Origin of the sequence: Chryseobacterium suipulveris (assembly GCF_022811685.1) — a bacterium.
GTDB lineage: Bacteria > Bacteroidota > Bacteroidia > Flavobacteriales > Weeksellaceae > Kaistella > Kaistella suipulveris.
Genome location: NZ_CP094532.1, coordinates 171,884 through 395,000 on the forward strand (window position 1 = coordinate 171,884; position 223,117 = coordinate 395,000).

Annotated in this window: 199 protein-coding genes, 3 tRNA genes, 2 rRNA genes, 1 other RNA gene and 3 pseudogenes (2 of these 208 cut by a window edge); 117 read left to right on the top strand and 91 right to left on the bottom strand. The window is 40.0% G+C overall.

Annotation, left to right across the window (positions count from 1 at the left end):
- Nucleotides 1–234, top strand: the 3' portion of a protein-coding gene (locus MTP09_RS00895; RefSeq protein WP_243549781.1) for a quinone-dependent dihydroorotate dehydrogenase. It extends 774 nt beyond the left edge of the window; 234 of the gene's 1,008 nt are visible here — the last part of the coding sequence; its start codon lies beyond the left edge, outside the window; it ends in the stop codon at nucleotides 232–234.
- Nucleotides 235–319: 85 nt separating this feature from the next.
- Here the strand turns inward: MTP09_RS00895 and MTP09_RS00900 are convergent, their stop codons facing one another.
- Both MTP09_RS00900 and MTP09_RS00905 read right to left on the bottom strand, forming a co-directional pair.
- Complete coding sequence (locus tag MTP09_RS00900) at nucleotides 320–673, bottom strand: four helix bundle protein (protein ID WP_243549783.1); 354 nt, start codon at nucleotides 671–673, stop codon at nucleotides 320–322.
- Between the two features lie 108 nt (nucleotides 674–781).
- Nucleotides 782–2,026, bottom strand: a complete 1,245-nt coding sequence (locus tag MTP09_RS00905; protein WP_243549785.1) for a DUF445 domain-containing protein — start codon at nucleotides 2,024–2,026, stop codon at nucleotides 782–784.
- Nucleotides 2,027–2,187: 161 nt separating this feature from the next.
- On the opposite strand from MTP09_RS00905, the gene msrB reads away from it, so the two are divergent.
- A complete protein-coding gene (msrB, locus tag MTP09_RS00910; protein ID WP_396022231.1) occupies nucleotides 2,188–2,637 on the top strand; it encodes a peptide-methionine (R)-S-oxide reductase MsrB in 450 nt (149 codons plus the stop codon).
- A 99-nt stretch (nucleotides 2,638–2,736) separates the two neighbouring features.
- On the opposite strand, the gene MTP09_RS00915 is transcribed toward msrB, so the two are convergent.
- The 3 genes from MTP09_RS00915 to MTP09_RS00925 form a co-directional block, all read right to left on the bottom strand.
- Complete coding sequence (locus MTP09_RS00915) at nucleotides 2,737–3,273, bottom strand: hypothetical protein (RefSeq protein WP_243549789.1); 537 nt, start codon at nucleotides 3,271–3,273, stop codon at nucleotides 2,737–2,739.
- 11 nt (nucleotides 3,274–3,284) lie between these two features.
- The gene (locus MTP09_RS00920) at nucleotides 3,285–5,951 is read right to left on the bottom strand and encodes a TonB-dependent receptor domain-containing protein (RefSeq protein WP_243549791.1); all 2,667 of its coding nucleotides are present in this window, start codon (nucleotides 5,949–5,951) and stop codon (nucleotides 3,285–3,287) included.
- 68 nt (nucleotides 5,952–6,019) lie between these two features.
- The gene (locus MTP09_RS00925) at nucleotides 6,020–6,391 is read right to left on the bottom strand and encodes a hypothetical protein (protein ID WP_243549793.1); all 372 of its coding nucleotides are present in this window, start codon (nucleotides 6,389–6,391) and stop codon (nucleotides 6,020–6,022) included.
- 143 nt (nucleotides 6,392–6,534) lie between these two features.
- On the opposite strand from MTP09_RS00925, the gene MTP09_RS00930 reads away from it, so the two are divergent.
- Nucleotides 6,535–7,302 (top strand): murein L,D-transpeptidase catalytic domain family protein, encoded by a 768-nt coding sequence (locus MTP09_RS00930; RefSeq protein WP_243549794.1) that lies wholly within the window; start codon nucleotides 6,535–6,537, stop codon nucleotides 7,300–7,302.
- A 4-nt stretch (nucleotides 7,303–7,306) separates the two neighbouring features.
- On the opposite strand, the gene fumC (MTP09_RS00935) is transcribed toward MTP09_RS00930, so the two are convergent.
- Both fumC (MTP09_RS00935) and fumC (MTP09_RS00940) read right to left on the bottom strand, forming a co-directional pair.
- The gene (gene fumC, locus MTP09_RS00935; protein ID WP_243549796.1) at nucleotides 7,307–8,689 is read right to left on the bottom strand and encodes a class II fumarate hydratase; all 1,383 of its coding nucleotides are present in this window, start codon (nucleotides 8,687–8,689) and stop codon (nucleotides 7,307–7,309) included.
- Between the two features lie 366 nt (nucleotides 8,690–9,055).
- Nucleotides 9,056–9,243, bottom strand: a pseudogene (fumC, locus tag MTP09_RS00940) (class II fumarate hydratase); the annotation flags it as partial.
- 135 nt (nucleotides 9,244–9,378) lie between these two features.
- Between fumC (MTP09_RS00940) and MTP09_RS00945 the strand changes: the two are divergent.
- Nucleotides 9,379–9,705 (top strand): DUF6150 family protein, encoded by a 327-nt coding sequence (locus MTP09_RS00945; RefSeq protein WP_243549798.1) that lies wholly within the window; start codon nucleotides 9,379–9,381, stop codon nucleotides 9,703–9,705.
- A 195-nt stretch (nucleotides 9,706–9,900) separates the two neighbouring features.
- Here the strand turns inward: MTP09_RS00945 and MTP09_RS00950 are convergent, their stop codons facing one another.
- Nucleotides 9,901–11,055, bottom strand: a complete 1,155-nt coding sequence (locus MTP09_RS00950; RefSeq protein ID WP_243549800.1) for an ATP-binding protein — start codon at nucleotides 11,053–11,055, stop codon at nucleotides 9,901–9,903.
- Between the two features lie 309 nt (nucleotides 11,056–11,364).
- Here MTP09_RS00950 and MTP09_RS00955 point away from each other — a divergent pair, with 309 nt between their 5' ends.
- From MTP09_RS00955 to MTP09_RS00970, 3 genes are all read left to right on the top strand, one after another.
- Nucleotides 11,365–12,972: a fumarate hydratase gene (locus tag MTP09_RS00955; RefSeq protein WP_243549803.1), complete on the top strand. Its 1,608-nt coding sequence runs from the start codon at nucleotides 11,365–11,367 to the stop codon at nucleotides 12,970–12,972.
- 118 nt (nucleotides 12,973–13,090) lie between these two features.
- A complete protein-coding gene (locus tag MTP09_RS00960) occupies nucleotides 13,091–13,372 on the top strand; it encodes a hypothetical protein (RefSeq protein ID WP_243549804.1) in 282 nt (93 codons plus the stop codon).
- 262 nt (nucleotides 13,373–13,634) lie between these two features.
- Nucleotides 13,635–14,567: an IS256 family transposase, variant Zn-binding type gene (locus MTP09_RS00970; protein ID WP_456237123.1), complete on the top strand. Its 933-nt coding sequence runs from the start codon at nucleotides 13,635–13,637 to the stop codon at nucleotides 14,565–14,567.
- Nucleotides 14,568–14,883: 316 nt separating this feature from the next.
- On the opposite strand, the gene MTP09_RS00975 is transcribed toward MTP09_RS00970, so the two are convergent.
- From MTP09_RS00975 to MTP09_RS01000, 6 genes are all read right to left on the bottom strand, one after another.
- Nucleotides 14,884–15,171, bottom strand: a complete 288-nt coding sequence (locus tag MTP09_RS00975) for a c-type cytochrome (protein WP_243549807.1) — start codon at nucleotides 15,169–15,171, stop codon at nucleotides 14,884–14,886.
- A 55-nt stretch (nucleotides 15,172–15,226) separates the two neighbouring features.
- Nucleotides 15,227–15,736 (bottom strand): hypothetical protein, encoded by a 510-nt coding sequence (locus MTP09_RS00980; RefSeq protein WP_243549809.1) that lies wholly within the window; start codon nucleotides 15,734–15,736, stop codon nucleotides 15,227–15,229.
- Between the two features lie 122 nt (nucleotides 15,737–15,858).
- Entirely contained in the window at nucleotides 15,859–17,178 is a 1,320-nt protein-coding gene (sufD, locus tag MTP09_RS00985; RefSeq protein ID WP_243549811.1) for a Fe-S cluster assembly protein SufD, read from the bottom strand.
- 95 nt (nucleotides 17,179–17,273) lie between these two features.
- Complete coding sequence (gene sufC, locus MTP09_RS00990; protein WP_243549812.1) at nucleotides 17,274–18,017, bottom strand: Fe-S cluster assembly ATPase SufC; 744 nt, start codon at nucleotides 18,015–18,017, stop codon at nucleotides 17,274–17,276.
- 98 nt (nucleotides 18,018–18,115) lie between these two features.
- Nucleotides 18,116–19,564 (bottom strand): Fe-S cluster assembly protein SufB, encoded by a 1,449-nt coding sequence (gene sufB / locus MTP09_RS00995; protein WP_243549814.1) that lies wholly within the window; start codon nucleotides 19,562–19,564, stop codon nucleotides 18,116–18,118.
- A 2-nt stretch (nucleotides 19,565–19,566) separates the two neighbouring features.
- Entirely contained in the window at nucleotides 19,567–19,896 is a 330-nt protein-coding gene (locus MTP09_RS01000; protein WP_243549817.1) for a HesB/IscA family protein, read from the bottom strand.
- 147 nt (nucleotides 19,897–20,043) lie between these two features.
- Between MTP09_RS01000 and MTP09_RS01005 the strand changes: the two genes are divergently transcribed.
- Complete coding sequence (locus MTP09_RS01005; protein WP_243549818.1) at nucleotides 20,044–20,892, top strand: GLPGLI family protein; 849 nt, start codon at nucleotides 20,044–20,046, stop codon at nucleotides 20,890–20,892.
- 1 nt (nucleotide 20,893) lies between these two features.
- Here the strand turns inward: MTP09_RS01005 and MTP09_RS01010 are convergent, their stop codons facing one another.
- The 6 genes from MTP09_RS01010 to MTP09_RS01035 form a co-directional block, all read right to left on the bottom strand.
- The gene (locus MTP09_RS01010; protein WP_243549820.1) at nucleotides 20,894–22,543 is read right to left on the bottom strand and encodes a DNA repair protein RecN; all 1,650 of its coding nucleotides are present in this window, start codon (nucleotides 22,541–22,543) and stop codon (nucleotides 20,894–20,896) included.
- A 66-nt stretch (nucleotides 22,544–22,609) separates the two neighbouring features.
- On the bottom strand, nucleotides 22,610–23,515 hold the full coding sequence (porD, locus tag MTP09_RS01015) for a type IX secretion system protein PorD (protein ID WP_243549822.1): 906 nt from the start codon (nucleotides 23,513–23,515) through the stop codon (nucleotides 22,610–22,612).
- Nucleotides 23,516–23,553: 38 nt separating this feature from the next.
- Nucleotides 23,554–24,756, bottom strand: a complete 1,203-nt coding sequence (coaBC, locus tag MTP09_RS01020) for a bifunctional phosphopantothenoylcysteine decarboxylase/phosphopantothenate--cysteine ligase CoaBC (protein WP_243549824.1) — start codon at nucleotides 24,754–24,756, stop codon at nucleotides 23,554–23,556.
- A gap of 144 nt (nucleotides 24,757–24,900) precedes the next feature.
- Nucleotides 24,901–25,224, bottom strand: coding sequence for a DNA-directed RNA polymerase subunit omega (locus MTP09_RS01025; protein WP_243549826.1), 324 nt, complete (start codon nucleotides 25,222–25,224; stop codon nucleotides 24,901–24,903).
- Between the two features lie 58 nt (nucleotides 25,225–25,282).
- Entirely contained in the window at nucleotides 25,283–26,215 is a 933-nt protein-coding gene (locus tag MTP09_RS01030) for an outer membrane protein assembly factor BamD (protein ID WP_243549828.1), read from the bottom strand.
- Nucleotides 26,216–26,310: 95 nt separating this feature from the next.
- The gene (locus tag MTP09_RS01035) at nucleotides 26,311–26,937 is read right to left on the bottom strand and encodes a TetR/AcrR family transcriptional regulator (protein WP_243549830.1); all 627 of its coding nucleotides are present in this window, start codon (nucleotides 26,935–26,937) and stop codon (nucleotides 26,311–26,313) included.
- A gap of 92 nt (nucleotides 26,938–27,029) precedes the next feature.
- Here MTP09_RS01035 and MTP09_RS01040 point away from each other — a divergent pair, with 92 nt between their 5' ends.
- The 4 genes from MTP09_RS01040 to MTP09_RS01055 all read left to right on the top strand — a co-directional run bounded on the left by MTP09_RS01040 (nucleotide 27,030) and on the right by MTP09_RS01055 (nucleotide 29,750).
- A complete protein-coding gene (locus MTP09_RS01040) occupies nucleotides 27,030–27,665 on the top strand; it encodes a TatD family hydrolase (RefSeq protein ID WP_243549832.1) in 636 nt (211 codons plus the stop codon).
- Entirely contained in the window at nucleotides 27,662–28,417 is a 756-nt protein-coding gene (locus MTP09_RS01045) for a tRNA threonylcarbamoyladenosine dehydratase (protein ID WP_243549834.1), read from the top strand. Before MTP09_RS01040 ends, MTP09_RS01045 begins: the two co-directional genes overlap by 4 nt.
- An 85-nt stretch (nucleotides 28,418–28,502) precedes the next feature.
- The gene (gene rnpA / locus MTP09_RS01050; RefSeq protein ID WP_243549836.1) at nucleotides 28,503–28,880 is read left to right on the top strand and encodes a ribonuclease P protein component; all 378 of its coding nucleotides are present in this window, start codon (nucleotides 28,503–28,505) and stop codon (nucleotides 28,878–28,880) included.
- A gap of 222 nt (nucleotides 28,881–29,102) precedes the next feature.
- A complete protein-coding gene (locus tag MTP09_RS01055) occupies nucleotides 29,103–29,750 on the top strand; it encodes a DUF4126 domain-containing protein (RefSeq protein ID WP_243549838.1) in 648 nt (215 codons plus the stop codon).
- A gap of 23 nt (nucleotides 29,751–29,773) precedes the next feature.
- On the opposite strand, the gene MTP09_RS01060 is transcribed toward MTP09_RS01055, so the two are convergent.
- From MTP09_RS01060 to MTP09_RS01125, 14 genes are all read right to left on the bottom strand, one after another.
- On the bottom strand, nucleotides 29,774–30,148 hold the full coding sequence (locus MTP09_RS01060) for a sulfite exporter TauE/SafE family protein (protein WP_243549840.1): 375 nt from the start codon (nucleotides 30,146–30,148) through the stop codon (nucleotides 29,774–29,776).
- Nucleotides 30,148–31,857 carry a hypothetical protein gene (locus tag MTP09_RS01065; RefSeq protein ID WP_243549842.1) on the bottom strand — a complete coding sequence of 570 codons (1,710 nt, stop codon included), beginning with the start codon at nucleotides 31,855–31,857 and terminating at the stop codon, nucleotides 30,148–30,150. Before MTP09_RS01065 ends, MTP09_RS01060 begins: the two co-directional genes overlap by 1 nt.
- Nucleotide 31,858: 1 nt before the next feature.
- Nucleotides 31,859–32,338: an LptE family protein gene (locus MTP09_RS01070; protein ID WP_243549844.1), complete on the bottom strand. Its 480-nt coding sequence runs from the start codon at nucleotides 32,336–32,338 to the stop codon at nucleotides 31,859–31,861.
- Between the two features lie 152 nt (nucleotides 32,339–32,490).
- Nucleotides 32,491–33,771 carry a sigma-54 interaction domain-containing protein gene (locus MTP09_RS01075; RefSeq protein WP_243549845.1) on the bottom strand — a complete coding sequence of 427 codons (1,281 nt, stop codon included), beginning with the start codon at nucleotides 33,769–33,771 and terminating at the stop codon, nucleotides 32,491–32,493.
- A 78-nt stretch (nucleotides 33,772–33,849) separates the two neighbouring features.
- Entirely contained in the window at nucleotides 33,850–34,302 is a 453-nt protein-coding gene (locus MTP09_RS01080; RefSeq protein WP_243549848.1) for a Fic family protein, read from the bottom strand.
- A gap of 163 nt (nucleotides 34,303–34,465) precedes the next feature.
- Nucleotides 34,466–35,914 carry an RNA-binding domain-containing protein gene (locus MTP09_RS01085; protein WP_243549850.1) on the bottom strand — a complete coding sequence of 483 codons (1,449 nt, stop codon included), beginning with the start codon at nucleotides 35,912–35,914 and terminating at the stop codon, nucleotides 34,466–34,468.
- Nucleotide 35,915: 1 nt separating this feature from the next.
- Nucleotides 35,916–37,352, bottom strand: coding sequence for a tRNA (N6-isopentenyl adenosine(37)-C2)-methylthiotransferase MiaB (miaB, locus tag MTP09_RS01090; protein WP_243549852.1), 1,437 nt, complete (start codon nucleotides 37,350–37,352; stop codon nucleotides 35,916–35,918).
- 133 nt (nucleotides 37,353–37,485) lie between these two features.
- Nucleotides 37,486–38,214, bottom strand: coding sequence for an energy transducer TonB (locus MTP09_RS01095; RefSeq protein WP_243549854.1), 729 nt, complete (start codon nucleotides 38,212–38,214; stop codon nucleotides 37,486–37,488).
- Between the two features lie 9 nt (nucleotides 38,215–38,223).
- Nucleotides 38,224–38,439, bottom strand: coding sequence for a hypothetical protein (locus MTP09_RS01100; protein WP_243549856.1), 216 nt, complete (start codon nucleotides 38,437–38,439; stop codon nucleotides 38,224–38,226).
- Between the two features lie 249 nt (nucleotides 38,440–38,688).
- Nucleotides 38,689–39,003, bottom strand: coding sequence for an energy transducer TonB (locus MTP09_RS01105; RefSeq protein WP_243549858.1), 315 nt, complete (start codon nucleotides 39,001–39,003; stop codon nucleotides 38,689–38,691).
- 21 nt (nucleotides 39,004–39,024) lie between these two features.
- Nucleotides 39,025–39,180, bottom strand: a complete 156-nt coding sequence (locus tag MTP09_RS01110) for a hypothetical protein (RefSeq protein WP_243549860.1) — start codon at nucleotides 39,178–39,180, stop codon at nucleotides 39,025–39,027.
- A gap of 54 nt (nucleotides 39,181–39,234) precedes the next feature.
- A complete protein-coding gene (gene lysA / locus MTP09_RS01115; RefSeq protein ID WP_243549861.1) occupies nucleotides 39,235–40,434 on the bottom strand; it encodes a diaminopimelate decarboxylase in 1,200 nt (399 codons plus the stop codon).
- Between the two features lie 504 nt (nucleotides 40,435–40,938).
- Nucleotides 40,939–42,162, bottom strand: coding sequence for a 3'-5' exonuclease (locus tag MTP09_RS01120; protein ID WP_243549863.1), 1,224 nt, complete (start codon nucleotides 42,160–42,162; stop codon nucleotides 40,939–40,941).
- 83 nt (nucleotides 42,163–42,245) lie between these two features.
- A complete protein-coding gene (locus tag MTP09_RS01125) occupies nucleotides 42,246–43,769 on the bottom strand; it encodes a helicase HerA-like domain-containing protein (RefSeq protein ID WP_243549865.1) in 1,524 nt (507 codons plus the stop codon).
- A gap of 350 nt (nucleotides 43,770–44,119) precedes the next feature.
- Here MTP09_RS01125 and MTP09_RS01130 point away from each other — a divergent pair, with 350 nt between their 5' ends.
- The 12 genes from MTP09_RS01130 (at nucleotide 44,120) to MTP09_RS01185 (ending at nucleotide 52,262) form a co-directional block, all read left to right on the top strand.
- The gene (locus tag MTP09_RS01130) at nucleotides 44,120–44,482 is read left to right on the top strand and encodes a hypothetical protein (RefSeq protein ID WP_243549867.1); all 363 of its coding nucleotides are present in this window, start codon (nucleotides 44,120–44,122) and stop codon (nucleotides 44,480–44,482) included.
- 88 nt (nucleotides 44,483–44,570) lie between these two features.
- Nucleotides 44,571–45,428 carry a hypothetical protein gene (locus MTP09_RS01135; RefSeq protein WP_243549869.1) on the top strand — a complete coding sequence of 286 codons (858 nt, stop codon included), beginning with the start codon at nucleotides 44,571–44,573 and terminating at the stop codon, nucleotides 45,426–45,428.
- Nucleotides 45,429–45,488: 60 nt separating this feature from the next.
- Nucleotides 45,489–47,480, top strand: a complete 1,992-nt coding sequence (locus MTP09_RS01140; RefSeq protein WP_243549870.1) for a TonB-dependent receptor plug domain-containing protein — start codon at nucleotides 45,489–45,491, stop codon at nucleotides 47,478–47,480.
- A gap of 129 nt (nucleotides 47,481–47,609) precedes the next feature.
- Entirely contained in the window at nucleotides 47,610–48,053 is a 444-nt protein-coding gene (locus MTP09_RS01145; protein ID WP_243549872.1) for a hypothetical protein, read from the top strand.
- Nucleotides 48,054–48,129: 76 nt separating this feature from the next.
- Nucleotides 48,130–48,930 carry a sulfite exporter TauE/SafE family protein gene (locus MTP09_RS01150; protein ID WP_243549874.1) on the top strand — a complete coding sequence of 267 codons (801 nt, stop codon included), beginning with the start codon at nucleotides 48,130–48,132 and terminating at the stop codon, nucleotides 48,928–48,930.
- Between the two features lie 2 nt (nucleotides 48,931–48,932).
- Nucleotides 48,933–49,313, top strand: coding sequence for a hypothetical protein (locus MTP09_RS01155; RefSeq protein WP_243549876.1), 381 nt, complete (start codon nucleotides 48,933–48,935; stop codon nucleotides 49,311–49,313).
- 82 nt (nucleotides 49,314–49,395) lie between these two features.
- Nucleotides 49,396–50,808: an MBL fold metallo-hydrolase gene (locus MTP09_RS01160; protein WP_243549878.1), complete on the top strand. Its 1,413-nt coding sequence runs from the start codon at nucleotides 49,396–49,398 to the stop codon at nucleotides 50,806–50,808.
- On the top strand, nucleotides 50,805–51,176 hold the full coding sequence (locus tag MTP09_RS01165; protein WP_243549880.1) for a rhodanese-like domain-containing protein: 372 nt from the start codon (nucleotides 50,805–50,807) through the stop codon (nucleotides 51,174–51,176). The genes MTP09_RS01160 and MTP09_RS01165 overlap by 4 nt, the downstream gene beginning before the upstream one ends.
- Nucleotides 51,176–51,388, top strand: a complete 213-nt coding sequence (locus MTP09_RS01170; RefSeq protein WP_243549882.1) for a DUF6132 family protein — start codon at nucleotides 51,176–51,178, stop codon at nucleotides 51,386–51,388. The genes MTP09_RS01165 and MTP09_RS01170 overlap by 1 nt, the downstream gene beginning before the upstream one ends.
- Complete coding sequence (locus tag MTP09_RS01175; RefSeq protein WP_243549884.1) at nucleotides 51,381–51,692, top strand: rhodanese-like domain-containing protein; 312 nt, start codon at nucleotides 51,381–51,383, stop codon at nucleotides 51,690–51,692. The genes MTP09_RS01170 and MTP09_RS01175 overlap by 8 nt, the downstream gene beginning before the upstream one ends.
- Nucleotides 51,689–51,895 carry a hypothetical protein gene (locus tag MTP09_RS01180; RefSeq protein ID WP_243549886.1) on the top strand — a complete coding sequence of 69 codons (207 nt, stop codon included), beginning with the start codon at nucleotides 51,689–51,691 and terminating at the stop codon, nucleotides 51,893–51,895. The genes MTP09_RS01175 and MTP09_RS01180 overlap by 4 nt, the downstream gene beginning before the upstream one ends.
- Before the next feature lie 64 nt (nucleotides 51,896–51,959).
- Complete coding sequence (locus MTP09_RS01185) at nucleotides 51,960–52,262, top strand: thioredoxin family protein (protein ID WP_243549888.1); 303 nt, start codon at nucleotides 51,960–51,962, stop codon at nucleotides 52,260–52,262.
- On the opposite strand, the gene MTP09_RS01190 is transcribed toward MTP09_RS01185, so the two are convergent.
- Nucleotides 52,259–53,020 (bottom strand): amidohydrolase, encoded by a 762-nt coding sequence (locus MTP09_RS01190; RefSeq protein ID WP_243549890.1) that lies wholly within the window; start codon nucleotides 53,018–53,020, stop codon nucleotides 52,259–52,261. The two genes, MTP09_RS01185 and MTP09_RS01190, sit on opposite strands and share 4 nt — an antisense overlap.
- 363 nt (nucleotides 53,021–53,383) lie before the next feature.
- Between MTP09_RS01190 and MTP09_RS01195 the strand changes: the two genes are divergently transcribed.
- From MTP09_RS01195 to MTP09_RS01300, 23 genes are all read left to right on the top strand, one after another.
- Entirely contained in the window at nucleotides 53,384–53,824 is a 441-nt protein-coding gene (locus tag MTP09_RS01195) for a DUF6646 family protein (RefSeq protein WP_243549892.1), read from the top strand.
- A 257-nt stretch (nucleotides 53,825–54,081) separates the two neighbouring features.
- Nucleotides 54,082–55,419, top strand: coding sequence for an RIP metalloprotease RseP (rseP, locus tag MTP09_RS01200; protein ID WP_243549894.1), 1,338 nt, complete (start codon nucleotides 54,082–54,084; stop codon nucleotides 55,417–55,419).
- Nucleotides 55,420–55,492: 73 nt separating this feature from the next.
- Nucleotides 55,493–55,566, top strand: a tRNA-Asn gene (locus tag MTP09_RS01205).
- Between the two features lie 124 nt (nucleotides 55,567–55,690).
- Complete coding sequence (locus MTP09_RS01210) at nucleotides 55,691–56,626, top strand: hypothetical protein (protein WP_243549896.1); 936 nt, start codon at nucleotides 55,691–55,693, stop codon at nucleotides 56,624–56,626.
- A gap of 272 nt (nucleotides 56,627–56,898) precedes the next feature.
- Nucleotides 56,899–57,201: a helix-turn-helix domain-containing protein gene (locus MTP09_RS01215; RefSeq protein WP_243549898.1), complete on the top strand. Its 303-nt coding sequence runs from the start codon at nucleotides 56,899–56,901 to the stop codon at nucleotides 57,199–57,201.
- On the top strand, nucleotides 57,189–58,376 hold the full coding sequence (locus MTP09_RS01220) for a virulence-associated E family protein (protein WP_243549899.1): 1,188 nt from the start codon (nucleotides 57,189–57,191) through the stop codon (nucleotides 58,374–58,376). The genes MTP09_RS01215 and MTP09_RS01220 overlap by 13 nt, the downstream gene beginning before the upstream one ends.
- Before the next feature lie 273 nt (nucleotides 58,377–58,649).
- Nucleotides 58,650–59,573 carry a toprim domain-containing protein gene (locus tag MTP09_RS01225; protein ID WP_243549901.1) on the top strand — a complete coding sequence of 308 codons (924 nt, stop codon included), beginning with the start codon at nucleotides 58,650–58,652 and terminating at the stop codon, nucleotides 59,571–59,573.
- Between the two features lie 236 nt (nucleotides 59,574–59,809).
- Nucleotides 59,810–60,286: a plasmid mobilization protein gene (locus MTP09_RS01230; protein WP_228438098.1), complete on the top strand. Its 477-nt coding sequence runs from the start codon at nucleotides 59,810–59,812 to the stop codon at nucleotides 60,284–60,286.
- Nucleotides 60,252–61,160, top strand: coding sequence for a relaxase/mobilization nuclease domain-containing protein (locus MTP09_RS01235; protein WP_243549903.1), 909 nt, complete (start codon nucleotides 60,252–60,254; stop codon nucleotides 61,158–61,160). The genes MTP09_RS01230 and MTP09_RS01235 overlap by 35 nt, the downstream gene beginning before the upstream one ends.
- 31 nt (nucleotides 61,161–61,191) lie before the next feature.
- Complete coding sequence (locus MTP09_RS01240; RefSeq protein WP_243549904.1) at nucleotides 61,192–61,776, top strand: hypothetical protein; 585 nt, start codon at nucleotides 61,192–61,194, stop codon at nucleotides 61,774–61,776.
- Between the two features lie 173 nt (nucleotides 61,777–61,949).
- A complete protein-coding gene (locus MTP09_RS01245; protein ID WP_179209397.1) occupies nucleotides 61,950–62,117 on the top strand; it encodes a hypothetical protein in 168 nt (55 codons plus the stop codon).
- A 357-nt stretch (nucleotides 62,118–62,474) separates the two neighbouring features.
- Nucleotides 62,475–62,858, top strand: coding sequence for a hypothetical protein (locus MTP09_RS01250; protein WP_243549906.1), 384 nt, complete (start codon nucleotides 62,475–62,477; stop codon nucleotides 62,856–62,858).
- 25 nt (nucleotides 62,859–62,883) lie between these two features.
- Nucleotides 62,884–63,507 carry a DUF3347 domain-containing protein gene (locus MTP09_RS01255; RefSeq protein WP_243549907.1) on the top strand — a complete coding sequence of 208 codons (624 nt, stop codon included), beginning with the start codon at nucleotides 62,884–62,886 and terminating at the stop codon, nucleotides 63,505–63,507.
- A 14-nt stretch (nucleotides 63,508–63,521) separates the two neighbouring features.
- On the top strand, nucleotides 63,522–64,805 hold the full coding sequence (locus MTP09_RS14380; RefSeq protein ID WP_089819482.1) for an efflux RND transporter permease subunit: 1,284 nt from the start codon (nucleotides 63,522–63,524) through the stop codon (nucleotides 64,803–64,805).
- A gap of 2 nt (nucleotides 64,806–64,807) precedes the next feature.
- Complete coding sequence (locus MTP09_RS14385) at nucleotides 64,808–66,766, top strand: efflux RND transporter permease subunit (protein WP_088470047.1); 1,959 nt, start codon at nucleotides 64,808–64,810, stop codon at nucleotides 66,764–66,766.
- An 18-nt stretch (nucleotides 66,767–66,784) separates the two neighbouring features.
- Entirely contained in the window at nucleotides 66,785–68,032 is a 1,248-nt protein-coding gene (locus MTP09_RS01265) for a TolC family protein (protein WP_243549909.1), read from the top strand.
- The gene (locus MTP09_RS01270; protein WP_243549912.1) at nucleotides 68,029–69,279 is read left to right on the top strand and encodes an efflux RND transporter periplasmic adaptor subunit; all 1,251 of its coding nucleotides are present in this window, start codon (nucleotides 68,029–68,031) and stop codon (nucleotides 69,277–69,279) included. Before MTP09_RS01265 ends, MTP09_RS01270 begins: the two co-directional genes overlap by 4 nt.
- 29 nt (nucleotides 69,280–69,308) lie before the next feature.
- On the top strand, nucleotides 69,309–70,496 hold the full coding sequence (locus MTP09_RS01275) for an efflux RND transporter periplasmic adaptor subunit (RefSeq protein ID WP_243549913.1): 1,188 nt from the start codon (nucleotides 69,309–69,311) through the stop codon (nucleotides 70,494–70,496).
- Nucleotide 70,497: 1 nt separating this feature from the next.
- The gene (locus tag MTP09_RS01280; protein ID WP_243549915.1) at nucleotides 70,498–70,956 is read left to right on the top strand and encodes a heme-binding domain-containing protein; all 459 of its coding nucleotides are present in this window, start codon (nucleotides 70,498–70,500) and stop codon (nucleotides 70,954–70,956) included.
- A 51-nt stretch (nucleotides 70,957–71,007) separates the two neighbouring features.
- On the top strand, nucleotides 71,008–71,637 hold the full coding sequence (gene merTP / locus MTP09_RS01285; RefSeq protein WP_243549917.1) for a mercuric transport protein MerTP: 630 nt from the start codon (nucleotides 71,008–71,010) through the stop codon (nucleotides 71,635–71,637).
- A gap of 15 nt (nucleotides 71,638–71,652) precedes the next feature.
- Nucleotides 71,653–71,862, top strand: a complete 210-nt coding sequence (locus tag MTP09_RS01290; protein WP_115172502.1) for a GDCCVxC domain-containing (seleno)protein — start codon at nucleotides 71,653–71,655, stop codon at nucleotides 71,860–71,862.
- Between the two features lie 38 nt (nucleotides 71,863–71,900).
- The gene (locus MTP09_RS01295) at nucleotides 71,901–72,464 is read left to right on the top strand and encodes a DUF305 domain-containing protein (RefSeq protein WP_228438156.1); all 564 of its coding nucleotides are present in this window, start codon (nucleotides 71,901–71,903) and stop codon (nucleotides 72,462–72,464) included.
- Nucleotides 72,465–72,500: 36 nt separating this feature from the next.
- Nucleotides 72,501–74,633 carry a heavy metal translocating P-type ATPase gene (locus MTP09_RS01300; protein ID WP_243549919.1) on the top strand — a complete coding sequence of 711 codons (2,133 nt, stop codon included), beginning with the start codon at nucleotides 72,501–72,503 and terminating at the stop codon, nucleotides 74,631–74,633.
- A gap of 653 nt (nucleotides 74,634–75,286) precedes the next feature.
- On the opposite strand, the gene MTP09_RS01305 is transcribed toward MTP09_RS01300, so the two are convergent.
- On the bottom strand, nucleotides 75,287–76,282 hold the full coding sequence (locus MTP09_RS01305) for a site-specific integrase (RefSeq protein WP_243549921.1): 996 nt from the start codon (nucleotides 76,280–76,282) through the stop codon (nucleotides 75,287–75,289).
- A gap of 835 nt (nucleotides 76,283–77,117) precedes the next feature.
- On the opposite strand from MTP09_RS01305, the gene MTP09_RS01310 reads away from it, so the two are divergent.
- The 14 genes and pseudogenes from MTP09_RS01310 to MTP09_RS01370 all read left to right on the top strand — a co-directional run bounded on the left by MTP09_RS01310 (nucleotide 77,118) and on the right by MTP09_RS01370 (nucleotide 93,715).
- Nucleotides 77,118–78,404, top strand: coding sequence for a DDE-type integrase/transposase/recombinase (locus tag MTP09_RS01310; protein ID WP_243549922.1), 1,287 nt, complete (start codon nucleotides 77,118–77,120; stop codon nucleotides 78,402–78,404).
- 429 nt (nucleotides 78,405–78,833) lie between these two features.
- Complete coding sequence (locus tag MTP09_RS01315; RefSeq protein WP_243549924.1) at nucleotides 78,834–79,211, top strand: ArsR/SmtB family transcription factor; 378 nt, start codon at nucleotides 78,834–78,836, stop codon at nucleotides 79,209–79,211.
- Nucleotides 79,205–79,807: pseudogene (merTP, locus tag MTP09_RS01320) on the top strand (mercuric transport protein MerTP). Before MTP09_RS01315 ends, merTP (MTP09_RS01320) begins: the two are co-directional and overlap by 7 nt.
- Nucleotides 79,807–80,013 (top strand): GDCCVxC domain-containing (seleno)protein, encoded by a 207-nt coding sequence (locus tag MTP09_RS01325; RefSeq protein WP_071840018.1) that lies wholly within the window; start codon nucleotides 79,807–79,809, stop codon nucleotides 80,011–80,013. The pseudogene merTP (MTP09_RS01320) and the gene MTP09_RS01325 overlap by 1 nt, the downstream one beginning before the upstream one ends.
- An 89-nt stretch (nucleotides 80,014–80,102) precedes the next feature.
- Nucleotides 80,103–80,510, top strand: a complete 408-nt coding sequence (locus tag MTP09_RS01330; RefSeq protein WP_076782015.1) for a Fur family transcriptional regulator — start codon at nucleotides 80,103–80,105, stop codon at nucleotides 80,508–80,510.
- 94 nt (nucleotides 80,511–80,604) lie between these two features.
- Nucleotides 80,605–80,895, top strand: coding sequence for a DUF6660 family protein (locus tag MTP09_RS14485; RefSeq protein ID WP_396022232.1), 291 nt, complete (start codon nucleotides 80,605–80,607; stop codon nucleotides 80,893–80,895).
- Nucleotides 80,896–81,129: 234 nt separating this feature from the next.
- Nucleotides 81,130–85,497 (top strand): CusA/CzcA family heavy metal efflux RND transporter, encoded by a 4,368-nt coding sequence (locus MTP09_RS01335; RefSeq protein WP_243549926.1) that lies wholly within the window; start codon nucleotides 81,130–81,132, stop codon nucleotides 85,495–85,497.
- Nucleotides 85,498–85,503: 6 nt separating this feature from the next.
- Nucleotides 85,504–86,790 (top strand): efflux RND transporter periplasmic adaptor subunit, encoded by a 1,287-nt coding sequence (locus tag MTP09_RS01340; RefSeq protein WP_069798653.1) that lies wholly within the window; start codon nucleotides 85,504–85,506, stop codon nucleotides 86,788–86,790.
- Between the two features lie 165 nt (nucleotides 86,791–86,955).
- On the top strand, nucleotides 86,956–87,402 hold the full coding sequence (locus MTP09_RS01345; protein WP_243549930.1) for a methyltransferase family protein: 447 nt from the start codon (nucleotides 86,956–86,958) through the stop codon (nucleotides 87,400–87,402).
- Nucleotides 87,402–89,528, top strand: coding sequence for a heavy metal translocating P-type ATPase (locus tag MTP09_RS01350; protein WP_243549931.1), 2,127 nt, complete (start codon nucleotides 87,402–87,404; stop codon nucleotides 89,526–89,528). Before MTP09_RS01345 ends, MTP09_RS01350 begins: the two co-directional genes overlap by 1 nt.
- 872 nt (nucleotides 89,529–90,400) lie before the next feature.
- Nucleotides 90,401–90,694 (top strand): hypothetical protein, encoded by a 294-nt coding sequence (locus MTP09_RS01355; protein WP_243549933.1) that lies wholly within the window; start codon nucleotides 90,401–90,403, stop codon nucleotides 90,692–90,694.
- A 78-nt stretch (nucleotides 90,695–90,772) separates the two neighbouring features.
- The gene (locus MTP09_RS01360; RefSeq protein ID WP_243549935.1) at nucleotides 90,773–91,951 is read left to right on the top strand and encodes a hypothetical protein; all 1,179 of its coding nucleotides are present in this window, start codon (nucleotides 90,773–90,775) and stop codon (nucleotides 91,949–91,951) included.
- 149 nt (nucleotides 91,952–92,100) lie between these two features.
- Nucleotides 92,101–92,712: a DUF6088 family protein gene (locus MTP09_RS01365; protein WP_243549936.1), complete on the top strand. Its 612-nt coding sequence runs from the start codon at nucleotides 92,101–92,103 to the stop codon at nucleotides 92,710–92,712.
- A 79-nt stretch (nucleotides 92,713–92,791) separates the two neighbouring features.
- Nucleotides 92,792–93,715, top strand: a pseudogene (locus tag MTP09_RS01370) (nucleotidyl transferase AbiEii/AbiGii toxin family protein).
- Nucleotides 93,716–93,751: 36 nt separating this feature from the next.
- Here MTP09_RS01370 and MTP09_RS01375 read toward each other — a convergent pair.
- The 3 genes from MTP09_RS01375 to pepT form a co-directional block, all read right to left on the bottom strand.
- On the bottom strand, nucleotides 93,752–94,963 hold the full coding sequence (locus tag MTP09_RS01375) for a site-specific integrase (RefSeq protein WP_243549938.1): 1,212 nt from the start codon (nucleotides 94,961–94,963) through the stop codon (nucleotides 93,752–93,754).
- 314 nt (nucleotides 94,964–95,277) lie between these two features.
- The gene (locus MTP09_RS01380; RefSeq protein ID WP_243549940.1) at nucleotides 95,278–99,000 is read right to left on the bottom strand and encodes an Eco57I restriction-modification methylase domain-containing protein; all 3,723 of its coding nucleotides are present in this window, start codon (nucleotides 98,998–99,000) and stop codon (nucleotides 95,278–95,280) included.
- Nucleotides 99,001–99,178: 178 nt separating this feature from the next.
- Entirely contained in the window at nucleotides 99,179–100,438 is a 1,260-nt protein-coding gene (gene pepT / locus MTP09_RS01385) for a peptidase T (RefSeq protein ID WP_243549941.1), read from the bottom strand.
- A gap of 161 nt (nucleotides 100,439–100,599) precedes the next feature.
- Here pepT and MTP09_RS01390 point away from each other — a divergent pair, with 161 nt between their 5' ends.
- The 3 genes from MTP09_RS01390 (at nucleotide 100,600) to MTP09_RS01400 (ending at nucleotide 102,884) form a co-directional block, all read left to right on the top strand.
- Nucleotides 100,600–101,448, top strand: coding sequence for a hydroxymethylglutaryl-CoA lyase (locus MTP09_RS01390; RefSeq protein WP_243549943.1), 849 nt, complete (start codon nucleotides 100,600–100,602; stop codon nucleotides 101,446–101,448).
- Nucleotides 101,449–101,452: 4 nt separating this feature from the next.
- The gene (locus MTP09_RS01395; protein WP_243549945.1) at nucleotides 101,453–102,295 is read left to right on the top strand and encodes a sulfurtransferase; all 843 of its coding nucleotides are present in this window, start codon (nucleotides 101,453–101,455) and stop codon (nucleotides 102,293–102,295) included.
- 184 nt (nucleotides 102,296–102,479) lie between these two features.
- A complete protein-coding gene (locus MTP09_RS01400; protein WP_243549947.1) occupies nucleotides 102,480–102,884 on the top strand; it encodes an OsmC family protein in 405 nt (134 codons plus the stop codon).
- 82 nt (nucleotides 102,885–102,966) lie between these two features.
- Here the strand turns inward: MTP09_RS01400 and MTP09_RS01405 are convergent, their stop codons facing one another.
- The 7 genes from MTP09_RS01405 to rsfS form a co-directional block, all read right to left on the bottom strand.
- The gene (locus tag MTP09_RS01405) at nucleotides 102,967–105,096 is read right to left on the bottom strand and encodes a cation:proton antiporter (protein WP_243549949.1); all 2,130 of its coding nucleotides are present in this window, start codon (nucleotides 105,094–105,096) and stop codon (nucleotides 102,967–102,969) included.
- Nucleotides 105,097–105,099: 3 nt separating this feature from the next.
- Entirely contained in the window at nucleotides 105,100–105,663 is a 564-nt protein-coding gene (locus MTP09_RS01410; RefSeq protein ID WP_243549950.1) for a hypothetical protein, read from the bottom strand.
- 98 nt (nucleotides 105,664–105,761) lie between these two features.
- Nucleotides 105,762–106,412, bottom strand: a complete 651-nt coding sequence (locus MTP09_RS01415; RefSeq protein ID WP_243549952.1) for a phosphatidylserine decarboxylase family protein — start codon at nucleotides 106,410–106,412, stop codon at nucleotides 105,762–105,764.
- A 7-nt stretch (nucleotides 106,413–106,419) separates the two neighbouring features.
- A complete protein-coding gene (locus MTP09_RS01420) occupies nucleotides 106,420–107,295 on the bottom strand; it encodes a phosphatidate cytidylyltransferase (protein ID WP_243549954.1) in 876 nt (291 codons plus the stop codon).
- Between the two features lie 27 nt (nucleotides 107,296–107,322).
- Nucleotides 107,323–107,904 (bottom strand): LUD domain-containing protein, encoded by a 582-nt coding sequence (locus MTP09_RS01425; protein WP_243549956.1) that lies wholly within the window; start codon nucleotides 107,902–107,904, stop codon nucleotides 107,323–107,325.
- Nucleotides 107,905–108,173: 269 nt separating this feature from the next.
- Nucleotides 108,174–110,189 (bottom strand): ATP-dependent zinc metalloprotease FtsH, encoded by a 2,016-nt coding sequence (ftsH, locus tag MTP09_RS01430; RefSeq protein ID WP_243549957.1) that lies wholly within the window; start codon nucleotides 110,187–110,189, stop codon nucleotides 108,174–108,176.
- A 54-nt stretch (nucleotides 110,190–110,243) separates the two neighbouring features.
- Nucleotides 110,244–110,606, bottom strand: coding sequence for a ribosome silencing factor (rsfS, locus tag MTP09_RS01435; RefSeq protein ID WP_243549959.1), 363 nt, complete (start codon nucleotides 110,604–110,606; stop codon nucleotides 110,244–110,246).
- Between the two features lie 87 nt (nucleotides 110,607–110,693).
- Here rsfS and MTP09_RS01440 point away from each other — a divergent pair, with 87 nt between their 5' ends.
- Complete coding sequence (locus MTP09_RS01440; protein WP_243549961.1) at nucleotides 110,694–111,410, top strand: biotin--[acetyl-CoA-carboxylase] ligase; 717 nt, start codon at nucleotides 110,694–110,696, stop codon at nucleotides 111,408–111,410.
- Here MTP09_RS01440 and MTP09_RS01445 read toward each other — a convergent pair.
- The 4 genes from MTP09_RS01445 to MTP09_RS01460 form a co-directional block, all read right to left on the bottom strand.
- Nucleotides 111,404–112,501 (bottom strand): LptF/LptG family permease, encoded by a 1,098-nt coding sequence (locus MTP09_RS01445; RefSeq protein ID WP_243549963.1) that lies wholly within the window; start codon nucleotides 112,499–112,501, stop codon nucleotides 111,404–111,406. The two genes, MTP09_RS01440 and MTP09_RS01445, sit on opposite strands and share 7 nt — an antisense overlap.
- 118 nt (nucleotides 112,502–112,619) lie before the next feature.
- On the bottom strand, nucleotides 112,620–113,756 hold the full coding sequence (gene tgt, locus MTP09_RS01450) for a tRNA guanosine(34) transglycosylase Tgt (protein ID WP_243549965.1): 1,137 nt from the start codon (nucleotides 113,754–113,756) through the stop codon (nucleotides 112,620–112,622).
- Between the two features lie 3 nt (nucleotides 113,757–113,759).
- On the bottom strand, nucleotides 113,760–114,128 hold the full coding sequence (locus MTP09_RS01455; protein WP_243549967.1) for a DUF4296 domain-containing protein: 369 nt from the start codon (nucleotides 114,126–114,128) through the stop codon (nucleotides 113,760–113,762).
- On the bottom strand, nucleotides 114,125–114,841 hold the full coding sequence (locus MTP09_RS01460; RefSeq protein ID WP_243549969.1) for a polyprenol monophosphomannose synthase: 717 nt from the start codon (nucleotides 114,839–114,841) through the stop codon (nucleotides 114,125–114,127). Before MTP09_RS01460 ends, MTP09_RS01455 begins: the two co-directional genes overlap by 4 nt.
- Nucleotides 114,842–114,987: 146 nt before the next feature.
- Here MTP09_RS01460 and MTP09_RS01465 point away from each other — a divergent pair, with 146 nt between their 5' ends.
- The 4 genes from MTP09_RS01465 to MTP09_RS01480 all read left to right on the top strand — a co-directional run bounded on the left by MTP09_RS01465 (nucleotide 114,988) and on the right by MTP09_RS01480 (nucleotide 118,954).
- Nucleotides 114,988–115,629: a DUF4271 domain-containing protein gene (locus tag MTP09_RS01465; protein ID WP_243549971.1), complete on the top strand. Its 642-nt coding sequence runs from the start codon at nucleotides 114,988–114,990 to the stop codon at nucleotides 115,627–115,629.
- A 12-nt stretch (nucleotides 115,630–115,641) separates the two neighbouring features.
- A complete protein-coding gene (locus MTP09_RS01470) occupies nucleotides 115,642–116,382 on the top strand; it encodes a uroporphyrinogen-III synthase (protein ID WP_243551694.1) in 741 nt (246 codons plus the stop codon).
- Nucleotides 116,383–116,496: 114 nt separating this feature from the next.
- Nucleotides 116,497–118,545, top strand: a complete 2,049-nt coding sequence (locus MTP09_RS01475; RefSeq protein WP_243549973.1) for a S9 family peptidase — start codon at nucleotides 116,497–116,499, stop codon at nucleotides 118,543–118,545.
- 67 nt (nucleotides 118,546–118,612) lie between these two features.
- Nucleotides 118,613–118,954: a hypothetical protein gene (locus MTP09_RS01480; RefSeq protein ID WP_396022233.1), complete on the top strand. Its 342-nt coding sequence runs from the start codon at nucleotides 118,613–118,615 to the stop codon at nucleotides 118,952–118,954.
- Here the strand turns inward: MTP09_RS01480 and MTP09_RS01485 are convergent.
- On the bottom strand, nucleotides 118,951–119,436 hold the full coding sequence (locus MTP09_RS01485) for an SRPBCC family protein (RefSeq protein WP_243549978.1): 486 nt from the start codon (nucleotides 119,434–119,436) through the stop codon (nucleotides 118,951–118,953). The genes MTP09_RS01480 and MTP09_RS01485 overlap by 4 nt on opposite strands.
- Before the next feature lie 180 nt (nucleotides 119,437–119,616).
- Here MTP09_RS01485 and MTP09_RS01490 point away from each other — a divergent pair, with 180 nt between their 5' ends.
- Both MTP09_RS01490 and MTP09_RS01495 read left to right on the top strand, forming a co-directional pair.
- The gene (locus tag MTP09_RS01490) at nucleotides 119,617–121,167 is read left to right on the top strand and encodes a sensor histidine kinase (RefSeq protein ID WP_243549980.1); all 1,551 of its coding nucleotides are present in this window, start codon (nucleotides 119,617–119,619) and stop codon (nucleotides 121,165–121,167) included.
- Nucleotides 121,168–121,228: 61 nt separating this feature from the next.
- Nucleotides 121,229–121,915 carry a response regulator transcription factor gene (locus tag MTP09_RS01495; RefSeq protein WP_243549982.1) on the top strand — a complete coding sequence of 229 codons (687 nt, stop codon included), beginning with the start codon at nucleotides 121,229–121,231 and terminating at the stop codon, nucleotides 121,913–121,915.
- 95 nt (nucleotides 121,916–122,010) lie between these two features.
- Here the strand turns inward: MTP09_RS01495 and MTP09_RS01500 are convergent, their stop codons facing one another.
- The 3 genes from MTP09_RS01500 to MTP09_RS01510 form a co-directional block, all read right to left on the bottom strand.
- The gene (locus MTP09_RS01500; RefSeq protein WP_243549984.1) at nucleotides 122,011–122,274 is read right to left on the bottom strand and encodes a hypothetical protein; all 264 of its coding nucleotides are present in this window, start codon (nucleotides 122,272–122,274) and stop codon (nucleotides 122,011–122,013) included.
- 379 nt (nucleotides 122,275–122,653) lie between these two features.
- Nucleotides 122,654–123,445: a class I SAM-dependent methyltransferase gene (locus tag MTP09_RS01505; RefSeq protein WP_243549986.1), complete on the bottom strand. Its 792-nt coding sequence runs from the start codon at nucleotides 123,443–123,445 to the stop codon at nucleotides 122,654–122,656.
- A complete protein-coding gene (locus tag MTP09_RS01510; protein ID WP_243549988.1) occupies nucleotides 123,445–124,320 on the bottom strand; it encodes a DNRLRE domain-containing protein in 876 nt (291 codons plus the stop codon). The genes MTP09_RS01505 and MTP09_RS01510 overlap by 1 nt, the downstream gene beginning before the upstream one ends.
- A gap of 177 nt (nucleotides 124,321–124,497) precedes the next feature.
- Here MTP09_RS01510 and mfd point away from each other — a divergent pair, with 177 nt between their 5' ends.
- The 4 genes from mfd (at nucleotide 124,498) to pth (ending at nucleotide 130,611) form a co-directional block, all read left to right on the top strand.
- Nucleotides 124,498–127,881, top strand: coding sequence for a transcription-repair coupling factor (gene mfd / locus MTP09_RS01515; protein WP_243549990.1), 3,384 nt, complete (start codon nucleotides 124,498–124,500; stop codon nucleotides 127,879–127,881).
- A 96-nt stretch (nucleotides 127,882–127,977) separates the two neighbouring features.
- On the top strand, nucleotides 127,978–129,120 hold the full coding sequence (locus MTP09_RS01520) for an AAA family ATPase (protein WP_243549992.1): 1,143 nt from the start codon (nucleotides 127,978–127,980) through the stop codon (nucleotides 129,118–129,120).
- Between the two features lie 54 nt (nucleotides 129,121–129,174).
- A complete protein-coding gene (locus tag MTP09_RS01525) occupies nucleotides 129,175–130,041 on the top strand; it encodes a hypothetical protein (protein ID WP_243549994.1) in 867 nt (288 codons plus the stop codon).
- Nucleotides 130,042–130,047: 6 nt separating this feature from the next.
- On the top strand, nucleotides 130,048–130,611 hold the full coding sequence (gene pth, locus MTP09_RS01530) for an aminoacyl-tRNA hydrolase (RefSeq protein WP_243549996.1): 564 nt from the start codon (nucleotides 130,048–130,050) through the stop codon (nucleotides 130,609–130,611).
- Here the strand turns inward: pth and MTP09_RS01535 are convergent.
- The 4 genes from MTP09_RS01535 to MTP09_RS01550 all read right to left on the bottom strand — a co-directional run bounded on the left by MTP09_RS01535 (nucleotide 130,598) and on the right by MTP09_RS01550 (nucleotide 134,327).
- The gene (locus tag MTP09_RS01535; protein ID WP_243549998.1) at nucleotides 130,598–131,290 is read right to left on the bottom strand and encodes a carbonic anhydrase; all 693 of its coding nucleotides are present in this window, start codon (nucleotides 131,288–131,290) and stop codon (nucleotides 130,598–130,600) included. The two genes, pth and MTP09_RS01535, sit on opposite strands and share 14 nt — an antisense overlap.
- A gap of 185 nt (nucleotides 131,291–131,475) precedes the next feature.
- Nucleotides 131,476–133,083 carry a SulP family inorganic anion transporter gene (locus MTP09_RS01540; RefSeq protein WP_243550000.1) on the bottom strand — a complete coding sequence of 536 codons (1,608 nt, stop codon included), beginning with the start codon at nucleotides 133,081–133,083 and terminating at the stop codon, nucleotides 131,476–131,478.
- A 155-nt stretch (nucleotides 133,084–133,238) separates the two neighbouring features.
- Nucleotides 133,239–133,535: a hypothetical protein gene (locus MTP09_RS01545; protein WP_243550002.1), complete on the bottom strand. Its 297-nt coding sequence runs from the start codon at nucleotides 133,533–133,535 to the stop codon at nucleotides 133,239–133,241.
- Between the two features lie 105 nt (nucleotides 133,536–133,640).
- Nucleotides 133,641–134,327, bottom strand: coding sequence for a carbonic anhydrase (locus tag MTP09_RS01550; protein ID WP_243550003.1), 687 nt, complete (start codon nucleotides 134,325–134,327; stop codon nucleotides 133,641–133,643).
- A gap of 87 nt (nucleotides 134,328–134,414) precedes the next feature.
- Between MTP09_RS01550 and MTP09_RS01555 the strand changes: the two genes are divergently transcribed.
- Nucleotides 134,415–135,527, top strand: coding sequence for a Pnap_2097 family protein (locus tag MTP09_RS01555; protein ID WP_243550005.1), 1,113 nt, complete (start codon nucleotides 134,415–134,417; stop codon nucleotides 135,525–135,527).
- Nucleotides 135,528–135,602: 75 nt separating this feature from the next.
- On the opposite strand, the gene MTP09_RS01560 is transcribed toward MTP09_RS01555, so the two are convergent.
- The 3 genes from MTP09_RS01560 to MTP09_RS01570 form a co-directional block, all read right to left on the bottom strand.
- The gene (locus tag MTP09_RS01560; protein WP_243550007.1) at nucleotides 135,603–136,154 is read right to left on the bottom strand and encodes a serine acetyltransferase; all 552 of its coding nucleotides are present in this window, start codon (nucleotides 136,152–136,154) and stop codon (nucleotides 135,603–135,605) included.
- Between the two features lie 69 nt (nucleotides 136,155–136,223).
- Entirely contained in the window at nucleotides 136,224–137,408 is a 1,185-nt protein-coding gene (locus MTP09_RS01565; RefSeq protein ID WP_243550009.1) for a glycosyltransferase, read from the bottom strand.
- Nucleotides 137,405–137,959, bottom strand: coding sequence for an acyltransferase (locus MTP09_RS01570; RefSeq protein ID WP_243550011.1), 555 nt, complete (start codon nucleotides 137,957–137,959; stop codon nucleotides 137,405–137,407). Before MTP09_RS01570 ends, MTP09_RS01565 begins: the two co-directional genes overlap by 4 nt.
- A gap of 58 nt (nucleotides 137,960–138,017) precedes the next feature.
- Here MTP09_RS01570 and MTP09_RS01575 point away from each other — a divergent pair, with 58 nt between their 5' ends.
- Entirely contained in the window at nucleotides 138,018–138,248 is a 231-nt protein-coding gene (locus MTP09_RS01575) for an acyl carrier protein (protein ID WP_243550012.1), read from the top strand.
- Here the strand turns inward: MTP09_RS01575 and MTP09_RS01580 are convergent.
- Genes MTP09_RS01580 through MTP09_RS01595 form a run of 4 tightly spaced genes read right to left on the bottom strand, consistent with a single transcriptional unit; the run spans nucleotide 138,245 to nucleotide 142,279 of the window.
- Nucleotides 138,245–138,862, bottom strand: coding sequence for a GNAT family N-acetyltransferase (locus MTP09_RS01580; RefSeq protein ID WP_243550014.1), 618 nt, complete (start codon nucleotides 138,860–138,862; stop codon nucleotides 138,245–138,247). The genes MTP09_RS01575 and MTP09_RS01580 overlap by 4 nt on opposite strands.
- Entirely contained in the window at nucleotides 138,859–140,301 is a 1,443-nt protein-coding gene (locus MTP09_RS01585) for an AMP-binding protein (RefSeq protein ID WP_243550015.1), read from the bottom strand. Before MTP09_RS01585 ends, MTP09_RS01580 begins: the two co-directional genes overlap by 4 nt.
- The gene (locus MTP09_RS01590) at nucleotides 140,298–141,449 is read right to left on the bottom strand and encodes a glycosyltransferase (protein ID WP_243550017.1); all 1,152 of its coding nucleotides are present in this window, start codon (nucleotides 141,447–141,449) and stop codon (nucleotides 140,298–140,300) included. The genes MTP09_RS01585 and MTP09_RS01590 overlap by 4 nt, the downstream gene beginning before the upstream one ends.
- Before the next feature lie 2 nt (nucleotides 141,450–141,451).
- Nucleotides 141,452–142,279: a glycosyltransferase family 2 protein gene (locus MTP09_RS01595; RefSeq protein WP_243550019.1), complete on the bottom strand. Its 828-nt coding sequence runs from the start codon at nucleotides 142,277–142,279 to the stop codon at nucleotides 141,452–141,454.
- Nucleotides 142,280–142,387: 108 nt separating this feature from the next.
- Here MTP09_RS01595 and MTP09_RS01600 point away from each other — a divergent pair, with 108 nt between their 5' ends.
- Together MTP09_RS01600 and MTP09_RS01605 are read left to right on the top strand one after the other, a co-directional pair.
- Nucleotides 142,388–143,209, top strand: a complete 822-nt coding sequence (locus MTP09_RS01600; protein WP_243550021.1) for a carbohydrate deacetylase — start codon at nucleotides 142,388–142,390, stop codon at nucleotides 143,207–143,209.
- An 84-nt stretch (nucleotides 143,210–143,293) separates the two neighbouring features.
- A complete protein-coding gene (locus MTP09_RS01605; RefSeq protein WP_243550023.1) occupies nucleotides 143,294–144,064 on the top strand; it encodes a class I SAM-dependent methyltransferase in 771 nt (256 codons plus the stop codon).
- A 384-nt stretch (nucleotides 144,065–144,448) separates the two neighbouring features.
- On the opposite strand, the gene MTP09_RS01610 is transcribed toward MTP09_RS01605, so the two are convergent.
- The 15 genes from MTP09_RS01610 to MTP09_RS01680 form a co-directional block, all read right to left on the bottom strand.
- Entirely contained in the window at nucleotides 144,449–145,393 is a 945-nt protein-coding gene (locus tag MTP09_RS01610; RefSeq protein WP_243550025.1) for a glycosyltransferase family 2 protein, read from the bottom strand.
- A gap of 53 nt (nucleotides 145,394–145,446) precedes the next feature.
- Complete coding sequence (locus MTP09_RS01615; RefSeq protein WP_243550026.1) at nucleotides 145,447–146,379, bottom strand: glycosyltransferase family 2 protein; 933 nt, start codon at nucleotides 146,377–146,379, stop codon at nucleotides 145,447–145,449.
- A gap of 27 nt (nucleotides 146,380–146,406) precedes the next feature.
- Entirely contained in the window at nucleotides 146,407–148,200 is a 1,794-nt protein-coding gene (gene asnB, locus MTP09_RS01620) for an asparagine synthase (glutamine-hydrolyzing) (RefSeq protein ID WP_243550028.1), read from the bottom strand.
- A 6-nt stretch (nucleotides 148,201–148,206) separates the two neighbouring features.
- Entirely contained in the window at nucleotides 148,207–149,778 is a 1,572-nt protein-coding gene (locus tag MTP09_RS01625) for a hypothetical protein (RefSeq protein WP_243550030.1), read from the bottom strand.
- Nucleotides 149,779–149,781: 3 nt separating this feature from the next.
- The gene (locus MTP09_RS01630) at nucleotides 149,782–150,567 is read right to left on the bottom strand and encodes a class I SAM-dependent methyltransferase (RefSeq protein ID WP_243550031.1); all 786 of its coding nucleotides are present in this window, start codon (nucleotides 150,565–150,567) and stop codon (nucleotides 149,782–149,784) included.
- A complete protein-coding gene (gene rffA / locus MTP09_RS01635; protein ID WP_243550033.1) occupies nucleotides 150,567–151,691 on the bottom strand; it encodes a dTDP-4-amino-4,6-dideoxygalactose transaminase in 1,125 nt (374 codons plus the stop codon). Before rffA ends, MTP09_RS01630 begins: the two co-directional genes overlap by 1 nt.
- Entirely contained in the window at nucleotides 151,688–152,371 is a 684-nt protein-coding gene (locus MTP09_RS01640; RefSeq protein WP_243550035.1) for a GNAT family N-acetyltransferase, read from the bottom strand. The genes rffA and MTP09_RS01640 overlap by 4 nt, the downstream gene beginning before the upstream one ends.
- Nucleotides 152,361–153,278, bottom strand: coding sequence for a glycosyltransferase family 2 protein (locus tag MTP09_RS01645; protein WP_243550037.1), 918 nt, complete (start codon nucleotides 153,276–153,278; stop codon nucleotides 152,361–152,363). Before MTP09_RS01645 ends, MTP09_RS01640 begins: the two co-directional genes overlap by 11 nt.
- A gap of 210 nt (nucleotides 153,279–153,488) precedes the next feature.
- A complete protein-coding gene (locus MTP09_RS01650) occupies nucleotides 153,489–154,430 on the bottom strand; it encodes a glycosyltransferase family 2 protein (RefSeq protein ID WP_243550038.1) in 942 nt (313 codons plus the stop codon).
- Nucleotides 154,427–155,326 carry a glycosyltransferase family 2 protein gene (locus tag MTP09_RS01655; protein ID WP_243550041.1) on the bottom strand — a complete coding sequence of 300 codons (900 nt, stop codon included), beginning with the start codon at nucleotides 155,324–155,326 and terminating at the stop codon, nucleotides 154,427–154,429. Before MTP09_RS01655 ends, MTP09_RS01650 begins: the two co-directional genes overlap by 4 nt.
- Nucleotides 155,327–156,103: a class I SAM-dependent methyltransferase gene (locus MTP09_RS01660; protein WP_243550043.1), complete on the bottom strand. Its 777-nt coding sequence runs from the start codon at nucleotides 156,101–156,103 to the stop codon at nucleotides 155,327–155,329.
- Nucleotides 156,096–157,337 carry an ABC transporter ATP-binding protein gene (locus MTP09_RS01665; RefSeq protein WP_243550045.1) on the bottom strand — a complete coding sequence of 414 codons (1,242 nt, stop codon included), beginning with the start codon at nucleotides 157,335–157,337 and terminating at the stop codon, nucleotides 156,096–156,098. Before MTP09_RS01665 ends, MTP09_RS01660 begins: the two co-directional genes overlap by 8 nt.
- A gap of 203 nt (nucleotides 157,338–157,540) precedes the next feature.
- Nucleotides 157,541–158,389: an ABC transporter permease gene (locus tag MTP09_RS01670; protein WP_243550046.1), complete on the bottom strand. Its 849-nt coding sequence runs from the start codon at nucleotides 158,387–158,389 to the stop codon at nucleotides 157,541–157,543.
- A 37-nt stretch (nucleotides 158,390–158,426) separates the two neighbouring features.
- The gene (locus tag MTP09_RS01675) at nucleotides 158,427–159,404 is read right to left on the bottom strand and encodes a hypothetical protein (RefSeq protein ID WP_243550048.1); all 978 of its coding nucleotides are present in this window, start codon (nucleotides 159,402–159,404) and stop codon (nucleotides 158,427–158,429) included.
- 82 nt (nucleotides 159,405–159,486) lie between these two features.
- Nucleotides 159,487–160,803, bottom strand: coding sequence for a UDP-glucose dehydrogenase family protein (locus MTP09_RS01680; RefSeq protein ID WP_243550050.1), 1,317 nt, complete (start codon nucleotides 160,801–160,803; stop codon nucleotides 159,487–159,489).
- Nucleotides 160,804–161,410: 607 nt separating this feature from the next.
- Between MTP09_RS01680 and rimP the strand changes: the two genes are divergently transcribed.
- The 14 genes from rimP (at nucleotide 161,411) to pckA (ending at nucleotide 185,715) form a co-directional block, all read left to right on the top strand.
- Nucleotides 161,411–161,878 (top strand): ribosome assembly cofactor RimP, encoded by a 468-nt coding sequence (gene rimP / locus MTP09_RS01685; RefSeq protein WP_243550052.1) that lies wholly within the window; start codon nucleotides 161,411–161,413, stop codon nucleotides 161,876–161,878.
- A 149-nt stretch (nucleotides 161,879–162,027) separates the two neighbouring features.
- Nucleotides 162,028–163,275, top strand: a complete 1,248-nt coding sequence (gene nusA / locus MTP09_RS01690) for a transcription termination factor NusA (RefSeq protein WP_243550054.1) — start codon at nucleotides 162,028–162,030, stop codon at nucleotides 163,273–163,275.
- Between the two features lie 178 nt (nucleotides 163,276–163,453).
- Nucleotides 163,454–166,210, top strand: coding sequence for a translation initiation factor IF-2 (infB, locus tag MTP09_RS01695; RefSeq protein ID WP_243550056.1), 2,757 nt, complete (start codon nucleotides 163,454–163,456; stop codon nucleotides 166,208–166,210).
- A 296-nt stretch (nucleotides 166,211–166,506) separates the two neighbouring features.
- Nucleotides 166,507–169,386, top strand: coding sequence for a SusC/RagA family TonB-linked outer membrane protein (locus tag MTP09_RS01700; RefSeq protein ID WP_243550058.1), 2,880 nt, complete (start codon nucleotides 166,507–166,509; stop codon nucleotides 169,384–169,386).
- A 10-nt stretch (nucleotides 169,387–169,396) separates the two neighbouring features.
- Entirely contained in the window at nucleotides 169,397–170,989 is a 1,593-nt protein-coding gene (locus MTP09_RS01705; RefSeq protein ID WP_243550060.1) for a RagB/SusD family nutrient uptake outer membrane protein, read from the top strand.
- Between the two features lie 273 nt (nucleotides 170,990–171,262).
- A complete protein-coding gene (locus MTP09_RS01710) occupies nucleotides 171,263–174,229 on the top strand; it encodes a SusC/RagA family TonB-linked outer membrane protein (protein WP_243550061.1) in 2,967 nt (988 codons plus the stop codon).
- Nucleotides 174,230–174,247: 18 nt separating this feature from the next.
- Complete coding sequence (locus tag MTP09_RS01715) at nucleotides 174,248–175,798, top strand: RagB/SusD family nutrient uptake outer membrane protein (protein ID WP_243550064.1); 1,551 nt, start codon at nucleotides 174,248–174,250, stop codon at nucleotides 175,796–175,798.
- An 86-nt stretch (nucleotides 175,799–175,884) separates the two neighbouring features.
- Nucleotides 175,885–177,813, top strand: coding sequence for a putative porin (locus MTP09_RS01720; protein ID WP_243550066.1), 1,929 nt, complete (start codon nucleotides 175,885–175,887; stop codon nucleotides 177,811–177,813).
- Between the two features lie 190 nt (nucleotides 177,814–178,003).
- Complete coding sequence (locus tag MTP09_RS14490) at nucleotides 178,004–178,258, top strand: endonuclease domain-containing protein (protein ID WP_396022262.1); 255 nt, start codon at nucleotides 178,004–178,006, stop codon at nucleotides 178,256–178,258.
- Nucleotides 178,259–178,475: 217 nt separating this feature from the next.
- Nucleotides 178,476–180,062 carry a bacillithiol biosynthesis cysteine-adding enzyme BshC gene (gene bshC / locus MTP09_RS01725; protein ID WP_243550068.1) on the top strand — a complete coding sequence of 529 codons (1,587 nt, stop codon included), beginning with the start codon at nucleotides 178,476–178,478 and terminating at the stop codon, nucleotides 180,060–180,062.
- 37 nt (nucleotides 180,063–180,099) lie between these two features.
- Nucleotides 180,100–182,046: a LysM peptidoglycan-binding domain-containing protein gene (locus MTP09_RS01730; RefSeq protein ID WP_243550070.1), complete on the top strand. Its 1,947-nt coding sequence runs from the start codon at nucleotides 180,100–180,102 to the stop codon at nucleotides 182,044–182,046.
- Between the two features lie 154 nt (nucleotides 182,047–182,200).
- A complete protein-coding gene (fabD, locus tag MTP09_RS01735) occupies nucleotides 182,201–183,076 on the top strand; it encodes an ACP S-malonyltransferase (RefSeq protein WP_243550071.1) in 876 nt (291 codons plus the stop codon).
- A 6-nt stretch (nucleotides 183,077–183,082) separates the two neighbouring features.
- On the top strand, nucleotides 183,083–183,985 hold the full coding sequence (locus MTP09_RS01740; RefSeq protein ID WP_243550073.1) for a GYDIA family GHMP kinase: 903 nt from the start codon (nucleotides 183,083–183,085) through the stop codon (nucleotides 183,983–183,985).
- A gap of 128 nt (nucleotides 183,986–184,113) precedes the next feature.
- The gene (gene pckA / locus MTP09_RS01745; protein ID WP_243550075.1) at nucleotides 184,114–185,715 is read left to right on the top strand and encodes a phosphoenolpyruvate carboxykinase (ATP); all 1,602 of its coding nucleotides are present in this window, start codon (nucleotides 184,114–184,116) and stop codon (nucleotides 185,713–185,715) included.
- 56 nt (nucleotides 185,716–185,771) lie between these two features.
- Here the strand turns inward: pckA and ssrA are convergent.
- Nucleotides 185,772–186,169: a transfer-messenger RNA gene (ssrA, locus tag MTP09_RS01750) on the bottom strand.
- A 417-nt stretch (nucleotides 186,170–186,586) separates the two neighbouring features.
- Here ssrA and MTP09_RS01755 point away from each other — a divergent pair.
- The 5 genes from MTP09_RS01755 to MTP09_RS01775 all read left to right on the top strand — a co-directional run bounded on the left by MTP09_RS01755 (nucleotide 186,587) and on the right by MTP09_RS01775 (nucleotide 192,277).
- Nucleotides 186,587–187,381, top strand: a complete 795-nt coding sequence (locus MTP09_RS01755; RefSeq protein WP_243550077.1) for a hypothetical protein — start codon at nucleotides 186,587–186,589, stop codon at nucleotides 187,379–187,381.
- A 141-nt stretch (nucleotides 187,382–187,522) separates the two neighbouring features.
- Nucleotides 187,523–188,254 (top strand): SIMPL domain-containing protein, encoded by a 732-nt coding sequence (locus MTP09_RS01760; RefSeq protein ID WP_243550079.1) that lies wholly within the window; start codon nucleotides 187,523–187,525, stop codon nucleotides 188,252–188,254.
- A gap of 820 nt (nucleotides 188,255–189,074) precedes the next feature.
- Nucleotides 189,075–191,018, top strand: a complete 1,944-nt coding sequence (locus MTP09_RS01765) for a S8 family peptidase (protein WP_243550081.1) — start codon at nucleotides 189,075–189,077, stop codon at nucleotides 191,016–191,018.
- Nucleotides 191,019–191,029: 11 nt separating this feature from the next.
- The gene (locus MTP09_RS01770; protein ID WP_243550083.1) at nucleotides 191,030–191,683 is read left to right on the top strand and encodes a T9SS type A sorting domain-containing protein; all 654 of its coding nucleotides are present in this window, start codon (nucleotides 191,030–191,032) and stop codon (nucleotides 191,681–191,683) included.
- A gap of 243 nt (nucleotides 191,684–191,926) precedes the next feature.
- Entirely contained in the window at nucleotides 191,927–192,277 is a 351-nt protein-coding gene (locus MTP09_RS01775; RefSeq protein WP_243550085.1) for an RNA polymerase sigma factor, read from the top strand.
- A 255-nt stretch (nucleotides 192,278–192,532) separates the two neighbouring features.
- Here the strand turns inward: MTP09_RS01775 and MTP09_RS01780 are convergent, their stop codons facing one another.
- From MTP09_RS01780 to MTP09_RS01790, 3 genes are all read right to left on the bottom strand, one after another.
- The gene (locus MTP09_RS01780; protein WP_243550087.1) at nucleotides 192,533–193,090 is read right to left on the bottom strand and encodes a GNAT family N-acetyltransferase; all 558 of its coding nucleotides are present in this window, start codon (nucleotides 193,088–193,090) and stop codon (nucleotides 192,533–192,535) included.
- Nucleotides 193,091–193,152: 62 nt separating this feature from the next.
- Nucleotides 193,153–193,374, bottom strand: a complete 222-nt coding sequence (locus MTP09_RS01785; RefSeq protein WP_243550088.1) for a PspC family transcriptional regulator — start codon at nucleotides 193,372–193,374, stop codon at nucleotides 193,153–193,155.
- A gap of 670 nt (nucleotides 193,375–194,044) precedes the next feature.
- Entirely contained in the window at nucleotides 194,045–196,318 is a 2,274-nt protein-coding gene (locus tag MTP09_RS01790; protein ID WP_396022234.1) for a GH92 family glycosyl hydrolase, read from the bottom strand.
- Between the two features lie 136 nt (nucleotides 196,319–196,454).
- Here MTP09_RS01790 and MTP09_RS01795 point away from each other — a divergent pair, with 136 nt between their 5' ends.
- Nucleotides 196,455–196,970 carry a hypothetical protein gene (locus tag MTP09_RS01795; protein WP_243550090.1) on the top strand — a complete coding sequence of 172 codons (516 nt, stop codon included), beginning with the start codon at nucleotides 196,455–196,457 and terminating at the stop codon, nucleotides 196,968–196,970.
- Nucleotides 196,971–197,246: 276 nt separating this feature from the next.
- Nucleotides 197,247–197,756, top strand: coding sequence for a hypothetical protein (locus MTP09_RS01800; protein WP_243550092.1), 510 nt, complete (start codon nucleotides 197,247–197,249; stop codon nucleotides 197,754–197,756).
- A 50-nt stretch (nucleotides 197,757–197,806) separates the two neighbouring features.
- Here MTP09_RS01800 and MTP09_RS14390 read toward each other — a convergent pair whose 3' ends face one another.
- The 6 genes from MTP09_RS14390 to tilS all read right to left on the bottom strand — a co-directional run bounded on the left by MTP09_RS14390 (nucleotide 197,807) and on the right by tilS (nucleotide 204,488).
- Nucleotides 197,807–198,208 carry a DUF4328 domain-containing protein gene (locus tag MTP09_RS14390; RefSeq protein ID WP_317618765.1) on the bottom strand — a complete coding sequence of 134 codons (402 nt, stop codon included), beginning with the start codon at nucleotides 198,206–198,208 and terminating at the stop codon, nucleotides 197,807–197,809.
- Nucleotides 198,100–198,510 (bottom strand): DUF4328 domain-containing protein, encoded by a 411-nt coding sequence (locus MTP09_RS14395; protein WP_263008871.1) that lies wholly within the window; start codon nucleotides 198,508–198,510, stop codon nucleotides 198,100–198,102. Before MTP09_RS14395 ends, MTP09_RS14390 begins: the two co-directional genes overlap by 109 nt.
- A gap of 185 nt (nucleotides 198,511–198,695) precedes the next feature.
- A complete protein-coding gene (locus tag MTP09_RS01810) occupies nucleotides 198,696–200,993 on the bottom strand; it encodes a M14 family zinc carboxypeptidase (protein ID WP_243550094.1) in 2,298 nt (765 codons plus the stop codon).
- A gap of 133 nt (nucleotides 200,994–201,126) precedes the next feature.
- Complete coding sequence (locus MTP09_RS01815) at nucleotides 201,127–201,318, bottom strand: hypothetical protein (protein WP_243550096.1); 192 nt, start codon at nucleotides 201,316–201,318, stop codon at nucleotides 201,127–201,129.
- 128 nt (nucleotides 201,319–201,446) lie between these two features.
- A complete protein-coding gene (locus MTP09_RS01820; RefSeq protein WP_243550098.1) occupies nucleotides 201,447–203,516 on the bottom strand; it encodes a thioredoxin family protein in 2,070 nt (689 codons plus the stop codon).
- Between the two features lie 39 nt (nucleotides 203,517–203,555).
- Nucleotides 203,556–204,488, bottom strand: a complete 933-nt coding sequence (tilS, locus tag MTP09_RS01825) for a tRNA lysidine(34) synthetase TilS (protein ID WP_243550100.1) — start codon at nucleotides 204,486–204,488, stop codon at nucleotides 203,556–203,558.
- Between the two features lie 81 nt (nucleotides 204,489–204,569).
- Here tilS and MTP09_RS01830 point away from each other — a divergent pair, with 81 nt between their 5' ends.
- From MTP09_RS01830 to MTP09_RS01850, 5 genes are all read left to right on the top strand, one after another.
- Nucleotides 204,570–205,406, top strand: coding sequence for an OmpA family protein (locus MTP09_RS01830; RefSeq protein ID WP_243550102.1), 837 nt, complete (start codon nucleotides 204,570–204,572; stop codon nucleotides 205,404–205,406).
- A gap of 105 nt (nucleotides 205,407–205,511) precedes the next feature.
- Nucleotides 205,512–206,159 carry an O-methyltransferase gene (locus tag MTP09_RS01835; protein ID WP_243550104.1) on the top strand — a complete coding sequence of 216 codons (648 nt, stop codon included), beginning with the start codon at nucleotides 205,512–205,514 and terminating at the stop codon, nucleotides 206,157–206,159.
- 133 nt (nucleotides 206,160–206,292) lie between these two features.
- Nucleotides 206,293–207,009, top strand: a complete 717-nt coding sequence (locus tag MTP09_RS01840; RefSeq protein WP_243551560.1) for a C40 family peptidase — start codon at nucleotides 206,293–206,295, stop codon at nucleotides 207,007–207,009.
- A 38-nt stretch (nucleotides 207,010–207,047) separates the two neighbouring features.
- Entirely contained in the window at nucleotides 207,048–207,521 is a 474-nt protein-coding gene (locus tag MTP09_RS01845) for a DUF1648 domain-containing protein (protein ID WP_243550106.1), read from the top strand.
- A gap of 45 nt (nucleotides 207,522–207,566) precedes the next feature.
- A complete protein-coding gene (locus MTP09_RS01850) occupies nucleotides 207,567–208,820 on the top strand; it encodes a 3-deoxy-D-manno-octulosonic acid transferase (RefSeq protein ID WP_243550108.1) in 1,254 nt (417 codons plus the stop codon).
- Here MTP09_RS01850 and MTP09_RS01855 read toward each other — a convergent pair.
- Entirely contained in the window at nucleotides 208,813–209,565 is a 753-nt protein-coding gene (locus tag MTP09_RS01855) for a glycosyltransferase family 2 protein (protein WP_243550109.1), read from the bottom strand. The two genes, MTP09_RS01850 and MTP09_RS01855, sit on opposite strands and share 8 nt — an antisense overlap.
- Before the next feature lie 96 nt (nucleotides 209,566–209,661).
- On the opposite strand from MTP09_RS01855, the gene MTP09_RS01860 reads away from it, so the two are divergent.
- From MTP09_RS01860 to MTP09_RS01915, 12 genes are all read left to right on the top strand, one after another.
- On the top strand, nucleotides 209,662–210,129 hold the full coding sequence (locus MTP09_RS01860; protein WP_243550111.1) for a lipocalin-like domain-containing protein: 468 nt from the start codon (nucleotides 209,662–209,664) through the stop codon (nucleotides 210,127–210,129).
- A 109-nt stretch (nucleotides 210,130–210,238) separates the two neighbouring features.
- On the top strand, nucleotides 210,239–213,541 hold the full coding sequence (gene leuS / locus MTP09_RS01865) for a leucine--tRNA ligase (protein WP_243550113.1): 3,303 nt from the start codon (nucleotides 210,239–210,241) through the stop codon (nucleotides 213,539–213,541).
- A gap of 260 nt (nucleotides 213,542–213,801) precedes the next feature.
- Nucleotides 213,802–214,668, top strand: coding sequence for a MotA/TolQ/ExbB proton channel family protein (locus MTP09_RS01870; protein WP_243550114.1), 867 nt, complete (start codon nucleotides 213,802–213,804; stop codon nucleotides 214,666–214,668).
- Nucleotides 214,669–214,760: 92 nt separating this feature from the next.
- Nucleotides 214,761–215,369, top strand: a complete 609-nt coding sequence (locus tag MTP09_RS01875; RefSeq protein ID WP_243550116.1) for an ExbD/TolR family protein — start codon at nucleotides 214,761–214,763, stop codon at nucleotides 215,367–215,369.
- Between the two features lie 3 nt (nucleotides 215,370–215,372).
- A complete protein-coding gene (locus tag MTP09_RS01880) occupies nucleotides 215,373–215,942 on the top strand; it encodes an ExbD/TolR family protein (RefSeq protein WP_243550118.1) in 570 nt (189 codons plus the stop codon).
- Nucleotides 215,943–215,975: 33 nt separating this feature from the next.
- Complete coding sequence (locus MTP09_RS01885) at nucleotides 215,976–216,818, top strand: energy transducer TonB (RefSeq protein WP_243550119.1); 843 nt, start codon at nucleotides 215,976–215,978, stop codon at nucleotides 216,816–216,818.
- A 266-nt stretch (nucleotides 216,819–217,084) separates the two neighbouring features.
- The gene (locus tag MTP09_RS01890) at nucleotides 217,085–217,957 is read left to right on the top strand and encodes a PstS family phosphate ABC transporter substrate-binding protein (RefSeq protein WP_243550121.1); all 873 of its coding nucleotides are present in this window, start codon (nucleotides 217,085–217,087) and stop codon (nucleotides 217,955–217,957) included.
- A gap of 93 nt (nucleotides 217,958–218,050) precedes the next feature.
- Nucleotides 218,051–219,715, top strand: a complete 1,665-nt coding sequence (locus MTP09_RS01895) for a tetratricopeptide repeat protein (protein ID WP_243550123.1) — start codon at nucleotides 218,051–218,053, stop codon at nucleotides 219,713–219,715.
- A gap of 610 nt (nucleotides 219,716–220,325) precedes the next feature.
- Nucleotides 220,326–221,842 (top strand): 16S ribosomal RNA (locus MTP09_RS01900).
- 125 nt (nucleotides 221,843–221,967) lie between these two features.
- Nucleotides 221,968–222,041 (top strand) — tRNA-Ile (locus MTP09_RS01905).
- 83 nt (nucleotides 222,042–222,124) lie between these two features.
- A tRNA-Ala gene (locus MTP09_RS01910) sits at nucleotides 222,125–222,198 on the top strand.
- Between the two features lie 173 nt (nucleotides 222,199–222,371).
- A 23S ribosomal RNA gene (locus tag MTP09_RS01915) occupies nucleotides 222,372–223,117 on the top strand (it continues 2,013 nt past the right edge of the window).
- The 16S and 23S rRNA genes sit together here with 2 tRNA genes alongside, the layout of an rRNA operon.

Below are 223,117 nucleotides of genomic sequence, written 5' to 3' on the forward strand. Positions count from 1 at the left end.
GGCGGACTCTCAGGAAAACCTTTGACCAAGCGCTCCACGGAAGTCATCCGTTTTCTCTCCGAAAAAAGCGGAAAAGCATTCCCTATTATCGGCGTCGGGGGAATTCACACTGCAGAAGATGCCCTGGAAAAACTGGAAGCTGGAGCAAGTCTGGTTCAGTTGTACACGGGATTTATTTATGAAGGACCGAAGTTGATTAGGAAAATCAATCAAAAACTTTTAGAAAAGGTTTAAAGATCGATGACCGAAGTCGGAAGACCGAAGAAAGCGAATAGTTTAAAAGTGATTTTCTTTTTAGTTATGAGAGGGGTGAATTAAATTATTTTAAACTGTTCCGCAACGCAACGATTTGATTCATCAATTGAAAAGCCGTGTCATAGTGGGAATCAAAAACTTCATCCGTAATATGTTTTCTGAATTTCGCTTTGTATAGGCAAGTTACAACCTCCGATATGGAACGTATTGCATATCCAAGAAATCTTCTGAATTCTGCATTGCTTTGTCCGACATAACCTTCAGAAATATTGAGAGCAATACTGTCAACAGCTCGTCTGATCTGGGAGGAAAGGTTATTTTTTTCGTGTTCGGGGAAACTTAGCGAAGTGTAATAGATTTTCTCCCCATACTCCAACGAAATCTGCCAAACTCTTAGTTTTTTAAATTTGAAACTCATGATATTATGTTTTTTTTGGTTATTAATTCTCAATCTTTCTCATCTTCGGACCTCGGTCCTCCGACTTCGGACTTTCTTCCGACCCCAAACTTTCTTCCGTCTTCGGACTTATATGAAGAAATTCGCCACCGTATAAATTACCAGTCCAACCAGACCGCCCACTAAAGTTCCGTTCACGCGGATAAACTGCAAATCTTTTCCGACTTCCAGTTCGAGTTTTCGCGAAAGTTCTTTTCCTTGCCAGTTTCCAACCGTCGAGCTGATTAAATCACCGAATTGGTGGGTGTTTTTTAAAATGTATTTATACGCCGTAACGCGGATCCAGTGATCGATTTTATATTGAAATTTTTCATCGGTTTGCAGATTTACTGAAAGTTCCGCTAGATTTTTCTTAAGGTAGTTTTTCAATGCAGATTGTTCTTCCTCCAGTTCTTTCGACAATGATTTTTTAATGGAATTCCAAATGTCCTTAGAATATTGGTTGAGTTTTTCCTCTTTCAGAAAATCGTTCTTAATGCCTCGAAATTCCTCCTCCCATTTCTCCTCCTGCTGAACTTCCTGTGAAAATGAATACAGTTTTTTCGTAATTTCACTTCGCAGTGAGTGGTTTGGATCATTCTCAACCTCGTCAAAATATCGGGAAAGTCCAGAAGTGATTTTCTCTGCAATCGCGTCGTCCACAAATTTGGGAACCAGGAAATAACTTTCCTTTTTTACCCGTTCTTTTACCATTTCCTGATTTTTTAGAACATATTCTTTAATCTGTTTTGAAAGATTGGTAATTAGTCGTTGATGATCATTTTTATCTAAAACATATTCGATCCCGTTTCCTACGATTTGATTGATTTTCAGGTCATCCGACATTTCTTTTGCTTTTTTGCCGATGAAGTTTACAACCGCAGAATCGTCGAGTTTATTTAGAATATCGAGAACAATATTCGAAAGTTCATTAACTAGATTTTCCTGATTCCGCTCTTTAGAAAGCCATTCTCCCACAAAACCCGAAACTTTAAGCTTCTGGATATACGGACGGATATTTTGAGGGGAAAGAAAATTGGAGACCACGAAATTTCCCAGGTTGTCGCCGATTTTTTCCTTGCTGTTTTCAATAAGGTTTGTGTGCGGAATTTTCAGTCCGAGCGGATGGTGAAATAGTGCGGTTACCGCAAACCAGTCCGCCAAAGCACCGACCATCGCCGCTTCTGAAAAGGCGCGGATGTATCCGATCCAGTGCGAATCATCAGATTTCTGCAAAATCGTCGTTACAATAAAAACCAGCGCCATCAGAACAAAAAGTCCCGTTGCGAACATTTTGTATTTCCTGAGCTGGATGCGTTTCTGTTCGTCGTTCATTGAAACAAAATTAGTAAATTTGGTTCGAAACAAGGGAGCGAGCAAAGCTCTTCATTCTCTTGCGGTGACCTTCATCATTAATGCGATTTCTTTTCTTAATATTGACATTCACATTTCTGCAAACTTGTTCGCAGACCCATCAACCTGTAAAATCATCAATAATGGAAAATTCCACTACAAAAAACAATCCATACTTCTCCAGAACCGACCGAACCAAACTGACGATACCCAATGAGGAATGGAAAAAAATCCTCGATCCCGAACTTTACGCCGTAGCGAGAGAAGCTGCCACAGAACGACCGCATACTGGAAAATTTAATGTTTTCGATGAGCGTGGCGAATATTACTGCGCGGTTTGCGGTAACCATCTTTTCCGTTCCGATGCCAAATTTGCTTCAACTTGCGGATGGCCAAGTTTTTTCGAGGCCGATAAAGAAGGTGTCATCTACAAACGCGATACTTCCTACGGAATGGAAAGGATTGAAGTGTTGTGTAAACGCTGCAACTCGCATTTGGGACACGTTTTCAACGACGGACCAAAACCGACTGGAGTTCGTTTCTGTATGAATTCGGTGAGTTTGGATTTTGTGGGTGATTCGAAGGAAAAATAAAACCACAATGTCACAAAGGAAATTTGAATAATCTTTGTGACTTTGTGGTTAAAAAGTATACCACGAAGAATTCTATAACTAACTCTTTATCGTTTAAACCTAAGTCAAAGGTGCTCCAACCTGGATGTCGCAACGGTGATGCGGCTCTCCGTGTGGCGGATTGAACGCAGGTTTCGGACCAATGTTCTGTGCAGGAGCGGTCGCCGCTGGTTGTGGTGCTGCAGGAATCGGATTCGTGTTGAAGTTTTGATTCACTGCGGGCTGGTTCATTACTTGCGGAGCGGGAGCTGCAGCTTTTGGCGCGCTGTCAATCGGTGCACCTACTTCAATATCACAACGGTGAAAAGGTTCTCCGTGTGGTGGATTAAACTTTGGTTTCTTTCCAGGTTCGGTAGCTGTTTGCGCCAATTGCGGATTTTCTGATGCAGGCACAACTTTTCCCACTTTAAATTCCTGTGGAATAGGTGTAGCGGTGGTTGGTGTGTTCTCAGCTGCCGCTGCAACAGTGGCAGAATCGGTTGCTGCAGGAGTTACAGCTGTCGTTTCCTCTGTATTCTGCGTTTCTGTGGATTGCGCTTTTTTGTCACACGACCATAAAAGCGCCGCGGCAAAAATTAATAACGATACTTTTTTCATATTTTCATTCTTTAAAAATTCACATCCAGTCCAAGATATACATTTGCAGGCATAATCGGTGCGTAAACCATTCCGCCGTCGAAATAATTTCCGAAAGGATTTTTGGCGTCCATAATCGGATTTTTCTGGGTATAACTTGTCAGGTTTTCTCCACCCAAATATACACGAATATTTTTATTAAAAGTTCGGGCAATTTGAGCGTTTAATGTTGCGTAAGAATCTGAATATTGCGGCAAACGAAACTCTTCTGGATTTGATGAGGTATCGGGAATCCGCTGTTTTCCTACGAGGTTCAAAGTGGTATCGAAATTCCAGAATCCTCCTTTTTCATTCTTATCGGTGGAATAACTCAAATTCGCAAACCCTCTGTTTTTAGCCATAAATGGAACTTCCTTTTTTCCAGATAAATATTCGGCCTGCACATCGTAATATTTGTAGGCGAGCCGAACATCAAAATTCTTGGCCACTGAGAAATCCCACTGGGTTTGAAAAGAGTTGGCATAAGAACTCCCGTCGAGATTATAAAATAGAAGTTGGTGTGGCGAAGCATCCAAATCCACCAAAACCTGATCCTTGAAATCAGTACGGAAAAAGTCTGCAACAATTGTGGAATTTCTATTAAATATCTTGAATTCCTGCTGTACGCTTGCTCCGTAATTCCACGCGATTTCGGGTTTCAAACCGTAGATGTTTCCGCCATTTGGAATAATTTGAATCTGTCGGTTTGACGCGAAATAATGTTGGTTTTCTGCAAAAACATTCGCGGTTCTGAAACCTTTCCCTGCAGAAATCCTCAAGATTGTTTGTGGCGTAATGTCGTATTTAAAGTTAAGCCGCGGTGTAAACTGTGTTCCCGCCAAATTATGGAAATCGGTTCTCGCACCTGCAACCAAAGTGTATTTCAGTCCGGTAAATGTATATTCGAAGAACAGTCCGGGAACGGTTTCTGTTCTTTTAAAGTTTTGGATCAGGTAATTTTCATCAAAACGGTCGTAAAGAAAACTTGCACCAGCTTTGTATTTGTGGTTGGTGTTTCCGAAAATACTTTCAAAAATCAAGTTGGAATAAAATGTGTTCTGCTTCCCGTCGTAATTTCGGTTTCCGAAGAAACTGTCCTGTTGATGGTAGGTAAACTGATTCATCCATCCGATGCTTTGGTAAGGTTTTCCCTTAAAAATATAGCCGGTTTTGTTCCACACCTGAAAACGCGAAATGTCGATTCCAACGCCGTAAAGATTTTGCTGCGATTGCGGAATTTTTCGGTCGAAACCTTTTTGTCCCGCAGTTCTTTCATCTCTCAGAAAATTGATTCCGAAATGCGAACCTAATCCACTGTGATCCAAGTCGGAATAATTTAGAAGATAGGCGGCATTGATTTGATTTCCAACCGGTTGATCCAGAAATCCGTCGTTATTGTGATCGGCTTTGTAGAAAGTTCCGTTGCCGTGGAGCAAAATACTTTGGTTCCAGTGATCCGCCAGTTTTTGAGTGGAAGTGATATTTGCCTCCGTCCTTAAATTAGCGTCAACGAAAAGGTTCAGCGACGATTCATTATTCTCATTATACTTTAAAAGTTCAGTATTGATTTGTCCCGTAATGCTTTCGTAACCGTTGGTCACGGTGCTTCCACCTTTTGTTAGCTGGATTCCGCCGATCCATCTTCCGGGAATAAAATTCAGTCCGTATGCAGAAGCAAGTCCGCGGATTTCGGGTAAAAGTTCCTTTGTCAACGCAGTATATTTCTGATCCAAACCGAGCATTTTCAGCTGTTTGGTTCCGGTCACCGCATTGCTGAACGAAACATCGACGGTCGCATTGGTTTCAAAACTTTCGGAGAGGTTACAGCAAGCCGCCTTCAATAATTCTTTTGAATTGATATTGAAGGTGAGGTCTGCACTTTTTTTGTTCAGAGCCGTTGCTTCCTGAATTTTAGTAAGCCGCACTTCTTCGATCGATTTGTCGTAATGTTCCGAAAAAGTCGAGAAATCTTTCTTTGGTTTTGCCGGCTCGTCATGGTGAACCAAATCGCTCTTCACTCCGAATGGCAGAACACGGTCGTACAGACAACATCCGGGAAGGTTTTTGTAAACGTCATCCGATGTGGTAAATAGCTCATTGTCGTGACCAACGTCGGCAATTTTTTTGAGGATGGCTTCAGCGGAAGTTTTTGCTGGATCGAAATCAAGCGTCACTTTTTGGGTTTCTGCATCCCAGTTTGCTGAAGTTGCTCCTGCGTCTTTTGCAGCTTTCTCGATTCGCGTTTTACATGAACCGCAATTTCCGCGAACAAAAAACTCTTTGTCTGCTTTCGTCGGGGTTTCAGTTTTTGTGGTTTTCAAAAAAGAAGGTTCTCTTTCATAATGGCAACATCCCGGAAGTTTTTCATAAACTGAGTCGGGTGCGGTATAAAGTTCGTTGTCGTGACCAACTGCGGCAATCTCCTTTAGGATTTTATCGGTGCTTGTTTTAATAGGGTCAAATTCGATTTGGAGTTTTTGCGTTTCAGCGCTCCATTCTGCGGATTTTGCACCGTTTTTCTTGGCGGTGGTTTCAATGCGTTCCTTGCACATTCCGCAGTCTCCTTTTACAAGAACTGTCGATTTAGTGAGGGTTTGTGCAAATAAAAATTGAGTGGTTAAGAGTGAAAATGCAAATAGCACTTTCAGTAAAGTTTTCATATTGTGAAAATATTTTAATTTAAAAATCGGTTGCCAAAAGAACATTCTTCTGGCTATAAATCAATAAATTAAGCTATTTTCGGCGGTTGCCAAATATTATGGAAATCTGATGAAAAGAAAGAAATTCCGTAACCGAAATTAAGTTGAATTGCACTGAAAGTTTTTTCCGCGCTTTCATAAATTTCGGGTGAAATGTAATTAAAGACAAAATGCATCGAACACGAATGGCAGTTTGCACAGTCGTTTCCGCAATTGTTTTTAGCTGGGTCTTTGGAATTTTCGTCGTGGCACTGCTCCTTTTTGTTTTTATTGCAGCAGTCGTCTTTCTGGGATTTCTGTTCGCAGCACATTTCTGTTTGCTGTGCAAAAAGCATCTGCTTGGGAAGAATAAAGATCCCCAAACTCAAGACAAGCAAAAATATTTTCAGTGTTTTGAACATTCCGGCAAATTTACGGAATAATTTTTATTAATGGTTTTCGGCGTTAAACTTTCTTAAAAGCGAGTTAAATATTTTTAATTCAACCTTTTGATATTTAATAATTTATAATTTTGCCGGGTCAAATTTGTTTAACATAATATCGAATGAAGAAAGTCCTCATATCCTTAATAACCACAATATTTTTTGCCACTTCTTTTTACAGATACGAAGTGCACGAAACGCCAAAAGTTACTTTAACTTCAAAACCTGAAAAATTACTCAACACAACCAGCTCAGCTATCAATTCAGTTTCTGCCACGTCAGATGAAATCTATTCGGGAATTGATTTTTCGGAATTCAATAAACTCAATCCCGAAGTTTTTGAAAAGGCCTATCTCGGTTTTACCAATCTAAAGAAAACAGGAGAACTTGATGAAAATTCCCATCTTCTAACGATCTGCGATTTCTCACTTTCATCGACCAAGAAGCGACTTTGGGTCATTGACCTTAACGAAAAAAAGGTGGTTTTCAATTCCCTTGTTGCCCACGGAAAAAACACGGGTGAGGAATTCGCCCAAAAATTTTCCAATCGGGAAAGTTCGTACCAAAGCAGTTTGGGATTCTACATTACCGATGTGACGTATAACGGCGAAAACGGCTTCTCCCTGAAGCTTTTAGGAAAAGACAGAGGTTATAACGATGCTGCTTTGCAGCGCGCAATCGTGATGCACGGCGCCGATTATGTGAGCGACGATTTCATCAAGCAGCAAAACCGAATCGGCAGAAGTTGGGGTTGTCCCGCAGTTCCGAGAGATTTGGCAGAACCGATTATCAACACCATCAAAGGAAAAAACGTGCTGTTCATTTATTATCCCGACAGCAAATATCTTTCGTCTTCAGAATGGCTGAAAGGTAGTGAAACTGAACTTTAGAAATTCAGACCATCTTCTCAGGTCTCACCCATTCGTCAAACTGCTCCGCGGTAACCAATCCCAAATTGATGGCTTCTTCCTTTAAAGTCGTTCCGTTTTTGTGGGCGGTTTTTGCAATTTTTGCGGCATTTTCATAACCGATGTGCGTGTTGAGAGCGGTTACCAGCATCAGCGATTTTTCGACTAATTCTTTAATTCTTGGTTCATTGGCTTCAATTCCAATTGCGCAGTGTTCGTTGAAAGAATTGCACGCATCGCCCAAAAGTTGCGCGGATTGCAGAAAATTAAATGCCATCACCGGTTTGAAGACATTCAGTTCATAATTTCCCTGAGTTCCGGCGAAAGAAATCGTGGTGTCGTTTCCTAAAACCTGTGCGCAAACCATCGTTAATGCTTCATTCTGTGTGGGATTTACTTTTCCGGGCATAATCGAAGAGCCGGGTTCATTTTCAGGAATAAAGATTTCGCCAATTCCTGAACGCGGACCGGAAGCGAGCATTCGGATATCCTGCGCAATTTTATATAAAGAAACCGCAAGTTGTTTCAGAGCACCATGGGTTTCTACAATCGCATCATGTGCAGCGAGTGCCTCAAATTTATTTTCTGCGGTGATGAACGGATGTCCCGTAAATTGTGTGATGTAATCGGCGACTTTTTCGCTGTAACCTCTTGGGGTGTTCAGTCCGGTTCCGACTGCAGTTCCCCCTAAAGCAAGCTCTGAAAGATGTGGTAAAGTGTTCTTAATCGCCTTCAACGAAAAATTTAGTTGAGCAACATAGCCAGAAAATTCCTGACCCAAAGTTAAAGGTGTCGCATCCATTAAATGCGTTCTTCCAATCTTCACTACTTTTTCAAATTCTCCAGATTTTTTCTCTAAAGTATCACGTAATTTTTCAACGGCAGGAATTGTGTGTTCCACCACTTTCTTGTAAGCCGCAATGTGCATCGCGGTCGGAAATGTGTCGTTTGAACTTTGGGATTTATTCACATCGTCGTTGGGATGAACTTCAGATAGTTCTCCTAAAACTCCACCGTTATTAACGTGAGCTTTGTTGGAAATCACTTCATTCACATTCATATTGCTCTGCGTTCCGCTTCCGGTTTGCCAAATCACCAACGGAAACTGATCATCGAGTTTTCCTTCCAAAATTTCGTCACACACTTTCGCAATCATGTCTCTTTTTGCAGTCGGCAAAACGCCCAAATCTGCATTGGTAAAAGCGGCGGCTTTTTTTAAAACAGCAAATGCTTCAATGATTTCGTGTGGCATTGAACTTTCGGGACCGATTTTAAAATTGTTTCTGGAGCGTTCGGTTTGTGCTCCCCAAAATTTATCGGCGGGTACGCTCACTTCTCCCATCGTATCGTGTTCTTTTCTGTATTTCATAATGAAAAATATTTTACTATAAAGTTAAGGTAAAGTAATGATACCCGAAATCGAAAGCGATTTCTGTTGTCAATTAGAATAATAGATTTTGGACAACTTTGGACAAAAATATTTGGAAAAAATAAGGTAACTTTGTAAAAACAAATAAAACCAGAGAACCTATGAGAATTTTTTTTAACGAATGTGGAAAGGCATTTTAAAAAGTCTTTTCGCCGATAAGAGTATTATATAGTTTAACAGTTTATTAAAAGCAGAGAATTTTTCTGCTTTTTTACTTTATCGAGTGTTTCGAAGACAGAATGAGTTTTAGGGCTTGAAGTTCTAACAACGAGTGCAATCATTTTCAATTTACATAAAAGATTTCTTCACAACGCCCAAATCTGCATTGGTAAAGCAATGGCTTCTTTAAAACGGCAAATATTTCGATGATTTCCTTCGGCATATTCCCCAATTCTGAAATTGTTTCTTGAACGTTCGGTTTGTGCACCCCAAAACTGATCTGCAGGAACCTGCACTTCTCCCATGGTGTCGTGTTCTATATGGTATTCTGTCATGACTTTAAATTTAATTTTCAGAAAGTTAATGAAAACATTTTATACCATGTTCTAAATTCGATTGCAAATATCAATGACAATCAATGATATTCTAATTTTTTGTAGTTTAGAAGTACAATCTAAAAACTAATAATCATGTTAAAAATCTTCATTTTTCTTGTTTTTTCAAGTTTTTTGTATTCCCAAAAACTCTACTCCGTCAATTACTCCAATCAGGCGGATCTGAAAGTGTATGTAGTAAAATACGAAAACCAGGCAGATTTAAAAGTCTATAAAGTCAACTACGAAAATCAGGCAAGAGGAAATGACGGGAAATGGTTTTTTGTAAAATACGAGAATCAAGCCGACAAGAAAATCTATTTTGTGGATTATGAAAACCAAGCCGATTTAAAGATTTACTTTGTGAGATATGAAAATCAGGCAGGTTGGCGAAATAAGAGTAAAATGGCATTAATGTATTAACAGTTTTTTTTACCTACCAATCTTAGGATTCCAAATCCTTGAAGGATTATTTTCATCGAAAAATTTTACATCTACATAAAAGTAATTTTTAATCTACATAAATTATTTCTTCAATCTACATAGAATTTATTTTCAATCTGCATAGTTGAAACTTTCGTGCGATTTTTTTTGTTAATGAAGTTTTGGGGTCTTATTTCAAGAAAAATCCTTCCATCCCTTTATTTCAATATCTTTTACTTTGTACGATTTGTCACCTCCGTAAATCAACAGTTTCCGGTCGATTTGTTCGGGATAGATCTTGGCGAAGTAATGAAGTCCTTTCAGCAGCTTTTCACTGATGGTTTTGGTCGATTTTATTTCGGCGAGATCAAAACTGCCGTTTCCTTCCATAATCAGATCGATTTCGTTGCCGTTGCTGTCGCGCCAATACCAGAAATTTTTCATTTCGTAGCGGTGAGCATTCAGTTTGTGGAGTTCTGCAACCGCATAATTTTCATAGATATTTCCGAACAGGCGGTTTTGGGTAAGTTTTTCTGCACTGTTGATGTTCAGCAGATAGCAGAGCAGACCGGTATCGCAGAAGTACAGTTTCGGACTTTTGATTATTCGCTTGTTAAAATTCTCGAAATAAGGTTCCAACCGGAAAACAATAAAACTCGCCTCCAGAATCGACAGCCACGATTTGGCGGTAGGCGCAGAAATTCCACAGTCTTTTGCCAAATCCGAAATGTTCAGAATCTGTCCGGTTCTCGCAGCACAAAGCCGAAGAAACCTTCGGAAATTCGTTAAGTCATGAATGTTCAGCAATTGGCTTAAATCCCTTTGGATATAGGTTTCAATATAGTTTTTGTAGTAGGACGATGAAGGAATTTTACGGTCAAAAATGGCCGGATAAAAACCGTGCGGAATCAGCTCCTCAAAATTTTCAGGGAGTAATTCTGCATTAGAAAGTTCCTCAATATCAAAAGGAAACAATTGAAACATGGCGACTCTTCCTGCCAAACTTTGGGTAATATTTTCAAGTAAATGAAAATTCTGCGAACCGGACAGAATGTATTGCCCCATTATTTGGTCTTCGTCCACTTTTGTTTGCAGAAAAGAAAAGAGTTTCGGAACCCGCTGAACCTCATCAAAAATTACTTTACCAGAATATTTTTCTATAAAAGAATTGGGATCGGTTTCCGCAATGGTTCTAATGTCGGGATTTTCAAGATTCACATATTCAAAGTCTGGAAAACTGTTTTTAATCATCGTCGTTTTCCCCGATTGCCTCGGTCCGTTAATGGCAATAATCGGATAGAGTTTCAGGTATTGGTTGATGATTTTTACAAGCTGTCTTGAAACCGACATAATACTTTGTTTTTTCAATACAAATATAAAACAATCTTTCAATTTACATAAATTATTTCTTCAATCTACATAAAATAAATTTTCAATTTGCATAGAATTTATTTTCAATCTGCATAACTCAAACCTTCAAGGTTTCCAAAACCTTGAAGGTTTTTCCAACACTCAGCAATTATCATTGCTTGAAGCAGACAAGATTTATTTTTTCTTGTCCCGAGAATTCAAGATATTTTCAAAATAAATTATTCGTGCATTCGTGGCGGAAAATAGGCGTATTTTCCGTAAATTTACCCTTCAAAATTTCTAATAAAAATGGCATTCAATTACGCGGAACCTTTCCAGATCCAGAAAGACGATACCCAGTACAAAAAACTCACTTCAGATTACATAAAAAGTGAACAACTCGGCGATCGGGAAATCCTGACCGTAGATCCAAAAGGGCTCGAATTGCTCGCCGAAAAAGCAATGGAGGACGTTTCCTTCATGCTCCGTTCAGCGCATTTGCAAAGCTTGAGAAACATCATCGACGATCCTGAAGCCACCGACAACGACCGTTTTGTTGCCTACAATTTGTTGCAGAACGCGGCAGTTGCAGTTGAAGGCGCACTTCCATCTTGTCAGGATACGGGAACAGCAATCTGCGTAGCCAAAAAAGGAGAAAATGTTTACACCGGAGTTGATGACGCCGAACATTTAAGTCAGGGTATCTACAACACTTTTCAGAATAAGAATTTAAGATATTCCCAAGTCGTTCCTTTAACAATGTTTGATGAAAAAAATTCGGGTTCCAACCTTCCGGCGCAGATTGATATTTATGCTAAGAAAGGAGATTCCTACGAGTTTTTATTCTTAACGAAAGGCGGCGGTTCCGCCAATAAAACCTTCCTTTACCAAAAGACAAAATCGTTACTCAATGAAAAATCTTTAACGGAATGGATCAAAACTTCCATCCTCGATTTGGGAACTGCGGCTTGTCCACCGTATCACTTGGCATTAGTAATCGGCGGAACTTCTGCAGAAGCAACAATGGCTGCCGTGAAGAAAGCATCCGCAAAATATTACGACAACCTTCCAACAACCGGAGACGAAACCGGACGCGCTTTCCGCGATTTGGAATGGGAGAAAAAAATCCAGAAAATCTGCCAGGAATCCTCCATCGGAGCGCAGTTTGGCGGAAAATATTTGACTCATGATGTTCGCGTGATTCGTCTGCCAAGACACGCTGCAAGTTGTCCTGTTGGAATGGGTGTTTCCTGTTCAGCCGACAGAAATATCAAGGCAAAAATCAATAAAGACGGAATATTTTTGGAACAGCTGGAAACCAATCCAGCAAGATTTCTACCAGAAACTCCGCCACATTTAGAGAAAGCCGTAGAAATCGATCTGAACCGACCAATGCCGGAAATTCTTGCCGAGCTTTCAAAATATCCCATCAAAACCAGACTGAAACTCAACGGAACCTTAATCGTGGCGAGAGATATTGCCCACGCAAAAATCAAAGAAATCATCGACAGTGGAAAACCGATGCCGGAATATTTCAAAAACCACCCTATTTACTACGCCGGTCCCGCAAAAACCCCGGAAGGAATGCCTTCAGGAAGTTTCGGGCCAACTACTGCCGGAAGAATGGATGTGTATGTTGACGAATTCCAAAGCCACGGCGGAAGTATGGTGATGCTCGCCAAAGGAAACCGTAGCAAAGACGTAACCGATGCCTGCAAAAAACATGGCGGATTTTACCTCGGCTCCATCGGCGGACCTGCAGCAATTTTGGCAAAAGAAAATATAAAATCTGTAGTAGTTGTTGATTTTGAAGAGCTTGGAATGGAAGCGGTGCGAAAAATCGAGGTCAAAGATTTCCCTGCATTCATCATTACCGATGACAAAGGCAATGATTTCTTTGCAAGCATTTCGCATTAGAAATATACTTGAAGTACCTCTCCTTTGGAGGAGGATTTAGGGTGAGGAATAAAAATCACCACAAAATCTTTTGCTCAAAAAGAAAATAATCCTATTTTTGCCTAAAATCTACAACAAGATGATGTTATCAGCATTTTTCCCTTTTTACCAGTTCCTGTGGACGGTGTATTTCGTAATCATGTTCCTGGTTGGTTTTTGGTGTATCTTCATGTTCTTCGGATACGTGATCCCAATTTGGCTCACCGCAGGCTTGGCGGAATATTTCGGTAAAACCAAGCCGTTCGACCCGGAAGAGGTAAGAAGAAAAACTTTGCCGGAACAAGGCGCAGAAGTAATCTACAGCAGTCCGAAAGGAAACGGGCCGTTCCTTCACAGCCACGACAACCACGGTCATCACTAAGTGATGTCATCGCTTTCCCGCCTTAATTCTGGGAAATGTGATCACAAAGCAAAACAATATATAACAACAGAACCGTTCCTTTTAGGGAACGGTTTTTTATTGAAGCATTTTCATTAAAAGATTTAATAGTCAAAAATAGTTGGTAAAATTCTTTGTAATACCGATTATTAGATGCGATTACAAAAGTTTATTGAACTTTGTTTCAATAAATTTTTTTTATGTCTGAAAAATCAAAAAAAATCGTTGTTGGTGTTGTGGAAGTTTGGATACCATTTCGTGGGGAAAACAGAAAGGCAAGAGGCGGTTCAAGTGTAAGAACTGCGGGATTTACTTTACGCTTGAAAACAAATCCGTAAGTTTAAAAAATAAAGAGATTTGGTTCAGGAAGTGGATCATAGGTCGACAAACTTACGAGCAGATTTCAATTGAATCCGGATATTTGATCAGTACGCTCCAACGATATTTTAACCTTATGCTGGCAAAGGCTCCACAGCTGAGTTACAGTCAGAACAAGGAAGTCTATCTTTTGATTGACGCCACATATTTTTCCAATGAAATCTGTCTTGTCGTTTTTAGGGACGATGTCTTCAAACAAACCCAACTTTACAGAATAACCGATGGTGAACACTTTGAAGAACTTAGGGAAGATCTTCAAAATATTCTTGATTTGGGTGTAAAAATTGGTGGGATTACGTGCGACGGAGATAAATCCCTGATTAAGGCTATTAGAAAGGTATGCCCGAAAGTTCCGATGCAGAGATGCCTGGTGCATATCCAGAGAATGTGCAAGATATGGCTTTCCGCACATCCTAAAACAAGGGCAGGATTCGAGCTCCGAGAGATTGCGTGTAAACTTCACTTTATCGACTGCGAGTCAAAAAAGCAATATTGGATACGGGAGCTTGTGGATTGGTTCGAGCAGCACAAAGAGTTTATCAATGAAAAATCTTACAATGAGGAAACAGGAAGGTATTGGTATACTCACAAGATGGTGAGGCGAAGTTTTTCAGTGATCAAAAAGGCGCTTCCAAATATGTTCACCTTTCTACAGAATCCTAAGATACCGAAAACCACCAATGGTCTGGAATCCTTCTTCGGACATCTGAAAGGCAATCTGAATATTCATAGAGGACTTACTAAAAGTAGGCGCAAAAAATTCATTCAATGGTATCTTTTCTATAAAAACCAGAAGTGATGAAAGGTTTTTTAGCCATTTGGCTGTTCCGATAATTTATTAAAAAGGATGGTCGAAACCATCCCTCTAAACTATCGTTTACAGCGTCAGTTGTATTGCTGGCGAGTTGCACCTCTGCATGGCTCGCTTCCTCTTCCAACCAACAGCCGAATATTACAAATTATTTTTTAAAAAAACACCAACTATTTTTGACCACATTACCCATTAAAAGCAATAATGCCGAATATTAAAATGTTGGAATTTGGTAATTGCAAAACAATTCTGGCTGAATGACAATGGAAAAAGACTGCCTTTTACGACAGTCTCTTTTTATCATTTATCTCCCGTTTACCGAGATCAGGTAATCGTAAACCAACTGATGCTGGTCGTCGGTTAGTTTGGCTTTCGGCGCCATTCTGCTCAAAGTTCTGATCCAGCCCTTGTCGTCGTGTTTTTTGGGATCCGGCAAAGCGTGGCATTTGTTGCAGGAATTTTCGAAAATGGTTTGTCCTTTTGCAAAATCGTTTGCCGAAGTGTATTTCGGACCGGTTACCGCATTGGATTTCGGACCGCAGGAGACTAAAAATAGCGTTCCCGCCGCAGCAGTTAGAAGCAACTTTTTCATAATAGTATTTTTTTGGTGTTGTAAAATACTGAATGAAAAGATTATACCATTCGAATTAAGTAAGTGGAGCGATCAAATCTTCCACTTCTTTTTTCTGTTCGGCATATTTTTGCTGAAGTTCTGAGTTTTCGCCCATTCTGCGGTAATATTCCAGTGCTTTCTCGCCGAAGAATTTTTTGTGGAAATCCGAAACATCGGGAATATTCGGAAATATTTTGTGGAACAGCATTTCGTAATACGCCTGAAACTCTCTTTCGTTCTTGTCTTCCACTAAAGTTTCTGGAGCTTTCTGGCGAACATGCAGCATTTCGTGTGCAACCATATTGGCAACGAGATTCAGGTCGAAGTCGAAAAGGTTTTTGGGAATCATCACCATCTGTTTTCCGCCGAGTTCGCCTTCGGTGGTGAGAAGCATTTTATTCGGCTCGAGCTCTGGTCGGAAACCGAATCCCGCAAAATTGTCGCTTTCGAGACCGAGACTCCTGATGAGGAAATTGGCGCCGTCGATAACCTGATCGTGGGATTTGTAGGCATCGAGATGTGCGGAAATGTCTTCTAAATTCATTTTCGAAAAACTGAAATTTCTATAATACAGAGTCGCGACCCGGACTGAACGGAGCTCTTTTTTCTTGAAAGGACATCGCACCGGAAGAAAAAAAGCGGGAGTGGAGTACGGAAATAGTCGCCCTAAAAAATTTCTTCGAAAGCCAAATCTACTTCTAATTTCTCCGCTAAAAGTTTTGAAATTTTTACTTTAAGTGGTTCAATGTCAATGTTTTCCATTGCATCGTTGGCGAAAGCGTAGAGCAGCATCGCCTGTGCTTCTTTCTTGGAAATTCCTCTCGCTCTCAAATAAAATAAGGCGTCGTCGTTGAGCTGACCCACGGTACAGCCGTGCGAACATTTTACATCGTCGGCAAAGATCTCAAGCTGCGGTTTGGTGTCTATGGTCGCTCCCTCGTTCAGTAACACGTTGTTATTCTGTTGGTAAGCGTTGGTTTTCTGTGCGACTTTGTCCACGAAAACTTTCCCGTTGAAAACGCCGTGTGATTTGTCTTTGAATATTCCCTTGTAGTTTTGGTAGGATTCGCAATTCGGCTCATTGTGGTGCACCGCGGTGTGGTGATCCACCAACTGCTCGTTTCCGATGATGGTGATTCCGTTCATGAACGAGTTGATATTCTGGCCATTATGAATGAAGTCGAGGTTGTTTCTCACAATTTTTCCACCGAAACTGAACGTGTTCACGGTGGTGAGACTGTCGCGTTCCTGCTTGGCGAAAGTGTGGTCGATCATGTAGGAAGTGTCGGAATCGTTCTGCAGTTTGTGCCAATCGGTTTTGGCGTTTTTGCCGGAAAAAATTTCTGTAACCGTGTTGGTCAACACGAAACTTCCGTCGAAATTATGGTGGCTTTCGATGATTTCGATGTTTGAGCTTTCCTCGGCAATCAATAGGTTTCTGATATTGTAAAATGTGTTTTCTGGCTGATTCTGAGAAAGATAGAAAACATGGATGGGTTTTTCAACCGTAGCATTTTTCGGAACTTTAATGAAAATTCCGTTGTTCACATAAGCGAGATTCAGATTAGTGAAGGCAAGTTTCTGGTCAGCGATGGTATTGAAAAACTGCTGAAATTCCGGCTGGTTCTGGAAATCGTTCAACGTATTTTCAAGGGTTGAAATCTCTACATTTTCCGCGGTAACTTTTGAAAACTCTGCAGTATATTTTCCGTTGATGAACGTAATCCAGTCGAAATCTTCTTCACCAAGATGAAGTTCGTCGATCTGACTTTGCGATATGGAATGTTCCGGTTTTGGGAAAAAGCTGTAGTTCTTTTCGGTGATTTCCTTGAGGTTGGTAAAGCGGTATTCCTCATCTTTCTTCGTCGGGAAGCCGAGTTGAAAGAATTTGTTGATCGCTGATTTCCGGTTTTCGTCTAAAGATGAACTTTTCAGCGCGGAAAGAAATTCCGTGAAATTGTTCTGTATGTTTTCTAATAAAGCCATTTTAAATTGTTTGATGTTGTTTGATGTTATTTGAATTTGTTTGATGCAGATCGAATAATAAAACGAACGATCTCAAACTTTCAAACGATTTCAAACTAGTTTAAAAGCCAATCGTACCCTTTTTCCTCCAGTTCCAGCGCGAGGTTTTTGTCGCCGGTTTTGATGATTTTTCCATCTGCTAAAACGTGTACGAAATCGGGTTGGATATAATCTAAAAGCCGCTGATAATGGGTGATCAGAAGAACTGCGTTTCCTTCGTTTTTAAAGGAGTTCACGCCGTCTGCAACGATTCTCAGTGCGTCGATGTCGAGTCCTGAATCGGTTTCGTCGAGGATCGCGAGTTTGGGATTGAGCATCAACATCTGAAAGATTTCGTTTCTTTTTTTCTCTCCACCGGAAAATCCTTCGTTCAGCGAACGCGCGAGAAAATCTTTCTTGATTCCCAGCTTTTCTGAGTTTTCGCGAATCAGACCGAGCATTTCTTTTGCGCCCATATCTTCTTCACCTTTTGCTTTTCGGTTTTCGTTGATGGCGGCTTTGATGAAATTGGTCACCGAAACTCCCGGAATTTCCACAGGATATTGGAACGACATAAAGATTCCTTTGTGGGCTCTTTCTTCGGGAGCATCTTCGATGATGTTTTCTCCTTCGAAATTAATTTCTCCATCGGTAATTTCGTAATCCTCTTTTCCGGCAATTACTGCGGAAAGAGTGGATTTTCCCGCACCGTTCGGACCCATAATCGCGTGAACTTCGCCCGGATTGATCTGTAGGTTTATTCCCTTTAAAATTTCTACGCCCTCTTCGATTTTGGCGTGTAAGTTTTTGATTTGTAACATAATAGTTTGTTTGATGTTGTTTGATATAGTTTGAATTTGTTTGATTACCGAACTTTATCGAACGATTTCAAACCTTCAAACCATTTCAAACTTTATGGTTATCCAACGCTTCCTTCTAAACTGATTTCTAAAAGTTTTTGCGCCTCGATGGCAAACTCCATTGGAAGTTTATTCAATACTTCTTTTCCGAAGCCGTTCACAATCAGTGCGATGGCTTTTTCGGTATCGATACCTCTTTGGTTGCAGTAGAAGATTTGGTCTTCACCGATTTTTGAAGTTGTCGCCTCGTGCTCGATCTGTGCAGTGGGTTCCTTCATTTCGATATACGGGAAAGTGTGTGCTCCACAATCATTCCCCATCAGAAGCGAGTCGCACTGGGAGAAATTTCTTGCCCCTTTTGCGGTCGGCATAATTTTCACCAAACCACGGTAGGAATTGTTTGATTTTCCTGCCGAGATTCCTTTAGAAATAATGGTCGATTTGCTGTTTTTCCCGATGTGGATCATTTTGGTTCCCGTATCGGCGTACTGATGATGGTTGGTTACCGCGATGGAGTAGAATTCACCGATGGAGTTGTCGCCTTTCAAAATACAGCTTGGATATTTCCACGTTACAGCAGAACCAGTTTCGACCTGAGTCCAGGAAATTTTTGCATTATTCTCACATAATCCGCGTTTTGTTACGAAATTGAAAACGCCGCCTTTTCCATCCGCATCACCGGGATACCAGTTTTGCACGGTCGAATATTTGATTTCCGCGCCATCCATTGCGATCAATTCCACCACTGCTGCGTGAAGCTGGTTTTCGTCTCTTGAAGGAGCTGTACAACCTTCGAGGTAAGAAACATAACTTCCTGCATCGGCGATGAGCAGGGTTCTTTCGAACTGACCGCTTCCTGCCTGATTGATTCGGAAATAGGTTGAAAGTTCCATCGGACATTTCACCCCTTTCGGAATGTAGCAGAAACTACCGTCGGAAAAAACTGCAGAATTCAGCGCTGCATAGAAATTGTCGCCTCTCGGAACTACTTTACCGATATATTTTCTTACGAGCTCTGGATGCTTTTGGATCGCCTCGGAAATCGCACAAAAGATAATTCCCTTTTCCTTCAGCGTTTCCTGGAAGGTGGTCTTCACGGAAACGGAGTCCATCACGATATCTACGGCAACTCCGGTCAATCGTTTTTGTTCCTCGATATTGATTCCCAACTTTTCGAAAGTCTTCAAAAGTTCGGGATCTACTTCATCCAAACTTGCCAATTCCGGTTTTTTCTTGGGAGCGGCATAATAAGCAATCGACTGAAAATCAGGTTTTTCGTATTTCACGTTTGCCCAATCCGGTTCCTCCATTTTCTGCCAGATTCTGAAGGATTCCAATCGCCATTCGGTCATCCATTCCGGCTCGTTTTTCTTTGCAGAAATCATCCGGATAATTTCTTCGTTCAGACCAATCGGAAAATCTTCATACTCGATGTCGGTGTAAAAACCGGCTTCGTATTCCTTGGTTTTTAGGTCTTCCCTTAAATCATCCTCTGTATACTTCGCCATATCTATAAACTAAATGATTCCCCACAACCGCAAGTTCTGCTCGCGTTTGGGTTATTAAATACAAATCCTTTTCCGTTCAATCCACCGGAAAAATCTAATGTTGTTCCTGCAAGATAAAGGATAGATTTTTTATCTACGACGATTTTCACGCCGTTATCTTCAAAAACCTGATCGGTTTCTTCTTTTTTATTGTCAAATTTCAGCACATATTCCAAACCGGAACAGCCGCCGCTTTTCACGCCGACTCTGATGTAATCGGTTTCGGGATTGTAGCCGTCTTCCTTCATTAAAACTGCCGCTTTTTCTTTTGCGTTATCACTAACTTTAATCATTTGTTTTTATTTAGAATGATTTTAGATTGCAAAATTACTAATAATATAACGAAAATCAAATTCAACACTTTATATTTGTCTATTGCTTTTATAGACGATTAAATTTAACTTTCCGATTAAATAAAAATCAAAAACTCAAATATTAAAATGAAAAAAACAGGTTTTTTAGTTTTGGCTTTTTGCGCACAAATATTCTTTGCACAGGCAAACCGTTTCATTTATCAGGTGACGATGAAACCGGATGCTGCAAATCCTTCCGATATTAAAACTGAAAGTGCCTATCTCGATGTGAATAAAGAAAAATCGATTTTTTATTCTGAAAACCGAATGAAAAGGGATTCAACTATTGGAAGAGCTCGACAAACCGGAAGTTTTAATTTCGACCGAAGCCAAATGCAGAGTTTGCGCTCGAACATCGATTATGTCATTGAAAAAGATTTTAAGACGGGAGTGAAAACCTTTAAATCAAGGATTGCGAGAGATCAGTATTCGTATGAAGAAGATCGCGCAATGGACTGGAAAATTCTTCCTGAAACTGCAAAAATTGGCGACTACAAAACCCAGAAAGCGGAAACGAATTTCGGTGGCAGAACTTGGTTTGCCTGGTTCACCACAGATGTTCCGATTCAGGATGGGCCGTATAAATTCTCTGGTCTTCCCGGCTTGATCGTGAAAGTGGAAGATTCTAAAGGAGATTATTCTTTTGATTTAAAGGAAAGCAAAAAAATCGCAGAAATCTTTAACCCCGATTCTAGAGGAACTGTAATGAAAGTAAAAAGAAAAGACTTCGAAAAGCAAAATGCGGCGTTCCGAAAAGATCCTGTTTCATTTCTCACATCTCTGAGTTCCGGAAGAGGTGGTGGAATGAGGGGCGAAAATCCTGCAATAAGTCCACCAACAATGCGAACTCCTGATCCTAGCCAAAGAAAACGAATGGAGGAAAGAATTAAGGAAGAAATCAAGAGCAACAATAACCCGATTGAGTTGCAGTATTAATCTATTTCATCAGTTCTTCTGCCTGGTTCAGCGCGGCTTCCGTGATTTTTGATCCTGAAAGAAGCTGTGCGATTTCCTGAAGTTTTTCTCCGGAGTTCAGCGGGATAATATTCGATTGGGTTTTTCCTGAGACGTCCTGCTTTACAACTTTGTAGTTGTTGTCACCTTTTGAGGCAACCTGCGCCAAATGGGTAATCACGATCAGCTGCATATTTTCCGACATTTCTTTCATCACATTTCCCATTTCCTGCGCGACTTTTCCTGAAACGCCGGTGTCGATTTCATCCAGAATCAAGGTGGGAAGTTCAGCGTTTTCCGCCATCAATTTCTTAATGGAAAGCATCACTCTCGAACTTTCGCCGCCGGAAATTGCACTTTGAATCGGCTTTAACGGAAATCCTGAATTGGCTTGAAACAAAAGCTGGATTCTCTCTTTTCCGAATTCGTTGAATGTTGCGGAATCGGTTAATTCAACTTCGATTTTTGCTTTCTCGAGACCGAGTTTTTTCAGGAGACTCTCCGTTTTCTGGATGAAAATTGGAGCCGACTTTTTTCGGTTTTTTGAAAGTTCGGCAGAATGTTTTTCGAGAAGGGAAGTGGTTTCCTCCAGTTTATTTTCGCTTTCCTGGATATATTGTTCTAACTCGGCGAAACCGCTTTGCTCACCGGAAAGCTCGTCGCGAATCTCCCTGAGTTCGGCAACTGAGTTTACATTATGTTTTAGAAGTAAAGAATTGATTCTGTTGAGCTTGAAATTCAAATCCGATAAAATTTCCGAATCGGTTTCAATCTTTTCTGCCTCATTTTGAAGTTCAAAGATAATATCTTTAAACTCGACAAAATTCTCCTCCAATCTTTGATGAAGCAAAGAAAACTCGTGTGAAAGTGAAGCAACTTTTCCGAGTTTGCTTTTGATGTCGTTGAATGAATCCAAAATTCCGATTTCCTCCAAATCAAGCTTGGTAAAGATATTTGAGAGATTTTCTGTGATGGCTTCCGCGTTTTCCTGGCGGTTGAGCTGATTCTGAAGTTCATCCAAATCAACTTCGTCGAGGTTGGATTCTATCAATTCATTCAACAAAAAGGTTTTATAGTCGCTTTCCTTGTTTCCTTCGGAAAGCTGGTTTTTAAGCGCGATTAAATCTTTCTGAAGTTTTTTATATTCCTGAAAATCTTTCTGGTAAGTTGAGATCAGCGTTTTGTTTTTCGAAAGTCCGTCGATGATTTTGAACTGATATTCCTCGTCAAAAAGATTGGAAGTTTCAAACTGTGAATGAATATCGATCAGCTTTGATGAAAGGATTTTCAGCGTTTCCAAAGTTGCGGGTACATCATTCACAAACGCACGGGACTTTCCGGTTGGAAGAATTTCCCGCCGAATTACGGTGTGTTCCTCGAAGTCGAGATCGTTTTCGTCAAAGAATTTTCTAAAGTTTTCGTTGAGGTTAAATTCTGCTTCAACGATACTTTTAGTTTCAGAATTCTGGATGGATTTTGTGTCGGCTCTTTCGCCCAAAATCAACCGCAAAGCACCGAGGATAATAGATTTTCCTGCCCCGGTTTCTCCTGTGATTACCTGCAGACCTTGATGCAGATCCAGTTCCAGTGAATCGATCAGTGCAAAATTTTGTATGAAAATCCTGTTCAGCATTATAAAAAAACTTCAAGCCTGGCTTAAAGTTTTACAAAAATATTGGTTAATAATGTATTTCCCAAATTATTTCCACTTATTCCATTTGCTGTCGATGTCTTTCGGAGAAAGGATTACGAAAAGTCCCTTCAAGTCGTTCATATTGACATTGGCGTTGTTTCCGTTATTGAAGATATCGAAGATTTCCTGTTTTTTAGAGTCGATGAAAATGTTGACGGGATAGTTCATCTGGAAGCTGTTTTCGTATGTTTTCAATTGCATCAAGGCATCAAAAATAATTTTCTTTGCACTCGACTGATCCTGTTTTCCGAGATTGTCGAGGCCGGCTCTATGGTAAGTGTAGTAAAGATTTCGCAAAGTATTCTGCTCCGGTTTCATCATATTGTCGATGAGTGCGGCTCTTGTTTTGGGACCTTCCATTAGCGACCATCCCGCATAATTTTGGTTTTGTGAATTGTTTGAAATTCTTTGAGCTTTTTCAAACCACGGTTGTCCACCGCGAACTTTGTAGCTGTCGCCGTCATAACCCAAAATCATGTACACATAAAAGCTAATTACGTCGATAAGATTTTTCCCGGAAAACTGTCTCTCATTGAAAATCAGGTTTTCGTTTTCGGTATATTCAAACGCGAAATTGGTATCGTTCAGGTTCATTAAAGGGCTTTCGTAAGTGGTATTAAAAATCGGTCGAACCGCCTGGACCACAATGCTTCCCTTGAAACTGCTGTTTCCGGGTCTTTCGTTGATCACGATCGCGAAATTGCATTTGATCTTTTCAAAATTCTGAAGTTTCTTACCGGTCCAGCTCGTGTTGTTGATGAAATCTCGCAAGTTTTTTTCCAAAGTTTTGAAAACCTGGGTATTACTTCCGCCAAGTTGTTGCGCATTGACCTGAACCGTCGCCAGAAGTTCCTGCGAAAAACTCAGGTTAAAACCAAGAATCAGGACAAGTATCGATAAAAATTTCTTCATTTTTAATGGTAAAATTTAAGAACGGAAATTTAGGAATATTATTTCAGAATCTGGCTTTCAATGAATGCTAAAATATCTTTCGCCACCTCATCTTTTGATTTTAAGTTAAATTCCTGCATTTCGGTTTTGGTGATGATTTTAATTTTATTAGTATCGTTTTTAAAGCCGGCTCCTTCGTCTTTGAGCGAGTTTAAAACGATAGCGTCGAGGTTTTTCTTTTCCAGTTTTCCTTTTGCGTTTTCTTCTTCATTCTGGGTTTCCAAAGCGAATCCCACGAGGAACTGTTTGGTTTTTCTTTCGCCCATCGTTTTCAGGATGTCGGGATTTTTTACCAGCTCAATGGTTAATGAATCGTCGCTCTTCTTGATTTTTTCTTTGGCGATTTCTTTCGGCGCATAATCTGCAACTGCGGCGCTTGCGATCGCAATATCGCAATTTTCGTAATGCTTGAAAACTTCCTCAAACATTTCTTTTGCCGAAGTTAAGCGATGAATTTCAATGTTCGGATTTTCGGTTTTTTGATTGCTCGGTCCAGAAATCAGGATGACTTTCGCGCCTCTTTTTGCCGCCTCTTCTGCGATAGAAAATCCCATTTTTCCAGAAGAATGATTTCCGATAAATCTTACAGGATCGATCGCTTCGTAAGTAGGTCCCGCTGTAACCAAAACGGTTTTTCCAGCAAGGTTTTTGGAGTTGACATTATTAAAGAATTCTTCAATTTTTTGGGAGATGGTTTCTGGTTCCGCCATTCTTCCCTGTCCGACAAGTCCACTCGCTAATTCCCCCGTTTCTGCGGGAATGATGAAGTGTCCGAAATCTTCCGCCAGTTCCAGATTCTGTTTGGTGGAAGGATGTTGATACATGTCCAAATCCATTGCAGGTGCGATGAATACGGGACATTTCGCCGACATATAAGTTGCGATGACCAAATTGTCGCAAATTCCGTGAACCATTTTTGCCAAAGTATTTGCGGTACACGGCGCGACCACGATCAGATCTGCCCAAAGTGCAAATTCCACGTGGTTGTTCCAGGTCCCGTTTTCGGAATAAAAATCGGAGTAAACCGGTTTTTTAGAAAGGGTAGAAAGCGTAAGTTTCGAAACGAATTCTTCCACTGAAGGCGTCATCAGAACCTGTACTTCTGCACCTTTTTTCACAAGATCGCGAATCAGATAATTGATTTTGTATGCGGCGATTCCTCCTGAAATACAGATGAGGATTTTCTTTCCTTCGAGTGTCATTGGATGTTTATTTGCAGTCACGAATTTAGCGAAAATTTTACGATTGATTTTTTTCAATTAAATGTTTTGACAGTTAACCGCTCTTAAACAAAAAAAATCGCAAAGTATAAAACTCTGCGACTATATTATAATGATGAAGTACCTTTAGTTCTTCTCTTCTGTTTTTCTGAAATAGATTTCGTCATCCAACCACTCCTGAATTGCGATGGAGGTTGGCTTCGGAAGTTTTTCGTAATGCTTGGAAATCTCGATCTGCTCTCTGTTTTCGAAAACCTCTTCCAGCGTAGAATTGTGTACCGCAAACTCGTCTAATTTATTATGAAGTTCTGCACGGATTTCGGCATTGATCTGCTCTGCTCTTTTACCCATAATCACGATGGCTTCGTAGATAGAACCTACTTTATTTTCAATCTTGTCACGGTCGTAAGTAATGGTATTAATTTCAGCTTTAGAATCTTTTACGCTCATTTTCAGTTCGTTGTTTTATTTTGAGTGTGCAAATATACGTTTTATTTTTTTGATGGAATTATGGAGTCGCTAATTTGATGCTGTCTCTTTTCAGCTGTTCCGCAATTTCCTTTTCTTTAGCGGCATTCTGTTCTGCTTCAGCTTCTTTCTGTTTGTTCAGGAGCTCCTGTTTTCTTGCTTCCACTTTTTTCTCAAGTTCTGCGAAGTCGGTTTTTTCTTTTTCAAGTTTCGACCTTAAATCCAGAGCTGTTTTTGCATTGTCCGTATTCGGCATTTCTCTTTCGACCTGTCTTGTAAAAGCCAGCGCGTTTTCAATACGGTCTTTTTTCAGGTCATAAACAGAGTTTACTGCAAGCTCGTAACGGGATTTCAGGATGTACTCGTAAATTTTTGGACGCAATTTCGTACTTGGGAAATCCTGCAGAACATTATCAAACGCTACATTTGCCGCTCGGTAGTCTGCCATTTTGTAGTACTGTCGCGCGTTTTCGTACGCTTTGAATTCCAGTTTATAGGTAAGCTCGTCGATCAGCTCATTGATGTTCTTTGCCTTTTCAGAGTTCGGATAATTGTTCAGGAAATTCTGCAGTTCATTGATGGCGAGTTCCGTGCTGCTTTGGTCAAGATTGTAATCCATCGAACCTTGGTAATAGCACAATGCCGACATATAGGCAGCATCTTCCGCGCGTTTGTCTTGAGGGAAAGTTACCGCAAAATTCTTGAATTGGTGACCTGCAAGTTTGTAGTTTTTGTCGTAATAATTGGCATAAGCCGAATTGTAAACCACATTCGGCGCATCGTCGGTTCCCGCAACAAGGTTGGAAAGACGCTCGTAAAGCGCCAAAGCATTCCGCCATTTTTTCTTCTCGAAATTTTCGTTGGCAACTTTCAGGATATAGTCTTTGTCCGCACTTTTCATTGCACGTTCCTGCTGTTTGTTACAGCCCGACAAAAAGAAAAGTGAAACCAGTACGATCAGTAAATTTTTCATAGATAAATTCATGCAGAAAGGATTCTGCGGTTCAGTTTGCAAAAATATAATTTTTTTGCCAATACGCTTTTATTTATGATTATTTAACTAATTGGCTAATTCGGTTGATATCCCAATGTCGAAAACACCGTCACCAAAAGACTTGCGAGAATTTTCTTTTCTGCTTCCTGCAGGTAGTTTTCTTCTTTTCCGGGAACGTACAAGCTGTAGAAGTTTTTGTTCCTAATGGCAAAAAGCGCGGATCCGATGATCAGCGTGAGCAAATCCTCTGGTTTTGGAGCGTGGTGGAAAACTCCCGAAGCAATTCCCTTCTTGGTGACATCGTCGATTTTATGGGTGAAAGTGTTGTAGAAGTCGAGCAAATCTTCTTTAAGGTGTTCGGTATGCCGAAGTTCCTGGGTTACAAAACCGTGGAAGTAGTTGAACTTGAAAAGTTGGTTCACCACATATTTTACCAGTTCCTTCATCTGCATTTCGGGTTTGCCTTCCTTGATGGTTTCGGCAAATTCGGCAAAGCTTTCGCGGGTTTTCTGCACACGGTATTGGTACAGGTGCGACATCATTTTTTCCTTGGAACCGAAATAGTAGGAAATCATCGCGACATTGATGTTTGCCTTGGTCGAAATATCGCGAACCGACGTTCCTTCAAAGCCCTTTTTCGCAATCAGCTTTTCGGCAACATCTAATATATGGATCTGTTTTTCAGTGAATTTCTTTTTCATCTCGAGTTTACTTGTAGTAAAGTTAGAAATTATTAACAAATTTTAAAACATATGTTTAATAATTTTGGTCATGTTTTTTAATAATTTTGAGAATGCATTTTTTTGACTTTCACCACCATGATCCCAGAAAAACTTTCGGAATTTATAATCTGAAGTTTGGTGAAAATATTCCCGACCATTTCTTTTCCGCAGGAATTCATCCCGATTCTATCTCAGAAAATATTGAAGGATATTTTCTTTGGCTTAATGAAATTATTAATAACAGAAACTGCGTTGCCATCGGAGAATGTGGTTTGGATGGCTTGATCGATGTCGATGAAAAACTGCAGCGGGAAGTTTTCGAAAGGCAGATTTTTTTGGCAAATGAAGTTCAGAAACCCATCATCATTCATTGTGTGAAAAGGTTTTCCCAGCTGATTCCTTTTAGAAAAAAAGCGAAAGTCCCGATGATTGTACACGGTTTCAACAAACGGAAAACCATCGGTGATGAATTGCTGAAAAACGATTTCTGTTTAAGTTTTGGAAAGTCTGTGCTCCATAATGTAAATTTGCAGGATTTTGTAAATGAATTTCCCACCGAAAAACTTTTTCTGGAAACCGATTCCGCCAGTTTTGAGCTTGAAGATTTGTATCTGAAAGTCGCCGAACTGAAAAATATGGAACCCGAAAACCTGAAAATGCAGATCATCAAGAATTTAAAATCCATCCACATTTCCTTAACTCAATGAAAAAAAACTGGCTCGAACGAACTGAACTTCTCATCAAAGAAAGCAACATCCAAAAACTGAAAAATGCCAATCTTCTGGTCATCGGTTTGGGTGGAGTAGGTTCTTTTGCCGCAGAATTTTTGGCGAGAGCCGGTGTCGGAAAAATGACGATCATAGATGGCGATGTGGTGGATGAAACCAATATCAACCGACAGCTTCCGGCGCTGCAAAGCACGATCGGTAAAGCGAAAGCCGATATTATGGAACAGCGGCTTCTTGACATTAATCCAGAACTGCAACTGGCGAAAAGAAACGAATTCCTGAATCCCGAAAATATGGAGGAAATCCTGGAGTCGGAAAAATTCGATTACGTTCTGGACTGTATCGACAGCGTAACTCCGAAGATCACACTGATCAAAACTGCCCGCAGAAAAAAGATCAAAATCATCAGCTGCATGGGAGCAGGCGGAAAAATTGATCCCTCGAAAGTGATGGTGCGCGACATTAGCAAAACCCATAACTGCTTCCTCGCGAAACAGGTTCGTAAACGGTTGAAAAAGGACAATATCCACAAAGGTTTTCGGTGCGTTTTCTCGAACGAGATTCAAAATGAAGAAAGCTTGAAAATGACCGACGGAACCAATTTCAAGAAATCCTTTTACGGAACCATTAGTTTTATTCCCGCCATTTTCGGTCTTTACGCAGCGGCGGAAGTCATTAACTATTTAATAAAAAAGTCGGATGAGGGAAGTCCGAAGTCGGAGGAAGATTAGGATTAAGAGAATTCAAAAAAATTCTTATTCTCCCGAAAGTTATCGGGATGTGGTTAAAAAATAGCAACTTAGCCAGTAAAATAATTTGGACCAGAAATACCCTAAAAACGAGAAGCTTAAACAGAAGCGCGAAATCGATTTGCTTTTTAACAAAGGCAAATGGCATTCCTGTGGAAATCTGCGGATCATCACGCTCGATTTTGATGCAAAAGCGCAGGAAAACTTCACGCTCGAAAATCAGAAAGTTGGGGTTTCCGTTTCCAAAAGAAACTTCAAAAAAGCGGTGGATCGAAATCGCATCAAGCGACTGCTGCGCGAAGCTTACCGACTGAATAAGACAGTCTTTACTTCAAAATTCGGAACGCACTCATTGTCAATGCTTTTTTGGATCTCGAAAAATATTCCGCAAAATTTTTCAGAGGTTGAAAAAGAATTTCTAAAACTCTGTGAATCAAAAAAATAAAATTCAAAGCTTGTAGATTTTTTTGAATAAACCTGAATTTCGTTACCCTAACCCTAAAGGGGAGAAATTCAGGTTTATTCTTAGGGAATTTTCCTTCCTTTAGGGAAGGGATAAAGAAAATTACCGTGATCAAAATCCCGCCAACAAAATCCAAACAAAACCTAATTTGTAGCACGTTTTTTGTAAATTTGGTTTGCGAATAAACTAAAAACTTCAAAAAAAATGTTAGACAATATTCCTTATCTACCCTATATTCTCAGTGCGTTCATCGGTGTCGGATTAGCTGCTGCAACAGGATTTCGAGTTTTTCTCCCCATGTTTGCGGTGAGTTTGGCTTCTTATATGGGCTGGATTCCTATGAACGAAAGTTTCCAGTGGCTTTCAGGTTTGCCAACGCTGATTACGACGGGAATTGCGACGGTCGTAGAAATCTTCGCCTACTACATTCCGTTTGTTGACCATATTTTAGACACGCTTTCTGTTCCGCTAGCAACAATCGCAGGTTCGGTGATGTTTGCAAGTCAGTTTGCCGACATCGGAACTTTTCCGCAATGGGCTTTAGCATTAATTGCAGGTGGTGGAACTGCCGCCGCAATAAGTTCGGGATTTGCGGGAACACGCGCCGCTTCTACTGCGACAACGGGCGGTTTGGGGAATTCTGTCGTCGCGACTACTGAAACAGCGGGAGCAGGAATCATGTCGTTTCTGGCAATGGCTGCACCGATTATCGCGTTTATCTGCGCCATTATTCTGATCGTCGTGGTACTGGTTTTAGGCAGAAAAATCTGGCAGAAATTCCGTAACTTCAATTCCGACCGAAGCAAGAAAACAATTGATGTGGAAGCGGTTGAAAGGCGGAACATCGAATGACGTTCTGAACCGAAACCGAATAACTACTTTTGAAAAAACATTTTCACAGCAACCACCACCATCAGGATCGCAAAGACTTTTCGTAAAGTTTCCTGCGAAAGTGTGATCGCGGTTTTGCTGCCGAGATAACTTCCGAGAACAAATCCGCAACAAAGAACCAGCGCGGTTTTGATGTCCACATTCCCAGTTTTGTAATAATTCATCACGCCGAAAATTCCCACAGGAATCATTAGGAGCGCGAGTGTCGTTCCCTGCGCTTTGTGTTGCGTGAAGCCGAAAAGCAAGACCAGAACGGGCACCATCACGATTCCGCCGCCGATTCCGACCAAGCCACTTAAATATCCTGCGAGTAAACCAAGAAGTATGATTCCGATGATGATGGTTGGTTCCATTTTCATTAGGGTTTGTTTTGTCTTAAATCTTTGATTTCCTGAATTTTATCTGCGAATAATTCCTTTTTTTCGGGATGTTTTTCAGATAAGGTTTCGTATGCTTTAATCGCTTTGGAATACAGTTTCTGCTCCACATACAGATTCGCCAAAGTTTCCGTCATCAGGTGCGAAATATTGTCTCCTTTGTCCTTAACCACAAAATCGGAATCTTCCTTGAGTTTGGAGATTTTCGGTTCGTTTTCGATGAAAGTGTCAATCAGCTGATTCTTTTTTTCTTCCGCGGAAACGGTTGGCTGTTCCTCGGTTTTGGTTCGGTCGATTTTCAGCCAGTTTTGCCAGGTGTTGATGAACACGGGAACATTGCTTTCTTTTGAAGTTGGTTGATTATCAGCGGGTTCTGTGGTTTTCTCTTCCTCCTGTGTGAATGTCGAAACCTCTTTCCCAAAAAATGAAACATTGAGCGCAGGAATTTCTTCCTTGATATTCTGTTTAGTTTCAACAACGTCTTTTTTCACTTCGGCGGAAGGAATTTCTTCAGATGCTATTTTCTTCTCCGCAGGTTTTTCTTTTTTCTGGTCAATCAATGAATCAGGTAGATTGGAAGAGAGCTGCATCGGTTTCCAAACCGGTTTTTCGGAAGTTTCTTGTGGTTGTATCTGAATTTCCTCTTTTTCAGGTTCAATTTTTTCTGAAGCAGGAATATTGGTTTTTTCTTCGGTAATTTCCTCTATTTCAGTAATTTCTGGTTGTGGAACACTTTCAGTTTTTTCTTCCGACACAGGGGTTTCAACATTTTTCTTGTTCGAATCATCCACAACGAACGATTCGGTTTCCGCAAAATTGATGTCGGTATTTTGAATCGGTTCTTCTACGGGTTTAACTTTTTCTTTTTTCGCAGCTTTCATTTTTGCTTCAACTTCCGCGATCAGTCTCTGCATTTCCTCTTCGTGTCGGTTTGGAGCTGGTTTAGGTAAAGGGATTTTTGTTACTGATGAATCCTTACTTTCAATTTTTACTTGAGGCAGAAAATCATCCATCCCGTGGAAATTGACGTCGGCAGTATTTTCGACCAACTTTTCATTTTCGGAAATTTTCTCTTCATTAATAAGGGTTTCTTTCGAGAAATCTTCAGCGTCGGGAGTTTCTGTAAACTCTGTTTCTTCAACCTTTTCAGAAATTTCCTTGGAATGATTTTCATTAATGTCCTCAGCTTTTTCAGGAATTTCGATTATGGGTTCTTCCGTTTTCTGGGTAACCAAAACACCTGATTCCATCGTAGATTCCAGGTCGATGATTTCTGGTTTTCGGTCCATAAAGTCTTCTTCGCCTTCATACAAAATTCGGTTCAGCTCACCGTTTACAAACACAGGTTTTGGCTTCGGAATTTCTTCGTGCGGAACTTGTGCAACAGGTTCTGCAATCGGCGAAACAGAATCTTCCGAAATTTTTGTTTCGGCGATCGATTCCGTTTCCACAACGGGCTCCACATTTTTATTGATAAAGCGGTAGAGGATTTTTTTATCGGTGGTAAAAGCGGCGGTTTCCGAAAGTTTTGCGGAATAGCTTTCTCGCTCAAAAAGATGTGTTCCGTACAGATGCAGCGCGCGAAAACTCTGAACATACGGAGTTTTTGCAATTTCATTTTCCAGCAGTTTTAAATCTGCGGGCTGAAAAAGGTCGGGGTTTTTGATCAGTTCTAAAACTCTTGCGTTCATTTTACCAGTTGGCTACAATATCGTTAAAAATTTTGTTGATGATTCTGTCGTTCACCACTTTCACTTGTGAGGTTTCTATCGTGTTGATATCTAAATCGCTGCTGAAAACGGCTTCATCCGAATACGTTCTGTCGAAGCTTTTGTTGGGCTCGATTTTGTTTTCGTAATGCACCTTCACCGTGATGGTCAGTTTGTTTTGTGCTGCCTGAATATTTCCACCGGGAGCATTTACCGCCGATGAAATCGTGGTCGGCGTGATCGAGTAGTCGGTAATTTCACCTTCGATCAGGATGTCGGGATTTTCCTTGGTTCCCTTTAAAGTGGTTCTCTGCAAAAACCTGTTCTGGATCGCGGTCGAAAATTCCTGTGCCAAATTCGGATTCACCAAAGCGGCGTTATTCGGAAACTCGCTGATCTGGATGGTTTTTGTCTCAGGACTCAGTGAAGAACCAGTGAAAGAGTAGCAAGAGACAAGAGCCAAGGAAAAAGAGCCAAGGAGGAATAGCCAAGGAAAAAGAGACAAGAGACGAGAGCCAAGTTCAACTCTCGATAATTTTTTTTCCAATCTATTGTCTGATATCTCTTGTCTGCGCAAGCAGGGATATCTGATATCTGAAATCTGAAACTTTCCCATTAATCTTCCAAATTATACTGTTTGATTTTTCTGTAAAGCGTTCGCTGCGAGATTCCCAGTTCGTCCGCGGCTTTGTTTCGTCTGCCTTTGTGTTTTTCTAATGCTTTGACAATCAACTCTCTTTCGTTGTTTTGCAGGGAAAGCGTTTCGGGTTTTGCCTCCTCGATTTCGATATCTTCCACCTCCTCGTAATCGTTGGTCGGATTCGAAATGAAGGTCGGATTCTGAATATCTCCCTGGTTTGAATTCTCAAAATAAAGCAGCGAGTTTGGATTTGCCGATGGACTTTCCTGTGTGAAAACACGGTTGATCAGATTTTTTTCCTGGTGGCTGAAATCGCTGTTTCCGCGGTTCTTTATCAGTTCCGAAGTTAAGGATTTTAAATCATTTATATCGTTCCGCATGTCGAAAAGTATCTTGTACATAATCTCTCTTTCCGAGTGGAATTCGGAGTTGGAGATGCCTCCGTTTTTCTGTACGACGGCGGGAAGATTAGTCTGCATCGGAATGTATTCGGCGAGTTTTGTCGAGTTCACGCTACGGTTTTGTTCGACCACCGTCATCTGTTCCACAAGATTTCTTAACTGACGGACGTTTCCCGGGAACGAATAATTCTCAAGATAATTCACCGCATCGTCGGTCAAGGTCAGTTCTGGCATTCTGTATTTTTCGGCAAAGTCGATGGCGAATTTTCTGAACAAAAGATGGATGTCGCCTTTTCTTTCTCTTAATGGCGGCATATCGATTTGAACGGTATTCAGTCGGTAATACAAATCCTCGCGGAATCTCCCGTCGTGAATTGCATTCATCATATTGACGTTGGTTGCGGCCACGATTCTCACGTTGGTTTTCTGGATTTGCGAGGAACCCACTTTCATAAATTCGCCACTTTCAAGAACTCTTAAAAGTCGAACCTGCGTCTGCAACGGAAGTTCGCCCACTTCATCGAGGAAAATGGTTCCACCATCCGCAACTTCGAAATATCCTTTTCTGGTAGCAGTTGCTCCTGTAAACGCACCTTTTTCGTGTCCGAAAAGTTCGGAATCAATCGTTCCTTCGGGAATCGCGCCGCAGTTGACTACAATGTACGGTTGATGTTTTCTGCGGGATTCAGCGTGAATGATTTTTGGGATAAACTCTTTCCCGGTTCCGCTTTCCCCGATCACCAAAACGGTAATGTCGGTCGGCGCAACCTGTATGGATTTTTCTAATGCCCGATTCAGCGCGGGATAATTTCCGATGATTCCGAAACGGGTTTTTATGGATTGTAGGTCGGTCATTTTCAAAAAATTGGTTTGATTTGGTTTGAAATAGTTTGATTTGGTTTGAAGTTGTATTACAGATCCGCGATCTGTTTTCTATAGATTTTCATTTTCAACTTTTTGTGGTGCAGCTGCGACGTATTCAATTTTGCCATCTTCTGTCAACACAAACATATTGGTTGTTCTGAAAATTCCTTGCCGGCTTTCCTTTAAAATATTTTTTGTCAGAATCTTGTGGCTTCCTAAAAGATTTTCTTTATTCAATCGATGTTGTTGCGCGAGAATGTATGCATCATACAAATCGTCTATTTTCCTGGTATAGTCGGGTTGAAATTCAATCCCTAAATTTTTGTGTTTGACATAGCTGTCCAAATTAATTTCCTCGCCCTCGATTTTGCTTGAAAATACTGATGAGACCGAAGTGTAGAAACTGAAGTTTTCCGACGAAACTTCGGCTTCTCTCAACCCATAAAATTGTTCTGAAACACCTTCAATATGCTGAAGATATTTCGGAAATAATTTTTGTTTTATGGATTGTAAGTCATTCATAATTTTCTGATTTGTGTAACATCACATAACCGTCACATAAAATTCATTAATAAAATATAGAAAAAAAATATGCAAATTAATGATTATCAACCAATTAATTGTTTCATCGAAAAATCAATTTTTAAAATAAAGGGCTTATTATCACATAACCATCACATAAGAATTATGCCCAAAATGGAATGTAACTAGCAAATTTTCTAGATTTATTTTCTGGGTTATCCTCTTTGATTAAACCTTCTTCGATACAATCTCTAATAATTCTTGAAGCAATCGAATAGTTATGGTCTTCTATTTTGAACCTTTCTCTTAATGATTGATTCGTCATTTTTTCATTAGATACATATTTAAGACAAGCATGCTGATAACAAGCTCTTACCTTTTCCATTTTATCTAGATTATTAAGAGTTTTGTATGAATATACTGTCACCCGAGTTCTGTTTTCTGCAACAATAACATTAATTGGAGGCAATTGATAAATCTCATTGTAAAAAATGACTTTGTCCAATCCACTGCCTTTTTCTTCACAAAATCCTAATCTTCGCATTAAATCTGCTAACTTATCATTTCGCGAAAGATATGCATCAATAAACCGATCCGGCTTAACTAATGGAGTTCCCGGATTTGAGATTTCTATACGGTCAGAAAAAATTTCAATCATGGGAAATCCTTTTTCGGTTAAATCTTGGTGAATTAAAGCATTTGCAACTAGTTCGCGTATTGCAATTTCGGGATACATTCGTGATTCAGTTCGCAGAGCTCTTCCTATTTCTTCATTTGCCGGGAGTTGACTGTTTACCCAATCTAATAAACCAGAAAATCCTATGGCGTAACCTTTTACCCCTATTTGTTCTCTCTCGGTTTCAACTTTATTCTTTCCTTTGTAAACAATCACACGAATAGATTTTCTATCCACATTTTCGAAATCTTTTAGATTTTTAGCAAATAAGATTGCTCCGAGTTTGGTTATGGCATATGTTGCTTTATCTTTAACAATAAGACCTTCTTCAAGGAATTTATCCAAAACACCTTCTATTGAGGAAGGTTGGGGGATCTGCATTAAGTCGAAATAAGTTTCGGAACTCAAATATCTTAAAATATCAGCAGGGGAAAGATTCTTTTTAGATATCTCTTTCTCAAAAGCAATACTTTCTTTTTTCCATATTTTTGCCTGCTTTTCTGGAAACTCATTTAGTGAACGTGTTATGGAATTCACTCGTATGTAGGCTTTATGAAAAAATTCAACCGGTTGATTTTTTGCAGAAGGAATAATAAATATTGAAAGTTCTCTAAACTCATCATAAGCAAAATCAAAAATTTCAAAGTCTATTCTAGGATTTAATCTGGTAAGAAGCCAATGCTCTAAATCCTCATTACCTTTCTTATGTCGTTTGCCTTTAAAATCAGTTCCTTTTATTAGATGAGATTTATCCTCAATACCAAAAATCAAATACCCATACTTTTGATTATGTATACACGCCCCATTCGAAAGCGCAGATATAGTTTGCCCTATTTCTTCAGCAGAATGAAAATTATGTTTAAACTCAACCCATTCGCTTTCATTAGGCTGCTTTACAAGTTCGTTTATTAAATCTTTTAATTGCTGATTGTTCATATTATTCAACCGTTTTCCCCAAAAGTGTTCCCTGCGTATTGTCGTAGGCAAAAACGGTCACAATGTCGCCCACTTTCTGTCCCTCCAGTTTGTCGAAAACGCAGACTGCATTTTGGGAATTTCTGCCTTTCCACTGGTTTTCGTTCTTTTTGGAGGTTCCCTCGATCAGGATTTCATGGTTTCTTCCCACATAAGATTTCATCCTCATTCGCGAAAGCTCGCCCTGTAACGCAATCACCTCGCTCAATCGTCTCTGTTTCACATCGGCGGGAATATCGTCCTCCATTTTTTTGTGTGCGGGAGTTCCTGGTCTTTCCGAGTAGGCAAACATGTAGCCGTAATCGTACTCAACCTCTCTCATTAATGATAAAGTCTGTTGGTGGTCTTCTTCGGTTTCGGTGCAGAATCCAACGATCATATCCTGTGAAAAAGCAATGTCGGGAACGATTTTTTTGGCTTTTTTAATTAAGGTCAAATATTCTTCCCGAGTGTGCTGGCGGTTCATCAGCTGAAGAATCCTGTCGCTTCCACTTTGCACAGGGAGGTGGATGTATTTGCAGATGTTGTCGTGTTTCGCCATCACTTCGAAAACATCGGTGGTCATATCGTGCGGATTGGAAGTCGAGAAACGGATTCTCATTTCCGGAACCGCATTTGCCACCAAATCAAGCAACTGCGCAAAATTAACGGCGGTCGCCTTTTGCAATTCCGAGGCGTTTTTGAAATCTTTTTTCGGACCGCCTCCAAACCATAAGTATGAATCGACGTTCTGGCCAAGAAGCGTAATTTCTTTGTAGCCGCTGTTCCACAGATCTTTACATTCCTCGATGATCGAGTGGGGATCACGGCTTCTTTCGCGACCGCGGGTAAACGGAACCACGCAGAACGTACACATATTATCGCAACCGCGCGTGATCGTCACGAAAGCGGTAACTCCGTTTCCACCGAGACGAACGGGATTAATGTCTGCATAAGTTTCCTCTTTGGAGAGGATGACGTTGATGGCGTCTCTTCCGCCGTCGGTTTCTTTCAGAAGGTTTGGCAAATCTCTGTAAGCATCGGGTCCTACAACGAGGTCAACCAAATGTTCTTCTTCCAGGAATTTGGTTTTAAGCCGTTCCGCCATACAGCCGAGAACTCCCACCGTAAGGTGCGGTTTTTCCTTTTTCAAATTTTTGAATTGCGAAAGGCGCATTCTCACCGTCTGTTCCGCTTTTTCGCGAATGGAGCAGGTGTTGAGCAAAATAAGGTCTGCTTCTTCCTGCTTTAAAGTCGTGTTGTAGCCGATGTCGCTGAGAATGGATGCCACGATCTCTGAATCCGAGAAATTCATTTGGCAACCGTAGCTTTCGAGGAACAGTTTTTTGTTGTTCTGCGGTTTCTCTGCAATTGCGAAAGCTTCGCCTTGCTTGCTTTCGTCGATATATTTTTCCTGCACTTTGACTGGTTTTGAGCTTGTTTGAAATAATTTGATATGATTTGAAACGTTCAAACTACCTCAAACAAAATCAAATCACCTCAAACAAAAAGTTAGTGTGCAAAGATAGCGTTTTTTGTGACAGAATGGCAGATTAATCTTCGGGATCGGTAATTCCCTTGACGAGGAAGGTGAAGCGGTCATCAACAGGTTTCCCGTTGATTGTGGCGGGTTTGAAATGTTTCGAAAGAATATTCACGGTCATCTGAACTTCTTTGTCAAACTCATATACTCCCGAAGGTCTTGTCATCACGAAGTCTTTTACTTTACCTTCTTTTGTTACGGTAAACTCGCCCTGAATTACAAAAACATCAAACCAGTTGAACCTTCTTTTGTTGAATTTGTACACAAAATCCCTCACAAAACTGTTATTGTTCCTGCCGTTATTATAAACAGGTGAAGTGTAATTTGGGTAATAACCTTCTCGGTAATTGTTGAACAAATCGTTCGGATAAATAATGAATCTTGCAACCGCAGTTTCTGGCAATCCGTGGACTAAAGCGGGACTCCAGTTTTTCATGTATTTGGCGGTTTCCCGTGCGAGATTGTAGGCGCATTTGTTTTTGTCGACAATCTTTTCATTGACGTCTTTCACAAACTGCACCGAAGAATCCGGCATTACCACCAAAGTCAGCACATAAAGTTCATCTGGATTCGAGCATGGCTGCAGATTTTTCTCTTTGATGATATCGACAAAATCTTTGTAATAAGCTTCATAACCGCCTTTGTAGGGAGTTTGACCAGTTGGATATTTTTGCAGAATTTCCTGTGCGTTCGAAATCGCAAAGCACATCATAAAAAATAGAATCAGGTTTTTCATCATTTCAAAAATTTAATCGTGGTCATAAACTTCGGTGTTGAAATTCACGGTGTAGATATAGAACGATTTCACGGGTTGGTCATCTTTTCTCGCGGCTTCCCAATTTTTGTTGGGTCGTCTCAAAACATAATTCAGGTCGTCAATCATGGCTTGCTGATTCTTTACTTTAGGTGATACATCGACGATTTTTGCAATTCCTTTTTCATCGATGAAGAGGGTGAATTTCATCTTACCGACCACAAAATAATTTTGACTTACTGCATAATCCAATGCGCGGTTAAATTCTTTCTGCAGCTTGGTTTCACCCGGTTTGTAATACGGATCTTGGTCCCAAGTTTTGTTCTGGGAGAAGAAAAAACTTAGCGAAAAAACTGAAGAAAAGCAGAATGATTTTTTTCACCTTTAAAAGGTGTTTTAAAAGTAAAGAAAAAAAACTTTACGGATGGCCACAAAGTTTTCAAAAGTTTCCCTCAAGATTTACGAATCCGCGGTTTCTGTTACAAAATTAAGGCGGATCCTGATTTTGGAAGCGACAGGAGTCCCGTCACATTTTGATGGAGTCCATTTTTTCTTCACCTTATTAAAGGCGTAAGTTAAATCTTTGATAAAGGTTTCGCTGTTGGCAACTTTCGGGGTTACTTCAAGGTGTTTCACTTTTCCCGTCGCATCAATATCGACGTGTAGGAAGAAACTACCGTTCACCACATAAACCTGCTTATCGACATAAGCCGAAATATATTTGAAAAGTTCCCTGCTGAAAGCTGCGTCACCACCTTCATATTGAGCTCTCACAAAATTTGAATTCTCACCGCACTAATTCACCTTATAATAATCGTAAGGTTTCTTGATATCGACCCGGTAAAAACTGTTGGTTCCCTCCGAGAAAAAATATCCTTCCTGCAGATCCTCAATTTCCTGGGCGTTGAAAAATGCCGAGAAAAAAAACAGCAATAAAAACAGTCTTTTCATAACTTTGATTTAAAAGTTAAAGTTACGAAATTCACTTTAATTGAGGGTGAAATTTTACAAAACTTCAATCTGATTTTTCAGCAGATCTTCAAATTCGTCGCGTTTTCTGATGTGGTGGGCTTTTCCGTTCAGAAACAGAATTTCCGCAGGTTTTAGCCGTGAGTTGAAATTAGAACTCATCTCAAATCCGTAAGCGCCCGCATTTCTGAAAACCAAAATATCTCCTTCACGGATTTCGGTGATTTTTCGGTCCCACGCGAAAGTGTCGGTTTCGCAGATATTCCCTACCACGGTGTAGATTCTTTCAGGAGCTTTCGGATTTGAAATGTTTTCGATTTTATGGTAAGAATCGTAAAACATCGGTCGGATCAAGTGGTTGAAACCAGAATTGATTCCCGCAAAAACCGTTGCTGTCGTATGTTTGATGACATTGGTCTTTACCAAAAGATGGCCGCTTTTGCTCACTAAAAATTTTCCTGGCTCAAACCAAAGCTCAAATTTCTTGCCCGAACTTTTCGAGAAATCAGCTATTGCTTTTTCAACTTTTTTGCCGAGTTCCTTTACGTCGGTTTCCATTTCGCCGTCTTGGTACGGAACTTTGAAACCACTTCCCATATCGAGGTATTTCAGATTCGGGAAATGTTCAGCCAGTTCGAACATAATTTCCAGTCCCTGAAGAAAAACGTCTGGATCCTTGATCTCGCTTCCTGTGTGCATATGAAGTCCTTCTACATTAATCCCAGTAGTTTTCATAACTCTCTCAATATGACGGAGTTGGTGGATAGAAATTCCGAATTTGGAATCGATATGTCCTGTAGAAATCTTATAGTTTCCGCCAGCGAAAATGTGTGGATTAATTCTCACAAAAATCGGGTAGGAATCGCCGTGTTTGTTTCCGAACTGCTCAAGAATCGAGATATTGTCGATGTTGATATGTACGCCGAGTTCCATCGCTTCTTCGATTTCTGCAAGATCGACGCAGTTTGGGGTAAAAAGGATTTTCTTGGATTCGAAACCTGCTTTCAGTCCCAATTTCACCTCGTTGATGGAAACGCAGTCTAAATTTGCGCCCAAACTCTGAACGTATTTCAGGATGTTGATGTTCGAAAGCGCTTTGCACGCATAAAAAAACCGAGTGGTTTTATGGAAAGACGAAGTCAGTTTTTCGTATTGGGTCTTGATGGATTCCGCATCGTAAACGTAGGTCGGAGTACCAAATTTTTCGGCTATTTTTAATAAGTCTTTGTTAGTCACTTTAGAAAGTTTAAAGTTTGAAGTTTGAAGTTGAAGTTTGAAGTTTGAAGTTTGAAGTTTGAAGTTTGAAGTTTGAAGTTTCTCAAAGAAGTTTCCAATAATGCATTGAGTGAGTTCAAAAAACGACGTGCAAAGTTATATATTTTTTTTCTCTCAGTTGAGCAAATATGTCATTGCGAGGAAACGCCTGTCCTGAGCGAAGTCGATGGAAAGCAATCTCCATAAATGCACGACTCAATATTCTAACGGCAAAGATTTCATCTTGCCAATCATTATTTAAGTAAGCCAAGATTGCGGATAAATCCGCTGATGAAGCGACCGCTTCAGCAATCCGCTTTAGCGGAAGAACTTTGACGGCTTAAAATAAAGTGAAATTGAAAATAAACTCTGCGTTTTTTTCTCGCAGGTTTCGGAGATTACGAGGATTTTTCAGTGAAACTAACCACTTCACTTTTTTCTTTTCTTAAAGTTTGAAGTTCTAAATGTAGAATTTTTGCAATAAACCTATTTAGGAAGCGGTTGAATTTTAAAATCTCCCCGTAAAAGTCCGAGCTGTAAATCATTTGCCAAATCAAATGTCGGTGAAGTGACCTCAATTTTCAGCTGCCTGATTTTTTTTGCAGTCTGGATCTGGGTATGGAATTCATAAAAACCATAGGCGGTAATTTTCCCTTGTTCAAAGAGGATGAAGGATTTCTCGCCCAAAGTTCTGCCCGTTGAAAGCCACATTTCGTTTCGCTTCTTCAGAGAGAGTTGCTTTTTGAGCTGTTCGGGATCGGCAAACTGTTCGTTTTCATTAATGAAATTAACGGCTTTTAAACCTTGTGTAAACGACTTGAATTTCAGCAGCGGTTTTTCTTCGCGGTTGCCCGAAATCTTCTCTGCGAAATATTTTCCGTTTTTGTGGTAAAGTCCAAATGGAAGCGATTCGCGTTTTCGCAGACCTTTCGTCTTCATCATCAGTTTGGCGAGGATTGCGTTTCCGGTGAGGTCGTAACTTAAGTGTTCGGTTTCACCCTGAATTTTTTCCCAGCGTTTGGATTTGGAACTGAATACCGATTTCGAAAATTTGTTCAGATCATCAACAAAATCAGAGTAGATTATCTTCCCATCCGAGTTTTGAAAATAGATAATTCCTCTTTCTGCAGGCAAATCCTGGGTGAGGTCGCGAACTTTGTTGAGGTAAGTTTTGGAGTTGAGCTCGTCAAACTGCTGCTGGATAATCTCCGAATCTTTGTCTTTCGTTACCAGAACTTTGAACAGATCCAAAGTTGCGCGTGCGTCGCCTCCCGCTCTGTGTTGGTCGGTTAATGGAATTCCTAAGGATTTCACCAGTTTTCCCAAAGAGTAACTCTCCGCTTCGGGAATCAGTTTTTTGGCTAAAGGAATCGTGTCTAAAGTATTGATTTTGAATTCGTAACCCAATCGTTTGAATTCCTGTCGAAGCATTCTGTAATCGAAATCGATGTTGTGACCGACCAAAGTGGTGCCGTCAGTAATTTCAACGACTCTTTTTGCGATTTCGTGGAATTTCGGGGCGGTTTTAACCATTTTTGGCGAAATTTTGGTCAGTTTCTGTACAAAAGGTGTGATATCACTTTGCGGATTGACCAGCGAGATAAACTGGTCGGTAATTTCATGACCATCATATCTGTAAATCGCGATTTCAATAATGCTTTCCTTCCTGAAACCCGCTCCGTTGCTCTCTATATCGATTACTGAATACATTCTTAGTTGCTTTCGGCATTCAGCATTCTGCCTTCAACAACCAAATTACTGATTGCGAAACGCCTAAAGCTGACTGCAAAATTTTACCTTCTTTTCTTAATCCCAATCATTCCGAGAAATGCGTTGGTTGCTTCACGCACCACAATATTGGTGAAAGTCCTTCCTGCGCTTGATTTCATCACCTGCTCAAACATTCCGGGTTCCGGTTTCGTAGGTTTCACAGTTTGTTCAGGTGCTGCATTTTGCACCGCGGCTTCCATTCTGTTGGCCAACATTTCGTACGCAGATTCTTTGTTGACGGCGGTTTCGTATTTGGCAACCAACTCGGAATTAGAGGTCAGTTCGTCAACTTCTGCGGGAGTCAGAATATCCATTCTCGATTCGGGCGAGATCAAATAGGTTTGAACCAATGGCGTCGGAATTCCCTTCTCGTCGAGCGCCGTGACAAATGCTTCACCGATTCCCAGATTCTGGATGAGTTGCCCCGCATTATAATATTCGGTAATCGGATAGTTTTCGACCGCTTTGTCGATTTCTTTTCTGTCTTTTGCGGTAAATCCACGAAGCGCGTGCTGAATTTTTAAACCCAATTGCGAAAGCACATTTTCCGGTACATCCCCTGGAATTTGCGTGATGAAATAAATCCCGACTCCTTTCGAACGGATGAGTTTCACCATCGTTTCGATCTGGTTCAGAAGTGCTTTTGAAGCTTCATTAAAAATCAAATGCGCCTCATCGATAAAGAGTACGAGTTTCGGTTTTCCCGAATCTCCTTCTTCCGGGAATGTCAAATAAATTTCCGCAAAAAGCGAAAGCATAAAAGTCGAAAACAGCTGCGGTTTGTTCTGAATATCACCAACACGCAGAATATTTACGACGCCTTTGTCGCCTTCCTGTGCAAGAAGATCGTACACATCAAAACTTGGTTCGCCAAAAAACTGAGCTGCTCCCTGTTGCTCCAAAGCGACGATCGAGCGCAGAATCGCGCCAAAAGAAGCGGGTGCAATATTTCCGTAGTTCTGCGCCAGATCGGCTTTTCCGCCGTTTGCATCGGTTACGTACTGCAATACTTTTTTCAAATCGTCAAGGTCGATCAGTGGCAAACCTTTATCGTCACAATATTTAAAGACAATCGAAAGAATGCTTTGCTGCGTATCGTTCAGTTCGAGGATTTTTCCCAAAAGAATGGGTCCGAATTCGGTAACGGTTGCGCGAAGTTTCACTCCTTTTTCTCCTGAAATCGACATCAGTTCCACGGGAAAATTTTGTGGCTGAAAAGCGAATCCTGTTTTCGCATACCTTTCCTGAATAATCGCGTTTTCAACTCCAGGTTCTGCAATTCCCGAGAAATCGCCCTTTATGTCGAGAACCAGCGACGGAACTCCTGCCTTAGAAAGCTGTTCCACAAAAACCTGTAGTGTTTTGGTCTTTCCGGTTCCGGTTGCACCTGCGATCAGTCCGTGTCGGTTGATGGTTTTCAGTGGGATGGTTACGTCAACTTCGGTTACCACTTCGCCGTCGAGCATCCCTTTTCCTAATGTGATGAACTCGCCTTTTGGGGCGTATCTTGCTGAAAGTTCCTGAATGAATTTCGCTTTGTCTGCCATTTCTTGAATTTGTTTGAAAGGATAAAGATAAAAAATATTGCCGCAATTCTATGTTTTTAAAAAGAATAAAAGCCAAGAAAAAGGGTGGCGCAAATAATATCAATTCTCGAGAGATCGTTAAAAATGATGATACAATCATTGACTCTGCGATACTAAATTGTGAGTGATGAACGAAAGTCTTTGAGTTAATTTTTTTAGAAGAATTCATGCGTGCATTGACTCCGTCGAATCTTCGATTTCGTAGCAAAATTCTCGGAGGTCGAAAATCTTTCGAAAAGGTTTGTATTTTTGGCAAATGATGAAAATCATTTTTTAATTAGGATTTAAAAGTCTTAAATTTGAACAGTCAAATGAAAGGATTTTTTCTCACCATATTGTCCACACTCATTTTTATGGCAAGTTTCCAGAACTCGCTGATCTTGGTTGATTATCAAATTAACCGCGATTTCTATGAGGTTCATTGTGAAAACAAAGCGAAACCCGAAATGGATTGCCACGGAAAATGTCAGATGAAAAAGGAAAGCGAAAAAAGCACTTCACCTTTCAAGCTGCTGAAATACAGTTTCGAGTTCAACATCTTACCCAATCCACCTGTAGCGTTTAATTTCGAGAAAGTCCCTTCTTTTAGGGAATCCAATAAAATTCACGCCATCTCAAATTTCGATTTGCAGAATGGGTTTTTCATTATTCTTCCAGACCCGCCACAAGCTTAAATTTTTGATTCACTGTTTTTTCACGGAATTATCTTTCTTAAAGTTTTAAGGACTTTAATTCTTTCCTCACATTCAAAAATTTAAAAAAATGAAATTTTCAATTAAAATATTCATTGCATTTATTGCGATGTCCCTATTCTTCGTATCCTGCAGAACCACAGATGATCCTGTAACTCCACCGACAACCAACGAACTGGAAGGACTTCTTAAAGTAAAAGAATTTTCCAACGATACCCACACTATTGAACTTTACACCGTGACGGGAACGACTCAGTTAGGATTTAACCACTTGAAATTTAGGATTAAGAACAAATCCACCAATCAATACGAAAAAAATGCGACCGTAAACTGGAACCATGTAATGCACATGAATTCGATGTCACATTCGGGACCGAAATCTGCGGTTACCAAAGTTACAGCGGATGGAACTCTGTACGAAGGTTACCTCGTTTTCCAGATGCCGCAAAACACGTCAGAATATTGGGATGTGAAATTTGATTATACCATTAATGGAACTGCATATACCGCAACAACGGTGGTGGACGTTCCCGATTCTACAAAAAGACGCGTTAATTCCTTTTTGGGAAGCGACAACGCCCGATACATCGTGGCTTATATCGAACCTAGAACTCCAAAAGTGGCAGTCAACGATTGGGTAGTTGGAGCTTGGAAAATGCAGGACATGATGAATTTTCCTGTTGCAGACGGACTTACCGTGAAACTCGATCCGAGAATGCCCGGAATGGGAAATCACAGTTCGCCAAATAATGTCGATGCAAAGCAAACCGCAAACGGAGGTTTGTATTTCGGAAAGCTTTCATTGACGATGACCGGTTACTGGAAACTCAACCTGCAACTGACAAAAGCCGACGGAACCGTTCTGAAAGGTGAACCGGTTACCGATACGAATCCTGAAAGCAGTCTGTTTTTCGAAATCGAGTTCTAAGAGTTTTTCTGAAAGCAATGCCAGAAGATTTGGCATTGCTTTTCACCAAATTTTAAATCCATGAAAAAAGCCATTCCGCTGGTTTTGTTGTCAGCGTTTTATTTGAATATTTCTGCACAGGAAGTCGGTTCCGATTCTCTGAAACAATCGTCGATTCAGGAAGTAATCGTGATTGGGACCAACAATATTCCGACCAAGGAATCGAAACCGCTCGGTTCGCTTGACGAATACCTGCAGAAATCCACGAAAATCGAAATGATCAAGCGCGGCGCGTACGCATGGGAACCGCTGGTAAACAATATGGCGACCGAAAGAACCATCGTGACCATCGACGGAATGAGGATTTTCGGCGCGTGTACCGACAAGATGGATCCAGTGACTTCCTATGTTGAGGTTTCCAATTTGTCTGAAGCGGTCATCAGTTCAGGACAGGAAGGGAGTTTTCAGGGGAACTCGATCGGTGGTTCTGTGGATCTGGTCAGAAGCAAGATCGGTTTCGGTGAAAAAAAATGGAACTTTGGTGTGAATTCAGGGTTTGAGTCAGTGAACCAACAGAAGATCTTTGGAGCATCCACTGGTTACAAATCGCCGAAATTCTATACCGACGTCAACTTTATGTCGAGAGACGCCGAGAATTACAAATCGGGAAAAAATATCGAGATCCCGTTTTCCCAATTTAGAAAGTTTAATGTTTCGGGAACTTCCGGTGTAAAACTCAGTAGCAACAAAATCCTCGAAGCATCAGTGATTTACGACAAAGCCACGGATGTCGGTTATCCTGCATTGCCAATGGACGTTTCAATTGCAGAAGCATTGATTGGCTCGCTGAAATTTCAGCTGATCCCGACATCGAATTATATCACCAACTGGGAAACCAAAATTTACTACAACAACATCACCCACAGAATGGACGACACGACACGTCCCGCTGTTCCGATCCATATGGATATGCCGGGTTGGAGTACAACTTTCGGGTATTATTCCCAACTTTTTGCAGAAATTCCCGACCATCATTTTACAATGAATCTGAACGGATTTTCTAATCTTTCGACTGCCGAAATGACGATGTATCCTGCAAATTCTAATGAAAAGCTGATGTTTATGTACACGTGGCCACAAGTTCGAACACTTTTTCAGGGAATTTTCTTGGAGGATCATTTTTTGGTCACCTCGAAAGCTTCGGTGCAACTTTCGGGATCGCTCGGTTTTCATTCCAATAAAGTGGAAAGTGAATTTGGTTTGAACAGCTTGCAGATTTTCTACCCCGAAATGGAAGCGCAGAAAAACCGTCTGCTCAAAAGCATTTCCGCGAAATACCATTATGAGAATAATCAACTTGAATTCGGTTTCGGAGGTGGTTACGGAGACAGAGCGCCCTCGGTTTCCGAAGGGTACGGATTTTACCTTTTCAATAGTTTTGAGAAGTATGATTATGTCGGTAATCCCAATATGAAAAACGAATCTTCTTTGGAGGCCAATGTACATTTCGGGATTAACCGGGAGAAATTTTCTGCCAAATTATCATCGACCTATTTCCATATTTCAAACTATATCGTAGGAAAAATCATGGATGGACTCGCTCCAATGACGATCGGCGCACACGGCGTGAAAAAATACGACGCGTTAGATTATGCTTCGATTCTAAATATCGGTTTTGATTCGCAGGTGCAGCTTTTCCCATTTCTGAAATGGAATTCCCAACTCAAGTATGCGCGCGGAAAAGACTTTGAGAACAAGAATCTTCCTTTTATGAGTCCGTTCAGCTACAGGTCGGCTTTGCAATATTACAAAAACAGGTTGTCGTCGGAAGTTTCGGTTTTTGGGAACACGCGTTATCGTGATTTTGCGGCGATCTATGGCGAATCTGAAACTCCAGACTTTACCGTTTTCAATGCGAATGTCGGTTATCAGTTCAATTTCGACAGGATGAAAATTTTAACCAAAATCGGTGCGGAGAATATTTTCGACAGATATTACATCACCTATTCCGACTGGAACAAAATTCCGCGACCTGGAAGAAATCTTTTTGTGAATATTAATGTGAATTTCTAAAATCTTCGAGTTTTAATCATTTTAATAAGAACTGGCTTGTCAAAATAAATCAGCTGCGGAAAGTCATCATTTCCAGAAAAAATCAATGAGTTTTTTTCATTAAATTTGTTAACATACAAAGAGAATATTATGAAACGGAATCAAATTATCAACGAGATTATAGAGAAGCAGAAAGCGGTGATACAAAACCTCTTGGCGACTATAAAAGAATACAGAACTGCCGCAGATATGGATGAGGAAAGCACCCACGATGCCGAAGATTATTCGCACGTAAGTCAGGCGAAAGATATGCAGCTGCGCTACGAAAAAATGTTGGCGGAAGCTGAGCAAAACCTTGCCTTCCTGGAAATTGAGAAAAAGATGTCCCACCCCGAAATCGAAAACGGCGCGGTGATTGAAACCGATAAGAATATTTTGTTTGTGGGAATTGCCGTTCCTGCGTTCCAATTGGGCGACAAAGACGTGATCTCCTTTTCCGAGGAAGCACCGATTTTTGGAAAGTTAAAGGGAAAGAAAGTTGGCGAAACCGTGAAGATTGGCGACAAAACCCATGAAATTCTGGCATTTGGCTAAAGTAAACCTCGCCGATAATCTGTGTAACTTTGGTCACGGTATGGTTTCGGAATAAGGTTTAACTTTGCTGAAAATTATGGAAATCATAGGCTATCTTTCTGCAATAATCATCGGTCTCGTTATGGGACTGATCGGTGGTGGCGGAAGTATTCTGAGTGTTCCGATTTTCGTTTACATCTTCGGATTCGACGCGGTTACTGCAACTGCGCTTTCGCTTTTTGTGGTGGGAGTCACGAGTTTGGTGGGAACTACAGGTTTTATCCGGCAAGGTTTGGTGGATTTCCGCACGGCGTTTACTTTTGGGATTCCCTCGATTTTAGGGGTGATTTTTTCACGTCGGTTGGTATTGCCGAATCTTCCGCATTACATCATTCACCGGTGGGGAATTACTTTGACGAAAGACATGTTCCTGCTGTTGCTGTTCTCGATTTTGATGCTGATTGCGGCATTCAAAATGATCCGAAAAAACGACCGTCCAAGACTGAGAAAGAACCACGAAAACAACTACACCATTCTGATTTCGCAGGGACTTTTGGTCGGGATTATTACTGGACTGATCGGAGCTGGAGGCGGATTTTTAATTGTTCCAGCTTTGGTAATGCTCCTCGGTCTGAATATGAAACGAGCCATCGCGACCTCACTCTTTATCATTTCGATGAATTCCATTTTGGGATTTGTGAGCACAATGCAGATGGTGGGTCACGACTGGAATTTCCTTCTGATTTTCAGTGCGCTTTCCATTGTGGGGATTTTTGTCGGAATCGGAATCTCAAAGAAAATGGACGGCAGAAAACTGAAACCCCTTTTCGGCTATATCGTATTGGCGATGGGGATTTTCATCATTATTAAAGAATTATTTTTAAACCAATATACGTAGATATGAAAAACTTATTTGTAATTGTTTTGTCGGTTTTCCTTCTGAATGCGTGCAAGAAACAGGAAACAAGCGGTCAGGAATCCAGCGAAGTTTCGGCGAAAGGTTCGGGAGAAGTTGGTCTTGAACAAAAACCAGTCGTTTTGAAAAGCGATACCGGAGAAGAAATTTCGGTTACCTATTATGCTGAAGGAGGAGTAGTTGCAGTAAAACTTCAGAAAGCAGGAGAAAGTGAGCAGAAATTAAATGCAAAAACGACGAATGCTAAAGGAAACCCAATCTTTACCAGTGAAGAAATCATGTGGGAAATGACCAACGACGGAACTGCAGGGAAACTCACCGATAAAGCCGGAAACGCCGTTGATTACAGAAATACGGATCATTGATAGTTTCAATCATAAAAGTTAAAATCAATATATAAAAGGTATAATTATTGCCGAACTTTGTGTCGGTATTTAAATGAAAATAATGAAAGTAGAACAAATATATACAGGTTGTCTCGCACAGGGAGCGTACTATATCGTCTCCGAAAATGAGGCGGCAATTATCGATCCTTTAAGGGAAACAAAACCTTACACCGACCGTCTTGAGAAGGACAATGTAAAACTCAAGTATATTTTCGAAACCCATTTCCATGCGGATTTTGTTTCGGGACACGTAGATCTTTCCAAAAAAACCGGAGCACCGATTGTGTACGGACCAACCGCAAAACCTGAGTTCGACGCGATTATTGCGGAAGACAACCAGGTTTTTGAAATCGGAAAAATCAAGATCAAAGTGCTTCACACTCCCGGTCACACAATGGAAAGCGCAACTTACCTGCTCATCGATGAAGACGGGAAAGAAACCGCAATTTTCAGTGGCGATACGCTGTTTCTCGGTGATGTGGGAAGACCCGATTTGGCGCAGAAAGCTGCCAATATGACCCAAGAAGAACTGGCAGGAATTCTGTATGAAAGTTTGCAGAACAAGATTATGCCGCTTTCCGATGAAATCACGGTTTATCCTGCACACGGAGCGGGTTCTGCGTGTGGAAAAAACATGCAGAAGGAAACGGTCGATACTTTAGGGAACCAGAAAAAAACCAATTACGCACTTAATCAACCGAATAAAGAATCATTTGTGAGAGAAGTTCTGGACGGACTTTCTGCGCCGCCGAAATATTTCGAAATGAATGTCGCGATGAACAAGGGGGGCTACGAAAATTTCGAGACCGTGCTGAAAAAAGGAAACCAGCCAATCGAAGTTGAAGATTTTGAGAATGTTGCCGAAGATTCCGGAGCGCTGATTTTGGACACGAGAAGTGCGGCAGATTTCCACAAAGGTTTCGTTCCGAATTCCATTAATATTGGATTAAAAGGTGATTTTGCACCGTGGGTTGGAGCAATGATTGTTGATGTACAGCAACCTATTTTGCTCGTGACCGACGAAGGTGCGGAAGAGGAGGCGATCACACGACTTTCCAGAGTTGGATTTGACAATGTGCTCGGATTCCTGAAAGGCGGTTTTGAAAACTGGAAAAATTCTGGGAAAGAAATTGACCAAATCAATAGAATTACCGCTGCAGAATTTGCTGAAAAGTTTGGTGAAAACTCCAAAGTAATCGACGTGAGAAAAAATTCGGAATACGCCGCATCACACGTGAACGACGCGTTTAGCCGACCTCTTTCCGAAATCAACGATTGGGCGAATTCCATTAATGATGGTGAACATTTCTTCATCCATTGTGCGGGTGGATACAGAAGTATGATCGCTGCAAGTATTCTGAATTCAAGAGGAACCCGAAATTTTTCTGAGATTGAGGGTGGCTTTAATGCGATTAAAGGAACGTCGGTTCCACAAAGTGATTTCGTGTGTCAAAGTAAAACAATGCCGTCATGAAAAGCAGCATTCTTTTTAGTTTAATGGTGGTTTCAACCCTATTAATTTCGTGTAAAACTGCATTTACAACAACAGAGCAACCAAGACCGAACATGGTGGAATTGGTCAACAATCCCGAAACAACCATCGTCGATGTGAGAATACCGGGTGAGTTTGAGCAGAGCACCGCAAAAAATGCTGTAAATATTCCATTGGCAGAAATTGAAAATAATCTGGATTTTTTCAGAAAGCAAAAACAAACTGTCCTTTTCTGCAACCGAGGAATTCAGGCGCAACAGGCAATTGATATTTTAAGAAAACATGGTATTGAAAACGTCTATTCCGGAAAAACGCTGGATAATGTAAATGCCATTCAACAAAAGAAATAATGAAAGATTTTATTAATAAATACCGTTTCGGAATCGTTGGAGTTATGGTGGGTGGAATCTTGGGTTACGCCTATTATCACTTCATCGGTTGCAACACGGGAAGCTGTGCGATTACCTCAAAACCCGTCAATTCGTCGCTTTACGGAATGTTTATGGGTTACCTGCTTTTCAGTATGTTTGAAAGTCCAAAGAAAAACAAAGAGAATGCTTAACTTTCTTAAAAAACTGTTTACCGGAAAATCGGTCGACTACAAAGAGCTAATCCAAAATGGAGCCCAGATTGTCGATGTGCGCACCAAAGCGGAGTTTGCAGGTGGACACATCCGAAACTCGAAAAATATCCCGCTTCAGGATTTGCGTAGCCAAATGAAAAAGCTCGACCAGAAAAAACCTGTAATTACGTGCTGTGCAAGCGGAATGAGAAGTGCTTCGGCGAAATCTATTTTAATGGAGAACGGTTTCGAAGTGTATAATGGCGGCGGTTGGAGCTCGCTTCAAAACAAACTGAACTCATGAAAACACTTTTTCAAAACTGGAATCTGAGAAGGACTTTCTATTTGATTGGAGGGGTTTTCTTCGTGTTGGTCGCCGTAAACGACAGAGTGTGGTGGATGATTCCGTTCGGACTGTACTTTGTCGCAATGGCGGTTTTTCAGTTCGGATGCGCTTCCGGTAACTGCGAAATTCCTACAGAAAAAAACAATAGTGAATCTACATGAAACTTGAAACTTGAAACCTGAAACAGAACTTAAAACCTCAAACTTAAAACTTCAAACCTCCGATATGTCCCAAAAATTCAAAGAACTCATCAATTCCGAAAGACCAGTGTTAATCGACTTTTTTGCAACGTGGTGCGGTCCGTGTAAAGTGCAGTCTTCGGTATTAACAACGGTGAAGGAAAATGTTGGCGAACTTGCCAGAATCGTCAAAATTGACGTGGATCAGTTTCCGGCAATCGCTGCGGAATACGGAGTTCGCGGTGTTCCCACTTTAGCGGTTTTCAAAAACGGAGACCTGTTGTGGAAAGAAAGCGGCGTTCACGACGTGAATACCTTGACGAATCTGCTGAAGAGTTTTGCCAATTAATCTTCAATTCTAAAGCGATCCCGGTCATTCAAAAACTGGAATTTTTCACGGAATTTCTGTAGTTTTTCCAAATCCCATTCTATCGAAACAACGTCGTTTTTCACCTCGGAGACAACGCTTCCGTCAGCAAAAAAACAATAGGAACTTTCGGGGTAGTTTAAATTATTTCCATCGGTACCGATTCGGTTCAAGCCAAAAACGTAGGATAGATTCTCGATGGCTCTCGCTTTTAACAAAGTTTTCCAGGCATCGATTCTTGTTTCCGGCCAGTTTGCGACGTATAGAATTGCGTCGTAATCATCATTATTTCTCGCAAAAACCGGGAAGCGCAAATCGTAGCAAACCTGCAGCAGAATCCGCCATCCTTTGTAATTCATGATGGTTTTTTCTTTTCCCGGAGTGTACACTTTATCTTCACCGGAATACGAAAACAGGTGTCTTTTGTCGTAGTAGTGGTAAGTTCCGTCGGGTTCCACGAAATAGAATCGGTTAAGGAATCTTCCATTTTCTTCAATCGATGCACTTCCGCAAACCGCGGCATTTTTCTTTTGGGCAAATGTTTTCAGCCAGTTCAGCGACTCCTGGTTTCGGTCGGCAACTTCTTGCGGTTCCATACAGAAACCTGTGGAAAACATTTCGGGTAGCACGAAAATGTCGGCAACTTCATCATTAAAAGCGGTTTCGATAATTTCGAAATTCTCATTTTTCTTTTTCCATTGGATGTTGAGGTTCAGACCTTTGATGACCAGATTATTCATTTTACCTTTATTGAAGCGTTGATAAGCATACGAAATTACGGAAAATATGCGTTAATATAAACGTGATCCAAAAACAAATGAATTAAGTTCCCTATCGTGTACTGGTATCTTTGTGTATCTTAAATAAGCGATAGCGCCTTGGTTTATCTAATTAAATGAAGCAAAATGTTAATTATGCTTTGTCTGGCTTTGCGAGTATTATTTCTCGCAATGTTCGCAAAGAAATATTATTTTCTATGTTCAAATTTTTTAAGCTATACAACGGCACTTCGTTTAACAATGCTACACAATGTTTTAATAAAAATAGGATTTTAGACGGGGATTAGTTTGCCCTAAATGTACAACAGAAATAAATTGTAAAATATGAAAAGGATTATTGTAATTGTGATGTTAATGCTATTCAGCGGCGGAATTTCTGCACAGGCGTGGAACGGGAAAGGAGACCAGAAAGTTCAGCTGGGAATGAATTTGTGGGGATACGGAACGGGAATTACCGCGACTTATGATTATGGGATTACGAATCTGATTTCGTTGGGAGCGGGTCTGAATTTCTATTTCGACGGATACCGAAACAACGACATCGGAAATAATGTCTTCGCTTTCGGACGCGTGAATTTTCACTTGAAAGAAGCGCTGCAGCTTCCCGATCAATGGGATATTTATCCCGGAGTAAATCTCGGAGTTCTCGGCAGGGATTTCGGTTTGGGAGTGCATCTCGGTGCAAGATATTTCTTTACCCAGAATTGGGGCGCGTTCGCCGAAGTCGGAAACAACGGAAGTTTGGGAGTGTCCTACAATTTCTAAGTAAAACAAAGTCCATATTTCATTTAAGCGAAATTCGTCTCGGAAATTTTCTTTACCCAGTCCCTAAAGGGAGGAAAATTTCCTTCAAAATAAACCTGAATTTGCTCCTTTTAGGGTCGGGGTAATCAAATTTAGGTTTATTTTGAAACTTTAAACAAGCTCTTAATGACAAAAGGTTCTCAAATCGGGGACCTTTTTGTTTGGCATGCTTTTGATAATTCGTATCTTCGCAAATCTTTATTTATCAATAATATTCAATGACATTAATACAGTTATTCCAGTTCATTTTGAGCATCTCGATCCTTGTGATCCTTCATGAACTCGGGCATTTTATTCCAGCAAAATATTTCAAGACAAAAGTCGAAAAATTCTACCTCTTTTTTGATCCCTGGTTTTCTATCGTAAAGAAAAAAATCGGCGATACCGAATACGGAATCGGTTGGCTTCCTTTCGGCGGTTACGTGAAAATCGCAGGAATGGTTGACGAAAGCATGGACACCGAACAGCTCAAGAAACCCGCTGAACCTTGGGAATTCCGTAGCAAACCAGCTTGGCAAAGGTTGATCATTATGTTGGGTGGTGTTACCGTAAATTTCTTTTTGGCGTGGTTTATTTATTCGTCATTAAGTTATTTTAAAGGGGAGAGCTTCCACGATAATTCTAAATTCGAGAATGGAGTGGCGGTTTCCGATGCGGGTAAAAAAATGGGATTACAACCGGGAGACAAGATCCTTAAAATCGACGGTAAACCCGCTGAAAGAATGGAAACTTCCACCATCAATATGCTATTTGCAAACGAGGCGACCGTTCTTCGTGACGGAAAGGAAGTGACTTTCCCAATCAATGAAGATGGTGTAGCGGAAGTTTTAGCACAAAGCGAGGCGAAAGCTTATTTCGGGCCACGTTTTCCTGCGGTGATCGACAGTTTGCTTCCCAACGGAACCGCAAAAGCTGCCGGTTTAATTAAAGGTGATAAAATTGTTGGGATTAATGGAAAGCCGGTTCAGTACTTCGACCAGCTGTCGGATGAACTTTCCAAATTTAAGAATCAGAACATTTCTTTAGATATTGAAAGAAACAATACGCCGCAGAAAATTGAGGTGAAAGTTGACGATAAAGGCAAATTGGGTTTTTCCACCGATACCGATGTTGCACAAAAGGAGTTTGAAAAAACGCAAGTCACCAAAAACTATTCCCTGCTTGAAGCAATTCCGAGAGGTTTCCAAAGGACTATCGATGTTCTGACGATGCAGGTGAAGCAGTTCAAGATCGTGTTCAACAGCAAAACGCAGGGTTACAAAAAAGTTTCCGGACCGATCGGGATCATCAAGCAGATGCCTGAAACAATCAACTGGGAATTTTTCTGGAGTTTCACCGCGATGTTCTCGGTATGGCTCGCTTTCCTAAACTTAATCCCGATTCCGGGACTTGATGGCGGTCACGTGATGTTTACGCTATGGGAAATTATCACGGGGAAACCTGTTCCGCAGAAAGTATTGGAGCATGCGCAGATGATCGGCGTTATTTTCCTTTTGGGATTAATGGTACTGATCTTCGGAAACGACATCGTAAAATGGATTACCGGAAAATTTTAGAAATTTTCTAAAAATATTTTGGCAGGAGCAAAAAAGTTTTTATATTTGCAAACGCTAAAAGCAAAGGCAATCTTCCTCTTTAGCTCAGTTGGTTAGAGCATCTGACTGTTAATCAGAGGGTCGCTGGTTCGAGCCCAGCAAGAGGAGCACTGAAAATGAGACACTTACAGAAATGTGAGTGTCTTTTTTTATATTTGTCACGAACATTTCACGAACAAAAGTATTTTATTTTAATGCTATTTTTGTGTAAGAATATTTTAGTACGTTATCTATGACTGACTTCTATATCGCAACATATATTCTAATGGTAACCTTTACAATCCTTGTCCCCTTCTATCTTGCAGGGCGGCTTTGGTTTGCGTTCAGTCCGTTTGCGATAAACTATTACTCCAAGGAAAGGGCAAACTGGTATAACGACTGGAACACCCAGCGGTTTTTAATCGTTTTGAATTTATTTTTGGTTTCATTGTCGCTTTCCTTTTTCTGGGGCGGGAAAATACTGGAAGATATCCATGCCGAGAAGATCGACTTTACCCAAATCCTATTCTATATCATTCTTCAAATTCTTGCCGTAATACTGTTCGAGGTAAAAATGGAACACCCATTTAAGCCAATTCAGGCATTCAAAAAATTCAAGAAAAACAGTTATAGCGAAAGGTTTGAGTTCCGAGAAAAGCAAGACGCGGCAGATAAAATAGAACACCATTCCAATGAGTTAAAAAGAGAATTTTTGAAAGTTGGCACTAAGATTTCAAACGAATTAAATAATCAACAAATCATTTTATCTGAAACCAACGAACTCGCAAAACACAACAATATTATCCTACAGGAATCCGATTTTGCTTTTGAAATAAAAAAGAATCCGAATATGGTCATTGATGACATTTTGCGGGATTATTTTATTTCTAAAGATTCCGAGAGGGTTTTATCGGACTTTTTACTGCGGAAGAAAAACTCTGGAAAGATTCTGTTTACAAAGCCTGCAAGGAACGGCGTGAGCGTAAAGCCTATTTTGGACTTTTTCTCGACCTTTACTAATGTTATGGAAAGTTGTAAATCCGGCACAATAACCCAAGCCGAAACCTGCAAAATTATCAACGCCGTCACCTCGGCAAAAGACAGGCTCGGAAATATCGCAGAAGAGCCAATAAACAGCAGGAACCTCTCAAAATATCTTTCCAACAGCGATGTTCAGGATGATATATAGTCTAAAATCCAAAAAAACATTTTCTCTTTAAAAATCATATTTGTCTGATAACCAGAATTATAAAGGCGACAGTTAGTCGCTTTTAATGGTTTATTGACTAAACCATTATCAAACAAAACCTCCTATTGAACGCACATTTCTTTAGGTTGTTTTATTTTACAAAAAACTTTTTAAGTCGCTTTTAGGCGGCTATTTCTTTGGGAAATATCTTGGCCTCAACAAAATTCAACGAAATGAAAGACCAAGAAAGACTAGCTGCGCTAGAAAGCCAAATGTCCACCTTGGTAAACTCGCAAAAAGAGTTTACCTCCAAGGCGCTACAGATGCTCGCCCTCGGAACCAAGAAGATCTATTCCAAGGAAGAGGCCGCGCTGTTCCTCAACCTGGATCCGGACTATCTCTACCAACTCAAACACCACGGCAAACTGAAGGCCTACAAAAAGAAGGGGCAAAAGAAAATCTACTTTCGCAAAGAAGATCTGGAAGCTTATCTTCTGGGGGATAATGAGGAGGAAATACAAAATGATGACTACGATGCATTCGAGCAGGAAATTCTGGAGCGATGGAAGAAATAACCAACAAGCCGGCTGAGGAGCAAAAAATCCCAGTACTTTACCAAACCGCTTCCGAGACCACTACCATTTTCGATATGGTGATGAAGTATCTGGAAAGCAAGTATGACCTTCGCTTTAACGCCATCGCCCTGGAGATAGAAATATCGCTAAAGGGAAAGGAGGGCTGGACAGAGCTAAACATCAACTCCCTGCTGATAGAACTCGTACAGGCAGGGATGCAAATCACCATGCAGAAGTTGGAGATTCTCGTCCGGAGCCACCTAATAAAGAGATACAACCCGATAGCGGAATACTTTGAAAAACTCACCCGCTGGGACGGCGAAGACCATATTCGGAAGCTGGCGGGATTTGTCCGGACCAACGACAGCGAAGCGTTCCGCTACCATCTCGAGAAGTGGCTGACCCGCGCCGTGCTCTGCGCCCTGAAGAAAGACTATGTCAACAAGCAGTGCCTCGTGCTGGCAAGTTCCAAACAGAACACGGGCAAGACCACCTTCCTGCGGTTCCTCATCCCAGACGGGCTCAGGGATTATTATTCCGAAAATGTCACAGTGGACAAGGACGGCATCATCGCCATCTGCAAAAACTTTATCCTCAATGCCGACGAGCTGGCCGTCCTGTCCAAATCGGATGTCAACACGCTGAAATCCTTCATCTCGATGGGCGGCGCGAAAGTAAGGGTTCCGTATGGGAGAAAGCCGGAGAACATGGATAGGATATGTTCCTTTGTTGCCTCCACCAACAGAACAGATTTCCTTACCGACGAGACAGGAAGCGTAAGGTGGCTGGTTTTCGAAGTTTTAAACATTGATTTCGCCTATGTGGAGGAAATAGAAATAGACAAGGTATGGGCGCAGGCGTACCACAATGCTTTTGAAAGAAAAAATTACCAACCGGAAATGACGCTCTCGGACATAGAGGCCAACGAGCTGAGGAACGAGCAGTTTTCCCAGCTTTCACTGGAGCAGGAAATCGTTTCCGCTCACTTCGAGAAATCGAAGGACATCAAGGACTTTCTTACGGCGACGGACATCGTTGTGGCAATGAACAACGCCCTGAATTTAAGATTGAACAACATCAAGGTCGGAAAGGCGCTCACCAGGCTCAAGTATGAAAGAATCAAGCATCCGAAACTGCAGGTTTACGGCTACTTGATCCGAAGAAAGATTGACTGAAAGAAAGTTTAAATCCTTGACATTCAATTTATCCTACCTACTTACCTAAGTGGACTTACAGAACTCATTTTCAAATTTTTATGAAGGTAATAAAATAGATAAGACTTTACCTAAACTACCATAGTTAAAGAAGGGATCCAATTAACAGGTAACAACAAGGTAAGTCATAAAATAATATAACGAACTGATATTCAATTTTTAGGTAGGCAGGTATGGAAAAACGGTAAAAACATAACTGGATATAAAAAAAATAAACTTTAAAAAACACAAAAAATGAACTGCAAACAAGCGAACGAGAATATCAGCATCAAAGAAGTAATGGAAAGTTTTTCTCTATTCCCAAGCAAAGAACATCCGAAAACAGCCTATTATTATGCTATCAATCGACAAGAACGAACGCCAAGTTTATTAGTGAATTATGTGAAAAATATTGCCTTTGATTTTGGCACTGGAAAACAATACGATGTCGTGTCGATAGTTCAGGAGCTCAAACAATGCACTGTATCCGATGCTCTTGAATATCTTGAAAAGTTTGATTTTTCTTTTCAAAAGCAAAAGGGAAATTTAAACAATCCAAAAGAAGAAACTAAATCTTATCAAATATTAGAAGTAAAAGAAGTGTCACATCCAGCGTTGATTGAATATTTAAAATATAGAAAACTCGAATCTCAAAAATCTGAACTTCAGGAAATTCATTACGAAATGAATGGGAAGAACTATTTCGGATTAGGATTCAAAAACGATTCGGGAGGCTACGAAATCCGCAGCAGTTTTTCCAAAATCTGTCTTGGAAAAAAGGATATCACCACGATAAAAAATAATTCTGCAAACCTCAAGGTTTTCGAGGGCTTTACCGATTACCTCTCCCATAAAATTTTAGAACCGGAAAAGACACCTTCCGACTATCTAATTCTGAACTCTGTCGCCATGGTTCACAAGACATCAGGGCTTTTTGGAAATTATAAATCTGTCGAAATGTACCTGGATAACGACCGCGCCGGCGAACAGTGCAGGGATTCAATTTTGAAAATTTTCCCGAAGGCAAATGACCGATCGAATGAATATTTCCTCCATCAAGATCTGAATGATTTCCTGATATCACAGGAAGAAAAGACACTTGAAAATAAGCTTGAAAAAAATCAAACAGCCATACACGATGCTGAGGGAAACCGGAATATTTACAGGAGAAAAAGATGAAGATTTATACAAGCCGGGCTGCGCAAAATAAGCACAGGTGGAATACTCTAAAAAAGCTGGGTAAAAACTGGCCATGTATTTAGTGCAAAAAGTACCCAATGTTTACAACAAGCGTATGCTTGCCGTAAAAATCGGGCTTTTTGGTTTCCTCCTATCGTCGGAAACGCATGTCTGGAACTACGATTCAAGCCCATAGTTTAAAATTATAAAAAAATTAAACACCACATAAACACAATATGAAAAATGACTTTTTAAAACAGTTTGTAAGACAGATTTCCGAGCAGCAAATTGCAAAGGTTGCCGAAGAAAAAAGAAGGAACCGCTTTCGCGAAATCGGTAGAGAGGGAGGTTTGAAAAAGAAGACGGCGAACCAATTTTCGAAGGTAGTCTCAGTTCGTTTTACCGAAAAGGAGTTTGAGAAAATTCAAAAGGAGGCTGACTTCTACAAACTCAAAATATCAAAATATTTAAGACTGGTTTCAACCGAAAAAGAACTCAAAATAAACGAGTTTCAAACCGACGCGGTTCTGTTGAATTACGGCAACAATTTTATAAGGATATCCAATCTGCTCCGGAACAGAGAATGGAATGAGTTTGAAAACAAGAAAGAGATCCTTGAGGAAATTCAAACCACAACGAGGTTGATCCGGGAATACCTCTACCAACAAATCATCAAGCATGAACAATTCGGCAACGACGAGGAGGATCAGTAAGATCGCGATTGAATACAATGGCAATGACAAAGGCACGGCGGAATGTATTTATTCCAACAACCTGCTTTCAACAATGCCGGAGGAAAGATTTGAAGAGATGAAGATTGTCGCCGAGAGAAATCCCAATGTCAAGAAATGGGCTTTGACGGGTTACATTTCTCCACCAAAGGAAGTCGGCGACAGTCTGACGAACGAAGAGTTGAAGGAACTGGCTTTAAAATCATTGAAGGATGTGGGACTTACGGAAAATAACCAGGTCGTCCTGGATGTCCACAATTCCACGAAGCAGAAACATATCCATTTCATCGTGAACCGCATAGATGTTTATGGTAAATGCACGGTAAAATCTGCCAATATCGGGAAACGCTTTGGTGAATCGGTTCGAAATGTCTGCAAAGAGATGAATCTCAAAACAGATGTGGAAATCGGAAAGGAGAAAAAGCAGCAGATGCTGAAAGTGCTGCAAAACTGTCTGAAGGTCTCAAGAAATTTTGATGACTTGGTCGATTATATGCGGCGATGTGGTTATAAAGTGACGCTCTCGCAGAATGTGAAGGACGGCGTGTCGGGGATGCGGATTGTGAAACTGAGCGATATTAACGACGAAACCCAGAGGCAGTACCATCCCGGTTACAAACTTTCCGAGATTACAAACAAACTGAAAATCAAAGATTTCAAAGAAATTCTAAACCGGAATGCGGAAAACCACCAGTCGGCAATTTTCAGTCAGAGTAATCCACAAACGAACGAAATAAAACATCCGGAAAAATCAGCCCTCAGGGAGATTGAAAATGCCGTGAAGGAACTCCTCAAACCGAGCTACACACCGGCGGCTGACGACGAATTGCTGAGGAAGAGAAAAAGGAGGCGATAGGTCTTTAAAAAAAACATCAAAAAAAAACAAAATGAACAACAACGAATTTAACAACCAAGAGAATACAGAAAATTATTCTTCACAAGATGCAGGCATCGAACTTTTGCACCGGGTCATAGAAAGCAATAAGGCAGTAGAAATTTCGGGGAAGGCGATTTTCCACATATACTGCGATATCAAGGAGGATGTGAAGAAAATCCAGGCACTGGCACATGAAGAAAATCTTAAACGGCAGGCATTGCTTAAATCCATCCCAAACAATATTGTGGCGGAATTATCTCCGGACGGTATAAAGCATCTGGAAAAATTCCATCAGAAATCAGATACAGTTAAAAATTGGTTTTTCGGAATCGTAGCTCTATTGCTGGTTGCATTTTTTATTATAACAGCAACTGTTTATCTCGGAAAAAACTGGTACCGCGAAAGCATCCGCACCAAGACCGAGGTTCGAGAGGAAATCCTGGAGGAGATCAAGGATGAAAACAAGGCGATTTATGAAACAGAGCAAGTAAAACAGCTGGAGCACAATACCGCACTAATGAAAAAATGGATGAAGAAAAATCCAAAGGACGCAGAAAAGTTTTTGAAGTTTAAGGAGGGGTATGAGAGTAGGTAGACTAAAAATTATTTGTCCATTCTAAAATAATTCCCTATCTTTGTGCTGTTTACTTACAATGGTCGGAAATTTTAAAATACTGTTGCTTTCCCTTACACTCGCGTTATTTCTGGCGCCAGGGATTTCCTTAGCTTGCAGCAAAAAGGATAAGCAGGTTTTTAAATCAGAGGCGCATGCTGAGATTTTCATCAAACAGTCATTCGCGAAATTTCACCCGTCTTGCGACAGCGGCGATTGCAAAGATGAGTGCTGTCACCCCAAATCACACAATTGCCAAACGGAAGGATGCTCAGGAAACTGTAGCGGAAACCTTTGCAGTTCTGCTCAATACACTGTTTTAGCGGATAGTAAATTTTTAGAGGATTCTAAAAACGAAGCGTCCGGTTACGATGACAAAAATTCTAATTTCTTTTATCAGAATCCCCATTACTCCGGTGGATTCCATACCATTTGGGAACCGCCCAAAATAGGTTAAGATCTTCTTTTACAGCCCGAATTGTGTCTGGTCGTGAAGTGTTTATGACACTTTAGCCCGTTCTTTTTTAGCGGCGCTGTAAATACATTTGAACTTCAAACGCTCCTTTAAGCTCTTTCAAAATAGACTTTCCTTTTTTAGTAAAGGATAATTTGAGGAACCGGATGTTCAAAAGCACTTTCTCAAACAAGGAGGCTCAAAATTAACCTTTAACGATAATTTAATGAAGAATATTCTTTTAGGAATACTGGCTTTTGTAGCAGTGTTCCTCGTTTCCTGCACCAATTCAAAAGCAGAAACTACCCAAATTACCAATGCACAGTTCAAGACCGGCGACATTGTTCCAAACGATCAGGTATGTATGGTAAACAACGCCTATATGGGCAAAAAACAACTCGAAGTCAAACATGACGGCAAAACCTACTATGGTTGCTGTGAAAACTGCAAACTGAGAATCCCGCAGGAAGAAAATGCGCGCATGGCGTACGATCCGATATCTCATCAACTCATCGATAAAGCAACCGCAATTATTGCGATTTCCGATAAAAATGACAATGTCGTGTACTTTGAAAACAAGGCGAACTACGAAGCCTTTTTTAATAAATAAAAATAATCTTTAAACTTATAAAATAATGAAAACACTAGTATTCAGCCTTTTGGCAATCGGCACACTTGCACTCACTTCCTGCAAAGAGAATAAAGAACAGAAAAGCACCACTGAAACTTCCATGAAGCACGATATGAGCACGATGTCGGACAGTTCAGCGATGGACAGTATGGCAATGGATGCTAAGGTAACCGTGACCGCCGCCAAAAAAACTACCGCTGACCTTACGGAGCTTTATTCTCATTACACCCACCTTACTTTCGCGTTGTCCGGTGATGATGATAAAGAAGCGGTGATTGCGGCCAAAGGGATCCTCGCTTCTTTTCCCAAAATAGACAAAAACGGTTTTTCTGCTGAACAGAAAAAAGAATTTGCTGATCTCGAATCAAGCATCAGTGGACACGCCGAGCACATTGCAGATAACGCCGGAAAGATTGATCATCAGCGCGAACATCTGGATTTAATGAGTGCAGATTTTTACGACCTGCTGAAAGATTTCGGAACTCCAAAACCGGTGTACAAAGTATTTTGTCCAATGTATAACGATAACAAAGGCGCTTTTTGGCTTAGCGATTCACGTGAGGTGAAGAATCCTTATTACGGCAAAGAAATGCTTTCATGTGGCGAGGTTCAGGAAGAAATTAAGTAAAACCGTACAGAACCATGATTCAAAATTTAATCAAACTGTCCCTCCGCAACAGGTATTTCGTGTTGCTGATAGCAATCGGCCTTTTTATCTGGGGTATTTTTGCGGTAAGGGACAATCCCATCGATGCCATTCCGGATCTGAGCGAGAACCAGGTCATCGTTTTTACGGAGTGGATGGGCAGAAGTCCCCAGATTATTGAAGATCAGGTGACTTTCCCGCTGGTCAGCAACCTTCAGGGAATTCCGAAAATTAAGAACATCCGCGCCTCTTCCATGTTTGGGATGAGCTTCGTGTATGTTATTTTCGAAGATAACGTGGATATTTACTGGGCCAGAACCCGGGTAATGGAACGGCTTAACTATGCCCAGCGTTTACTCCCGCAAGACGTTACGCCTACTCTCGGACCGGATGGCACCGGTGTAGGTCACGTCTTCTGGTATCATTTCGATGCACCCAAAATGGATTTGGGAGACCAGCGTGCCCTTCAGGACTGGTATGTAAAGTTTGCGCTTCAGACGGTTCCCGGCGTGGCGGAAGTAGCCTCCTTTGGCGGCTTCGAAAAACAGTACCAACTCATTGTAGATCCTGTAAAACTGCAGTACTATAACGTCTCTCTGATGGATGTCATGAACAAAGTCAAAGCCAACAATAATGATGTGGGCGGACGTAAATTTGAGATGGCTGATATGGCATACATCATTCGCGGACTGGGGTACATAAAGAACGTAGCCGATATCGAGGAAATTGCTTTGGGAAATTACAACGGTATTCCTGTGCGTGTGAAAGATATTGGCTCTGTACAGATGGGTGGTGATCTCCGCCTGGGTATTTTCGACGCGGATGGGGAAGGAGAAGTGGTAGGCGGTATCGTGGTGGCGCGGTATGGCGAAAATGCGGATAAGGTCATCAACGATGTGAAAGAGAAAATGAAGGACGTGGAAAAAGGTCTCCCCGAAGGCGTTACCTTCAAAACATCTTACGACCGCAGTACGCTGATTGAAGGGGCAATAGACAATATCAAAACCAAGCTGATCGAAGAGATCATCGTGGTCGCTATCATTGTGATTCTGTTCCTGTTCCACTGGCGAAGTGCATTCAGTATCATTATTCAGATTCCGGTCACCATTGCCATCAGCTTTATTCTGCTCAATGCGTTCGGACTTTCATCAAATATTATGTCGCTTACCGGAATTGCACTGGCAATTGGGGTGATTGTAGATAACGGAATTATCATGTCTGAAAATGCGTATAAAAATCTCTCCGATTGGCAGAACCATCAACAAAATAAAAACCCATAACAATGAAAACCAACTGGTTTAAAAATATATTCAGAAAGAAAGATAAGGAGAAAGACAGTTACGTTAAAATTCCCGAAGATATTCGGATGAAGATTATCGAAAAATCATCCTTACAGGTATCCAGAGGGGTCTTTTTCTCTACGGTGATTATCGTGGTTTCCTTTCTCCCCGTATTTATGTTGACAGGTCAGGAAGGTAAACTTTTTCACCCGTTGGCGTACACCAAAACTTTTATCCTGATCGTTGATGCGATCTTGGTACTTACCCTTGCGCCGGTACTTATCTCCTTTTTTATGAAGGGAAAGTTTAAAGACGATAAGAAAAACCCAATAAATCGGGGCTTGGAACGGGTTTACGAACCCATCATTCGCTGGTGCATGGAATGGAAAAAAACAACGCTTGGCATTAATATTCTTGCCCTTCTTATCAGCATCCCTTTAATTATGAACCTCGGCCGTGAGTTTATGCCGCCCTTAGATGAAGGCTCACTACTCTTTATGCCGGTCACTTTGCCTGATATTTCGAACTCTGAAGCCAAAAGATTACTTCAGGTGCAGGATAAAATCATTAAAGGAGTTCCGGAAGTGGATCATGTCCTCGGAAAAGCCGGAAGAGCAAACACGGCGACAGATAATTCACCCATTTCAATGATTGAAACCATCATTCTGTTGAAACCTCAGGACGAATGGCGCGACGGCCTTACAAAAGACGATCTTATTAATGAATTGAATGCCAAACTGCAGATTCCCGGCGTAACCAATGGCTGGACCATGCCGATTTCCAACCGGATCAATATGCTTTCAACAGGGATTAGAACGGATGTGGGCGTAAAAGTGTACGGACAGAACCTGGACAGTATCGCGGTCCTTTCCGAAAAAATAAAAAAGGAACTCACCGGTATTGAAGGAATAAAAGACATGTACGTAGAACCCATTACCGGCGGAAAATATGTGGATATTGAAGTGAAACGCGAAGAAATAGGAAGATACGGCCTAAGTGTGGATGATGTAAATGCCGTCGTGGAAAGTGCGCTCGGCGGAATGAAACTCACCACCACAGTGGAAGGCCGACAGCGCTTTTCGGTAAATGCCAGATACGGCCAGGATTTCAGAAATAATTTGGAATCTCTGAGAAGATTGCCCATGCAGACGATGGAATTTGGTTCCATTCCGCTAAGTGCAGTGGCTGACATTCGTCTTACAGAAGGACCACCAATGATCAATTCTGAAAATGCAATGTTGCGTGGAACTGTTCTATTCAACGTACGCGACCGGGATTTAGGCAGTACCGTAAAAGAAGCCCAGGCAAAACTCAATAACATGGTGAACAAAATGCCAAAAGGTTATTTCGTGGAATGGAGCGGTCAGTACGAAAACCTGATTCGGGGCGAGCAGACTTTAAAAATGATTATGCCCCTAGTATTAATAGTGATTTTCCTTTCGATGTATTTTGCGTTCAATTCTTACCGCGAAGCTTTCTTTAATCTCATCAGTATTCCTTTTGCCCTAATCGGGGGTGTCTTTATGATTTCGATTTGGGGGGTGAACCTTTCCGTAGCCGTAGCAGTTGGTTTTATTGCGTTGTTCGGACTTGCGGTAGAAACGGGAATTGTGATGGTTATTTACCTGAACGATGCCATGATTCAGCTTACTACGAAGAATGGCAACTCACGGGAGACCATTACCAATGAAGAACTTCGGGAGTACGTCATCAATGGAGCAGCGAAAAGATTAAGACCTAAAATTATGACCGTGTGTGTTACCCTTTTCGGACTCGTTCCCATCCTGTGGAGTCACGGCGTTGGAAGTGATATGATGAAACCAATCGTATTGCCGATGGTGGGTGGCGTTTTTACTTCCGCAATTCACATCCTGTTGGTAACCCCCATTATCTTTTATATGCAGAAGGAATGGGAACTGAACAAGTTGGGTAAAATTGACGTGCTCGACGCTTCCCATTAATCCTTAAATGATTACAAAATGAAAAAATTAATAATAACAGGAGCACTGGCCTTGCTTTACACCAATATTGATGCTCAGCGGATGCCGTTGCCCGCTGTAATCGACAGTATCGCAGCCAACCATCCTGTGGTTAAAATGTATAATGCGGAAGTCCGGTCAATGGACGCTGCGGCCAAAGGCGCAAGAAGCTGGATGCCCCCAACCGTTGGAGCCGGTTTCTTCATGACGCCCTATAATGCAAAACTCTGGCAGCGCGACGGCGATATGCTAGGCATGGGCTCGGTAGCAGTTTCGGTGGAACAGATGTTTCCGAACAGAAAGAAACTCGACGCCAACGAAAATCTCATGAAGGCAATGTCTTCCGTAGAAAAGGAAAAGCTCTTTGCCGCCCTCAATGAAAACTTTCAGGATGCAAAAAAACTGTATTACAGTTCCATTGTCCTGGATAAAAAGCTGAAGGTCGTTAAGGAAAACGAAAAGATGCTGGATTTCATGATCAGAAACGCCGAGATCCGGTACAAAAACGGACTCGGTAAAATATCGGCCTATTACAAAGCAAAAGCTGCCCTCGGAAGCTCCAAAAACATGCAGCTCATGTACGAGAATGACCTCCGCGTCAACCGGATCCGGTTGAATGCCCTCATGGGAAGAGACCCGCTCGCGCCACTGGAGATTGAACCGGAATACAACCTGAATGATTATTCTCTCGAGACTTTTGGTCAGGATCTATTTTATCAGAACAGAAGTGATCTCCGCGGCATCGACCGGGAAATCAATATTGCCAAACTCAAACAGGATCTGGAAAAGCAGAATCTAAAGCCGGAATTTGGCGTAAAGTTCGAAAACATGTTTGGTTTTGGTGGCCAGCCCATGCAGTTTTCTCTGATGCTGATGGCAAAACTGCCTTTCGTATCCTGGGCTTCAGGCATGAATAAAGCCAATATTGAAAGCCTGAAACTGAAAGAAGAAGCCTTGCAGGCACAGAAAGAAATGATGGTGAACGAATACAGTGGAATGGCCTATGGAATGCGCAATGAACTCGAACTGAACAAAAATCAGCTTAAACTCTATGAAGACACCATTATTCCGGCCTTAAAAAACAACTACAAATCCATGCAGTTGGGCTATGAGCAGAATACGGAAGAACTCTTCATGTTATATGACGCATGGGAACAGCTGAATATGGCCCAACTGGAATATTTCGAGATCCTTACCAAAGCACTGCAGACGCAAACTGAAATTGACCGCTTAATAGAAAGAAGATGAGAAAATTGATAATATTCACTATGTTTTTGTTTGGTTTAACGGCGTGTGACAAACTGAAGTTCTGGGAAGATAAGCACTCGGCAGAAGCTGCAATGCATACTTATACCTGTCCGATGCATCCGGAAGTAATCTCAGACAAACCAGGCAAATGCCCCAAATGCGGGATGGATTTGGTGCTGAAAGATGCCCCTGAAAAAAAGGAAGAAGGGATTAAACTCGACGATCTGCTGAAACCAACCAATGAATTTGTAGTGTCGGAACAGCCCGTAATAAAAGTAAAAAGAGAAAACATACCCACCACGGTTGATGCTTTAGGGACGGTAGAATACGATACTCGACAGATTGGCAGTATTTCCTCGCGCGTTGCGGGCCGTATCGAGAAACTCTATGTGCGGTATAAATACCAGAAAGTGTCGAAAGGGCAGCGTATTTTAGATATATACAGCCCGGAACTTTTAACCGCACAGCAAAACCTGCTCTTCGTTATTAAAAATGACCGCTCAAACAAAACAATGATCGATGCTTCACGCCAGAAACTCCTTCTTTTGGGAATGCCGGCTTCACAGATACAGAAAGTCATCCAGCGAGGGAAACCTGATCTCACAGTTCCGGTTTTCAGCAATTACAGCGGACACATTCAGCAGGCAGGATCGGCCGGAAGCATGGGGTCATCACCACAATCTGCACCCGCAATGGCTTCAAATACGGCAGCCACCGCTGAACTACCCCTAAAAGAGGGAATGTATCTCCAGAAAGGACAGAATATTTTCAGTGTCTACAATCCCAACAGAACCTGGGCCCTGATCAATATTTTTTCTGAAGATATTGGCCTGGTCAGCAAAGGACAGTCTGTCATGGTCATTCCTGAATCCAATCCGGACAGCCGCTTCAAAGGAACCATCGGTTTTATTGAACCGTTTTTCAGGCAGGGCAGCAAAACTGTAACTGCGCGCGTCTATTTTGATAATTCCACCGCAAAAATTCCTGTCGGAAGTCAGGTTAAAGCGGAGATTATGAGCCACAACAGAATGGCAGATTGGCTGCCGAAATCAGCGGTGGTTTCTTTGGGGATTGATAAAATTGCGTTCAAAAAAGTTGAAGGCGGTTTTATTGCCCACAAGGTTGTTACCGGCGCGGTGGTAGGCGATAAAATTCAGATCGTCAGTGGTTTGCTTCCTGAAGATGGAGTTGCCGAAAATGCACAGTACCTGATGGACAGCGAAAGTTTCATAAAAATTAACAGATAAAAATTGATAAGATGAAATTTAATATTTTAATGCTGGCCTTGCTGGTTTTTCTTTACTCCTGTAAAAAGGAGGAAGATCCGCATGCCGGCCACGATATCTACTACACCTGTTCCATGCACCCGCAGGTAGTCTCCGATAAACCCGGAAAATGCCCCATTTGTCACATGGATTTGGTGCCTGTGGAGAAGAAAAAGAATGCGGATCCTAACGAAATTGTTTTGAATGACGAGCAGGTTAAACTTGGGAATATCAAAACAGTCGCGCTATCTGATGGGTCTATGGCCGACAAACTTACCCTGACTGGAACACTCAATTTTAATCAGTACCAAATGCAGGCAGTAAGTTCCAGAGTAATGGGCAGAGTTGAACGGTTGTATTATAAAAACATTGGCGATTTTGTTCCGAAGGGGGCGCCGTTGGTCGATATTTACAGTGAAGAACTCAATAATGCAAAGCAGGAATATTTGCTGGCATTAGAAAGACGCAAACTGTTTGTCGGCAATACTTCCATTGATTTTGATCAGTTGCTCCAAAGTTCCCGCAACAAGCTTTATTTATGGGGAATGTCCGAAAGCCAGATCAAACAGTTGGAAAGATCAGGAAAAGCCACGCCAACCACTACCGTGTTCAGCAATGCAGCCGGGTACATCACCGATCTGAGCATTGCTGAAGGTGATTATCTTGCGGAAGGCGGCACCATCGTGAATCTGGCAGACCTTTCATCGCTGTGGGCGGAGGCGCAGGTTTATTCCTCTCAAATGGCTCTCCTTCAGAAAGACAGCAAGGTCACCGTATATATTCCCGATCTGGATAATTTGAAGATTGATGGGAAGATTGATTTTACAAACCCTGAAATAAGCGCCTCCAGCAGGATAAATCTGGTTCGCATTTCCGTGCCCAACAAAGGAAACATGCTGAAACCCGGCATGCCGGTATATGTTCTTGTGGAAAACAAATCACGTGATGGACTTTCAATGCCTGTAGATGCGGTGATCAGGGATGGGAAATCCTCCACCGTCTGGGTGAAAACAGCGAAGAACACTTTCGTAAACAGAATGGTGGAAACGGGTCTCGAATATGAAGACAGAATAGAAATCACATCAGGAATTAAGGCGGGAGACGAAGTAGTGGTCTCCGGGGCCTACCTTCTGAACAGCGAATATATATTTAAGAAAGGGGCAGATCCCATGGCGGGTCACGATATGAGCACAATGTAATATGAGAAAATTGAATATGATAGGCTGGCTGGCGGTGCTAGTGGTGGCTATTGTTTTAGTCATTCAGGTCATACCGGTGGAGCGTAATGTCTCCACCGTTCCGCCAGGTCAAAGTTTTGAAAAAACCGAAAAGGTGCCCGCCAACGTGGCTGCAATCCTTAAAGTTTCCTGCTATGACTGTCATTCAAATAATACCCGTTATCCTTGGTATTCGGAATTACAGCCGGGCGCGTGGTTCATGGCCCGGCATATTAAAAAAGGCAAAGAAGAACTCAATTTGGATGAGTTCAATGACTATTCAAAAAGACGGAAGAAAGCGAAAATAAAAAGCATCATCAGTCAGATTGAGAAAGAGGAAATGCCTTTAAAATCCTATCTTTTACTTCATCCTGATGCAGGTTTAACACCAAATAAGAAAAAAGTCCTTTTGCAGTTTTTTCAGTCAGAACTTGAACTTTAAAACATGAAATGAAAATCGTCAAAAATGAAAATAAAATCTTAAAAGAACAATATGAAAACAGACAGAAAATTAATCGGAGCAGGACTTTTGACAGCAGTTACCGCTTCATTGTGTTGTATTACACCAGTATTGGTTTTAATAGCAGGAACAAGCGGAATTGCTGCAACTTTTTCCTGGCTCGAACCTTTACGGCCTTATTTAATCGCGTTAACAGTTTTCGTTCTTGGTTTTGCCTGGTATCTTAAACTAAAACCCAAAAAACAATTAGACTGTAGCTGCGAGAAAGATGAAAAAATACCATTCACGCAGTCGAAAATGTTTTTAGGGATTGTTACCCTATTTGCAGTCGTTATGCTTGCCTTCCCCTACTATTCAGCTGTTTTCTATCCAAAAACAGAAAAGCAAATTATAATAGTAGATCAATCTAATATCCGTAAAATAGAATTTACAATTAGTGGTATGACCTGCGCAAGCTGTGGGGAGCACGTCAATAGCGAAGTGAATAAACTGACGGGAATTATAAGTTCAGACGCTTCGTACGAAAACAAAAATGCAGTTGTGAAATTTGATGATTCAAAAACAAACATTGATGTAATCCAAAACGCCATAAACGCTACCGGATATGTAGTAACTGACAAAAAAGAATATCAATTGGAAACCATTGGTCCTGAAAAACCATAATAAATTATTAAACAGATGAATACAGTCAAATTACAGTCAATAATCACCTGCCCCAATTGCGGACACAGGAAGGAGGAAACAATGCCTACAGATTCTTGCCAGTATTTCTACGAATGCGAAAAATGTAAGACCGTTTTAACACCAAAACAGGGCGATTGCTGTGTGTATTGCAGTTACGGAACAGTGCCTTGTCCCCCAGTTCAGCAGGACAAGAAATGTTGCTAAAAGTCCTTACATTTAACTAAATAACAAAAACCATTTTAATGGACAAATCAACGCACAGCCACAAAGTTTCTCCGGACCATAGTGCCTCGGGGAAAACTCATTCTACACAGAATATGGATTCAAAAAAAGAAAGTGAACAAATGGATCACAGCGGGGCATACAAAAAGTTGTTTTGGATGCTTCTCATTTCCTTCGTATCCATGTTTATATTAATGTATGCGATGGTTGATCGGTTATCCAATGTGATTCCCAATATCAATCAGTTTTATATGGCCGGACTAATGGCTTCTCCTATGTTGATCATCGAACTGCTGTTAATGGCAAAGATGTATCCCAATAAAAAACTCAACAAGGTACTGATGGGTGTCGGTGTGTTGGCGATGGTGCTGTTTTGGTCTGGCATTCGGCAGCAGACAGCCGTGGGAGATGTCCAGTTCCTAAAGTCCATGATTCCACACCATGCAGGGGCTATTCTTATGGTCGAAGAAAGTAATCTGGTCGATCCGGAAGTGAGAAAGTTGGGCGAGGAAATTATCAAAGCACAGGAGGAGGAAATTGCCGTCATGAGGGCGAAAATTAAGGAACTTCAAACCCGGAAGTAATCTCAAATAGCAGAATTTAACGCAAAAAAATGAATTATGAAAAAATACACCTGTCCCATGCATCCCCAGATATTGAAGGACGAACCGGGGAAATGTCCACTTTGCGGAATGAACTTAATTCCCTTGGGAGGAACCGCCCGACCTGAAAAAGACGAACACAGCCATCATCATCAGAATCATGATCATCACTCAGAATCTGATAGTTCAGCGGCGGGATTTGACAAACATGCAGGTCATCATACTCCGGATTTCCTGAAGAGATTCTGGATCTCTTTGGCACTTACCGTTCCGGTCCTTCTGCTTTCTCATATGATTCAGCAGTGGCTTGGTTTCACAATTGCTTTTAACGGTGATAAATATGTACTTCTGGTTTTGGGAAGTATTATTTATTTCTACGGTGGAATGCCTTTTTTCAAAGGGTTTTTGGGCGAAGTGAAAGCCGGAGCTATTGGGATGATGACGCTCGTTGCTTTGGCGATTACCGTAGCTTATGTCTATTCCGTTGCAGTCGTATTCGGGCTGCCGGGCATGGATTTCTTCTGGGAACTTGCCACCTTAATTGTGATCATGCTTCTTGGGCACTGGCTCGAGATGCGTTCGCAGATGGCTGCTTCAAAAGCGTTGCAATCTCTAGTTGCCTTACTACCAAATGACGTAACCGTCGAGCAGAACGGAAGTCCGGTTAAAATAAAACTGGAACAGCTGAAAAACGGAGATACCGTAATCATAAGACCGGGCGAAAAAGTCGCCGCTGACGGTCTGATTGTCGAGGGCAGTTCCTATTTAAATGAAAGCATGCTGACCGGAGAAAGTGTTCCTGTAAGAAAAGAGTCCGGTGGAAAGGTTATCGCAGGGTCTATCAATGGAGACGGGGCTTTAAAGATAAAAGCAACAGGGGTTGGAAAGGATTCGTACCTCAATAAGGTCATTAATTTGGTTCAGGATGCGCAGGCAGCAAAGTCGAACACTCAGAATCTGGCGGATAAAGTAGCCAAATGGCTTACTATAGTAGCAATTGTGGTGGGAGTAGGAACTTTCGCTTACTGGTACATCACCATGGGAGATTTGGCTTTTGCTCTGGAACGGATGGTAACGGTAATGGTAACGGCCTGCCCTCATGCTTTAGGAGTGGCAATCCCTCTGGTGGTGGCCATTTCCACTACACTTTCAGCGACAAATGGTTTACTCATCAGAAACCGCACGGCTTTTGAAACCACCAGAAAATTATCGACCATTATTTTCGATAAAACCGGCACCCTTACGAAAGGTTCCCACACTGTGCAGAAAATCATTCCTCTAACGGAACACTATTCGGAAAACGATTTACTCCAGTATGCAGCAGCAGTGCAGCAGAACTCCGAACATCATATTGCAAAAGGAATCATGCAGACCCTTTCTGAGAGAAAACTGGAGCTATGGAAGTCAGACAGTTTCCGCTACATGCAGGGAATTGGAGTGACAGGAATCGTAAACGGTAAATCGGTTGTCGCGGCTGGTCCTAATTATTTTGTTCAAAACAATAAACAGGTACCTGCCATTCCGGAAGAAATCAACCAGGATGCAGAAACAGTGAACTTTATTTTGATTGATGACGTGCCCGTGGGTATTGTTTCTTTAGCAGATACCATTCGCGAAGGCGCAAAAGAAGCTATTGACCAACTTCGAAGCATGAACATTAAATCATTCCTGCTTACAGGTGATAACGAAAAGGTAGCGGCGGCGGTGTCAAAGCAGTTAGGAATGGACGGATATTTGGCAAATGTACTTCCGCACCACAAACAGGAAAAAGTAAAAGAATTTCAGGATAAAGGGGAAATCGTTGCGATGACAGGTGACGGCGTAAATGATGCACCGGCTTTGGCAGCAGCAGATGTAGGCATTGCAGTTGGCAGCGGAACTGATGTTGCTGCCGAAACCGCAGATATTATTCTGGTCAACAGTGACCCTCGAGACGTGGTGAAAATGATAGATTTTGGAAAGAAAACCTACAGCAAGATGATCCAGAATCTCGTATGGGCAGTGGGCTACAACGTCGTGGCTATTCCACTTGCTGCGGGTGTTCTGTATCCTACATATGTCCTGAGTCCCGCCATGGGCGCAGTGCTGATGAGTGTAAGCACCATCGTGGTCGCACTTAATGCAAGTCTCCTTAAAATAGATCAGAAGTAACGTCCAAATCTAACAAAAGTCACACTTCTATTTATACATTAAAGGCGCAGCGATGCGTCTTTTTACATTTTGTACTTAAACCTCCCCGCTCTGCCGTAGCAAATAACATAATGCCTTCCTAGCAACATGCAAAGCCTTTATGGGCTACACCTTCCAATCGCTCATTAGGTCAAAATAAATACAAAAACCAAAAGTGATCTCTAAATCTCCCTACATACTCGCTCTTCAAAGTCTCTTATGTCTGAGTATATTAATAAACTCAACACGGTATCCAAAATATAGTTTATATAAAATATTTCAGATATATTAAAATTTATATCCGTTAAAATTCTAATTTACTGTTTTTGGGAATAGAAGGTAGCTTTTTATTTCTATTGTCAAGTTGGATTTATTTAATTCTACAACTCGCAGAACTATAATTAAAAAAATCAATTTCTAAATACTTAAAAAAGCAATATCTATCATAATTAATGTAATTAGAGTCTTAATCATAATATCTAATAATTTCTATAACTAATTATTAATATTGGAACTTTTTTTAAACTTATCATTATAGATAGAAATAGATTTTTTAAGTTAAACTGTATCATTAACCAATCCTATATAAAATAAGCATATCCATTACAATTACTAAAAAATAATATCTATCTTATTCATAAAATTCCTTCTTTCTGATTAAGTATTTTTTTTAAATTATTCATATCTTCACTTACTTTTTTATCCAATATTTTAGCATAATGTTGAGTAGTTTTAATGCTTTTATGACCAAGCATTTTACTTACGCTCTCCATTGAGACATTATTAGATAAAGTAACAGTAGTAGCAAATGTGTGTCTTGCACAATGAAAAGTAAGTTTTTTATTGATATTACAATTATCAGCTATTGTTTTTAAATATTCATTTACTTTTTGGTTTGAATAGACTGGAAGCAATTTTCCAGAATTGGAAACTAATGGATGATTTTCATACTTTTTAATAATTTCTTCTGCTATTGGTAACAAGGGAATATTTGAATTTATTCCTGTTTTTTGACGATTTGTTATTATCCAAAGGTTTCCATCAACACCTATAGTAATTTGTTCTTTTGTAAGGTTAAAAATATCTATGTAAGCTAATCCTGTGTAACAACTGAAAATAAAAATATCTCTAACTATATTTAACCCACTACCAATAAAATCTTTATTTTTAATTGTTTTTATTTCTTCCTCCGTAAGAAAATTAACATTTACTTCATGGAATTTACCTTTGTAAAAAATTACCAAATCTTTTTCAATCCAATTATTCTGATAACACAATTTTAATATTTTACTTAAATTTTTGGTGTATTTTACTGCTGAATTATTATTGATATTGGGTTTGGTTCGCAAGAAAAAATCAAAATCGTTTAGAAATGATGGTTCCAGTTTCTGAATATCAATGTCGGATTTTTTATGAAACTTCCACAAAAATTCTTTCAAATGAGCCAAACAAGTTTTAAAATTCTTAAGTGTAGCTGGTGCGTATTCCTTACCTAAAAGTTTTTCTATTTTGGAGTTGTGTTCTTCAAAAATTGGAATGAGGTATCTTTCAGTAGTATTTGCACCTGTTAATAGGTTTTTAATATCTATTGCATCAAAACTTTCCCTTGATAGCGCTAATTTGTTTTCCAAAACTAGAACATTAGATTTCAAGATGTCTAAATACTTATTTATAGCTCTCGCTTCTTCAGAATTACCTTTTAAACGATTTTGAGCGGAACTCCATTTGGAAATCTCTACATCTTTTCCTTAGGAATATGTATATCTTTCCAAACACCGATTGATAGGCAATTTTTTGGAAAGGGAGATTTTCAAGGTAACCGATTATTCCACCATGTGAAATACAACAATTTTTGCTTAAATCTTAGATTGTAAATTTATGAATATATTTTGAATTAAATACACTTAAAATTAATGTCTTTATCTCATTTTATGTTCCAATTTTCTATGGTGGGTAGTTCCGTTTTTTAAAACCACTTTTTCAAAAAAACAATTTTTCAAAATCACCTTTCAAAATAGAAAAACGAGTTCCGAGTTTTTTCAAATCCTTTCCGACAGGAAGGCAAGAATTCTTTGAAACCCAATTTGAAAAATTGTGGGCACAAAGACACATCTTGCCAAAATAAAATTCAATATTTTCCAGACATCTAAAACAATATAAAAATCATATATAGTTCAGATTACAAACATTATTAAAAATTAAAAAATTTTAAAATTCAAAAAAGAATTGTTATACCTAAGTTATTTTTATACAATAAATAAAATAAACTATATCAATTTTAATAACACCTAAAAATACGCTGTTACTTTTTTACTCAGGCTTAGAAATGACTTGCTAAATTTTTGTATTGTATTGAAGTTATTTTTCACATTTTTCTTACTTACAAACTTATTCTAAATTTCTTAATTGATACTTTAGATATTTTGTCTTCACTTTTTATCTTTGACTCAAATCTAGAACATGCAAATGTCAAAATGTTATTCTCGTTACCACACCAACGTAAAACTCTGCTATTCTCTTGGAATTGAAAAGCAAATCTTTCCCAAAGAATTTTTACAAGAAATCCCTAAAACGACTTCGCAATATTGGAAAAAGAAAAATAATCTTGAATATTATGGTTCTCAGTACGAAGAAATTGCCCAATGTACTACCGAAGAACTGAAGTTAATTGCCGATAACAGAGCCAAACAAATGAGAAAAACATTTGTTTCTTTTTTGAAGGTCTATTTTATGATAATAGAATTAATAGATGAAAATAAATTCAAGCAGATTATTAAAAGCAATTATAGACAATTAGTTCCTTTGATAGAAAATCTGATTTCTGTTACACAAAGCAAAAATTTGATTTTAAAGTTTTTAAAAATATCACCGTTTCAGTTTGGGCAATGGCAAAAAATGAGAAGATATGAATGCAAAGAATCTCTTATTTGGGTTTGCTATAAAAGAGAGAGCAGACAAATTAGTTGGACGGAAATTATTACAATGAAAAGATTACTTAAGGACAATAAGTTTCTTCATTGGAGCAGTGGTTCTGTTTGGGGAAAAGCCGTAAAAGATGGGAAAATATCTATGTCTATACAATCTTGGTATCATTACGCTAAACTTTTAGGATTAGGACAAAACAGAAAGAAATTTTATAAAAAGAGAAAAAGAATTTCTGTAAGAGCAGAAAAGCCGAATGAAATTTGGCATATGGATGTTACAAGATTTAAAACATCTGATGGAAACTGGGCTTACATTTATACTTTAATGGATAATTTTTCTCGCAGAATATTATCTTGGAATGTGAACCATACCTTATCTGGTAAAATAAGTTTAAAAAGTGCCATTGTAGAACAATTTGGAAATAAAAACATGGAAACGGATAACATAGATTTAATTGTAGATGGTGGAACTGAAAATAACAATATCAATATTCATGAGTTTATTAAAAATTGTAAAGTTGGGATTTATAAAAAAGTGGCTTTGAAAGATGTAAGTTTTTCTAACAGCATGATTGAAGGCAATAATAGGATATTGAAACAAACCTATCTTAAAGATAAAACATTGAATTTTGAAGAATTAGAAAATTATTTAGACCATGCAATTGATGAATATAACAATATAAAACCACATTACTTTCATAAAATATATACCCCAACTGAAATCTATAACCAACCCGAACTAAAAAACACCAAACTCTATTTTGAAAAATTAAACAAAGAAAGAATTGTCCATAACAAAAATTATTCTTGCGGGAAAGTATGCCCATAAAGTAGAATTGCCAAGAATTAAATAAAGTTTTAAGATATATTCTAAATAAAGTTTTATTAAAACATACAATTTTTATTCTTAAAAAACTAAATTTAAAAGAAATGCTACATTTGTAGTAAAAGAAAACGTGGTACGAAAATTCGTACCACTTATTTTAGAAATTATAATATTATACAACCCTTATTAATACTACATTTTATGAAATTTAGAAAACGTAGAGTGAAATTTTCAACTATTAGAAGGAGCCATGAAAAAACTGAAATAGAAGTCACCTACTACGGGACAAGAGAATTTTCAACATTAGACTTACACGCAAATTTGCTAACCTTTTTCGAAAATATAGAGTAGAAACAAACAGTCAGATAGAGTTATTTTTCATTTTTATATTTTAGCAATTGCTTAAATAAGCAAATTTACTACATTTGCACTATGGATAATACTTCGTGCATAAGACAAAAGGCAGACACTAAACAAATTAATCGATGTAAAGAACGAGTTTCAGAACTCCAAGGTTCGTTTGACTATTTGTCTAACGGACTTGAATTGGCGGGAAACAATGTAAGGTTGAAAATTCTGTTTCTTCTTTATGAAGAAAAGCGACTTTGTGTTTGTGATTTAAGCGATATTCTTGGTATGACAATTTCAGCAATTTCTCAGCACTTGCGAAAACTCAAAGACCGAAAGCTTATTAAAACCGAAAGAGAGGCACAAACCATTTTTTACTCATTGACAAAAGAGTATGAGAAAATGTTGGACCCATTTTTTAAAATACTTGACGATAAAAAAAATTTAGAAACAATATGGTAACGGACGGAAAACTAATTGGGACTGGACTTTTGACAGCAATAGCAGCTTCATTATGTTGCATTACACCTGTTTTGGCTCTCATAGCAGGAACAAGTGGACTTGCTTCAACTTTCTCTTGGCTCGAACCTTTTCGTCCATATTTTATCGGGTTAACTATTTTAGTGCTTGCTTTTGCTTGGTATCAAAAATTGAAACCGCAAAAGAAAATTGACTGCAACTGTGAAACAACTGAAAAATCAAACTTTATGAAAACAAAATCATTTTTAGGAATTATTACCGTTATGGCGGCTTTACTTTTATCATTTCCGCTTTATGCTCACATCTTTTTTCCAAAGACCGAAAGTAAAGCAATTATTACCCAAACTTCCAAAATTCAGAAAGTTGAGTTTACAATCAAAGGGATGACTTGATCAGGTTGTGAACACCACGTTATAACGGAAGTTAGTAAACTAAAAGGAATTGTGGAAGTTGTGGTTTCTTATGAGAAAGGCAATGCCATTGTTAAGTTTGACAACAAACAAACAAGTATTATAGAAATTGAAAAAGCTATCAATTCGACAGGTTATAAATCAATAAAAAGTAAAATTATATCATAATGGAAATTAAATTACAATCAGTAATAACTTGTCCAAACTGCGGATACAAAAAAGAGGAAACAATGCCGACAGATGCTTGCCAATATTTTTATGAATGTGAAAATTGCAAGACGAGATTAAAACCATTGCAAGGCGATTGTTGTGTGTATTGCAGTTACGGGACTGTTCCTTGTCCTCCAATACAACAAGACAAAAAATGCTGTTGACAAACTGGAAGCAACCTCGTCCGAGAGAATGCAGATTTCTCTGGATATTTAATAAATAATTGGATATGTTTTGGTGAAAATAAATGACAATGACTGAATTAGAAAATGTTTTACAACAAAGAAATATAAAGCCCACAGCAATGCGTTTGTTGGTAGTAGAAAAATTATTGAAACAGCAATATGCCATTAGTCATAAAGAATTGGCAGAACTGTTTGAAAATGCAGATAATGTCACTTTGTTTAGAACTTTAAAAACATTTTTAGAGCATAAACTTATTCATACCATTGATGATGGAACAGGTGTTGTAAAATATGCACTTTGCCAATCCGGTTGCAGTTGTAATCCTTCGGAGCAGCACACGCATTTCCATTGCTCACAATGCAAACGGACTTTTTGCCTTACAGATGCAGAAATACCGAGCATTAATCTTCCTCAAAATTTTAAATTAGAAGGTATCAATTTGGTTCTCAAAGGAAGGTGTGACAGATGCAATTAAAACAATCTGAAACTTTGCAATCCGATTGCACAAATTATTTTTCTATATTTGTACCCTAATGAAATGGTTTCTCACAATATGGACTTTTTACCTGATGGTACTCGCAGCGTTGCCTTGCAGCGATGCAAGCAATCAGAGTGAAGATACCGTTCCTAAATTTGAAACCGCCCAATCTCACGACCATAACCAGGATAGCGACGACAATTGTAGTCCTTTTTGCTATTGCAATTGTTGTAGTATAAGTATTGCTACTTACCATTTCAAACCTTTTGAAATCAAGCAACCTAAACTTGCTTTCGTTACTAAAAAAATCACAATCCGTGATTACACCTTAATTTCCCGCTACCAAGGAAATATCTGGAACCCACCCAAGTTTAATGTTTAATTTTTACAGATTTTCTTAATGCTATTGATGGTTTGTTGCAAGCCTCAGTAATTGTATGCCTTTTATTGGCTTTACGGTACTGTTAGCGTGTTCGTGTTATGTATTTTCTATGAATGTTTGTTTATAGAAATAATTACAGGCATTATCCACTTCATCCAATAGTTATTTGATTATCTGTTGGCTTCTTATGGCAAGAGGTAATAATTTATTTATCAAAAAATTAAACAGATACACGTGTTAGATAACATTATAAAATTCAGCATCAAAAACAAGCTCGTCATTGGGATAATGACCTTGTTACTCATCATTTGGGGAGTGTGGAGTGCCACAAAACTACCCATTGATGCCGTACCCGATATTACTAATAATCAGGTGCAAATAATTACGGTTTGCCCCACATTGGCAGGACAAGAAGTAGAACAATTAGTAACCTTCCCTATTGAGCAAAGCATTGCCAATATTCCAGATATAGAAGAAACAAGGAGTATTTCAAGATTTGGCTTATCGGTAATTACAGTAGTATTTAAAGATAAAGTAGACATTTATTTTGCCCGTCAGCTTATCAACGAAAAATTAAAAGCAGCCGAAGAGAAAATCCCGAAAGGAATTGGTACGCCAGAACTTGCACCAGTAAGTACCGGATTGGGAGAAGTCTATCAATACATCATCCATCCGAAAAAAGGCAGTGAAAAAAAATACAATGCAAAAGACCTACGCACAATGCAGGATTGGATTGTAGCAAGGCAATTATATGGAACTCCCGGAATTGCCGAAGTAAATAGTTTTGGTGGCGAACTGAAACAATACGAAATAGCAGTAAATCCAAATCGCTTAAAAGCAATGGGTGTAAGCGTTACCGATATTTTTACCGCATTAGAAAAAAATAACCAAAATACAGGCGGTGCCTACATTGATAAAAAACCGAATGCTTATTTCATCCGTGGAATTGGCTTGGTTACTTCATTAGATGATGTAAAAAATATCAGTGTAAAAAAAGATGGAGGCAGTATTCCCATTTTTATAAAAGACGTAGCAGATGTACGTTTTGGAAATGCGGTAAGATATGGCGCAATGACTTATAACGGCAAAGTAGATGCAGTTGGCGGTGTGGTAATGATGTTGAAAGGCGAAAACAGCAATGAGGTTGTAAATCGCATCAAAGAGAAATTACCAGTTATTCAAAAATCCTTACCCGAAGATATTATTATTGAACCCTATTTAGACCGTACAGAATTAGTTGGCCGAGCAATCAGTACTGTAGAAAAAAACTTGATAGAAGGTGCATTGATTGTCATTTTTGTTTTGTTTCTTTTCTTGGGGAATTTTAGAGCGGGATTGATAGTAGCATCCGCTATTCCATTAGCAATGCTGTTTGCCTTAGCGATGATGAATGTGTTTGGCGTAAGTGCCAATTTAATGAGTTTGGGAGCAATAGATTTTGGATTAATTGTAGATGGTGCGGTAATTATTGTAGAAGCCACATTGCATCATTTAGGTTTAAGGAAATCTACACAAAGGCTCACACAGCAAGAAATGGATAATGAAGTATTTACCTCAGCTTCCAAAATTCGTAATAGTGCAGCCTTTGGTGAAATCATTATCCTAATCGTTTACATTCCTATTTTGACTTTGGTGGGTGTTGAAGGAAAAATGTTTCGGCCAATGGCACAAACAGTAGGTTTTGCAATCTTTGGAGCGTTGATTTTGTCTTTGACCTACATCCCGATGATGTGTGCTTTATTCCTATCTAAGAAGCCAGTACACAAAGAAACTATTTCGGATAGGATGATGAATTGGCTACAAAGAAAATACCAGCCATTGTTAGAAAAAGCCATCAGAATAAAATATTGGCTAGTAGGTATAACCGTTGCCATATTTGCTTTTAGCCTTTTTTTATTCAGCCGAATGGGTGGCGAATTTATACCACAGTTACAGGAAGGCGATTTTGCCTTTCATTGCATTTTGCCACAAGGCAGTTCATTGAGCCAGAGTATAGAAACCTCTATGCAAGCTTCAAGAATTATTAAAGAATTTGACGAAGTAAAGATGGTAGTAGGTAAAACCGGAGCGGCAGAAGTGCCAACCGACCCAATGCCACCTGAAGCTACTGATATGATGGTATTGCTAAAGCCTCAAAGCGAATGGAAAAGTGGCAGAAGTTATGATGAATTGGGAGATGCTATCAATGAAAAATTAGAAGCAATACCTGGTGTGTTCTTTGAAAAAAACCAGCCGATACAAATGCGTTTCAATGAGTTAATGACAGGTATCAGGCAAGATGTGGCGGTAAAAATATTCGGCGAAAACTTAGATACATTAGCGTTGAATGCCGACAAAGTAAGCAAAGTTATTCAAACCGTAGAAGGCGCTACAGCTCCGCAGGTGGAACGTGTGAGTGGGTTACCACAAATAAATGTTGAATATGACCGTACTCGTTTAGCCAATTATGGAATTAATGTAGAAGACGTAAACAATGTGGTAAGTACTGCTTTTGCAGGAAAAAGTGCAGGTGTGGTTTTCGAGAATGAAAGAAGATTTGATTTGGTGGTTCGGTTAGATAGTATTCACAGAAGCAGTATCGAAGATGTAAATAATTTAATGATACCAACTTCTACAGGCAATCAAATTCCGTTATCGCAAGTGGCTACGATTGATTATAAATTAGGTCCGGCGCAAATAAGCCGTGAAGCAGGAAAAAGAAGAATTGTAATCGGGTTCAACGTTGCAGGCAGAGATGTGCAAAGTGTGGTGGAAGAAATTCAACAAAAATTAAATGCACAAATAAAATTACCACCGGGATATTATTTCACGTATGGCGGTCAGTTTGAAAATCTAAAAGAAGCCAGCAATCGATTAATGATAGCCGTTCCTATTTCTCTGTTATTGATTTTTGTTTTGCTCTATTTCACGTTCCATTCCTTCAAACAGGCAGGTTTAATATTTACCGCAATTCCGATGAGTGCCATTGGTGGTGTATTGGCTTTAATGCTTCGTGGAATGCCTTTCAGCATCAGTGCGGGAATTGGTTTTATCGCCTTGTTTGGTGTCGCCGTTCTCAACGGAATTGTATTGATAGGTACTTTCAACCAATTGGAAAAAGAAGGAATGAAAGATGTTTTCAAACGAGTAATCGAAGGAACAAAAATAAGACTTCGACCTGTATTGATGACAGCAACCGTTGCGAGCTTAGGATTTTTACCGATGGCACTCAGTAGCAGTGCAGGTGCAGAAGTTCAAAAGCCTTTAGCAACCGTAGTTATCGGTGGTTTGATTACGGCAACTTTCCTTACGTTGTTCGTTCTGCCATTACTCTACATCATTTTTAATTCAAAAATTAATTTAAAAAGAAAACCCAAAGTGAAACCTATTGTAACCATAATTGTATTGCTTTTATCAATGGTAGGCTTTACAGCAAATGCACAGACAAAAAGTTTAACTAACGTTGACGATGCGATAAATATTGCCCTGCAAAATAATCAAACCATTAAAGCTTCAGATTTAGAAATTGATGCAAGCAAAGCGTTGAAAAAAACAGCCGGAGAATTACCCAAATTGGATTTTAATGCACAGTTGGGACAGTACAACAGTGTAAAGTTCGACCAGTCTTTTCAGGTGTCGCAAACCATTCCTTTTCCATCATTATTCGGTGCAAAAAAGGAGTTGATTAATGCTGAAATTAAAGGCAAAGAATTGCAGAAGAACTTGAGTGTTTTAGAATTAAAAAACCAAGTGCGTACTTATTATTATCAAATTTTGTACTTGCAGCACAATCAAAAACAACTACAGGAATTAGACAGTTTGTACAACAATTTCATAGGCATTGCAAAGCTTCGTTACAAAACGGGCGACACCAAAAAAGTGGACATCAGTACGGCAGAAGCCAAGAAAGGCGAAATCAATTTGTTATTAAAACAAAATGAAGTTTTCTTAAACAATGCCATTTCCAATCTGAAAACATTGATGAATACAAAAGAAGATTTTTCCATTACAGAAAATGGAAATTATCAACCATTACAAATTTCAAATTTGTTGGATAATGATGCTGTAGCCAATCATCCAATCATTCAATCTTTGTATCAGGAAGCTACAATTGCCGAACAAACCAAAAAAGTTGAGCGGGCGCAAGGTTTACCCGATTTTACGATTGGTTATGTCAATCAGTCTTTAATTGGTTTTCAAAATGTGAATGGAGCTGAGAAGTTTTTCAATGGCGGAAACCGATTTAATTCTGTAAACATTGGCATCGCAATTCCCATTACTTACGGTGCTACAAAGGCAAGGATAAAATCTTTGGATTATAGAAAGCAAGCAGCCGAAGCCAATGCACAACAGCAACAGAAAACATTGGCAACGCAAATGCAAAATGCTTTGTTGCAATACCAGCAGGATATGAAGCAGTTCAATTATTTTCAGCAAGAAGCTTTGCCTAATGCTAAAGAAATTGTTTCAGCGGCACAATTGGGTTACAAAACAGGCGACATCGGTTATGTAGAATATCTTTTTGCCTTGCAAACCGCAACAGATATTCAGTTGAATTACCTCAAAAGTATTCAGCAGGTCAACCAATCTGTAATCAATATTTATTCATTCATCAATCAATAAGTACAAATGAAATTCAATATAAAAAAAATCACGTTGATGACAGCCATAGCTGTTTTACTATTTGCTTTTTCTGCCTGTAAAAATGATAAGAAAGCAGAAGATAAATCTGCCGAAACCAAAACTGCAGGAAAAGAAGAAGCACCACACGAGGAAGAAACGCCAACCATTGCCACACTTACCGAAGAACAAATAAAAACGGTAGGCATACAATTAGGCACCATTGAACACAAGGAATTAACAGCAACCATCAAAGCAAACGGAAATCTGAAAGTTCCCAATAACAATAAAGCCAACGCCACTTCTTTGTATGGCGGTGTCATAAAAACACTGAAAGTTCAAATTGGAGATTATGTAAGAAAAGGTCAGGTTATTGCAACCATTGCCAATCCGCAGTTCATCCAATTGCAGGAAGAATATTTGAGTACAGCAAGCAGAATTACGTTTGCAGAACAGGAATTAGCAAGGCAAAAAGAACTGAATGAAGGCAATGCAGGTGCAAAGAAAAATCTGCAAAGTGCTACTGCCGAATTAAGCAGTTTAAGAACCCGCAGAGCTTCCTTGCAACAGCAGATACAATTAATGGGCATCAATCCAGGTTCGGTATCAAACGGAAATTTAAAATCCGCATTGGTCGTAACCAGTCCGCTGAATGGTACGGTTAGCAACGTTTTTGCCAAAATTGGAAGTTATGTAGATGTTTCTTCGCCGGTTATCGAAATTGTAGATAACAGTTCATTGCATTTAGATTTACAGGTGTTTGAAAAAGATTTACCACAGGTAAAAGTTGGACAAACTATTCATTTTACTTTAACCAATAATCCTACTGCTGAGTATGATGCTACAGTTTTCAGCATTGGTTCATCCTTTGAAAACGAGAGCAAAACCATCGCCGTTCATTGTCGTGTAAATGGTAATAAAAGTGGTTTAATTGATGGAATGAACATCACTGGTATTGTCAGTCTTAGCAATGTAACAACTCCAGCTGTACCCAATGATGCGATTGTAAATGCCGATGGCAAATACTACATTTTTGTACAAACCGACAAAGAAGCAGAAGCCCATCACGAAGAAGGAGAAAAAGAAGGCAACCACAAAGAGGGCGAAGAAAAAGACCATAAAGAAGATAAAACGGCTAAGAATTTTGAAAAGGTAGAAGTGCTAAAAGGCGTATCTGATATGGGTTACACCGCAGTAACATTTGTAAATGAAATTCCTGCCAATGCAAAGATTGTAGTAAAAGGTGCGTTTTTCGTCAATGCAAAACTAAGCAATGCAGGTGGTCACGAACATTAAAAATTGAACGCTATGATTTGGCTAAAATTTTATTTGCCGGTGTATTTGGTGTTGTATATTATGGTAGCTTTTGTGCCACCATAATACCGAACCTACAAGCAAACTGGCATCAATCCCATAACTTTTGGCAAAACAGATATTGCACACGACTATATCGGTTTTGTGATGAAAGTATTGATAGCATTGCTTTTCGTTGCGGTATTCATCTATTCGTTCAGCGATAAAATGTATCAATATTTAGTACCGATTTCTAATTTAATGAAAGACGTGTTTTTAATCATTGCATTAATACTGATACACCTTTCATTACTATGGATTTCAGTAGCGCAATATCAAATGAGTAACAGTTGGCGTGTCGGTATTGATGAAAATAACAAAACCGAATTAATCACAAAAGGATTATTCTCTTACAGCCGGAACCCGATTTTTTTGGGAATGATAATCAGTGTTGCAGGAATATTTTTTATACTACCCAATGCACTTACATTTTTCTTGATGCTTACTACCTATATCGTTATTCAAATTCAGATAAGATTAGAAGAAGAGTTTTTGGAAAAACAACACGGAGAACAATATTTAATTTATAAAAAAACAACTAAAAGACTACTCTAATGGAGCACAAACATAAATACGATGCACAAGGCAAGCAAATTTGCTGTTCGCCGCAGGAAGCAAAAATAAATGAAAAAGCCGATGAAAAATTGGTGCAGCAGGAAGGTGCCAAAGCCTTACCCGTTATTGAAGAAAAAACAAGAGAGCGCCACTTCAAAGGCGATGGTCATTTTCACGGTACAAGGTTCAAAGAAGAATTAGACCACGACCACAGCAACGAACATTCAGACGATGATGGACACGACCATAGCCACGATGAAAATAAGTCCACCCTTCAAATGTTCTTGCCTGCAATCATTTCATTCGTGCTATTGATGATTGCTATTGCTTTTGATAATTGGCTACCGCAATCCTGGTTTACAGGTTGGGTAAGAGCTGTTTGGTATATAATAGCTTATGCACCAGTCGGATTTCCTGTTATTAAAGAAGCATTTGAAAGCATCCGCAAAAGCGATGTATTTTCAGAATTTTTATTGATGAGCATTGCCACTATCGGAGCTTTTGTCATTGGCGAATATCCGGAAGGAGTTGCCGTAATGTTGTTTTATGCGGTTGGCGAAGTGTTTCAAACTTTGGCGGTTACAAGAGCCAAAGCCAATATCAAAACCTTGCTCGACCAAAGACCCGATGAAGTAACGATTTTAGAAAATAACCAACCTAAAACTGTAAAAGCAGAAACCGTCAACATCGGCAATATCATTCAATTAAAACCCGGAGAAAAATTAGGATTAGATGGCGAATTATTATCCGAAACGGCAGCATTCAACACCGCAGCATTAACTGGCGAAAGCAAACCCGACACCAAAACCAAAGGCGAAACTGTTTTAGCAGGAATGATAAATTTAAACACAGTTGCACAGGTAAAAGTAACCACGGCATATACCGATAGCAAGCTTTCAAAGATTTTGGAATTGGTTCAGAATGCTACTGCACAAAAAGCACCAACAGAGTTATTCATCAGAAAATTCGCAAAAATCTATACACCAATTGTTGTGTTATTAGCAGTGCTTATTACTGTTGTTCCTTACTTTTTTGTTGATAATTATTTGTTCAGTCAATGGTTATACAGAGCATTAGTGTTTTTGGTTATTTCTTGTCCGTGTGCTTTGGTTATCAGTATTCCTTTAGGGTATTTTGGTGGAATTGGTGCCGCTTCAAAAAATGGGATTTTATTCAAAGGAAGTAACTTTTTAGATGTGATTGCAGGTATTCAGAATGTTGTGATGGATAAAACCGGAACAATGACCGAAGGCGTTTTCAAAGTACAGGAAGTTAATTTGAAACCTGAATTAAATAAAGACGAAATTCTGAAATTGGTAAATGCCTTAGAAAGTCAAAGTACACATCCTGTTGCCACAGCCATTCATCAATATGTAGGAGAAATTGACAATTCCCTAAAATTAGAAAACACAGAAGAAATAGCAGGTCACGGATTAAAAGCTATCGTTAACGGAAAAGAGTTATTGGTAGGAAACTTTAAACTGATGGATAAATTTAATATCCAATATGATGTAAATCCAAACGATATTGTAGAAACATTGATTGCCATTGCTTATGAAGGAAAATTTGCGGGATACCTTACCATTGCGGATAGCATCAAAGAAGACGCTGCCGAAACTGTACAGAAACTTCAAAGTTTAGGAGTAAATGTTACAATGTTGAGCGGTGATAAAGCAACGGTAGTCAAAGCTGTAGCAGGAAAACTGGGCATACCTAATGCTTTTGGCGATTTATTGCCGGAAGATAAAGTGAATAAAGTCAAAGAAATAAAAGCACGGAATGAAACGGTTGCATTTGTTGGCGACGGTGTCAACGATGCGCCGGTTGTAGCTTTAAGTGATGTTGGCATAGCGATGGGTGGCCTTGGGAGTGATGCCACCATTGAAACCGCTGATGTGGTAATTCAGGACGACAAACCTTCAAAAATCCCAATGGCCATTAATATTGGCAAGCAAACCAAAAAAATTGTTTGGCAGAACATCGCGTTGGCCTTTGGAGTAAAAGCAGTGGTCTTGGTATTAGGAGCAGGGGGGTTAGCCACGATGTGGGAAGCAGTCTTTGCAGATGTGGGCGTAGCATTGCTTGCCATACTAAATGCGGTAAGGATTCAGAAAATGAAATTTTAAACAAAGCGGGCTTCGGTCCGTTTTTTTTCTTTCTGGGTAAAAAATTAAGTGTTGCGTATAGACGCAGAAAAATGGTGCAAAAATCTAATAGTTGATCACATAAATCGTCAAATAAAATACTGTTTCTCCGCTGAATGATATAGCAGCATTATTCACTTTCGCCACCGCGCACAGCAATATTCCTATGTGCCGACGCACATACCGCAATGACGACCGCGTGCCAGATATTCTTCGATGGTCTGAATAAGTCACCATTAAATCGAGGTCGCTTTTATACTAAAATTACCCAAATTCAACTAGTGAATTTCAGATCTACTGCTCGTTGGTCACTTAGCTAAAAAATCAGCATCAATTTTTTCCGTATTTTCTAAACTGACATTTATAGAGGAAATTCCGCAGGCTGTTGGCAGTACGTTAATAATTAATGTTGTGTAGATTTTGATGCGGGTATTTCTAGTCCCTACTTCTAAAATCAGGGACTAAATCGGGGATTGTTTAATGGTTTATACGATGCCTTTTGCTTTTATAAAATTATCTAACTTGCATACTGTCAGTAAAATGATGACTTACATTGCTTTATTGGTTCAAACAAAAACTCACTGTGGAACTACATGAGCATTTTGATGAAATTCACCCAAAAGTTTTAAATTTTTTAAATGACAATGAAGAGAAGATAATTGAGGGCTACGAAGAAAATGTCGGGCACCCATTTCAGCATGTCTTTAATTCTTTTCTAAATTTATTTAAAGTAAGGTTTCCTCTTGTAACAAATTCAGAAGTTAACATTTTTAGATATTTTTTTGTTGAAAAGTTGCAAAGTCACTTCCGCAAAGAACTTCAGGACTCAATTGAAGTATGCAGTCAAACATATTTTGGAAAATTACTACATAACATTCGTGAAGATAAATCTCGATCCGAAAGATGTTTCTTCTGTTTATGCCGTTAAACCTAAACTTGACAACCCAAGGATTGCCAAGCAACATGGGGCATTCTTAATTTTTGGTATTAGTCCATCATTATTTACTGTTTTCGGGTTATATAAGCCAATGGCTAAATTTAACAAAAAATGGATTGAAAGAGGAAGTGATTCAGATCAACGAATTATTATCGATAAAAAGTCTAAAACTCAAATATTACAACAACTGGAAAGCTTTGGTTTCAACTAAGCTACTTTATTTCCAGAAGTCGATATAGTTGCAAGTTTTGTAAAATTCAAATACTTAAAAAAACTGGATTAATAGATTTTGGATTTTAATAATAAATATGAAACATTGGATGATTTTATTTCTTCCCGCCTTAATGATGAAGAAGTGGGAATCTGGTTTTATGACAATGGTTTAGAGAAGTTTATTATTAAGTTGCCTAATCATATTATTAGAGCCATCAACCAAGGATGTAAATTAGAAATGTTAGTAGGGCAGTATTTTGTTTCAGAAAAAACATACCCTGTTATTGGATTATTCATTTATGACCATATTGATAATCCCTTGATTGTAACTCAATCCAGTAATTTTCTGCTTGAAATAGATGCACTTAAAATAATATTGAAAAGTGGGAATTCAATTTTAGTGGACTTTTATGATGAATTGGGGGTTCCCGTTTTATCAAGCAATGCTACCCTAAGTGAGAATACTGTTGAAATTCAATGGCAAAACATTGATACTGAATATAACAATGATAATTGGAAGAAAGTTTTAGATCAAATGAAATTGGATTTTGACGCCAAAAACTATCAAGATTTTCAGAGAATAGAAATAAATGTCTCCAATGGAGTTGCGATACAATCTGCTTTTATTACTGATCAAAATATTACCACTCATTATTTAGAGGAAAAAGAGGGAGATCAACTTGAAAAAAAAGTGTTCGTACCCTTAGAATCTATATTTAAAACCAATAATATTTTTCTCAATCCTTATTTTAATTCTTCAGGCAGAAAAAAGGAACTCACCGATATTTTTGCCCATTATGAATTGGGAACATTTTATATTGAATCCAAGGTTTTATCTTCTCAAAAGTCTTTTGATAAATCCATTTCCAAACAACAGGATAATATTAAAAAGCAAATATTAAAGGCGGTTAATCAACTTGCCGGAGCTTTGAGAAATGTATCAAATGAAATTTCGGTATTTGATTCTAAATCAAATCTGAAAATTGAGATTAACAAAGGGTTAGTACCACAATGTATTATTTTAGTTTCAGAATTACCCTCATTTGGGGAATGGGAAGATTTGAACATTTCAATTTTTGAATTAATTTCAAAATATAACTGTTATCTCAATATAATGGAACTTTCTGACTTTATGAAGATTATTAAATTAGCCCGCGGAAGCATCGAAAAATTGGATTATTATCTTATGAAAAGGGCAGAAGGTTTCGAAACAACAAAGACTTTCTTTTATAAAACCGAGGTTGTGTTTAATTAAGTGTTTTAATAATTTATTTTTTATTCCAGGTTCTAGAAAGACTATTTTCAATCTTTATTCGTCCGATTTCTCTAATTATTTGAGAAGCGAATCTTCTTTTTCGTCGCAAATATTTTCTAAATTTGCGACAAAATAACCGTAAATTGCATATGCAAAGCATTGATGATAAAATACTTGTAAAAATAAAAAAAGCGAAGAGGGGTACGCTGTTTTTTATTGAAGACTTTCTTGCTTTCGGCAATGCCAGAGCAGTTGCAAAAGCATTGGAAAGATTGGTCAATAACGGCGGTATTTCCCGTGTCGCGAGGGGGATTTACGCTGTTTTACAAACGGATCCAGTTTTGGGAAATATTCAGCCTTCTGCCGAACAGATTGCAGAGGCAATTCGCAAAAGAGACAAGGCGCGCATTATTCCAACGGGAATTCTGGCGCTCAATGCACTAGGACTCTCCACCCAGATTCCCCTCAATTTGGTGTATCTCACAGACGGTTCTGCACGAACAGTTGATCTCGGCAAAAGAAAAATAAAATTCAAAAAAACAAGCCCGAAAAACCTCGCTGCGATTGGTGAAATAAGCGGACTTGTAATCCAAGCTTTGAAAGAAATCGGGAAGGACAATGTCACTCAACAGGAAAAGGATTTAGTTATAGAAAAACTTAAAAAGGAAAATCCATACCGCTTGGAACACGACATTCGCCTTGCGCCAGAATGGATTAGGATAATAATGCGGAACGCCATAAATAAAAATAATGACAAATAAATTTTTAGCCCTTCCCCAATAAACGAGGGTCCTTGCTTTTACACAAGTTGCCGAAAAAAGAGGAATAACACCGTTTGCCGTGGAAAAAGACTGGTGGGTATCGCAACCTTTGAAAGCGGTTTTTGAATTGGATGTAGCCGAGCATTTGGTTTTCAAAGGTGGCACCTCGCTGAGCAAGGCGTGGAACCTCATAGAAAGGTTTTCCGAAGACATTGATTTGGCCATCGAAAGAGAGTTTCTTGGCTTCGAAGGAAATTTGACTAAAAACAAGAAAACCAAATTAAGGAAGGCTTCCGGTCAATATATCAGCGAGGTTTTTTATTTAGAATTACAGGAAAAATTTAAAGAGAAAGGCTTGGAAAATGTCACTTTCTCGTTGGCCGAAACCCAGAATTCCGATCAGGATCCTCGTATTATCAATATTTTTTATCCAAATATAATTGAAGTTACGGAATATCTGAAGCCGAGAGTTCAAATAGAAGTCGGGTGCCGTTCATTAATTGAGCCATTTACGATGAAAAAAATTTCCGCGATGGTTGATGATGAATATCCAGAGCAGAGTTTTTCGGAAAAAAGCGAAGAAATACCATCCGTTAATCCGGAAAGGACTTTTTTAGAAAAAATTTTCCTTCTGCATGAAGAGTTTCAGAAAACCGCTTAAAAAATAAGGGTAGATCTGCTCAGCCGCCATTTGTACGATCTATATGCTTTTTCAAAAACAGAATATGCAGAAAGTGCCCTACAGAATAAGGAACTCTATGAAACCATTGTAAAGCACAGAATGGAATTTACCAAAATCACCGGTATCGACTATAGCCTGCACAGCCCATCCACAATAAACCCTATTCCACCAGAAAATATCATTGGATTATGGGAAAAAGATTATGCCAAAATGCGAGAAGAAATGGTTTATGGCGAAAACAGACCAACTTTTTCTGAAATAATTGAAACTCTTAAAAAATTGAAAGATAAAATCAACAGCCTCAATTGGGAAATGATTTAAGGGAAAAGGTTTTGCTAAAATATTAAACAAATACTCCTACTTCAAAACCTCGTCAATAATCTTATCCAATTTATTATCCGGAAGACTGTTTAAATAAGACATTGTAGATTTTATATCTTTTTGCCCAAGTGCTTCGCGGATAGTCTCAATTGAAATATTATTGAACTTCAAAACTGTGGCAAAAGAGTGACGGGCGCAGTAATAAGAGATATTCTTCCTGATTTCCAGTTCTTTCATTATTTCTTTCAACTGCATATTCACATAATAGGTCAGCACTTTTTTGGATCTGTTTTTTAGGTAAATCTGCGTTGGCTTTTCGGTATTCATTATGTTGAAAATGAACTTTGAACTGTCTTCGGATTTGTATTTTTCCATGATATTCCGAGCGTAATCATTGATTTTAAAACTCACCGGAACGCCTGTTTTACTGCGGATATAATCAATACGATCAATATTCAAAAATTTTTTTTCCAACTTAATCAAATCCAAAAAGTTGATTCCTCTTGCATAATAACTGAACAAAAACATATCTTTTGCAAAAGAAAGTTTTTCGTCTTTTGGCTCATATTTCTTGAGTTTTTCTATTTCTTCTTCATTCAGATACTCCTTTTTCCCACTTTCCTTCAGTTTTGAAATTTTATATTGCTTAAAAGGATATTGTTTTTCCGTAATTACTTGGCTTCTAATGGCTTGATTAAAAACCGAACGCAAAGTCCGCATTCTAATCGCAATACTGGATTCCCTGTTACCGCGAGAAATGCAATAGGCTTCAAATTTTTTCAAGTTAGAATAATCCAATTCATTAAAACTAATGTCTTTTTTGCCAAAGAACCGTTGCAGCGCATTCAGCGTATCTTTTTCCACTTTCGCTGTTCCGGTTTTATCCGATGCCAAAAGATTTCTAATCAAATCTTCGTGGAAACTCGTATAGGTTAAGGAAATGCTTTGTCCGCTGCTCGTCTTTAGTTTATTGATGAGATCAGGAAGCGTGAAGTAGATTCCATTTTTATCGAAATCGTCGATAATCTCGTCAATGATCTTAATTCTGCGCTCAATAAATTTGTTGAGGTTAGCGTGATTGGGATGCGAAGTTTTCAGACGACAAGCGTCAAAACTCCAGTCCTTCTCCTTGCAAGTTTTCCCGATTGAAAGACTTGTGTTTTTGCGGTCTTTTATAAATGAAATTATGATACTTCTCTCCCCTATTTTATTCTCTTTTGGAGCAAGTGTAAAGGTGTAACTTACCATTTTGTGTCAATTTTTATCGTTTTTCACGAACATTTTTTTCAGATATTCCTGTTTATCGTGTTTTACAAAAATTTTTTCACGAACATTTCACGAACATTTGCGCTCCAAAAGTAAAATATTATAAAATACTGTACAAGAAAAATATTTGTAAACAATTGATAATCAAAGAAAATAAAGCATAATAAAGATTAAGCAAATTATAATAAAACACAATAAAACCGACTGTTAATCAGAGGGTCCTTGGTTCGAGCCCAAGAAGAGGAGCAAAGTCATCAGAATTTCTGGTGACTTTTTTATTTGGGATATTTCCCGTTTCAACTTTTTTCCACAATCTCTATTTCTTCCTCTGTCAAACCATAAAGCTCATAGACCATTTGGTCGATTTCTTTGTCGGTGGTGTTGATCTGGTTTTGGATTTCCAGAACTTTTTTCTGTTCGGCAAGAAAATAATCCTCCCATTCGGATTTTTGGGATAGCGATAAATTAATCTTTAGCTTGCCGAGTTCTTTCAGGAAATCACCGTAGGAAAGCTGTTCCCAACTTTGTAATTTTTTCGATAAATTTTCCACTGAAAATTCCATTTGTAAATTTCGTTGGAATTTCCCGGAAAGTTCCTGGAATGCTTTGTTGAGTGAAAGCATTTTGTCGGCTTTTTCGATGATAAAGGATTGACTATTTTGAAGATTCTTGGGAATTGGAATTTGCTGTAATTGATTTATTTTGATATGTAAACCTTCTTGAAATTCAGATTCAAACCATTTGTTAATTAACTTTGAATTCATTAAAACTAAAATTGTTTTGAAAGTAAAACCTCCTTTCACATCATAAATTAGATTTAAAGTATCATTTGATAATATTGGTTCTTCACAATAACAAGCGTTGATCCTTTTGGAAATATCTTGTATGTATATTTTTTGGTGCAAAAAATTCTCTAGTATTCTTGGTCTTCCTCCTGCTTTTTGAGTAATTAGTTCAGGTTTATACCAAATCCATTCTGTAGGTTCGGAATAATAATATCTTGTGATATTTCGACCTCTTAGAATTGGGTAAGAGCTGTCATCAATTTTCCTGTCAAAAATAAATCTATTGTCATCGCTTGTTTTTATTCCTAAGGAAAAATCTGCAATTTCTCCCAACTGAAATGTCTCAATATCAAACTTAATCTCTGAACTAAATGAAAAAGTTAAAGTTGGTGACTTTTTTATTCGGTTATAATTCAACTTATTTCTTAAAGTCAAAAACTCATTATTAATCAGTTCTTTTAAAATTATATTGTGGTCGATGGTTTTTTCTTTCTTAAAACTCAAAATGATTGGTGTTACAACTGCATCAGCAAAAACATCATTTGGAAGTTTTATTAATTCCAATATTTTGGTATTATCAATAATGAATCTTCTAAATTCGGAAAAACTTTCAGTGCCTAACCATGAGTTCGGAAAAATAAAACTCAAAAGTCCTTTGTCTTTAAGTACTCCATAACCCTTTTCAATAAAAATACTGTATAAATCAGATTTATTTTTTACAGTTTTGTATTTTGACTGATAAAAGACTCTTTCCTCTTTGTTCAGAATATTAACAATATTTACATACGGCGGATTCCCAATCACCACATCAAAGCCACCTTTGTACTTGTTCCGATATACCTCCTCCGGAGTTTTGGTGAACCCCGAAATAATCTTCTCCAGCTCATCGCTTTTTGGCAGCATATGATTGACCCTGTTTTCCTCAATATATTCCAAAACCCGCGAGAAATGCGTCACCTCATACGGAAAACCGCTTTCCTGATCACTGAGCCACTCCCAACTCTCCGTATCCACCGAGAAAAACTTTTGCGACCACAGGTGATTGTCGTGCTCCCCGGGGAAATACGAAGCCGGATCCTCCAAGGCATCTCGATGCCTTGACTTATCAATCTGCAACGGATCATCAATCTGCGATGGTTCTGTGATTGCCGATAGGTTGGTAATCTGCAATGAATCGGTATTCTGCAATGGGTCCTTATTCTGCAATGGGTCGAGACCCATTGGAGAGGAGGTGGTCGAGGTGGGTGTCGCGGAAACCGGTGCCGTGTCGGAAACCTCGGCGGCGGAAGTCTCGGTCATCCAACGGTTCAGCATTTTGCTGCTGATCGATTTCATCAACCTTACTTGGTGCAGCAGTTCGTCTTCGGAGCAGGTTAGGGAAATATGGACGTGGTCTTTGCAGACATTCCATGCCAGAATGTCGAGGTCATAGTCTTTGGCGATTTGGGCGAATATTTCTGCAAGTTTTATTTCCTGTGGTAAACTCAGTTCTGCAGGTTTCCCGGGAACAATCCCTAAGCGCCGCATCCGAGCGGAAGTTCTGCTGTTGTGGGTGGTAAAGACCAGGTGATACGTTTTCTTCTCTTTAAAGACTTGTGGAAATTCTTGTTCCCAATTAAACGCTTTTTCTCCGGCAACTTTGGGATCGTCGATGAGTGAGTTTCCGCATTTGATGTTGCTGCTTAAATCATTCAGTTTTCTACCATAAACCGCGGTTCTTAACCACAAAGAAAGTTTCGCAATCTCGACGGATTCCTCGTTAAGATCTACACCAAAAAGATTGTTTTCCAAAATGCTTTCGGAATGGTAGGTGAAGGTGATCGACGAGCCAGTGAGCTTTGATTCCATTACATCAATGTAATGGTGTTCCTCGATCAGAAAATTGAGTGCTTCATTCAGGAATGCTCCACTTCCACAAGCTGGATCCAAGATGGTGATTTGCAGCAACCACTTTCGGTAATTTACCAATTTTTCCAAAAGGATTTTTTTGGTTTTTTCCTGTCGTTTTCTGTCGGCGGAATATTCTTCTTCCACAATTCCGAACTCCGCTTTTTTCTCCTCACAAAGTTTACCGACCGTGTTTTCAACAATGTATTTGGTAATGTATTTCGGGGTGTAGAAAACGCCGTCTTTCTTCCTTTTGGTTTTTGATTTCTCGATTTCCTTTCCTTCAATCTGTGCCTTTATTTCGTCGATTTCGTTCAGGGAATTTTCGAAAATGTGTCCTAAAATGTTCACATCCACTTCGCTGGCAAAATCATAATCTGAAAGTTTGAGGGTGTTTCGGTACAGTAGATCATCATCAATAGTGATGTTGTCTAAGATTTCATCGGGTTTAAAAAGTCCGCCGTTATACGCAAATACATCGTGGTTCTTGCCTTTGAATCCGGTGTTTAAATAGCCAAAATATTTCTTAAAGCGACTGTAAAGTGGCACGTATTCATCAAGATCCTTTAGTTTGTTCCATTGGTTGAGAATCTGTCTTACCGAGTTTGGTGGTAATAAGCCCCGATCTTCCCCGAAAAATAGAAACAATAAGCGGTCAAGAAGTTTTTGGGTTTTCTGAAAGAGTTCGAGTTGATCGTAGTCGGGATTCTGTTCGACGAAGTTTTGAAAAAGTTCCTGTTTAAAAACGGAGTAATCCTTATAAAGCTTCTTGGTGATCACATCTTCCTGACTTACGGATTCGTCTTTTATCTTTTTCGGGACATTATTTTTGATGTTGTCAAAAGATAAAAACAGGTGCAATACACTGAAATCTTCTTTATTTAAAGTAAATAGATTGAATTCCTGAAAATGTACGGTGTCTTCAATGTAGAACCTCAGTTTCTCGAAGTTGGAAGTAATCACGTATAAGCATCCAGGTTGGTTACTTTTATAATTAAATGCTTGTGATTCTACTTTTCCAAGGTCGATGGTGTTGGTTCCTTTGAGTTCGATTACTCCCACCACTTTTTCATCAACCAGAATTCCGCCATCAGCTTTTTTGGTGTCTTTAATGTTGCGAAGTTCCGTTGTGAGATTAAACCCGTCATGTGGATTGAGAACATAATCAAAAACCTTTACAAACAAATCCCGAAGAAATCCTTCCTGATATTGTTCTTCCTTGGAATTCCGTATGTTTTCCTGAATTGCAGGATTGTGGAAATGTTGAGAGAAAACCATCCATTTTCTGTCAATTTCTTCTTGGTTTTGGGACTTCAGGTATTTCTTGATTATCGTTTTTTGGAACATGTTTGAATTTAAACAATAAAAGTAAGAAACGGGGTTTGGTTTCGCAAGAATTGGTAGAAAAATGTTAGAATTCCGAAACTTCAGCATGGATCAAATTTTGTTTCTAATGGAAACCGAAACAATCGTCAACAAAAAAAGCCACCAACTTTGGTAGCTTTTCTTATTACTGAAAGAGCGACTATCTCTTCTTCACTGCTTTTGCGATATTCACAATCACTTTCACCGCTTTTTCCATGGTTTCCAGAACTACGTATTCATAAGGTCCGTGGAAATTAATTCCCCCCGCGAAAATGTTCGGACACGGTAATCCCATGTAAGAAAGTTGGGCACCGTCGGTTCCACCGCGGATTGCTTTGATTTTAGGTTCAATGTTCGCATCCTTCATCGCCTGCTCCGCAATATCCACGATATGCATTTTTCCTTCGAATTGCTGCTTCATGTTTCGGTACTGCTCCTTGATTTCGATTTCGGCGGTGCCTTCACCAAACTTTTTGTTGAATTCGGCAACTTTTTCGGTGATGAACTGCTTTCTCGCCTCAAATTTCTCGGCATCGTGATCACGGATGATGTATTGGATTTTCGCCTCAGAAACATCAGACTTCAAGTCGGTCAAGTGATAGAATCCCTCGAAACCTTTCGTGGTTGAAGGCGTTTCGTTTTCAGGAAGCATCTTGATAAATTCTGCCGCAAGTAACGACGCATTAACCATTTTCCCGAAAGCATAACCTGGGTGAACACTCAATCCATGGATTTTTACCACCGCTCCGGCTGCGTTGAAATTTTCATATTCCAGTTCGCCCAGTTCGCCGCCATCCATTGTATAGGCCCATTCTGCACCAAATTTTTTCACGTCAAATTTATGGGCGCCTCTTCCGATTTCTTCGTCAGGAGTGAAGCCGATCGCTATTTTCCCGTGTTTAATGTCTGGATGAGCGAGCAGATATTCCGCTGCGGTTACAATTTCTGCAACTCCCGCTTTGTCGTCGGCTCCAAGAAGTGTGGTTCCGTCGGTAGTAATCAGTGTTTTGCCAACATACTCTTTCAAGCTCTCGAATTTGTTAGGAGAAAGGGTAAATCCGGTTTCCTTGTTTAGCAGCAAATCACCGCCGTCGTAATCGTCCCAAATCTGTGGGTTTACGTTTTCACCGCTGAAATCCGGCGAAGTGTCGTAATGTGCGATAAAGCCAACCACCGGTTCATCATCATTTTCTAAGGTTGAAGGAACATAGGCGTAAATATATCCATTTTCATCAAGGGAAACATCGCTTAAACCCAGCGTTTTCAGCTCTTCAAAAATATATTTTGCGATATCCCACTGTCTTTCTGTGGAAGGTGTGCTTTCGCTTTCCGGATCGCTTGTCGAGTATATTTTGGCGTAGTTGATAAATCGGTTCTGTAATTTTAGTTTCCATTCGAGGTTAAAATCTATCGTCGTCATAAACAGTATTATTTTTAACAAAGTTAAGGTTTTTCGGTGGATGCATAAAGTAGATTTCTTTCTAAAAACGTCGGTTTTTGCGTGGAAGGAACTGGTGTAAGAAAACTAATTTTCAACTTTCCCCAATTTTATTATCTTTGAGAAAACCTTAATACATCAAAATGTTCCTTACCGAATGTCCGAGAGATGCAATGCAGGGATGGGGTGAATTTATCCCGACCCAAAAGAAAATTGAGTACATTAATTCTTTAATGGAAGTCGGTTTCGATGTGCTTGATTGCGGGAGTTTCGTTTCTCCGAAAGCGATTCCCCAAATGGCGGATTCGGGAACGGTGGTTGATGAGATCGATAAAGGCATTTCTAACACGAAGCTTTCCGTGATCGTTGCCAATTTTCGGGGAGCCGAAAAAGCACTTGCTCATCAGCAGATTGATATTTTGGGTTTTCCGTTTTCAATCTCAGAAACTTTCCAGCACAGGAATACCAACAAAAGCCGAGAAGAGGCGTTTGACGAAATTGTTAAGATAGTGGAACTCCTGAAAAGCGATGGCCGCACTTTAAATATTTATTTTTCAATGGCGTTCGGAAATCCTTATGGCGAAATGTGGAAATGGGAGGATGTGGATTTCTGGGCAAACCGCTTTAATGAAATCGGGATTAAAAATATTTTGCTCTCAGACACGACCGGAACCGGAACTACGGAGCAGATCGAATTGCTGTTCGAGAAAATTCCACCGAAATATCCGGAAATTGATTTTGGGGCGCATTTCCATAACCGATACGAAGATTCCTACCCAAAACTCAAAGCAGCATACGACAAAGGTTGCCGACGTTTCGACTCCGCAATTAAGGGAATCGGCGGTTGTCCGATGGCGAAAGATGATTTGGTGGGAAATATGCCGACAGAACAGGTCATCAACTTTATGGCGAAAGAAAATGTGGAACATTCGTTGAACCTGCTTAACTTCGAAAGTGCCTACAATAAGGCAAAAGATATTTTTCATTTTTAATATCATGAGAAATTCATCCGTTATCACCGCGCAGGATTTAAAGGAACTTTTTAGTCGGGAGAATCTCGTTATTCTTGACGCAAGAACCGGAAAAGATGCGTATCAAAGTTATCTTGAAAAACATATCAAATCCGCACGGTTTGTTGATTTAGATAAAGATTTAGCCCATATCGGAACTAATGCCGCGTTCGACGGAAGACATCCATTACCTTCACCTAAAGATTTCGTTGAAGTGTTGTCGGAGCTCGGAGTTCATGAAAATTCTAAGGTCATCGTTTATGATTTGGCAAACGGTGCCAATGCTGCAGCTCGTTGCTGGTGGATGCTGAAAGCTGCTGGAATCGACGCGAGTGTACTGAGTGGCGGTTTGCAACACGCAGAAAAAGCGGGTGTAGAAATGAGCAGCGGAACGGAAACTTTTCCGAAAGCTGAACGAATCTCTTTGGAAAACTGGAAGTTACCGACGATCACGATTGATGAAGTGGAAGCAGGATTAAGAAACAAAACTGCAGCTGTAATCGATGTTCGCGATGCATACCGGTATAAAGGTGAATCTGAACCGATTGATTTGATTGCGGGACATATTCCCGGCGCAGAAAATATTCCCTTTTCGGAAAATCTTGATGATGAAGGACTTTTTCTGAGTCCTGAAATTCTTCATAAGAAGTATTCCGATTTCCTTAGCGGAAAAACTGCTGATTTGGCGATTCACTGCGGTTCGGGAGTTACAGCGTGCCACACGATTCTTGCGATGGATTATGCGGGATTGGAAATTCCGAAACTGTATGTCGGTTCATGGAGCGAGTGGAGCAGAAGAGGAAAGGAAATAGCGAAAGGTCTGACCTAAATTTCCCTTTAATAATCGTAATTTTTGGCAGAAATACATCACAAAAGATAAACAGAACCCTATTTAATATTAGAGACTTTGCGAAAAAAAGATTGGGTTGTTAATTTTTGATTAAAATCATTTAAGGTTTGCATATTAATCTGTTAAAGTTTTCTATCTTTATCATTAAAATAAACTTCAAGCTATGACTTCAAAAATCACTTATGTTGGAGATTTCAAAATTATCTCTGAACATGAAAAATCCGGAGCAGAAATCGTTACCTGTGCGCCGCTGCGCGAAGGAGGGACTTCGGAATATTTTTCGCCTTCTGATATTTTCGGAATTTCTTACGGCCAGTCGATGCTGATGGCGGTGGCTGTTTTAGGAAAACCGAGAGGAATCGACATTACAGGAGCAACCTGCGAGCTGAAAAAATCGACTTATCCGGAACCGAAGAGAATTGGAACAATCTTCTGTATTGTAAGATTCCCGAAAAATTATACCCCAGAGGAAAAGAAATTTATCGAGGACACTGCACTTAACTGTCCTGTCGCTTTGTCGATCCACCCAAATGTACAGACTACGGTGCTTTTTGAGTACGGTCATTAATATATTTCCGACAAAGAACATTAAACCCCAATTCATGGCAGAAACCAGTTGAATTGGGGTATTTTTATATGGTTCATTCAGTTTATCTGAAGATTCGGCTCACAATATTCCCGATTTCCACAAAGTCTGCAGCGTTGCCGATGTCTCGGGTGTGTTTTCGGTATTCGTTTTCCGCTTCGCGATATGGGAAAACCAGGAGATAATTGGTGTTTCTGAAATATTGGTTCATCTGATCCGGAACATTCTGCATTTCAGGTAAATACGAAACCATTTCTCTGGTCGCCATAAACAGGATCAGTGCGTCGTTTTCCTTCATTTTTTCGAAAATCTTCTTAATTTCCGACCATTGATTGAAGATGATTACCGATGCCTCGATATTCACCTTATGCTTGATGTCTTCAACGAGTTTCAGCGTTTCCTCGCTACCATAGAATTCGATTTTGGAACCGGAGTTTCTGCCGATATTCCAAACTTTTAATAACGAATGGAAGAATCCCGGCTCCAGATGAGCATCCGGAGGAAACACCACGACATATTTCTGAATGGTCGAAACCGGTTGTGCCGAATGGTAAACCAAAACATTGGAAACCGAATTTTGCAGATAGCCGCTGTAAAGATTGTACACAAAACTCGGCGAGAAACCCTTTTGCGGATCTACACCGATGAGCAAATCGGTAATGGAGTGTACCTTGATCTCGTTGTTGATGCCGTTTACAACATCTGCATCGTATCTCGTCAAAGGAACAATTTTCACATCTGCAGCTGCACCGACCGATTGCGATGCATGAAGGATTTTCTCGGCATTCTTTCGGGAGGATTCGTTTTTTTCTTCATTAATGATATTCAGCGCGTACAGATTTTCCTTATTGTTTTTCGATTTTAGCAGTAATGCGAGATTCGTCATCGGCTCTACCGTCGGCAAATAATTTACAGCGAGCATAATGCTTTCGTCGTCGGGATTTGTTTTACTGATGGTGTCTTCGTTTTCTGAGCGAACCAGTTTATTGGCATTTCGCTGGGTGACAAAAGAAGATACGGTACACGAAACCAGAATCAGCAGAATACTTCCGTTCAGCACACTGTCATCGAGCAAACGGATCGGTTCGCCCGCATCAGTTTCACCGATGATAATATTGTAACCCACCATCACGATTGCAAGTGTTGCTGCTGCGTGTGCCGCGCTCAATCCAAAAATTACGCCGCCCTGTTCTTTGGTCAACCGGAAAGATTTCTGTGTAAAAACTGCAGCAAGATATTTTGCCAGAATTCCGATGACGGTCATCAGAATCGCAACTTCAATCGTTTTTATGTCTTTAAGAAAAACACTGAAATCGATAATCATTCCAACACTGATCAGGAAGAAGGGGATGAAGATGGCATTTCCCACAAACTCAACGCGGTTCATCAAAGCAGAAGTGTGCGGAATCAATCGGTTCAGCGCCAAACCTGCGAAGAATGCACCGATAATCGCTTCGACTCCAGCAAGTTCAGCGAGGAGCGCCGCAAGATAAATCATGACCAATACAAAAATATATTGGGAGATATTGTCGCTTACCTTCTTGAAAAACCATCGTCCGATAATTGGGAAGCCAAACAAAACCACGATCGAGAAGATCACCATCGAAACAGAAATCTTCGTCCAGAAAGCGGCATTCACCTCACCCTGAGTTACACCGACGCAGATTGCCAAAACCAAAAGTGCGAGAATATCGGTAATCATCGTTCCGCCCACCGCAATATTCACCGGAAGCGACTTTGCAATTCCCAGTTTGCTTACGATCGGGTACGAAATCAGCGTGTGCGACGAAAATATACTCGCAAAAACAACGGAGGTAAGCCACGGAAAATTAAAGAAATAGTGAGAGGTCAGAATTCCCATAACAAACGGAACCGAAAAAGTGTACAACCCAAAAGTGATGCTTTTCCACTTGTTTTTCTTGAATTCCGCCAAATCAATCTCTAGTCCCGCCAAAAACATGATGTAGAGCAATCCCGTAGTTCCCGTCACCACGATGCTGCTGTCTCTTGCCAAAACATTAAATCCGTTTGGACCGATCACCGCACCTGCAATAATCAGCCCGAGAAGATGCGGCACTTTGATTTTGTTGAGCAGAATCGGCGCAAACAAAATAATGATCAAAACCACCAGAAACTTCAGTACAGGATCTTCCAGCGGTAAAGTGAGGTTGTGGATGCTTAGAATCGTCAACATAAACTAGTTTTTAGATTTGTCTAAGTCAACGGAAAATCTCGAAATACAATTGTTTTCGCCGGTAACTTCGCGCGTTCCCTTGATTTTACTGTCCTGAATATCTTTCAGCAGTACATTGATTTCAGTTTTCTTTGCCGCGCTCGAATCACTTTTATAGTTGAGGCGGATTTCAGAACCATTGTACGTTCCCTGATAAACCCTGATCTGTCCCGTTCTGTTGATTACTTTCGCCGAAATATTTTGTCCATCCTGTATGAATTCCCACGTATCATTCCTCACATCGCCGATCATATTTTCGGGGCAGTTGGAGTCTGTGCAGATTATTTTCCCGTTCCATTTCCCAATCACATTTTGAGGAAGAGCAATGGTTTCAACCGAATCTTTTTTCGTGTACAAGCTGTCGCGCATTTTGATAAGCGATTGATAGTCTGCTTCCTTTAATGCAAAAGCTTTTTCTTTTTCTAAAAGTTTGCTTTCTCGAAGGTCGAGTTCTTCAGTTTTTTTGCTGAAATCACAGGAATTAAGAAGAAAACTCGTCAATAAAAGTATCGGGAAAAGGTATTTCATAAGAGGTTTGTTTTTCGGGATTGCCTAAAAATAACAAAAAAAGCCAAGACTGAAAAATCCTGACTTTATTTTTTTGTTAAGAAAAACTTGTAATTCTATTATTTTAGCTTTGCGATGACATCAATTCCGCCTTTGGTTTTGTCACCAATTTTACAGGTGATTTCAGTATTGAGTGGTAAAAAGACATCCATTCTCGAACCGAATTTGATGAATCCGAACTCGTGTCCAGCTTTTGCCTGATCCCCCTCATTACAGTAAAAAACAATCCTCCGTGCAACATATCCCGCAATCTGGCGGAACACCACTTTATGATCGTTGTATGCCTGAACAGCAACTGTCGTTCTTTCATTTTCAGTGGATGACTTTTCGTGCCACGCTACCAAATATTTTCCGGGATGGTATTTTTTATAAACCACTTTTCCGGTTACCGGATATCTACAGATATGAACATTAAGCGGCGACATAAAAATCGACACCTGGATCGCTTTTTCTTTTAGAAATTCATCTTCCTCCACCTCTTTAATCATCACCACTTTTCCGTCAACGGGAGCGATTACGTTTTCTTTATGGTCCAGAATATTTCTTTTAGGAACACGGAAGAACCAGAAAACCAACCCGTAAATAACGAGAAGCGGAACGATGATCAGCAACGACCACATCTCCAGAAAATAAATGGCCGCAAATGCGATCACTGCAAACAAAATGGTCGCGACTACGATGGTTCCTGTAGATTCCTTATGTAGTTTCATGAGTTTCTTAAAAAAGTTTTTCTAAAATAAAGTACAAATATACGACAGGAACACAAATGATAAAACTGTCTAAACGGTCCAAAATCCCACCGTGTCCGGGAATGATATTTCCCGAGTCTTTCACCGCAAAAGTTCTTTTCAGCTGACTTTCAACCAAATCACCGAGCGGCGCAAAAACTGAAACGAGGAATCCCACAACAATCCAATTTCCGCGGAGGTCTGGATGGAATTTTTCAATAAAAAATCCAAGGACGAAAGTCAGCAAAACACCTCCTGCAAAACCTTCCCAAGTCTTTTTGGGGGAAATCTTTGGAGCCATCTTGTGCTTTCCGAAAAATTTTCCGGTGAGATAAGCGAAGGTATCACTGCTCCAAATCAGGATGAACAGAAAGAAAACCTCGAGCGTAAACGTGTTATCGTGAGTGGAAAATGAAGGAAGTCCTAAAGCAAAACCAAATGGAATTGCCGTATAAATCACCGTAAAAATCAGTTTTCCATTATCATAATAAAGTTCCTTGGAAAATCTGAATAAAGTTACAACCGCGATCACGATGAGCGATAGCGCGAGAATTTCAGATAAATCAAAGTTATAGTAAAAACCGTGCTTGAAATATCTTTTGGAAAACCGGTAGAAAATCAGAACAATGATCGGGAAAACCACCCACTTCTCCCAGCTTTTGGAATCGAACTTCATCATCTTCACGCATTCCCACGCTCCGACAAACAGAAAAAGCGTAATCAGCCCGTAATACAGATCTTGCTGTGGAACGAGATTCGGCGAAATTTTATCTAAAAGAAATGAACCGAGCGGTGTGGTGCAGAAAACGACGATAAAGGCATAAAGAAGACCTCCGATTGTTCGCTGAACTAAGTTTCTGTCCAAAATAGTAGGTTTAGGTTAGGTTGAAAATCAGTCTTCGAGCAGCAGCAGGAATAGTTTGGTATTGTCTTTATTCGGCGTGTCGAGTTTGGAATTGCTTCCGCTGATGGAGGTTAAATTCCTAATGTTACCATTGCGCTTAATCTTCGCCATCGCATCGTTGAGGTTGGTCACGATTTGGGAAACATTTGCCATAATGATAATTTTTTCCGGCAAACGTGAGGAGTGGTAATGCAAAATATTGTTGTGCGAAAGCATGATTCTGCCGTCGTAGGCGATGAGGTATTCGCAGGTGATGAACGCACAGTCGTTGAAAAGTTCGAGTTCAGCGGTGTAAGGAACTTTTACCACATCTAAGAAATTCTTCAGATCGTGATCCCAACAGAATACCGACTTCACCCCCTCAATTTTCAGGATGTGATTCAGTGTTTGAAGCGCTTCTGCCTCATCTGCACAATAATTAAAAAAACCTCCGGAATGCGTAAAAAGCTGCGCAAACTTATAATCGAGATCAGCATTTTTCAGTTGGTCTCCAAGTCTTGTCAAATCCTGATTTTCCTCTTCTTCAGGTTGATTTAATATTTTTCCGACAATTTTCTTAAATAAACTCAATTCCTGTGGTTTATGCGAATGTTAATACAAAAATAGAAAATATTTGTTTACGCCATTCATTTAGAACTCGAATAAATTATTGAAATAAATCTAAATTTGATTACCCCATCCCTAAAAGCCTGCCTATCGGCAGACAGGGAGCAAATTTAGGTTTGTTTTGCAGGAAATTTTCGCCCTTTAGGGTTGGGGTAAAGAAAATTTCCGATATCGTGTTCTAAAAAAATCCTGACTGTTTACGATAAACGCAAACAGCCAGGAAAATATTTTACTTAAAGTTGGGTGTTGGATTCCGGTGCCTGTACTGCTTCCGGAGCGGGTTCTTCCGCAGGTTTTTCTGTTTCTTCAGAATGTGTTGAAGAAACCGGATGCTCCGTCAATTCAGGATCCCACGCTCTTTTCCCGAAAACCTCCTCCAAATCTTCTCTGAAAATCACCTCTTTTTCTAGAAGTTTGTTCGCAAGTGCATCCAGTTTATCCTTGTTGTCACGAAGAATTTGGAGCGCTCTCTGATATTGGGTTTCAATGATTTTCGAAATTTCTTCGTCGATCATTTTTGCGGTTTGGTCAGAATAAGGTTTTCCGAAGCTGTACTCGGATTGTCCCGAACTGTCGTAATAGGAGATGTTTCCAAGTTTTTCGTTCAGTCCGTAAATGGTCACCATCGCCTGTGCTTGTTTAGTAACTCGTTCAAGGTCCGAAAGTGCACCTGTAGAAATATTTCCGAAAATGGTTTGTTCAGCTGCTCTTCCTCCCAAAGTTGCACAGAGTTCGTCGTTCATCTGTTCGGTGGTGGTAAGTTGTCTTTCTTCCGGCAAATACCAAGCTGCTCCTAAAGATCGACCTCTCGGAACGATGGTCACTTTCAACAGCGGAGCGGCGTGCTCAACCAGCCACGAAATCGTTGCGTGTCCTGCTTCGTGATAGGCAACTCTTCTTTTTTCTGATGGCTTAATGGCTTTATTTTTCTTTTCAAGTCCGCCGATAATTCGGTCAACTGCATCAAGGAAATCCTGCTTGGTTACGGCTTCGTGCCCATTTCTTGCAGCGATCAAAGCGGCTTCGTTACATACGTTTGCAATATCTGCTCCTGAAAATCCAGGGGTTTGTTTCGCAAGGAATTCCCGGTCGATATTCGGGTCGAGTTTGATCTTCGCCAAATGAACGTCGAAAATTTGCTGTCTTTCGTGAAGTTCAGGCAGATCAACATAAATCGATCGGTCGAATCTTCCTGCTCGCATCAAAGCTTTGTCGAGAATATCTGCACGGTTGGTCGCGGCCATCACGATCACATTCGTATCGGTTCCGAAACCGTCCATTTCTGTAAGTAATTGGTTTAGCGTATTCTCTCTTTCGTCATTTCCTCCCGTAAAATTTCCTCTACCTCTTGCTCTACCAATCGCATCAATCTCGTCGATAAAGATAATTGCGGGAGATTTTGCTTTTGCCTGTGCAAAAAGGTCACGAACTCTGGAAGCTCCAACTCCGACAAACATTTCCACGAAATCGGAACCTGAAAGCGAGAAGAAAGGAACTTTTGCCTCACCTGCAACCGCTTTTGCCAAAAGGGTTTTCCCCGTTCCTGGAGGACCTACCAAAAGAACACCTTTCGGAATTTTACCGCCGAGTTTGGTATATTTTTCTGAGTTTTTCAAAAAGTCAACTACTTCCTGCACTTCTTCTTTTGCGCCCTCCAAACCTGCAACATCTTTGAAGGTCACCTGGATTTTTTCCTTTTCGTCAAAAAGTTTTGCACGGGATTTCCCGATCGAGAAAATCTGTCCACCAGGACCACCTCCTCCTCCCATCATTCGTCGGAAGATGACGAAGTAGAACAGCGCCATAATCGCAATCCAAAACAGTGCTGTGAAAAGTAGTTCCGTCATTGGGTTTTTGCCCATTCCGTAATCTTTCTTGGTGGCGAGAGCCGGATTTTCCGCTTTAATTTTGTCAAATTTTTCCAGGAAAAGCTGTAGATCGCCGTAGCTTAAAACATAGTCTGGTTTCGGACCAAGGTTGAAGTCGAATGCCGACATCGGGTTTCTATCTTTCTGTACGGTGGTAACCGCTTCCTGCGCTTTCGCTTCTTTGGTCAGGAACACATCTGCTTTTTCGATGTCTTTATAAATGAGTACATCTTTGACTTTTCCCTCCTGCATCAGTTTGTAGAAACCTTCCTCGTCGATCGTGTTCTGCGTGCTTTCGCCACCCATATTCGAAAAGAAAAAGAGCAGAATCGCCGCGATCGCGATGGGGAAAAACCAGTTAAATCCTTTATTGTTGTTCATATCATTTTTATAAAAATTTTGACGAAATGCGGTTCCGTCAAATGGGGTAGTTTGTTAATTTTCGATTTTGGTGATTTGTGCGTCGCCCCAAAGTTCCTCGATTTCGTAATATTCGCGAATCGAGCGCTGGAAAACGTGCACCACTACGGAAACATAATCCATTAGAATCCACATTGCGTTTTCGGTTCCTTCCACATGCCAAGGTCGGTCGTGAAGCTCGTTTCTTACTTTTTTTTCGACGTTTCCCGCGATTGCTGAAACTTGGGTATTGGAGTTTCCGCTGCAGATGATAAAGGTTTCCGCTACGGAATTTTCTATTTTTGAAAGATCGAATATCATGATGTCTTCACCTTTGGTATCCTGGATCGCATCAACGATTTTATCGATAAGTAATTGCTTTTCTGTAGTTTTATTCATTCAAAATTTTGTATAATCTGCAAATTTATTGTTTTTTTATTTATTTTATCCTCAAATTTACGGTTTCAAAATCATAAAGTTTCATAAATGACGCCCGTTTTCTACCTCAAAGAATGTTCTTCTACCAACGATGAAATTGATGCGTATTTACTTTATGAAAAAGCAGAAATTCTCGCGGTCTATACTTTTAACCAAACCAAGGGAAAAGGTCAGTACGGAAACTCCTGGATTTCGCCGAAAAACATGAATCTTGCGTATTCTCTCGCCATTCCCGCCGAAAAAATCAAGGTGCGCGAAAATTTATTCAATTTCCGTACCGCCACCGTTTTGAGGGATTACCTTGCCAATCTGACAAAAGTTTCTGTTGAAATCAAGTGGCCGAATGATTTGATCGTCGGGAATAAAAAGATCTCTGGAATCCTGATCGAAAAGAAAAATATTGACGGGAAACCTTATTTCATTATCGGAATCGGCGTGAACGTTTTGCAGCAGGATTTCGAAAACCTCCCTAAAGCGGGTTCACTATTGACGCAAACGGGAGTTCACTTTGATCTCGTGGAATTCGCCGACCAACTTCATCAATATTTAGTGGATCATTTGACGAAGGAAAAAACTGATACGGAAATTTTGGAACAGGTCAACGATCATCTTTTTAGAAAGAATGTGGTTTCGGTTTTTGAAGTGGAGGGAATCAGACAAAATGGCATAATCCGAGATGTGGACGAAGACGGTTTTCTTTGGGTGGAACTCGAAAACGGTGGACTGCAGAAGTTTTTCCACAAAGAAATTGAGATGCTTTACTGATTGGCTCTTTTGAAATAAAGGTAAACCGCGATCGGTCCGAAAACGATGTTTGGTAACCACATTGCGAGGAGCGGCGTCAAAGTATTGTTGGAAGAAACTACTTTCAGCGCCTCAAATGAAAATACGAAAACGAACGCCAAAGCAATTCCCAGCGCAAGGTTCAAACCGAGTCCGCCCCGTTTTTTCTGCGACGAAAGCGAGAGTCCCAAAACGGTGAGAATGATGACTGAAACCGGCATCGAAGTCCTTTGATACAATTCATTTAGGTAAGTGTTCAGGTTTGCGTTTCCTTTGTCTTTTTCGCGTTCGATGAATTTCACGAGTTCCGGCGTGGTTTTATTCTGACCGAGAAGCACGTCGGGGAAAAGTTCTTCCGGAGGATGGCCGAAACTTTTCTTCATTTCGTTGCCGTTTCCTAATTTTTCGGTATCGTCTTTATTGATGGTTTTTTCCAGATAGTTGGTCAGTACGAAATGACTTTTCTCTTTATCCCAAAAGAAATCGCTCGCGTTGAGCTGGTAAATCAACCGATGGTTTTTATCAAATTTCTGGTAGAAAAACCCTGATCCGCGCTTTTCTTTTTTGTTGTAATATTTGATGAAGATGTATTCCGTTTTGGAAAGTTGTGTTGCAACTTCGGCGGTTCCAGTGAGTTCGTCGCGACTCACCGCATTGTACGTATAAGGTTCGAGCGCGTTCTTTTTCACATTTGCCAAAGGCAAAACAAAGTGGTTCAAAAGAAGCGCGACAATCGCAATAAATCCCGAAGTCAATAAATAAGGCCGCGCAAAACGATGAAAACTTGCTCCAGAACTGATAATCGCCACAATCTCGGTGTTGTTTGCAATTCTGGAAGTGAAGAAAATCACCGAAATAAAAACCAAAATCGACATAAAAGTGATGATGAGGTTCAGAATCCAGTACGGATAGAAATCGACCAGGAACTCGTTGACTGTGAATCCGTTGGCTTCAATTCTCGGCGCTTTCGCCTGAACGTCGATCACCAAAACAATAATCGTCAGCAAACCCAGCATGAACCCGAAAGTTCCTAGGTATTTTTTGATGATATATCGGTCGATGATGGTGAACATAAATTATGGGTGATGAGTGATAAGTGATGAGTGATGAGCGATTGGTGATAAGTGATTAACACATCAAACCGTCTTTTCTCTTTTCTCTTTTGTCTTTTTCCTTTTGTCTTTTTCCTTTTTACAATCTTTGTTTCAAAACAGCTACCACCGAATTTTTCCATTCGTAGAAATCGCCTGCTATAATGTGTTCTCTCGCAACTTTTACCAAATCAAGGTAAAACGCAAGGTTATGGATTGATGCAATCTGTTTTGCCAAATATTCCTTAGAAACAAAGAGGTGACGCACATAAGCTTTCGAATATTCCGAATCCACATAACTCGTACCGAACTCGTCAAGCGGGGAAAAATCGTTTTTCCACTTTTCGTTCTTCATATTCATCACGCCGTTCCAGGTGAAGAGCATTGCGTTTCTCGCATTTCTTGTCGGCATCACGCAATCCATCATGTCGATTCCCAAACCAATGGATTCCAAAATATTCCACGGAGTTCCGACTCCCATCAAATAGCGTGGTTTTTCTTTTGGCAAAACATCCGTCACTTCATCGGTGATTCGGTACATTTCTTCTTCTGGTTCGCCTACAGAAAGTCCGCCAATTGCGTTTCCTTCTGCGTTTTGCTCGGAAATAAATTCAGCTGAAATTTTCCGTAAATCTGAATAGGTAGAACCCTGAACGATTGGGAAAAGTCGCTGTTTGTGTCCGTAGATTTCGGGGTTTTCATTGCACCAATCGATGCATCTTTGCAACCAACGGTGCGTCATTTCCATCGAGGTTTTGGCAAGATTGTATTCGCAGGGATACGGAGTACATTCGTCGAACGCCATAAAAATATCTCCGCCGATTTGTCTTTGGATCTCCATCGATTTTTCGGGAGAGATGAAGTGGAAACTTCCGTCGATATGTGATTTGAATTTCACGCCTTCTTCGCTCATCTTTCTGCTTGCTGAAAGCGAAAAAACCTGATAACCACCTGAATCGGTGAGGATTGGCAAATCCCAGTTCATGAACTTATGGAGTCCACCTGCTTCCTGCATGATGTCCATTTTCGGACGAAGGTAAAGGTGATAGGTGTTCCCAAGAATAATCTGTGCTTTGATGTCCTCTTTCAATTCCCGTTGGTGAACTGTTTTTACAGAGGCCACAGTTCCGACCGGCATAAAAATCGGCGTCTGGATTTCGCCGTGATCGGTGGTGATGGTTCCCGCTCTTGCTTTTCCAGCGGTAGTTTGGTTGATTTCGAAAAATGGCTTCGTCATAAATTATCTTGCGAAAGCTGGTCTGCCTTCGGTTTCCTTTAATTTTTTCTCGATATATTTTTTTGCGGCGGGATCTTTTTCCAGAACAATTTCCTGTGCATTGTTTAGGATTTTTTCCAGATCGCCGGTCGCAAGGTAATACTTGTAGCTTTCCACAAAATCGGTGGCTTTGATGTTTTTCTGTTTTAAGGTAATTCTTGTTGCGTCTTCAATATTCGCTGTAGAAATTACTGTGGTGACCTGGTCGTTCATGGCAAATTCTGCGATCAGTTCCGACATCGTGTTTTTGGGAACCAGGTTTTTCGGTTCGTCGATCAGTTGGGAGCAGCTCACCATTAACAATGAAAAAAGAATCAGCGCAAGTTTCCTCATAACTTTCCGATGAGCGATTTCCATTTTAGATTGAGTACTCCGAAAACTGCTTCGTGAATAATTCCACCGTTCATTTTGCTTTCGCCCAGTTCTCTGTTCGTAAAGATAATCGGAACCTCCACAATTTTGAATCCTTTCTTGAAGGCGCGGAATTTCATTTCAATCTGGAATCCGTACCCTTTTAATTTTACTTCATCTAAACCGATTTCTTCCAAAACTTTTCTCGAGAAGCAAACGAATCCTGCAGTCGTGTCGTGGATCGGCATTCCCAAAACAGTTCTCACATAAATCGATGCGCCGTAGGAAAGCAAAACTCTTCCCATCGGCCAATTTACAACGTTGACCCCTTTAGAATATCTTGAACCGATGCTCATGTCAGCATTTTTACACGCCTCATAAAGTTTGATAAGGTCACTTGGATTGTGCGAAAAATCGGCATCCATTTCGAAAATGTAATCGTAGCCGTTTTCAAGAGCCCATTTGAAACCGTGGATATAAGCTTTTCCCAAACCGTCCTTCACTTTTCTCACGGTCAGGAAAAGTTCGCTGGGAAACTGTTGCTGCATTCTCTGAACGATTTCGCCTGTTCCGTCCGGTGAAGAATCGTCGACCACCAATACGTGGAAACCCTCGTGCAAACCGAAAACCGCGGAAATAATATTTTCAATATTTTCCTTTTCGTTATAGGTGGGAATAATGACGAGTTTCTTCATCGCTCAATTTAATTTGCAAAGATAAACTTTTATCGTTTTAATTTTTTTCGGAGGTAATTGTTTTCAACAACTTTAATTCCAAATTTTATGCTTCGAGACAGAAAAGGAATTCGGGCATTATTACTACTTTTGCAAAAAATTAGAAATTGGTACGTATTGCAGAGCAAAATGACTGGGTGGTTTTTATTCTGGTCGGCTGTATTTTCCTTTACATCTTCATGCTTCTGTCGTTGCAGCGCGAATCTTCCGTGAAGGAATTCCTGATGCAGAAATTTCCCGAGGCGACCAATAATTTCCTGAGTTGGCTGATTATCAGTTTTGTTTTTTGCACGGTGTTTTCGACCGTTGTTTCGCAATACATTCCGATTGTTCCCAAAAAAGTGAGCGACCTACAGCTTTTTGGTTTCGAGCTGAACAAGTTTGGCTTCACCATGGTTACAGTTTGTGCGTTTTATTTTTTAAAAAATATCTTGACCTATCTGTTTTTTGCCGGAACTGGCTTCATCAAAAAATGGGAGGTTTTCAGCTTCACGGTCTCCAAGTTTTATTTTGTAATTTCTATTGTGCTGATGCTTTTCTGTGTGGTGAATTATTTCTACGGCATCGAAAAAATCAAGCTGGCGGATTATTTTTTCGGCGCTGTGGTGCAGATGTTCGTGTTTAAGCAGTTTTATTATTTCTTCCACAAAAACAACATTTTACCCGGGAAATGGTATTATAAAATTTTGTATATTTGCACCCTCCAAATTATACCGGTTTTGGTATTGTGGAAGGTATTGTTTTTTTAATAAGAATTGATGATGAGAATTAAATCTATACTGGTTTCGCAACCCGCGCCAAACGAATCTTCACCTTATCTGGAGATGGCCAAAAAAGAAAAGATCAAAATCGATTTTAAACCTTTTATCCACGTTGAAGGTGTAGATGCAAAGGAGCTTAGAACCCAGAAAATTGATCTCTCGCAGTTTACCGGTGTGATTTTCACAAGCAAAAACGCGGTGGACCACTATTTCCGACTTGCGGAGGAAATGCGTTTTGCGGTTCCGGATTCGATGAGGTACCTGTGTCAGTCGGAAGCGATTGCGAACTACCTGCAGAAGCACATTATTTACAGAAAAAGAAAAATTGCTTTTGGCGAGAAAACTTTTGCTGATCTGATGCCGCTTTTCAAAAAGTTCCCAAATGAGAAATACCTGCTTCCGGCGTCGGATATTTTAAGTCCGGATATCGTGAAAGTTTTGGAGGCGTCACCAATCGAATGGACGAGAGCGACCATGTACAGAACCGTTTGCAGCGATTTGAGCGATACGAAAGTGAAGGATTACGACATGCTGGTTTTCTTCAGCCCGCAAGGAATCCGTTCTTTGGGTCAGAATTTTGTGGATTTCAAACAGGATGATACCAAAATTGCGGTTTTCGGGGCAACTACGGAACAGGCGGCGAAAGATGCCGGCTTAAGAGTTGACGTGATGGCTCCAAGCAAGGAAACACCGAGTATGACGATGGCGATTGAAAAGTACATCCGAAACATGAACAAATAGTTTACTGAAAAAAATATTCTGAAAACCGTTTTTCGCAAAAGGAAAACGGTTTTTTGTTTTAATTAAATGTTAACTTTACGCACTTTTAATTTTAAAGCAACTCCGAACACCGCAATGAATCCGCCAAAAGCAAAGAAAATACCCAAACTCCTCGAAATTCACGGGGACACAAGAACCGACAACTACTTTTGGCTCAACGAAAGAGAAAATCCCGAAGTCATCAAATATCTGGAAGAAGAAAATGCGTACTGCGACTTCGTGATGCAGGATACAGAAGATTTCCAGCAGCAGCTTTTCGACGAGATGAAGGCGAGGTATAAGGAAGATGATCAGTCGCTGCCGTATTTTTTTAACAAATACTGGTACCTCGTGAGGTTTGAAAAAGGGAAGGAATACCCGATTTTCAGCAGAAAGTTTGAATCACTGGAAAATGAGGAAGAAATCCTGGTCGATGTCAATATTTTGGCGGAAGGACAAAAGTTCTTCGAAGTAGGAAGCGTGGCGGTTTCGCCGAATAACAAACTGATGAGCTTCTCCACCGACAATTTCGGGAGACGAATCTACACCATCCAATTCAAAAACATGGAAACGGGTGAAATTCTTCAGGACCAGATCGCCAATACGACGGGGAAAGCAGTTTGGGCAAATGATAACGAACATATTTTCTACATCAGAAAAGATAAAAATCTTAGAGCATTTCAGGTTTTTATGCATCAGTTGGGGACGGATTCTTCGCAGGATGTTTTGGTTTACCACGAGGAGGACGATACTTTTGACGTAAACGTTTTCAAGTCGAAATCGCTGGAATATATTTTCATTTCAAGTTCGAGCACGGTTTCCGATGAGCAGCGTTTTATCCCTTCAGACAATGTTTTGGCAGAATGGAAGATCGTTCAGCCACGAACAAAAGATCTGGAATATTCTGTGGAACATTTTGAGGATGAGTTCTTTATCATTACCAATGCCGATAAAGCCACCAACTTCAAGATTGTAAAAACCAAAGTTGCAAATCCCGGAATGGAGAACTGGATTGATGTCATTCCGCACCGAAAAGATGTGCTTGTGGAAGGTTTCGAGATTTTCAAGAATTACCTTGTTCTGGAGGAAAGAAAAGAAGGTCTTCTTCAAATAAAAATCATTGACAATCAAACGGATACCTATCATTATCTGCCGTTTTCGGATCCGACTTATACCGCATACATCGGGTTAAACCTTGAATTTGACACCGATAAACTTCGTTACGGTTACACTTCATTGACCAAGCCAAATTCCACGATGGAATATGATATGAAGGAAAAGACAACCGTCATCCTGAAACAGCAGGAAGTTTCGGGCGGTAAGTTTTTCGTGGAAAATTATATTTCCGAAAGGATTTGGGCGCCTTCACGAGACGGAAAAACGTTGGTCCCGATTTCATTGGTGTATCACAAAAACACAGCGAAATCAGCGGAAACACCACTTCTTCTTTACGGGTACGGAAGTTACGGACACACCGTGGATGCGAGCTTTTCTAATGTTCGGCTTTCAATTCTCGACCGCGGTTTCATCTATGCGATCGCGCATATCCGAGGTGGAGAATATTTGGGTAGGGAATGGTACGAAAACGGGAAAATGCTTCACAAGAAAAATACCTTTTTCGATTTCATCGACGCGGCGAAATTTTTGGTAAAAGAAAACTATACTTCCGCAAAACATCTTTATGCGATGGGCGGTTCTGCGGGTGGATTGCTGATGGGCGCGGTGATCAATTATGAACCTGAGCTTTTCAATGGGATTGTTGCACAGGTTCCGTTTGTGGATGTGGTGACGACGATGCTTGATGAAGAAATTCCATTGACGACGGGCGAATTCGACGAGTGGGGAAATCCGAAGAAGCAGAAGTACTACGATTATATGAAATCGTATTCTCCCTACGATAATGTGGAAGCGAAGAATTATCCCAATATTTTGATTACTACTGGCTTACACGATTCACAAGTGCAGTATTGGGAACCCGCAAAATGGACGGCTAAACTTCGAGAACTGAAAACTGATTCCAACCTGCTGCTTTTCAAGACCGATATGAGTTCGGGTCACGGCGGAGCTTCGGGTAGATTTGAATCGCTGAAGGAGGATGCGTTGGAATATGCGTTTTTGTTGAAAGTGGAAAATAGAAATAATTAAAAACTGCCATGAATTCACGAATTATTGGATTGATAAAATATTTGTGCATTCGTGGCAATCAATGATAATGACAGAAAACGAACTATGGTCTAAAGTCGAGGAATTTTTTGTTGAAAACTTCGACACCGAAAAACATCCGCAAATTGACACCATCCTGTTCCTGATCGGCGTACAGGAATTAGGTAGCGGAAAACAGAAATATACGAAAGACGATAAGTTAAACATCCTGCACATCGCAGTTTGCAGATTGCTCGAACCTTTCGGGTACTACAAATTTTCGCATTATGACGATGATGGTTATCCGCATTTTGAGGTCGTGGAAGAACTTCCCGAACTGAAACCCAACGAACAGCAGATCCTGATGAAGAAAGCGATTATCCAATATTTTATCGACGAGGAGCTGTTTTAGCGTAAAACCTCTTCCAGCTGGTTCAGCTGCATTTTTAATCCGTCTTCGAAACCCATTTCCAAAATCTGTTTCAAATCTTCAATGGAGTTGAAATAAAGATTCAGCGTGAGCTTCGTTCCCTGCTCGATTCCCGTAAAACCAATCAGCCAGTTCACGGTCGGAACATTGGGTTGCACGTTGCCGTTTTCATCAGTCGCGAAATCTGCCATCGAAATACTGCGGTGGTGATTGATTTCGTGGTAATTCACTCCGGAGAAAAATTTTTCGTTTTCGGGACTTTTCATCACGAAGTTCCAGATTCCCCCATCTCTAAAATCGAATTTTTTTGTTTCGCATTTCCATGGTTTTGGAGCCCACCAAAGATCGAGAAGTTCGGCATTGGTAAAATGCTTCCAGACAGAATCTACATCGCTGTCGAAAATCTTCATTACATAACAGGATAGTTGCTGCTCATCGGTGGTGAAAGTAATCGGTGAATTCATTTTGACGGTATTTTCCCTCAAATTTAACGATAATTTTTTCAGAATCAGCCATTAACAAAGATTTTATTGTTCGTAATAAATTGTTAAATAAATCGTTTTTAAGAATAATTTAATAAAATATTTTGGCATTAATTATGTTTATATTCTTAAAATGCCTAATTTTAACAATTAAAACTTAAAATGACGGTTAACAACAAGTTTATCCCATTTATATCGGTATTGATGACCATTTCGATGATCGTCTTCGTAACCTTGCAGCTGTACTGGATCAAGGAACTGTATTCTGCGCTGAACCAGGACTTTTCGAACAGGGTGTATTCCGCGATGGAGTCGTCTACCCTGAAAATTTCACAATTGGAGGTCGATAAATATCTTAATCAAGATCACAAGAATTTTGGGAAAACGATTGTAAACAATAGCAATCAGCCAACTCAAACTTACATTCAGCAAAATACCGATTCTGCCAATAAAACGACTATTACTTTCCAAAAAAGTATTGTCGAAAACCAAAACATCCCGATTTCCAGAAAAGGTGACAGCTTGAAATTGACCAAATTGTACACCGACGAAGGAATCCTGAAAATCAAGAAAGAAAACAGCGCAGAACCTTTGACTGCGCAGCTTAGCAAAGATATTTCTAACAACACCTACGCTTTGCGTGAATTTGCAAAACTCAGCGCGTCGAGTCTCCCGATTGAAAAAAGGGTGGATGGAAATACGATCGATTCGGTGGTTTCGCAGGAGTTGCGGCTTAATGGACTTGATACCAAATTCGGTTTCGCGGTGATGAACAATAAGAACGAGATCACCAAAGTTTCTAACGCAACCTTCAACGAGCAGAAAGAAAAAAGCAACTACACTTATCCGCTATTTACGGACAGCAAAGACAGAACGCTTTATACTTTGGCGCTGGTTTTCCCGAGAAAAGACTATTCGCTCGCGAAAAACAATTTGCCGATGCTTTTGGGAACCTTTATGTCGCTGCTCACGATTTTGGGAATCTACATTATTTCCATCAACTATATGATGCGGCAGAAAAAAATCGCGGAGATCAAGACCGACTTTATCAACAATATGTCGCACGAATTCAAGACGCCGCTCGCAACGATCTCGGTCGCAACGGATTCCCTGAACAACGACAAAATCGCAACCAACCCCGAAAAGGTAAAATACTACTCGCAACTCATCAAACAGGAAAACCTGCGGATGAAGAAGCAGGTGGAGAACGTACTGAACATGTCGAAACTGGAACGAAACGAGGTGAAACTGTTCCTGAAAGAAACCGACGTGCGCTCGCTAATCAAGGAAATCACCGAATCTTTCGGACTGATTGTGGCGCAGAGAAACGGGACTTTAACCCAGGAATTTAATACCCAGAAATATAATTTCAAAATCGACGAGTTCCACATCTCGAATGCGTTAGTGAATCTTTTAGACAATGCCAACAAATATTCTCCCGACAAACCCGAGATCAAAGTGAGCACACGAAACGAAGGAAATTGGTACGTGATCGAAATCGCCGATAAGGGAATGGGAATGGATACTCAGAACAAAAGCAAAATCTTCGAAAAGTTTTTCCGCGAGGAAACCGGAAACATCCACAATGTAAAAGGACAGGGACTCGGTTTGTCTTACGTAAAGAAAATCATCGAGCTCCATAAAGGTCAAATCATCGTGGACTCGGCAAAAGGAAAAGGAAGTACGTTTACAATTAAACTACCGATGACGTAAATAATATGAAACCCGAAACATCAAACTTTATACATCAAACTTTAAACAAAAACAAAAAGATATGAGCAACAGAATCCTATTAGTAGAAGATGACCAAAGTTTTGGCGCGGTACTGAAAGATTACCTCACCATCAACAACTTTGAGGTAACCCTCGCTACAGACGGCGAACAGGGTTTGAAAGAATTCACCGAAAACGAATTCGACATTTGTATTTTCGATGTGATGATGCCGAAAAAAGACGGCTTTACTCTTGCCGAAGACGTCAAGAGAATTGATAAGAATACCCCAATCATTTTCCTCACTGCAAGAAATATGCGTGAAGATATCCTGAAAGGTTACCAGATCGGAGCGGATGACTATATCACAAAACCTTTCGATACGGAGCTTTTGCTTTACAAAATCAAGGCAATCCTCCAGAGAAGCGCTGTGATGGAAGACGAGGAGCAGGAGCAGTTCAAGATCAGCAATATCTTTTTCGACTCGATGCTTCGCCATCTGAAAGTAGGCGACAACGAGTACAAGCTTTCACCGAAAGAAAACGAGCTTTTAAAGTTGCTTTGCCTGCACAGAAACGATTTTATGCCGAGAGATTTGGCATTGAGAAAAATCTGGAAAAAGGAAAACTACTTCACCGCAAGAAGTATGGATGTGTACATCGCGAAACTCAGAAAATTACTGAAAGACGACGATGGACTGGAAATCATCAACGTGCACGGAGAAGGATTCCGCTTGCTGGTGAAGAATTAATTTCAGGACTGGTTACATACAGAAATTCCCCGCTTTTGGCGGGGAATTTTTCATCATCAAGTGTGTTATTTAACCAAATTAAATTATGAAACAAATTACTTGTTTTCCTTAAACCTTTTATCAGGACTTCCGTCTTTTTTCAGATGTTGGTTTGCTTTGTATCTTTTGTCGGGCGTTCCGTCTTTTTTCAGTACAACGCCTGGTTTTGCAACTGTTGCAGGTGCAGCTTTCGTTTCTTTTTTCACTTCAACTTTCGCTGCTTTTACGGGAGCTGCTTGTTTCGCTGCAGCTGGAGCTTGTTGTGCGCTTGCCAATCCAAGTCCGATTACGAGGGAAAGTGCTGTCAATAATTTTTTCATTTCTCTATGATTTTTAATTGGTTGTAAAAATTTCAGTACGTTTTTTAATGTAAAATCATTCAATCAACTCATAAAACAAAGGTTCAGAAATTCCTGAACCCTTTATCTAATGGAACAAGATTAAAAATATTTGATAATTTTCTATAATTTAACTCAAAAAGTTATCTTTATAAACAAATAGCAAAGAAAAAGAATAAATAAAATTAATTGGCATAGCTTTCAATTATTTTTTTTGAATTATTGATAGCAGTCAAAAAAATCATTATGTGCTTTTATATCTTTTTTTAAACTACCTTATATTATGTATTAATAATTTCTTGCAGAAATTAAATTGAAAATCACTATATAAAGTTGTTTTGGGAATATTTCCGACGAAGGATTATTGAGTTTTACTTAATTCAAATAAGTAGGAATTTATACCAATGCCAAACGTAAGTCTCTCATTTTCTGAGAAATATTCTTGCGAAATAATTGTCTTAACCGAAAATCCTACTTCTTTAAATCTTTCAACAATGTCAATTCCATAATATCTAACATGATCCCATTGTCCAAAGTATAGCTTTCTTAATTTTGGAGATGTAATTGAATAATCTTCAAATGTAAGTTGATCATGCAGAATTGGCACAGAAACGATTGCCTTTCCTTCATTTTTTAAGAGAGAAAATAGGTTTCGGATTGCCTTCTTATCATCAATAATGTGTTCTAAAACATGATTACATAAAATAAAGTCATATTCATTCTTTGGTAAATGATTATCCAACAAGTCAAAATTTCTTGTAAGATTCAAATAATCATATCCTGGTTCAAATTTGTCTACAGGATAATAATCAATGTGTACATGTTTTCTAAAATTTTGATAAAAACAATATTCTGGTGAAATATGCAAGAGTTTTATTTTTTTTGTACCTATGAGAAGATTTGTTTGATTTTTGATATAATGCCAAATAAACCGATGTCTTTCACGCGCTCCTAAATCAGGAGATATCGTTAAATTTTTATATTGAATAAATGTTCTATAATATTTTTCGTTAACTGGGCAATAAAAACTTTTTTTTACTCTTAATTTGAGAATGCTTTGGAAATAGTATAACAATTTCCATTTTATCTCTCTTAAAAAAATTCTAAATTTTGTTGGTGTATATTTTTTTGCAATTAAGGTAAAACTGTTCATTATCTTTTGATAATTTTCTTGATAATTATTTGATTACTATTAGATGGCTTTAAGTATAAGAAATATGCACCTGATCGAAGTTGCGAAACGTCTATCATTTGCTTGGTAGCTTTTATTTCAAAGTTTTGCACAACGATATTGTTTACGGAAATAATTGAAGCATGTGTGTTTATCAAATTTTCGTCTACCCTTATATTTAACTTGTCATCTATTAATGAGCCTATTTCTATAATTTCTTTTCCTAAACCATCTTCTGGACCATAATTTGAGTAGCAAACAGAAAGTCTTGGATGTAAATTAGTATTAACATTTGTGCTGGAAGCAAAAATAAGCCCTCTGTAGTAATTAGGGTTTTTCATTCGAAGTTGGAAACCATTTGCTGACAATAGCGGAGTCACATCAATGTTTGTATAATTTTGTGTGTTCGAAGTAGGCGCTGGTAGTTCAATTTCTCCAATACTAGTTACAGTCGGCTTCGTATTCCATGTGACAGTGTTGGCATCCCAAGGTGAAGTTATCTTACTGATGACAAAACCGTTATCCGTCCCATAATGTGTATCGAAGCTTTCATAAGGATCTGTTGGATTATAGAATAAGGATAATTTTGCAGAGGAAATTGGCCCCAAGTTTGGAACATTAAATTTAATTAGAACATATTTACTTGCGGGGTTATAGCCATCCGTCCAGCTATAAATAGTATTACTGACCGAATAATTAAAATTGTTATTTGGTCTTGAATCTAAAACTTGTGTATCCTCTGTTGAAGCGGACCCTGAGATTACCACAGAGGTTAAACAAATCGGAGCTCGTGAAATTTGTGCGTTGAAGAAATTTGTAAACATAACTACAAATAAGAAAAGAATTGTTTTTTTCATGACAATACGATTTTAAGTTGAATCCAAAGATAGTCTTTTTTTGGAACATATTTCAGTTACCAAAAAAAGATTAAAAAAATAATCGAGTTCAATAGTCAATCAGTTTTCTTAAATTTGCCACTTTAATCACGGTTTCGGAAATGTTCCAAAACCGCTTTTGTCGTTTTACACTATTTCATGCAGTTAAAAAAAATCAACGAAAACTTCTTACCAGAAATTCTTAAGAATGAATTCGGTAAGGAAATTTTCAGCCAGATCAATCAAGCTCAACATCTTTCGGTTCAGGGTTTTGCGGGATCGTCGCCATCGGTTTTTGCGGCGGAACTTTTCGTGGTGAGGAAGAATTCCGTTTTATTTCTTACCGATGATAAAGAGGATGCGCTCTACATCATCGCCGAACTCGAAGATTTGCTGGGTAAGGAAAATGTGCTGTATTTTCCTCCGAGTCATTTGGAACCTTATCAAATCGAGAAAACCCAAAACGCAAACCTCGTTTTGCGGACGGAAGTTTTAAACAATATCCACAATGACAAAAAACCGCAGGTGATGGTCGCTGCGTTTTCTTCACTCGCTGAAAAAGTGATGAAGAAAGAAGATTTCAAAGCGATTTCGCACACGATAAAAGTTGGCGATTCTTTGGATTTCGACTTTACCGAAGAATTGCTCAACCATTTCAATTTTACTTTGACGGATTTCGTTTCCGAACCTGGCGAGTTCTCTGTGAGAGGAGGGATTGTGGATGTTTTTTCGTATTCCAATGAGGAACCATACCGAATTACTTTTTTCGGCAATGAAGTCGAAAGTATCAAGACTTTCGATATTGAAACCCAGCTTTCAAAAGAGAAAATTAAAGAGTTTCAATTAGTTTCGAATATGAATTTTTCGGTTTCGGGAACGAAGGTTTCACTTTTTGAACTCGCGCCGAAAAACCTTACCGTCATTACCAAAAATGCGGGAATCGGCTTTAACATCATTCAAAATTTCTATGAGAAAGCGGAAGGAAAGTTTGAAACTTTAAGCAAGGAAATCAAGCACCAAAAACCCGCCGAGCTATTTGTTTCTGAAGAGCATTTCATTAATGATATCAAAAAATTTAGCTGGATCGACTTTTCGCAACATCAGACAAAGGAACTTGAGAAATCGCCGATCGTACTCCTAAAACAAACTCCGCAACCAACTTTCCATAAGAATTTCGAACTATTAATTGAAGACCTTAAAGAAAAAAAAGATAATGGATTTGGAATTTGGATTTCATTTTCGGGTGAAAAACAAGAGGATCGTCTGCGTTCAATTTTGCACGAGGTTGACCCCCTCTCCTTTGGAGAGGGACGGGGAGAGGATTTTAAATCCTTTAAATCCGAACTTCACGAAGGTTTTGTGGATTTGGAACATAAAATTTCGGTGTACACGGATCATCAGATTTTTGACCGATACCAAAGGTTTAAGGCCAAAAACGCTTTTGCAAAATCGGAACAACTTACACTGAAAGATCTGATGCAGATGAAAGTCGGCGACTACATCACGCACATCGACCACGGAATCGGGAAGTTTATGGGTTTGGTGAAAGTGAACAACAACGGGAAAATTCAGGAATGCTTCAAGCTCGTCTATAAAAACGGCGATTTGTTGTATGTCTCGATTCACTCGCTCCACAAAATCTCGAAATACAACGGTCCCGACGGAAAGGAAATCGTGCTTTCCAAACTCGGTTCTCCCGCTTGGAAATCTCTAAAACAAAAGACGAAAGCCAAGGTAAAGCAGATCGCGTTTGACCTGATCAAGCTTTATGCGAAAAGAAAAGCCACCAAAGGTTTTGCCTTCGCTCCAGATTCTTATCTACAAAACGAACTTGAGGCGAGTTTCATTTACGAAGACACTCCCGATCAGGAAAAAGCGACTGTGGATGTGAAAAAAGATATGGAAAACGACACGGTGATGGATCGGCTGATTTGTGGCGACGTAGGTTTCGGGAAAACGGAAGTCGCGATTCGTGCGGCGTTCAAGGCGGCAACCGACGGAAAACAGGTTGCGGTTTTGGTTCCCACGACGATTCTTGCGTTTCAGCATTACCGAAGTTTTAAGGAAAGATTGAAAGATTTCCCGGTGAACATTTCGTATATGAACCGCTTCCGGACTGCAAAGCAGAAATCCGAAACTTTGGAAGGGCTGAAAAACGGCAAGATCGACATCGTCATCGGAACACATCAACTGGTTGGAAGCAGTGTGAAATTCAAGGATTTGGGACTTTTAATTATTGATGAAGAACACAAATTCGGCGTATCGGTAAAAGACAAACTGAAAACTCTGAAATCAAATATCGACACGTTGACTTTAACGGCGACTCCGATTCCGAGGACGCTCCAGTTTTCGCTGATGGCGGCAAGAGATTTATCGGTGATCAAAACGCCACCTCCGAACAGGCAACCTGTTGATACGCAGTTGATTGGCTTTAGTGAAGAAATTCTGAGGGATGCAATTTCCTATGAAATCCAGCGTGATGGACAGGTTTATTTCATCAACAACAGAATTGAAAACCTGAAGGATATTGCGGGAATGATTCAGCGGCTGGTTCCCGACGCAAAAGTCATCACGGGACACGGACAAATGGAAGGAAAGCAGCTGGAGCAGAACGTTCTCGATTTTATGGAAGGGAAATATGATGTGCTTGTTTCTACCACGATTGTTGAAAGTGGAGTGGATGTTCCCAATGCAAACACGATTTTCATCAATGATGCGCAGAAGTTTGGAATGGCCGATCTGCACCAAATGCGCGGAAGAGTTGGTCGGAGCAACAGAAAGGCGTTCTGCTATTTGATTACACCTCCGTTCGATATGATGACTTCTGATGCGAGAAAACGTTTGGAAGCGATCGAACAATTTTCAGATTTGGGAAGCGGTTTCCAGATTGCGATGAAGGATTTGGAAATTCGCGGTGCAGGAGATTTGCTCGGCGGTGAACAAAGCGGTTTCATCAACGAGATGGGATTCGACACGTACCAGAAAATTATGCAGGAGGCACTGGAAGAACTACAAAACGATGAGGAGTTCGATAATCTTTTCGAAAACGAAGAAGACCGTAAGAAACTTTTCAAATCCACAAAGGAAGTCAATATCGATACCGATTTGGAGCTGATGTTGCCCGATTCCTATGTTTCGAGTATTGAGGAACGGCTTTCGCTTTACCAGAAATTGGCGGAAATTCAAGACAGGAATGAACTTCAAATTTTCGAAAATGAATTGAAAGATCGTTTTGGGAATTTGCCCAAAGAAGCAAAAAATCTTTTGAAATCAGTCGAGTTGAAATGGATGGGCGCGGAAATCGGCTTCGAGAAAATTGTGGTAAAGAACGGAGTTTTTCTGGGATATTTTCCTGGCAATCCGCAGGATAAGTTTTACCAAAGCGATAAGTTCAGGCACATCATTTCGTATTTAGGGAAGAATCCGACCGAGGCAACATTGAAGGAAAAACAGTCCAAAGAAGGGAATCAGCTGATGATGCGGAAGGAGCATGTGACCAATGTGGATGAGGTAAATACCGTGTTGGAAAGGATTTTAAACTGATTCTTTAAGGATGATTTTTAAAACTTGCTAAGTGGAAACTTGCTAAGTGGCAAGTTGCTAATCAGAAAGTTTTATTATCTTTGAAAAAAAATTCTGATGGAAAATCCTTTCAGTTATGGAATTACCGCCGCTGGAAAATTCTTTACCAACCGCGAAGAAGATTTGGAAGAACTCAAAACCAATCTGATTAACGGAATCAATACTTCGATTATCTCGCCGAGAAGGTGGGGAAAATCGTCGCTCGTAGAAAAAGCATTGTTGGAACTCAAAAAAGAAACGGAACTGAAAATCGTTTCTATCGATATGTTTTCGGTGAATTCCAAACACGAGTTTTACGAAATTTTTGCACGCGAATGCATCAAGTCCTCATCTAATCTTTTGGAGGAATGGATGAAAAGCGGAATAGAGTTTTTCAAAAATATTATCCCGAAACTCAGCGTGGGAATTGACCCTTCGAACGATTTCAGTGTAAGTTTCGATTGGGAGGAAGCAAAGAAACACCATCTCGAAATCCTGAATCTGCCCGAAGTAATCGCTAAGAAAAAAGGAGTGAGGTTTGTGATCGCGATCGACGAGTTTCAGAATATCACTAACTTTCATGATGCTGAAAACTTCGAGAAGAAACTGCGTGCAGTTTGGCAAAAACAAAAAAGTGTAACCTACTGTCTTTACGGAAGCAAGCGGCATATGATGAACGAGATTTTCAACAGCTCGTCAAAACCGTTTTACCGTTTCGGCAACATCAAGTTTCTGCAAAAAATCACCGCCGAGAAATGGAAAACCTTTATCAAAGCAGGTTTCAAGCGTACTAAGAAACAGATCGACGGAAGTTTTGTGGATCAAATCATTGCCGACATGAACCGTCATTCCTGGTATGTGCAGCAGTTTTCGTATTTTGTTTGGGTGGCGACACAGGACAAAGTTACGGACGAAATTTTCTTTAACGCCAAAAGAAAATTGGTTCAGAGCAACAGTCCTTTTTTTACCAATGTCTGCGAAAATTTAAGTCCGAAACAGATCAATCTGCTAAAAGCCGTGGTAAAAAACGAGCAGCAGATTACTTCTACGGCTGTGTTGAAACAGTACGATTTGGGAACTTCGGGCACTGCGACGAAAAACAAAAATACGCTCATTGAAAAAGACATCCTCGATCTGGAAGACGGAAACCTCACTTTGCAGGATCCAGTTTTCGAACTTTGGTTCAGGAAGATTTATTTCAATGAAAATTATGCGAAATAAAACTCGGAATTCTAAGTTTTAGAAAAAGATTAATTTTGTGAAAATATTATAGAAATGAAAAATCTGGTCAACATCTTTTTGCTTTTTTGCGGTGCAATAATTTTAGCTTCCTGTGAACCGGGACGCGCCGAAAACGGGGACTTGCTTTTTGGATTGCACGACGGCACAAACCCAACCGGTGTAAGTAAAAAATTAAAGATGCTTACCTCTGTTGACGGAAGCGGCGACGTGCTTGTTTTTACTTACAATTATTTGGCTGATGGAAAGCTGAAAAGCGTAACTTCCAGCGATCATTCTGTAGATTATGATCTTTCCTACGATACCGATAATCTGATCAATAAGATCAGAGTAACGCAGACGGACAGTACCGGAATCACGACCACCAACTTTGACCTTACTTATGAAAATAAAAGATTTAAGGAGGCGAAAGGTGCCGGCACAGAAAGTACGGGAGATGTAATCAAAAATACCATCACAGCAACGTATAATACCAACAACAAGGTTTCGCAGATCGTTTCTAAAGCGGTAATTGTAGATGCTGCAAATCCAAGTGTTACTCAAGATTTGTATTCCATTCAGAATGATTTGAACTACAATATCAATAATATTTCGAACTGGAAAAGCACACTGAAATTGGGTCAGTTGCCGCCCATGTTGATTAACACTACCTTGGGTAATTATGATACACATGTCAATCCATTCCATCAGCTTCCGGAGGTTTTTAATATTTTCACCTCGATTTTTGGAATTGATAACGTAGCTGTAACAGGTTTATCCGCAAACAATTACAGGCAGGTAAGTGTAGTTGCCAATTCGGATACTCAAAGTGCTACTTATACTTTAACTTATGATGCAGATGGTTACCCAACAAAAGCGGTTGCTTCGGATAATCACAACACACTTACTTTTCAATACCAATAATTATTAATGAAATATTTAGTTGTAGGTCTCGGAAATAAAGGTGATGAATACACTGAAACCCGGCATAATGTCGGGTTTAAAGTTGCTGAAAAAATTGCCGAAACACTTGAAGCTCCTTTTACAACGACCAACTTTGGCTGGATCGCAGAAGGTAAGTATAAAGGCAGAAAAGTCCTGATTCTGAAACCCGACACATACATGAACCTCTCCGGAAAAGCCATCAAGTTTTGGATGCAGAAAGAAAATATTCCACTCGAAAACCTGATGGTCATTACCGATGATTTGGCGCTTCCCTTCGGAACTTTAAGGATGAAGATGAAAGGTTCCGATGCAGGACACAACGGACTGAAAAGCATTCAGGATGAGCTTCAGACGCAGAATTATCCCCGTATTCGTTTTGGGATTTCTGCGGATTTTTCCGAAGGAAGACAAGTCGATTATGTGCTCGGAAAATGGAACGAAGAGGAAAAAGAAAAACTTCCCGAAAGAATCGAGAAGTTTTCAAAAGCATGTCTGTCATTCGTTTTTGCGGGAATTCAGAATACGATGACCGCATTTAATGGGAAGTAGCCAGCACTTTTTCTGATCGGTTTATTCCAAGAGTATCGGTTTCATTTATCCAGGTCACAATGCCGCTTTCCACGCAGTAATTGGCGCCAACTATTTTTATTTTCCCGTCTGTTTCCAGGTTTCTTAATGTGGAACTTTGGTGGCGGATATCTTCAATAGTTCTCCGGATGTTGCAGATATTCAGCCTTTCCAGCAGATCTTCATTTTTTGATGAGCGCTCTTCACCTTCTTCTATGATATCATTGATGCAGGAATCGAAATGGTAAATCAGATGATTGAGATTATCCATCCCTAAGCCTCCAATTTTCGGTGCATCCAGGCCGCCTTTCAGTGCGCCGCATTTACTGTGACCTAAAACGACAATTAGCTTAGAGCCTGCAACATTGCACCCGAACTCCATCGATCCTAGTATGTCCTGATTAACAAAATTGCCTGCAATCCTTATGCTGAAAATATCACCTAATCCCTGATCGAAAATAAGTTCGGCGGAGGTCCGGCTGTCGATACAGCTCAGAATTACTGCGAATGGCCACTGACCTTCACGGGTATCATTCACCTGTTCCAATAAGTTTCGGTTTACTTTAAGGTTGTTAACAAATCTTTGGTTACCTTCTTTCAGGAACTGAAGTGCTTTTTGCGGATTAATCGTAGATTGGGTTTCTAATGTATGTGCTTTCATTATTTTGATTTATTTTTTGTTAAAAAATAGCCTTACCGGATTTAGGAATTGAAAATTTGGTTTAATAGGAAGAAACTGTGAAAGTTTACAACAATCTCCGGCAAGGCGTAGTTAAATTTGGTTTGATGAATTCAGAGGTGTTTTTCTGAATTCTATTTGGGTTAGTTAAGATTTTCAGCGAATAATTACATAGCTCTTCTGTGATCAATCGTAATATGCGAATGCTGGTCGCGTGCATAGTCGCCATAATTGGTTTGGAAACCAACCAGCTGCACCTGAATGTCCTCTTCTTTGGCACGGATGTTCGCAAACTCCTGAATCATTTCCAAAACATCAGAAGTGATATACGATGTCGTTTTGGCATCGATGGTCACTTTCGAATAAGGCTGAATATTTTTCAACGTCTTTTTAATGGCCGCTTTGTTCAGGAACGACACTTCTTCGGCAAGCTTCAGGGTAATTTCATCAGCTTCCTCCAGTTCTTCGCGACTGAAATAATACGCACGCTTCATATTGCCCTGAAGGACGAAGAAAATTGCGATTGCCATTCCAATTGCAACTCCGGTCAGCAAGTCGGTAAATACCACTGCAATCACCGTTGCCAGAAAAGGAATGTACTGAAATTTACCTTTAGCCATGAAGTGCTTTATTTTCTCGGGACTCGCCAGTTTGTAACCTACCAACAGCAGTACTGCCGCCAAGGTTGCGAGCGGAATAAGGTTCAGAATAAACGGAATACTGAGAACGCAAACCAAAAGTAGCACACCATGAATGATGGCGGAGGTTTTTGAAGTCGCTCCGGCATTGGCATTGGCAGAACTTCTTACCACTACAGAAGTTATAGGAAGTCCTCCCACAAGTGAACTTACCATATTTCCAACACCCTGTGCGCGAAGTTCCAGATTGGTGTCGGTTATTCTTCTTTGTTTATCGAGCCTGTCCGATGCTTCAATGCAAAGAAGTGTTTCTATGGACGCTACAATGGCTATAGTTGCACCCACAATCCAAACCTGTGGATTTAAAAAACCTGAAAAATCAGGAAGTGTTACCAAAGCGGCAAATTCTTCAGCCGTTTTTGGAACCGGAAGTGTTACTAAATGCTCAGAACCAATAGCAAGTGTTGAACCGGACATTGTGAATAACGAATTTAGTAAAATTCCTACACCTACTGCGACTAAAGCACCGGGTAAAAGTTTTAATTTTTTTAATGAAGGAATTTTATCCCAGGCTAAAAGAATTGCCAGCGAGATCAATGTTATTACAACGGCTCCCCAATGTATTGAAGAGAAAACATTCGTAATATACTGCGAAATTGCTGCAGTACTGTAGCCGTTCTCAAATACGCGCATGTAGCCTTCAAAATTGCTGTCGTAACCTACGGCATGAGGAATTTGTTTTAAAATAATAATGATACCGATTCCGGCAAGCATCCCTTCAATCACACTGTTGGGGAAATAGTTGGAGATGCTTCCGGCTCTCATAAAACCCAGTACAAGTTGTATAATTCCTGCAATAAGTCCGGCACAAAGAAATAACTCGAACGCACCCAGTTCGGTAATGGCAGACAATACAATGGCTGCTAATCCTGCAGCAGGGCCGGATACAGAAATGTTGGAATTCGAAATGGAACCAATCACAATCCCACCAATAATCCCTGCGATAATTCCAGATAGTGGTGGTGCTCCGGATGCTAATGCAATTCCTAAACACAGTGGAAGTGCTACTAAAAATACTACAACTCCTGAAGGGAAATTTTCTTTTACCCCTCCAAATATATTTTTTGCTTTTTTCATCTTTTTTTGAAAATAGTATGTGCAGACAGTTTTTGACTTTCCCGAAAGTTGAAAATCCTGACTGTCAATAGGTTTGAAATTAATTTTTTAATACGGATTTTCGCTCATCTGCTTTTAAGAAATGAACATAATAATCCCTGGATTGTCTAAAAAAATTAAATTTCAGGAGGGGGCGGAAAAATAGTAAGATAATGGTTAAGATGAATAGAATCATCAAAGGGCTCAAATTTTCCTTGGTTGGAAACGGATTCGAAAAATTTAATAAAATCGTGAACATCAAGGGTTTTTGGGATTGTCTTCTCATAAACTGAAAAAGAACTACTGTGAGTCTCTTCTTCAGAAACAATGATGTTTGTTTGTGGAATATCCAAATCAAAAACCGCAGAAATACTCGGCAATGCCATAAAATTGACAAAGATTACAAGTACTACTATGTTCCAGATTTTTTTCAACTAAATTTTTTTGTGAAGGCAAATATAATAAACAGGAAACAAAATCCAAACCCATTTATAGATTTAATCTAAATTTTAACAAAATTTAATATTAAAAATCTATAATCAATCGTTCTGAAGGTTTTTGTTTTTCTTCCGGCTCATCACCCACGAAGAATTGGTGAGGTCATAAACTTTTTGGATATCAGAAAGAATTTCCTCGAAATCAATGTCGAGGTCGATGAGTTTCCCAGTCTTCATATCGAAAACCCAACCGTGAACAATTGGATAATCGTCCACGATATATCTTTCCTGAACACATGCCATTTTAATAATGTTGATGCACTGTTCCTGAACGTTCAGCTCAACAAGTCGGTCGTAACGTTTGTGCTCACACTCAATCGCGTCGAGTTCTTTTTGGTAAATTCTGTACACATCGCGGATCAAACGCAGCCAAGGATTCAGCAGTCCCAAATCTTCGGGGTTCATCGCAGCTTTTACTCCGCCGCAACCGTAATGTCCACATACGATGATGTGTTTCACCTTCAAATGTTCTACCGCATACTGTATTACCGCGGTTGAATTCATATCCAAAGTATTCACCACATTCGCAATATTTCTGTGGACGAAAAGTTCTCCAGGATGAAGCCCCATCATTTCTTCTGCAGAAACGCGACTATCAGAACAGCCGATGTAGAGGTATTCAGGACTTTGTCCTTTTGCGAGATTCGAGAAGAAATCGGCATCTTGGCCAATTTTTTCCTCGATCCATTTTTTATTGTTTTCGAAGATGGTTTCGTAGGATTTATTCATTGTTTACATTTGTTTACAAATTTAAAGAAAATTCTTCCGCATTTTTTATTTGATTAAAGTTTATACTTTTGCATAGGAAACACGATAATGAAAGAAATAATTTCCCGGATTCTGCCCAATATCCCTGAATCAGATTACGTCAAAGAGTTTAGAAATCTCGATATCGACAGTATCGATTTGGTTTCTGTACGCGTAGAAATTGAAAACAGCATTGGTCGAATGATTCCCAATAAAGACTGGCTTTCTTTTAAAAATATTGACGATATTCTGGTTTACACCAACGGAAATTCTGCGAAAGAACAAACGGCTAACTCGGAATTTGTGAAGGAGACCAAAACCGCCGCGCAGAACTTTATTACGATGCCGCAAATGTGTCTCGAAGCATTGTCGGAAAACTGGCTTTTCAAGGAATCCGGAGATTTGCATTGGGATTTACTCTGTAAAGGTTTGGGAACATCATCTTCGGAATTGAAGGATGATTTAGGAAACCGACTTTATGCTACTTTCGTGAGGATCAGGATCGATGGTTCCGGAAATTTGAGTGATTTTAAAGAGAATAATCCATATGAATTTGATGCTGAACTTTCAAGATTTGGTTTGGGAATGTTTTTCAGTAAGATCAATTTTAAGTCATTGGATCAAGAAATTAAGATCAATATGATGACCAGTTTCTCCATCAGAAAATCGACTGGAGACAATAAGAGTTTGACAAAAAGCCAGCCATCGGTTGAACACTGCGACATTCCGCAAAGTTCGGAACTGCCGATTTTTGGAAACGAATACCGACTCGTGAAAAAAGAAGAGCTTAAGACTTTTTTTTACAAAGATTATATTTTCAATGTTTCCCAAGAAAATATTTTCAGCTACGAATACTCTCTGAATCCTTATTACGACCTCAATGGAGTCGGTTTGCTCTATTTTGCGTCTTATCCTATTATCAGTGATTTTTGTGAATTGCAGTATTTCAACTCCGTATCAGAGGAAAAATGGGAGGAGCGTTATTTCACCATTTTCAGGGATATAATGTATTATGCAAATTGTGACTCCCGCGACAAAATAATCTATGTAATGAATGCAGTGGAATATCTGAATGACAATAAAGTGAAAATTACCGCCACGCTTTATCGGAAATCTGACCAGAAAATGATGGCAAGAATCTTTACCATCAAACAGAAAAGAGCTGAGAGCAATTTATTTTAATAAACCTAAATTTGATTACCCCGTCCCTAAAGGGAGCCAATTTAGTTTTATTTTGGATAAAATTTATCACAGTTCTTAAACTTTATTGTTGATATAACCTTCAGTTCCTTTCGGAATGCTGAAAATTCTGCACGGATTTCCCATCGCCATACAGTAATCGGGAACGTCTTCGGTTACATAAGTGTTCGGTGCGATAATCACGTTGTTTCCGATTTTAATTCCTCCGACGATTACCGCATTGGGTCCGATCCAGACTTCGTCGCCGATTATTGGGGTACCTTTGTATTTTCCGCGATTGGTTTGCGCGATACTTACTCCCTGCGAAAGGTTGCAGTTTCTGCCGATCACGACTCCCGGATTTACCGCCAAAAATCCCCAATGTCCGATATAAAATCCTTCGCCAATCTGTGTTTCAGGATAAATCTGTATTCCGTATTTTATTTGGTGGTGACGCAAAATCATTCGCCAAAACATTCCAAGAAAAGATTTTTTTGGGTACTGCTGACATTTTCTGAAAACGTAAATGTAATGCAAATTCGGATTGATGCATTTCGCCCAAATCTCTGAAGTTGAAAGCCATTTTCCACTTTCTCTAAAAAAATCTTTTTGGATGGTTGAATAGTTCATTTTTAAAGTTCCGAGGTTCGCGATACGGATGCGGGAATTAAACACGAATCTCGCAACACGTAACTCGTATCAAAGTTCGTCAATAATTCTCATCAGCGAATTTACAGAATTTTCAAGATTAAAAGGCGTTTTGTAATGCTGAAGTTCATTTTGATAGCTGTTAAAATATTCAGGATTGCTCAATGCTTTTTTCATACCCTGATAAATTCCTTCTTCGGATTTTTCTACAATCATTCCGAGTTTTCCGTTTTCCAACATTTCGTTTACGCCAGAAACATCGGTGGCAATGATGTTTTTTTTCAGGGTAAGCGCTTCAAACAAAACCGTGGGGAAACCTTCGTATCTGGAACTTAAAATATAATAGTCTGCATTTTTGAAAAAAGGATAAGGATTTTCGGTGAATCCGTTCATTTCCGCGGTGTTTTCGACTCCGAGTTCTTTTCTTAAGTTATTGACGATTTCAAAATCGCGCCCGTCTCCAAGAATTTGAACTTTATGCTTCAATCCTTCATCAAGCAATCTTTTGTGAACCTTCAGTAATCTGTCGAAACCTTTTTGCGGAAAAACGGTTCCCACAGAAACGAATGTTGGGAAATTGCTTTCAGCTTTCAGTTTTCTGCTTCCGGCATCTTCGGACTTCGGACTTCGGACTTCGGACTTTCTCAGAATTTCCTCCGTATCCAAAGGATTATAAATCCTCACGATTCTGTCTTTCTCGTCCTCGTTTTTTGCAAGGTTTTCAAAATCTTTTTTAATGTGTTCAGAAATCACCATGATTTTATCAAACCCAAAAAATTTGCGGATTTCCTCATCCGTATAATTGTGAAAATGGGTTTTCCTTAAATCATTGTGAATCCACACGATTTTTTTGGATGACTTTAACGGCGAATTTAAAATCTCGTCCCTAAAACCGTGGATTGCGGCGAACTCGACATCGTATTTTTTACTTTTTAAAATCTTTGAATACAGAAGTTTTGGAAATTTTTTCAGAACACTTTGGTAAATCACCCGAAACGCTTTCTCCGGAATATCTTGGATTCGGTTCGTGGTTATCATCTCGCCTTTGTTCAGGTAGAGAACATTGATCCAATCGGGAACTTCAGACAGATATTTTCCCGAATACAGATTTAACAATAAATCGATTTCGTACTTGTCTTTCGGTAAGTTTTTGAGAAAAGTCACCAAAACTTTCTCAGCGCCACCGTGACGCAGGGAACCGATTCGGATGAGGATTTTCTTTTTTCCTTTGCTCATTGCGCCGGTTTATATTTTTCCGGAAGGTTTTTTTTCAGCCAATCGTGTAGTTTGTTGCGGTCCTGTTCCAGTTCGATCGGGTAATCGATTGTGGTTTTTTTCAGGACATCGCCGTAATCCTCAATTTCGCAAACATATTTCGCGGGATTTCCAAGGTAAACGGTATTGCTCGGCATTGATTCGGACAATACGGAATTGGCACCCAAAACACAGTTGTCGCCGATTTCTACATTTTGTAAGATAATGGAATAATTCCCAATCGCACAGTTTTTACCCACCTTAATATGTCCAAAATTTCTCACCTTTTCATAACCTTCAATTTTGCGGAGGTTTACTGTAAAACCGGAATGGGTGACAAACTGAACTCCTTCACCAATGCGTGAATCGTCTCCAATCTGCACCAGAAATGGTTCCGAGCCGAAAGAAGCCTTGTTTCGGATGGACACGTTGTTCCCAAGTTTCAGGCCTTTTTCAACACAGATTTTTACGTAAGCGGTTTGTCGCAAATCGTCTAAAACAGTGAAGATTTTGGTAATAATTTTATTAAGCATAGGGATAACAAAGGTAAAATTTATTTTTCTAAATTTGCTGACTCAAATCGTAAACACAATGAATGTAGAGCAGTTTTGCAACCTGTTGAAAGATGAATTAAAAGAACAGTCAACGGTGACGCCTGAAACCAATTTCAAAGAACTTGAAAACTACGGTTCGCTTTCTGCGGTTCTTGTCATGCAACTTGTAGAAGACCATTTCGGCGTGAAGATTAATCCGAGAGGTTTCCGAAGCATCACAACCGTAAACGAGTTGGTGGAGGCAATTGGTAGAGAAAAGTTTGACTAAATTTTTTTAAGCAAAATTAATTTTTTTACACAAGGATAAATTTTATTTTCTTGATTGTCAATCTCTAAAGATTGAAATTTTGTAAATCCTATTTTTTCATAATATTCAATAGCAGAAATATTGTTTTCTAAGACATTGATATAAACATACTCATTAGAGATTTTGCTCATTTGCTCATTAATCATTTTTTTTGCAACCCCCATTCCGCGGGACTTTTCATCAACATAGATGTATTCTACAAAATCTTTATTTTCGGAAGTGTTTTTTACATCGGGTAAACTATTTGCATTTTTTACGAAGTTTTCCAGGTGTTTTCTCTCCAACCAAATCGGAAACAATTCGCCCTTACTTTGGTAATAGTTGTGATTGGTGAAAATTAATGAGCAACAACCCACAATTTGGTGATTTATCTCAGCAATAGAATAAGTATTCAAGGAAAGTTCGATATCTAAATTTTCATCGTCATTAAGAAACTGGGTAAGATATCGCCTGGTGGTTTCTGTATCGCAACCAAATAGATTGTTAAAGGTGTTGGAATCAGAGGTTTTTTCAATCTCGATAATAGCGTTTACAATAAAGGGAATGTCTTCTTTTGTGGCGTTTCTTACATTCATGATAACGTTTTTTTCAGGGCATTTCGGTCGGTTTTTCCGGAAGTGTTTTCCGGGAATTTCGCAATTTTGATTATTCTCGACGGGACTGCATAATCAGCCAGGTTTTTCCTGAGGTGGTTCAACAATTCCTGTTCGTCAATTGTTTCGCTGTTGACAAACATCACGAGTTCATCGTTGTCATTTTGGTCTTTGTGAACGACGGCTACACTTACTGCATTATTAAGAATTTGGTTGGCAAAGTATTCGATTTCCCCAAGTTCGATACGAAATCCGTTGATTTTTGCCTGAAAATCAATGCGGTTAAGGTAATAAAAATCCCCATCTTCATCCCGAAAACACCAGTCGCCGGTTTTGTATAGTTTTTTATCTTCAATAATGATAAAGGTTTCTTTTGTTTTTTCGGGGTTTTTCCAATATTCTTTGGTCAGGAACTTTCCGGAGAGCAGCAGTTCTCCTTCTGAATCTTCATTATTCAGGAAGCTCATTTCGCTGTCGGTCATTGATTTGCCGATGCAGATGATCCCATTTCTGTCCTTTAGCGGATTTTCGATTTTGTAGTGGGTGCAGAAAATGGTGTTTTCAGTAGGACCATAAACATTGTAGAGATTCGCATTTGGCACAAAACCTTTCCAGTTTTCAATCTGTTTAGTCAGTAACGCTTCACCGCAGAACAAATTCAGTCGCAAACTGTTGTTCTTGATTTCAGGATCAAGATAAGGAATGATGAGGTTTAAGATGCTTGGAACCATCAATGCAACGGTAATTTCGTTGGCTTCAAGCAGATCGAGAATCTGTAGATATTTGGTTTCCTTTTTATGGAGGGTAACCACGGTAGAACCGTACATCCAGGGAATCAGATAGCTCATTACCGACAGATCAAAAGTAAGCTCAAACATCTGCAAAACCTTGTCTTCCGGCGTCAGTTTTCCGAAAGTGGTTTCAAATGATTTTGTGAAATAGTAAAGGTTTGAAAACGTGATCGGAACTCCTTTCGGATTGCCTGTACTTCCCGAAGTAAAGAGGATGTAAGCGTTTTCAGATAATAAGAAATCCTTTGGTTTCGAGAGTTCCAGGTCAAATATCTGTTTCGAATCCGCGCAGGTTACTCCAAAATCTTCCTCAAAATCTACAGAAGTCAGAATGAGCTTTATTTCTGCCTGCTCGATTGCGCTCAGGTTTTTACTTAAAGGAAAATCTGGATGAATCGGAACATAAGTTCTACCTTCAAACCAAACCGCTAAAATTGAAGCGTACATATAAACATCATCTGTCAGGTAAATCCCAATATTTTTGGACTCGATATCTTTTATTTGATGACGAATATTTTCGGAAAGCTGCAGTATTTCTCTGTAGGAATACGTTTTTCCATCAGTCTTAATGCAGGCATTTTCTCTATTTTTAATAAAAGAAGAGTAAAGTTTTTCGATAAATCCGTTCATTTTTTTTCTAAAATTTTTATGATCTGCCCATAGATTTTTTCATTATCAAACTTTTCCGCTGCGTGCTGATTGTTTGTTTTTACCTGTTTAACGAATTCGTTGTCGATTAGTAAGCGCTCCATTCCCTTTGCGAGTTCCTGCGGATCATAATTGACGATAATTCCGTTTTCGCCGTCGGTCATCATTTCTTTTACCCCACCTGCATTGGTAGCAACAATCGGTTTTTCCAGAATCAGCGCCTCGCCAATCACGAGCGGATAAGCTTCTGATTGAGAGGGAAGCACATAGAAATCGGCTTTTTTAAGGTAAGGATAAGGATTGCTCACCGGGTTTTTGATGATAAAAGAATCCTGAAGATTATATTTTTTAATCAACTGTTGAAGGTTTTCCTTTTCCTGACCATCGCCGAAAACAAAGACTTTATGCTTTAACCCTTTTTCCATCAGGATTTTGTGGGCTTCGATCAGGATGTGGTTTCCCTTTCTCGGAATGAGCCGTCCAAGTGAGATAAATACGGGATATGTGGTTTCGAAATCTACGGGAAATTCGTTTGATTTCTGAAGAATTAATTGGTGTTCGAAGGGGTTGTAAACTACTTCTCCGTTCGGGAATTCTTCACCATAAACTTCTTTAATGATATTTCTTGTTTGTTGCGACACGAAAACCGCGGTGTCCATTTGCTGAAGCTGCCGGATTATTTTCTTCTTTTCTTCCTCGGTTGCTGCAGAATCCCGGATATCGGCGTGGAACCAACCAATTTTCTTTGAATTATTAAAAGGACTTTTCAATAGTGCTTCAAATTCGGTATTGGTAAATGCGATTTCTACATCAGGTTTCGTGCTGATCTTTTTGCTGATCAGTTGGGGAAAGCGGTCAAACATCATCAGTTTCATTCTTCGTAAAACCAACTGGAATTTTTGGAGTAGTGCGTTTCGGGATAATTGTTCCCTGCCTTTTGCTAAAGTAAATACCTTCACATGAGCGGGAATAAGCGGGATCATTTCTCCCTGACTCATATTTAGGAGTAGAGAAATATCAAATTTTTCCGCCGGAATATTCTTCATGATATCGCACATCACTTTCTGTACTCCACCGGTTTCCATGGAGCGAAGGCGAAAGAGGAGTTTTATTTTCTTAGAATCGGACATAATTAATGGCGACGAAACAACAATTTGATTTTTTGCTTCAATCGGTACGGAATCGAATTCTGATACTCGAGCAAGTTGTAAATTTCTTCCGGGTCTGTAAACTCTTTAGGAACTTTTTGCCCATTAACTGCTTTGATATTTCTTCGTTTCAAGGCATCAAATATCACTTTTGCAAAATTGGTTTTGGCTTTGCTCTTAGAAGAATCTTGTGAAATTCCCATTGAATGACGACGGTACAGATACATGTTTTCTTTGATGAAAATAGGATTTCCATGCTCCAAAACTTTTAGGTATAAATCCTGGTCAACTGCCGATTTCAACTCCGGGTTGATGCCTTCGGTTTTGTCGTAAGCACTTTTCCGGAAGGTGAAGAAAGCGTTCATCTGAATCGGGCAGTTGAAAAAGTACTTGTCGTTGTAAACCTGCTTGATTTTTTTGTAGTCACTTACGGGTTTTAAGTCACCGTCACAGAACATAATTTTGGAGTAAGTACCAACGATTTTATCCGAAGTATATTCTGAAAGTGACCGCTCAACAGCATGTGCGGTTACTGCGTCGTCCGGATCGAGGAATCCGCAAAATTCTCCGGTTGCGTGTTCCAGGGTTTTTCTTTTGGTAAAGCCACAACCTTTGTTTACTTCATTCTTTAGCAAAATAAACCTTGGATCGTCTTTGATCAGTTCAGAAATAATTTCTACGGAATTGTCCGTTGAGGCGTCATCCACAATAATCGCTTCCCAGTTTTTGTAGGTTTGCGCGATGATTGAATCGAAACATTCCTTAAAATATTTCCCGTTATTGTAATTGGCAATAAGAAAAGAAAATTTCATCTGTGTCTCCATTGTTTTACAAAGATAGCGGGTTTTTCAGAATAAGTTGGACGGAACAAAAAATTAACTGAAATTTGCCAATTCAGGGATCATCCCAAAAATTGATTAATGAAAAAACTCATCATCAACGCCGACGACTTTGGATTCACTTTGGGAGCAAACCAGGCGATTTTTAAAGCACATACCGAAGGTTATCTTACTCACGCAAGTTTAATGGCGAATACGGAATATTTCGAGGATGCGGTAAGTTTATTGCCACAATGTCACGGGTTGAAAATTGGCGTACACGTCACCTTAACCTGCGGAAAATCGTTGGCAAAGGAAAGTGTTTTGGAAAAGAATGACAATTTGGACTATACTTTTGTACAGTTACTTTTGATGAGAAAATCGGCCTCTGTTCTGAAATCGATTGAAAATGAGGTTGAAGCACAGATTCTGAAAATCAAAGAGCAGGGAATCGAAATCAGCCATATCGACGGTCACGAACATATCCACATCATCCCCTCCATCAACAAAATTGTTCGTCGGCTCGCCAAGAAATACCAGATTGAGAGAGTTCGCGAGATTAATGAAAATTTCTTTGAAAGTTTACGGTTCAACAGAAAAAACACCACGGTTGCCAATATCATCAAGTTATTATTGCTGAAGACACTTTCCCTTTTTAATGAAAAAAGCAGCAGTGTGGGATTTTACTCGATGCTCAACACCTGCAATATCACTGCAGAAAATCTGTTCCCTTTTCTCGACAAAAGCAAGCGGTACAACACTGTGGAAGTGATGCTGCATCCCAGTATTATCGGTGCGGATTCAAACGAATATCTCCAAACTTTGGCGCCGAGATTCAGAACTTTTATTAATGATGAAACTCGGACAGAAGAGTTTGAACTGTGCTTCAATAAAGAATTTGAGAACTACTTAAAACTTGTATAGAAATAATCTTCAAAACGATTGTGCGCCAACAATATTTGGCGGATTTTGAAAAGCATTTCCTATTTTTGCCACAAATAAAACACAGTGGGCGAAATAGCGAGAATTTCAAAGACATTTGTAGGTTACCTGAAAAGACCCGACCTCTATCCTGAACTGGGCAGAAAAATCATTAAGAACATTTTCAACAGAAAAGGTGCTTTTAGGGGAAAAGAAAAAACTAATTCTTGGGCATCGGCAATTGCAGTTTCACAGCAGGAAGCAGTGTCGAAACTTTTTGGCGTCGAGATGAAATCATTTTCAGAACTTTTTCCCAATGAACTTTCAACCGCAAATCAAAAGGAAAAGGAATGTCCGATCAAAATGGGTGGAGCAGGAGCTTTGGAACTGATCTATTATGCCTGCGAATTTACGCAGGCGAAAAATGTAGTTGAAACTGGGGTTGCTTACGGTTGGTCTTCCTTCGCTGCATTGCTTTCTTTAACAAAAAGAAACGGAACGCTTTACAGTTCGGATATGCCCTATTTGGGACAAAACGGTGATCAGTACGTTGGGTATGTTGTACCTGAAAACCTCAAAAAAAATTGGAAACTTTTTCGCCACGCCGATCGGGAATCTTTACCTAAAATTTTCGGTGAAACTCCTGAGTTTGATGTGGTACACTATGATTCCGACAAAGCTTATGAAGGGATGAGTTGGGCGTACTCGCAACTTTACCCAAGATTAAGAAAGGGTGGAGTATTCATCAGCGACGATATCAACGACAATTCGGCGTTCCAGGATTTCTGTGAAAAGAATGGAATTGAGCCAACTGTGGTGGATTTTGAGGGGAAGTTTGTGGGGGTTTTTGTGAAGTAGTTTGAGGTACTTTTGGGGATGAATACAATAGATATGTCAGAATATTTGCAGCCAGTATTCCAATTGCCAAGTAGGCCATAATCCTTTTTACAATATCAGTACTCCGTATCAAAAGTAGAAATAAAAGCAAGAAGAAAACAGCGCTTTTTATCCGGATATTGTGATCTATTGAAATCTGGTAGTAGCTAATCCAAATTCCTATGAGCGAGGTGCTCATGATGACTATTAGAAATAAATCATATTTTCCAATATTTTTTTGTAATCCATGAAGAGTTTTGCCACCTAAAAACAGTATTGCAACTGAAGCAAAATAGTGGATATAATCAGGAATATTAAGTATTTTCTTATGATTAAGGGCATTACGTTGCATTTTTAGCATAATTTCTACGAAAATAAATTTTTCCGAAAGTTAATATTATACAGCCCGCTCCTGATACTCCTGAAATCAGTCGCTAAATATTTCAAAATCATTCCCCATTTTCTTAGGAAAGAAGAGTTGGCAATCTCGAAGCTGCGGTGCATTCGGGTAATGTGGAGCAGTTCGTCTTTTGGCATATTCGGTTCTTTTTCTGCCCAGTTTTTCAGGTGGTTCCACAGAAGAACTCTTGTTGATGCAGGTTTGATCTTTCCCGAATCTACCTGCGAAATCCTGTTGCTTTCGTGTACACCGCGAACTGCGACCGGCTTGTCGAGAATTCCCGGATAAAGATTAGCATAAAAAGCAAGCCGCATCAAAAAATCCGTGTCCTGATGGAGTTTAAGGTCGGTCTTCATCAACGCATCCATTTTTTCTAATGCAGATTTTCTGATGGTTAAACCATCTACGCTGAACAAACCGAAACTTCCGCGCAGTCCGATCAGTCCGGGAAAAACATCTTTTGGTGGATGTGGTTGATAAACAGTTGTCAGTTTTTCCTGATAAATGTGGTAAAACTGTTCCTTTGCTTTTTCGGAATGATAATGAACCCCGATTGCACCGTAAACCCCGTCAACTTCAGGTTTCTTAAAAATCTCCTTTTCTGCATCGAAACGGTTGGGAAGAAAAAAATCATCCGCATCCAGAAAGGCAATGAATTCGCAAGTGGCGTTTCTCATTCCCAAATTCCTGCTTTCACCCGCTCCGTGATTTCCTTTGTCGGGATGCTGTAAAAGTTTGACCCGCAAATCGTGGGTTTTTGCAAGCTTTTCGCAAACCTCCAAAGCATTGTCGGGAGATTTATCCTCTATCAAAATCACTTCAGCGACTTCGTCGAACTGCAAAGCAGATTCCACCGCTTGTGTAACGTATTTTTCGGCATTGTAAACAGGAATGATGACGGAGATTTTCATTGTGTTTTTGTTTTATTCCTCCTTTAAGGATTTCAAATCTTTGAAGGATTGATTTACCGCTTCAAATAAGTAAACCGGTATCTTGTTTTCAAGATTTTCGGTTTTCTTAAAGAGGAAAAAAGTAAGTCCAAATATTTTCCGAAACCCTTTTTCAAAGATAGTTCAAATGATTTTTTCTTTAGAAATATATGTTCACGAAATTCCTTTTTGATGTCCCTGTTCTTTGACCACTCACTAATCGAATTCCAGAGTAGGAATTGACGCTGGTTGTATTTCTCTGAATAGAGTTTGATTTTCGTGATACGGTTATCATCATGGACTCCACGAATTGCGACGGCTTTCTCGATGTTTCCCGACTTTAAATTACAGTGATAAGACAATTTAATGATGAAATCCGAATCCTGATGAACACGAAGATTTTCATTAAATTCTAAATTATTCTTTCTAATGCTCTCCGTTCGCACCGTTAAACCATTAAGGTGAAAAAAAGTTCCGAAATCATTAGTCAAACCAAGCAAACCATAGAAAACCTCTTTTCCTTCCGCATGTTTTTTTACGGTAGTAAGATCGGTGTCCTTGAATTTTTCCTTAAACTCTTCTTTGCCTTTTTCTGAAAGAAACTCTGTTCCAATTGCGTTGAAAACGCCTTCTATTTTTGGATCCTTGAAGAGCTCTTTTTCGGCCTCAAAACGGTTCGGGAGATAATAATCGTCGGCATCCAAAAAGGCGATAAATTCCTGTGTAGCTTTTTCTAAACCTAAATTTCTCGTTGCTCCCGCTCCGTGATTTCCTTTGTCTGGATGTTGGAAGAGTTTTACTTTGGGATATTCCGTTGCCAATGTCTTGCAGAGTTCCAGAGAATGATCGGTAGAACAATCCTCGATAAGGAGTATTTCCTGAACTTCTTCAATTTGAACCACGGATTCCACTGCTTTTCTTAGAAAAGCTGCTGCATTGTAAACAGGGATGATTACGGATATTTTCATAGTTCAATCCTTGGAGTAGCGACGAAGTTATTTTGATTTGGAGTTCTCTGCCCAAAGTCCTAACTGAAGCAGGTTCCAGTGTTTTTTGTCTTTGTTTAATGACTGTTGTGCCGCCTCGAAATCGATGAAGTTAAAAACTTCGGATGTTTTGTCTTTCAACAGGTCGTCGGATAATTTCATCATACTTTCTTCCTCAAACCATTTTTCTACGGAAGATCCGAATCCCTGTTTGTGGCGTTTTCTGATGGTTTCCGTCCAGTAGTTTTGCATGGCTTCACGAAGAATGATTTTATCGTTGGCTGAATCAAGTTTCAGATTTTCAGGAAGTTGGATGCAGAATTCCGCGAAATCTTTATCTAAAAATGGAGTTCTCACTTCCAGCGAATTCGCCATCGCCATGCGGTCGGATTTCACGAGCATGTTTCCGGGAACATATTTTTCGAGATCGGTTCGCATAATATCGTTCAGCGAATGTGGGTTTGCTGTGAAGCTATATTCCTGATGATATTTGGAGTGGATTCCCAGCTCTGAAATTTCCTTAGAATTAAAAAAGTTTCTGACTCTGTTCTGGTGGAAATCCAAAATATTCTGGTGGGCAATATTTTCCTTTGTTAGATAAGAAGTCTGCCGAAATTTCCCGAATTGCTTTAACCCAAACTTAACCAGGGCATTATTGTAGCTAAAATGGTTTTTTAGCTGATTTTCAACAGTGTAAAAGTGATAGCCGCCGAAAAGTTCGTCTCCAACATCTCCTGCCAAAACAACTTTCAGATGTCTTGCTGCCGCTTCGCAGATTTTGTATTGCGGAACGTAGCTCATATCTGCGAACGGCTCGTCAAAATAGGGCGAAATCTTCAAAAGTTCACTTGCGATATCTCCACGGTTTTCATGGATTTCGATATGGTTGGTTTGGTATTTCTGGGCAATTTCTTCTGCAAATTTCAATTCGCTGTGTTCTCCCGAATACCCGAAACTGATGGTGGTTTGTTTGGGCTTGAACTCGTTCACCATTGCGACAATCGTGGAAGAATCCAATCCGCCGCTCAGGAAACTTCCGACTTCCACATCTGCAACCAACTGTTTTTCAACTGCCTTTTTTAACAACGAAGTAAATTCCTCCTTCGCTTCGGAAAGTGAAACCTGAATATCGTTTTTCGGGATCGAGTAATATCTTTCTACTTCAATTTTCCCATTGAAATACGTGAGCAAATGAGCGGGAGGAAGTGTGAAAATGTTGGAATAAATACTTTGATTAGCACTCACATAACCGTATTGTAGGAAATGGTAAAGCGCCTCGTTATTGATTTTCGGTTCCACCAAACCGGTCGCCAAAATTGCTTTAATCTCGGATGCAAAAATAAATTCACCGTTTTTTCCGGTAGCGTAGAAAAAGGGTTTTTCGCCAAAGCGGTCTCTTCCACAGAAGAGTTGCTGTTTTTCCTCGTCCCAAATTGCGAAAGCAAACATTCCCGGAAGTTCGTTCAGCAACGCTTTTCCGTTTTTCTGATACATGGCGAGAATGACTTCGGTGTCGGAAGTCCCGTGATATGGATAATCTGAGTACTTTTTCTTTAGTTCCTGATAACCGTATATTTCACCATTCAGAACAGTACATTCATTTTTGGTGTTCGAGAACATCGGCTGTTTTCCGGTTTCGGACAGGTCGATTATCGAAAGCCGGCGATGACCGAGCGCGACATTCTCATAAAATTCATGATGCCCCGAATCCGGACCGCGGTGAATTATGGCGTCGGTCATCTTCTGAAGCTGCTCAGCATATCTTTTTGCGTTGGGTGTTATGATTCCTGCGATTCCGCACATTATTTTTTATTTTTTCTGAAAATGCTCCGGTAAATATAAGGTAAATCTACCCGCTTTTACTTTTGTATAATTTTCAGGACGTTTTACAAATTTCATTGGATTTAAATCGCTGATGGAGAATGGGTATTCATCATTTTCGATGTATATATAGTCGTCCGGCGTTTTGCCCTGTTTTTCCATCATAAATTTAATATAATCTTTTAATGTAAAATAATAGGGAACCGGTGCTTTAGCGTTCAGGATATAGAGATATCCGGTCAGATTATTTTTGGAATAAACCACATTTTCCTGGTTTTGAAGGTAAGGACGTAAGTCTTCAATATCTTTTTTGCGTTTGGCGTCCAGATAAAGAATGTTGCCGTTTATTTCAACTGGCACGGTTTGTTCTGTATATACAAAATCTTTCCAGCCCTTCTCATGAATGAACTGCGGATAAACAATTACGCCCCACAGAAATGATGCGAGATAGATAAGGTATAATCTTAAAGAATAAATCTTGAGCAATATAGTATTGAGCGCCAGAAAAAAGTAAATCTGATACATACCTCCCCGAATATGAAAATAAAATCCAGAACCGAACGCAAGACCAAAAGGAACAAGCCACAGCACAGCGACTAAAGTTTTTTCTTCCAATAACACTGGTTCCAAAAAGAAACGGTACAATAAAAGACCAAGAAAAAAATACAGCATATAAAGATTACTGAAAAAGAACGACAGGACAATTAATAGACCACCAAAAATCAGTATTATCTTATCGAGCATCTCTTTTTTTCGCAGTACATTTTTATGATAATAAGTAATAAAAACTGCTAAAGGAACAAAAACAAAACCAATCACCTGTGCAAACCAGAAGGCATAAAACCTTATGGGATGTTGCTTACGGTGGAAATGTTTATATATTTTGATGTATTCTAACTGGCTGATGTAGGAACTGATACTCTGGATAAAGGTAAAATAAAACGTTATACCTAAAACCAGACCGCCAAAAAAGAAATATATCGCGGATCTCTGTTTTTTCCAGTAGTTAATCAGGATGAACAAAACGACAGGACCAATGGCAAGTGCATGCGGGATTCCGTCGAAAAAGATTAATGCCAGAAATAATCCAGAAATCAGCAGCAAGAAATGTTTTTTATACATCCCAAACAAAATAAGACAGGAGAGTCCCAGATTCATGAGAAGGATATTTCCATGATATTGATTGAGAACGATTATTGTACCGTGCCAACTGAGAAAATTGATGCAGACACCCAGAAAACCAAACAGAACGGGATGAATCCGAAGCCGGAAATACTTGGCCGCCAAAAAAAATAGTAACCACGATGATAGGTTCACCAAAGCAAAGGTGATTATCCTAAAATGATAAATATTATCTGTATAAAAAATCTGGAAAATCCTGAAGTAATTGGTGGCATCAATCGTAATCATGTCCCTGAAATCCCGAAAGTGCATCAGGTAATAGGCCTCATCATTCATTACCAACCCCTTATCGAAGTTGGAATAATTGAACCAGCCCATGAACAGCGCACAGACGATAAACAGAATTCCCGTAATATTCCAGTATAACTTTTTTTCCATCCTTTATTTTTTTTGGCAGAGAATACTGAACCCTGAAGCCACATTTTTGCTCATTGGGTGATGCTGAAGAATCAAATCGATGAATTTCAGTGGAAACGTAAGCACCATAAAGAAAAGATACAGCACTGTATGCAGCGGCTTAATTCCGAAAGAAAAAAGCAACGCCAACCATTCCTGAAGATTCCATAACATTCCTGAAGTTGGTCCGATTGGTTTTAATCTCAAGATTTCAAATTCGCGGAACTGGTGTTTCATACCTTCATAAGTAAACCGCTGAAAATCGTAAGGCGATGCGTGAAACGGCTGCATAAAGGGAATAAAGCAATAGATTTTACCACCAGGTTTTAATATTCGGTGAATTTCTGCAATTACTTTTTGCGGATTTGGAACGTGCTCTAGAACTGCAATATTGATAATATAGTCCACAGAATTGTCTTTAAAAGGGATGTTCTCGATGTCGCAAATTATATCGACGTTTTCATACGGAAGCAGATCCACATTCAGTAAATCATCACCAAAATCAGAATTTCCGCTGCCTAAATTTAGTGCGACAAGATTTTTACCCTTGATTTCGTTCTTAATGATTTTCCGAGCATCAAAAAAAGGTTGGGGAAAAACAGGGCTGATTAATTCAATTAAAAAGTTATATAAACCACTGAATTTCTTTATTTTATATTTAATCTTGTCCAAAAAATCCGTAACAACTTCTTCCTGAACAGGAATGAAAATGTATTTGTCGTTCTTTACTTCAAATGGGTCTTTAAAAAGAGAGGTGGAAATATTTTTCATTAAAATGTGTTTAGAAATTCGATGATTTTGCGCTGTTCTTCTTCCTGAAGTTCATAATAGAAAGGCAACCTCAACAAACAGTCTTCAAAATGATCGGAATTTTTCAGAATTCTGCCATCATGTTTCTCATTATAAAAATCACTTTTATGGAGAGAGAGATAATGAAATACTGCCAAAATATCATTTTCTTTTAGTTTCTTAATCATTCTCATGCGGTCTTCAAGATTTTTGAAAACCAGATAAAACATGTGCGCATTGTTGGTCGCGAAATCCGGAATTTTTGGTAAAGAAAAATTGGGATTGTCCTTTAAGCCCTCATAATATCGATCCCAAATCGATTTTCTTTTATTCTGGATGTCTTCCAAATTTTCCAGCTGCGCCCAAAGAAAAGCAGAAATGATTTCACTTGGTAAAAAAGAAGAACCTGTATCTACCCATCCGTATTTGTTCACTTCGCCGCGGAAAAAAGAAGACCTGTTAGTTCCCTTTTCCCAGATAATTTCGGCACGGTCAATAAATTTCTCGTTGTTAATGGCCAACATTCCGCCTTCACCAGAAATAATATTTTTTGTTTCGTGGAAAGAGAATGCTGCCAAATCACCGATGCTTCCAAGTGCTTTTTTTTCACCGTTTGAAAAAGTATAGAAACTGTCGATTGCCTGTGCAGCATCTTCGATGACGATAAGGTTATATTTCTTCGCAATTTCCAAGATTTTTTCCATATCGCATGAAACTCCTGCGTAATGTACCACCACAATTGCTTTGGTTTTAGTGGTAATTAATTCTTCAATCTTATTGGCATCGATATTTGGATTATCGCTGTACGAGTCTGCAAAAACAATCTTTGCTCCTTGTCTCACAAACGCCAAAGCGGTGGAAACAAAGGTGTAACTTGGGATAATGACTTCATCATCTTTTTCAATACCTGCAAGAATTGCAGCCATTTCTAAAGCGTCGGTGCAGGACGTTGTGAGCAGGGCTTTTTTGAAACCGTACTGTTCTTCAAAAAACTGCTGGCATTTCTGGGTGAAAACGCCATTGCCGGAAATTTTTCCGGTGGCTACGGCCTCTTCTATATATTTGGTTTCTTTGCCGGTTAAATAAGGCTTATTGAATGGCGTCATTTTTTCCAAAAGTGTTTTATGATGAGTTCTTCCTTTATTTTGTAGCCCATTTTTTCATAAAAATTACAGGCTTGTAAATTTTGTTTTTGGGTAGGAATTTCCATTGTTTTCATAACGTTTTGATAGCAAAAATCTTCTGCAAAAATCAATATTTTTTTTCCGTATCCTTTTCCCTGAAAAGCCGGATTTGTTGCGATAAGTCCTATTTTGCCAATGAGTTCTGCCTTTTGCACTGTAACAAAAGCGACAGGAGTATTTCCTGCTTCAATGTAAAAAGTTTTAATAGCGAATTTTTTGTTTAGACTGTTAGCAACCCATTCGTCATACAGTTTCTTAAACTTTTCGACACCAAAATTCTGATCCAGTAGGAAGCGACTATTTTTTCCACTTTCATAGGACAATGTTTTGAAAAAATCAGAATTTCTTTGTTCCTGATCAGTATCTTTTATTTCAAGATCATTGTTCTGATTTATAGGACTTAGCGTTTTTTCAAAAATTACTTTAGTTTCCTCAAATGTTTTTTCAAAGCCGGGTATTTCTACATCAAAACTTTTGTTTTGTTTAGATACAATAAGATCAAAATCAAGATTTTCAATTGCAATATTTGAGTCTAAAAAAAAAACTTCACCAATATTCTTTTCAAAAAAATCGGAGTCCCAATTCAGTTTTTTAATTTTCATGTGATTCATCTATAATAAATACCGGACGGTTTTTTGTCTGATTGAATGTTTTTCCAAGGTAAATACCGACTACACCTATACAACTGATAATCACCCCCGAAAGAAACCATATGGAAAGAATAAGCGAACTGAAACCGGGTTCAGTAATTTTGCCCATAAAATACCAAATAACAAAAAAGACTGCAACAAAAAGTGCCAGAGCTGAAATGGTGAGTCCAAACCCAACAAAGATTTTCAGAGGTTTGTCAGAGAACGAAATAATGACATTAAACGCCAGTGAAAGCAATTTTGAAAAACTGTAAGATGAGGTTCCTTCTTCCCGGTTAGCATGTTCAATTGGGATTGCAGTAGATTTGAATCCAACCCAATTGACAAAAAGCGGAAAAAACTTAATATTGTCATTAACTGATAAAACTGATTGAATAACTTTTTTATTGTAAATTCCAAAGTTGGCAATCTCCTTATTAATTTCGATTCCGGCGAGGTAATTAAATGCTTTATAAAAAAGTTGGGAACCCATTTTTTTTGAAAATGAATCTTTGCGCTGCTCTCTTCGTGCTAAGACAACATCAAAACCTTGCTTCGCTTTCTCATACAATTTTTCGATTTCTTTCGGCTGATCCTGCATATCGCAATCCATGACTACGATCCAGTCGCCTTTGGCTTTGGAAAGTCCTGCCATAATTGTGGGGTGTTGCCCGAAGTTGCGGCTTAACCGAAAAATTTTTAGGTTTTGATTTTCAGCAGCAAGATTTTGCATCACTTCCCAGGAATTATCGGGACTACGGTCGTCAACTAAAATAATTTCGTAGGATTCACCGATTTTGGCCATTACTTTTTCAATTTCTGAAACCAAAATGGGTAGTATTTTTTCGGCGCGGTAAACGGGACTTACGATGCTGATCATTTGTGTTTTTTCCTTTGTAAATATACTGATTTTTATGAACGAATATTCAATGTTATTCAGCTGTATTATGAACAGTACCCTCTTCGAGGTCATAGTTAAATCACGTTCTACTTAAATGCCACCGGAAGAAAGATCAGATACCCTTGTGCAACAACAATGCTTATCGCTGCGAGTAAAACACAGTTGGCCAACAATTGAAAGGGAAGATGATTATAAATTTTCTCTAAGTGCATAATAACGATACCTGGTTTTCAGCAGTTTGGGATTAAGTATTGATGAAATTACAAAATAAGTGTATTTTTTAAGACCGGTCAAAGCAGCAATTTTGGAGGAGAGCATTTTAAGCTTGAAAAGTTCTAGGGCTTCGGAAGGCATTTCTCTGATAGATTTTGCCCATTCATACAGTGAGCGGTAAAGCAGATGCTGGTTGCTGAAAAACTTTCGCGAAAAATTCTGCACACTGGAGAACGTGTTTTCTTCATGACCGGTGCGGATGGCTACCGCCCTTTCGATAAAGCCGCTTTTCAGGTGGCAGTGCCATGACAGTTTTACAATAAAGTCTTTGTCTTCGTGCATCCGCAGGTTTTCATTCAAGCGGAGTTTTGTTTTTTCCAGGGCACTTCGGCGCAAAGTAGTGGCAATCAGTGAAAAAAAAGTTCCGAAATCAGGCTTCAGTTGGGTGAGTCCATAAAAAACTTCTTTCCCTTCGGCAGGGTGGTACACGGTGGTCAGTCCGGTATCATTAATCACCTCGAGGTATTTTTTTTTACCTGCTTCCGTTACGAATTCAACTCCGATCGCACCAAAAACCCCATCCACTTTAGGGTTCTTGAAAAGTTCTCTTTCTGCATCGAACCGGTTGGGCAGCCAATAGTCATCGGCGTCCAGAAAAGCGATAAAATCCTGTGTGGCATAATCCATGCCGATGTTCCGAGTTGCAGAAACACCGCGGTTTTCGTTGTCGGGATGTGTCAGTACCTTTACTTCCGGAAATTGGTGTTCAAGATTCCGGCATATTGTGAGCGAACCATCTTTAGAGCCGTCATCAATCAGCAGTATTTCTTTTACCTCGGGGAACTGCCGAACCGAATCCACCGCTTTTTCGATGAAACCAGCAGCGTTATAAATGGGGATGATGGCGGTGATGGTCATTTAATAATCTTATTGAGAATAAGGTATGTCTTTGGTAATGCTATTATCTTTTTATAATATCCTAGATGCAAATACACTTTAAAAAGGCTGAACCCTAAAGGAATATTATTGTGATAGCGGTAATAAATCTGATGATCAACTAACTTTTTTAGTGATTCTATTGTAAGATTTTTATAATGATTTTTTATAAGGTACTTTTCAAAAGCAATTTTTGCTTCTTTCTTTATTACAAGGTTATCTTTTCGGCCAGAGATATTTTCATTGCTTACTCTAACATATACTTTCGCTTCATTTATGAAATAAATTGGTTTACATTCACTAAATTCAAAAACCGCAACATCGTCTGCAGCCCATGCTAACGGAAAATCTTTAAATCGTATTTTTTGTATTTGAGATTTTCGAAAGATATGTTCCGACAGACTGGAGCGTTCGCCTTTAACTATTTTGTAGCCAAGATGTTCTGCTGGATCAATGAGTTTCGGATAATTTGTAAACTCATTCAAGGTTTTTCCAGCTTCATCAATCCAACATTGTGAAAATTTTATCACATTGTATTGTTTCGCCTCAATTTCAGAAAGATGGTTATAGAATTCCTGAACAAAATTAATGGACAGAACATCATCATCGCCCAAAATTAATATCCATTCCTCATCCTTTGTTTCGGAAATCACACGTTCCCATTGTGAAACTAGGCTTCTCCTACCCAAATTTTCAGAATACTCAATGTATTTATGGTTAATAGTTCTCAGATTTTCTTCAATGAGCGGTAATGGATCATCAGGACTTGCATCATTACCAATATAAGCTTTGAAATCTTTACAAGTTTGATTTTCCAGCGAGGTAAGAGTGTCTTTGAAAAAATCTATTTTATAATATGGGATTACAATGGCAAGCATTTATTTTTTTCTTAGGATCAGAATGGTATAGCCACTATCAATTGTTGAGATGTTAAGGTTTTTAGCTTCTGTAATCCCTTGATGTAACACGCTCTTTGACTTTACAAATTTCTTTACCCCTAATTTCCTAAATAATCTATTTTTAAAACTATAAGTTGGATATTGTCCTAAAACAATTCCATCTTGTATATATGAATTCTCGAGAATGAAGTTTGTCTCAAGTAATTTTATAAAATCGTAATACGACCATTCAATTTCGTGAAAAGGATTATGTGAGGGTTTTATAATTGTTTGTTTGCGGAGTGGAGTAGATATTATAAGAACACCATTAGAAGCAAGATTGTCGTTTAGATTATGCAAAAATGATTGATAATCAGGAACGTGTTCGATTGTTTCAAAACTAATAATTGTTTCAAACTGGTTACTATTCTTATATTTACATGCATCACCATGAATTCGGGTTACCTTAGGATGATGGTGTCTATAATTGCCATAACGTATAGCATTTTGATCTAAATCCACTCCAACAACTTCATCGGCATTTCCTTTATAAGCAAGCAGATAAGAGCCAAATCCACTTCCACAGGCGATATCAAGAACCCGTTTATTGTTTACATATTGTAATGCAAAATTATATCTTTCAAGATGCTCTTGTTCATATTTGTTTTGTAAAAACCCTTTTACCCATCGCTCGGCTTCACCCCTAATTAATAAATCACTTAAAGTTTTAAGTTCGTATTGTGTGCAAAATAATTCTTCTTCTGTATTGTTAATCATAATAATCCCATTTTTGGTTTATTAAAAAATATCCTTGTGAATAATCAAGAGCTTCATTTTTATACGAATCAATAATTCTTAGCTTAAGACCTTTGTCATAGTAATCAAATCGCTCCAAATTCGTTCCTACAAACACCTCAACAATATAATCTCCTGCTTTTAGAGGAAATTTTTCTATCGTACACTTAATAATATTCTCTCCGGGTTTTATTTGAAACGATACTCCCTGATGTTTAGAAAATGGAGTGATAAGCCTATTGTTATATGTGTCATTGATGCCAATCCCAATAATTACATTATCTTGATTTTTAGTAGAATTAATTGTGAGTTCTAGAATTGCATCTTCTCCTGAAATAATATTTGTATTCGGATTACTCACGGAATAAGCTTTTAATTTTTTCAAAAATATTGTTTGTGAATCATTAGGTGTTACCTCTTCCGATGTTACCAAATCTTCACTATATAAGTTTATTATTTTACTAATATCCCCTTGCGCAATCATTTTTCCCTGGCTAAAAAAAATACCAGAGCTACATAGTTTTCCAATGCTTGCCATATTATGACTCACAAACAGCACAGTCCTGCCTTCTCCTTTGCTTACATCGCCCATTTTCCCCAAACATTTTTTCTGAAACTCTGCATCACCCACTGCCAATACCTCATCAACAATTAATATTTCAGACTCCAAATGTGCTGCAACCGCAAAAGCCAAACGCACATACATTCCGGAAGAATAACGCTTTACTGGCGTGTCGATATATCTTTCCACTCCGGAGAAATCTACAATCTCGTCGAACTTGCGGGTGATTTCTTTTCGGGTCATTCCCAGGATTGCGCCGTTCAGGTAAATATTTTCTCGCCCCGTCATTTCGGGGTGGAAACCTGTTCCCACTTCCAGCAAAGAGGCGATTCTACCGTTCGTGTAAATTTTTCCGGTGGTGGGTTTGGTTACTTTACTTAAAAGCTTGAGCAGCGTAGATTTACCCGCTCCGTTTCTGCCGATAATTCCTACCGCATCTCCCTGTTCGATTTCGAAATTGATGTCTCTCAATGACCATACATAATCACTTTTACCTTTCGTAGCACGGTCATTCGCTTCCCCAATTTTCAGATAGGGATCTTCTTTACCACGGATCTGTGCCCACAAGCGGTTCAGGTCATGCGAAAGCGTTCCTGTTCCGACCTGTCCGAGACGGTATTGTTTGGATATATTTTCAGCTTTTAAAGCGAGCATTTTATATTAGTTCAAATTTGTTCAAAAATAGTTCGCGCTGGTTGCAATTGATGCAGGTGGTTGCAATGGTTGCAATTTACAAATTAATGTTCCGAGTTTTGTCATTCCGAGCGCAGCGAAGGAATCTTTTTTCGCCGCGTAGCAGAAAAGCCAATCCACCACTTGTCACTACCACTGAACCACTCGTCCATTGAACCACTTTATTAAACCGTATCCATAAACCCTTTCTCCACTTTATTAAAAACCACGGTTCCAATGGCTAAAAGCAGAAAAATAATTCCCGAACTTACGAGTAGCATTGATGGCGAGAAGTCTCCCGATCCCATCCATCCGTATTTAAAGCATTCAAAAATCCCGGTCAGCGGATTATAGAACGCAAGCTTTTTCCAGATTCCCGAAAGTGCAGAAAGCGGGTAAATAACCGGTGTCGCATACATGAACAAACTTACACCAAATCCCAACAACATCTGCAAATCTCGGTATTTAGTGGTGAGTGCCGAGAAAATCATTCCGACTCCCATTGCAAACGCAGCCATTAAAATAACTAAAAAAGGTGTTGCGAGCAGCCAGACATTTGGTTGAATGGCGCCTTTGAATAAATAAAAAGCCCAAGCCAAAAGAAAAAGCAGAAACTGAACCCCGAAACGCATCAGGTTTGATACGACAATGGTAATCGGCATCACTAACCGCGGGAAATATACTTTTCCGAAAATTCCGGCATTGGCGGTGAAAACGCTGGAAGCACTCGTTAATGAAGTCGAAAAGTAATTCCACAAAGTAACTCCGGAAAGATAGAACAGGATCTGTGGCAAACCGTCGGTAGAAAGTCCTGCAATCTTACCAAATACCACAACGAAAACAATGGTCGTAAGAATCGGGTTGATAAAGAACCAAACTGGTCCTAGAATAGTCTGCTTAAAACTGGAAACAAAATCCCTCATCACAAACATGTACACCAAATCGCGATAGCGCCATACTTCCCGAAGCTTCAGATCGAAAAGAGAATGGTTTGACTCAATGGTTTCTGTCCATTGCTGTTCAGGTTCGTTCATTTGTGTGAAAATAAATTTTTAGCAAAAATAAGGTAAATTACTGAAATTTTGTGAATTCCGACTTGCTCAAAAACAGTGCTGTAAGAAATATCGGCACATACAATCTCACTTCATATAAAATACCTGAATAGAGGCACATTAAAATATACGGCGCAGCAAGCAAATGGAAAATCAGAATATTTCGGAGTGCGGTTTTGTCTTTAGACAATATCAAAGTGAAAATGAAAAAAACCACCCAAAACAGCAAGCCAAGAATGTTTTTTGGCTGGGAGAAATTCAGTACCACAAGATTTCCGTCGTTCGTAGTGAAACTTTCATTGAAAAAGCGCATTCCGAGATAAACAGCCAGAAATACGGCTCCCAAAATTGCAACTGGAATAAAAGTTTTCTTTCCCAAACCAAATTTTCCGTACAGTAAAGTTGCGGCCAATGAAAGTGAAAGTGCGGAAGACTCCCTGTTCAGCGTAGAAACGAATAGTACGGCAACCAACAAAATCAAGATAGCGGCTGAACCTTCGTTGAGATACATCAGAAAAATCCAAAAAAACAGCAACACAAAGAAATAGCTGGAAACATCATATGGAACAATCACAAACTGTGAAATCGCGATCACAAAAACGGCTGCCCAAATCATCAGTATTTTTTCAGATTCAGTAGCGATGAAGTTTTTGCTTTCCGTGATCAGAACCATTACAAATGAACTTAAGACCAGAAAAAAAGTGTTCAGAATAAAAAAAGCGAGAAACATTTTCGGCTCTGATTCTTGGTCAAAAAACTTGAGTTTAAAAATTTGATAATCAAAATTTAAACCCGAAAGTAAATTGTAAATCCAAACCAAAAAATATCCACTCAAAATCCGGTACTGATAAATCCCCGAATGAAACTGCTCCTGAAAATTCTCATAATTTAGAATCGTCGATGAGTAAATATTCCCAAACGAAAAATATACAAAACTATTGACCACAAAAGCCAAAAGTGCTGCAAAAATCAGTTTGGAAAAAAGGTTTAGTTTCAATGTGTTGACTAAAGGTTAAGAGATGATAATAGAATTCAGCTGTTGGTGATTGCAATTAGAAATTGCTTCCTGCTATGTTAGCTTAACCGCGCAACACCGTTTTTCTTCCGATCGACTTATAATAAAAACCTGTTCCTTCCACCTGCTCCATGCTGAACATGTTTCTTCCGTCGAAGATGGCTTTGTTGCTCATTTTCTTGGCCATCAGTTCGAAGTTTGGGTTTTTGAACTCGCTCCATTCTGTGGCAATGAATAGCGCATCTGCTCCTTCCAGTGCGGAGTACATGTCTTTGGCAAATGAAATTTTGTCGCCCAAAACTCGTCGTACATTTTCTTCGGCAATGGAATCGTACGCAGTGATTTCTGCACCTTTTTCCAGTAAAATTTTGATATTGTCCAAAGATGAAGCTTCTCTGATGTCGTCGGTATTTGCTTTGAAAGCCAGTCCCCAAATCGCGATTTTCTTGCCGTTGAGGTTGCCGCCGAAATATTTTTCAATCTCTGAAACGAGGATGACTTTTTGGTTTTGGTTGACATTTTCTGTGGCTTCAAGAATCTGGAAATCAAAGCCCTCCTGCTTTCCGGACTTAATTAAAGCTTTCACATCTTTTGGGAAACAGCTTCCGCCGTAACCAATTCCCGGGAACAGGAAACGGTGCCCGATTCTGTCGTCGCTTCCCATTCCGAGGCGGACTTTATCGACATCTGCACCCACTTTTTCGCAATAGTTTGCAATCTCGTTCATGAAGGTGATTTTCACCGCGAGAAAAGAATTCGCCGCATATTTGGTCAGTTCGGAAGACTTTTCATCCATAAAGATAATCGGAACTCCCGTGTTGGTAAACGGCTGGTAAATTTTCGACATAATGTCGCGCGCTTTTTCAGAGGAGCATCCCACCACAACTCGCGCTGGATTCATCGAGTCTTCAACGGCAAAACCTTCGCGGAGAAATTCCGGGTTGGAAACGACGTCGAAAGGAATCTGCGTTTTTGCGGAAATCGTTTCGCGAACTTTGTCTGCGGTTCCCACGGGAACAGTGGATTTATTGACCACCACTTTATATTCGGTCATCATCTCGCCGATGTCGGATGCAACTTTCAAAACGTAGGATAAATCTGCAGAACCGTCTTCACCGGGAGGAGTCGGAAGCGCAAGATAAATGACCTCGCTCTTGTCGAGGGCTTCCTTTAAATCGGTGGTGAAAAAAAGTCGCTGTGCCTGAATATTCCGAAGAAACATTTCCTCCAGATTGGGTTCGTATATCGGGACGATGCCGTTTCGCATTCCCTCCACCTTTTTCTCGTCGATATCGACGCAGAAGACGTCGTTTCCCAGTTCAGCCAAAGTAGTTCCGGTAACCAAACCTACGTAACCGGTTCCGACAATAGTAATATTCATCGATGTTTTTTTGAAATTAAACGACAAAAATAGTGAATTTTTGTTTTGAAACGTGGGTGCAGATTGGTGCAGGGTGCAATTGATGCAGGGTGTAGGGTGCAATTGATGCAGGTTGCAATTGGTGCAAGATGAAGGGTGTTTGAATTGTTGCAAATGTAACAGGTCATCATTCGTGAATTGACTCCGTCGAATCCTCGATTTCGTGGCGAATAGATATGGCATAATTTCACCGCAAAGACTTCAGCTTCGTTGCTCTTTATTTTAAGGTAGCAGAGTTTCATTCGCCATAGGCGAATTGATGAAGCGGGGAGTGAAAGCGCGATTCATTTTTCGTTTCTTGAGATTTTTTGCAGAAAATCCTAATCTTTGTCGTTAAATGAAATACTTTGTTGTCAACGGTTAACATTGATATAACAAAATGCAACCATTGCAACAATCTGCACCCATTACATCTTGCACCAAAATGTAACCCCACATTTTGTACTTAACACAGTTTTTCTTATCTTTGCACCGGATTTACGGAAAAGAATGAAAAGGCCTTCGCAAGAATGCCTTTTTTCGTAACCAAAATTCCCCTCTTTTCTTGGGGTGGTTTTAAGTTATAAAAATGGATTTCAAAAATAAAATAGAAGAATTACTGAGCGGCTTTCTTGCAGAGCGACCAGATCTTTTTTTGATCGATCTGAAGATTTCTGCAGGTGACGATATCACGGTGATTCTCGACGGAGACAACGGAGTTTCGCTTCAGGACTGCCTCGATGCAAGTCGCGCAATCGAATTCAATATGGATCGTGAGGAGCACGACTTCTCGCTTCAGGTAATGAGTGCAGGTTTGAGCGAACCATTGAGTTCACCGCGACAGTTCAGGAAGAATATTGGTCGTGAATTGGACATTTTAATGAATGACTCCACAAAAATCGAAGGCGAGTTGGCAAAAGTTGACGAAGATAAAATCACACTGATTCTCCGTTACAGAAAACCAAAGGAAATTGGGAAAGGAAAAGTAGATGTGGAGGAAGAAAAGGAAATCCCGTATTCCGAAATTAAGAAGGCGTTAGTGGCGATAAAATTTTAGAGAGCTGAGACAGGAGATGGGAGACAAGAGATGAGAGACAACGCTTATCGCCTATCGCTTATCACTAATAAATTAAGGACAACAAAATTTTAACAATAGATGATTTGGGATTTTTCACCCAATAGTTCATCAAATATCAATTATAAATTATGGACGGTTTAGCACTGATAGAAGCATTTGGCGATTTCAAGGAAGAAAAAAGCATCAGCAAAACAGAATTGATGGCGATTATCGAAGACTCGCTGAAAACACTTTTGAGAAAGAGATTCGATTCTGATGACCATTTTGATGTGATTGTAAATCCAGACAAAGGTGACTTCCAGATCTTTTTGAATAAAACCATTGTGGAAGACGAAATGTCTGAAGACGACGACCTGGAAATCGAAATCTCCGAAGCAAAAAAAATTGACCCGACTTTCGAGGTGGGCGAAGATTATACGGTAGAAATCCCGATCGAGCAGTTGGGGAGAAGAAGCATCCTGACTTTGAAGCAAATTTTGGCAACCAAGCTTCAGGAGCATAATAACGCGGTTCTTTATGAGCAGTTCCACGACAGAATTGGGGAAATCGTTGTTGGCGAAGTTCACCACATCCGTCACAAGCACGTGATCTTGTTGGATGATGAGGATAATGAGTTTATCCTTCCAAAGGAAAACCAAATTCCTTCCGACTTCTTTAAAAAAGGAGAAAACATCCGCGCAATTGTGGAAAGTGTTGATTTCAAGGGAGCGAAACCGCAAATTATCGTTTCCAGAACAGCTCCGAAATTCCTCGAAAAACTGCTTGAACTTGAAATTCCAGAAATTCAGGACGGAACCATCATGTTGAAAAAAGTAGTGAGAATTCCTGGTGAAAAAGCGAAAATCGCGGTGGATGCGTATGATGACAGAATTGATCCGGTTGGAGCTTGTGTCGGAGTAAAAGGTTCCAGGATCCACGGTGTGGTTCGTGAATTGAAAAACGAAAATATCGACGTGATCCAGTGGTCCAAAAACCCTGAAATCTTGGTAAAGAGAGCTTTAGGAAATGTGACCATTAACAAGATTGAAATCAACCCTGAAACGGAATATGCGTTGGTTTACACACCGGTTGATGAAATTTCCCGAGTGATTGGAAAGCAGGGGCAGAACATTCGTCTTGCTTCCTGGTTAAGTGGTTACGAAATTGACGTGTACAGAGAAACCAGCGAGGACGACGACGTAGAACTGAAAGAATTTGCCGGAACCGATGAAGGCGATATCGAGCAGTGGATCATCGATGAATTCCAAAAAGTGGGTCTGAATACCGCGAAAAGTGTTTTAGACAAAGACACAGAGGATTTGGTAAACATGACCGATTTGGAAGAAGAAACCATCGAGGAAGTAAAACAGATTCTGAGAGAGGAATTTGAAGACTAATATTTTATGAATGAGTTGAAGAAAAAGACTCATTGAAATAGCTCATTAATTTTCTTCCTTTTTGGGATGAGGTAAAGAAAATTTCTGGTTGGAAACACCCGCCAAATAAAGTATATCCCTGAGTAAAGTTAAAATATGTTAACTTTGCCGAAAATTTTAATAAAAGTATAGAATATACATGCCCAAAATTAGATTAAACAAAGCGTTAAAGGAATTTAATATTTCGATGAACCGTCTTGTGGATTTCCTGCAGGAGAAGGGGATCGAAGTGGAAAGTAACCCGAACGCGCAATTGGATGAATCGGCATATGCTGCTTTGGAAGCTGAGTTTGCGAAAGACAGCGAACAGAAGAAAGCTTCGCACGAGGTGGTGATTACCAAAGTTCCGGAAGAAAAGCTGGAGATCGAGCCATCGAGACCGGAAGTGATCCGTGCAAAAGCAAGCATTAAACCTGAAACAAAAGTTTTGGGCAAAATCGATTTGGATCCAAAAAAACCTGAAGTCCAAGAACAGCCAGAAGCGGCAGAACCTGTGAAGGAAACTCCGGCAGAACCTGTTCATGAAAAACAGGAATTCAAGGTTCTGGATAAGATTGACCTCTCCCAAATCGAGGGAAATAAGCCAAGACCGGCCAAAAAAGAAAAACAGGAAACTCCTGCTGCTCCGGAACCAACAACTCCGGTGGCGAAGGAAACTGCTCCTGAACCAACTGTAACTACTGAACCTGAAAATCAGGAACCTGAGAAAATAGAAACCGTTTACCAAAAATTAGACGGGCCGAAAATCTTAAAACAAACGGTTGACCTTTCCCAATTCAACAAGCCGAAAACAACCGGACCAGGTGCGAAGAAAAAAAGAAAGCGCATCGAAAAACCGGGAACGGCCGGTACGGGAACTCAGCAAAATCAAGGCGGACAAGGAAACAGGCCATCTGGACAAGGCGGAAACCGACCACATCAGCAACAGGGAGGAAATGCAGGCAGAAGAGGAACAGGAAGAAGGAATGCGCCGACAATGCCGGTAGAACTGACCGACGAGCAGGTTAAAAACCAAATTAAAGAAACCCTTGAAAAACTGACCAGCAAAGCAGGTAAAAACAAAGGGGCGAAATACAGAAAAGAAAAAAGAGTCTTCAGAAGAGAGCAGGACGAATTACAGCAGGAACTCGATGCAGCCGACAGAACTCTGAAAGTAACCGAATTTATCACCGTAGGTGAATTGGCAAGTTTGATGAACGTGAGTCCGACCGAAGTGATTTCGGCTTGTTTCTCACTCGGTGTGATGGTAACGATGAACCAGCGTTTGGAAGCTGATACACTGTTACTTGTGGCGGACGAATTTGGGTACAAAATTGAATTCGCCGATGCCGATCTGGAAGAATCAGTAGCCGAAGAAGAACCGGATGCAGAAGAAGATTTGGTTCCAAGAGCACCAATTGTGACCGTAATGGGACACGTGGACCACGGTAAAACTTCCCTTCTCGACTATATCAGAAAAACCAACGTAATCGCCGGTGAATCCGGAGGAATTACGCAGCACATCGGAGCATACAACGTGAAACTGGAAAACGGGCAGAGAATTACCTTCCTCGATACTCCTGGTCACGAAGCGTTTACCGCGATGAGAGCGAGAGGAGCGCAGATCACCGATATTGTAATTATCGTGATTGCAGCCGATGACGACGTGATGCCGCAAACGAAAGAGGCGATCTCCCACGCGCAAGCTGCAGGAGTTCCGATGATCATCGCACTCAACAAAGTTGACAAACCCAACTCGAATCCGGACAAAATTCGTGAGCAACTTTCCGCAATGAACATCCTTGTTGAAGAATGGGGAGGGAATGTGCAGTCACAGGAAGTTTCAGCGAAATTCGGTAACAATATGGACCAGCTTTTGGAGAAAGTTCTTCTTCAGGCAGAAATGCTCGAGCTGAAAGCCAATCCAAACAAAAATGCAAATGGTGTAGTAATCGAAGCATCCTTGGATAAAGGAAGAGGTTACGTAACTACAATGTTGGTTCAGGCAGGAACTTTGAAAGTCGGGGATTACGTACTTGCCGGGAAAAACCACGGTAAAGTCAAAGCAATGCTCGACGAAAGAGGAAAGCAGATGCAGCAAGCAGGACCATCGATTCCGGTAACCATTTTAGGGTTGGACGGTGCGCCGACTGCGGGAGACAAATTCCGCGTTTTCGACGACGAAAGAGAAGCGAAAACCATTGCGACAAAAAGAGAGCAGTTGCAGCGTGAGCAATCCATCAGAACCAAAAAACACCTTACACTCGACGAACTTGGAAGACGTATCGCACTTGGCGACTTCAAAGAACTTAACATCATCCTTAAAGGTGACGTGGACGGTTCGGTTGAGGCACTTTCCGATCAGCTACAAGGATTGTCAACCGAGGAAATCAGCGTAAACATCATCCACCAAGGAGTGGGTCAGATCACCGAATCCGACGTGTTATTAGCTGCAGCTTCCGACGCGATCATGATTGGCTTTAACGTAAGAGCCGGTGCAAACGCGAAAGATTTGGCAGACAAGGAAGAAATCGAAATCAGAACCTACTCGGTAATTTACGCGGCAATTGACGACGTAAAAGAAGCGATGGAGGGAATGCTTTCGCCGGAAATCCGTGAGCAAGTCATCGGTAATGTGGAGATCCGTGAAGTATTCAAGATTTCGAAAGTGGGGTCCATCGCCGGTTGTATGGTGCTTTCCGGAAAAGTGACCAGAAACTCCAAAATCAGACTGCTTCGCGACGGAATTGTGAAATTCGACGGCGAGCTCGAAAGCTTGAAACGTTTCAAGGACGATGTGAAGGAGGTGACCAAAGGTTACGAATGTGGTCTGAACATCAAAGGATACAACGATATCGAGATCGGCGACATTCTTGAGGTATATGAGGAAGTAGCCGTAAAGAAAAAGTTGAAATAAGACTTTAATGAATATAGAAAAGAACCTGCATTTTTGCAGGTTTTTTTATTTTGATGTAATTTATAATTATTCTAAATAGCAATTTTGAAATTGCGATAGTTCAATTTTTTATGCGGCTTTGTAACACAAAACAAAAAAGCAGATGATGTTTTTAAGTTTTTTTTAATTTAATAGTTTTTATAAATGTTAATGCCGCAACTTTATTGTAATCGTAAATAATGTTTTTCGGGCTGGAAACTTTGTCTTCTTAATTATTTTTAACATATTTGCGCGATAAATATTAAAATAGTGTTAATATGAACGTGAAATTAAAAGTATTAAGCATTGGAGCAGCTTTTTTTGCCGCCCAAAGTTTATCGGCTCAAGTCGATACGACGCGGGTTCAGCAAATTGACGAAGTTGTTGTAATCGGGTATGGAACCCAGAGAAAATCAGACGTTACTTCGTCTGTAAGTACGGTGAAGGGAGATGCAATCGCCAACTTGAATACGCCAACCTTTGAAGCTCAGCTTGCAGGCCGCTCAACCGGTGTACAAGTTGTAAACAGTACCGGTGATATTGGTCGTGCGCCAACTGTAAGAATTCGAGGGGTAAACTCCATTAGTTCTGGAACTGCGCCGCTATATGTAATCGATGGTGTTCCTATGTTTTCTGGTGATACTGGAGGTGGAAATACTTATGCCAACGCATTAGGAGATATCAACCCTTCCGACATTGAGACTATGACCGTTTTGAAAGATGGTGCTGCAACTGCAATTTACGGATCTCGTGCTGCGAACGGGGTAATTTTGATTACTACCAAAAAAGGTAGAGGCGGAAGATTCTCTGTATCATACAACAATCAGTTCAGTATTGCGAATGTCGTGAAGAAAATTGATCTTCTTCATACACCTGACTTCATAACCATCTCAAACGAAAAAGCTGCAGCAGCAGGGACAGTTTGGGCAAGAGGAAATGAATTTGACACCGATTGGCAGGGAGCGGTGCTGAGAACAGGTACTCAAACCGACCATTTCCTTTCAATGACTGGAGGACTTGGTAAAGGAAACTTCTATACATCATTAGGTTACACGAATCAAGAAGGGGTTATCATGCCAAATGGAATGGAAAGACTTTCTATCCGAATGAATGCAGACCAGAAAGTAACTGATTTCTTGAAATTGACCACCAATATGTCATATTCAGAAACTGAATATAAAGGTTTGAATAACAATTACAACGCGATTTCTGGTGCGATGTTCAGTGCGATCAGACAATTGCCGAACACGCCGATTTATAACCCTGCAACACCAACCGGTTATAACATCTATACGCAAGGTACAGTAAGCCGGGTGGGTCAGTGGCAAAACCTTATTCCAATCACTAGTGATCTTACAAACATTGCATATATAGTAAGAAATAACAAATACCAGTCAAATCTTTCTCGTTTTATCGGAAGTGTTGCTGCAGACTTAAAAATCACCAGCTGGTTAGATTACAAATTGCAGGTAAGTAAAGACCGTTCAGTTACTACTGGTTTCCTATACTGGAACAGGGTACACGGAGACGGTTTCTCAAGAGGCGGTTACATTGACAATAACTATTTGAATCTTGACCGTTGGAACATCCAGAATATTGCGACGTTCAATAAATCATTCAGTGACCATAATTTCAACTTAGTTTTGGTTAATGAATACCAAAAGCAAAGATCTACCAACTTCTACGCTGATGGACAAGGATTGTCATCCGATTTCTTTGGGGATATTAACGTAATTACCGGTTCTTATGGAACTCAGTATTCAGGCGGTGGAGCAGCTGAAAACGGGTTGATTTCATACGCAGCTCGTCTAAGCTATAACTTCGCAAACAAATATTTCATTCAGGGAACGATCAGAAGAGACGGTCTTTCTAAATTACCAACGGCTAACAAATGGGGTAATTTCCCAGGAGTTTCCTTAGGATGGACGGTGTCTAACGAAAGTTTTTTGAAAGGAAATACCACATTGTCTGACCTTAAGCTTAGAGCTTCTTACGGTAAAGTCGGTAATACCGAAATTGGAAACTATGCATATTTAGGTCTATATAGCCCATTCAAATATGCAGATTATAACGGAATTGGATATTCACAAGCTGGTAACGACCAGTTGATGTGGGAAACAAGTGCCAAGAAAAATATCGGGGCTGATCTCGGTTTCATGAACAACAGGTTTACTTTAACGGCAGATTACTTCATCAATGATAACGACGGATTAATCCTAGCAGTTCCTGTGCCTGGATTCTTGGGGATTCCTGGCGGTGTTGTAAACAAGAACATTGGTAGAATGCAAAACAAAGGTTGGGAATTCAGTGCAAATGCAGACATCTTAAAAGCTGAGAAATTCTCATGGAATCTTTCAGGAAACGTTACCTTTATTAAGAATGAGGTAATGGCGCTTGTTGATGGGAAAGACATCATTCAGTCACAATTTGGTGAAACTGCTTATTTGATCAGAGAAGGCGAATCGCTTAGATCTTTATATGGTTACCAATATTGGGGAGTAAACCCAGCAAACGGTAACCCTGTGTACTACAAAGCTGATGGTTCATTGGTGCAGGCAAATATTGCAAACCAAGGATACTACCTTTTTGATCCTGCAAACCCTGGAACACTGGGAGCTCAATCTTCCCTGACAAACAACGACAGACAAATTCTTGGAAATATCTTGCCAACGTACTATGGGGCTGTTAACTCCACCTTTAAGTATGGTAACTTTGATCTAGGAATCATGGCGAGATTCAGTGGTGGTAACCACATCTTCAATGTGTCGCGAAGAGAGATGCTGAACCAGGATTTCTACAATAACGGTACTGAAATTTTGGGTAGATGGCAGAGTGCGAGCAACCCTGGAGACGGCTGGACACCAAAACTACACGGAGGTCGTGGAAACTTCATCAACCTAAATGGTGTAGTTAACTCTCGATTTGTTGAGAAAGGCGATTTCGTGAAAATTGATAACATCACATTAGGATATTCACTTCCTACTAGTATGTTGTCGTCGGTTTATCTTACAAAACTCAGAGTGTACGGAGTAGTACAAAACAGCTTCATGTTCACAAAATACAAAGGAATCGATCCTGAAATGGAAATCAATGGTATGGACTATAACGCTGTACCAAGACAGAGAACGGTTTCTTTAGGTATCAATGCAACTTTCTAAAAAAAATCATATGAAAATACTTAATATTAAAAAGAAAACTCTTTTTATTCCTTTAATGGTTGCCTTAATGGCATTGACAGGGTGTACAAGAGAAAATGTACTCGAATTACAACCTTATAACCAGATCAGTGAAGATGCAGCTTTTTCAACTAAGGAAAATATCATCCTTTCGGTGAATGGTATGTATCAAGCGGCTCAGGTTGGTATGTATAACTTTGAGAACCCTTCTCAATCGGGAAGAGGGTATCTCTTTGGAGCTGCTATTTTCCAGCAGAACGATATGCGTGGGGAAGATATGGTGAATACAGCAGCTTTCTATGCAATTACCTATACAGGAACGTGGGATCCTTCAGGTGCCCTAAATACTGTTTATTACTGGGTAGATACCTACAAGTTAATCAACCGTGCAAACCTTGTAATCGAGGGGGTAGGTAAAGCGATTCAGAATGGTGTTATCTCTCAAGCGGAAGGAAACGACTATATCGGTCAAGCATTGTTTTTCAGAGCTTTCAGCTATTATGAATTGAACAATTTCTTTTCTAGACCTTACAAGCATACTCCTGACGCATCGCATATGGGAATGCCGTATCTATTGAAACCAAGCAACACTCTAGCGTCAATTGACGAGAATTCACAGATTGGTCGTGGATCGGTTGCTTCGAACTATGCTCAGATTATTGCCGACCTTGATCAGGCGGAATCTTTGACGGCTTCCAAAACAACCAGATCTGTAAAGAATGGTATTGTGTATGCGTCTAAAGAAGCAGCTATCGCTTTGAAAACGAGAGTTTATATGACCAAAGGTGACTATGCTAAAGTGATTACTGAAGCTAACAAACTAAATGGACTTTATACATTGACAGCTGATCCAAACGGACCATTTGCGAACAATTATGGAAATACTGAAAGTATTTTCTCATTAGAGAATTCTGCAACAAACAATCCGGGGGTAAACGGAGCGTTGCCTTCACAATACAACGGTAGAGCGCTTATCGCGGTAAGCCCCATCATCTGGAATCAGCCAGGATGGTTGGCAACCGATAAAAGAAGAGGACCTAACTTGATTAGAACAGTGACTAACGCTGCATCGCAGCCACAATTCTTACTGACAAACAAGTACAAGGACACTTCGACTTTGACCGATGCGTCGCCACTTATCAGATATGCTGAGGTATTATTGAACAGAGCAGAGGCAAAAGCAAGATTGGGGGATGCTACCTATTTGGCAGATCTAAACGCTGTGAGAAACAGATCTCTTGCAAATCCTGCAACGGAGCAGTATACTGCTTTTAATACTGCTGCGGATGCTGTGAAAGCAATCCTTTTGGAAAGAAGAATCGAGTTTCTTGGCGAAGGTCAAAGATGGAACACCATTCAGCGTCTCCAACATGATGATCTCGCACCAATTGCTGGAATTCCTGCGAAGTACCGTAACGGACAAAACCCTACATGGGCTGACTATCAAATTGGAACACCTTATGTGATCAAACCAACTGATGTGCCTGCAATTCCTTATTCTGATTTCAAATTTGTTTGGCCAATTCCAACAATTGAAACCAGCTCAAATCCAGTTCTTGCTGCACAGCAGAACCCTGGTTATTAATTTAGATATCAATCAAAACGAATATCAATTAAATTTTTTACAAACCGCGTCTTCTGGCGCGGTTTGTTTTTTTATTTGGTGGGCTGGCTCCTATTGCCTCTTTTTGGGAATAATTCTTGCCGTCTTCGATCAGTTCAAATTTTACAAAATTTCCTCTGTTTTGGTAAAGATGCGCTAAAGAGTTCAAAAAAATGTTCCATATCTGCAAATTCAAGTTGCATATCTTAAAAAAAATCAACATATTTGTCGCATTAAATATTAAATAGTGTTAATATGAATGTAAAATTACGAGTTTTAAGTATGGGCGTTCTGTTTTTTGCAGGCCATACAGTGATGGCTCAAAAAGCAAAGAGAGATACAGCGACTAAAACTACTGAGATTCAGGAAGTAGTCCTGATCGGTGGTATCAAGCTGGATCCCGCACAGAAAGTGGGTTCATATAATGTGGTTTCCAAGGCGAATTTCGAATCTACTCCGTTTTCATCAGTGGATGAGGTATTGAATGGTCGTGTTGCCGGGCTCAACTTTTCATCTGCTAGTGGTGACCCAGGTTCCTCCAATATGATTACGGTGAGAGGGGTGAGTTCAATGATTGGAACACCAAACCCGCTTTATGTGATTGATGGTGTGGTAGTTGGAAAAGGATCAGATAACGCATCCATGATGGAGTCCTGGAACCCGCTTTCTTCAATTGATAACAATGCAATTGAAAGTGTTTCGGTGCTGAAAGACGCATCCGCAACTGCACTGTATGGCTCCAGAGGTGCAAACGGTGTGATTTTGATTACCACAAAGAAAGGAAGGTATAACCAGAGAAGTAGATTCGAGTTTTCTACAGAAACAGGAGTGCAAAGCCGTGCGCATGATAAAATGCAGTTGATGAACGGTGACGAATATTTGAAATATGGGGGGATTTTGATGTGGAACTCGCAAGGAACGGCTGCACTTCCAGGTGTCACTTTCAATACGCTGCAGGACGCAACTGATTATTATTTGAATAATTATATTCCGGATACGGAGCCGATTAAGCAAAGCCGTAATTTTACTAACTGGACAAAAGAAGTCAACAGATCTACTTCGATGGTAAACACGTATAACTTCGCGGCAAGCGGAGGTGGGGAGAATACTTCTTTCCGAATTGGAGGATCTTATTATCAAAACGAACCTTTGGTAAAGTCATCTTCATTTGACAGAATCAGTGTGAATACGGCGGTAGATCATAAAGCTTCTGATAAACTGAAATTTGGTCTTAATTTGAATTATTCAAATATTAAAAGAAGGACCTATTTTGGAGGTAGAGCTTCTGCTAACCCGGTTACTTCTACCATTATGCTTTCACCATGGAGATCAGTATATATCGACGGAAAATTCAACCAGGAATCGTGGCCGCTTGATGCTAATGAAATGACGAAAGGCTTTAACCCAGTATCTATTCTTCAGAACACTGGCCAAAAATCAAGTATCAACTCCATCATCGGATCTGTTAATATGGATTACCAGTTTGTGAAAAATGTTTACTTTAATTCACTTTATGGTGTTCAGGCACAATTTATGAAAGAACTGCAGTGGGGAGCAAAAGGACATCCGGTTTATATTGGAATGACGGACGATCAAGGTTTTCTTGGTGATGCGCGAACCACTATCCTCGACTGGAACTGGTCCAATACCTTAAGTTACCGTAATGTTTTCGCAGGAAGACACGACCTTCAGGCGTATTTGGGAATGGAATATCAAGACCATTATTACGATAATCTTTACGGATTTACTTTAACCATGAATGATCCAAGACCATATTTTGGTTTTGCGGACAATCAGCGTTTGTCCAACATAGATTACAGATGGAAGCAGATTTCCTATTTCTCGCGTTTGAACTATACACTCGACAGAAAATATACCCTTTCTGCACAGTTTAGAAGGGATGGTAACTCTACACTGGGAACAGAAAAATTCGGTAATTTTTGGTCAATCGGAGGTTCATGGAATGTGATGAACGAAACATTTGCACCAAAAGCTTTTTCAACATTAAACCTGCGAGCAAGCTACGGTATTTTAGGAAATATACCTTATGCTGATCAATGGGGATTACAGTATAATGCATATCCAACTCTTACTTATAATTCTACCGGTGGTTGGGGTGAAACAAGTGGGAATGGAGGAATTGGTTCCCCAGGAAACCCAGGCTTAGGTTGGGAAGAAGCAGCACACCTTGATGTAGGAGCAGATATTGGTTTCTTTAATGACCGTCTTAAGTTTTCAATGGATTATTATGATAAGCTGACAAGTAAGGCGATTTTCGAGATTTATCCTGCTTTAGAAGCAGGAGGACCTAACTCTTATTTTGGAAATGTAGGAGACATCCGCAACAGAGGTTTTGAAATGGTAATTGATGCTATCCCCGTAAGAACTGACAACTTCAGATGGTCAATCAATGCTAATGGATCCTATGGTAAATCTATTGTAGAAAAACTTAACGTGGATTTGGTTGAATTTGGTGGTGATACCTCTGATGGAAGTAATGAGTTGGTTGCAATGGCTCCGGGACATCTGTTAGGAGAATATTATACATGGTTATGGGCGGGTGTAGCTCAGCAGGACGATCCTAGTAAAGGAATTAAAGCTGGGGACGCTCTGTGGTATACAGACGGAACCCAGACCGATGTTACCAATGTTAAAACACAGGCAGAAAAAGCTTGGATGGGTAAAAACGCATTCCCGACTTATAATGTTGGTTTAACAAATGAATTCAAGTATAAAAATGTAAGTTTAAGCTTCATGCTTTCTGGTCAGTTCGATTTTTATGTACAGAACGGGGTACATTCTTATACCATTCACGATGGACGGTTCCCGAACAGAAACCAGATTACAGATGCACTGTATGATAGCTGGACAGATGCTCCGGGCGCAGAAAACTACAGCCAGAATAATCCAAAAGCAATTCTCAACAACCCAAGTCAATCAAGACTGGAATCATCAAGATTTATCAATAAAGGTGATCATATCCGATTGAAAGAAATGCGTCTTGCTTATTCTTTCGGTAGCCAGTTTAAAGAAGCGACCGGGCTCAACAATCTTACCGTTTATTTAAGAGGAACTAACTTGTTGACATGGGTTTTCGATAAAGATTTGAATTATGATCCGGAATCAACTTCCAACTCCTGGTCATGGGTAGGAAAAGGAAGATATTGGTATTCTTCACCGGTACTCAAAACTATTTCTATGGGAATTCAAATCGGCTTCTAATAACAAAAATAAATTACAATGAAAAAATATTTTTTTATATTATCTGCATTAGTTCTTACCCTCACGAATAACTCGTGTAGTGAGAGGGAATTAGAAATGTTTCCGCCCTATGCAGATGCAATAGACGACATTCAGACAGAATCTCAGTTGCAGATGTTGCTTAATGGAGGTTACATTTCGCTCAGTTCAGTGAATGTTTACGGAACAAAAGCGATGATTTTTGGTGATTTGATGGGCGATAATATGTTTGTTAATACTAACCCGTCATTCCTGGCAACGTATAATTATAACTTCAACGCAAGTCAGCAAGGAGATTTTGGGGGGTTATACGGTACCTTGTATGATGCAATTGGCAAGTGTAATCTTGTCATCAATAACACTTCTGTCCCATCCACCGCAAATGTAGTACGCCAAAAAGCTGAAGCAAGAACACTAAGAGCTTTTGCATACTTTACTTTGGTAAGATTCTATTCTCCTACACCAACCTCAGGACAGAATCAGGAATTTGGTGTTCCGTTAGTTTTAGGGAATTATGATGTTAATATCCAACCGGCGAGAGCTACAGTAGCACAGGTATATGACCAGATTATCGAAGATTTAAAAGAAGGTATTGCTCATGGTGCATCCGAAGGGAAAAAAGTAATCCTTACCCAAACTGCAGCAAAACTAATATTATCTAAAGTGTATCTTACAAGAAGAGCGGCAGGTGATGCAGATTTGGCACTTCAGCTTTCTAATGATATCATTAATAATTCTCCAGGAATTTACGGACCAATTGATGCGACAGCTAAAGTGAAGCCATGTAACACTACTTCCCCAACAAACCCAACCAAATACCAACAGTATTTTGCAGGAATGGAAGATATTGATACTCCAGCTACGGAAACTTGCCAGGGGCAAACACTCAACTATACGATTCCCGGTGCCGAAAATCACCGCGAAACCGTTTGGGAACTTGATGTAAATACTGAGACTGCCTTAAGAACTGGTATTGGGGCTAATATTGCGATCCCTGCTTACTACTACCGGTTAGATTCTAAGAAAGCTTTTCTTTTTAATGAAACTTTCTATAACTCTTTTGCTGCAACAGATGTAAGAAGAGGTCCTGTATCGGCTTCAAGTTTACTGACGCAAAGTGGTGTTCCGGCTGCTGACAGTCCCAAAGGTTATTGGACAAATAAACACCCGCAAATTACCAAAGAAGGGCGTTATTTGAGAAATATCAAAATGCTTAGATTCTCCGAAGCTTACCTTAACAGAATTGAAGCGTTATATCTTACAGGACAAAATGCGCTTGCTCTTACAGAACTTAACGCATTCGCTGCAAGCCGAAACGGTTCTTTATATACAGGAACAGATTTGCTTCAGGACATTCTTGCAGAAAGAAGCAAAGAGTTTTACGGCGAAGGTCAGAGATTTCACGATATCAAAAGGTATAATCTGCCTTTAGAAAGACCTTCTAACTGTGCGACTTGCTCCATCCCGGCTAATGATAAATTATTCGTTATTCCGGTTTCACAGGGAGCTTTAAATAGTAACGCAAACCTTACGCAGTATCCTGGTTGGTAATAATCCTGAAACTAGATAATCAACCCTGCTTCGGCAGGGTTTTTATTTTCCCCATATTTCTTACATTTGTACACCAAAGAAAGAAAATGAAATACCTTCTGTTATGTTTATTGTTTGCCGGCTCAATCCTTCACGCGCAGGTCGTAAACAAAACCGATTCCAACAGGGTTAAGTCCGGAGATACACTCGTAATAGACACTGGTCACAAAGATTCCCTGAAAATCTTTAAACCGACCATCAACGACTATCAATACCAAACCCGCTTTTCTGAAAAGAAAATTTTCGATACCGCACTTTCTTACGACAAAACCTTTATTTTCACCCAATACAACAACCGCGACAATTTTGGGAGGATCCAGTTTTCGAATATTGGTGAGGGTTTTAATCCCTTAGTTTACGAGGTGAATACCGAACAGAATTTATCCCTGCTCCCTACAAGGAAATCATTTTTCATTCTCGGAATCAATGATATCAAATATTACGACGTAAAAACTCCGACCACTACTTTCATCTACCACAACTCCGTGAGTACCGGTGCAGCGTTGCAGTCCACTTATACCCAGAATATCGGGAAGAATTTCAACTTTGCGGTGGAGTATATGGGTTTGAGGTCACTCGGGAAATACCTGCACAATTTGTCGGCGAACAACAATATTGTTTTCTCCGGTCATTTCACTTCTAAAAATGGGAAGTATGAAGCGTTCGCTCACTACATCCACCAAAATGTAAACAATCAGGAGAATGGAGGGATTGCCGATATCGACTTGTTTTTGAATGGCGGAAGCAATTTCAACAACCGACTGAATCTGCCGGTAAATCTTGCGAATTCCAACTCTCGGTTTTCTTACCGAAGGTATTTTTTCAGCCACGAGTTTCGGCCATTTGCATCGGAAAAGTTTCCGTTTAAAATCCGCCACACCATTTTTCATCAGGGAAACAAGTATTACTACGGCCAACAATCCCCGGAATCGTATTGGTTCGCCGATCAGTCGGAATTGGTTGATTACCCGCTGTCTTCAAAGAAATATTCTGAAAATTTGAGCAACACCGTGAGTGTTTTGTTTGATCAGAAAAATTTTAAACTCGACGGGGGAGTTCGCCATCAGCTGATCAAGTTGGGAGTAGGAACAGCGTTTCCTGCCGCATTCGGTTACCCGCAGGAATTGACAGAAAACAGAATTGGCGCGGTCGGAAATCTTCTGATCAACCTTTGGGAAAAGGTTGAACTGAATGCAAACTTGGAGTTTTCAAATGGTAATCATTTCGGAACTTATCTCCGTTCCCAAAACCTGTTGAAATTTGAGCCGATCAAAGATTATTTCGTCAATGCAAAAGTGAATTTTCAAACGGCATCGCCAACTTTCAATTTGTTGATGAATCCTTCTGTTTATGGCAAATTCAATTATTTTCTCGATCAGCCAAAAAATGAAACCATCACCGAAATTGGTGGCGATGTAAACCTGAAATGGTTTAAAAGTTCAGTCTTTGCCAACTATTTCCGAATTGATAATTACACTTATCTGGATTCCCACGCGAAACCGCAACAAAGTGGGTCGTCCCTCAATATTTCGCAGATCGGCGGTGAGGCGACTTTCAGTTATGGCAAGTTTCACCTGAATCCGAAACTGCTGTTCCAAAGCGCGATAAGCAATAAAGATCTTTATCCGATGCCGAACTTCATCGGGAGGGCCAACTTTTTCTGGCAGTCGAAAATGTTTAAAAATGCAGCAGAAGTTCAGGCAGGAATCAAACTCTATTATTTCACGAAATTTGCTTCGAGGGAATTTTTTCCGATCCTCAATGAATTTATTTTGCCGGGAACGAATTCACAAACCATCGGCGGACAGCCGATTGGCGACGTTTATTTCAATATGAAGGTAAAGCGGATGTTCTTCTTCATCGAAGCGCAGCATCTGAACACGACCTTTATGAAAAACCGTTCCTTCACCGTACCGAATTACCCGCTCTACGATTTTCGCCTGAATTTGGGAATTGTTTGGTATCTTTTCAGTTAAAATTGTGGCATGAAGAATTTAAGCCAAATTATGACGATGGAATGTGGAAGGGTGCGCCGAGGGAATCTTTTGGGAAGGCGTGGAAAATGAGGAACAATCCAACTGAGGCGGAGGAAATTTTATGGGAACATTTACGATCCAATAACTTAACGGCTTCAAGTTTAGAAGGCAGCATCCGGTAAGTCTTTATATTGCCGATTTCTATTGTCATCAATTGAAGCTGGTGATCGAAGTGGATGGCGACTATCATTCTTCACAGGAGCAAATTGAAAAAGATAAGGAAAGGACTGAAATATTAAATTCGAACGGCTTGGAAGTGTTACGGTTTACAAACAAAGAGATTTTCGAGAACATCGATTTTGTCCTAAAGAATATAGAGTTGAAAGCAGAAGAAATCAGCTTAAAAACCAAAAATCCAAATTACCCCGACCCTAAAGGGAGTTGAATTTTTGGTTTTTTGAGGAAATTCCGTTTCCAAAGTAAATCTGACTTCGTTGCGTGACGGGATCGAAGGAAATTTTCCTCCCTTTAGGGACGGGGTAAAGAAAATTTCCTGATTAAGAAAAACTTATCTCTAAAAATTGGGAAACCAAAAAGAAAAATGAACAACATTTTTCACATTTCGTTTTAGAGTTTTAAATTAGCTGTTTTGTAATCCAATCTTGAAAAAAATCACCACCATACCGTTCACCGAAATTGAAAGTATTCCTGTACTGATCAAGGATTTTCTGCAGTCAAAGATCTCTGGTTTTGAAGAGCAGCTTTTTAATGATGACAATTTAAAGAGACAGATTTCGTTAAAAGCACAGTCGTATTCAGCGGAAAAGAGAAAGATTCTTGTTTCGGTCTTAAAGAATCAGTACAGCGGTTTCTCTTTAAGTGAAAAACAAAGGCAGAATCTCGACGATTTGCAGGATTCAGGCACTTTTACCCTTACGACAGGTCATCAACTGAACCTTTTTTCAGGGCCTGTTTTCTTTGTTTATAAAATTTTGCAAACCATAAAAACTGCGGAGCTTTTAAGTAAAAAATTCCCAGATAATAAGTTTGTTCCCATTTTTTGGATGGCGTCCGAAGATCACGATTTTGAAGAAATCAACCATTTTAAAACACGGAATTCCTATTACGAAACTAAAGCAAAATCGGGTGGAGTCGTTGGCAGAATTCTGCTCGAGGATGATTTCTTTATCTCTGAATTTGAGAAGGAATTTAAGGATTCAGTGTTTGGAACGGAGTTGATTCTGATGATGAGGCGCGCTTACTCGAAAGGGAAATCGTTAGCTGCTTCAACTAAAAATTTAGTTCAGGAACTTTTTGCTGAATACGGATTGATGGTCATCGATGGTAATGAACGCGATCTAAAAAGTGAAATGAAGCAGGTTTTTCGGAACGAACTTCTTCATCAGGAATTACTTGAAACCACGAAGAACACCGTGGATTTTCTTGAAAACAGATACGGAAAAGTACAAGTAAATCCGCGTGAAATCAATCTTTTCTATTTGACCGAAACCAGAAACCGCATCGAGTTTTCCAAAGGGAAATATCAGATCGTGGATACCGAAATTTCTTTTTCAGAAAATGAAATCCTTTCCGAACTCGAAAACCATCCTGAAAGATTCAGTCCCAATGCATTGATGCGGCCGGTTTTTCAGGAAACGGTTTTGCCAAATCTCGGCTACATCGGCGGAAATGCCGAAATCATGTATTGGCTTGAACTGAAAAACTATTTTAATAAGCTGAATCTCCCGTTTCCAGTTTTGATTCCGAGGAACTCCCTGCTTTTTGTTGAAGAAAAGACTTTAACCAAAACTAAAAATTTAGGTTTGGAAATCAAAGACTACTTCAGGAATTTCGCATCGGTAACGAACGGAATTTTGTTGGAAAATAATGAGATCCAATCACTTCTGGAGCGACAGGAAACTTCTTTAGCCAGCCAGTTCGACGAACTTTCGGGGAAAGCGGAACTCACCGACAGAACATTCGGGAATTTAGTGAACGCTGAAAAAGCAAGGCAGCTGAAATCCTTTGAAAGAATGAAGAAACGCCTCCTCCGAGCAGAAAAAATCAAACAGCAGGAAAAACTCGAGCGTATTGAAAACCTCTTCCTGAAGATTCATCCAGGGAAATCCTGGCAAGAAAGAGTCTATAATTTTTCGGTGTTTTATGCAGATTTCGGAAGGGAATGGCTTCAAAATTGTTACTCGGAAATGGATGTTGAAAAGTTGGAATTAATAATTCTTTCGATTTAATTTTAAAGCATTATTTTTGTAAATTATTATGCAAAAGATGATCAGAAAAATCTTTGTTTTATCGGGTTTAATCGTATTCTCGGCAGTCTTTGCCCAGAAAACCCATACGGTTGCAAAAGGAGACAATCCTTATAATATTTCGAAAAAATACGGGATGAGTTTGGACGAACTCCTCAAGCTGAACCCAAAAGTAAAGGACGGAAAAATTGCAATCGGCGATGTATTGGTAGTGAACAAAACTTCGCAGCCAACAAAACCTGCAGTTGCAGAAACTCCCAAATCTACTCCCGCGAAAACTGTTTCCCAACAGTTGGGCAAAATCGTTTTGCAGCCGAAACAAACCATCTACGGAATTACCAAACAATACCAAATTTCTGAAGCCGAACTTCGAAAGCTGAATCCCGAATTGGATTCGCACATGAAAATCGGCGACGAAGTTACTTTGCCATTAGAAAATATCAAGAAATTTGGCGGAAATCAAGCGGTAGTAGCAACGGTTTCCGAACCTGTCAAAGAGACAAAAACCGTAGTAACCAAAACCGAAACGGTGACCGAAACTGTAAAATCGGTTGACGAAAACTCTTATGTTGTAGAGCCGAAAGATAACTATTACAAACTCAGCCGTAAGTTCAATATCACTCAGAAAGAACTATTCGCAATGAATCCGGGACTCGAAGCAAAAGGTTTGCAACCGGGAGATGTGATCAAAATCAAAGGTGGGAATACCACTACTCAAACTACAACAACCACAACTACGACTGCTTCACAGCCGGTTTCAACCAACACTTACACATCAACTTCCACGTCGGATGAATATGTGACTTATACTGTGCAGGATGGTGATACTGTTTTTGGCATTATCAATAAGTTCGGTGTCTCCCTTGATGAGTTGCTTGCGCTTAACCCAAATCTTTCACAAGGTTTAAAATCGGGAATGGTGCTCAAAATCAAAAAACTCGACGCTGCCTATGTGAAAAAATCCGGTGATGCGCTGAATGTTGTTCTGATGCTTCCGTTTGGTTTCGACAGCAACGATTCGCGTTACAGAAACCTTTCTCTTGATTTTCTTTCGGGAGCAAAGCTTGCGATTGAGCGAAATGTGAAGAATGGGATGAAGCTCGATGTAAAAGTGATCGATGCCGGAAACGAAAGCAGTTTCAAAAACTCATTAACACAAATCAATCAGAACAATACCGATTTGATTATCGGGCCATTCTTCAAATCTAATGTTTTGGAGGTTCTGAGCTACGTTAAAGAGAAAAAAATTCCCGTTGTAGCGCCATTTGCTAACTCCGAAGATTTGCTGCCGTATTCCAATCTTGTGATTATCGAAACCAACGAGCAGGTTTATGCAGACCGAATTGTGAAGGAGGTAAAAGACGTTTTCTCTGATCAGAAAATCTATATCGTTGCAGATGCCGACAAATCAAAAGCGAATTATTTACAGGCGGCACTGGAAAAAACTTTGAAGAATCCACAGATCTTAGTGGTAAATTCAGCGTTAGACATTCAGCCGGACAAGAATATGATGACTGGTCAGTCTGCTCCGGTTATTGCAATTTTAGCCAACAATTCTGATGCAGCGGGTGAAGCTTTTGCTTCGAGAATGATCGCGGTTTCGAAAGAAGTAGAGGGAATTAAGGCATTCAGTATGTATTATTCACCGGCGTTTGAGAAGAAAGTAGATGATTTAAGCCAAGCGAATCTGGTGTATATCATGGACCGAAAAATCAATACCGACGGGGATTTTGAGAAGGAGATTCTTGAAGCGTTCAAAACTAAATATTGTAAAACTCCATCAAAATATTCCGTGATTGGATTTGATGTGGTGAACGATATGTTGAGCCGCGAAAACAAGAAAGGTGAAATCTTCAAACAAATGAACAAAGTTCAGACGCAGTTGGCAACCAAATTCGAGTTTGAAAAAACCAAAAACGGAGCATACGTAAACAAAGGATACCGAGTGGTTCGGCTTGTTCCGTAAGGATTAGTAGAAAAAAACCTGGTTTTGCTCCCTTTAGGAACGGGGTAATCAAATTCAGTTTATTTTTTTAAAGTTTAAGAGACTGACTTAGATCTTGATAAAAAACACAATTGATAAAATTAAATTTAAAGTTTAATATTTATCTGAAAAATATATGAAAGCACTTGTATTTCCTGGGCAGGGTTCACAGTTTGTCGGGATGGGAAAGGAATTGTTCGATTCCCGCAAAGACATTAAGGATCTGATGGAATCTGCCAATGAAATCTTAGGTTTCGACATCCTTTCCGTCATGTTTAACGGAACTGATGAAGACCTGAAAAAAACCGAGGTTACACAACCTTCCATCTTTATTCATTCGGTTGCCGCATTGAAAGCGGTGAACGGATTTGGAGCGGGAATGGTTGCGGGACATTCCTTAGGAGAATTTTCTGCGTTGGTTGCCAATGGCGTTCTCACTTTTGAGGATGGGTTAAAGCTTGTTTCCGCACGTGCAAAAGCGATGCAGGAAGCTTGTGACGCGCATCCGAGTTCGATGGCGGCAATTCTCGGACTTCCCGATGAAACCGTTGAAAAAATCTGTGAAGAAACTCCGGGAATCGTAGTTCCTGCAAATTATAACTGTCCCGGTCAACTTGTGATTTCGGGAGATACCGAAGCGGTTCAGCTTGCGTGTGAAAAGATGAAGGAAGCAGGAGCGAAACGTGCATTTCTTCTACCAGTGAACGGCGCCTTCCATTCGCCGTTGATGATGCCCGCTCAGGAAAAATTAGCGGAAGCCATCAACAAAACGAAATTCTACAAACCAACGATGGATGTTTACCAAAACATCACAACCACCGCGGTTTTCGATCCGGAGGAAATCAAGAAAAATTTGATCGCACAATTGACAGGTCCCGTAAAATGGACGCAGTCTGTACAGAATATGATCAAGAAAGGAGCAACTTCCTTTATCGAGGTTGGTCCCGGAAAAACGCTTCAGGGATTGATCAAGAAAATCGATGGTGAAGTTCTGGTTTCATCAGCAATTTAAAGAAAAATGGGTAAGATTTTTTCACCCGGAAAATTATTGCTCACTTCAGAATATGCCGTTCTCGACGGTGCTTTAGCTCTTGCTCTTCCCACAAAACTGGGGCAGGAGTTTTTTTTTGAGGAAATTGAAGACGGGAATTCTCACATCTCCTGGATCGCTCTCCATCAGGAAAGTCTTTGGCTGAACGTACAGATCGAATACAGAAACTGGGAAATCATCAATGCCAATATTCCCGAAGCAGCATTTATCCTGAAGGTTTTGAAGAATGTTCAGCAGCTTTCATCGATCAGATTTAAAGGAAACAATTCCTATCTGCTCCGAACCAACTTGCAGTTTCCCGCCAACTTTGGTTTGGGAAGCAGTTCGACTTTAATGAATAATCTTGCAGAGTGGGCGCAAGTTGATCCATTTCGGCTCAATGAAATTAGTCTTGGCGGAAGTGGTTACGATATCGCAGTTGCCAAAGAAAAATCCGCAATCCTTTACCAAAATTCGGGAAACGAAAGATTTATAGAGAAAGTCGTGTTCAATCCTGATTTTCGAAACGACTTGATTTTCATTCATTTAAATCAAAAACAAGATAGCCGCGAAGGAATTAATCTGTACCGCTCGAAAGAAAAATCTGCAACGTTGATCGAAGAATTTTCAAACATTACAAAAGAGCTACTTAACTGCAAAGATTTAGAAAAATTTTCTGAATTAATGGGAATTCACGAGCGTAAACTTTCTGCTTTTCTAGGAATCACTGCAGTCAAAGAAAAATATTTCGAAAACTGTCCTGTTTTTGTCAAATCACTCGGAGCGTGGGGCGGAGATTTTGTGCTGAGTAGAAAATTTTCCGGCTTTCAGGACTATTTTTCGGGGAAAGGATTTTCTGCCATTTTTGAATGGGATGATTTAATTGGTTGACAGACAGTTCGGTACAGCCATTTCTTTTTCTTGCAAAATCTGATGAATATCAGTAATTTTAAGTCGTCATTAAACTTCATTAATGACTAAATTTGTTTTTTTATTAAATCCTACATTAAAAAGTCGCTATGAAAAACATCAAAATCATTCAGCAGTTACACGATTTGGGAATCACCGGTTACCAGGAAGTGGTATATAACCCGTCTTACGAGGAGCTGTACAATGCAGAAATGTCCATCAAAAACAAAGGTTTTGAAAAAGGAGCAGTAACCGAATCCGGTGCTGTTGCCGTGAAAACCGGGATTTTTACGGGACGTTCGCCAAAAGACAGGTACATTGTAAAGGATGACATAACCAAAGATACCATCGATTGGGGTAGTGTGAACTTGCCGACAACACCTGAAATTTTCGACAGCTGCAAGAAATTGGTTTTGAAACAGTTATCGACTTCAAAGAAGATTTATGTGGTTGATGCTTTCTGCGGAACCAATCCGGATACCCGACTGAAAGTGAGATTCATTATGGAAGTTGCGTGGCAAGCGCATTTCGTGACCAATATGTTTATCCGCCCATCAATCTACGAACTGGAACATTTTGGTGAGCCGGACTTTATTGTGATGAACGGTTCCAAAACAACCAACCCTAACTGGAAAGAGCAGGGACTAAATTCCGAAAACTTCGTGATGTTCAGCTTGACAGAGAAAATGCAGATCATCGGTGGAACTTGGTACGGCGGCGAAATGAAGAAGGGAATGTTTGCGATGATGAACTATTATCTCCCACTAAAAGGAATGGCATCAATGCACTGTTCTGCAAACGTGGGTGAAGATGGCGATGTTGCCCTTTTCTTTGGACTTTCCGGAACGGGTAAAACGACACTTTCAGCTGACCCTAAAAGATATTTGATCGGTGACGACGAACACGGATGGGATGATCACGGTGTTTTCAATTACGAAGGCGGTTGCTACGCAAAAGTAATCGACCTTACCGAGGAAAAAGAACCGGATATTTTCCGTGCGATCAGAAGAGATTCACTCCTGGAAAACGTGGTGGTCAACGAATACGGCGAAGCAGATTACAAAGACAATTCGATTACCGAAAACACCAGAGTTTCTTACCCGATTTACCATATCAACAAAATTGTGCTTCCTTCGAAAGCAGGACACGCCAAGAAAATCGTTTACCTTTCAGCAGATGCGTTCGGGGTATTGCCTCCGGTTTCAATCTTGAATGACGATCAGGCGCAGTACCACTTCCTTTGCGGATACACCTCCAAACTGGCGGGAACAGAGAGAGGAATCACCGAACCGCAACCTTCGTTTTCACCGGCATTTGGTGAGGCGTTCCTTACGCTGCACCCAACAATGTATTCCAAAACATTGATCGGTAAAATGAAAGAGCACGGAGCAAGAGCATACTTGGTAAATACTGGCTGGAACGGAACGGGCAAAAGAATTTCACTGAAAGATACGCGTGCAATCATCGACGCAATCATCGACGGCTCAATCGACGGTGCAGAAAAAGCAGTCGTGCCAATTCTAAATCTCGAGATTCCGACCAAACTTCCGAACGTTTCCGAAGGAATCCTGGATCCGAGACACACTTACGCCGACGCTTCCGAATGGGAGAAAAAAGCGAGAGATCTCGGCGCGAAATATGTTGCTAACTTCGAGCAGTACTGCGACACCGAAGAAGGAAAACGATTGGTTGCAGCGGGACCGCAGTTGTAAAACAAATTTTTAATACAAAAAAAACCACCCTGGCAAAAGGTGGTTTTTTTATTGGGTTGTGGAGCAGGAGGGATTCGAACCCTCGTCCAAACAAGCAACACATAAGATTTCTACATGCTTATTTCGCTATTGCTTTTCGACCGTGGGCAGAGAGCGAACACCCAACACACGGCTTATCTCCTAAAATTTTCGTTCCTGAATCGGAGTCCTTCAGAACTTATTTCCGCATTGCTATGCCCCAGAATCCAACGTCGCGAAACAGAACTTTGGTGAGACATCTTGTTTCCTTACTATACTTCGGGAAAACGCTTATCCTACTATACTTCGGATTAAGCAGCAAGAGCAAACTCTTGGTTGCCAGTTAAATTTTGTGACAAGGGATTTAAGAGATCGCGCCACGGTTCTCTGCATGCTTACTTACCCGCTGATCTTGCTGTCGAAACCAGTCTGCCCCGGATTTTTGTAAGAGTGCAAAGATAAAGAAAAAATATTTCGAATTCGCATACACACCAACTCATCCACTCGCCGACACTCCAAAACTCCAACACATACACACAATCTGGGCGTGTCCCTCACTCGGTCATTCCTCCCGATTTCATCGGCATCCATTTACTCGTTCGGGTCGGGCTATTCGCTGCAATCTTTTTTTTGGTGATCGAATGTCATTTCAAAGGTCCAATTTCGGCAACCAAAAAAAGGATTTCCGCTGCTATCCCTCACGCGGAATTTCCGTTTCTAATCACATTTTTGTCAAAGAAACCAGGAATGTTATTAACTAAGCAATTTCTAAAATTCTCTTAAAACCCGTTAACAGCGGTTAAACTTTGAAAACCAAACGAAAAGAATTTTACCTTTAACCAAAATTATGCGCATGAAAACAAGATTACTGTCTGTTTTTTTTATCCTAATTTCAGTTACGGCATTTTCGCAGGAATACATTTTCGGTAAAGTCAAATCTGAGTTCGGAAATGAGATTGTAGAGACTGTGGTCATCAATATACGTTCGGGTGAAAAAGTGCTGACCGACAAAGACGGCAACTTTATGATCAGCGCTAAACCCTATGACGAACTTCGTTTTGTGAAAAGTGGCTTCGAAAGATTCGATAAAAAGATTTCCGCCGATGACTATTCTCATCCATTGAATATTTCCTTGAACAAAGTTCCTTATCTGATTACCGAAGTGGAAATCGCGTTTCAGCCGACAGGAAATCTGAAGAAAGATTCCAAAACACTTGATCCGCCGAAGAAGGTGGTCGCGCTCAACTCCTCGATGGATTCCTATATGAGGACGCCATTGTCGGAAGTTCCACCAAAACTTACAACACCTTCTGCTTTTGACACTCAGAAAATGAATGGCGGAATAGATTTTATCGGGTTAGCTTTTGCCGCAATAAAATTAGTGGGGAAAGCAACCAAAAATCCTTTAACGACCGCCAACTACGCCGAAACCCAGGAATTCTACCGTCGCGTGAAAAACGAAATCGACCTTAGCTTCTATACTTCGCAAGGTTGGGACGAAGAGGAGATAGACCGTTTCCTGATTTATGCGGACAATAATTTTTCCCTCGTCAAGAAATACAGAAACAACTTTAACAGCAGTGCAATTTCCAATGATATGCGGTTGGCTTACCAAGAATATGTCAAAACCCGGAAAGTCAAAACGTAGTAAATTTACAGGTGTTTTTACTTTCTTAACAAAAGTTAAACAAACCTTAACAAAAAGTTAATGAAATCTTAAAATTTGGAATAAGATTTGGTGCAATAATTTCATCTTCAAAAAGTTATTAATGAAAACCCTCCATCTTTTATGAACAGAAACATCATCGCAATTTCGATTGCCGCGCTTGGTTTCATCATTGGTGTCGCTCTTTTGGGAAGTGCCATCAAGAACAGGAACCAGTCCCAAAATACGATTTCGGTTACCGGTTTGGGTACTAAGAAATTCACTTCCGACCTCATTACCTGGAGCGGAAATTTTTCACGCACCAGTTTCGAACTGAAATCCGCATACGACGAACTTTCCAATGACAAAAGGGTGATCGAAAATTACCTGACTTCGAAAGGAATTCCGAAGGACCAGATTGTTTTTTCCGCCGTGGATACCCAAAAGCAATTTAATTATGGTTCCGACGCCAATGGAAGAAGCATCCAGACATTCGCTGGTTACCAGCTTTCGCAGACCGTTTCTATCGACAGCAAGGACGTTGCAAAAATTGAAAACCTTTCCCGAAACATCACCGAGATTATCAATCTGGGAATTGAATTCACCTCTTCGCCGCCGAATTATTTCTACTCCAAATTGGCAGATGTGAAGCACCAGATGATCGCCGATGCAACCAAAGACGCCAAACAGCGCGCCGAGAAAATTGCTGAAAATGCAGGAAGTAAACTTGGCAAGCTGAAAAAGGCAACCATGGGAATCACGCAGATCACGGCTCCAAACTCCACCGAAGAATATTCCTATGGCGGAACCTTCAACACCTCGTCGAAAGACAAGGAAGCGAGCATCACCATCAAACTCGAATACGGAGTGGACTAATAACTGTAACAAAGAAAAATATTTCCCCGGATTTTCTTTCGGGGATTTTTTGTGTCAAGGGATTGTGTATATTTGGGAGATAAAGCATTTCAAGTTTTCATAAAGAAAATATGATTCAGTCAAGCAACATTATTTTACGAAAAGAAGATAAGGTCGTGTTATCGATTCTATTGTTTTTCATTTTCGGATTAATAAGTGTGCTCGGCTTTTTCGGCTTTTTTCGTGATGCTCATCGGAGTCAAATATTAAATGAAGAGTAAGTGATAAAGCTGACCACGGCAAGTATAAAGCTGAACTTTCAACAGGAAAAATAATAGAAATTTATTTTCCAATGGAAAAAAAGTCGCAACCTTACACTTAAATGATAGTATCTTAAAAAAAAATTCAGTGTACATTTTGGTTTTTAGCAACAAAGAGTTCCAAAGAACTCTAGACACCTTAACTTCGGAAACGTAAGAGAAGTCGGAAATCTAATTCAAGATATTTCTTTGTTAATATTTGTCCCAGTTTTTTAATGAAACAAAATTCTGTTTATTTTGCTACTCAAGAAAATGAGCATCAATTGGTGAATACGTTTTCTACTTCCCAGAATTTTCGTTCGAGGACTTTTTGTGTTAAGGGATTGCGTATATTTGGGAGTTAGGCGTCATTTTATAAATAAAGTGTTTAAATAAATCTATTTCGGAATAAAGTTTTAATTATTAACAGAATATAACTAACCATCTATTTATTATTAGTTAACCCTGTAAATAATTGCTTTTTTTTAATTGTATGAAAATTAATTATATTTGTTTAACACACCTAATAAAACTTTCAACTTATGAGAAAAAGAATTTACCTTCTAACTTTTCTGTTTGTAGTGTTTGGCTTTTTAAATGCTCAAACTGATTTTTATTACTATTACAAGGGACAAAAGAAATATCTTACCGTCAATAAAAAATCTTTTTATTTGTTTACAAATAATAACTTTGATACATCTTCTACAGCCAATTTAGGAGTTGAAGATTATATATTGATAGATGATATTAATTCGGTAAACACAAAGTTTACGCACCTCAAATTAAGTAATGAGCCGACTGACAATCAAACATATTTCCAAAAACTGAATGAATTAAAACAATTGCCAAATGTAGAACATGTGGGATTATTTTTTGAAAATGAGAACGGTGAGCTATCAGTTGGTATTTCAAAATATTTTTATGTTAAACTAAAGGATATTAGTGATTTTAGTATTCTCAACCAAACAGCATTAGTAAAAGGTGCAGATATTGTAAAGCAGGTACCAAACATGCCCAAATGGTATATCGTCGCAGTGTCAAATGGAAACAGTATTTCTTCGCTTGAATTGGGAAACCAATTTTATGAAACAGGTTTATTTGATACTGTTGATCCTGCCTTTATGTTCAATTTTACTTTTGACATGAATAGTGATGGTGAAATGGAAACCACTATTAACAAAGCAATTCCTGGCGGTGGTGCCAATAATGATGCAACATGCTCCTATGACCCAGATTTTTACAGGTTATGGGGATTAAAAAATAATACAAATTCTTCTATTGATATTAATGCTTGTCAAGCTTGGCTGATTAGCAAAGGTGCAAATATTAATGTTGCTGTTGTGGATCAAGGCATTTATTTTCCTCACCTTGATTTAACTGCAAATATTGGTAGTGCTGGATATGATGCTCAATCTGGTAATAGTGGTAGTGTTTATATAACTGGAAATACGCACGGAACAAAAGTAGCTGGAATAATCGCCGCAGAACGGAATAATCTACAAGTAGCAGGTGTAGCACCAAAATCCAAAATAATCCCAATAAGTCATGATTTAAAAAAAGATACTCATGAAGCACTTCTTTATACAACAATTTCTGCTCAACTTGCGTCTGGAATAACTTGGGCGTGGGAAATGGAAAATGCAGATGTTATTAATAATTCTTGGTATTCTGCAGCAAGTTGGTTGGATAGTCAGTTATTAGAAGAAGCTATTATCAACGCGATTGAATATGGTCGTGATGGAAAAGGTTGCGTGGTTGTTTTTTCAGCAGGTAATAATGGTTCAAATGTACTTTATCCGGGTAGTTTTGATGAGCGAATTGTAACAGTTGGTGCAATTGCAAGTAATGGTAGTAAAGCTACTTTTTCAGCATATGGTAATAAATTAGATGTAGTTGCGCCGGGTGTCGGTATTTGGACAACTGCTCCTACTCAAAGTATTACGTCAGATGACGGAACATCATTTGCGGCACCTCATGTTTCTGGAATAGCGGCTTTGATATTATCTGTTAACCCCTGTTTATCAGGTCAACAAGTAAGAGATATTATAGATCAAACCTCACAAAAAATCAGAACAGATTTATATTATTATACAACTTATCCAAGTAAGCCTAATGGAATTTGGAATGAGCAAATAGGTTATGGTTTGGTTGATGCACACGCAGCAGTTTTGATGGCAAGAAGTTTACTTTCCACAAATCCTTGTGAGCAGGGCATACAAGAAACTCCACAACAAAGTACATTAGAAATCATTGCCCCAAACCCGTCAAGTAATGTTATAAATGTAAAATATAAACTAGATGGAGCAAATTCCGCATCCGTAGTAATTATTAAGCAAACTGGAAATACTTCTGTTAATAATTACAGTTTGGATATTTTTGGAACTGAAACCAATATAAATGTTAGCAATTATGTTTCGGGATTTTATACAGTTGCATTAATTGTAAATGGCAAAATAGTAGATTCTAAAACTTTAATCAAACAATAAAAGATATAATTATGAAAAATATAATTACATTCTGCATCTTCTTTTTAATGTATGGAAGTGCATTATCCCAAAATCAAAATTTGTTCATAACTGGATTAAATATTACGCAATTAAGTGAAAGCCAAATTAGAGCAAATCTGAAAGTCTATTCTCCAGATTTGGCTACTTATAACATCTACACAAGTGAGATTAGCGGTAATATCGTGACTTTAAAAGTTTGTTACAACATGTATACTGTACCTGCTATAAGTAATCTTGAGAATGATTTTGACGTTAATATTCCATCTATTTCAGGCAATTATATATTTATAGTAAAAATTTATCGTGCAAATCCGGGGGTTTGCAGTTTTATTGATAATGGTTTTTTAGAAGATACGGCAGCTTTAGATTTTACGAATCCTTTTAATGGAACTATATCTTTAGGTACGATGGATGTTAATGGAAAAAATAGTATAAATTTTTATCCTAACCCTGTGAAAGACACTCTTATTTTTTCTGAACAGGTTTCCAATATAAACATTACAGACCTTTCCGGTAAATTGATAAAGCAGATTTCTAGAAAAGAAAAATCTATTAATGTTTCTACATTAGCAAAAGGTATTTATATAATTACTGCGATTACAAAATCAGGTAAAAAAATAAGTAAAAAAATTATCAAAGAATAATAATTTCGTATAAAAAAAACGTCGCCTAACCAGCTATTTCTACAAGCGGGTATGAAGTTTTTATCGAAGATTTTAGCGATTAATTACGTTTTTAGCAAGTACAAAGTTTTCCTATTTTTATCCCGCCTGCAGAAATACCCATCCGTTACCTGCAAGTTTAAAAACTTACTCAAGCCACAGATGATTTGTAAAAAAGCATTTTTTTTGCAACCGAACTTTAATTTACTTGTCTACTAAAGAAGTATGAGCAATGAAAGCGACCATTTTTCTGACAAGACTATTGTTACAAATATATTGAATGGAAACATTCAAGGCTTTGCTATCGTGGTAAAAAATACAGAAAAATTGGTAACTCATATTGTACGGAAAATGACGTCCAATGAAGACGACCAAAAAGACCTTGTACAAGATGTTTATCTGAAGGCCTACCAAAATTTGTCTTCATTTCAATTCAAATCTAAATTATCAACTTGGATTGCTAACATTGCTTATAATACAACTATAAATTATCTTCAGAAAAAGAAAATCTCTATAATTGAAATTGAGAAAATAGTAGATAACAAATTTAGAGCCTGTTTAAATTTTACCAAATAAACCTGAATTTGTTTTCCCCAACCCTAAAAGGAGCAAATTCAGGTTTATTTGGAAGGAAATTTTCCTCCCTTTAGGGACGGGGTAAAGAAAATTTCCGATATGTTTTTTTTTTTTGAATAAAATTTAAACAAGCTCTAAAAGCAAAAAACTAAACTTTAAATTCTATATTTGAAACAGAAAACACTCTCTAAAGTACACTTTCTTTTGAAGACATACAACCTCAAACCTCAAACCTCAAACCTCAAACCTCAAACTTTAGCAATACACCACATCATAAATCTCCTCTTTGATCCGCTCGGTTTTTTCGGGATTCCAGTTGGCGAGAAGAAGCAGGTTCAATGGATTTTTTCCTTCCTCGTAACAGGGTTGAACGTAACTGTCGTCAATCACCGCGAAACCGTTTCTTTCATAAAATGAAATTCTTCTTTTGGTATTCGGATCATCATTTTCGGGTTCGGTTTCCAACACGATTCGCGCGTAGTTTCTGAAAAGATGGTTAAGGATTTCGGTGCCGTATCTTTTGTTGCGGTGTTCGGCGAAAATTTCCAGATGTTCCACAAAAACAAAATCCGTCAGTTCCCAGATCATCATATAGCCAATACTCTGCAGGTCGTCGATAACCGCGACTACTTTTACATTTGGGTTTGAAAAAAGCCGCTGAAACTGTTTCTCGTTCCTCCTTTCATCTTCGATAAAGGCTTGGCAATAGGATTCGTAAATTTCTTTTGCCCGGAAATCATCGGGAGCAGTGAGTTCAAGGTATTCCATGATGATGAGTGATGAGTGATAGGTGATGAGTGATAACTGTTGCAAAACTGTTTGCTTTTTGCATGGCAATTATTATTCCGAAAAAAAGGTGAAAGGTTTGGAGCTGATTAAAGATCGAAAACGCCCGGTCTTCTCGTGATAAACATATCCTTGATCCAAAGCGTAAAAGCCAGTCCTAGATAAATGAGGAAGAACACGCCCGCTGTCGCAAATGTGGAGTAGATGAAGAACACCCGGAGTTTTGATACGGGAATTCCCAGTTTCGCGCCCATTCTTGTGAGAACGCCGAACCACTGTCTTTCCATTTTGTGCCGTAAATTGTCGAGCATTTCTTTGCTATAATTTGAAGTTCAAAGATAGAGATTTTAATGACTTCGACAAAGTTATTATGGTCGCAAAAAATCTGCGTCAACAACGCAATCAGCGGGGAAATCAACGGCAAAGTTTTACTCTTAATAAATATGTAGAAGGCAAAGATGACGAATAAATCCGCTGATTAAGTGACCGCTTCATCAATTCGCTTTAGCGGATAAGACTTTGCAAACTTAAATCGAGTGTAAAAGGAAATAATCTTTGCGTTTTTTGTCTCGCAGATTTCGGGGATTACGCACAATGATTTGCCACTAATGCACGAATATTTCTTTTAGTAACCGCATTCCTTTCGACCTCGGAGATTTTTGCGTCAAGAAAAATTGAAGTTTCTTCAAGACGAGTCTTTCTACATATCCCGCATAAAAATCTCCACTGTTCGAAGCGCGGCAAAAATTGTGAATCGAAGACAAAACTTGGTTCCGTGCAAGTTTTGGAAACCTAACGCAGTGGTTCGCCGAACTTGAGAGGCAAATTTTGTAGGAAGAAACTTCAATTTTTAGCAAAAAGATCCAGTCTTGATTTTTGGTTACTTTTGCATCAAGGCAAAAGTAAAAGATTTTAAAAGTAGACCTTTGCGTTTCTTGACGTGACATTTGTACATTCGTTAGATTGCCGCGCTTCAGGAAATCACCGCTTCCCACTCATTATAAAAACGATTTCCCCACCATTCGCAATATCGGAATGCTTCAACGTTTGGTTCTTAATTTCCTTTCCATTAACCAAGATTTTGGAAACATACACATTCTTCTCCGACTGGTTTTCCGTTCTGATTTTTAAAGTTTTTCCATTTTCCAAATTAATCTTCGCCGATATTAACAGTGGTGATCCCAACTGATATTCATCCGATCCCGGCAAAACCGGATAAAAACCCATCGCCGAGAAAACATACCACGCCGACATTTGTCCTGCATCATCGTTACCGCAAAGTCCGTCCTCACCGTGCGAATACATTTTTCTCATAATCATCCGCACTCTTTCCTGGGTTTTCCACGGATCGTTGGTGAAATTGTACAGGTACGGAATGTGGTGTCCCGGTTCGTTGCCGTGAACGTAATTCCCGATGATTCCGTCGCGGGTGATGTCCTCGTTTTTCTCGATGTATTTTTCGGCGATTTCGGTGGTGAAAATTTCATCAAGGTGCTTTGAAAATTTGTTTTTTCCGCCCATCATTTTAATCATTTCCGGAATATTCTGTGGAACATAAAGTCCGTAATTAAAGGCATTTCCCTCGATAAATCCCTGTCCGTGAGTATCCATCGGATCGAAATCTTTCTTGAAAGTTCCATCGGAAAGTTTCGGATGCATAAATCCGGATTGCGGGTTGTACAAATTTCGGTAGTTTTCGCTGCGTTTCAGGTATTCATTTTCAAGATTTTTGTCTCCGGATTTTTTTGCGAGCTGCGCGATACACCAATCGTCGTATGCATATTCCAAAGTCTTTGAAACGGATGAAGAAGACTTGTCTTCGGGAACGTAACCGTACTTCAGATAGTCGCCAATTCCGTCATAATATTTTAGGTTGGATGAAGTTACACTTGCGTTCAGCATCGCCTTCAAATCTGCATCGGTTGTGTTTTTTGCAACTGCATCTGCCAAAACCGAAACCGCGTGATAGCCGATCATACACCAATTCTCGTTGGCGTAATGCGACCAGATTGGCAATGCTTTATGCACGCTGTGTCGCGCATGAGAAAGCATCGATTTGATGAAATCATTATTTCTTTTCGGCTGAATAATATTGTACAAGGGATGCAGCGCTCGATAAGTGTCCCACAGCGAAAAAACGGTGTAATTGGTAAAATCTTTAGCGTTGTGAATATTTTGATCGATGTCAAGATATATCCCGTCCACATCCTGGTAAAGAATGGGCGACATCATCGTGTGATACAAGGCGGTGTAGAAAGTGGTTTTATCGTTTTCCGTTAAAGTCTCCACCTCGATTTTGGAGAGCTCTTTTTCCCATTTCGCTTCGGTTTCTTTTTTGGTTTTTTCAAAATCCCAGTGTGGAATTTCGGCTTCAAGGTTTTTCATTGCTCCCGAAGTTGAGGTGTTCGAAAGCGCGAATTTCACCAGAATCTGCTCATTTTCTGTGGTGTCGAAATCAAAGTAGCAACGGATTTGTCTTCCCGCAAATTCCGGGAAGTTTTCATCTTCGTTAAATTTTCTGTAGAATCCATTGTACTCGACTTTCTCATAACGTTTTCTGCCATATTTCTTAAACGGTTTCGAAAATTTCATCGCAAAAAATACTTTCTTCGTTCTTGCCCAACCTGTCGTTTCGCGGTATCCTGTCACGGTTTGATTGTCTTCAACCCTTACAAATGTCCACACATTTTTCGAGTCGTAATTGTAAATATTCGACATCAAATCCAAAATAATGTGCGATTCAGTCGACTTTGGAAAAGTGTAGCGATGGAAACCTACTCTTTCACTCGCCGTCAACTCTGCCTTAATTCCGTAATCATCGAGCACCACTTCGTAAAATCCCGGACTGGCTTTTTCGGTATTTTTTGTGAATTGTGAATGATATCCACTTTTCGGCAACTCTGCTGTTCCTGGTTCTAAAGTGAGTTTTCCCACTGTCGGCATCATCAGAAAATCGCCCAAATCAGAATGGCCAACTCCGCTGAAATGGGTGTGCGCAAAACCGAAAATTGTTTTGTCGTCGTATTGATAACCGGAACAATATCGGTAGGTTTCGGGATTGTATTTGCCGTCGATCGCATACGGAACTTGGTTGGTTTCAGGCGAAAGTTGCACCATTCCAAACGGCGCGGTTGCTCCGGGAAAAGTGTGCCCCATATTTTTGGTCCCGACAAACGGATTGACGTATGAAGTAAGTTTCTGCGAATTTGACATAACGAAAAAAGATAAGGAAAGAAAGGTAAACAAGGTTTTCATCTTGGAAGTTTTTGCATTAGGTGTGCTTTTCCGGAAAAAGCGAGAATAAAGATAAATAAAATTTGGGCTTGATCTGCAAAGTTGGTTTTCGGAATGGTTTTCGCTGGTTTTAAAACAGTTTTTTAAATCATTCCAAATGAGATACGCGATTTTAGCGGGAGTTTTCCTACTGTTTTCCTGCACCAAGAAAGAAGCCGTTTCCGAAACAGCTGAACATTCCGATTCTCCGGTAGTTACTGTTCCCGACAATAATCCCGATACTTTGACAGAAGGCGTCGTTCCTATTTCCGAACCGGAAACAAAACCTACTGATGCTTTCCGCGTGGTGGAAGGAAACAAGATTATCAAAACCATTAACGGTGATATGATTCCGCTCAAAATCCACGATGAATTTACTGGCGACCAACAGGAATACGTTTTAAAAATCAAAAATTTTAACGGAAATAAAATCTCGGGTAAAATACTTCCTGAAAATCCCGAAATGAACATACGTTTCAACCAGATCAAATTGGCGAATGGTGATTATGACGGACCTTTCGGAAGAGAAATATCTCACGACATCAAACAAAAAGGCGAGATTTGGCTCATTGTTTCGAAAAGCAATATGGCATCGGGAGAAACAAAAGGCAAATTCGAGATCGAGCTGCATTAAGCGAGTTTTTACTTTAAAATCTAAAGACAACTATCTGATGTAGACTTTAATTTTTACTTTTAATTGTGCGGAAAAAATTCTCGCAAAGCTAAAACAAGATAATCTGACTATTGTCACTCGTAATAAGCTAAACGAAGGCGCTATCGCTTATCGAAGGCAGACAAAGAGGAAATGTACTTTGTGAAACAAATGCTATTATCATCGCTGTTAATCTTCTGTTAAAATCTCTCGTTGGTACAATTTCTGAATGAGAGGAGTTATTTAATAATAACTACTATGAAAAATTTATTTTTATCTGCAGTTGTTGCCACGGCAACTTTGGCAAGCTGCTCCACAGTTTCATCGATTCTTCAGAATACGTTTCCCTATAACGCGACCGTTCTGGTAACGTCGGGATCACCGGCGAACACGACTTTGTCTGCAGTTTCTACCGCACAAAGCATTAACCAAATCACCGGAGCCGGCGCAAACGTGAAAGATATCCGAGTTTCCAACGCGACCATGTCGGTAAGTTCTGGCGCAAGTATGGGAATTTTCAAATCGGTAAAAGTTTATTTGTCGAACAACAGCAGCAACGAAGTTTTGGTTGCATCCAGAGAAAATATTCCTGATAATGTGGGAACTTCCCTTGCTTTGGATCTGAACTCTACTTCAACGCTCGACCATATTATGAAAACGGGTTCCGTGCAGCAACGAATCGTTTATGTTTTGAAACAGTCGCCAACTACTGATGTTACCGTAAGAACGTCGATTGGTTTCAGCAGCGTGCCGGTTACGAATCCTTAAAATATCAATTTCTATAGCAGATCGCCGAAGTGTAAACTCTGGCGATTTTTTTATTGTTGAGGTTGAGGCGTGGTTGTACCCTCGTTTGCTGCTAATTGTTCCTGTCTTATTTTCATCAGTAAAGGTTCGGCTTTCGAATAATCTTTGATCACCTTTATCGCCAAAAGAGCCAAAGGAATTCCCCAGATATTTATGACCATGCTGGTTTGGGTACTGGTAATGAGCTCTTCAATAGTCTCCGCTCTCATTGCATAACGGAAGTAAAAATTCCCGAGAATATTCCCAATAATCCAGAAAAACCACCACCAACTGACGTGAGAAGTTGATAGGAATTGTCGTGCGTTTATTCCTCTGCTGTTAAGAATTCTTTCGGACGCACATACATTTCCTTCATAATCGAGACATGTCTGAACAGGTTCAGAATAGGAACGAACCAACTTCCTGCTGCCCAACTTTCATCGTGGGAAAGGTTGCGGATCATTTGGTGTAGGTTGAAATAAGCCCTTCTGAACCACATGATAAAAGTAACAACGGAAACAATACAGGTGAGTATAAATACTATGCCGATCAGCGATTCACGATTGTCATTTGAATCTGCGGCAGCTTCACTGATTTCGGATCCATTGACGGCTGACTGAAGCAGCGAATATTGTGAAAACCCGGAAATCAGTGAAATGATTTCTAATCCCAGAATAATCCATATCAAAATGATGGCGTTTTTTGCCCTTTGTTCGTTCGGTCTCAAGTTCTTCATTGAAATTTCGGTTTGATTTTTTTTTAAAAGGTGTTTATTTTTTTTCAAATTTAGTTTTACCCGCGATGTGATTGGTGAAAAATTTACTTTTCAGCGGACCAGAGCATTTTTACTTAAAATTGATATAGAAAACCCACCATAACTTTCTGGTGGGTTTCCGCATATTTCAATTTAATAGTTGGTCTTTATTTCTTCACCACAAACTTTTCACGGATCGATGTTGCTCCATCTGAAAGCTCGATAAAATAAACGCCGTTGCCGAGTCTCGAAATCTCAACCGATCCATCTGTTTTCCCTTGCTGCAGCAATTGTCCGGTTACCGAATGGATTTTGTAGGAAGTGAACCTTCCTTGGTTTTTCACAAACAGCTTGTCTGAAGCAGGATTTGGGTAAATTTTTACCGATTGAGAATTAGCATCAGCAACCGCCATCGATGCAGTTGAAATCGATTTCACCGAAAAGTCGTCAAAATAGAAACCGTCCCCTGTTACAGAAGCATCACTTTTAAGTCGGAAACGCAAGTAAAGCTGTTGCCCGACGAAATCTGCAAGGTTCACCTGTTCTTTTACCCATGTATTTTGAATCCCGTCATAAACCGGTGCACCGGAAATCTGGCTGCTTGTTCCGGTAGTGGTGTATTTGCCACAAAGCGGTTGCCAAGTTGTTCCGTTGGTTGATGCTTCCAGCACTGCAAAATCATATCCTTTTTCGATATTCCATTTCGCATAGAATTCCAGCAAAGCATGCGATGCGGAGGTAAGATTAATGGGATTTGTGGTTCTGATGTAAGTATCTGCTCCGATAGAATAATTACCTGAAGGTGAATCGGTGATCGCAGAAGGAGCTGAAACATATTGCGATGTGGTTGTTCCCCAGCTTCCGGTTTTTGTCCATTGTGTGATTGCATTTCCGGGTTCGATAAAATTGGTGGTCACTGTTCCGAAATATTTGGTTATTGTTTCAGAAGTTGTATAACTGCCATTATCAATTTCCACATTAAACGTTACTGCTTCACCGTTTTGGATTGCGGGTTTCAGGTTCAGTGCAATTGTTCCCGGAACCGACGTGCCAATCGATAGCGCCGAATGAATCACCGGTGAGCCGACGCTTTCAATATTTGAACTTACTGGGGTGACTTTCACGGTGAAGTTCTGGTTTTCTACCAAACCAAGCCGTTTCAGTGAATACTTAAACTGCGAGTTTTGTTGTGCGAAGAATCCGTCTGAATCATCTTCGAAAACCGCAAAATTATGCAGAATCCTCAATGCAGTCAGATTGGTGTAAAGCATATCTCTGCAGGTATTTTTGATTTGTCCCGACGCTTCATAAAAACTGGAGCCGATCTCTGGAGTATAGGCAAAAATTTTCGGCTTGGTTGAAGTATCGGCATACATCCAGTCATCAGAATCTCCGGAAGCCGGATAAAGTTCTGAGGAGATTTGGTTCGTATAACCGCTGTATTTCACCATTTCTGCAGAAGTAACCTGGAATGCGTGATCGTCGACTGTGGGAGTATTGTAGGCATAACCAAACGGATACAGAACCAGTTTTCCGTGCGTATGTGCATTGATTGCCACACTGAACTGCTTTTGCTCACAAAGCCATTTGATTGCCTGGTTTTCGGGTTCAGAAAAAGGACTTGGTCCGCAGTAGGTGTCGCTCGTCGTACTGGTACTTGTTCCCGTTGTTCCCCACTGGTAACTGTAATTCCTATTATTATCAACGCCGTAACCGGAGCGGCGGTTTTTGCGCCACATACCGCCACCGTTTGGTTTGGTTTGCTGGTTGTAGGCAAAACCGTCTGGATTCACTATAGGGACGAAGTAAATTTCGGAATTGTCAACCAGGGATTTTATTTCAGGATTGGTTGCATAGTTCTCCAGAATATACCACATAAAGTAGATTAACTGTTGCGACGATCCCGGTTCTCGCGCGTGGTGCAGTGCGGTATAGAGAATCTTCTTCTCGCCTTCGTCGCTTTCCGGATTGTCGGAGATTTTCACATGGTAGATCGGGCGGTTTTCAAAGGTTTTGAAAGTGGAGACCGCAGCTTTAGCAGTAATCAAATTGGGATACATGGTTTTCATCAGATCGAGCTCTGCCAGAACTTCATTATAATTAAGATATCCACCCATGCTTCCTGGCTTATAATTTACCGGATCGGTGATGCTGTAAGTTGTGCAGGTATTTGTGGCTCCTTTTTCCTGAAACTCCCTTTCCATCCGGTCATAGTATTCGCGGAGGTTGGGTTCAAGGATTTCAACTTTAAAGCCGGAATTCCGGATTTTCTCGACGCGGTCTTTAGGAATTTCACATTCGAAGAAAACTCCCTTTTTCATCGTTCGCGGTTCGGTTTCAGCGAGATTCACCGCTTTTTTCAATTCTTCCTGATTTTGAAAAAACACCCTCACTTTTTGGTAATCTTCCTGTGAAAAACCATAAAAGCTGATGAATAAAACGAAAAGTAGTAAGATTTTTTTCATATAGATTTTTGATTTGCTATGATTGTCATAAGAATTCAAAGATAATTAAAAGAATGTTACACCGATAACCGGTCCAACAAAAACCGCCAAATTTAAAATTATGGCGGTGGTCGGTTGAGCAGAAATTTTATGCTTAATCAGTTCTTGCGACATAGATTTCTTTTTCCTGGGGTCTGATGTCGGCAATTCCGTAGCGTTCACTGTTGGTAAGCGTCATGTTGTCGAGCATATCTACAAAGTTTCTGTAATTAGCGTCATCGGTTGGCTTAATGATGACGGTAAAATTTGCAGGTTTCGGAGCTTTGAGTTTGGCTTCACTAATCAAATTTGCAATATCGCTTCCCAATAATTCCTCAACACAAAAAATCCCCGAACAAAAATTCAGGGACTGAAACTATTAGTTTTTTTGAAGGTAATTTTTCTCCCTTTTCGATGGGAAAAAATTTCCGATATCTATTTCTTTTTGAAAAAATCAATTCCGCAAACGAGGAAGTTCTTGAATTCCTCTTTCGGCATATAACCGGAAACGGGGTGGTTGATCACTTTTCCGTCGGGAGTCATCAGAACGTAGTGCGGCTGCGAATTGTTGTTGAAGTTAATCTGCTGAAACAGCGACCACTTGTCACCAATCGTTTTGATTTTCTTTTTCTGTCCGTTCCCCATATCGATCGAGGTTTGCTCGCTTTCAGGGAGTTCTTCTTTGTCGTCCACATACAGCGACGCGAGTACAACGTCGTTCTGAAGAATAGGTAGAATATCGGGTTCGCTCCAAACGAATTCCTCCATTTTACGGCAGTTTTCGCAACCATATCCAGTGAAATCGACGAGGAGTGGCTTGTTTTCCTTTTTGGCAATTTCCAGCGCTTTGAAAAGATCGTGTTCAGGATGCATTCCGAGAATTCCGTCTTTCTCATCGTGCAGATAACTCACATTAATCGGAGGAAGAATTCCGCTTAAATGCTGAAGTTTCGGTCTTTCTGCTGGAAAAAGACCCTGAACCAAATAAATGATAAAGCCGATTCCAAGTACACCGAAAAGCTTTCTTGTTAATGAAATTTTTGGTTTTTTGTCATCATGTGGAAATCTGATTTTCCCGAACAGATAAAGAACGAGACCTATTGTGATCAATATCCACAAAACAATGAACAGCTCGCGTTTAAGGAAGAAAGTCTTAGAAACCAAATCCGCTTTCGAAAGGAATTTCAAAGCCAATCCGAGTTCGATGAAACCGAGAACCACTTTCACCGTGTTCATCCAACCACCAGATTTTGGCAAACTTTGAAGTGCTTGCGGAAACAGCGCGAGAAGTCCGAACACAATCGCCCAACTCAGTCCGAATCCTGCCAAAGCATAAGTCAAAAGTAAAGGAACGTTTGCGGAACCAGTCACTGCACTACCAAGTAAACTTCCCAAAATTGGACCGGTGCACGAAAACGAAACGATCACCAAAGTAAGCGCCATAAAGAAAATCCCGATCAATCCGCCCGCTTCTTCCGCCTTGGAAGATTTGTTGGCGATCGAGCTCGGCAAAGTGATGTCGTAATATCCGAAGAAGCTTCCCGCAAAAAACAGGAAGATCACGAAGAAGAAGATATTCAGCCAAACCGAAGTCGAAATTTCATTAAAGATATTCCCCGCAATTCCATCGATAATGTGGAACGGAACACTCAGCAGAACAAAAATCAGAAGGATGAAGAGTCCGTAAATAATCGCGTCTCTCTTACCTTTTGCTTTATCTTTTTTTCCTTTGGTAAAGAACGAAACCGTTAACGGAATCATCGGGAAAACGCACGGAGTAAGCAAAGCGATCAATCCGCCAAAAAATCCGAGGAGCAGGTAAGTCCAGAAGTTTTCGCTGTTTTTCTGCTTGGTAACGCCGCAATCCGTGAGTGGATTTTCGTGATCGATGGACGACATTTTCAGTCCGTCAACTTTTGGCGAACCCGAACTGCTTTCTGTTGCAACAACGGGAACTTCTGAAGTAGTTGCAGCTGAAACAGTATTGGTTTGTGCGACCGTTGCAGGAACTTCCTCTTTTACAGTAGGTTCAGCAGCAGCGGAAGCAGGAGTGATTTTCTGCTCAAATTCCAAAGTGTTGGGAGCGAGACAAACTCGGTCGTCACAGGTTTGGTAAGTGATTTCTGCAACAATATTTGCGGGCTTCGAATTATTTTTGAGTTTAAATTTTTGCTTAAACTGCGCTGTATTCGAGTAGTAAACGATTTGCGCTCCGAAAGCTTCCGAGAACTCGTCGATCTTTTTTCCGACTTCCACCACTTTTCCGATGAGCGTGATTCCGTCTTTCGACGAAACTTTCATTTCTGTCGGGATTCCCGAATCTTCCGGCAAATCCTGGGAATAAATGTGCCATCCTTTATCCATCGTTGCAGTAAGAACCGCTTCGTATTCATCGTTGGGTAAAGTATTGACGGTGTATTTGAATTTTACCGGATCTTTAATTTGAGCTGAAATTCCGGCATAAAGTAGGATTAAAACAAGGCTAAACCAGTTTCTGAATTTCATTTTTTACTTTTATTAGCCATCAAAAATAAGGATAAAGATTTACTTTTCAGGTCTCCTGACGCACAAAATCTCATTTCGGGTGATTTTGATTTCGTGGGTTCTGCTCCTGAAAAACTTCCCGTTTTCTGCATTCACGACTTTTTCAATTTCATCGCGAGAAAATCCTAAACCTCTTATAATTTCATTAATGATAAAGGAATCCAGTTGCAGCAGTTTTTTTCGGTTTAAAGTAAATTCGGCATCGTTTCCATCAACCAGGATCTCTTGAAAACTCTTTGATACTGAGTGTTCAATAAACCGGTTCGCAGATTTTAAATAAGATAAAGTGTCACCAAACTGATTCAGAAAATTGGGAGCAGTTTCTAAAATCTCGGGTACGATTTTGTTCCTGACTCTGTTTCGCAGATAATCGTCTTTTTGGTTTGATGCGTCCTCACGAAATTTAATTCCGTTGTTTTCCGCAAACTCATAGATTTCATCTTTGCTAAAGTTGAGTAGTGGGCGCAGAATTTGATGATCATTCGCGGGAATTCCGCTTAAACCCTTGATTCCAGTTCCACGCGAAAAGTTGATGAGAAAGGTTTCGAGCTGGTCGTTGAGATGATGTGCAGTAACCAAAAATTCGATTTTTTCCTGATTCTGAATTTTTCTGAAAAAGTCGTACCGCAGATTTCTTGCCCAGTTCTGGATGGAGTTTGCGGGCTTATTGTCCTTTGCAGAAACTTCATACAAGTGGAATTTTATCGAGTTTTTTCGGCAGAAATCTTCCACGAGTTTTTGATCTAAATTTGATTCTTTCCCCCGAAGTTTATAATTAATATGCGCAACCTGAAACTTGAAATCTGAAACTTGAAACAAGTTCAAAAGTACCATAGAATCTACACCACCGCTCACCGCCAAAAGGTAATGATGCAGTTCGGGATTCGGCGCCAAAAGCTGTAGCGATTCTCGGAGATCTTTTTCTGTAAGCAAGTTTTAACTTATTTTTAAGCAAAGATAAACCATCTCTTTAAAATGATTTTTCTATTTTTGGGAAATACAAAATTTAAGAGTATGAGATTAGTAAAATTTTTAGCCGTTGGAATAATGGCGATTACAATGACTTCTTGTGTGAGCAAAAAGCAGTTTGACGCGATGAAACTCAATTATGACCAATGTATCACGAATATTGGCGAAAGACAAAGGGAAATTCAGGATTTGAAGGCGACAAATCAGGGATTGGCGAGCGAAAATAATTTGCTTAAAGACCAGAACAGCGCCTTGAAAACCTCTCTGGATGCTTGTTTGGCAAACACCGGAAAAGGTTCCGCCAATATCGACAAGCTGATCGGCGAGATCAATTCCTCCAACAAATACATCAAACAGCTGATTTCTACGAATGCGAAAAATGACAGTTTGAACCTTGCGCTTTCCAACCGTTTGAAGCGATCTTTGGATAATGTTGCGGATCAAGATGTTCAAGTGAAAGTATTAAAAGGAGTCGTGATGATTTCGCTTTCCGACAAAATGCTGTACAGAACCGGTGATTATAACGTGTTGCCTGCAGCAGCCGATGTTTTGGGCAAAGTGGCGAAAGTGATCAACGATTACGATACGTATTCCGTTTTAATTGAAGGAAATACCGACAATGTTCCGCTGAATTCTGCAAACCTTCCGAAAGACAACTGGGATCTTTCTGCTTTAAGGGCGACTTCGATGGCGAAGATTCTTCAGAACCAGTTCGGCGTGAATCCTAACAGAATCACTGCGGGAGGACGAAGCGAATACAACCCGAAAACGACGAACGCTTCAGTTTCGGGAAGAGCTGAAAACAGAAGAACCGAAATCATCATTATGCCGAAGCTGGATGAATTCATGAAACTGATGGACATCGCTCCTGTGAAAAACTAAAAGTTGATTGGCTGATTCAATCGGCTAAACCTCATAGGTTTCTGAAACCTATGAGGTTTTTTTATTTCAAAATCGTTAAATTTGGACTCATCATTACTCTAAAATATGAGCTTCTTCGAAGAAAACTGTCCCGAAATGGACCGCTATCTGGAAAACCACGCTTCTTCCGAACCTGAAATTCTGAAACGGCTTCGCAAAGAAACTTTCCAGAAAACCACGCAACCGCACATGATTTCGGGATATCAACAAGGTCGGTTACTGACGATTCTCTCTAAAATGATGCAGCCCGAAAATATTCTGGAAATCGGGACTTTCACGGGCTATGCAACTTTATGTTTGGTGGAAGGTTTAAAGAAAGACGGAAAAATCACGACGCTCGACGTGAACGAAGAACTGGCTTATCTCCCCAAAAAATACTTTGCAGAAAGCGAATTTTCACAACAGATCGATTTTAGAATCGAGGACGCCAAAGAATTCCTGAAAAATACCAATAAAGTTTTCGATCTCGTGTTCATCGATGCCGACAAGGAAAATTATGTGGAATATTTTGAACTCATCAAACCGAGGTTGAAGTCAGGTTCCGTGGTTTTGTTCGACAATGTGTTGTGGTACGGAAAAGTTTTGGAAGAAAACCCAAAACAGAAATCCACGCAAATGATCAAACAATTGAACGAGATGGTCGCCAAAGACGAGGATTTTGAGAATCTTATTTTACCTTTGCGCGACGGAGTGAATTTGCTGCGCAAAAAGTGATTAAGAGATTAAGAAATTAAGAGATTAAGAAATTCTTATGGAGAAAAAACCGACTATAAAAAAACTGACTGTACGAAGCGAAAGACAATATTCAACTAATTGCTTAATTCCCTAATCTCCTAATTCCTTAATTATAATGAAAGCAATCTGCACCGTTTCAGTCGCACCGCTTCGCGCGGAAAGTTCACACCAGTCGGAAATGACTTCACAGCTGCTGTACGGCGAAAGCTGCGATATTCTTGAAACCGATGGAAGTTTCTCCAGAATCAAAATGGATTTCGATGGTTATGAGGGATGGATTGATTCCAAACAGATTTCTAAAATTTCTGATGAAGATTTTGCCAATAGAAAAACGCAGACAATCACCCAGCTTTTCGGGGTTTATGAATTAGCGGAAGGTAAAACGCTACTTTCAATCGGGAGCGAACTGAATGCAGAAAACGAAAACTTTGAACATGAAAACACTGTGTCGAGCATTGCAGAAACGGCACTACAATTTCTGAATGTTCCTTATTTATGGAGCGGCAGGAGTTTTTTCGGGATCGACTGCAGCGGATTTACGCAACTCGTTTACAAAACCCACGGAAAAACTTTGCCGAGAGAAGCACATCAACAGTCGGAGCTGGGTGAAGTTCTGGATTTCGTTGAGGAGTCACAACCGGGAGATTTGGCTTTCTTCGAAAATCAGGAAGGAAAAATTTCGCACGTGGGAATTATGCTCGAAGACCAAAAAATCATCCATGCCTACGGAAAAGTGAGGATCGACCAATTGGATTCGGCGGGGATTTACAATGCGAATTTGAAGAAGCATACGCATAAGTTGAGGTTTTTGAAGAGGATAATCCCCTAAATCCCCAAAGGGGACTTTGCAACGCAAAATCCAAACAAATGCTTAAAAACATTTCATTTTTTCTTAAAATTCTTTCTTTTTTTATCCTTGTTTTTATTTGGGTTTATACCATGATTACTTACGGAAAGCTTCCTGAAACTGTTCCCATTCATTTTGGTTTAGATGGAAAAGCAGATGGTTTTGGTTCGAAAAACACCAATTGGTTTTTAGCGGGGATTTCGAGTGTAATCTTTATTTTAATGATGTACCTTTCAAAAAATCCAAATGCTCCTGGATTGAATATTCCTGAAAATCTGAAAAAAGATCCTGCAATTTCGGAATTTGTGGTGAGTATATTTTGTGTTTTGATTATTTTTCTTTTTGCAAATATCAATTACGAAAGTATTCAAGTTTCTTTAGGAAAAGTTGAAGGTTTAAGCCATATCACAAATTACATTTTAGGATTAATGCTTTTGTTTATCATTGCAATGATGATTTATTCTTGGAGATTAACGAAAAAATCTAAAATTTAACAACGAACCATCATTTTCAAATTTTCAAATTAACACATTTTCAAATTGAAATTCCTCTACAACATATTCGTTTCTCTGCTGATTTTCGGGATGAAGATCGGAGCGCTCTTTAATTATAAATTGAAGAAAGGATTGGCGGGACGAAGACAGAGTTGCGGCATCGTGAAAGGGAAATTTTCACCCGACGATAAAGTCATCTGGATGCACGCCGCAAGTTTGGGAGAGTACGAACAGGGACTTCCCGTTTTGGAAAAACTGAAAGAAAAATTCCCCGAACATAAGATACTGATTACTTTTTTCTCGCCGTCCGGTTACGACAATGTGATCAAAAAAAACCATATTGCGGATGTGGTTTGCTACCTTCCGTTTGATCTGGAAAAATGGATTACCGAGTTCACCCAAAATTTCAGAACGGAGATTTTCTTCACCGTCAAATATGAATACTGGTATAATTTGCTTGCAGAGCTCAAAAAACAAAATACCAAAATCTTCGTGGTTTCAGCACTTTTTTATGAAACTCAGGTATTCTTTAAAGTTTACGGAACCTGGTTCGTGGAAGAGCTTGCGCGTAATGTGGACTGGTTTTTTCACCAGACGAAACATTCCACGGCGCTTGCAAAGGGAATTGGTCTCAAGAATTCTTCGACTTCTGGTGATACGAGATTTGACCGCGTGAAGAAACTTCGCGAAAGAGATATTTCCGTTGAATTTATTGATGATTTTAAACAAGACAAAAAGACCATTGTTTTCGGAAGTTCCTGGGAATCGGAGGAGCGGCTTGCTGAAATCATCGCCGCCAAAAACCGCGAGGTTAAACTGATTATCGCTCCACACGATCTGAAAAGGGTTGAACATCTGAAAAAACTGTTCCCAAACGCATTGACTTATTCTCAACTCAACAATGCTCAAACACTCAAACTTTCAAACGCTCAAACTTTAATTATCGACTGTATCGGCTTGCTTTCCAAATTATATTCTTACGGTGATATCGCAGTTGTTGGAGGCGGTTTCCACTCAAAGGGACTTCACAATATTTTGGAAGCGGCGACTTTTGGAATCCCCGTTTTCTTTGGTGACCAGTATCAAAAAAATCCTGAAGCAGACGAACTCATCGCGCAGAACGGCGGTAAATCCTTTGAAGACGAGTTCTTTGCTGCGCCATTTATCCTGCAGGTTTTGAAAGATGAAAACCTGATGAAGAAAATGGGGGAGAATGCGAGAAACTTTATCGAGATGCAGCCCAACTCATCCGAGATTATCGTGAAAAAAATCTGGGCTGAAAACTCACAACTTAATTGAATAGTTTTGAATATTTCAAAAACCCATTAAACGCCCAGTTTGCCGTGTAATACATGGATTTTAAGGTAGAAAATTTCATATAATCTTTATACACCAAATACTGGTCTTTCATGATATTGGTTTTCCTGCGGGAAATGCTTGAAGCGTGCATTCTGTATTTTGCCATCGTCTTTGGGAGCGGTTTCCCGACTGGGATTTTCTTTAGCAGATTCAGCCACATCACGTGATCTTCGCGCTTGCTTCCTTCTGGGAAAAATTCTATACCGACTCTCCGCGAATCGTACATCGAACTAAGTAGCGAAAGTCGGCAGGTTTTCAGGAGATTCCCGAATGTCACCTCTTTATCGGCCCTAAAATCTTCAATCTTTGGTTTCAAGTTTTCGTCACATCTTGAGTAATTGGAGTAGGCGAGTTCTGCATTTTCTCTTTTCATAAAGGTTACCATTTCTTCCAGAAAATTGGGTTCCCAATAATCATCAGCATCCAGGAAAGTGATGAACCTTCCTGCAGCTTTTTGCAGAGACAGATTTCTTGCGTGACCAGCTCCTCCGTTTTTTTCGCCAACATTTACCTTAATTCTGGGGTCATTGATTTTCCTTAAGATTTCTACGGAATTGTCGGTGGAGCAGTCGTCAGTAATCAACCATTCCCAATCCTGAAAAGTTTGGTTTAGAACCGACTGAATCGTTTCTTGAAGAAACGCCGATGAGTTATAAACAGGGGTGATTATGGAGACTTCCGCCATCAGATGAGTTTATGCAAATATAAAAAATAAGAATGCTCAAATGTTATTCATGGCATAAAACTTGAAATTATTCATTTAACATAAAAAATTAACATTATGAAAAATATACTTTTAATCCCAGTTGCGTTTCTGCTTTTATTTGTTTTTTCATGCAGAAGCAGTAGCGATGATCCCGTTGAGGTTTCCCCGCTAATCGGTAAATGGCAACCTTACAGAGCCGTGATCAATGCGACTTTAAGTACAGGTCCATACACCAACACCATCGAGTACTCCGAATGTATGCAGAAAACAAGGGTCACCTTCAGCGACAATAATACCGGTGGAATGTTAACTTACGGTGAAGAAAACGGAACCTGTGTACAGCAGGAAAATGTAAATTTTACTTACACACACAATCCGACTGCAAATACACTGAACATTACCCGAAACGGACAAACCCAAAACGGAACGATCAAAACCCTGTCGAAGTCTGATTTGGTTTACATCGTCGAGGAAAATTTCGACATTCAGGGAGAAACAGTTCCTGCGAATGTAACTTTCTATTTGAGAAAGACCAAGGATTAATACTTAGTTTCGAACACTGTAAATCCCTGAACTTTTCGTTGGGGATTTTTTCATTTCAAAACCTTAAATTTGCTGTCTCTAAATCTATTTAATTTAACACAGCGAAAGAATGTTTTACGATCATCAGTCGATTGAAAAAAAGTGGCAGAAATACTGGGAAGAAAATCAAACTTTCAAGAGCCAAGAGCCAAGAACCACGAACCGGGATGGAACCGATAACCCAAAATTTTATGTTTTGGATATGTTTCCGTATCCGTCGGGAGCTGGTTTGCATGTAGGTCACCCTCTCGGTTATATTGCTTCCGATATTTATGCAAGGTACAAAAGACACCATGGATTCAATGTGCTGCATCCCATCGGCTATGATTCATTCGGGCTTCCTGCAGAACAGTACGCGATTCAGACTGGTCAACATCCCGCAATTACCACAGAAGAAAATATCACTCGTTACGAGGAGCAGCTCAGAAAAATAGGTTTCTCTTTCGACTGGAGCAGGGAAGTGAGAACTTCGGATCCGTCGTATTACCGATGGACACAATGGATTTTCATTGAACTCTTCCATTCCTGGTACAATAAATCTACCGATAAAGCTGAATCAATTCAAACTTTAATTAAGCATTTCGATGAGCAGGGAACGGATAATTTGTCTGCGGTACAAAGTGATGATCTAAATTTCACTGCCGATGAATGGAAAGCAGCTTCAGAACTGGATCAGCAAGATATTTTGTTAAACTACCGTTTAGCTTTTCGTGCAGAAACGACGGTAAACTGGTGTCCAGCTTTGGGAACTGTCTTAGCGAATGACGAAGTAAAAGACGGGAAGTCTGAACGCGGCGGATTCCCCGTATATCAAAAAAAGATGATGCAGTGGAGTATGAGAATCACCGCTTACTCCGAAAGATTGTTACAGGGTTTAAAAAAAATCGACTGGCCGCAACCGCTGAAAGATTCGCAGGAATACTGGATTGGGAAATCAGTGGGGGCATCAGTAACTTTCCCCCTTTTCCCCAAAGCGGAGAGCAATTCTACAAATGAATCTCGACAAAATCAATCGCAAAAATATGGGTACTTAACGGGAGGCAACAACTCTGCTTTACTCATTAAAAAAGCACAAGAAAATAGAGACAACCAAACAGAAGCTGAAGCAATTCTTTGGGAACAGCTGAAATCAAGAAAATTGGATCATAAGTTTAGAAGGCAGCATTTGATAGCGGATTTTATTGTTGATTTTGTTTGTCTTTCTAAAAAGTTGGTTGTTGAGGTTGATGGTGGTTACCACACCGATCCTGAACAACAAATGGCAGATGAAGAAAGGACCAAGATCCTAATTAATGAAGGATTTGAAGTTGTAAGATTTAGGAATGAGGAAGTAATTGGCGATATTGAAGCGGTTCTGCAAAAAATAACAAATTCTTTAGAGAACCGACCTGATTTTAGAGAGGTTGAAGCAGAGAATCAGCCACAGCTAGCCCCTTTGGGGGAAAGCGGGATTACAGTCTTCACCACTCGTCCCGACACCATTTTCGGTGCGACATTCATGGTTCTGGCTCCTGAAAATCCTTTGGTTGAAAAACTCACCACTCCCGAACATAAAGCAGAAGTTGATGCATACATCGAAGAAACTTCAAGAAAAACAGAACGCGACAGAATGGCGGATGTGAAAAATGTTTCAGGCGCATTTACAGGAAGTTATGCCCAAAATCCTTTCACAGGAAAAGAAATCCCAATCTATATTTCTGATTATGTGTTAATGGGATACGGAACTGGAGCAGTGATGGCGGTTCCTGCACACGATGAGCGTGACCACCGTTTTGCAAAGAAATTCGGTTTGGAAATTGTGAATGTCATTAAAAACGATAATGACATCCAGAAAGAATCCTACGATTCCAAAGACTCGGTTTGTGTGAATTCGGATTTCCTGAACGGAATGAAATACGACGAAGCGAAAGCAAGAATCATCGATGAAATCACGAACCGCGGCATCGGTCACGGAACAACCAACTACAAACAGCGCGACGCTATTTTCTCGAGACAGCGGTATTGGGGAGAACCTGTTCCCGTTTTCTACAAAGAGGGAATGCCGTACACACTGCCTGTTTCAGCACTTCCGCTGGAACTTCCCGAAGTGGAGAAATATTTGCCAACCGAAGATGGCGATCCGCCTTTAGGAAATGCAAAAAATTTCGCTTGGGACGAGAAAAATGGTAAAGTTGTATCAGTCGATCTGATCGATAATGTAACTGTTTTCCCGATGGAGCTTTCTACAATGCCGGGTTGGGCGGGAAGTTCGTGGTATTTCCTAAGATATATGGATCCCAAAAATGATGAAGTTTTTGCCGACAAGCAAATCTCGGATTATTGGGGGCAGGTTGACCTCTACATCGGTGGAAGCGAACACGCGACAGGACATTTGCTTTATTCCCGTTTCTGGAATATGTTCTTAAAAGATAGAGGTTACATAAGCCAGGACGAACCATTCAAGAAACTCATCAACCAGGGGATGATTTTGGGGATGAGCGCGTTTGTCTTCAGAATCGATGGTACTAATAAGTTTGTTTCAAAAGGTTTGGCAAGTGATTATCAAACCCAAAAAATCCACGTTGATGTTTCTTTGTTAAAGGGAACTTCGGATGAACTCGACATCGAGAAATTCAAAAACTGGAGAGCCGACTTTAAAGATGCCGAATTTATTTTGGAAGACGGTAAGTATATCACCGAAAGGGAAGTGGAAAAAATGTCGAAATCAAAGTACAATGTGGTAAATCCCGACGACATTTGTGAAGAATATGGTGCAGACTGTCTTCGTCTTTATGAAATGTTCCTCGGTCCGCTTGAGCAGAGTAAACCTTGGAATACTCAGGGATTAAGTGGGGTTTACGGATTTTTGAAAAAATTCTATAACCTTTATTATAATGGCGACCAACTCGAGATTTCTGAAGAAGAGCCGACGAAGGAGGAGTACAAAGTGCTGCATACCTTAATAAAGAAGGTGGTTTCGGATATTGATAATTTTTCGTTCAACACCTCGGTTGCGTCATTTATGATCGCCGTAAACGAATTCCAAAAACTGAAAACCAATAAGAGAAAGATTTTGGAGCCGCTCGCGATTGTGGTTTCGCCTTATGCGCCGCACATTTCTGAGGAACTTTGGGAGAAGCTGGGACACTCCACTTCGATCGAGTTTGAGCCGTTCCCGGTTTTTGAAAGCAAATATCTGGTAGAAGACGAGATTGAGTACCCGGTAAGTTTCAACGGGAAAATGAGGTTCAAGATTACGCTTCCTGCGGAATTGTCGATTCCGGAGATTGAGAAAATTATCATGGCGGAAGAGAAAACCGCACAGCAACTCGGAGGAAATTTACCTAAAAAAGTAATTATCGTTCCGAAAAAAATTATTAATATTGTCAGCTAATAAAAGAGAGGTAATATTTTCTTTTGATCGGAATCGCAAAAAAAACGTGCATAATTCTTCAAATTTTTAAAGGTATTTTTAATATCGAAAATAATTGTCAAAATTGTTTTCATATTTTGTTGATAACGCAATGTTAATGATTCTTAACATTAAGAAAAATTGATTTCGATTAGGTGTAAATACTTGCATTATTAAATATTTTGACTTTAATTTACACCCTGAAAATTTCAAAAAAAATAACAATTATAATTTAGTTTAGTATGGAAATGAATGTTTCAAACAACGAGGAGCAAGTAGTTGCTAAAAAATTGGGTGGGTTAAATCCTTTTCTGATAATTCCTATCCTTATCGCGATCGGAGTTGCTATTTATTTATTTGTGTTGGGAAGCCCTGGAAACTTCAAGGCGGATCCAAGACTTAACGGTTTGTCGTCAGTAGCTTTCTCTGATTTGGAAACCAAAGAACTTCATCCGGACGGATTCCTCGGGATCATTTACATGGGTGGACCAATCGTACCGATTTTGATCTCTTTCATGATTATCGTAATCGTTTTCGCTATTGAGCGTGCATTAGTATTGAGCAAAGCTGCAGGTAAAGGAAACGTAGATAATTTCGTATTAAACGTGAGAAGATTGCTTAACCAAAACAAAATTGACGAGGCAATCGTGGAGTGCGACAATCAGCAAGGTTCTGTAGGAAACGTTGTGAAAGAAGGGCTTACTACTTACAAAGCGCTTTCTCACGATAACTCTATGAACAAGGAGCAAAAAATGGTTGCGCTGAACAAGTCTATCGAAGAAGCTACAACTCTTGAAATGCCAATGCTTGAGAAAAACATGATGATCCTTTCAACGCTGGGTACAGTTGCGACGCTTGTTGCACTACTTGGAACCGTAATCGGGATGATCAAGGCATTCCACGCGTTAGGTTCTGGAGGTGGTACTCCTGACTCTGCTGCATTATCAATCGGTATCTCTGAAGCACTTGTAAATACCGCTTTAGGTATTGGTACTTCTGCAGTGGCGATCATCATTTATAACTATTTTACTTCTAAAATTGACGGATTGACCTTCAAGATCGACGAGATCGCAATGTCTATCCAGCAGTCTTTCGCAGAATTCCACTAAGAATCTGCAAAGAGGTTGTGGCGCGCTTAACATTTAAAGCTTTGACGCGTCTAACCAAAAATTAGAAGTTTAATTAAATTAATCAATAAATAATGGCGAGAGTCAAACCAAAAAGACATAATATAAGGGTAGATATGACGGCGATGACCGACGTGTCGTTCCTACTCCTTACATTCTTTATCCTCACGGCTCAGTTTGCAAAACCTGATATCGAGACGATAAAAACGCCATCTTCTATTTCTGAAAAACTTCTTCCGGATGCGAGTTTGATGACCATTCTCAGCACCACCGACGGAAGATTCTATTTTACTCCTGTAGAAAACCCAACCGAAAGAATGGCGCTACTTGATAAGATGGGAGAGAAGTATGGTATGAAATTTAATGACCAGGAGAAGGTTGCCTTCGCAAATGTGCAGTCAATTGGTGTTCCGATGAACCAGCTTAAAGGATTCCTCGATTTGAAAGAGGAAGACAGAAAGGCATTCAAAAGCCCAACAGGAATCCCAATGGACAGTACCAACAAGCAGCTGATCGACTGGGTACAGCAAAGTCTCGCAGTAAACCCTGATTACAAATTGGCAATCAAGGGTGATGTGGAGACCAAGTACCCGAAAGTGAAGGCGCTTTTCGAAGGACTTAGAGACATCGATTTCCTAAAGTTCTGGTTAATAACAAGCCAAGAAGTTGGACCAAATAATTAAGAAATGGCAGAAGTACAAGTAAAAGACAACAGCGGGAAAGGCGGTAAGGTACGCTCGAAAAAGCAGGTGCCGCACGTGGATTTGACCCCAATGGTGGACTTGGCGTTCCTTTTGATCACCTTCTTTATGTTGGTAACAACTTTCAATAAACCGAACGTGATGGATTTGGGACTTCCGGCAAAACCGAAAGACAACCAAAAACCACCTGATACAGAAATTGACCTTACAAACTCGATTTCTATCATCATAGGAAAAGACAATAGAATTTTCTATCACCAGTTGGACAGAGCAGGACTCAATGTGCAGACACTGCAGGAAACAACTTTCGATAGAAATGGGATTACTAAAGTAATCGAGCAGGCAAAAGCCAACGCTAAAGATAAAGACAAGTTTACTGTAATTATCAAGCCAACGGACGACGCCGTATATAAGAACTTTGTAGATATTCTGGACGAAATGGCAATCACCAAAAACGAGATTTACGGGATCACCGATATCAAACCTTGGGAAGAAGCCATCTATAAGGAGAAATCAGGCGGCACCGCTGCTACGACTCCTCCACCGTCTAACTAAGAATGTGTACCAATAATTTCAAAAGAAAGAAAAATGGCAGAAGATTATAACTACAACAGTAATCTTACTTTAGATGAAATTGTATTTGAGAACAGAAATAAGGAGTATGGTGCCTATGATCTGAGAACAAGTCACCGGAAAATGCTTACCAAAGCTTTTATTTTGGGAACTGTATTGTTCTGTATCGCCGCAATCACCCCGTTTGTGATTATGAAGATCAAGCAGATGAATGCAAAGGAGACTACCGAGGTAAGTGCAAATTTGATCGATATTCTTCCTGAGCAGGAGCAGATTATAGAGCAGCCGAAGGACGAACCACCTCCACCACCGCCACCACCAAAAGAAGAACCAAAACAGGAAATCATCCAGAACGTGGTTCCAGAACCTGTGAAGGCACCGAAAGTGGAAACTCCACCGCCGCCAATTACTAAGCAGCTGGAAACAACTACAGGTTTGATTAACCAGGAAGGGGTGAAAACACCAACCTATACACCGCCGCCACCACCACCATCTACTGGTACAAAAACAGAGACAGTGGAAGTGAAGCCGCAGGTTTCTGAAACGCAGGTTTATACCGAGGTAGAGCAGTTGGCAGAATTCCCTGGTGGAATCAATGCTTTCCGAAGCAAGGTAAACAGCAACTTCGATACCTCAGTAATGAGCGGTGACGAAGGAGTGGTAAAATCAGAAGTTACCTTCGTAGTCGAAAGAGACGGAAGTATCACTGATGTTAAAGCAACAGGATCAAACTCAACCATGAATGCCGAAGCTGTGCGAACAGTGAAGTCTATCAAAAACAAATGGGCTCCGGCAAAAATCAACGGACAAGCAGTGCGTTATCGTTACCGACTTCCTTTGACCATGCAGTTTGAATAATAAGCAATTATTAAATTTCACATAAAAGAGAAGCAACTGCTTCTCTTTTTATTTTTTTTGTACTTTTGCGTTCATGATGTTTAACTGGTTATCAATAGTTGCGGGCTGCTTTTACGTAATTTTGGGAGTTACCGTAATTATTTATAAGTTTTTTGTCATTTATCTGGAAACTAATGTCGCTTATCCTCTAGGTGCACTGCTGATTCTTTATGGCATATTCAGAATTTTTAGGGCGATTTACAGAATGCGTCAAGATCGGGCGAACAATGAAGAGTAAGACACTGCTGTTTTTCTTGGGATTACTATTGTTCTTTTTTTCATGTAAGAAGAAGGAAAGAGTGGTGGATAATCCGGTGCAGGGCGAAATCACCATTTCGACTGACGAATCTTTTAAAAGTGTCGCGGAAGCGCTTACCGATCGGTACATGGCGTTATATCCCAATACCAAGATTAATCTTGAAATCAAGAAAGAGGATCTAGGATATCTCGATCTACTCGATAACAAAGTTAGGGTAGTCGTGATGTCGCGTGAGTTGAGTCAGAAAGAGAAGGATGCCTACAAAAGCAAAATCGATATGGACATGGTTCCGGCAAGATTTGCGGCAGATGCAGTGGTTTTTATCGTTCCAAAGAGTTCAACCAGAACAAGCATTTCCCTAAATGAAATCAAAGAGGAACTAAATTCGGATAACAAACGCATTGTTTTTGACGGCACGAATTCCAGCAACCTGAACTTTGTTGCCCAGAAACTCAATACCACGCCCGATAAATTAAAGTTTTCTATTATTAATGGTAATAAGAATGTAGTGGAACAGCTGAACAGCCATCCAGACAAGATCGGCGTTATCAGCTTGAACACCATAAGCAGACCTTACGACAAAGAATCGGAGGAGCTGCGGAACTCGGTGAAGCTCCTGTCTGTAACTGAAGGAAACAAAACATTGGAGCCCACTATAGCAAACATCAGAAACATGTCGTACCCATTCACGCGAGTTTTATATTTTCTGACTAATGAGCCCTATTTTGGGTTAGGGAACGGCTTGATCAGATTTTCCTGCATGCAGCTTGGTCAGATTGTTGTTTCCAAGGAAGGATTGCAACCCTACAACATTTTCGAAAGACAGGTACAAATGCGGTAGAACACCTAAATCACTGATAGATAATAAATTATTTATTTTGGTATAAAATTGGGTATATCAATAATGTTCAAACAAATATTTAAACAAAATAAAATGAAAGATATAATGAATTTTACAAAAAAAATCACCTTAGGGGTTGCAGTAAGCTTCTTGTCCGGTTTTGCCTTTGCGCAGACATTGCAGGAAGGTATTGCTAATGCAGACAGTCACAAATATGCCGCTGCTCGTCAGGTTTTCACCGATATGGTGACCAAATCTGCCACAGCTGAAAACTATTTCTACTTAGGAAACTCCTACCTAACTCAGTTCGAACCTAATTTCGAAAAAGCTTCGGAATATTTTAGCAAGGGTCTTCTTGCCGATAAAAAAAGTTTCCTGAACAGAGTGGGTGTAGCTTCGGTAAAACTGGGGAAAGGTGATCGATCCGCAATCAGCGAGATTCAGAACATTGTAAAAGATTCAAGGGAGAAAGACCCAGAAGTTCTCTACAGAGCGGCAGAAGCTTTGACGCTTTTCGGTGGAGCAGGATCTGCAGATACGGCAATCGACTTTCTGAACAAGGCAGTTGAAAAATCAGCAAAAAATGGAACACCAGCAAACTACTATTACACGTTGGGTGATGCTTATAGACTGAAACTGACAACAAGTCCGCAAGTAGCCGGTGCAGCTATGACTGCTTATGAAAAAGCTTTGCCAACCGCAAAAAACAAAGCTTCCGTATATACTCGTATAGGAACTCTTTGGATGCAGGCGCAGCAATGGCAGTCAGCAAAGCAAAATATTGACCGCGCAATTGCGACTGATGCAACTTATGCTCCGGCTTACAAAGCATTGGCGGCATACCACATCCGTTATCGTCAGAACGCTTTGGCTACCCAGGATTTGATCAATTATGCAAAATATGCTGATGAGGACAGCGATACTCAATTAGAGATTTCTAAACTGTTCTTTACTAATGAAGACTACGCCAATTCAAAAATTTACTTGGATAAAGTCTTCGACAAAGTAAATGACCCGATCAAATATAAACTGAGAGCATACCTACTTTATGCGGATGGTGATTACGTTGGAGCAAAAACCAGTATGGACAACTTTATTTCTAAAGCAGAAAAAACCAGAGTATTACCAGCAGATCAGGGTCTTGAAGGACTTTTAGCGGCAGCGCTGGCAAAAGATGAAAAAGATGCTGCAAAAAAAGCTGCACTAACAGCTGAGTCCCAGCAAAAATTGGCGATTGCAAAAGCAGCCAAAGACGAAACCATGAAATGGGACGATGAGCTTCTTAAAATCAAAGGAGGTGGCGGTATCACTCAGGCAGTAGTAGACGCTGGTCCAACCAATCCGCAGATTGAGGCGTTAAAGAAAACAGTTGCAGCAAACCAGCACGACACCGATGCGTTGTTTAAGTTGGCAAACGCTTACCAGGAAGTGAAGAACTGGAACGGAGCAATTATGTCTTGGCAGAAGATGAATTCTTTGTTGCCGGATTGGGCACCAGCTTATTACAGCTTAGGTTATTCTTATCAACAGGCAGGTCAGAACGAACTGGCGCAGCAATCATACGAAAAATTCATTTCCACGATTAAGCCAGCCGAGATGGATGCCAATAAAGAAATCCTTTCTTATGCGTACTTTGCGGTTGCATACCTCGTAAAAGATAATAATCCTGCGAAAGCGAAGGACTATGCGGCAAAATCCGTGCAGCTCAATCCAAGTTATCAGGATGCTGTAAACTTGAATAAGCAGCTTAACAAATAGATCAAAGCAAACACGCTTTGGAAATCCCAGTCGAAAGATTGGGATTTTTTTTTTTATCACGAGCATCAAATTTTTCGCTTCTTACAAAACTCCACCAGCTTTCCACTGTATCTTTTTTGTTTCGCCACCGCTAATTCCCTGGCAAAACAAAAAAGTATGCCGTTTCAATCTGGGCTATTAACTCCTGAAGGTCTTCTTTCGAAATTTTTCATTAAAATTTTCGCATCACTGAATCAGTAGGTTAGAATATTTATTTCTGTTTTTAGAAAAAAAATTTGGAGCTTATCAGAATCTTCGTATCTTTGCAGTCCCAATTCGAAACAATGATGCGGGGAGCGCAGGAGGGCGGGATGTTTAAGGATGACGGAAACAAAATCTCTGAAAGATTTCACGCTGAATAGAAGACAGTTAGGAATAATTTCAAATTTTTTTCTCAAAACATTTTGCCATATAGAAAATAGTTTATACTTTTGCACTCGCAAATCGGACGAAGCGGCAGAGCGGAGTCTGGATAGCGGAAGAACGGAGTTCATTGAAAGAAAAGATACAACAACCAAGTAAGGAAAAAAACCAAGGCGGAGTCATGACTTTGAGCGGGACGGACAAACATACAGTGGAGAGTTTGATCCTGGCTCAGGATGAACGCTAGCGGGAGGCCTAACACATGCAAGCCGAGCGGTATGGGTAGCTTGCTACCCAGAGAGCGGCGTACGGGTGCGTAACACGTGTGCAACCTGCCCCTATCCGGGGGATAGCCCTCCGAAAGGAGGATTAATACCCCATAATATATCTGGTGGCATCACTAGATATTGAAAACCCCGGTGGATAGGGATGGGCACGCGCAAGATTAGATAGTTGGCGGGGTAACGGCCCACCAAGTCGATGATCTTTAGGGGTCCTGAGAGGGAGATCCCCCACACTGGTACTGAGACACGGACCAGACTCCTACGGGAGGCAGCAGTGAGGAATATTGGACAATGGGTGGAAGCCTGATCCAGCCATCCCGCGTGAGGGACGACGGCCCTATGGGTTGTAAACCTCTTTTGTACGGGGATAAACCTATCTACGTGTAGATAGCTGAAGGTACCGTACGAATAAGCACCGGCTAACTCCGTGCCAGCAGCCGCGGTAATACGGAGGGTGCGAGCGTTATCCGGATTTATTGGGTTTAAAGGGTCCGTAGGCGGGCCCGTAAGTCAGTGGTGAAATCTCGCAGCTTAACTGCGAAACTGCCATTGATACTGCGGGTCTTGAGTGGATTTGAAGTGGCTGGAATAAGTAGTGTAGCGGTGAAATGCATAGATATTACTTAGAACACCGATTGCGAAGGCAGGTCACTAAGGTCCAACTGACGCTGAGGGACGAAAGCGTGGGTAGCGAACAGGATTAGATACCCTGGTAGTCCACGCCGTAAACGATGCTAACTCGTTTTTGGGCCGCAAGGTTCAGAGACCAAGCGAAAGTGATAAGTTAGCCACCTGGGGAGTACGTCCGCAAGGATGAAACTCAAAGGAATTGACGGGGGCCCGCACAAGCGGTGGATTATGTGGTTTAATTCGATGATACGCGAGGAACCTTACCAAGACTTAAATGGGGATTGACAGGTTTGGAAACAGACCCTCCTTCGGGCAATCTTCAAGGTGCTGCATGGTTGTCGTCAGCTCGTGCCGTGAGGTGTTAGGTTAAGTCCTGCAACGAGCGCAACCCCTGCCAACAGTTGCCATCATTCAGTTGGGGACTCTGTTGGGACTGCCTACGCAAGTAGAGAGGAAGGTGGGGATGACGTCAAATCATCACGGCCCTTACGTCTTGGGCCACACACGTAATACAATGGCCGGTACAGAGGGCAGCTACCACGCGAGTGGGTGCGAATCTCGAAAGCCGGTCTCAGTTCGGATTGGAGTCTGCAACTCGACTCTATGAAGCTGGAATCGCTAGTAATCGCGCATCAGCCATGGCGCGGTGAATACGTTCCCGGGCCTTGTACACACCGCCCGTCAAGCCATGGAAGCCGGGGGTACCTGAAGTCGGTGACCGTCAAAGGAGCTGCCTAGGGTAAAACTGGTAACTAGGGCTAAGTCGTAACAAGGTAGCCGTACCGGAAGGTGCGGCTGGAACATCTCATTTTAGAGACTATACGTCAAAAAACATCAAGCGCCCGCGCGAAGTTTTTCGCCTTGGTTTTTTTACTCGGTTGTATATCAAAAAAAATAAAACCCACTAGTATTGGTACAGGGAGGAGATTAATATGCAGTCTCGTAGCTCAGCTGGTTAGAGCGCTACACTGATAATGTAGAGGTCGGCAGTTCGAGCCTGCCCGAGACTACTAATTACGGCGGTTGGCAAGTGGCTTATAGCAGCTGGCAGGAAAGCCAATAGCAATAAGCAAATCGCCAGAAGCTACTAGAGGGGGAATTAGCTCAGCTGGCTAGAGCGCCTGCCTTGCACGCAGGAGGTCAAGGGTTCGACTCCCTTATTCTCCACGGTTTTGGAAGACTGGTTTAAATGTTACGGACGGAGCCAAAAACAACGTCTGTTCACCGGTTGGACAAGAAGAAAAAAAGATCATTGACATTGACGGTAAAGACATCACAAAGAGAAAACCGAGCGCCTTCGGGCGCCGAGTATAAAAAATATACTAATTATAACAATTAGGAAGGAAATCGTTAAGGGCGTATGGCGGATGCCTAGGCTTTCAGAGGCGACGAAGGACGTGGTAAGCTGCGAAAAGCCGCGGGGATCGGCACACACGAATTGATCCGCGGATATCCGAATGGGGCAACCCAATACATTGAAGATGTATTATCCCGCGAGGGAGGCAAACCCGGAGAACTGAAACATCTAAGTACCCGGAGGAAAAGAAATCGAAGAGATTCCGTAAGTAGTGGCGAGCGAAAGCGGATTAGCCCAAAAGCTCTTATATGTTTAGTGGAACGTCCTGGAAGGGGCGATCATAGAAGGTGACAATCCTGTACACGAAAGGCATATTAGGGTGATAAATGAGTAGGGCGGGACACGTGAAATCCTGTCTGAATATGGGGGGACCATCCTCCAAGGCTAAATACTCCTGAAAGACCGATAGTGGACAAGTACCGTGAGGGAAAGGTGAAAAGCACTCCGAATAGGAGGGTGAAAGAGAACCTGAAACCGTACGCCTACAAGCGGTCGGAGCCCCGCACATGCGGGGTGACGGCGTGCCTTTTGCATAATGAGCCTACGAGTTAATTTTACTGGCGAGCTTAAGCGCTTCAGGCGCGGAGGCGGAGCGAAAGCGAGTCTGAACAGGGCGCATAGTCAGTGGGATTAGACGCGAAACCTTGTGATCTACCCATGGGCAGGCTGAAGCTTTGGTAACACAAAGTGGAGGGCCGAACCGGTTGACGTTGAAAAGTCTTCGGATGA

Bases quoted from the DNA above. Each gene is read 5' to 3' on its own strand.
- ftsH (WP_243549957.1), bottom strand. From the start codon at position 110,189: ATGAACAACAATAAAGGATTTAACTGGTTTTTCCCCATCGCGATCGCG.
- nusA (WP_243550054.1), top strand. From the start codon at position 162,028: ATGGACGGTTTAGCACTGATAGAAGCATTTGGCGATTTCAAGGAAGAA.
- MTP09_RS01345 (WP_243549930.1), top strand. From the start codon at position 86,956: ATGAAAGTATTGATAGCATTGCTTTTCGTTGCGGTATTCATCTATTCG.
- MTP09_RS01860 (WP_243550111.1), top strand. From the start codon at position 209,662: ATGAAAAATATACTTTTAATCCCAGTTGCGTTTCTGCTTTTATTTGTT.
- sufD (WP_243549811.1), bottom strand. From the start codon at position 17,178: ATGGCTTTATTAGAAAACATACAGAACAATTTCACGGAATTTCTTTCC.
- MTP09_RS01155 (WP_243549876.1), top strand. From the start codon at position 48,933: ATGAAAAACTTATTTGTAATTGTTTTGTCGGTTTTCCTTCTGAATGCG.
- MTP09_RS01065 (WP_243549842.1), bottom strand. From the start codon at position 31,857: ATGAACGCAAGAGTTTTAGAACTGATCAAAAACCCCGACCTTTTTCAG.
- MTP09_RS01135 (WP_243549869.1), top strand. From the start codon at position 44,571: ATGAAATTTTCAATTAAAATATTCATTGCATTTATTGCGATGTCCCTA.
- MTP09_RS01145 (WP_243549872.1), top strand. From the start codon at position 47,610: ATGAAACGGAATCAAATTATCAACGAGATTATAGAGAAGCAGAAAGCG.
- MTP09_RS01045 (WP_243549834.1), top strand. From the start codon at position 27,662: ATGAAAAAAAACTGGCTCGAACGAACTGAACTTCTCATCAAAGAAAGC.
- MTP09_RS01030 (WP_243549828.1), bottom strand. From the start codon at position 26,215: ATGAAAAATTTACTGATCGTACTGGTTTCACTTTTCTTTTTGTCGGGC.
- MTP09_RS01505 (WP_243549986.1), bottom strand. From the start codon at position 123,445: ATGAACAGTTTTACCTTAATTGCAAAAAAATATACACCAACAAAATTT.
- MTP09_RS01455 (WP_243549967.1), bottom strand. From the start codon at position 114,128: ATGAGGAAACTTGCGCTGATTCTTTTTTCATTGTTAATGGTGAGCTGC.
- MTP09_RS01170 (WP_243549882.1), top strand. From the start codon at position 51,176: ATGAAAGATTTTATTAATAAATACCGTTTCGGAATCGTTGGAGTTATG.
- MTP09_RS01580 (WP_243550014.1), bottom strand. From the start codon at position 138,862: ATGAATGTAAGAAACGCCACAAAAGAAGACATTCCCTTTATTGTAAAC.
- porD (WP_243549822.1), bottom strand. From the start codon at position 23,515: ATGAAGAAATTTTTATCGATACTTGTCCTGATTCTTGGTTTTAACCTG.
- MTP09_RS01140 (WP_243549870.1), top strand. From the start codon at position 45,489: ATGAAAAAAGCCATTCCGCTGGTTTTGTTGTCAGCGTTTTATTTGAAT.
- MTP09_RS00960 (WP_243549804.1), top strand. From the start codon at position 13,091: ATGATGTTATCAGCATTTTTCCCTTTTTACCAGTTCCTGTGGACGGTG.
- MTP09_RS00900 (WP_243549783.1), bottom strand. From the start codon at position 673: ATGAGTTTCAAATTTAAAAAACTAAGAGTTTGGCAGATTTCGTTGGAG.
- pth (WP_243549996.1), top strand. From the start codon at position 130,048: ATGAAATATTTAGTTGTAGGTCTCGGAAATAAAGGTGATGAATACACT.
- MTP09_RS01280 (WP_243549915.1), top strand. From the start codon at position 70,498: ATGAGAAAATTGAATATGATAGGCTGGCTGGCGGTGCTAGTGGTGGCT.
- MTP09_RS01500 (WP_243549984.1), bottom strand. From the start codon at position 122,274: ATGAAAAAATTATTGACAGCACTTTCCCTCGTAATCGGACTTGGATTG.
- MTP09_RS01480 (WP_396022233.1), top strand. From the start codon at position 118,613: ATGACAGAAAACGAACTATGGTCTAAAGTCGAGGAATTTTTTGTTGAA.
- MTP09_RS01790 (WP_396022234.1), bottom strand. From the start codon at position 196,318: ATGAAAACCTTGTTTACCTTTCTTTCCTTATCTTTTTTCGTTATGTCA.
- MTP09_RS01085 (WP_243549850.1), bottom strand. From the start codon at position 35,914: ATGAACAATCAGCAATTAAAAGATTTAATAAACGAACTTGTAAAGCAG.
- MTP09_RS01265 (WP_243549909.1), top strand. From the start codon at position 66,785: ATGAAAAAATTAATAATAACAGGAGCACTGGCCTTGCTTTACACCAAT.
- MTP09_RS01550 (WP_243550003.1), bottom strand. From the start codon at position 134,327: ATGAATAAATCCTACGAAACCATCTTCGAAAACAATAAAAAATGGATC.
- MTP09_RS01390 (WP_243549943.1), top strand. From the start codon at position 100,600: ATGTTCCTTACCGAATGTCCGAGAGATGCAATGCAGGGATGGGGTGAA.
- MTP09_RS01560 (WP_243550007.1), bottom strand. From the start codon at position 136,154: ATGAACTATTCAACCATCCAAAAAGATTTTTTTAGAGAAAGTGGAAAA.
- MTP09_RS00925 (WP_243549793.1), bottom strand. From the start codon at position 6,391: ATGTTCAAAACACTGAAAATATTTTTGCTTGTCTTGAGTTTGGGGATC.
- MTP09_RS01405 (WP_243549949.1), bottom strand. From the start codon at position 105,096: ATGTTGACGATTCTAAGCATCCACAACCTCACTTTACCGCTGGAAGAT.
- MTP09_RS01215 (WP_243549898.1), top strand. From the start codon at position 56,899: ATGTCCACCTTGGTAAACTCGCAAAAAGAGTTTACCTCCAAGGCGCTA.
- MTP09_RS01130 (WP_243549867.1), top strand. From the start codon at position 44,120: ATGAAAGGATTTTTTCTCACCATATTGTCCACACTCATTTTTATGGCA.
- MTP09_RS00955 (WP_243549803.1), top strand. From the start codon at position 11,365: ATGGCATTCAATTACGCGGAACCTTTCCAGATCCAGAAAGACGATACC.
- MTP09_RS01775 (WP_243550085.1), top strand. From the start codon at position 191,927: ATGAGCAATGAAAGCGACCATTTTTCTGACAAGACTATTGTTACAAAT.
- MTP09_RS14395 (WP_263008871.1), bottom strand. From the start codon at position 198,510: ATGAAGAACTTGAGACCGAACGAACAAAGGGCAAAAAACGCCATCATT.
- MTP09_RS01585 (WP_243550015.1), bottom strand. From the start codon at position 140,301: ATGAACGGATTTATCGAAAAACTTTACTCTTCTTTTATTAAAAATAGA.
- MTP09_RS01295 (WP_228438156.1), top strand. From the start codon at position 71,901: ATGGACAAATCAACGCACAGCCACAAAGTTTCTCCGGACCATAGTGCC.
- MTP09_RS00950 (WP_243549800.1), bottom strand. From the start codon at position 11,055: ATGTCGGTTTCAAGACAGCTTGTAAAAATCATCAACCAATACCTGAAA.
- MTP09_RS01120 (WP_243549863.1), bottom strand. From the start codon at position 42,162: ATGTATTCAGTAATCGATATAGAGAGCAACGGAGCGGGTTTCAGGAAG.
- MTP09_RS01630 (WP_243550031.1), bottom strand. From the start codon at position 150,567: ATGAAAAATATTTCCACCTCTCTTTTTAAAGACCCATTTGAAGTAAAG.
- merTP (WP_243549917.1), top strand. From the start codon at position 71,008: ATGAAAACAGACAGAAAATTAATCGGAGCAGGACTTTTGACAGCAGTT.
- MTP09_RS01460 (WP_243549969.1), bottom strand. From the start codon at position 114,841: ATGAAGAAACTCGTCATTATTCCCACCTATAACGAAAAGGAAAATATT.
- MTP09_RS01765 (WP_243550081.1), top strand. From the start codon at position 189,075: ATGAGAAAAAGAATTTACCTTCTAACTTTTCTGTTTGTAGTGTTTGGC.
- MTP09_RS01600 (WP_243550021.1), top strand. From the start codon at position 142,388: ATGAAAAAACTCATCATCAACGCCGACGACTTTGGATTCACTTTGGGA.
- MTP09_RS01240 (WP_243549904.1), top strand. From the start codon at position 61,192: ATGAACAACAACGAATTTAACAACCAAGAGAATACAGAAAATTATTCT.
- MTP09_RS01040 (WP_243549832.1), top strand. From the start codon at position 27,030: ATGCATTTTTTTGACTTTCACCACCATGATCCCAGAAAAACTTTCGGA.
- MTP09_RS01225 (WP_243549901.1), top strand. From the start codon at position 58,650: ATGAACTGCAAACAAGCGAACGAGAATATCAGCATCAAAGAAGTAATG.
- MTP09_RS01095 (WP_243549854.1), bottom strand. From the start codon at position 38,214: ATGATGAAAAACCTGATTCTATTTTTTATGATGTGCTTTGCGATTTCG.
- MTP09_RS01100 (WP_243549856.1), bottom strand. From the start codon at position 38,439: ATGAAATTCACCCTCTTCATCGATGAAAAAGGAATTGCAAAAATCGTC.
- MTP09_RS01165 (WP_243549880.1), top strand. From the start codon at position 50,805: ATGAAAAGCAGCATTCTTTTTAGTTTAATGGTGGTTTCAACCCTATTA.
- asnB (WP_243550028.1), bottom strand. From the start codon at position 148,200: ATGTGCGGAATCGCAGGAATCATAACACCCAACGCAAAAAGATATGCT.
- MTP09_RS01520 (WP_243549992.1), top strand. From the start codon at position 127,978: ATGGAAAATCCTTTCAGTTATGGAATTACCGCCGCTGGAAAATTCTTT.
- MTP09_RS01535 (WP_243549998.1), bottom strand. From the start codon at position 131,290: ATGAAAGCACATACATTAGAAACCCAATCTACGATTAATCCGCAAAAA.
- MTP09_RS01595 (WP_243550019.1), bottom strand. From the start codon at position 142,279: ATGAAATTTTCTTTTCTTATTGCCAATTACAATAACGGGAAATATTTT.
- MTP09_RS14485 (WP_396022232.1), top strand. From the start codon at position 80,605: ATGGTACTCGCAGCGTTGCCTTGCAGCGATGCAAGCAATCAGAGTGAA.
- MTP09_RS01075 (WP_243549845.1), bottom strand. From the start codon at position 33,771: ATGACCGACCTACAATCCATAAAAACCCGTTTCGGAATCATCGGAAAT.
- sufC (WP_243549812.1), bottom strand. From the start codon at position 18,017: ATGTTACAAATCAAAAACTTACACGCCAAAATCGAAGAGGGCGTAGAA.
- MTP09_RS01000 (WP_243549817.1), bottom strand. From the start codon at position 19,896: ATGATTAAAGTTAGTGATAACGCAAAAGAAAAAGCGGCAGTTTTAATG.
- tgt (WP_243549965.1), bottom strand. From the start codon at position 113,756: ATGACGAAGCCATTTTTCGAAATCAACCAAACTACCGCTGGAAAAGCA.
- MTP09_RS01785 (WP_243550088.1), bottom strand. From the start codon at position 193,374: ATGCTCGACAATTTACGGCACAAAATGGAAAGACAGTGGTTCGGCGTT.
- coaBC (WP_243549824.1), bottom strand. From the start codon at position 24,756: ATGACACTCGAAGGAAAGAAAATCCTCATCTGTATTTCAGGAGGAATC.
- MTP09_RS00905 (WP_243549785.1), bottom strand. From the start codon at position 2,026: ATGAACGACGAACAGAAACGCATCCAGCTCAGGAAATACAAAATGTTC.
- MTP09_RS01870 (WP_243550114.1), top strand. From the start codon at position 213,802: ATGGAAATGAATGTTTCAAACAACGAGGAGCAAGTAGTTGCTAAAAAA.
- MTP09_RS01415 (WP_243549952.1), bottom strand. From the start codon at position 106,412: ATGAAACTACATAAGGAATCTACAGGAACCATCGTAGTCGCGACCATT.
- MTP09_RS01495 (WP_243549982.1), top strand. From the start codon at position 121,229: ATGAGCAACAGAATCCTATTAGTAGAAGATGACCAAAGTTTTGGCGCG.
- msrB (WP_396022231.1), top strand. From the start codon at position 2,188: ATGGAAAATTCCACTACAAAAAACAATCCATACTTCTCCAGAACCGAC.
- MTP09_RS01220 (WP_243549899.1), top strand. From the start codon at position 57,189: ATGGAAGAAATAACCAACAAGCCGGCTGAGGAGCAAAAAATCCCAGTA.
- MTP09_RS01795 (WP_243550090.1), top strand. From the start codon at position 196,455: ATGAGATACGCGATTTTAGCGGGAGTTTTCCTACTGTTTTCCTGCACC.
- MTP09_RS01625 (WP_243550030.1), bottom strand. From the start codon at position 149,778: ATGGAAAAAAAGTTATACTGGAATATTACGGGAATTCTGTTTATCGTC.
- MTP09_RS00980 (WP_243549809.1), bottom strand. From the start codon at position 15,736: ATGAATTTAGAAGACATTTCCGCACATCTCGATGCCTACAAATCCCAC.
- MTP09_RS01590 (WP_243550017.1), bottom strand. From the start codon at position 141,449: ATGTCCGATTCTAAGAAAATAAAACTCCTCTTTCGCCTTCGCTCCATG.
- MTP09_RS01330 (WP_076782015.1), top strand. From the start codon at position 80,103: ATGACTGAATTAGAAAATGTTTTACAACAAAGAAATATAAAGCCCACA.
- MTP09_RS01210 (WP_243549896.1), top strand. From the start codon at position 55,691: ATGACTGACTTCTATATCGCAACATATATTCTAATGGTAACCTTTACA.
- rseP (WP_243549894.1), top strand. From the start codon at position 54,082: ATGACATTAATACAGTTATTCCAGTTCATTTTGAGCATCTCGATCCTT.
- MTP09_RS01490 (WP_243549980.1), top strand. From the start codon at position 119,617: ATGACGGTTAACAACAAGTTTATCCCATTTATATCGGTATTGATGACC.
- MTP09_RS00945 (WP_243549798.1), top strand. From the start codon at position 9,379: ATGTTAAAAATCTTCATTTTTCTTGTTTTTTCAAGTTTTTTGTATTCC.
- MTP09_RS01310 (WP_243549922.1), top strand. From the start codon at position 77,118: ATGTCAAAATGTTATTCTCGTTACCACACCAACGTAAAACTCTGCTAT.
- MTP09_RS01340 (WP_069798653.1), top strand. From the start codon at position 85,504: ATGAAATTCAATATAAAAAAAATCACGTTGATGACAGCCATAGCTGTT.
- MTP09_RS01895 (WP_243550123.1), top strand. From the start codon at position 218,051: ATGAAAGATATAATGAATTTTACAAAAAAAATCACCTTAGGGGTTGCA.
- MTP09_RS01755 (WP_243550077.1), top strand. From the start codon at position 186,587: ATGAAAACAAGATTACTGTCTGTTTTTTTTATCCTAATTTCAGTTACG.
- fabD (WP_243550071.1), top strand. From the start codon at position 182,201: ATGAAAGCACTTGTATTTCCTGGGCAGGGTTCACAGTTTGTCGGGATG.
- MTP09_RS01845 (WP_243550106.1), top strand. From the start codon at position 207,048: ATGCTTAAAAACATTTCATTTTTTCTTAAAATTCTTTCTTTTTTTATC.
- MTP09_RS01270 (WP_243549912.1), top strand. From the start codon at position 68,029: ATGAGAAAATTGATAATATTCACTATGTTTTTGTTTGGTTTAACGGCG.
- MTP09_RS01080 (WP_243549848.1), bottom strand. From the start codon at position 34,302: ATGAATGACTTACAATCCATAAAACAAAAATTATTTCCGAAATATCTT.
- MTP09_RS00915 (WP_243549789.1), bottom strand. From the start codon at position 3,273: ATGAAAAAAGTATCGTTATTAATTTTTGCCGCGGCGCTTTTATGGTCG.
- MTP09_RS01410 (WP_243549950.1), bottom strand. From the start codon at position 105,663: ATGAAATACCTTTTCCCGATACTTTTATTGACGAGTTTTCTTCTTAAT.
- MTP09_RS01710 (WP_243550061.1), top strand. From the start codon at position 171,263: ATGAATGTAAAATTACGAGTTTTAAGTATGGGCGTTCTGTTTTTTGCA.
- MTP09_RS01445 (WP_243549963.1), bottom strand. From the start codon at position 112,501: ATGTTCACCATCATCGACCGATATATCATCAAAAAATACCTAGGAACT.
- pckA (WP_243550075.1), top strand. From the start codon at position 184,114: ATGAAAAACATCAAAATCATTCAGCAGTTACACGATTTGGGAATCACC.
- MTP09_RS01880 (WP_243550118.1), top strand. From the start codon at position 215,373: ATGGCAGAAGTACAAGTAAAAGACAACAGCGGGAAAGGCGGTAAGGTA.
- MTP09_RS01760 (WP_243550079.1), top strand. From the start codon at position 187,523: ATGAACAGAAACATCATCGCAATTTCGATTGCCGCGCTTGGTTTCATC.
- MTP09_RS01195 (WP_243549892.1), top strand. From the start codon at position 53,384: ATGAAAAGGATTATTGTAATTGTGATGTTAATGCTATTCAGCGGCGGA.
- sufB (WP_243549814.1), bottom strand. From the start codon at position 19,564: ATGGCGAAGTATACAGAGGATGATTTAAGGGAAGACCTAAAAACCAAG.
- MTP09_RS01660 (WP_243550043.1), bottom strand. From the start codon at position 156,103: ATGATTAACAATACAGAAGAAGAATTATTTTGCACACAATACGAACTT.
- rimP (WP_243550052.1), top strand. From the start codon at position 161,411: ATGGATTTCAAAAATAAAATAGAAGAATTACTGAGCGGCTTTCTTGCA.
- MTP09_RS01890 (WP_243550121.1), top strand. From the start codon at position 217,085: ATGAAGAGTAAGACACTGCTGTTTTTCTTGGGATTACTATTGTTCTTT.
- MTP09_RS01125 (WP_243549865.1), bottom strand. From the start codon at position 43,769: ATGGCAGACAAAGCGAAATTCATTCAGGAACTTTCAGCAAGATACGCC.
- pepT (WP_243549941.1), bottom strand. From the start codon at position 100,438: ATGACGACGATAGATTTTAACCTCGAATGGAAACTAAAATTACAGAAC.
- MTP09_RS01255 (WP_243549907.1), top strand. From the start codon at position 62,884: ATGAAAACACTAGTATTCAGCCTTTTGGCAATCGGCACACTTGCACTC.
- MTP09_RS01025 (WP_243549826.1), bottom strand. From the start codon at position 25,224: ATGAGCGTAAAAGATTCTAAAGCTGAAATTAATACCATTACTTACGAC.
- fumC (WP_243549796.1), bottom strand. From the start codon at position 8,689: ATGAAATACAGAAAAGAACACGATACGATGGGAGAAGTGAGCGTACCC.
- MTP09_RS01055 (WP_243549838.1), top strand. From the start codon at position 29,103: ATGTTAGACAATATTCCTTATCTACCCTATATTCTCAGTGCGTTCATC.
- MTP09_RS01740 (WP_243550073.1), top strand. From the start codon at position 183,083: ATGGGTAAGATTTTTTCACCCGGAAAATTATTGCTCACTTCAGAATAT.
- MTP09_RS01150 (WP_243549874.1), top strand. From the start codon at position 48,130: ATGGAAATCATAGGCTATCTTTCTGCAATAATCATCGGTCTCGTTATG.
- MTP09_RS01885 (WP_243550119.1), top strand. From the start codon at position 215,976: ATGGCAGAAGATTATAACTACAACAGTAATCTTACTTTAGATGAAATT.
- mfd (WP_243549990.1), top strand. From the start codon at position 124,498: ATGCAGTTAAAAAAAATCAACGAAAACTTCTTACCAGAAATTCTTAAG.
- MTP09_RS00920 (WP_243549791.1), bottom strand. From the start codon at position 5,951: ATGAAAACTTTACTGAAAGTGCTATTTGCATTTTCACTCTTAACCACT.
- MTP09_RS01010 (WP_243549820.1), bottom strand. From the start codon at position 22,543: ATGCTGAACAGGATTTTCATACAAAATTTTGCACTGATCGATTCACTG.
- MTP09_RS01835 (WP_243550104.1), top strand. From the start codon at position 205,512: ATGAGCTTCTTCGAAGAAAACTGTCCCGAAATGGACCGCTATCTGGAA.
- MTP09_RS01770 (WP_243550083.1), top strand. From the start codon at position 191,030: ATGAAAAATATAATTACATTCTGCATCTTCTTTTTAATGTATGGAAGT.
- MTP09_RS01440 (WP_243549961.1), top strand. From the start codon at position 110,694: ATGACGCCCGTTTTCTACCTCAAAGAATGTTCTTCTACCAACGATGAA.
- MTP09_RS01555 (WP_243550005.1), top strand. From the start codon at position 134,415: ATGAAAGAAATAATTTCCCGGATTCTGCCCAATATCCCTGAATCAGAT.
- rsfS (WP_243549959.1), bottom strand. From the start codon at position 110,606: ATGAATAAAACTACAGAAAAGCAATTACTTATCGATAAAATCGTTGAT.
- MTP09_RS01395 (WP_243549945.1), top strand. From the start codon at position 101,453: ATGAGAAATTCATCCGTTATCACCGCGCAGGATTTAAAGGAACTTTTT.
- MTP09_RS01640 (WP_243550035.1), bottom strand. From the start codon at position 152,371: ATGAAAATTAAAAAACTGAATTGGGACTCCGATTTTTTTGAAAAGAAT.
- MTP09_RS01175 (WP_243549884.1), top strand. From the start codon at position 51,381: ATGCTTAACTTTCTTAAAAAACTGTTTACCGGAAAATCGGTCGACTAC.
- MTP09_RS01565 (WP_243550009.1), bottom strand. From the start codon at position 137,408: ATGAGCAAAGGAAAAAAGAAAATCCTCATCCGAATCGGTTCCCTGCGT.
- MTP09_RS01485 (WP_243549978.1), bottom strand. From the start codon at position 119,436: ATGAATTCACCGATTACTTTCACCACCGATGAGCAGCAACTATCCTGT.
- MTP09_RS01180 (WP_243549886.1), top strand. From the start codon at position 51,689: ATGAAAACACTTTTTCAAAACTGGAATCTGAGAAGGACTTTCTATTTG.
- MTP09_RS00975 (WP_243549807.1), bottom strand. From the start codon at position 15,171: ATGAAAAAGTTGCTTCTAACTGCTGCGGCGGGAACGCTATTTTTAGTC.
- infB (WP_243550056.1), top strand. From the start codon at position 163,454: ATGCCCAAAATTAGATTAAACAAAGCGTTAAAGGAATTTAATATTTCG.
- MTP09_RS01855 (WP_243550109.1), bottom strand. From the start codon at position 209,565: ATGGCGGAAGTCTCCATAATCACCCCTGTTTATAACTCATCGGCGTTT.
- MTP09_RS01670 (WP_243550046.1), bottom strand. From the start codon at position 158,389: ATGAACGAACCTGAACAGCAATGGACAGAAACCATTGAGTCAAACCAT.
- MTP09_RS01060 (WP_243549840.1), bottom strand. From the start codon at position 30,148: ATGAAAATGGAACCAACCATCATCATCGGAATCATACTTCTTGGTTTA.
- MTP09_RS01230 (WP_228438098.1), top strand. From the start codon at position 59,810: ATGAAAAATGACTTTTTAAAACAGTTTGTAAGACAGATTTCCGAGCAG.
- MTP09_RS01540 (WP_243550000.1), bottom strand. From the start codon at position 133,083: ATGAAAAAAGCAAAAAATATATTTGGAGGGGTAAAAGAAAATTTCCCT.
- MTP09_RS01110 (WP_243549860.1), bottom strand. From the start codon at position 39,180: ATGAAAAGACTGTTTTTATTGCTGTTTTTTTTCTCGGCATTTTTCAAC.
- MTP09_RS01325 (WP_071840018.1), top strand. From the start codon at position 79,807: ATGGAAATTAAATTACAATCAGTAATAACTTGTCCAAACTGCGGATAC.
- MTP09_RS01365 (WP_243549936.1), top strand. From the start codon at position 92,101: ATGCAAAGCATTGATGATAAAATACTTGTAAAAATAAAAAAAGCGAAG.
- MTP09_RS01525 (WP_243549994.1), top strand. From the start codon at position 129,175: ATGAAAAATCTGGTCAACATCTTTTTGCTTTTTTGCGGTGCAATAATT.
- MTP09_RS01575 (WP_243550012.1), top strand. From the start codon at position 138,018: ATGAATGTAGAGCAGTTTTGCAACCTGTTGAAAGATGAATTAAAAGAA.
- leuS (WP_243550113.1), top strand. From the start codon at position 210,239: ATGTTTTACGATCATCAGTCGATTGAAAAAAAGTGGCAGAAATACTGG.
- MTP09_RS01610 (WP_243550025.1), bottom strand. From the start codon at position 145,393: ATGAAAATCTCCGTCATCATTCCTGTTTACAATGCCGAAAAATACGTT.
- MTP09_RS01650 (WP_243550038.1), bottom strand. From the start codon at position 154,430: ATGACCATCACCGCCATCATCCCCATTTATAACGCTGCTGGTTTCATC.
- MTP09_RS01875 (WP_243550116.1), top strand. From the start codon at position 214,761: ATGGCGAGAGTCAAACCAAAAAGACATAATATAAGGGTAGATATGACG.
- MTP09_RS01680 (WP_243550050.1), bottom strand. From the start codon at position 160,803: ATGAATATTACTATTGTCGGAACCGGTTACGTAGGTTTGGTTACCGGA.
- MTP09_RS01715 (WP_243550064.1), top strand. From the start codon at position 174,248: ATGAAAAAATATTTTTTTATATTATCTGCATTAGTTCTTACCCTCACG.
- MTP09_RS01400 (WP_243549947.1), top strand. From the start codon at position 102,480: ATGACTTCAAAAATCACTTATGTTGGAGATTTCAAAATTATCTCTGAA.
- MTP09_RS01035 (WP_243549830.1), bottom strand. From the start codon at position 26,937: ATGAAAAAGAAATTCACTGAAAAACAGATCCATATATTAGATGTTGCC.
- MTP09_RS01830 (WP_243550102.1), top strand. From the start codon at position 204,570: ATGAGATTAGTAAAATTTTTAGCCGTTGGAATAATGGCGATTACAATG.
- MTP09_RS01380 (WP_243549940.1), bottom strand. From the start codon at position 99,000: ATGTTCCAAAAAACGATAATCAAGAAATACCTGAAGTCCCAAAACCAA.
- MTP09_RS01800 (WP_243550092.1), top strand. From the start codon at position 197,247: ATGAAAAATTTATTTTTATCTGCAGTTGTTGCCACGGCAACTTTGGCA.
- MTP09_RS01250 (WP_243549906.1), top strand. From the start codon at position 62,475: ATGAAGAATATTCTTTTAGGAATACTGGCTTTTGTAGCAGTGTTCCTC.
- MTP09_RS01315 (WP_243549924.1), top strand. From the start codon at position 78,834: ATGGATAATACTTCGTGCATAAGACAAAAGGCAGACACTAAACAAATT.
- MTP09_RS14385 (WP_088470047.1), top strand. From the start codon at position 64,808: ATGAAAACCAACTGGTTTAAAAATATATTCAGAAAGAAAGATAAGGAG.
- MTP09_RS14380 (WP_089819482.1), top strand. From the start codon at position 63,522: ATGATTCAAAATTTAATCAAACTGTCCCTCCGCAACAGGTATTTCGTG.
- MTP09_RS01665 (WP_243550045.1), bottom strand. From the start codon at position 157,337: ATGCTCGCTTTAAAAGCTGAAAATATATCCAAACAATACCGTCTCGGA.
- MTP09_RS01510 (WP_243549988.1), bottom strand. From the start codon at position 124,320: ATGAAAAAAACAATTCTTTTCTTATTTGTAGTTATGTTTACAAATTTC.
- MTP09_RS01470 (WP_243551694.1), top strand. From the start codon at position 115,642: ATGAGAATTAAATCTATACTGGTTTCGCAACCCGCGCCAAACGAATCT.
- MTP09_RS01655 (WP_243550041.1), bottom strand. From the start codon at position 155,326: ATGCTTGCCATTGTAATCCCATATTATAAAATAGATTTTTTCAAAGAC.
- MTP09_RS01005 (WP_243549818.1), top strand. From the start codon at position 20,044: ATGAAAAAAACAGGTTTTTTAGTTTTGGCTTTTTGCGCACAAATATTC.
- MTP09_RS01245 (WP_179209397.1), top strand. From the start codon at position 61,950: ATGCTGAGATTTTCATCAAACAGTCATTCGCGAAATTTCACCCGTCTT.
- MTP09_RS01160 (WP_243549878.1), top strand. From the start codon at position 49,396: ATGAAAGTAGAACAAATATATACAGGTTGTCTCGCACAGGGAGCGTAC.
- MTP09_RS01820 (WP_243550098.1), bottom strand. From the start codon at position 203,516: ATGAAATTCAGAAACTGGTTTAGCCTTGTTTTAATCCTACTTTATGCC.
- MTP09_RS01730 (WP_243550070.1), top strand. From the start codon at position 180,100: ATGATCAGAAAAATCTTTGTTTTATCGGGTTTAATCGTATTCTCGGCA.
- MTP09_RS01275 (WP_243549913.1), top strand. From the start codon at position 69,309: ATGCTGGCCTTGCTGGTTTTTCTTTACTCCTGTAAAAAGGAGGAAGAT.
- MTP09_RS00930 (WP_243549794.1), top strand. From the start codon at position 6,535: ATGAAGAAAGTCCTCATATCCTTAATAACCACAATATTTTTTGCCACT.
- MTP09_RS01475 (WP_243549973.1), top strand. From the start codon at position 116,497: ATGAATCCGCCAAAAGCAAAGAAAATACCCAAACTCCTCGAAATTCAC.
- MTP09_RS01700 (WP_243550058.1), top strand. From the start codon at position 166,507: ATGAACGTGAAATTAAAAGTATTAAGCATTGGAGCAGCTTTTTTTGCC.
- MTP09_RS01300 (WP_243549919.1), top strand. From the start codon at position 72,501: ATGAAAAAATACACCTGTCCCATGCATCCCCAGATATTGAAGGACGAA.
- MTP09_RS01375 (WP_243549938.1), bottom strand. From the start codon at position 94,963: ATGGTAAGTTACACCTTTACACTTGCTCCAAAAGAGAATAAAATAGGG.
- rffA (WP_243550033.1), bottom strand. From the start codon at position 151,691: ATGACGCCATTCAATAAGCCTTATTTAACCGGCAAAGAAACCAAATAT.
- MTP09_RS01350 (WP_243549931.1), top strand. From the start codon at position 87,402: ATGGAGCACAAACATAAATACGATGCACAAGGCAAGCAAATTTGCTGT.
- MTP09_RS01615 (WP_243550026.1), bottom strand. From the start codon at position 146,379: ATGAAAATATCCGTAATCATCCCTGTTTACAATGCAGCAGCTTTTCTA.
- MTP09_RS01810 (WP_243550094.1), bottom strand. From the start codon at position 200,993: ATGAAAAAAATCTTACTACTTTTCGTTTTATTCATCAGCTTTTATGGT.
- MTP09_RS01235 (WP_243549903.1), top strand. From the start codon at position 60,252: ATGAACAATTCGGCAACGACGAGGAGGATCAGTAAGATCGCGATTGAA.
- MTP09_RS01570 (WP_243550011.1), bottom strand. From the start codon at position 137,959: ATGCTTAATAAAATTATTACCAAAATCTTCACTGTTTTAGACGATTTG.
- MTP09_RS01190 (WP_243549890.1), bottom strand. From the start codon at position 53,020: ATGAATAATCTGGTCATCAAAGGTCTGAACCTCAACATCCAATGGAAA.
- MTP09_RS01705 (WP_243550060.1), top strand. From the start codon at position 169,397: ATGAAAATACTTAATATTAAAAAGAAAACTCTTTTTATTCCTTTAATG.
- MTP09_RS01720 (WP_243550066.1), top strand. From the start codon at position 175,885: ATGAAATACCTTCTGTTATGTTTATTGTTTGCCGGCTCAATCCTTCAC.
- MTP09_RS01290 (WP_115172502.1), top strand. From the start codon at position 71,653: ATGAATACAGTCAAATTACAGTCAATAATCACCTGCCCCAATTGCGGA.
- MTP09_RS01645 (WP_243550037.1), bottom strand. From the start codon at position 153,278: ATGATCAGCATCGTAAGTCCCGTTTACCGCGCCGAAAAAATACTACCC.
- MTP09_RS01185 (WP_243549888.1), top strand. From the start codon at position 51,960: ATGTCCCAAAAATTCAAAGAACTCATCAATTCCGAAAGACCAGTGTTA.